This is a genomic window from Chryseobacterium gallinarum, from assembly GCF_001021975.1.
GTDB lineage: Bacteria > Bacteroidota > Bacteroidia > Flavobacteriales > Weeksellaceae > Chryseobacterium > Chryseobacterium gallinarum.
Genome location: NZ_CP009928.1, coordinates 2,360,001 through 2,590,686 on the forward strand (window position 1 = coordinate 2,360,001; position 230,686 = coordinate 2,590,686).

The window sequence follows — 230,686 nt, forward strand, 5'->3', positions numbered from 1 at the left end:
AAAAATTTTTGGCGCTGATTCCTCTTCAAAAGTATTCTCACAATCCAGGAATACTATTATTGCTGAAGATAAAAATTCCTATAATCATTCTCAGTCATTAACAATGGCAGCGTTGGCTTATGATTCTTCGAATAATAGCCTTGTATATATGCCTATGTTTTCTTCTAATATCTATATTCTGAATCCCAAAACCAAGGAAATCAGTTTAGTAGAAAACACTGTAGCCAGAGTATCATCATGTGATATTAATTCCCATATTACAAGAATGGCAGCTGGTTATGATGGTAATATTTATGCAATGAATAATGCCGGAACACAGATTTTACAGATTAGTAAAAAAGGAAGCCAATATGTTGTTAATGACCTTGGAATTGTAAAGGATGATGTTTCTAATGGTAAGAATTCATTTACAGCTATGGAAACCGGATTTGGGGGGGATATGGTAGCTGATGCTGATAATAATTTTTATGTTTTTGCTGCTTCCGGAAATGTATTTAAAGTATCAGTAAAAGAATTGAAAGCCAAATTTTTAGGAAAAATAGCTGGTATTCCTGATAATTATTCAGTAAACGGATCGGCTGTGAATGCGAAAGGCAACGTTGTAATTGCAAGTGCAAAAGGAGCTCCTTTGTATGAGGTGGACCTTGAAAATTTACAAGCAAAACAACTTCCGGGTGGTGAACAGTTGCATATTTATGATTTAGCTAGTAGATATTTTGTAAATAACAGGACTGCTTCAACAGCTACCTTGGCTGATCTTGAAATTTATCCGACAAGAGTTGATGAGCATTACATTAATGTACACATCAATAACAAAAATGTAAAAGGTAATCTTCAACTTACTATTTTTGATATGTCGGGTAAAAATGTGATAAATCATAATATGTCTGTGAAGTCAGGAATCCTGGATCAGAAAGTAGAATTAAAGAGCCTCACCAATGGAGCTTACATTGTAAGTATAGCGGATGAATCCGGAAAAGTGATTCTCAATAAAAAGATTCTTGTAACCGAGTAGAGATAATATAAAAATTATGTTCTGATTAAGAATAACTAAACAGTAAAGAAACGATTTTTATTTTCAATACAACAAAACCTTCCCTGCTTATCCGGGAAGGTTTTTTAATGATTATTTGATATTCAATAAGTTTTATTTTTCGATATTAAAATGTAATTTTATAAAAAAATATAGATGAAGTTATACTTTAATGTAGGATATATTGTAAAAGCAGGAGAACGTCTGGAACTGGTTATTGAAGACGGGGAAACTGCTGTTCACATCCATACTATGTTTTGTGCAGATAACGGACAATGGAAATGCGAAGCAGACTATTTCTCGAAATCTATTTCATATAAATACCGTGTTGTAGATGATAAGTCTATTGTTTTAAGAGAAGAATTTGTTCTGCATCATCTTCATTTTCCACACAATTATAAAGAGTTTGTTATTTTTGACGAATGGAATAATAAAAATTTTCCGGAGAATTATTTAAATAATAAAATACTTTATAATAAACTGAATGGCTTTATCCCTGAGAAAATAACGATCCTAAAAAAGCATACTCATTTATTCAGGTTAGAGGCTCCTGTATATCATCCGGACTGGAAAATCGTACTGATCGGAAGTACACCTTCTTTAGGGGGCTGGAGCTATGAAAAAGCAATTCACTTATCTCAGACGGATTTTGGAGTTTGGGAGGCCTCTGTACAGATTCCGGAAAACGAATTCATTCAATTCAAATATTGCATTTATGATACCGATAAGAACAGGGTTATTGATGTAGAAACAGGAGAAAATCGTTTTACAGTGGCCAATCCGTTAGCTGACGTTCTTCAAATTGTTTCCAACCATTATTTCAGGTTTAAGGCGTATCAAATGTATCATGATGCAGGAGTAGCTGTTCCTGTTTTTTCTTTAAGGAGTAAAGACGGGTTTGGAGTAGGTGAGTTTACTGATCTTAAAAAATTAGCTGATTGGGCAAAAAATACCCATTTAGGTATTATTCAGATATTGCCTGTTAATGATACTACAGCTAATTATACCTGGACAGATTCCTATCCTTATGCGGCTGTATCAGTATATGCCTTACATCCGCAATATATTTCACTGGAAAAGCTTGACTTTCCTCTACCTAAAGAATTAGTTGAAGAGTACCAGGCTGAAAAAGAAGCTTTAAATGCTCTTGACCTCATTGATTATGAAAAGATGATTGCTGGCAAATGGAAATATTTAAAAGCAATATTTAACACTGAAAAGGATAAAATCTATAAAGACAGGGGCTTTAAGCGATTCATAAAAGATAATGAGACATGGCTGATACCCTATGCCGCATTTTGTGTTTTAAGGGATAAATATAAAACTCCGAATTTTAACGATTGGAAAACCCATAAAAAATATATTGCAGGAAAAATTTTACAATTCTTTAGCAGTAAAAGTAAAGATTATGATATTGCGATGCTGCATGCATGGGTACAATATCAGCTTCATTTACAGTTAAAAGATGCAGTGGATTATACTCATCATCTTGGTATTTCTTTAAAAGGCGACCTTCCCATCGGAATTTACAGATATTCTGTTGAAGCTTGGACAGAGCCTGAGTTGTTCGGGATGGATTTCCAGGCAGGAGCACCGCCGGATCAGTTTACAGAGCTTGGCCAGAACTGGGAATTTCCAACATATAATTGGGAAGCGATGAAGGAAGATAATTATCAATGGTGGAAAAACCGCTTCAAGGCATTGGAACAGTATTTTGATGCCATGAGGATTGATCATATTTTAGGCTTCTTCAGAATCTGGAGAATGCCAATTTCTGCTGTACAAGGGATATTAGGATACTTTTATCCGGCTGTACCTATTGTTTTGGATGAATTTAAGGCCTGGCATCTTCCATTTGACTTTGACAGGTATTGTAAACCTTTTATCAACAACCAGATTTTATGGGAGTATTTTGGAGAAGAGAGCGGTAAGGTTCTTGAGTTTATGGATAATAACCAGGATGGAACTTATACCTTTAAAGAACAATTTGATACTCAAAGAAAACTGGCAGACTTCTTTAAAAAGAATCCGCTTGGAGCACTTGAAGAAAAACTGATTTCACTGTGTGCCAATGTTTTATTTTTGACAGAAGAAAGAAATGGAGTCACAGTATACCATCCAAGGTTTAATGTGTATAATACGGAATCCTATAAATACCTTTCGGAATGGGAGCAAAAGATTATCTATGATCTATACCATGATTATTTCTTTAGGAGGCAGGATCATCTGTGGTATGAAAAGGCAATGGAAAAACTTCCCGTTATTCTGAATGCTACAAAAATGCTGATATGTGGAGAAGACCTGGGAATGGTTCCGGCATGTGTACCCGTTGTCATGGATGAACTGGCTATTATTGCTCTTAAAGTTCAAAGGATGCCTGCTGAAAATATTCCGTTTTACAATCCTAAGGAAGCTGGTTATATGAATGTAGTCACTGCTTCTTCTCATGATAGTTCAACCTTAAGACAGTGGTGGAAAGAAGATCCTGTCTTAACACAGAAATATTTTAATCAGCAGCTTATTCAGTATGGTAAGGCCCCTGAAGAACTTACTCCCCATCTGGCAGAGATTATTATGAAGCAGCATCTCTATAATGATGCCATGTTGGCTATATTTCCGATTCAGGAATTTCTGGCAACAGACGCAGAACTCAGAAATGAGAACATAGAGAATGAAAGAATCAATGATCCGGCTGTTTTCCCGCATTACTGGCGATATAGAATGCACCTTGGGCTTGAAGAGTTAAAAGAAAAACAAACCTTTAATGAAAAAATAGGCAACTGGATAAAAGATAGCGGTAGAGTGTAAATTTACATTTTGATTATCAATCGTTTACGTATAATTTAAAAGAAGTTTAATCTTTGGATTTAACTTCTTTTTTGTATTTGAATCAAAAAGATAGAATTGAGATATTCTGCTATATATTAACCAATTAACAACTATAGGGATGAAAAAAATATTTTTAGGATTAGCTTTGGGTTTAGGCATTTTGGTGTCTGCTCAGCAATATCCGAATAATGGTTGGGATGATGACGGTTATTATCAGAATGGAGGCTATTATAGCGATGAAGATGACAGGAATTATTTCCCTGATGATTATTATTACAATTATCCTGATGATTATTATCCAAGTGATTACTATCAGAGTTACTATAATGACTACAGAAACAGCATCGTTAATATTGACTGGAATGGTTTCTTTATACAAAACAGATTAAATCGCTGGCAGGTTGATCAGATTATCAGACTGAATAATTTATATGCAAGTTTTACAGCATGGAATAATTTTTACCGATATAATCCTGACAGATGGTATTACGACCGTTTCTACGCTTTGGAGAGAATTTTAGGGCCAAGGGTTTTTGTAGTTTTTCAAAATAACTACTATCGCGGAGCCAGTCCGGTTATTTATTTCCAGAATTACAGAAGGACATATTATGTACCAAGATACGCGGTAATGCCAAGATATAGAAATGTAAATATCAATATTTACAGGGTAGACAGAGCAAGATTCCGCAGAATGGACAATCCTACTTTTAATGTTATCAGACGGGATAACGGCGGATTTAGAGGTTCGGCAACAAATGGAAGTAATTCAGGAGGATTCCGTGATAATGCAGGTACTAGAAATAACTCAGGAGGCTTCAGGGATAATTCCGAGCACAACAGAGGTTTCAGGAATAACTCTGAAGGAGGGTTCAGAGGAAACTCTGATCATAATGGAGGTTTCAGAAATGGTGGCTTCAGAGGAAACAATGAAGTAAGGAGAGAAGCTCCCAGAAGAAACGATAATAATGGCTTCAGAGGAAACAGCGGAGGATTCAGACAAAAATCAGAAGGTGCTCCCAAACATGAAGGCCGCGGAAATAGCGGTGGTTTTAGAGGAAATTTTGTGAAAAATTAATTTTCATATATTATATTTAAGTGGTGTGAAGGACAGGTTTTTATTAATCTGTCCTTTTTTTTGTTTTTATTGATTATTTTTTATTAAAATTTAACAATATTTGTGAATTTATTAATTTAACCTTGATTTTAATTACTAATCAAAAAGACATATAACAATTAAATTAAATTTTTAAAGATGAAAAAATTAGTTTTAGCAATAGCATTTATAGGAATGGGAGGTTTTGCAATGGCACAACAGACAACTCCTCAGGATAAGGAAGCGAGAAGAGCTGAAATGCAACAAAAGATGCAACAAAAAGAGCAGGAACGTTTGGCTCAAATGCAAAAAGACCTTAACCTGAACCAATCCCAGGTTGCCCAGATAAAAGCACTTCAGGATAAAAGAAAAGCAGAAAGGAAAGCTGAGTTTGAAAAAAATAAAGAATTCAGGCAGGCTAAAATGGAAGAAATGAAGGCTAAAAGAGCGCAAATGGATGCTGATATGAAGAAAATTCTTACTCCCCAGCAATATGATAAATGGCAGGCAGACAGGAATGCTAAAATGGAGCAGAGAAAAATGGCGGTAAAGGAAAGAAGGATGATGAAAAAAACTATGAATACCGGTACTCCTGAAGCAAAATAACTCATAGTAATTTTAATTTTTTAATGTGAGAAGGATGGATGTTTTTTCCATCCTTTTTGTATTAATTTTTTGTAATGCTTTTGATTTGGGCTTTTATTCCTTATTTTTGAATATAAATTTAATACTTATGGTTAGCGAAAAAATTGCAAAATTAATTAACGAACAAATAGCACACGAACAATACGCCGCTCAATATTATCTTTCAATGTCTGCATGGTTTTCGGGAAAAGATCTGGATGGGATTGCCAATTATTTCAGAGTGCAAAGCAAAGAAGAACTGATGCATGCTGATAAGATGTTTGATTACCTGAATGATGTTGGGGGAGAAATTATCATCGGGCAAATTCCAAAACCGCCACACGAATTCGAAAATGCTACGGATATTTTCGAGAAAGCTCTGGCACATGAAAAAATAGTAACCAAAAGTATTTTCAATATTGTGAAGAATGCTAATGAAGAAGGAGATTTTGCAACAACATCTTTCTTACAGTGGTTCATCAATGAGCAGGTGGAAGAAGAGGCGAGTGCATCTCAGTATGTAACAAAGATTAAAATGGTTTGTGATAATCCTTCTGCCTTATATCTTTTCGATCAGGAATTATCCCAAAGAGTTTTTACTCCTGATACTACCGCTTAAAACTTACAATGTTTTTAAAAATATAAAGCCGCTACTATCAAATAGCGGCTTTTTTACATCCTAATCCGTTATAAGGCCTTTCTACTGCTGTTTTTATTTTTTAAAGCAGAACGTAGTCCCAAGTAGCATCCTAATGCGGCAAGAAACAGAACGTAAAACAATATTCCTTTGGGATATTCTTTTGCCATCAGAACAATAATAATTGGAGTGATGCCTCCAAAGATCGCCTGTCCCAGATTGTATGAAAAGGAAATCCCTGAAATCCTTACGGCAGGAGGAAACCGGTGAACCATAATATAAGGAATGCATCCTAAAATTCCTCCTGCAAATAAGCCTGTTATTGCATATAAAATCGAAATACCTTCCGGTTGCATATTGATAAGCTTTTGTAAAAAGAACCAGCTACAGATTCCGAAACAAATGCTCCAGAAGATCAACATTTTTCCTGCTTCCTTTTTATCACACCATATACCTCCCAGTACAGCTCCTAAGCTAATGGTAATCAGAGTATAGCTTTGCATTGTAATGGCATCTTTCCTGGGAATATTGAAAAAATCACTCATCAGATTAGGAATCATTAAGGTAAGCAATATGGAGCACCCTGTAAAAATCCAGGTCAGCAGAAGAGAAATACTAATATCAGGGAGGTGGGATTGAAAGATTTTCTGAAGGGGAATTTTTTCACTTAAGGTTTTCTTTTCTTTCATTTCAATAAAAACAGGCGTTTCTTTAAGATATCTTCTGAGGAAAATGGTGATGATTCCAAATGCTCCACCTAGGATGAAGGGGTATCTCCAGGCTCCGTTAAATATATCTTCCGTAGAGAAAACTGTATTAATATAAAGAGTTATTGCCGAGCCTAATAAAACGCCTAACGAAAGGCTTGCCGTAATCATTGAATCTGCTAACCCTATTCTGTTCTTCGGGACATGCTCAGCTACAAAAACCCACGCAGCAGGAATTTCTCCTCCTATAGCAAAGCCTTGCAGAATTCTTACCAGGAGCAGAAGTACAGGCGCCAGATAGCCAATCTGGTTATAAGTTGGCAACAGGCCTATCGCCAGGGTAGGAAATACCATGAGAACAATGGATAAAAAAAACATTTTTTTTCTTCCAAAAAGATCTCCGAAATGGGCCATTATCATGCCTCCTATTGGCCTTACAAGAAAACCGACAGCAAATGTACCGTATGTATTGATAGACGCCCAGAAGGAATCCAGGGTAGGTGGGAAGAAATGTTCTCCAATGATTTTGGCAAAAAAAATAAAAACGACAAAGTCATAAAATTCCAGCATTCCTCCAAAAGCAGAAAGGATCAGAGTCCTGATATCTTGTGTATTCAAAGGTCTTGATTGGGTAAAACCAGGATTTTTCATATGAATTTATATATTGTAATCTAAAGGTATATAAAATTACAATACGCCATAATGTTTGATCAATGTCCCAAAAGCAGCTGTACTTTATTTTTTTTAATGGAATCTTTAAAAGGTGTAATGGTTTACAATTATAGAGAGGACTATGTCACAATTATCCTGTAAAAGTCTCTTTTTATGTATTTTATTTATTTTTCAATCGTGTTGTTTTTCTTTAGGAAAGTTCCGTTTATAATTTTTCCCTTCTCATCAATTTTAAACTTTTCAAAGGCAACAGCAGTTTGTGTATTCCCTTTGTATTTTCGATGGAAAAAGCCGGTAATATTTTAAATGTTACTGGATTTTCGTCACCAATGGAGCCTATTTCTTTGTAATCAATAATGTTATTATTTTGAGTAGTAATTAAAATAAAATAGTCTGCATCACCTCTGGACATATCAACACTAAATATTGAAAATGCTGATATTTACTTTAGTATTCTTCTGCGATAAAATTTCCTCCTTTTTACAGGATAATATCATAATGAGGGATAAGAGGCAAAATAATATTCTGAATTTATCGCAGCATTGAAATACCATAATTATTTTGTTTTTAAGAAGCTTCCATTTGGGGAAATATTATATTCTTCTGTCTTTTTTAAAACATTCTTATATTCAACCCTGTCAAATTTTTTGAGGATAATAGCGTAGTTTTTATCTATTGAAAATGTTGTTAACTCTCTTTTGTCAGATTCAGGATAGCCATCATCAGCATAGCCTACTTTTAAGGAATCAATTATTTTTCCGTTCTTACCAATGGTAAATAATGTATAGAATACATCATCAGAATTATCATTTTTGGCTAGGGTTATATTAATATCTCCATATTTTTCCAGGGATAATTTGCTGTTATAATTGCCCAAAGAGTTATCTGTCTCCCATTCGAATTTGTCGAGATCTTCCTGTTGAACGGGTAGAGATACTTGTTTGGAATGGTTGTTAAGCTTCAGAAGGATATCATCATTAAAGTTACTTAAGTTAAGAGTACCAAAATCTTCAGGAGTATAAATCTTATGCTGTTCTTCTATTCCTTCTGATGTTTGTTTGGTTGTCAGAATATCTATTTTTTCTAAAAAAATATCCTTGGATTTGAAGGTAAATGAATAGACTCTATCTTCCAGTACCAGATCAAATCCAGCATCAGTCGCTTTTAAATTAATATAGGGATCACCTGACTGAGCGCCACATGTAGAACAGGCAATGATTTTATTATTTGAACTTATTGTTTTGTATGTATTTTGGTTATTCAGCTGCACGGCAATTGTTCTGTTGGCCGATGGTGTTTTTTCAGAAATAATAACCTTGTCAGGCTGACCATCTTTATTGATATCAACAAGTAAGGAGTCTATAACTTTTTCTTGCTTGTCAGGTTCCTTTGTAATTGTTGTTTGGCTCTGCAGATCCTTTTTACAAGCTAATAATGATACACTCAATATCATCGAGATGAAAAAAAGTTTCATTTTCATTTTATTATTTATCATTTTCTTTTTTATATTCATTATAGTAGGTTTCAATATTGGAAGCATAGTCAGGATTCTTTTGTTTCCATTTGCTACCGTTATATTTAGAGGCAATATCTTCCCAATTTTTATTTTTCATAGCAGTTATCATTCCGTTGGTATTTTCAATGTATCCAACAAAAAAGTAAAACTGCTGAATTTCACAAAGGTTTACAGCTTTTTCCATTTCTTCAGGTGAACTAAAGGCTACCGCATAGTTGAAGCCCATTACTTGAAATTTACCCCAGCTACATGCTTTTAAAGCTGTTGTATTATCAATTTTTTTAGCTTTATCTAGTTTTTCGTACTGCTCGGAATATTTACCATAGCCTCCGGACAGGTCATTCACAATTGATGGATCATCTTTTTTTAATTTTTCAAGTTCAGCTTTTGTCTTGTTTAAATCTTTTTCCAGATATTCCCACATTTTGTGTCTTTCAAACAGAATAGTGGCTTGTCCTTCTTTCCAGAAACTTTCCCTCTTAGATTCCTGTTTTGCAATAGCCTGAATCATTGCTAATTCAATACCTAATCTATCTGCTTCTTTTTTATAAATATCATTAGTAATAGAGCTGCCTTTGCCTGTACATGCCGTTTTCACTTTACCTTGTTTAAAGCACATACATTCTCCTGCTTTTGGATTAGAATTGCTATTAGTGCTTAATCCTCCGCCCATACAACTACACATATCTTTTAACCCTAATTCATTGGCAAGTTGAATCAAGCTTTTTCCTGTAAGTGAATCTTGAGTTTTAGTAAAAAATTTATCATCTAGATAAGCATTATCAAATTCACGTACATCCATATGGATCCAGCTCCAAGTTTGTCCATTTCCTAATCCAAACGGCTCTAAAGAAAAATTATTATTTCCATTAACCCAATTATATTTACTGTCTAAATATTTTGTATAAAATTTGTCACGAATATCTCTTAGAACAGGTAGATTTTCTTCTTTTTTTCCTCCGACTAGTTTATTATTTTTTAAAAACTGTATATCTACAGCTTTTCCCATATGGTTAGTAGTTGTTCTACCAGCATATTTATTGTGTTCCCAACATCTGTATCCTGCAGTAATACTAGAATATTTATATTCATTTTGTGTACTTAAATAATATTTCAAGGCGCTTACTCCCCATAATAAACTTCTATGCATTCCAGGCCTTTCATATTTATGATATTTTTCAACATGGTTTTTATTTGAATATTGATCTTTATATTGACCTTTTCCAAATCCTGAGCATTTGTTTGCAATACTCTTTATTCCATTACATAAACATGTATAATCTGATATTTTTTCAGCCCATTTCGTTGTAAAGTCATCAATTGCTTTGAGTACATTTCCACAGACTTTTCCTGTTTCCGGAACTTTCATATAATCCCGTTGGAATTGTTTTACCATTTTTTCTGTTCTGTCCGTAAACTCATCTGTTGGAACATTTCCTCCGAATCCTGCTAAGCGGATATTGATTTCTCTGATCAATTCGCTCTTAGGGCTTCCTTTTTTAATACAGAATTTACCACCACAATTAGACCCACTTATTGGTTGATCCCCCACCTTCACTGCACCTTTATTCTCCACTATTTTAACCAGGGTACTGCCTTTTCTCAGCTTAGCGGTTGCCATAGAATAATCACCATCTGCATCGTATAAGACTTTTCCGTCCTGGTTCTTTTCTTTTACGATGGCATATACGGTCAATAAATTTACTTTATTTTTTATACCGTTCCATATAATTTTTTGTTTGATGATGCCATTCTGATCAGCTTTAACATTGGCCTGCTGTAATAGAAGAGGGTCTCTCCCCAGTACGGAATCCCTTATTTCCAGGAACAGGCTTTCATCAGGTTTTATTCCCCGGCTGTTGGCGTAGAAATAACTGATCTCATCATAATCTACTACCGTATGTTTTTCGCTGCCGTCTTCACTGCCTAACTTGGCATTAAAGATTTCTTTTTTGTCCTGGACATCCAGTTTATATGTTTTAGGGAACGGCAATCCTTCCCCAATGGCTACAACATCAGGCGCTGAAATTTTGGCATAGATCAATCCCTGGCTTCCCGCCTTATTTTTCATGTCAGCATCTAAGGTTACCGGAATTAACCCTCCGTCATAAGCTTTGATGGTAATGGTTTTTACAGGGTCATCCTGTACCGTGTCACTATCCCAGAGAACAATGGTTAGCTTCTCATTCTCAAGACCCTGGTGATCAATGCGGATATTTACTTTTTGTCCCCAGCCGGCTTTGTCTATTTTACTTCCGTTACTGTCTGTAAACTGGATATCATTAATTATGGGCTGTACTACATTTATGGTTTGGGTGGAACCTTTCCCTTTTATTCTGCTGGTAATGGTTAATGTCCCGGGCTTTTTAGGCGTAAAGTTGATGGACTTTCCGGTAACGGCATTGGAAAACCCTTGCCAGTGTACGGTTTCATTAGGAAGAAGGTCGGAAAATATCATTTTATCAACAGTAGCGGTCATAGGTTTACCCACTTTTGGAGTACCGCTGACGGTAAAGCTTACCACATCATTTTCCTTCACCTCAAAATGCCAGTCATCATCTTCTTTTTTAGCGTTTTTTCCGGTAGCATTGGCCACCATGCTGTATGCTTCCACAACATGTTTTCCTGGAGTAACCCGCGACCCCGGAATGGTAATGTTTTTCCCGTTTCCGATCAGTAGACCGTCCAGGTTCCATTTAATGTCTGAAGATTCCCCCGGGGTCAGGCCAAAAGGAGAGTTGTCATCTCCAAACTTATATTTCATTTTGGTAACACTGAACGACATGGAGGTTCCGGGCCTTACAACTTCCGCACCATGGCTGATGCCTAAAACTGCATTGCCTTCACTTTCCCCGGACATCTTTTTTTCTATGGCTTCACCATTTTCATTGATATAACGGGCCAGGATGGTGTATTTAGCCTTGGTGTTCTGAGGGGTAAAGGTAAGGGTGTCTCCATTGATATGTACACCTTCTGTAATGGCATTTCCACTTCCGTCAAATACCGCCAGCGTCAGCCTGGATTTCTCCTCTTCCGTAAGATCAGGGATCAAAAACTTAGCCCTGAAAACTGAAGGAACACCCCTTCTGAATTTCCTGTTTTTAGAAGGATCGATGCGGGTGGTAAAATCTCCGGAGGTGGATTCCAGCTCGAGCAGGGTGTTTTCTACTACCTCAACGTCAATGGAGCAGGAAGGATCACATTTGTCATATTTTCCTTTTTCAAATTCAGGGGTTTTAGGTTTTCCGTATCCTTCAATCCTGAATTTTCCCAATCCTTCGAAACTCTGGGAAAATTCTGTCCCGATTTGTTCTCTTAAAAAGATTCTATTCTCTTTCTTACCCTGGTGGTCACTGTAAACCACCCATGAGGTGAGCTGTTGGTTCCCGCTTTTCAGATTGGCTTTGAAAGAAGCTTCTTCGTCTTTGCGCAGATACACAACACCGCTTTTATTTTTGGAATCTATTGCTTTAAAGGTAATCCTGTTTTCTATCTGGGCTAAGGCAATAGAAGTTACAGAAGGATATTCCTCCTTTTTCTTAGGCATATCTACTGCCGGGTTAACCATAGCGAGTTCCGCCGGGTTGGTATTGTCTGCATGGGCATTGCTCACGGAGTCCGTCTGTCCATGTTTGAATATGGTGATTTTCCCGCCGGTCATACAGGGAAGTTCTGATATTTCAGTAAGTGTATTTTTTCCTAATACCCGGGTGCTGTCATAGGTTTTATTCCATTTTGGAGCCGGGGCAACCGCACAGGGAAGATAGCCTCCCGGGGATGGTTTCAGGGTACATTTTCCAAAAGTGGCTGCAGGAGGGTTGAATGTTTTATCCTCTTCGGTTGCCGCCAGTTTTCCCTGTTGATCGTTCAAAACAATAACGGAATGGGTGGTTACCTGTAGATCCGCTGTTTGTTTTGGATTTTCTGCTTTATCACAAACACATTTGGCGCCATGCACCACAAAGTATTTTCCGTCGTGGTCGCTTTTGGAAGCCTGTTCGTTTTTCTTTTGCTCTTCTTCTTTCTTTTTTTCCTCTTCCTGTTTCTGCTCTGCTGTTTTTTGTTCTTCTTCGGGATCAGGAGGTGGTGTTTCACCATTAAGGGCGTAAACCTCGTCAGGCGGAGGGGTCATCAGGGAAAACCCTGTATAGGGAGTATTGCCAACCTTCGTTCCGGAATTGGCATTATGATAATCTTTGAGTTTCGTCCAGTCTTTGATACCCAGTTTCCTGGCGATATCCTGCAGCGTTTCTCCGCTCTGAACCGTATATGGGATGGGTGCTGACATATTCTTATTTTGTTTCTATGGTGATTGTTTGCAGGTAATAAAATTTATCCTCTGCTTCTATACAGACACTGACTTCTGCTTCTTTTATTCTTCCGGTTTTACCCGTGTAATTGATGGTGTTCTGAAAATCTGCATAGAGTGGAAGGCTTTCTTCGTCAAAACTGACGTAATAATCATGTTTATGGATGTATCGGATAATATCATTCATGATATCCTGGGCATTGTCGATTTTAGGCTCAAAAGACAATATATTTTTATCTTTTTGATATTGAATATCTCCTTTCCATTCTGTAGTTCCGACAGGCAGGACTTTCCAGGATGTTTCATACTGTTTTTTAGGATTGAATTTTTGCAATCCATATTCCAGGACCTTCATAAAATGGAGTTGCCTGATGAAAGAAGTAAGCTTTTCATCAGTCTGGGTTGCAGTAAAGAAATGAGTACTGATGTGGTCTATTGCTTCCCCGTTATAGAGATCATGAATAGCAACATCGGCTTTCCGGATACGGTTTCTGATCTCATCAATGTTTTCTATAGAAAATTGATATTTGTTTATTTTACAGACTAAAGGAAAAAGGGCTTCCATATAATTATTGGATACTTCAAGAAATTTGGTGTCTATTTTTTGATTGTTCACTTTTAAATTGGACCTGTTGATCAAAATTTCACCGGTATCCTTTTTCCCCGGTTCTACATACAGGGTATAAGAGAGCTGTGCCTGATGCTGCTCCTGGCCGAACTTTACCGTACATTTATCCTGTACGGTGTAGGTAGATGTTGGGAATATGTCGGAAACTGAAGAGGTCATATTAATTAGTTTATGGCTTTAATGGCTTGAGAATTATGAATGGTAAATAATGCAAAAACTGAGATTATACTTAATATATATAAAAATAACAGCAGGATTAATTTTTTTATTTTACCAGTTTCCTTTTCACCGCGAATTCCAATTAATTGTAAAATGAAAAGAATGGGGTAGATGACTACGATAATAATAAAAAATATAAAAAGGTAGGTCATTATCAGAGAAAATAGACTCTGAACATTCAATACATACGGAGTTTTGTTGAAATACTGGTGTGCTGGTTTATCCCAATAATAAATAAAGGTTAGGAGGATAAAAGTTATAAAAATTATAAACTGAATATTAAAAATGCTTTTCCAGTTTCTAATTATAAAATTCTTTAGCATAGTTTTAAAGTTATTTGTTAATTATTTTCCGGCTACAAATCCAAAATATCCATCTTCGAAAGGATCATATAAGACAGTCCATACTTTATTAATATCCCCCCAAGTGAACAAAGTAAGTATTATTTTACCTCCTTGCTCATCAATTGTAATTGTTTTAAGCCCTACCCAGTGATTAGGAATTGAGAATGTTGCCTTATTATTATGCTGAAAATTTTCAGCAGTAATAAGTAAGCCTATACTATACCCGTCTGCCAAGAGTTGAGAAAGTTCATTAGCCGAATCTTTTGCATTCGCCCATTTACTGGTGATGAGGTTAGTCTCGTTTTTCACATCTTTATACCCCAGAATATTTTTCATCATTTTTTCCACTTCGTTAGGGAACGTAAGACCTGTACCTCCTTCTACAAACCCTCCGGCACCAGGACCATCAGGATCATAATCGAAGATTCCGTTCAAAAAATCTTTGATTGAGAATAAATAGATGTAGTCGGCATATGACATTTTACCTCCATAGCTATTCTTAGGATATTTGACATCCGAATCTTTCATTTCTATCAAATGATCATCACTATCCAGTTTAATTTTGTATTGGGTAGAAGTAATGATGGCTTCCCCTTTACGATGTAAATCAAGAATAACTTTCTCATATTCTGTAGGATTCTGAATAGCCATAAAGTGTCCGATCAAGGCTATAGCACACATTGAACTTTGTCCCTGATCTATATCTTTACCAGTATTTATCCTTTGTTGAATTTCAGTTTTTAGCGTCTTTCTATCAAAAAATCTGAATCTGTTATGCTTAAAAACAGTGAGTTTACCTTCATTGTCAACATCATTAATATAAGCCTTGATTTCCAGATTATTTCCGCAACCATTGGCATCATTAAATGTGATGTTGATTTCATCTCCAGTAGAGACATCTTTCAGGACGTTCTCATATAGTTTTCCAGTTTCTCTATCTGTGTAACTTACAGCCCATTTTACCAGGTTTACGTCCTTTGGATCTCCATTAGTATATGATTCTACTTTGAAAGTATAAGTTTTACCGAACACAATACCACTTTTTTCCTTAATGGTTCTGGTACTATCATTAGCTGCACCATCATCCAGATCGGAAATCAGTTTGATACTTTTAACCTGTGTGGGCTCTATTCCTTTTCTCGAAATAGGGGTCTTTGTGCCGAATTCTACTCCTGGAGCTGCCATGTTGTTATTGTTTTTTTATTGATCAAATTCAAAATTTTCTTCTTTTCCGGAAAGCATATCATAGATCACATTGCCGTTTTCGGTGATATAAAAAATATCAGGTTTTCCTCCGCTGTATCTTACATAAGCGAGAAGATCTGCGTTGTGTCCGTCTAAACCTTCCTTTCCGCCTTTATACTGTTTATTGATAACATCAGTTTGTTTATATACGTATATTGAATACAAATGATAACCTTTTATAGGTACAGATGCTGTTTTGTCATCAATTGCCTTTTTCAGTTTTTCATACGTCGCTGTGTTGTATGATAAATTTCCTTTTGCATAAAAATAGTCGATCCTATTTTTATTTTCTCTAGCCTTAAACTCATAGGTCACCGGAGATAAAGCTGTCAATTGAAAGTCTTCCGACTTGTTTTGAATACATGCCACGAATATTGTAAATAAAATTATTAAATTTTTCATAATCTTTAATCCTTATCGGAGGTTCTCCAATAATCAAACTTTCGGGACAACACTTGTATGAATTTATTCAATATTCTTTGGTGACTCTATGATGATTATATTCTGAGAAAGGAAAAGAGTATCTCCGCTTTTACGTAAAATGTCGTGTGTTTCATTAAATAATTTTATTTTATTATTGTTTATTTTTTCTAATTCAAGTTTTTTATACGGTTCTGTTTCGTTGCTATTTCCATTTTTTTTAATATTATCAATTAAAATACTCTCAGTTTGAGGAGTGATATATTTTTCTAGCACATTATTCTTATATAAAAAACCTTCTCTAATCAATATTTCCTGATTAAAATTTTTTATATAACAATCCGGAGCATATACTTTAGATGTCGAACTATCTATAGGTTCTCCTCTAACTATTAAAACCTTTTTCTGTGTACAACTTACCAGTGCTAAAAAGCTGCTAATAAGGAAGGATAACTTTTTTAATTCTTTCAACATCTTTTCTTTTTTCAATGATTATTTTAACTTTTGAGTATCCAAATATTTTATCATCATCTGACTTTTCTCTAATTTTATTAATAATATTTTTAGTCTCATTATCAGATGGACTTTTAGATGAATTGTCTTTGTTTGTAATTCCAAAACATCCCAATGACCCTCCTGCTCTTATACGTGGTTTATTATCATAAGTTGGATCTTTTTCATTATGATAGAAGCCGCCTACATGTATCATTATACTCTTTGCAGAAAAAACTTTTTCTTTTCTGTCATTAAATCGTTCTTCAGAGTGAAGAGTCTCAGAATTATTTTGTTCCAATTTATACGCTGCAGTATCATTATGATGAGGGTATACATCAATAAAGACTCCCTCATATTCATTATTGTCTTTAGGCTCAAATGCACAATTATATATTTCTGCATATTTCCCTTCAATTCTGTTTACAATCCAAGAGTCCCTTGATACCATGGTTTCTAATTTAAATGTTTTATCAGTTGAGTGTGTAACTAACATTTTGTATAAGGGTATTCCTATGGTTATATAATTTCCTTTTAATTTTCTATCGTCTGCTCCAATTAATTTAATGTAGCCCCATCCTACTTTTTGATTTGTTATTGTTATGATTGGTCCTTCATCTTTTGAACCCTCATCGGCATTATCATCATTGCTTATTGCTCCTTCTCTCCCAAATCCCTGCATAATGGCCCTCTTCTGGCTGGAGAGCTCAAGATTTTGCTTAGTCGCCTCAATGATCACTTCTTCAGATTCCTCATGAGAAATCTTGCTGAGTGAGGTATAATGGTTGGCAACCTGTATGTTGATATTTTTTGCGTTTTTTATAATAGCCATGATGTTTTTTTTCTAATCTGAGTTGTTTTAATCATAATAATATTGTCTATCTTTTCCCAGCTGCATCATGCTTTATAACAATGTCATTATTTATTCTACTGTAATATAAAAAATACTTTTTACTGTTTTTCATTCCAGTAAGTTTTTTTATATAAGCATCTAATTCTTTGGATTCATAAAATCCATACAATACCAAAAAATATAATTGGCTTTATCATATGTTTTTAAAGGGGTGTATTCCTCTTTAATGCTTATTGTTTCATGTTTTTCTTGAGAAAAACAATAATTAAAAAGAATAATCAAAAAGAGAATACCAGATTGTTTCATTGTCGTTTATACTCTTCCATTTCTAAGCTGCTTTTTTTATTTGCTTTTAAATTAATTTATCTTAACTTTAGGATAAGGGTAATTTAATGTTTTAGTGTTCGATTTACTGGTGTCAGCCATATTTTCATAGTTAAAAACTGCTTTCATAACTCGGCCATTTTTATTTCTAAAATGCTTGCCTGTCAATATATATTTTTCATTTGAAGGATAATATTTGAAGGTATATTGATTGTACTTAGCAGTTGGATTTGTTAATTTTTCACTATAAAATTCAAATAAGCTTCCTTCAGCATCTCTATAATAATTAATCTTATCCAGGGTATCTCCTTTGTATTGATATGCTCCTCTCATTGTTACTTTTTTTTCATTTAGTTCTTCAATAGAAAATATTTTAAACTTTGTAGAATACATATCCTGATCCCAGTCTTTTATAAAAATGTCATGGTTGAAGTATAAACAACAATCATCATAAAATCTGTTGACGGGATAAAATAGTAACCCTAATTTTTGAATTTCATTTTTATTTAAAATACTTTCTTTTAAATATTTATAAAGATCCGAATTCGTTTCAATCAAGAGATTAAAAGGTAATATCTTAATTATATTTTCCTTTTCGAAAGAAATAGAAAAGGAGAAGCTATCATTGTTAACTTTCAATGTTTCAGGATTTTGTTTTTCCACAGTGTAGATGACAGCTCCATCTTTATTATTGAATTTTATCTCTTTATTAGTAATGGATAACTGATTTAATTCCTTCCCATCATAGAGAGAGTATGTTCTATTCTGCGTATTAAATAAATGAGAGAATAACATAATTACGAAAAGAATTAAATTATTTTTCATTGTGATTTTTAACTATAAACAGTTCTATTTTAGTTTATCTTTTTCCTGTTATTTATCCCAATAACTTTCTTTATAAATGAGTCTAATTCTTTCGATTCATAAAAAATAAAACAATCGTACGTAATGGTATTTTTTTCACCCGACTCAAAATGAAGGTTATTCTTTTTTGAATAATAGCCTTTTGTTTTTGCAATTACATAATCATTGATTTTATTTTTCAAATCTTCATTCTCGATAAATTTACCATTAACTGAATATTGTACTCCTGAAGCATCTTTATAAACATCATAAAATGTTGAGTCCATTTTTGAATAGTTATATTGAAGGCACCTGTTAAATGCATACTTTTTTATTTCAGTTATTTTATACTGTGCTGATAAATTTATCGAAAACAATAATACTAATATCAATGACAATCTTAATATATCTATTTTAGTTCCCATACTTTTATTTCATCTGTTTGTATTACCTTGCCGTTTTGTTCATATTTCATATGAAAATAATAATATTCACTATTAGGATCGTCGTGCACACTTTCGCCTGGATATATTAAATTTTTACCATCCCATAAAGTGAAATGGCCCGAGGCGTTTCCCCATCCTGATACTTTAAACATAATAATACCTTTGATTTTATACAAACTGTCCCATTTATCTTTTGATAAGCCTATTTTAATTTGTCCTAATCCTACTTTTTTTAATTTTTCGTCAAATTCAGGAGTACCTAAATGCTCTTCAAGATATTTTCCTAGTTCTTTTACTCTATACCAATAATTGAGCTTATCTTTTCCAATATGTACACCTCCTTTTGCTCCTTTAGCTCTATACTTAGCATTATTATAAGGTAATTTAAAGCCACTATAATTTAGCCCCTTGCTCATTCTAAATGAACAAGTATTTTCCCAATCATCAGGTGCTTTATTAAATAAATCTGTAAGTCCGTTTCCAATCTCATTATATAAGGGGATAGTTTTCACAGAAGTATTGGGATAGTTTTTAATCATATCCGCCCAACTTGGTCTCTTCACCTGTACAGGTTTTGTTGTCTGGCTACCAGACTGTGCAACAAAACTTCTTCGCTGTTCTAATATAATAGGAATCAATTTTTCTATGTTCATAGTCTGTATTTTAAGAGTCTTCTTTATCATCCATTATCGTTAAAGTATAAGCCTTTAGCGGTTCTTTGAATATAACCTGTCCTTTTTCTACAGTTCCGGTAAGGGTAAGTTCATCAATACCTTCTGCTATTGGCTCCCCATCTTCAGCTTTAATGGCTACTTCTACGGTTTCTCCGTCTTTGTAACCTTCAGTTTCTACAATAAGGTTCATATCCACATAAAACTTAGAAGAATCTGTTAAAGGAGTTTTTTCATCGCCATATGTCCAATACATTTTTGTTATTTTTCCATCGGACTCATCATCTGTTAAAGCTTCTCCTTTCCCAAACCCCTGCATTATTGTCCTTTTCTGGCTGGAAAGCTCAAGGTTTTGCTTGGTCGCTTCAATAATCACCTGCTGAGCTTCCTCATGAGAGATCTTGCTGAGTGAGGTATAATGGTTGGCAACCTGTATGTTGATATTTTTTGCGTTTTTTATAATAGCCATGACTGTAATTTTATAAGTTGTTACCTTAAAGGTCTGTCAAATGGATATTTAATCTTTTTTCTTTGTTTCAATGCTTTTACCGATACAAGAAAAGCTACAACTGCAGATATAAAACCACAGATGATCGATTTCATTAGATTTCCCACTGGCATATACCGGTGTCTGTCTTCCGTGACCGGGGCGCTGATATAATCCGCAATATTGTAAGATGCCAAAGTAAAGAATACCATAACAACAAGGTTTCTCATGATTTTTTAATGAGAATTCCCTTGTTCTCCGCTTTGAGATTTTACGGTTTTTTCACTTTGTAAAACCATATTCTCTTTGGTGCTTACTACTGTCACTTTTTCGGCATATGAATCACTTTTCTTAGCCTGGATGTTTCTTTCATTTTCAGAAATTTCCGTCCGCATATCTGAGGATTCATGGATATTTCCGGTGGCACTTTGCATAAGGTCTTTCCCTGCGGTGTCTATCATATTAACCCCGGCATTGGAAACGATATTCACATTGGCGGTCGAGTACATACTGTTTCCGGCGATGGAGGTGATATCGCGGCCTGCTGTCATTTTAATATTATTACCTGCCGTAAACGTCATGTCTTTCGGAGCATTGACGGTAATATTTCCTTTTCCATCCATGAAGTAGGTATTTCCACTCGGATCTTCAATATAAATACTGCCTTCAGCATCATTGAAGATTACTTTGTTCCCGCTTCGGGTCTGGATAGACTTGATATGGTTATTAACACCACCACCTAAAGCTACCGCTCCATGGAACATTCCTCCCATGGCAAAAGGAAAATCAGGGTGATGATATTCAAAACCTACCATGACCTGGTCACCTACTTCCGGAATAGCAACAAACCCCCTGTTCTGGGTAATGGCATCAGTACCTCCTGCATCAGGGCTCATCATCCTTATAAAATGAGTGGTATCATGCAGCTGCCAGTCAAATTGTACCTGTATACGTCCCTGGTTTAAAGGATCGGTATTGGAAATTACTGTTGCGATCTGAGGCTCAGCCTGAGGAGTTACAAATTCAGGGGTAGGAATATATCCCGTTCCTTCTGCAATGGCTTCAAATGATCCGGTATAATATCCGCGGGTATTCACTTCATGGGAGACTTCCGTAATCATAAGCTTGGTGAAATAAGACGTCTGGTTACTGTTGGGCTTTCTCATTTCAATGTCTGCAATACAGCCGGGATGAAGAAAAGGAACTGTTGTATTTCCTGAAACCGTAAAAACTTCTACGGCAGCACTTCCTGCAGCACTTTTCTGGGCATCATCTACATTTAAAGACATGTTGGCATTCACAGGAGATGGGTTTAAAGCTCTGGTTTTATAAATACCGTCATTCAGCTCATATGCTTTTGAAGCAAGCTGGCCGAGATGTTTAATATTGGCGGTAGAGCTTAATAACTTTTCATTTTTACTGCTGTTGTACCCAAAAAACTCAGGTTTGGTATGAACAGCCTTGAGCTCAATACAAATATCACTTACATTACTCCCATAGGTAAGCCGGATAGGCTGTTCTCCCGGCGGAAGCTTTCCAAAATGAAGAACTTCACCATCATAATAAAATTGCTCTCCATAGGTTTCAGCCAATCTGGCAAGATAATTATAATGAGTTTCTTTGTATTGGGCGCTATAGTTGATATAACTTGCATTTTTAGTATCTACTTTATAATCGTATTTACCTGAACCCAGGGTTTCTTTAATGACCCTGTCTGCAATAATGGAAGTATTAACTGCCTGGCTGCCTCCGAAACTTTGGGTATGCGGTGCTGAATCCATCAGAATTGTTGGGCTTTTCCCTTTCAATACAATATTCCCCAGACTGGCCTTTTCCTGGCTGAAGGCTACCTGTGTGATAAAGCCCACAAACGTCCTTTCAGGGCTTTCATTTTCGGCATCCTTATATTTGAAAACAACAGTTAAGCGTTTTCCTAAAAACTGTTGTGCCTCTTCCAGATTATGATCCTGTGTGTCCCCAAGACTGTCATGGGCCAGGGTAAGTTCGAAATTATGGTGTGTCCGTATGCTTTGCTGTAAACGGAAATGTTTGAAGTGCTTGATGATTTTACCTTCAATAACAATATCCAGCTTTACCACACGCTGGATACCTGCAATATGATTTTCAGCAATTTTATCTGCATTGGTCGTCTTATTTTTCATCGCATTTTTTTTGTGGTTAAGTCACTAAAATTAGAAATGTTTTGGATTATTTGTCTATATAAACTGTTAAATTTTAAAAATTGTAGTAGAAGTACGACTTTCTGTATCTGGAAATATGGTACATGTCATAGAACGAACTTTTTATTTACAGGATAATAAAGAGACAAAAAGACCATCCTTAAAAATAAGGATGATCATGTTTATTTTTTTGATAGACAAGATTAAGGAGTAGGCCACAGACCGTTATACTCGGAGCCTCCGTAACGGATAATTTCTGCACTCACAATGAATGTGATCAGCATACTATTACTATCAACAGCATCGAAATCTACTTCATGCTGAATAACATATCCGTTTTCCCAGCTTAAAGTAATCAGTGTTCCTTCTTCATGGGATTTGTTAAAGGTAACCTCTCCTGTGGTAGGTTTGTATTTCCCGTTTAATAAGCTTTCCAAAATATCAGCTTTTTCAGTAGCTTCCACGGTTATTTTAATCAATGCATTAGATGGATCCGATGCTACACGTCCGGATACATCGGTAGATCTTGATACACTGTAATGAAGGTTTAACAGTTTTTGACCTTCACCTCCGTTGAATTTTAAAATTCCTCTTGAGTTTCCTGCCATGATTGTAAATTTTATGGTTAATTAATATAATATGCTTTAGTAATTGTATTACAAATGTATATTTCTTTACTTAACTGTAAAAATTTTTAAAGGTAACTTTCAATTTTTGTCGTAGTTTTACGATTTGATGTCGTAATTCTACGACAATCCTACAGGATTAAAGGTAAATAATCTGGGTTTTAAGGACCTTTCTTCCCAAACTTTCCAGGATGTTTTTATATCCTTCGATCTGGGCTTCGTCCCTGGTTTTCTGCTCCCCTGTTTTAAAATCAACAATGATATATCCGTCTTCACTTTTTAAAATACGGTCGGGTCTGGAAATATGACTCTCTCCATTCATTGAGATCATAATATCCCGCTCATTGATCACTTCCCATTTTTCATCGAAAAACTCAGCGTAGGTCCGTACAATTTCCTGTAAAGTTCCCTGAATCTCATCTTTTTCTTCCAGGGTGATCTGACCTTCCAGAACATAGCCTTCCAAAACCCTGGCAATATCTTTTTCTGTATTGATTTTGGATAAAAGCTCATGGACGAAAAGCCCGATTCTTACTTTTTCGTTCCGGACCTGGTAATTTTTAGATGGCGTGGCAATCTTTATTGAAGTACTCTTTTCGTTGATATTTTTGAGATTGTGGATATTTTGTGTTTGAAAAGGTGAATTTTTATCTTTTGAATGTTTTTTCAGTATTTCCGGACGTACTTCATACAAGTCAAACTCATCTGCATCATTTGTATTCCTGGTTTTTAAAAAATCAAGCAGTTCAAGATTATTAGAAGTTTTGTTAGGTTTTTGGAGGTAGAAAAATAACTGTTCCACAGGCCTTGTGGTGGCAACATACTGAAGACATAGCCTGTCGATCAGGTTTTTATAGGCGTTTTTCTTGTTGAATGCCTGTATTTCTTCATCATAAGCCTCAAGATTTTTACTGAACTGGTTAATATTCACAGATTTTAATGCCTCATTTTCATGAGTATCAAACCAGTTGGTAAACTCATTGTCCCGGTTTTTGTTCATCATGGGAATAAAAACGATTGGGAACTCCAGTCCTTTAGACTTATGAATAGTCATAATCTGGATAGCATCAATATTTTCCGATGCCTGGATCGTATAGGACGACGCTTCCTCATCCCAGTATTTCAGGAATTCTTTTGTGCTTGCGCCTGCATTTTGGGTAAAATTAAAAAGCATTTCCAGGAAGTTTAAAAGAAAATCGGTTTCCTTATTCTCTACAGAAAATTCATTGATATAATATTCTACAAAATTATAAAGATTGAATCTCGGGAAATTATCCTGCTTAAGCTGAAGCGAATATTTTTGTTCAATAAACTGAAGAGTTTCCTCATGCCCCTGAATATCTAAGATTTCCTTCATTTCCAGTGTAAAATCCGCCATATGAATTTTACCCAGTGCATTCAGATAATACATCATCATGATCAGACACGGCTTGTTCTTAGGGTTAATTTCCCATCTCAGAAATTCAATAACTGCTTTTAAGGTATTGGAAAGTTCCAGGGTAAGTCCTTTATCAGAAATGGTTCTGATATTGGTTTCCTCTCCGCGGTAGGTCACTTTTAAGTTTCCCAGCTTTTGGGAATAACTGAAAATATCAAAATTTCCGCGGCAAAGAATCGTAATGTCAGAGAACTTAAAGCCATTATCCAGGCATTCCTGAATATCTTTTCTCATTCTTTCCGATGTATCATCATAGAATTCTTCGTTGGTGAGATTTTCGATGAGGTTTATTTTTACTCTCCCTTCAATCCCTGATTTCGGATTTTGTTCAGCATCAGTTCCAAAAATATTCCGGTGCTCTTCTTCCAGTCCTTCAGAATGAAAACGGTAAAGTTCGTTATTGAATTGAACAATATTCCTGGCACTTCTCCAGTTGTCTTTCAACACAAGCAGATCAGCTTCTTTGGGAGAAAATTCTTTTTTATTGATAATATCCAGCATCAGCTTGCTTTCGCCTCCCCGGAATCTGTAAATACTTTGCTTAGGATCACCCACTAAAGTAAAGGAAGTATATTCTGTAGAGACACTGTGATCCCTTAAGGGAACAAAATTCTGCCACTGCAATTCCGAAGTATCCTGGAACTCATCGAAGAAGTAATGCAGGAATTGCGCTCCTACTTTTTCGTAGATAAATGCAGAAGGCTCATTTTTAAGGTTTTCATTAATCAGGATATTAAACTTTGAAAGAAGAACCAGGTCATTCTCTATCTCAATTTTTTTGAGTTCGTCCTGAATGTCTTTGTTTACCTTCAGTGGAAGTAGGGCAGATAAAACTTTTTCTTTTTTTTGCGTTTCAATATGCCAGAGAATCAGCTGCATCCTGTTCTCCAGAAGCTGGTCCAGAATTTCCAGAATTTCAGACTCTTTATGTTTTGATTTTGAAGACGCGCCTTTTTTGTAATTATTAACTACGGATTCTTCCTGGGTAGTAGGGAAGGGGAAAGCGGGCCTCTTTTGCTGGTAAAAATCAATAACTTTGATGAAGAAGCCTCCGATCCCGTTTTTTCCCTGGGCAAAATCTTCAATCTCAATATTTCTGGATTTGAATAGATCTACAGATTTTACAGCAAGTTCTGCAGACTGTTTCTTATGGAGAATAATCTCTTTACGGAGAGTATTTTTTATATTTTCATAATGGGTATCATTAAAACTATTGTTGTTTTTCAGATGTTCATAATGAATATCTTTTACAAATTCCTTTGCAGAATCATAAAGGTTTTTGTTGAGGTTAATCCTTTCATTGTTTTCAAGGCTATAATCTACATAGTCCATGAAAGAATTGGAAATGGTTTCGTTCTCACCAATCTGGTCCAGCATTTTATCCACAGCCTCTATCAGAAACGGTTCAGCTTCTATTTCAAGATTAAAATTTTTGGCTAGGCCCAATTCATAGGAAAAGCTTCTTACCAATCTTGAATTAAAACGGTCAATGGTTCCGATGTTCAAGGTGGAATAATTATGGAGAATATAATCCAGCAGCTTTTTAGAACGAATGTGAAGCTCGTCAATGGTGATTCTCAAACCCTGATCTTCAAACGCTTTCTGAATATTTTTAAGATCTGCATTTTCTGCAAAATTATTAGCAGAGAAATTCCCCAGCCAGGACAAAATTCTTTCCTTCATCTCATTGGCTGCTTTATTGGTAAAAGTCAGGGCGAGAATATTCCTGATCGACTGTTGCTGATTAGGATACCGGAGACAGATCATCAGAAGTCTCTGAACCAGGGCATAAGTTTTTCCTGATCCTGCGGATGCGTTGATGACTGTATAAGAATTTTGCATTGTTAAAACTGGAATTGAGACTGCAAGTTAGCTAAAATTTAAAAGAAAATTTAACAATTATATCCGGCTATTTAACAGTTTTCAATGCAAAAATCAAAAAGAAATACTAAAAGGCGTTAACTGTGGTTAAACTTCTGGTGAACATTAAAAATAATTTTAGCTTTGTTTTATAAAAAATAACCTGTGAAACTTAAACTATTCTTTTTTTTATTCCTTATTTTTTGTATATCAGCCCAAGCCCAAAGTTATATTTTTGGTAAGGTAACTTCCGAAGACGGAGCCGAAATGCAGGATGTTACCGTGATCAATATCAGAACCGACGAAATGACAATGTCCAACAGGGATGGCCATTTTATGATTTCCGGCAGGGCAGGAGATGAACTCCGTTTTGTAAAAGCAGGTTATGACCGTTTGATGAAAAAAGTTACCCCGGAAAACGTACAATCTCCAATGAATATAACCCTTGTAAGAGGAACTATTCAGATTCCTGAAGTTGCAGTAAAACAAGGAATTACTGGTAATTTAAAAATAGATTCCAGAAATTTCGGGCCCTCCAGAAAAGTGGAAAAGCTTACTAAAGAAATCGACCGGTATATTGCACAAAAAACAGATCCCCGGGTACTGGCAGCAAGACCAGGAGAATTTGTACAGCCGAAAGGACAAGGATTTTCTATTGGAAAAGTGAAAGATAAATGGGATGATGTAGACCTGATGAAATATTTGCGGGCAAGCCTGGGTGATGAATATTTTACCGATCTTAAAATAGAAAAGCCACAGATTGATCACTTTATTTATTACGTTTTTGCCGGCGGATTTGAAAGAAAAAAAATATTGAAATATGGATTTTGCAGCGATGCGGATCTGAATAGATTTCAGCGTTTTGTACTGACAAGGATCTCTTCTTACAGAGCTCCTCAGACTCAAAGATAAGCGGAATGAAAACGTATAGTAAACAAAGCTTATGTACTGCTGTATTCCTAATATCCACCGCAGTATTTTCACAGCAAAAAATAACGGGAATCATTACCGATAACAGCAATATCAATATCAATCCTGTCTTGGTCCTAAATGTTTCCAAACAGCAAAGCGTATTTAGTGATGCTTCGGGAAAGTTTATTATAGATGCGGAAGAGAAAGATGAAATACGATTTGTAAAAGAAGGTTATTATCGCTCAGACAAGAAGATTTCGAATGAAGACTTCAATACGCCCTTACTTATTATTCTTAAAAAAAACGAAATAGAAATCCCGGAAGTGAAAATTGCCTATAAACCCACGGGAAACCTGGAAAGGGATAGCAAACACCTTGATGGATCAAGGAGGATTTCCGGCCTTAAATCAGACCTGGAGATATATATGAAAAGCCCGTTGAATGCACCATTGCCCGATCGATCGATCTCGAAAACTTTTAGGGGGCTTGATTTCAATGCGGGGCAGGTAGATGTTATGGGTGTATTAAGCGCAGCGGCGGGATTATTTAAAAAAGCTACAAAACCTAAAATTACAAAACCTACTTATAATGAAACACGGATCTTTATGACAAGGATAAGAAAAGAAATTAATTTTGATTTTCTAAGGAAGTACGGAATGGGAGAGGATGAGATTGATGCATTTCTGATGTATGCTGACGATACAAAGCAGCTGGCCAGAAAATACAGAAAAGATTTTAATAAATCCGTTGTAGAAGCTGAAATTAAAGAAGCCTTCGCTGAATATCGTAAAACCAATAAGATTGGAATGTAATTGGGTATATTAAAACTTTAATTAAGAAAGCCGGACGTGATTAAAAATATCAGAAATGCATATGAAGGGAAAATGTTTTTTTTCCTGGTTTTTATTTGCAATTGTTTATTTTCCCAGCAAATAGTTACGGGGAGAACTATTGATGATAATGGAGAAAGTTTAAGTGCCGTAACAATTATCAATATGGCTACAGATAAAAAGGTATATTCCAACTCACAGGGTGAGTTTTCTATTGAAGCTTCCGCCAATGATGAATTGAGATTTGTAAAAGAAGATTTCAGAAGGGTCTCCCGCAGAGTCCTTACAGATGGAATTAATTCTCCATTATTGATTACTCTTTTCCAGATTCCCAAAGAAATCGGGGAAGTGAAAATTGTAAAAAAGCTAACCGGGGATTTGAATGAAGATTCCAGAATAGTTGCAAAAACAGATAAGGGAGAATTGGTAAGAAATGCAGTTGGGCTGCCACAACCTGTGGGAAAGATGAGAGAAAAGCCGGCAGAAGTAAAACAGGTCTTATTACCTATCCTTTTGGGAAACCTGAATGTACAGGGAGTATACGACCTTATCAGTGGAAAAGCCCGGCGGCAGAAGAGATTATACAGATATGATGATTTGCAGGAACATATCGCCTGGATCCGAAACAGGGTAGAAGACGAATATTTTACAAAAGCAGGAATTCCGGCCGACCGGATTTCGGAATTTATTGAATTTTCATTTGGAGCTAAGCCTCAGGTAAGAACTTATGTAAAGGGCAGGAATGTATCGGGCGTTTTGCTCAGGCTGGAAGAAACTATCCCGCTTTACCTTGATAGAATGGCCAAGGGAAGTAATGTTAAAAAATCTTAAAATTTTGGAATAGTAATTGATGCTTTACAATTGAAATCAATCAAATCCACAAATTCTATGAATAAAAATATTATTGCAGTAGCAATAGCGGCTTTAGGCTTTATCATAGGTCTCGGTTTTTTGGGCAATGCTATCAAAAACAGGAATAAATCAGAAAATACAATTTCCGTTACAGGTTTAGGAACAAAACAGTTTACCTCGGATCTGATTACCTGGTCCGGAAGCTTTTCTAAAAATAATATTGACCTGAAATCAGCCTATGATGAGCTCGCATTAGATCGGAAAGTTATTAATGACTATCTGCTCTCCAAAAAGATAAAGCAAAATGAAATTGTATTTTCATCCGTAGATATTCAAAAGCAGTTCAGAAGCTATAATGATGCTAACGGCAATTACGTGCAGGGTGAATTTTCAGGATACAACCTTACCCAGAAAGTTTCTATTGAAAGTAAAGATGTTGCTTTAATCGAAAACCTTTCCCGGAATATTACCGAAATTATCAATCGGGGAATAGAATTTACTTCATCATCCCCTTCTTACTTTTATACTAAGCTGGCTACTGTAAAGCAGGAGATGATTGCCAGTGCTACGAAAGATGCAAAAGAGCGCGCAGAGAAAATTGCGCAAAACTCGGGAAGCAGCCTTGGAAACCTCAAAAAGGCAACAATGGGCGTGATCCAGATTACAGCACCCAATTCAAATGAAGACTATTCTTACGGAGGAACCTTCAATACTTCATCGAAAGAAAAAGAAGCCAGTATTACGATAAAACTGGAATATGAAGTAAACTAAGAAGTTAAAAAAAAGTCATTGTATATCAATAGAAACGGCTTTAGCCCGTTTATTAAAAAAGAATCCTTCTGGCTTTAGCCAAAACTTAAAAAAATATAAAATGCCGGAGGAATTCCGGTGTTTATATTTTTTTAAGGATAAACAATATTATAAATCTCATTTTTAATCTCTTCTACATTTTCAGGAGAATAATTGGCAAGGAGCCATAAAGGTAAAGATTTCTTTCCCTCTCCATAGCTTGGCTGTACATAAGTGCTGTCAATCAGGCTAAAGCTGTTTCTCTGATAGAAAGAATAGCGTCTCTCAGCATTTTCGTTAAGATTTGCAGGCTCAATTTCCAGGATAATGTTTGGATAGCTTTCCAATAAATGTCCCATAATATGTGAACCTAATTTTTTGCTCCTGAAAGCCTCAAACACTTCAAAATGTTCTACAAAAACAAAAGAACTGAGCTCCCATAAAATGAGATAACCTACCGGTTGAGACTCATGAAGGACAGACATTACTTTTGCCCGGGCATTTGAAAATAAGGTCAAAAACAGTTCTTTGCTTCTTTGCTCGTCAATAGGGAATGTGTTGATATAAGACGCATAGATTTCCTGGACTCTATGGTCCGCTGCAGAAGTAATAGGTGAAAATTCCATAATTATAAATCAAAAACGCTTGGCCTTCTGGTAATAAAAATATCTTTAATCCAAAGTGTGAATGCCAGACCCAAGTAAATTAAAAAGAAAAAGCCTGCTGTGGCAAAAGTGGAATAGATGAAGAAGACTCTCAGTTTAGAAACGGGAATCCCTAGTTTAGCCCCCATTCTTGTCAGTACACCAAACCATTCTCTCTCCATTTTATGACGGATGTTATCAAACATTTCAATTTTCGTTTAAAAGTTTAAATCCAATACTGCAAGTTAAGCAATTTTTTTCTTCACAGGCATTTTTATGATGATAAATCAGGCTCTGACTTTCTAAAGCGTTATTTACATGTATTCCCAGATTTTTCCAGCCTGTGACGACTGAATTTTTTTCTGCAGAAATTTGCTCATAAAATTCCATGATCTCGTCAGTAATTTCTTCACGATGATATCTGTGGTAAGCATATTTTAAAGGAAGAACTGTGTTTAAAATCAGAAGATCAATAAAATCCCGGCTTAATATTTTAGGCTGAGCTTTTGACAGGGTCCCGAAATTAAAATGATAATCCCAATACTCCGAAGCTTTTACAGACTTAAAAATGCTATACCATTCATCGGTATGATGTGCATGGATTATTTTTGAAAATAAATTTTGGTGCCGGCTATAAAGGTCAGCCAGTTGAGATAGACGAATTGTTGGAAAATTAGGCGGTCTTAACCTTAAAAATTTAGGATAAAACTGAAGGTCTGCAATATTGAATTTTGCCTTAATAAATTCAAATTCCCTCTTCCATATTTTCATTTGCCCGTCCTGAGGAATATTCAGCCATCCGGCAATACCGAAAAATAACGCTTCCAGTTGTAAAGGGTTCAGCCGGATTTTATTGATGATACTGTAATCGACACTTTCTGCGATCTGTCTGAAAATAAAGGCATTTACTTTTAAGCCGAAAGAGTAGGCAAAACTGTGAAATAAAACGGCTTCAAAATTATTTTTATGCACAATGAGCTGCTCTTCAAGCTCCAACGATTTTTCATCCAGCTTTTTCAGAATATTCTCTTCATGGAAATTGACAGGGATTTTTGTATTATCAAAAATATTTTCGCAGGCAATGAACTGATTTTGCGGTAAAAGCTTTTCATACTTCCACAGTATGCTTTCATCAATATAATTTTTCAGTTCAAGAGCAGGAACATTCCTGCCGGTAAGTTCGTTGATTTCCAAATCATGTTCGAAAACAACATGCAGAATAATATTCTGGTAATTTGGATCCCGGGAATGGTTATGGAAAATCCAGTCGGAAGACCGCACGTGCAGCTCTATATTTCCGGCAAGGATAAGGCCATTGAATTTGATTTTGGCATCCAGAAAATCCGGTCCTGCATTTTTATTCCATTTTCCGAAATGGATGATCTCAACGGAATTGCCTTCAATATCCTTGAAGTCAAAATGTTTGAAAACCTTATAGTTCCAAAGATATTGAAGCAATTTTTCCGTCATAAGTGTGACGGTAAATATAAAGAAATATTATACTTTCGTCAGCTCTTTCTTAAAATTTTCTATCGTTGTCCTATACATTTTTTCATAGATAGGAAGAATGTTTTTCAAATCGAATTTTACCGCCTGATCTTTCGCGTTTTGCTTCATTTTGGTTAAAAGCTCTTCATTGCTCAACAATTTAATGGTGTAGTTACTCATAGCTTCCACATTTCCGATTTCTGCTAAAAATCCTGTTTCCCCCTGTATATTTACTTCCGGAATCCCGCCTGCATTGGAGCTGATGACCGGAGTATAAGCCGCCATAGCTTCAAGGGCTGCCAAACCGAAACTTTCCTGCTCTGAAGGAAGCAGAAATACATCCGAAAGCTGAAGAATCTTATAAAGATCATTTACTTTTCCTAAAAGACGGATTTTGGAAATAAGATCCGGATTTTCTTCCAGGAACTGATTCACCTTTTCCATATCAGGACCCTCTCCGATGATAATCAGTTTTGATTTTACTTTCTTCTCTACGTTTTTAAAAATCTGCAGAACTTCGTCCACTCGTTTTACAGGACGGAGATTAGACACATGGATCAATATTTTCTCATCAGGATTCGCAAACTGGGTTCTCTGGCATTCAGAGCAGTCATCAAATTCAGAATTGTCAATAAAATTGGTAATCACCTGGATTTCCTTTTTGATATTGAAAAACTGAAGAGTATCTTTTTTCAGACTTTCAGAAACTGAGGTGATAGCATCCGATTTGTTGATGGAAAACTCTACTGCATGCTTATAACTCGGATGTTGCCCCACAAGGGTAATATCTGTTCCATGAAGGGTGGTTACAAGCGGTATGTCATTATGATCCTCCTGAAGCATCTGCTTAGCTGTAAATGCTGCATATGCATAAGGGATAGCATAATGGGCATGAAGCAGATCCAGTTTATAAAGGTTGACAACCCGGTATATCATTGAGCTCAACGCAATATCATAAGGTTGATACTGGAAAAGCGGATAAGTCTGAACATTCACCCGGTGAAAGAAAATATTAGGATTCGTAATGTCTAATCTTGCAGGAAGTGCAGAGCTTATAAAGTGTACTTCATATCCTTTATTGGCAAGGGACATTCCCAGCTCTGTTGCTACAATTCCGCTTCCTCCGTAGGTAGGATAGCAAAGTATGCCTATTTTCATTAGATTATTGTTGTTTTGATGTTGTTATAAGGCAGGGGTAAAATCTATTCCCATACCTGCTTTTAACTGGTCGTTTACCAGTACAGGAAGCTTACCCCATATTTTTGTTTTTCCGTTTAATGCATCAGCTGTGGCGTTCATTGAATCATCATTGTTTTCATAGGCTACAAGCACTGTTGAAACATTTGAAATATCAATATCCTTTAAAGCATAAGCGCTTCCAAACACAGTAAGAATCACATTTTGATTTTTAGTAAGATCAGCAAGGACTTTTTTTGACTCCGTTGATATCTTATAAGGCTTGTAAGCCGTTGAATTATCCTTATGGAAACCAACAATCACGGTAGATCCTGCGGGAATTGTATTGATCTCAGCGGCTTTTTTAATGATGACGTTGGTACCCAATCTATTGGCAAAAGTCTGGTACGGAGCTTCCTCCAAAGGAATATAGTATACCTGTTTTCCGGTGATGGGAAGCAGTTTTTTATCATCCTTTAATAAAGTTAAGGCGTTGGAATATAAATTTTGAACTAATGCCTTATGAGAATCATTATTAAGGTCAGCATTGATATTTTCCGGATTTTTCGGGGTGTACTGGGTAAGCCCCAGAAAATATTTGGTTAAAAGTATTTTCTTGACACTTTCCTCCACTCTGGATTGAGGAATTTCTCCCTTGTCAATTGCTTTTTGAATTAATTTTTTTCCTTCGGAAACCCCTTGGGAGAACAGCATAATATCATTTCCTGCTTTAAATGCCATTGCATCCAGCTCACCCGGTTTATACTTATTGGCTACGGCTCCCATATTCAATGCATCCGTAATAATTAAACCCTTATATCCCAATTTATCTTTCAATACTCCTGTAATGATGTTTTTAGAAACAGAAGCCGGAATTCCTTTTCCTGATTCTAAACTTGGTACATATAAATGCGCCACCATTACACCTCCGATTCCCTTATCCATTAATTCCTTAAAAGGAGCAAGTTCTACTGCTTCAAGCCTGTCCAGAGAATGAGAAACTACCGGAAGATCAAGGTGAGAATCCGTACTGGTATCACCATGACCGGGAAAATGTTTAATAGCCGCCAGTATATTGTTGTCCTGAAGGCCATTAGAATAGGAGAGGGCAGAGCTGATGACGTTGGATACCTCAGATCCAAAACTTCTGTTCCCGATAATAGGATTATTCGGATTGGTATTCACATCAACTACCGGAGCGAAATCCCAATTGATTCCCATTCTGTGGCAGTCTTCTGCAATTTTTGCAGACATCTGATAAACCAGGTTTTTATCCTGGATAGCTCCCAATGTCATGGCCCATGGAAATTTATGGGCGGTTGCAATCCTCTGATATAATCCCCATTCCGCATCCATTCCGATCATTAAAGGGACTTTGGACTTTTGCTGGAATTCATTAACCAGATTGATCTCCCTTGCCGCATCATCCTGCATCAGGATTAAACCACCGATTTTATCCTGTGTCACAATATTTCTGACCTGATTGATATAGTCTTCACCCTTGTTGGTATACAACGCCACGATAAAGAGCTGGCCCAGTTTTTCATCCTGAGAAAGATTTTTGTACGTTTTATCCACCCATTGCTGAGCTTTTTTCAAATCTTCTTTAGTTGCATTTTTAGGTTGGTACTGAGCCTTAACCTTAGGACTTACCAATGCTGCAATAAAGAGTGAAGTATATATTAGTTTCCTCATGACTTTTTGAATAAGAACAAAAATACGATTAAAAAAATGACGAAAACAACGTTTTTGAAATTTTTGGTATATGATTTGAATACGCAATATAAATAATAACTAAACTTTATAAAAATGAAAAAAATTCTTCCATTTATATTACTAGCAGGTATTGGTTTTTTATCTTATAGCTGTGATAATAGTGATGATAATGTAGTGGTACAGGATAATCCTTCTCCAATGAGAGACATTACAGGAACTTTCACCGGAGCCAATAATGCTGACTGGACTATCCATCAGGGTATTGATGCGTCATCTAGCCAGGTAGTTCTTGTATATAGAAACGAAAATTCAAATTCAAACCTTTCTGCAAAATGGCAGCTTATTCCAAAAACTTACTTCCTGACTAATGGCAGAGAATTGGATTATAACTATACTTTCAATGCAGGAAATATAGATATTACAACCCGTGCGAATTTTGATCAGAATACAATGACGAATGTGGAAGCAAATACCTATTTGAATAATCAGACATTCAGAATTGTACTTATTAAGACCGCTGCAGCTAAAAGTGCAACAGCTCCTGTTGATTACAACGACTATAATGCCGTGGTGAAATATTATAATCTTAATGATTCTAATGTTCCTTCGACAAAAGTAAAGTAAGAAATATCTTTTCAGTTTTTTATAATTAAAAAAAGCTCCGGGAGAATTCTTCCGGGGCTTTTGATTGGTAGACAAAAAATGGAATAACAGACAACAGGATTTGAATGATTCCTTGCGTAACCAATATCTGATAAAAGAATGTATCCTTTGCCGGATAACTTTTTTAAATAAAAAAGCTTCAGTTTTTTCTGAAGCTTTTATTTATTTAATTGTCATTGTCATCCAGGAGATGTCCAAAGAAATCTTTTTTGGTTTGCAGGTAGCCTTTACTTATTTCATTCGCAGGAATCTGTAATGGTATTCTTGAATTAAGATGAACATTACTGTCCACCACATACTTTACCTTTTCAGGGTTATTGGTCAAAAGGTTAATATCTTTCACTTCCAGTACGTTGAGGATTTCAATCGCTACGCCAAAGTTTCTGTCATCGGCGGGAAGTCCTAATTCAAGGTTGGCCTGTACGGTGTCCAGTCCTTTTTCCTGTAGCGAGTATGCTTTTAGCTTATTGATGATTCCGATATTCCTACCTTCCTGGCGAAGGTAGATAATGATCCCTCCGTTTTCATGAATGTATTTCATTGCAGCATCTAATTGCTGGCCACATTCACATTTTTTTGAATGGAAAACTTCTCCTGTAATGCATTCCGAATGAAAACGGACATTGACTGGTTTTGAGAAATCTGTATTTTCTGCCACGATAGCCATGTGGGGCATCCAGTCGTTTTCATTTTCGGAGAAAGCGATCATTCGGAATGTGCCGTGTTCTGTAGGAACATTGGCTTCCGCCTGAATTTTAATCATTGATAGTTGAATTAGTTTTTAACTTCCTGGTAAAGCATCTTCAATAACAGAAACATTGGTTTTTAAACGAACCAGGTATCTGTTGAGAACTTCGTCATCATCTTTGTCCAGTTTCTGTCTTGATTTCTGAATTTTTTTATAAGATTTTTCGAAGCTTTTAAGGGCTCTGCTTTTGCCTGTAGAATTATTGGCATCGATAGCATATAAATAATTCTGAAGGCTGTATTTCAAACTGGTTATCTCTTCGTTTAGTCCGTCATTCTTGAATTTTGGAAAAGTTGAAATCAGATTTGAAATTTCAGAAGCGTTTACATTTTCTTTAATGTTAATGTTAAAACTCTTCTTTGAGCCTCTGTCAGAATCAGAGCCTTTTGTTTCACTATAAAAATTATTAGACAGCGGGGAAAGGTTAAACTTCTCCGTTGCGCAGGAAGATGTTAATAGTATCAGTACTCCAAAAAAAACTAGTCTTTTCATTTCTGTTGCCCTTTTTGATAAAGGATTGGGTTAAGACTTTCATCGTTATACATTTTCATTTGTTTGTATACTTTCATCTTAACGTCACCGTTTTCAATATCAGTAAGCAACTGATCTATAGAAGTTGATAGGTCCTCTTTCTGAGCAAGCAATACATCCAGTTTTGCCTGGCAATTGTTTCGGTGCTCTTCAGATGCGGATTCTCTATTGGCTTCTAATGACATATGATAAACCTTCAATGCAAGAATAGATAGTCTGTCTACAGCCCAGGCGGGAGTTTCGGTATTTATTTTTGCGTCAGATTTCGGAGTTATATTTTCAAACTTATTAAGGAACCAGCTGTCTATATATTCTACCAGATCAGTTCTTTTCTGATTGGAAGCATCTATAGTTCTCTTCAGTTGAAGAGCCTCAACCGGATCAATATTTTCATCTCTAATAATATCTTCCAGATGCCATTGAACGGTATCAATCCAGTTCTTTGCATACAAAATCCGTTCCAAAGTATCTTTTTCGAATGGGTTATTAATTAGAGCGTTAACGTCATCAGACACGTGATAGTCTTCAATACATTGATTGAAGACTTTCCATGCAGTCTCAGTGAAATTCATTAATTCTAAGGAATTTAGTTACCGGAAGGGTTGTTGTTATTCGTAGAAGACGTTTTATTCTCGGAACCTGGTTTGTCTTCTTCCTTTACCGCATCTTTAAATTCTTTAATTCCTGAACCTACCCCTCTCATAAGTTCCGGAATTTTCTTTCCTCCAAATAGTAATACCAAAAGTATGGCTACGATCAGGATATGCTGCCAAGATAAGGCAAGTATTGTTAGTGTATTCATCTCTTAAAATTTTTGCAAAGTTACGCTTTTTTTAATATGAAATCCAACCTAATGGATCAACTGGTGTACTTCCGTTCCATACTTGGAAATCAAGCGTATAAGCACCGTCGAAATCCTGTGCAACAGTTCCTACCGGAGTACCTGAAGAAACCTGTTGCCCTTTGGAAACGCTCACACTTCCTAAGTTGGAATAGATCGTAAAATAGCTTCCGTGTTTAATGATAACGGTTTTCGTTCCATCATTATTTGCCAATACGGAAGATACAGACCCGGGATATACCGATTTTGCACGTGTTCCTGAAGGTACGGAAATTTTAATACCGTTATTTTCCTCTGTGATATTTTTGAACACAGGGTGTGGCTGTCTTCCGAAGCGGTGGGTAATTTGCCCGGCCCTGTCTGCAGGATAACCAAGTCTTCCTCTGTTTTCTGCAAAGCTGTTTCCTGATGCTGTAGAAACACCATAGTTGGTCATCGCTTTAGATTCCGCCGCTTTTTTGTCTTCTTCTTTTCTCTTGGCCAGCGCCAGTTCAGCAGCTCTTGCCGCCTCTAACTTGTTAGCTGCTTCTTTAGCTTTTGCGGCAGCCTCATCGGATGCTTTTTTAGCAGCTAATTTTCTGGCTTCATCTCTTGCGTTGGCTTCTGTTCTTGCTGCTTCTTCATTACGCTTTCTTTCTTCTTCAGCTCTTTTAGCAGCCAGCTCAGCGGCTCTTTTAGCTTCTGCCTCAGCTATTCTTCTTTCTCTTTCCAATGCCTCTGCTCTTGCTTTAGCTTCTGCCTCAATTCTTGCCTTTTCCCTTTCGGCAGCAAGTTTTGCTAAACGTATTTTCTCCGCCTCAGCCTTTTTTCTAGCTTCTTCTTCAGCTTTTGCTATCCTGATTTCTTCAGCAATAATGGCCCTGATCTGCCCTTCGAGAGCTTTGGATTGTACCTGTTTCTGCTTTAATTCGGCAGTCAGCTTGGATTCGTTCTTTTTGAATTCGGCGACAAGCTGTTCTTTCTGCGCTCTTTCTGCATTGATTGTTGCCAGGTCTTTCTGCTGGGTCAACAAAAGATTTTCTTTCTCTTTTACAGAATTCTGTCTTTGAGCAATTGTTTTTTTGATCTGGTTGGCGGCATTTGTGATTTCAGCTGCTTTTTTATCCTGATAGTCAGCATATTGTTTTAAATACTGTACTCTCCGGATAGCTTCCCCCAGATTTTTAGAAGAAAGAATGAAAGTCACTTTATTCTGAACGCCTTTATTTTTATAAGCATTTACCAGTACTTCAGCATAATTTTTTCTGAGAACAGCCAGTTCCTTATTTTGCCGGTTGATCTCAAGCTGACGTAAGTAGATGTCATCTTCAATAAATCTCTTTTCTTTTTGAGTATTATTATAGACCTTTTCTCTCAAAATTAATTTTTGATTGACGCTGGTAAGGTAGGCTATAGAAAGTTTAGATTCGCTTCTGGTTTTAGCTAAATCCGTATTTATTTGTGCAATTTGTTTTTTAAGTTCGGCATTCTGCTTCTGCAACTGTTCTTTTTTCTGTTGCCCCTGATGGAGTCCGAATATAAGAACACCTATTAAAAAGCTAAATTTTTTAATCATTTAATCTCAATTTTCTTATAACTGGATGGTACAGAATAAGGTGTTTCCATCCTCGAAAAGTCAAATTTCGTATTTTCCAGTAAGATTTGACTCGATTTTGAGCCTTTTATAATTATTTTAACATTTTTCGGAAGCCGGATTCCGTTATATTCATTCCAGTCACTATAAGAGATTTCCAACTCATCTGCAGACAAAACATCCTTCAGATTGACAGTTAATAAGTCATAATTAGTGTCATACTGTAAGGCAATTTTATACTCCCTGGTTTTTTCATCAGTAACGATTTTCTGGCTGGTATTGGAAACCATTTTATATCCCTGGGCATTTTGAGTTAATGTAAATTGTGAATCGTTGATCTTTACAAAAGTTCTTCCGAGCAGAATGTTCTCCAGTGATTTGTAATCAATAAAGTTAACGTTCAACAGATTATTAAGGTAATCAAAGTCCGAGTCAATATATGTTTTATTTACCTTATCCTGACCTTTGATCCCTTCAGGAGTTGCAATTCCCCTGGCAGCATTGATGAATAAAGCCCTTAGGTTCATCCATACCTTTTTATCATTTTCAATATAGATGGTAGCGTCCAGAGTAGGTACATAGCTGCCTGTTTCGACCCGTACTTTACTATCGATCTTAATCTGGTCAAACTTAGGCTTGATCAATACATGCTCGTAAAAAGTAAGTTTATTTCTTACCGGTTCGTTTACATCTTTGGGATTTCTGTTATCTTCTGTAGTGATGCTGTCCCGTGTATTTGCCGATTCATTTTTAACGGCATTACGGGTCTTACATGACGAAAGGGCAAGAAGCAATAAAAGGAATGGAATCCAGTTTTTCATGTATTTATCTTTTTAAAAATACGTTGCAATATTAACGCCAAACCACACAAAAGATTTTGTGTGGTTTGATTATATCTTGTTTAAGTTAATTAATTTCTAAATTTATTTATTTGGATAGAAAATCTAAAACTGAATAGTCTCCCAAAGAAATTTCCCTTGCTACTCCAAAGTATTGTGCAGAATTACCAATCATTGAGTTGGAAAGATTTCCGTGATTGATCCTTGTATTTTCCTGAATCAAAGAGTTCTCTATATTGGAATTTACAATCACCGTGTTATTTCCCAATGAAACTCCGGGACCTACTTTTGAATTAGAGATTTTCACATTTTCTCCAATAAAACACGGTGGAATGATTAACGAGTTTTCAATCACAGCTGAAGCAGGATATTGTCCCATCTCTTCTTGTTCATAGGCAAGGATTTTACTGTTGGTTTCCACTGTGGCATTTTTATTACCACAATCCATCCAGTCGTTTACTTTTCCAAGAGTAAATTTAGCTCCTTTTGTCCGAAGATTTTCTAAAGCTGTTGTCAATTGGTATTCACCTCCGTTTTTAATATCATTTTCCATGATATAATTGATTTCCTCCATCAGCTTTTCGGCACTGTTGAAATAATAAATACCAATGATGGCAAGGTCTGAAACAAAAGTTTTAGGTTTTTCAACAAAATCTGTAATGAAGCCGTAGTTGTCTAATTTTACTACTCCAAAAGCAGAGGGATCCTCCACACTTTTTACCCAGATAACACCATCTGAATTTTTGTCCAGCTGGAAGTCAGCGCGGAAAAGTGTATCAGCAAAGGCTATTACAACATCCCCTTTCATAGATTCTTCAGCACATTTTATGGCGTGGGCAGTTCCCAAAGGATCATTCTGATAATAAATACTTCCTTTTGCTCCCAGTTTCTCAGCAATCTGAATAAGGGATTTTTCGATCTCAGGGCCAAAGTCTCCGATGATAAAAGCTACTTCTTCAATTTTTTCCCCTGCCACTTTCGCTATATCTTCCACCAGTCTTTGTACGATAGGTTTTCCGGCAATTGGGATAAGAGGTTTTGGAACGGTCAGAGTATGTGGACGTAATCTGGAGCCGCGTCCAGCCATCGGAACAATAATTTTCATAGATGATGTATAAGTAGTTTTTGTTTAAATGTTATTTATATTTTTGTTAAAGATACTCATTAAAATATTTTTAAGGTTTGTCTTTAACAAATCTGTTATATTGTAAGCTTAATTATCAAAATAGAGACCAAAGTTAACTTTTTCTCACTTTTGATAATAACATATCTTTTTCCGTATAAATGAGAGTCCCGGCATACAGGATAAACAGCAGGTTCCCGATCCAGAAATTATAGTCAAAGAAATAAACGATGGCAAAACTGAAAGCCATCAAAAGTCCCAGGAATATTGTCATTTTTCTGATACGGTAAGGAATGGGGTAATATTTCTGACCAAGCAGGTAAGAGGTGATCATCATAACAAAGTAGGCGATAAAAGTTACCCAGGCTGAAACCATAAACCCGTATTTTTTAAGAAATATGAGGTTTAAGGCAATTGTAAGTCCGGCTCCCAGCCAGGAAATTACCGTTCCTACTTTAGTCCTGTCAGTCACTTTATACCACGTTGAAAAATTATAATAAATACCAAAACAAAGATTGGCAATCACAATAATAGGGATGATATCAATAGCAGTCCAATAAGAACTGTTCGGGATCAGGATCTGTTTCAGCCAGGAAATATTGGCTATGATCCCCATTGCAACTGTAGAGGCAAAGAACGTGAAATATTCTGTTACTTTTGCATAGGTGTTTTTAGCATTGTCATTATTCATCTGTTTGAAGAAAAACGGCTCAATACCCATTCTGTATGCTGTAACAAATAAAGTCATTAAAACGGCCAATTTGTAACATCCGCCATAAGCTCCGGCATCTTCTCCCGGAATATAATAAATCTGGATAGCCTTGTCAAAATTTTCATTAAACATAAAAGCCAGACCGGCAATCATAACCGGCCATGAATATCTGATCATTTTCCTGAAAAGATCTGCCGAGAATTGAAACTGTACTTTGAAAACAACCGGCAGAAGCAAGACAAAACCCAAGAAGCTGGCTGCAAGGTTACTGTAAAAAGGAAATGAAACCTTCTCCTTCAAACCGAAGTCCTGTGATACACTGAAAGGAATATACAGGAATAAGGCAATTGTAATAATAGTTTGGAAAAAAGATTGTAAAACCCGTACCAGGGAATATTTTATAGGTTTATTGTTATATCTCAGCCATGCAAAAGGAATGACGCACAGGTTGTCAAAGAAAGCAATCCATGCAAACCAACGGATGTATTCCGGATTGGAAGAATACTCCAGAGTATCGGCAATTGACTGGCTGAAAAGTAAACAACCTAATAAGAAAAAGGTAGACAGTCCGAACAAAAACCAAAAAGATGTGTTGAATGTTTTCTTTTCGTTTTCTTTTTCCGCTGAGAAACGGAAGAACGCTGTTTCAAATCCGAATGACAACATAATGTTGACAAAAGAAATCAGTGCATAAAGATTGGAAAATTTAGCAAATTCTGTATTTTCAATCTGGTTAATATATAAGGGGTTGAGTATGAATAAGATGACTCTTGGCATGATTGCCCCAATTCCATATATAATAGTCTCGTTGAGAAGTTTTTTCAAAATGTGAAATTTTATGCAAATGTAAATATTTAGAAATTGATTTTTCAGGAGTGACCATAAAATTCATTCATAAACCTTAATTTTGTTTTTTATAAAAACCGGATATTGATGGTTAGAAATGAGTATGTCATTTTAACTGTAAATTGGTAGCCGGCTTCCGTAATCTAAATCTAATTTCTACGTAAAAAATGAAAATCCTTATCAAAAATGTACATATCGTAAACGAAGGGCAGGTCTTTGAAAGCGATGTCTTAATAGAAAATGACCTGATTTCTAAAATAGGTTCCGGTATTTCTGAAGATGCTGATCAGATTATTGACGGTTCAGGAAAATATCTTCTTCCCGGTGTAATTGATGATCAGGTACATTTCCGTGAGCCGGGATTAACCCACAAGGGCGATATTGAAAGTGAATCACGAGCTGCCATTGCAGGAGGAATTACAAGTTTTATTGATCAGCCCAATACGGTACCTAATGCCGTTACTCAGGAATTATTGGCAGATAAATACGAAATTGCATCTCGGAAAGCTTATGCGAATTATGGCTTTATGATGGGAGGAACCAATGATAACCTGGAAGAGGTTTTAAAAACAAATCCAAGAAATGTTCCCGGCATAAAATTGTTTCTGGGCTCATCCACAGGAAATATGCTGGTAGATAACCCGGCAACGCTTGAAAATATCTTCAGCAATACCAAAATGCTGATTGCTGTGCATTGTGAGGATGAAGCCACTATTAAGGCTAATACCCAAAAGTACATCAATGAATATGGGGAAGATATTCCGGTTAAGTTTCATCATCTGATCCGAAGTGAAGAAGCGTGCTATAAGTCTTCATCAAAAGCTATAGAACTAGCAAAAAAAACAGGTGCAAGACTTCATGTATTCCACCTTTCTACAGCTAAGGAAATGGAACTTTTCAGAAATGATATTCCTTTACAAGATAAAAAAATTACGGCTGAAGTATGTGTACATCATCTGACTTTTACCAACGAAGATTATGAAACCAAAGGAGGCCTTATCAAATGGAATCCGGCAGTAAAAACCCAGAAAGACAAGGACAGCCTTTGGGAAGCGTTGCTGGATGACAGAATTGATGTAATTGCTACGGATCACGCACCTCATACTGCGGAAGAGAAAAATAACGTTTATACAAAATGCCCGTCAGGAGCTCCTTTGGTACAGCACTCACTGGTCGTGATGCTGGAAAACTATAAAAACGGGAAAATTTCTCTTGAGAAAATTGTTGAAAAGATGTGCCATAATCCGGCTATACTGTTCAGGGTGGAAAAAAGAGGCTTCGTAAGAGAAGGTTACAAGGCAGATCTTGTATTGGTAGACCTTAACGCTGATTGGACGGTAGCTAAAGATAATTTACTGTATAAATGCGGATGGAGCCCGTTGGAAGGAATGAATTTCCATTCTAAAGTAACCCATACCTTTGTAAACGGACATCTTGTGTATGATAATGGTAAAATTGCAGATGAAAAATTCGGTGAGCGTTTGCTTTTTGAAACAAGGGATTAAGAAAATATAAAATCAACAGAAGCGGGCTTTAGCCCGCTTTTTTAATGTGAAAATATTCATCGGCTTTAGCCAAAACCTGGCAATGGAAAGAAATAGATACTTTCTTCTGGTTGAAACAAATTTTCAATCTAAAATCTTTTCGCTTTATTTCCCATGTAAAAAGTTAGCTTCCCTCCATTCATAATCTCAGAATGCTTCAGTGTAAAATTTTTGATTGCTCTTCCATTCAAAAGAACCTTCTGAACATATACATTCTTTGGACCTTGATTGATCGCTTCGATTTCAAAGGTTTTTCCATTTTCTAAATTCAGAATAGCATAGTCTACAGCAGGACTGCCGATGGCGTATTCATCAGAACCCGGAGCAACAGGATAAAAACCAAGAGAGCTCAGAATATACCATGCGCTCATCTGACCCGTGTCATCATTTCCTCCCAATCCGTCCGGTGTAGCCTTATACTGCATCTCTAAAATATGACGTATCTGTGCCTGTGTTTTCCAGGGCTGCCCGGCCCAATTATAGAGATATGCTACGTGATGGGCCGGTTCGTTTCCGTGAACATATCCTCCGATAATTCCTTCTCTTGTAATATCTTCCGTATCTGCAAAGAATTCATCAGGGAGATGCATTGTAAATAATTCATCCAGTTTGGAAGCCAATTTTTTCTTTCCTCCCATCATTTTGATCAGTTCATCAGGGTTGTGGGGAACGAAGAAGCTGTAATTCCATGAATTTCCTTCAATAAAGCCCTGTCCATGGGTGCTTAGTACATCAAAATCTTTCTTGAAGCTTCCGTCAGATAAACGGGGCCTCATAAATCCGATTGACGGATCAAAATTATTTTTCCAGTTTTCAGAACGCCTGATAAATTGATTATAAATTTCAGTTTCTCCCAGATGTTTTGCCAATTGGGCAATCGCCCAGTCATCATAGGCATATTCCAGGGTATTGGAGACTGAAGTTCCATTTTTTTCAGCAGGGATATAGCCTAAATCAATATATTGCCCGATCCCTTCATAACTTCTTTTGTTTGCTGTTTCCACACAAGCTTTCAGCGCTTCTTTAGGGTCGCCGTTATAATTTCCTTTGATAATAGCATCTGCTACTACGCTTACACTATGATAACCACTCATGCACCAGTTATCGTTGGCATAATGAGACCAGATGGGCAGCATTTTCATGGAAAACTGATTGTAGTGAGCCATCATAGACTTTACCATATCATTATTCCGTTGAGGCTGGATAATGTTAAAGAAGGGATGAAGAGCACGATAAGTATCCCACAATGAGAAAGTGGTATAATGGGTGAATCCCTCTGCTTTGTGAGTATTTTGATCTAAACCTTTGTATTCTCCATTCACATCCATGTAAGTGGTAGGATTAATGAAGGTATGGTACATGGCTGTATAGAAATTGATTTTTTCAGTTTCTGATCCTTGGATCACAATTTTATTTAATTCTTTATTCCAGCTTTCCTGAGCTTTGGCCTTGATCTGATCAAAGGATAAATTTCCGGCTTCCTTTTCAAGGTTTTCCAATGCATTGGCCTGGCTTACGGGAGAAATGGCCAGTTTGATTTCGATGGCTTCATTTTCCTGAGTGTCGAAATCAAAATACATTTTCAGGTTCCTGCCTGCGATTTCAGGAAAGTTTTTAGTCTGGTCGAATTTTCGCCAAAAACCCTTGTATACTTGTTTCTCATCATAGTTTTTTTGCCCGTATGATTTGAATGGTTTTGAGAATTTCATGGCAAAATAAACCGTTCTGGTTCTTGCCCAACCATTGGTCTGGCGGTATCCTGTAATGGTATTTTCATCTTCCACACGAGCGTAAGTCCATACATTTTTACCGTCATAATTATAAATTCCTGCCATCAGATCGAGGATAATATGAGATTGGTCAGACTTTGGGAAAGTATAACGATGGATTCCCACCCGTGGGGTTGCGGTGAGTTCTGCGAGGATATTATAATCATCCAGTTTTACTTTGTAATAGCCGGCTTCAGCCTTTTCGTTTTGATGGGAAAACCGGCTTCTGTATCCCTTTTCAGGATTTGAAGCAGTTCCGGGATTCAATTGAAGTGATCCGGTAGTGGGCATGATCAGAAAATCTCCCAGATCAGAGTGTCCCGTACCGCTGAAGTGTGTAGAGCTAAAACCTGTAATGGTTTTGTCTTCATAGCGGTAGCCTGCACAGTATTTATAAACTTCTCCATTATATTTGCCATTCAGTTCATAAGAAATGGTATCTGTTTCCGGGCTAAGCTGTACGGCCCCAAAAGGAGTAGTGGCTCCCGGATATGTATGCCCCATTTTCTCGGTTCCTATGAATGGATTTACATATTGGTAAAGTTTTTCGGATTTTTGTGCTTTCAAGGTCGGGGTAAAAAACACAAATGAAAGGAGAATAATAATTCCGGGATTTTTCATGAAAAGTAGATTATTAAATGATAAAATTAATTAAAAAATAAAATAATAATCCACTCTTGTTTCAATTTATGCAAACTATCGCTCGGAAAATCTGAAACCAATTCCATGCAGGTTTTCGATGACTATGTTTTCTTCATTCACAAAAACTTTTCTCAGCCTTGAAATGAAAACATCCAGGCTTCTTCCCATAAAATAATCGTCATCTCCCCAGATCGCTTTTAAAATATCCTGCCTTTTTACTACCGTATTTTTATGAAGGATAAAGTATAGAAGCAGTTCAGACTCTCTTTGGGTAAGGGTAATGGTGCCGGAAGAATCCTGTAAAGTATAATTTTGAGGGTCAAAGTCATATTTTCCGACTTTATATTGGGAAGGGTGGAGAATTGTTTTCTTTGAACGTTTTAAGAAAACTTCAATTTTCAGGATCAGCTCTTCGATGCTGAAAGGTTTTACCAGATAATCATCCGCACCAATCTTTAAGCCCTTGATCCTGTCTTCCTTCAAAGCCTTTGCAGAAATAAATATAATAGGGATTTCCGCATTTTTTTCCCGGATGTATTGTGCCAGTTCAAATCCGTTGATCTCTGGCATCATAATGTCCAGAAGACAAATGTCAAAGCTTTCGCTATTGAATGCTTCAAGGGCAGATTTGCCATCAGGATAGCAGAAAATTTCATAATAGCTTTCCAGGCTGTCCTGAATAAGGAAGGCTATTGTTTTGTCGTCTTCTGCATATAAGATTTTTGATTTCTCCATTACTAATTTAAACATTTAAAATGGTACAAACAGGCTAATGGTTATTCCCTTATCAGCGTTGTTTTCCACTGAAATTTTCCAGTTGTGCTGCTGAACTACCTTTTTTACATAAAACAGCCCTAATCCAAAGCCGTTTACCTCATCACTTTTTGTGGTAGGTACTCTGTAAAATTTATCAAAAATATGAGGAATATTTTTAGGAGGTATACCGATTCCGTTATCTTTAAACTTTAAATATAAGCCTTTTGAATCCTTAAAGGCGGAAATAATAATATGAGGTGCTGTATCACAGTATTTAATGGAATTATCCAGGATATTGTAAATGATATTGGTAAAATGAAATTCATCAGCAATGACAGAAACCGTGTCCCCGACTTCTATCCGGATCGTAAGATTTTCATTCTTATGCTTTATTGTGTCAGCAATTTCCGTAATGAATGGTAACAGAGTGATCTTTTGGAACTTTAATGAAAGTCCTGAAGCATCATTTTTAGCAATATTTAATATTTTTTCAATATGATGATTCAGTTTATAGCTTTGATCGGTAATAATGGATGTATAAGTCTGGAGTCTGGGATTCTCCTTTATTAGTTCCTGTTTTGTCAGGGCTTCCGAAGCCAAAAGAATGGAAGAAAGGGGAGTCTTGAATTCATGGGTCATATTATTGATAAAGTCCCGTTGAAGTTCTGAGAATTTTTTCTGCTGGATGATCGTATATATAGAGTACACATAGACAAGAAGAATAATGATCAGGGCGAATGTAAGCAAATACCAGAACCGTAATGAGCTTATCAGGTAGGTGGCTTTATCCGGGAAACGTATGGAAAAATAATAAACCAGATTTTTATGTTTGGGAAACTGAATGGTCTTATTACCTGAATTTTTCTGATGACTGGAAATATATTTCCCATAGATCATCCTGTCACTATGGCAATTATATAATGCATACACATAGTTGGTATTAATCTGAAAGCGGGTGAATTCTGTTTTCAGATAATGCTCAAGTACGGCAGGATGGAAATCATTATTAATATTGACGACATAATAGTCATTGGAAATATTCTGTACAGGACTTTCTGTAAAAGAAGTCTTACCTCCTGAAAGCTTTTCCGCTACTTCCAGCAAAGCAATATTAACGGTTTGGTTAAATTTCTTATCTTCCAGATTATAGGCCTGGCGGGTCCACAAAAGTTGTGCTATCAAAATTCCGATGATAGCGACAAATCCAAGCGTTATAATAATATTGAGTTTTTTAATCTCCATTTATAGAAGCAATATTATCCAAAATTATCTATTTATCTTTGGTCATTAACAACTTATTAACAAATGTTTGATAGCGGTTAACAAGCCGGATACGGAATCAATTTTATATTTGTTATATCAAAAAGATAATCATCATTTCCTTTTTTTAACTATTAACAAAAAATTTGTACTCATGAAAAAATTAAAAATTACAGCTCTTTTAGCAGTGTTAGCCTGTTCTTCTTTTTATGCCGGTGTATTTCCTGTTGAAAATACTTCTGTGGTAAAAATAATGGCGGATGCTATCAAATGGAAATCAGAATCTATTGATGTGGGAAATATTCCGCAAGGGAAACCTAAATTAATCAGATTTGAATTTACCAATACTTCTTCCAAACCAATTGTCATAGAAAATGTGTCACCGTCATGCGGATGTACAACAGCAGATTATACAAAAAACCCAATTCTTCCAGGGAAAAAAGGTTTCGTGGAAGCAAGTTATAATGCAGCAGCCAAAGGTCAGTTTATGAAAACAGTTAGTGTTACCACAAGTGACAGTAAAACACCTAAAACGCTTTCCTTCAAAGGAGTAGTCGTTTCCTGATTGTTATTTTTTTAAACAAATTAAAAACAGCCCGGTGACCAATCACCGGGCTGTTTTTGTGCAGCAGATATTATTTTCCCGCTGGCGTAAAGAATAATTATTTATAACATTATTTATCAGGGTATTTTAAAACTTTGCGTGGTAATATTTATTATTTTTAAGAAAAAATATTTTATGAGTCTATATACACAACCCATGCTGCGTGAAGGCGCGCTAAAAGATAAAGTGGCTATTGTAACGGGAGGCGGAAGCGGTCTTGGAAAAGCAATGACTAAATATTTTCTTGAATTGGGAGCTAATGTGGTGATCACTTCCAGGAATCTTGAAAAACTTCAGGCAACAGCAAAAGAGCTGGAAGATGAAACAGGAGGTAAAGTTCTTTGTGTTGCCTGCGATGTAAGAAACTGGGATGAGGTAGAAGCAATGAAAGATGCCACTCTAAAAGAGTTTGGTAAAATTGATATCCTTCTGAATAATGCTGCAGGGAACTTTATTTCCCCCACAGAAAAATTGACACATTCCGCGTTTGATTCTATCCTGGATATTGTATTAAAAGGAACTAAAAACTGTACACTGTCCATAGGTAAGCATTGGATAGAATCCAAAACCCCGGGAACTGTCCTCAATATTGTAACGACCTATTCCTGGACGGGTTCTGCTTATGTGGTCCCATCAGCATGTGCAAAAGCGGGAGTCCTGGCAATGACCAGGTCACTGGCTGTGGAATGGGCAAAATACGGAATCCGTTTTAATGCTATTGCTCCGGGGCCTTTCCCTACCAAAGGAGCCTGGGATAGGCTTCTTCCGGGGGATCTTCAGGAAAAATTCGATATGAAAAAGAAAGTTCCGCTAAGAAGGGTGGGAGAACATCAGGAACTGGCCAATTTAGCCGCTTATCTGGTTTCAGATTATTCCGCCTATATGAACGGTGAAGTAGTGACTATTGATGGAGGCGAATGGCTTCAGGGAGCAGGCGAATTTAACATGCTTGAGGCGATTCCGGGTGAAATGTGGGATGCTTTGGAAGCTATGATTAAGGCAAAGAAGTCAAATTAATTAAAATTTACAGAAAAAATCTCCCGGAATTGCCACAATTCCGGGAGATTTTTTTTACCTATGTATTGGATATTAATTTTTTTCAAATGAATTGTAAACTTCCCATCCTCATTTCTACTGTTGCATTGTTCTTTTTTTCAGAATCTGCTTATGCGCAGGAAATGTCGAAATATGATTATGTTGAGGCTTTTAAGCCATTTTTTTATCCTCAGACAGGTACAGAAACCCGATCTGCGAGCGGACAGCCGGGGCATGCCTATTGGCAGAATTCGGCAGATTATCATTTGAATGTAAGCCTGGATGAAAATAAAAAAGAAATTGCAGGAACCGCTGAAATTACTTATACCAATAACAGTCCAGATAAGCTAAGCTTTCTATGGCTGCAATTGGATCAGAATTTATTTGCAAATGATTCCCGTGGAAATGCGGTTGTTCCACTTTCAGGAAGCCGGAACGGGGCGCATGGAGAACAGCTTCAGGGAGGATATACGATAAAGTCTGTGAGACTTGACGGTAAAGAAGTGAAATACACTGTTACAGATACAAGAATGCAGATTGATCTTCCCAAAGAGCTTAAAGCTAAAGGAGGTGTGGCAAAGATTGCTATTGAATATTCTTTTATTTCTCCTGAATATGGCTCAGACAGAATGGGAGTGCAGGAAACTAAAAATGGCAAAATTTTTACCATGGCACAATGGTATCCGAGAATGTGTGTCTATGATGATGTAATGGGATGGAACACTTTGCCTTATCTCGGAGCCTCTGAATTCTATCTGGAATATGGAAATATTACAGCCAATATTACGGTGCCAGCTAATCACTATGTAGTGGCATCGGGCGAGCTCCTGAATGAGAAAGAAGTATACAGCAAAGAAGAGATCAACAGGTGGAACCAGGCCAGAAACAGTGATAAAACAGTTGTCATACGCCCTGAGTCTGCAATAAATCAGAATAAAGCTTCCGGAACAAAAACATGGAAATTTAAAATTGTGCAGGCAAGGGATTTTGCATGGGCATCTTCTGCTGCATTTATACTAGACGCTGCAAGAATTAACCTGCCTAGCGGTAAGAAATCCTTGGCAATTTCTGCCTATCCTGCTGAAAGTGCCGGTGAAAAAGCATGGGGCAGATCTACAGAATATACCAAAGCAGCTATAGAGCATTATTCCCAAAAGTGGTATGAATATACTTATCCGGCAGCCACCAATGTGGCAGGAAATGAAGGTGGAATGGAATATCCGGGCATTGTTTTCTGCCATATGGATTCAAAAGGAGGCGACCTTTGGGGTGTTACGGATCATGAGTTCGGGCACAATTGGTTCCCTATGATTGTAGGATCCAATGAAAGGTTATTTGCCTGGATGGATGAAGGCTTTAATACCTTTATCAATGAAATTTCAACGGAAGCTTTTAATAAAGGGGAATATCATATCAAGAAAAATATGGCCCGGTCAGGAAGCTTTTTAATGAGTGATGATCTGGAGCCTATTATGGTAGGACCGGATAATATGAGAGAAAGAAATATTGCTTCTTTAGCCTACTATAAACCCGGCGCAGGATTATCCATTTTGAGGGAATCAATCCTTGGACCTGAAAAGTTTGATAAGGCTTTCAGGGCGTATATTAACCGTTGGGCTTTTAAACATCCTACTCCATGGGATTTTTTCCATACGATGGAAAACGTTTCAGGAGAAGAGTTGAATTGGTTCTGGAGAGGATGGTTTTTTAATAAATGGAAAATTGATCAGGGTATCAAAAACGTAAAATACATCAGTGGAGATTTTAAAAACGGGGCCCAGATTACCGTTGAAAACCTGGGGCAGTTACCTATGCCAACAATAGTCAGGCTGAAATTTAAAGATGGAACATCCCAAACCGTAAAAATACCTGTTGAAGTATGGAAAAGAAATACGGAATGGACTTTTAAGGTAAATTCCAATAAAGAAATTGATGAGGTGAAACTGGATCCGGACTCTATGATTCCGGATATTAATGCGAAAAACAATACCTGGTCATCTTCCGGTGCTAAACCTATGGAAAAGATCAATGCAAAAGATTTTACAGGAACATATGGAGATAAAAAGATTTCACTCAGGATCAAATTTATTGAAAAAAGCGGTGAGCTCTTTGGAATGGTAGATGGGCAGCAGGAATTCCCTCTTGAATACCAGGGGAATAATAAATTTACTTTTGATCTGGCGGATATTGAGATTGTATTCAGTAAAGACAAAAAAACAATTACCCTCACGGAAAACGGAAAGAATTTTACGTTTACAAAAGAGTAAATAAATATCCTGACGGAATAATTAATAATATCATGATATTTCCAGGGCTTCTCTATAGTGGAGAAGCCTTATTTTTGTAGACAAGTTAAATAACCAGCATATGAATTTTAGATTTTCAATTGTATTCCTGATGCTATATGTATTAGGGTTTTCACAGGATTTTACTGTAATGAGTTTTAATATCAGGCTTAATGTTGCGTCAGACAAAGAAAACGCATGGCCGGAAAGAAAGCAGGAGGTTGCTGATTTATTGATGTATTACCATCCTGATTATTTTGGAGTACAGGAAGCACTTCCGGACCAGATGAAAGACATCAAAAGCGGATTGAAGAATTATGATTACATAGGAGTAGGCAGGGATGATGGTAAAGAAAAAGGTGAGTTTTCAGCCATTTTTTATGATATGAATAGACTTGAAGTGCTGAAATCAGGAACATTCTGGCTTTCTGAAACTCCAGAAAAACCTTCCAGAGGATGGGATGCTGCCCTGAACAGGATCTGTACGTATGCTGTTTTTAAAGATAAAAAGTCAAAAAAAGAATTCCTGGCCATGAACCTTCATTTTGATCATGTTGGGAATGTGGCAAGGGTTAAATCATCGGAACTTCTTCTGAAAAAGATAAAAGAGCTCAATCCGAAAAATCTTCCGGTAACGCTAAGCGGGGATTTTAATTTAACAGATGATACGGAGCCCATAAAAATTCTTTCCCGGGAAATGAAAGATACTTTCTATCATTCGGAAAAAAAACATTACGGGCCGGTTGGGACCTTTACGGCATTTAATGTAAATGAAGTACCTAAAGAAAGAATCGATTATATCTTTACCAAAGGCTTTACCATAAAATCCCACAGGCATATCAATGACAGGAGGGAAAACCTGCTTTATCCTTCCGATCATTTTCCTGTAATTGTAACTCTTTCCCTTTAAAAAAAAATAATTGTTTGAAAAACAATTTCAGCCCAAGTCCTTTAAGGAGTGGATTGTTTACTTATAGTTGTTTCGTGTAAAATATTTTACGTGAAAAATCAATTTTTATAAAATGTTGTTAGGGTATAAATAACTGCTTTATGTTACATTTTCGTTATTTTTGATACCAATCTTAAAAAGATCGTTATTATGAAGAGAATTTTTTCCGGAATAATGTTGGTAGCTTCGCTATTGCATTTTTCTGCCCAGGAATTATATATGCCGAGAAACATCAAAAAAGCCTTTGAAAAAGGAACCCGTGATGCTTCGGGTGCTCCCGGCAAAAACTATTGGCAAAATAAAGGAGTATATAATGTTGAGGTAAAAGTGGATGCTGCTACAAAGATAGTCTCCGGAAAAGAAACAATCATATATACCAACAACAGTCCGGACGACCTTGATGAGTTGGCTATTCGTTTTGTGAATAATCTTCACAAGCCACAATCTCCAAGATCAGGCTTCGTTTCCAAAGATTTCCTTTCCTCCGGGCTGACCATCAAATCATTCATTGTCAATGGAGAGAAATACGATATCAATAGTGATGATTGGAGTACTGTAGAAAAAGTGAAGTTAAAATCAGTTATACAATCAAAAACCAAAACTGAAGTAAAAATAGAGTGGGAGTACCCGCTTTCTGTACAGAGTGGAAGGGAAGGGCAGATTGATCCTGAAACGTTTTATGTGGCTTACTCCTTCCCGAGGATTTCCGTTTATGATGACTACAACGGATGGGATATGCTACCGCACTCAGACAGGCAGGAGTTTTACAATGATTTTAATGATTATAGTTTTGCCATTACGGCACCCAAAAACTATGTGGTCTGGGCAACGGGAGAATTTCTGAATCCTGAAGCTGTACTTCAGCCGGAATATTTAAAAAGATATAAAGCTTCATTGAAAAGTGATCAGGTAATGCATATTGCTTCGGAGCAGGAAATGAAATCCGGGAAAGTAACCCGGCAGAATAAATGGAATGTTTGGAAATTTAAGGCTAATCATATCACGGATTTCTGTTTTGCCCTGAGTAATCATTATGTGTGGGATGCGGCCAGTGTACAACTAAAAAGCAAAAGAGCCAGTGTACAGGCGGGATACAAGGCAGGAGCAAAAGACTTTGAACACTACGTGGATTGGATGCGCTACAATCTGGATTGGTTTTCCAAAAACTGGCCGGGGGTAGAGTATCCTTATAATGTAATGACGGCCATCCAGGGATTTGCAGATATGGAATATCCGATGATGATTAACGATAGCAGTATTCCGGACAACCTTCAGGATGCAAGACTGACGGCAGACCATGAGATTGCCCATACCTATTTCCCCTTCTACATGGGAATCAATGAAACGAGATATGCTTTCATGGACGAAGGCTGGGCAACTACTCTGGAGTATCTGATCGGAATTGATGAAAACGGAGAAGCGGAAGCAAAAGACTTTTATAAAAATTTCCGTGTTAAAAAATGGATCAGCAGCCCGGCTGCAGAACAGGACCAGCCATTGATTACCATGAGTACACAGGTAAGCGGAGCAGGCTACGGAAACAATTCCTATGTGAAAGCATCTCTTTCTTACCTTGCTTTAAAGGATTATCTTGGAGATGAACTGTTTAAAAAAGCCCTGCATCATTATATGGATAACTGGAACGGAAAGCATCCGGTTCCCTGGGATTATTTCAATTCTATGAATACTGGTTCCGGTAAAAACCTGAACTGGTTTTTCCAGAATTGGTTTTATACCAATAATTACATCGATTTAAAAGTGGGGGGAGCCTCTCAGATGAATGATCTGTTGACGGTAAATGTTGTGAATACAGGAGGTTTTGCCATTCCGTTTGATGCTATACTTTCCTATGAAGATGGAACTACCGAAAAGATCCATTTTTCACCTTCTGTTTGGGAAAAAGACCAGAAACTGACCGATCTGATGATTCCCATTAAGAAAAAGGTGAAGTCAGTGCAATTGGATGGAGATATTTTTATGGATTATACACCGGAAGATAACAGTAAAATGTTTTAACATAAACAAAGCCTTCAGATATATGAAGGCTTTCTTTTTTTAGAAATAAGCAGTTAATCTTAAACCCAAAGTGATATAATTGATTTTTTCTTTAGCAGTGATGTTGTTAAGTTCTTCATCCAGCTCTTCACTTTCTTTTATTTCATCACTGAAATGATACCGGATGGTAGATTTGATTTCATTGTAGTCGGTATATAAAGTAAGGCCTAATCCGGGATTGAATTTATACGTCAGGGAGGCTCCCGTATTCCAGCGGAAGGCTGGTTTAGGTTTATATGTGGCTATGGGAAGCTCGTGAGTAGGAGTGTCTATGCTGTCGCTTTTTATAAACACTTTTCCACTCGCTGTCGCTGAATATCCGGCTGTCGCTTTTAAAGTAAGCTGCCATTTATCTGAAAATTCATGAGAAAAATAAGGGCCTATCCCGGCTCCCAAAAAGCCCATAGACTGTGTAACAATACTATGTTCTCCAAAATCTTCTGCATCATCCAGGCTGATTCTTTGCGGTTTAATCGGGAAGCTGCTGAAACTGATGTCTCCACCGATACCCCATTTTTTTGAAAAGAAATAAGCGCCTTCCAGCCCGCCTTCGAAACCGTTCTGTTTTTTATCATCAAGCTCGGATTCTTTAAGGAAATTTGTAGTTCCCAATGCTGCTCCAAGCTTTATAGCAAGAAAAGAAGGGTAATCATTTCCCTGTATTCTGGATAAAACACTTAAATTATCTCCTTTGTTTTTATAAATTTTATCAATGAAGAAATAGCCCAGTTCTGTAGAAATGATCCCGATTCCTGCGCCAGCAAGAATGTCTGGTATCCAGTGCCTGTTGTTTAAGTTTCGCCCAAGGCCTGTAAGGGTGGCAGCGCTATATCCACCAATACTGTAGGCAGGGTTTACTATTCCATATTCTTTGTGCAAAAAGCTGGCATTGGCAAAGGCCATAGCGGTATGCCCTGATGGAAATGAATTGTTTTTTGAACCATCCGGGCGCTCAACTTTTGCGGTATATTTTATAGAATTGACAAGAATTCCCATGATAACCAGGCTGGTAGCATACGAGAGGGTTGCCCTGCCCAGATTGTTCCTACCTTTTACTCCGGCTAGTTTTAATCCATATACGGTAAGGGCAGGAGTATATTGAAGATAATCATCATATTTAGCCTTGAAGGTCGGAAGATACCGGTTACGAACTTCACGGATGTTTTCCTTTTCACCCCATGTAGCGGCTGCTGCGGTAAAAAGTATAGCCGGTGCCATTGATTTTTTTACCCAGTCCTTTTTGAAAAAAGGAGTTTTTACCTCAATAGAAGAACCGGAAGAGAGGAGCGCTATGTCTTTTTGAAGATTTCGTGATTGTAATGTGTCTTGTGCATTATAGCAACATAAGTTGAATATTATTCCGGATGCTACCGCTATTTTTTTCATCTTGTGACTCCTTGTTTTTAAAGTTGCGTAAAAATAAAAAAAAAATCTATCTCAGCTGGTGAGATAGACTTTTTTAATGATTTAAGTGGTGTTTTAAAAAATGATTAATAATATGGATGTAAAATTTAATAAAGCCTTAATCCTGATCTTGGACCGGAGGCAGCTACTACGGCCTGCATTCTTTGTTTTTGATTGGCTGTAAACATACACATTGCCTGGTCGTCTACATAATCCATATAGTTCATGAAAATCTGAGAACGGCTTACTCCACCACATACACGGTTAAGAGGGTAAGTAGGCACTCCGTAATTTGGGCCTGGAGAAACAGGAGTATCATTAGAATAATCTGTCTGACAGCCTGTGTCGGTGGAGCCCCAAAGGTGTGGCAGATTCAGATAATGCCCCACCTCATGAGTAGCAGTTCTTCCCAGGTTATACGGAGCTGATGTTCCGGAGCCGGTTCCTACATAAGGGGCTGCCAGTACAACACCGTCCAAAGCTGCTGAAATTGTCCCAGGATAATAGGCATATCCCAGAGTACCTCCAGTCATATTATTAACAATCCAGATGTTCAGATAATTGTCAGGAGATGTAGCTGCAATACCGGTGGTAGCAGATTTCATTTTGTTTTCATCAGGATTCCATGAAGTGACTGAGCTTTGTTTTCTTACCGTTTTGGCAAGTCTGAAGCGGATTTTAGTGTCCCCGGCTTTTACCGGAACAAACTCTGCGGGGGTATTTCCGATATTACTGTTAGTACCAGCGTAATCCTGATTCAGGATATCAATCTGGGACTGTAACCTTGCATCCGATACGTTTTGGGTGCTTGTGTTGTAAATAACGTTGAAAACAACCGGAATTTCTACAGTACCATCTGCCAGTACCTTGCCCACTTTTATATCATTGAGATGCCTTTCGGTGTACTGTTCAATGGCTTCTACTCTTGCTCTGGCAGCGGGGTCAGAATTCAGGATTTTTTCCCTCATTACATCTGACGGGCAGGTTCTTTTGCCGGCTATTTGTTGTGTGTTTTCTGACTCTGCTGTCTGGTCATTGACAGAGCTCATGTCATTGTTACATGATGCCAGAAATATAATACTGGCTCCAAAAAGAAGTTTTTTCATAAGTAGTATTTTGTGGTTTGGGCTGTGAAATTAATTCAAATTACTGTGATGTGCAAATTTTTTTTCAATTTATTTAATTATTCATAGGATTTAAGCTGTTTACTTGTGATAGTGATAATGAAATTTGAATTTATTGTTGTTTTAATCAATTTGGTTAGTTGTGTTTTTGTGTTTCGTTGAAATAATAGTTTTATATTTTTATTTTAACTATATGTATGTTATTTGTGTAAATTTTTAATTTGTTTTTTTAAGCAAAATATATTTTTCGATAATAACTTATGCGGTCATTTTTATAGACAACTGATATTAAGAATCCATCTCGAAAGAGATTTTATGGATCAGTAGCAAAAGTTGGGACATAATAAATTGGTCTGAATATAAAAAATTCTGTTCATGATTGATTAGCGTCAAAATTATTGAGATCGTTTTTCACGCAAAGTTTAAAAAAAATAATGTTCTATTTCAAGTAGGCAAAGAAGGCAGTATAGCTGCTGGCTAAGCGCATGCAAGTCTTCGCTTCATCAGAATCGATTAAAAATCGATTCATTTTTTAGCTTACTTAAAATAAAGAGTAATCAGAAAGGAATCTTACGTGAATTTTAAAAATTATTGAGATCGTTTTTCACGCAAAGTTTAAAAAAAATAATGTTCTATTTCAAGTAGGCAAAGAAGGCAGCATAGCTGCTGGCTAAGCGCATGCAAGTCTTCGCTTCATCAGAATCGATTAAAAATCGATTCATTTTTTAGCTTACTTAAAATAAAGAGTAATCAGAAAGGAATCTTACGTGAATTTTAAAAATTATTGAGATCGTTTTTCACGCAAAGTTTAAAAAAAAATAATGTTCCATTTCAAGTAGGCAAAGAAGGCAGCATAGCTGCTGGCTAAGCGCATGCAAAGTCTTCGCTTCATCAGAATCGATTAAAAATCGATTCATTTCTTAGCTTACTTAAAATAAAGAGTAATCAAAAAGAAAGCTTTGCGTGAATTTTAAAAATTAAATAGATCTAAATATTATAAGACCACAACTTTTACGCTTGATCCGATTTTATATTATGATTAGGTATTACTCAAATTTTTTTAACAAAAAAAATCTGCCTCAGTTGTGAGACAGATTCTTAATATATTAAAATTATATCTTTTATAAAGTTCTTAAGCCGGATCTCAGACCTGTAGAAGCTACCACAGACTGCATTCTTGTTTTTTGTCCTGCAGAGAACATAAACATAGCGCCATCGTCTACATAATCCATATAATTCATAAACATTACTGACCTCTGTACACCACTACATGTGTTATAAAGAGGATAAGTAGGTTTCCCGTAATTGGCTGTTGTCTGAGTAGGGGTGTCGCTCACCAGATCGTTTCCACAATTGGCGTCTCCCCAGATGTGTCTTAGATTGAGATAATGTCCTACCTCATGCGTTGCAGTCCTTCCTAAATTGAAAGGAGAAGATGCTCCGGTTTTACCAAAATACGGTGCGCCAATTACAACGCCGTCATTCCATAATCCTGCAGACTCAGGGAATGTTGCATAACCAAGGATTGTTCGTCCCTGACTTGTCATTTTGCCTACTACCCAGATATTTAAATAATTGCTTGGGTTAGTTGCATCAATACCTCCTTTGGAGGCTTTTTTCATATCATCATTGGTAGACCAGCTTGTTTTTGTGGTAGATTTTCTCACTGTATTTACCAGCCTGAATTTTACTTTTGTATCTCCGGAGCTTACAGGAAGGAATTCGGAAGGAATTTTACTGGCATCACTATTGGTACCTGAATAATCAGCATTCAGTACAGCAATTTGTTCAGCAATTCTTGCATCAGAAACGTTTTCTGCAGAGGTCTTATAAATTACATTCACAATGACAGGAATTTCTACACTGCCGTCTGCAAGGACTTTACCCAGCTTTAAGTCATTGGTAAATTTCTCAGTATTAGCTTCCAGCGTTGAATATCTTTGTCTGAGCTCTGCACTGTTACGTAAGGCTTCCTGTCTTATTTCTTCAGATGCACAGCCTCTTTTAACCAGATCAGCAGAAGCTGTTGAAGGATCAGAAGGCGTTTCATTTTGAGTACTAAGGCTGTCGCTGTTACAGGCAGACATTACGCCGAGCATAAGAGCTCCAAATAGTAGTTTTTTCATATCACAATTTTTTTTAGTTGAGAATATGAAATTATATCATTTAAAATTAATGTGCAAATAATTTCGCTACATATTTATTGTTTTGTTATTTTTTTATACAAATGATTGATTAGTTTTCATTAAAATCAATTATATATTGATTTTTAATCAATTTGAGTACTTGAGTGAAATTGGTTTATTGCTAATTGATTTTTTAATTTAAATAATTAACATATTATGTGCTTTATTAGAATGATTTAAATTTATTAGGTTAATTGGCAAAACCATTTTTAATGGCAAAAACAGCCAGGCCTACACGGGTTTTTAAATCCAGCTTATCACAGAGCTGGTCGCGGTAGCTCTCTACTGTTCTCGGGCTGCAGCACATCCGGTCTGCAATTTCCTTATAGCTGAGCTCGGTGACTGTATATTTCAGGAACTCTTTTTCCCGTTCAGAAATTTTTACGGTATTTTCAGATTCCTGTTCTTTGTTCAGATTGGATAAAATAATTTTTGAAGCCCAATCCGGATAAAAGAAGCCATCGGAGTTTAATCCTGTGAGGGCAGTTTCCAGTTCTTTCGGATGTGTGTTTTTAAGAAGATATCCTTTTGCGCCGTTTTTGATCATTTTGATGACACTGCTGTCATCACCCTGCATACTCAGCGCCATAACCTTAATTCTCGGATGATTTTTTGCAAGCCATGAAGCTGTTTCGAAACCATCCATAATGGGCATACTGATATCTAAAAGAATAATGTCCGGAATTTTCTCGCCCTCTTCAAATTTCTGAATCAGGTCTTTTCCGTTTTCACATACATAAATGACTTCGAAATCATGAAAGTTATCAATGATTCCTTCCAGTGCTTTAGCGATAAGTACGTGATCGTCTACAATGACTATTGTTTTTTTCATGCTTGTTTTTTTAAAATAATATGGAGTGCCGTTCCGATGTTTTCCTTGCTCTCAAGTTTAAAATCGGCACCGATAATTTCGGCTCTGTTTTTCATATTGGTAAGACCTATTCCGCCGGATGTTATTTTATCCTCATCGAAACCGATCCCATCATCTTTAATTTTAAGTTCCCAAAGAATATCTTCAGAGGTATTCAGGGTAATGGAAATATTCCTGCATTGGGAATGTTTTATACTGTTCTGAATAAATTCCTGGGTAATTCTCAGGAGTACATTTTTATGGACAAAGTCAAGGTCCAACTGTTTAAAGTTATGTTCAAAACTTACTTTGCATTTTTTAAAAGAGTTGGTATTGTCTGCTTCCTCCTGGATTAAAGTTACAATTTCCTTTTGGTTGATATTATCATCCGTTAATGTTTTTGAAAGGCTTCTTAAATCCTGCAATGATTGGTTGATAATTTGAGAAACCTGATCTATTCTTTCATTTACTTCCGGTACTTTGTTTTCATAAAGCATTTGTTGAACGTAAAGGCTTACCAGTGTAAGCTTTTGGCCGATATTATCATGAAGTTCACGCCCGATCTGCTGCATGGTGGCCTGCTGGATTTCTAACTGGGTAGCCAGAAGCTCTCTTTGATGAATCTCATTTTTCATCTCGATTTCATTCAGGTATTCTTTTTTACGCTGCCTGTAGTTTCTGATATAGATCACCACTGCAACGACAAACATTACAAAAAAAATATTGAATAAAATAATAACGATTAAGAGCTCTGTTTTCCCCATATAAATGAACTTGCAAATAAAATATACATCACAATACCTGAAATCAGAAAATAGTCAAAATAGATATTCCAGATTTCCAAATGCTTTCTTAATGGAGAATAAAGTGCAAAAAAAGGAAGCGTTCCAATATAAGACAGCGTTACTCCCAGATTGATATAAAACATTCTGTTTCTGCCAAAATTAAGAATCTCCTGTGAAGTAATTTGTTTGTAATATTCCATCACAATAAGAAGCATTAAAATAAGGCAACCGAAGGTGTAATTAAAAGCAAAAACTATTTTACTACCCGAAAAATACAATTCGTTAGGGATGAAGGAAAGCAGGTAAATAGCTGATAAGATGAAAAAAAGTTTTGGCTTTTTTAAAGACTTTGCAGCATATAACCAGTAGAAAAAAATAAATTGGATAGGCATTACAAAGTAATTGTAATATTTGGCTTTTGAAAAATAGGTGAAGTTTCCCCATCTGCCAAAAGCTTCACAAAGAAAAATAAGGATTAAATAAAACACAAAAAACTTCCAGTATTGTTTTTTGATACGATTATAATGAAAAAGGGCGATAAAGGCGGCTAGTCCTTCTACCCACAGCATGCTTCTGCTTATAAATTCCTGAAAATCAGTCATGTTTTATAGAGGTCATTGTTAAAATAGTTCAACTATGGAGTCTTGAGGAGGTATTAGTTGCCCACTATTTTCTCCGATACCAATATCGTCAGAATCGTCGAGGCCACGGGACTTTTGTGTCATAGCCATTACTTCTCCATTGCCGGATAACGGGTTGAAATCATAATGAAGGCTTTCACCTGTTTCGCTTGTTTTTTTTAATGTAGGTATCATCACTAACGTATGTTTTTCAGCATATTCCCTGTCAACAGGATGGGTAGCCATAATGTCCCAGTTCTCAGCTTTCGGATAGGCGGCATAGTAAAACCTGATCCCTAAGTCCTCTTCTGTAGTTTCGGGATTTATTTTGCCGGCTTCTTCTTCTATCATAGATATGAATCTCTTAAGTTTGGGCAGATCAAACCATATAGAATGGGCATCATCTATTCCCATGCTGTTTTTGATAGCACTCATGTGGTTTTGACGATAATTTCCGACAAGATTTCGGATAAGTGTATTGGACATGGTCCCCGGACGAAGAGGATCGCGGTCGTGAGTAGATTCTTTTTTCATAACTTAACTGTTTATAAGGAATATATTAGTTGATTTGCAAATTTCGCAAAAAAATGCATTAGAAAATACATTAAAAAATGGGGAATTATACTGTTTCTTTTCCGGGTTTTTACGGATTGTGTAACAACTGTAAAAAGAATACATTTTCAACCTTATAAAAATGTAGCAATCAATGAAAAAAACCGGAGAATTTCTCCGGTTTACTGTTTTACACGCATGGGTATTTGTTCTTATCCCTGCAGACATAGTCTATTGTACAACACAATCCTGCAGGGCAGTTCATATTTTCGTCACACATGATAATCGCTGAGGTAATACCACCACTGATTTTTTTCAATTCATTTCTTTTTAGCTTTTTCATAATAATTTGTTTTTTAGTTAATAATCTGTAAGTCAATAAATATAATATTATTTCACTATATTTTGATAATTAATTAAAAAAATAAGTGCTGCAGAGGAATCCACAGCACTTACTTACAAAAATAATGTATATGAAAAAAAACTATTTATTATTCAGTAGGTCGGAAAACCAAACCTGTTTCATCAAAATAATCTAAAGTGATTCTGTCGCCATCATTCACTTTTCCTGCGAGAATCTCACGGGATAATTTATTCAGGACATCTTGCTGGATTACCCTTTTTAAAGGTCTTGCCCCAAATACAGGGTCATAGCCTTTTTCCATCAGGTAGTCTACAGCGTCCTGGGTGAACGTCATGATGATATTTCGTTTAGCCAGCATATCGTTGAATCCCCTTAATTGGTATTGAACAATTTTTCCGATTTCTTTTTTTCTTAAAGGCTGGAACAGTACAATTTCATCAATTCTGTTCAGGAATTCGGGACGTAAAGTTTGTTTCAACAAATCAAAAACTTCTTCCTTCGTTTTATCAACAATTTCATCCTGGTTGGCATCAGTGATATTTTCAAAATTCTCCTGAATCAGATGAGATCCCAGATTGGAAGTCATGATGATAATTGAATTTTTAAAATTTACCACACGGCCTTTATTATCTGTCAGACGTCCGTCATCCAATACCTGAAGTAAAGTGTTGAATACATCCGGATGGGCTTTTTCGATCTCATCCAAAAGAACAACGGAATAAGGTCTTCTTCTTACCGCTTCAGTCAATTGTCCGCCTTCATCATATCCAACGTATCCCGGAGGCGCTCCTACCAGCCTTGAAACACTGTGACGTTCCTGATATTCACTCATATCGATTCTGGTCATATTGTTTTCATCATCAAATAGAAACTCTGCCAATGCCTTTGCCAACTCAGTTTTACCTACCCCTGTTGTTCCCAGGAATAAGAAAGATCCGATAGGCTTTTTATCGTCACTTAATCCGGCTCTGTTTCTTCTGATTGCATCGGCTACAGCCTGGATGGCTTCATCTTGTCCTACTACCCTGTGGTGAAGTTCAGACTCCAGATTTAATAATTTCTCTCTTTCAGATTGCAGTAACTTGGTAACAGGAATGCCTGTCCATTTGGCAATCACTTCAGAAATATTTTCGGCAGTAACCTCTTCTTTGATCAGCTCATTCTGGTGGTTCTGCATTTCAAGCTCCACTTTACTCAGTTCTTCTTCTTTTTCGCGAAGTTTTCCATACTGGATTTCCGCTACTTTAGCATAATCACCGGCTCTGGAAGCCCGTTCTGCTTCAAGTTTCAGAGACTCAATTTCTTTTTTGATCTGGGTAAGGTCTTCGCTTTTTTGTTTTTCTTTCAGCCATTTAGCATTGATTTCGTTCCTTTGCTCGGAAATCTTGGCAATATCTTCTTTTAAATGATCTATTTTGGTTTGATTGCCCTCTCTTGAAATGGCAGCCAATTCAATTTCCATTTGCATAAGCTTCCTGTCTAAAACATCCAGCTCTTCAGGTTTTGAATTGATTTCCATTCTCAATTTTGCAGAAGCCTCATCAATAAGGTCAATGGCTTTATCCGGTAAAAACCTGTCGGAGATATATCTTTGAGACATTTCTACAGCAGCAATGATAGCTTCATCCTTAATTCGTACCTTATGGTGGGCTTCGTATTTATCTTTGATTCCACGAAGAATGGAGATGGCAGATTCTGTATCCGGCTCTTCTACCATTACTTTCTGGAAACGTCTTTCCAACGCTTTATCTTTTTCAAAATATTTTTGGTATTCATTCAGAGTGGTAGCCCCGATTGCTCTCAGTTCACCTCTCGCTAAAGCAGGCTTCAGAATATTAGCCGCATCCATCGCTCCTTCACCTCCTCCGGCACCTACTAAAGTATGAATTTCATCAATGAAAAGGATAATTTGCCCGTCAGATTTGATAACTTCATTTACAACGGATTTTAAACGCTCCTCAAATTCACCTTTATATTTTGCTCCCGCAATCAAAGCTCCCATATCCAATGAATATAATGTTTTATCCATCAGGTTTTCTGGGACGTCTCCACTGATGATCCTGTGGGCAATTCCTTCCGCAATGGCAGTTTTACCTACACCCGGTTCCCCGATGAGGATAGGGTTGTTTTTTGTCCTTCTGGAAAGAATCTGTAACACTCTTCTGATTTCTTCATCCCGTCCGATTACCGGATCCAGCTTTCCTTCTGCTGCTAGCTCGTTAAAGTTTTTAGCGTATTTGTTCAAAGACTGATACGTTTCTTCAGAACTTGCAGAGGTTGCTTTACTTCCTTTTCTTAATTCCTTAATAGCTCCTTCCAGTAAATTTTTCGTAACGCCCATGTCCTTCAACATTTTGGATACCTCCGAACTGGTTTCTAAAAGAGATAGCCATAAGTGTTCAATGGTTACGAATTCATCACCCATTTTCTTGGCGATATTCGGGGCATCCAGCAAAACTTTATTGGCAGATTGTGAGAGATAGATATTTCCTCCCTGTACTTTGGGAAGTTTTTCTATACTTTCTCGGTTGCGTTCCCTTACCAGGCTGGCATCAGCTTCAGATTTTTTTAACAGGAAGGGAGATATATTTTCATCTACCTGGAAGATACCTTCAAGGAGATGTTGAGGCTCGATACTTTGATTACCAAATTCCATAGCAACCTGTTGAGCTGCCTGGATGGCTTCTTGTGATTTTACGGTATATTGGTTTAAATTCATATTCTATATATTTTTTGTAATGATTCGTTTTTAAAATGGAGTGGTAAAAACATCAAGAAACTAAATTCTGAGGCTTAGTTTCTTAATGCCATCAATTATTTAATCATTTATTCGATGACTGTATCGCAAAAATTGTTCAATTATTAAATTTACAAAAAAATAAGACAAAATTTCCGAATTTACTATTTTTAACGTAAAATTAACTTGACAAATTTTCCGGTTCTTGACCATTTTCTTGGAAATTCATGAACAATAGTCAGTCTGAGCATAAATACAGGGGAAGCAAAACCCACAACCAATGAATTCGCTTAAAGACGACGTAAAATTTCAGATTTTTATTTTAGAATAATTACTTTTGCATTTTACCAGATGGAACTTAAAGAAAAACAAAAGAAAATATTAGACGTAGCCGTTGAGCTTTTTAAAGAAAAAGGCTATATGGGAAGTTCGGTAAGGGATTTGGCTACAAAACTCAATATCAAGGCAGCCTCATTATATGCACACATCCGTTCAAAGGAAGAAATTCTGGAATGGATATGTTTTGGCATTGCACAGGATTTTTTTGAAAAGCTTCAGGAGGTAAAAAATACCCCTATTAATCCTAAAGAAAAACTCAACTTATTTCTGGATAAGCATCTATCCGTGGTTCTCCAAAACCGCGATGTGACGCATATCTATTCTAATGAATGGAAGCATCTGGAAGAAAGACTTCCTGAATTTGTGGAACTAAGAAAAAATTACCAGCAGGAAGTAGAATCTCTGATTTCAGAAATCTATAAAGCGGAGAACTGGGAACTGAAATCGCCATCTTTTACCACGAGATTCATTCTTCATACTTTAAATAATTCGTACTTCTGGTTCAAAAGAAGCAGTGACTCTACCGATGAAATAACGGATGAAATAAGAAATAAGATTCTTTTTGGTCTGCTGGGAAATCAGAAATAGTATTATAACTTAATAATTTTTTCAACCTTTCTCTTTTAATTCTGGCTTAATTATTTAGAATCAGTCAAAATATGACGAAAGTCATAAAAATTTTGCCAGCTTCCAAAATCTTTTTAAATTTACACCTAACAAATGTTAGTTAGTTTTATGGATTTTTCAGTTGAATATCTGAAGCTGGATCAGTTGAGACAGCTTCAAACCGACCGGCTGATCAGTTTGATCGGTTATCTGGGGGAGACGTCGGAGTTTTATAAAAGAAAATTTAATGAATCAGGAATATCTCCGCAAGATATAAGGTCGATTGAAGATATCACGAAACTTCCGATTACTTACAAACAGGATTTAAGGGAAAATTACCCGTTCGGTCTATTTACGGTTCCTAAAAGTGAGCTTCAGAGAATTCATTGCTCAAGTGGGACAACAGGAAAGCCAACGGTAGTAGGATATACAAAAGAAGATGTGGAGCTTTTCAGCGAAGTCGTGGCAAGGTCTTTACATGCTGCAGGAGCCAGGCCGGGGATGCAATTGCACAATGCCTACGGTTATGGCATTTTCACAGGAGGGTTGGGTTTACACTACGGAGCAGAGAAACTGGGGATGAGTGTTCTTCCTATTTCAGGAGGCATGACGGCAAGGCAGGTGGATTTGATCATAGATTTTAAACCTGAAGTTATCTGTTGTTCGCCTTCTTATGCACTTACTATTGCGGATGAATTTGCCAGGAGAGGAATTTCGGCAGGCGATATCAGTCTGAAATATGCTGTGCTGGGATCAGAGCCCTGGACGGAGATCATCAGAAGCCATATTGAAGAAAGGCTGGGAGTTCATGCAACAAATATTTACGGCTTAAGTGAAATTATAGGACCAGGAGTTTCAATGGAAGATTTTGAAGAAAAAGGAGGAGCCTATATCTGGGAAGATCATTTTTATCCTGAAATCTTAGATCCGGTAACCAAAAAACCGGTGCCTGTCGGAGAAGAAGGGGTATTGGTAATAACAACGCTGACGAAAAAAGCAATGCCGCTTTTGCGATATTGGACAAACGATATTACAAGCCTTTACTATGACGAAAAAGGCAAAAGAACTATGGTGAAAATGAAGCCTGTCATTGGACGGGCAGATGACATGCTGATTGTAAGAGGAGTAAATGTCTATCCGAGCCAGATAGAAGAAGCTTTTTCCCATGTAAAGGGAGTAGTTCCTAATTATTATCTGACTCCTGTTGAAAAAGAACATATGTGTGTGGCATTAGATATCGACGTGGAAGTTGATGATGATTTTGTAAAAGACCAAAAATTAAAAGTCAATACCGATGATTATTTTAATTTTGTAGGAAGCTTTGGAAAAACAATAGAAAACGAAATAAAAAAACGGGTAGGAATCACCACAAAAGTAAACATTCATACACAGGACAGTTTACCCAAGTGTGAAGGTGGGAAAATTAATAGAATACTAAAAAAATAATGAATTCATTTTATAAACTTAAAACAGTTAAAGTTCAGAAAGATACTCCGGATGCAGTAAATGTAGCGGTAGAAATTCCTGAAGAGCTGAAAGATAAGTTCAGGTTCAAACAGGGGCAGTACCTCAATTTCCGGATGATGATCAACGGTAATGAAGAAAGACGGTCATACTCAATCTGTAATGCTCCAAGTGAAAAAAGCAATACCCTGGAAGTGCTGGTAAAGTTACTGGAAGGAGGAAAGGTATCAGGATATTTTAATGAGCATCTTCATATGGATGAAATGCTGGAAGTAATGCCTCCGATGGGTGGTTTCAATACCTCTTATCATCCTACCAACGTAAAAACCTATGTGGGCCTGGCAGCAGGAAGCGGTATTACTCCGGTATTGTCAAACATTAAAGAAAGCCTTTATCAGGAGCCTAACAGTAATGCTTATCTGTTTTACAGCAACAGAAGTATGAACCATGTTTTAAGAAAAGCTGAAATTGATAAACTGGTAGAGCAGTTTAACGGAAGGCTTAAAGTTGTATACCTGGTAAGCCGTGAAAAACATGAAGACCCGGTTTTTGAAGGGAGAATCTCTCCTGAAAAACTGGATCAGCTGTTTGAAAGATATTCCGATATTGATGTCAGAGAAGCTACTTATTTTATCTGTGGGCCGGCAGAAATGATTAAAGGAATTGCAGATTATCTGAAAAAAGATAAAAAAGTTCCTGCTATTCAGGTTTTATTTGAATATTTCACGGCTCCTGATGAGGAAAATACGGAAGAAATGAGTGACGAATTCAAAGCGATTGCCAATATCGAAAGTATGGTAACAGTAATCATTGATGATGATGAATATTCATTCCACCTTAATTCTAAAAAAGAGAGTATCTTAGATAAAGCATTGAAAGACCAGCTTCCGGTTCCTTTCGCATGTAAAGGAGGCGTTTGCTGTACGTGTAAAGCACAGGTTTTGGAAGGGGAAGTATTTATGGAGAAAAACTATGCGCTTACCGAAGATGAAGTAGCCAGAGGCTATGTTCTTACCTGTCAATGTCACCCGACAACGAATGTGGTGATGCTTAATTATGATGTTTAAAAAATTAATGTAATAATGTAACAATGTAACAATTTACCAGTGTAATAATCACTGGTACATTGCTAGACTGATACATTGTAAAATTGAAAGATTATGGACTTAGAAAAATTTGTTCAATACGTTCACGAAGAAAATAAAGTAGAGCCGAAAGATGTAATGCCAGATGATTACAGAAAACTATTGGTTCGCCAGATTTCACAGCATGCCCATTCTGAAATTGTAGGAATGCTGCCGGAAGCCAACTGGATCTCCAGGGCACCCTCATTGAGAAGAAAAATGGCACTTTTGGCTAAAGTTCAGGATGAGGCAGGACATGGCTTATACCTTTATTCTGCTACTGAAACATTAGGAGACGGAAGCATCAGAGCAGACAGAGATGCTACTTACGATGATATGCTGGAAGGAAAAGCAAAATATTCAAGTATCTTCAATTATCCTACTTTAAGCTGGGCTGATATCGGCGCCATCGGTTGGTTGGTTGACGGAGCAGCAATTATGAATCAGGTAATGCTGATGGGGAATTCTTATGGCCCTTATTCAAGAGCAATGGTAAAAATCTGTAAAGAAGAATCATTCCACCAGAGACAAGGATATGAAATCCTGATGGCCCTTTGCCGTGGAACCAAGCAACAGAAAGAAATGGCCCAGGCAGCATTAAACCGTTTCTGGTGGCCGGCCTTAATGATGTTCGGACCTAATGACGACAGTTCTCCAAATTCTAAAATTTCTATGAACTACAGGGTAAAAAGAGAAAGTAACGATAGCCTTCGTCAGCGATTCATTGATGTTACTGTACCTCAGGCTGAATTCTTAGGGCTGACTATTCCGGATAAAGATCTGAAATGGAATGAAGAAAGACAGCATTATGATTTCGGGGAACTTCCATGGGATGAATTTATGGAAATCCTAAAAGGAAACGGACCTTGTAATAAAAAGCGTATCGAAACTAAACGAAAAGCGCAAAGAGAAAATTCCTGGGTAAAAGAAGCAGCGATTGCTTTTGCAAAAAAACAACAAAAAGAAGTAATATAACAATATACCGATGTAAAAATGTAACAATCAATTGTTATGCTGAGCATCTCATTGATAAACTGGTACATTGATGCATTGTTAAATTAATTAAATATGGCAAATTTAGATATGTGGGAAGTGTTTATTCAGACTAAACCGGGATTATCTCACAAACATGTTGGAATTGTACAGGCGCCAACAGCAGAAATGGCTTTACAGAACGCAAGAGACGTGTATACAAGAAGAAAAGAAGGAACTTCTGTTTGGGTAGTTCCAAGTAAGTATATCGTGACTTCAGAAGGAGTGGATAAAGAAGCTTTCTTTGATCCGGCTGATGACAAACTATACCGTCATCCAACTTTCTATGAGATTCCAAACGATGTAAAAAATATGTAAAACAACTCATGGCTATCAGCTGCTCGCAATTTGCCTTTTAATTGCCAGAAGCCAGATGCCAGAAGCTAGAAGCTAAAAACAATGAACCCATTATATAATTATTTATTAAAACTAGCAGACGACAGTTTCATTATGGGACAGCGTTTGTCTGCGTGGTGTGGTGAAGGTCCTTATTTGGAGGAAGATATTGCATTAACAAATATCGCTTTGGATGAGCTTGGACAAGCGAATAACTTTTATGTGTATGCTTCAAGAGTTATTGATAATGGTAAAAGTGAAGATGATATTGCCTTCTTAAGATATGAACACGAATATGTAAATGCACACTGGACAGAGCTTCCTAATGAAGATTATGCTCAGACGATTCTTAAGGTTTATGTTTTCTCTGTGTATCAGAAACTGATGTATGAAGCATTATCAAATTCTGCAAATGAAGAATTGTCTGCTATTGCTCAAAAATCATTAAAGGAAGTAAGGTATCACTACACCCATGCTGCGTCATGGATGAAAATCTTTGCCCAGGGGACAGAAGAAAGCAAGTCACGCTTGGTAAAAGCTGTTGAGAACATCTGGGAATATACGAAAGGACTTTTTGCTAAAACGGAAGGTGAGGATAATCTGGTAGCTTTGAATATTGCTCCAAATGCAGATGCTCTTTATGAAGAATTCCTTGCTATTACAAAGAAAGATTTTGCAGACTTCGGTTTAGAATATCCTGAAAATCCGTTCATGCAGCCAAAATCAAGAACAGGATATCATACAGAATATTTCGGATATATTCTTTGTGAGCTTCAGTATATGCAGAGAGCGTACCCTGGATGTACCTGGTAGTCCATAGCAATGTAAGTTATCAATATAACAGCCTTAAAGTTGAGATGTTGATCAGCAGTTTTGTAAGCTTCGTTAGGTGAAGCACTTTTGTAAACTTAGAAACATTTAGCTTTCAAAAAAATCATAACGCACCTTGCGTTTAAAAAAATAGAAATAAAGATTGAAAGATCCTTTAGAAATATTAAAATTAATTCCTGATCCGGAAATTCCGGTGATTAACATTGTAGAGTTGGGGATTGTAAGAGGAGCGCAAATCACAGGTGAAAACTCCTGCGAAGTGACAATTACTCCTACCTATTCCGCCTGTCCTGCCATGTTTACCATTGAGGAAGATATCATGAAGATCATGAAGGAAAATGGCTGGGAGGCTAAAGTAGTGACCAAAATGTTTCCGATATGGACAACAGACTGGTTAACAGACGAAGCAAGAGAAAAACTCAGGGCTTACGGAATTACGCCGCCTGAAAAAGGGGCCGATGAACACCATATCGGGAAACCGAAAAAATGTCCGCGTTGTGGTTCTGAGCACACCAAACAGATCAGCAGATTTGGGTCTACCCTGTGTAAGGCTTCTTATCAATGCTTGGACTGTCTGGAACCTTTTGATTATTTTAAATGTCACTAAAATAAAGGTAACAATAAATCAAGTGCCTGTTTATTCATAAAGTTTACGGACTATGCAAAACATAACGATGTTATGGTTAGATTGTTAAATTGTTAGGCGGTTACATTGATTTATATTGTTAAATTAGTGCATTGTTAAATATAAAATATAAAAACTATGTATACCCAACTGGATATTGAATCGCATTTTGACGGGAAGCTTAAAATCGCATATCTTAATCAACCGGAAACGATGAATGCCCTTACAAAACCGGCCCTGTCGGATTTGAAAGATTTTATCAAAGAATGCAGTGATGATGAAACGGTAAGGTGCGTTGCTATCTCCGGAAGAGGAAGGGCCTTCTGTTCAGGGCAGAACCTGGATGAAGCATTCGTGGTAGGAAAAGAACACCATGATCATGATATTATCAGGAAAATTGTAGTAGATTATTACAATCCATTGGTAACAGAAATTACCCGTTGTAAAAAACCGGTTGTTGCTTTAGTGAATGGTCCTGCAGTAGGAGCAGGTGCAATGTTAGCCTTGATTTGTGACTTTGTATTGGCAAATAATAAAGCATACTTTTCCCAGGCATTTTCAAATATCGGACTGATTCCTGATACAGGAGGTACTTATTTTTTACCGAAACTTTTGGGAAGGCAATTGGCCAACTATTTAGCATTTACAGGAAAAAAATTATCAGCAGAAGAATCTAAATCCTACGGTCTTGTGGCGGAAGTTTTCAATGAAGAAGAATTCGGCCCGAAATCAATGGAGATTCTTGAAAAAATGGCTAATATGCCGACAGCTGCTATTAAATTAACGAAAAAAGCTTTTGCAAATTCTTATACCAATACCCTTAAGGAACAGTTGGAATTAGAAGGCGATCTTCAACAGGAAGCTGCAGAAACAGAAGACTTCATAGAAGGCGTAAACGCCTTTTTACAGAAAAGAAAACCTAATTATAAAGGAAAATAAAATTAATATAACAATTTAGCAATGTAACAATTTACCATAAATATGCTCCGGCAACATTCAATTTTTGATAAAATTGTTACATTGGTAAACTGATACATTGTTACATTACTTTTTTAACTATGAATATTGGAATTATTGGGGCAGGAACTATGGGCGTAGGAATTGCCCAGGTGGCTGCAACAGCAGGATGTAAGGTCGTTTTATTCGACGCTAATGCTCCGCAAATAGATAAAGCTCTTTCAGGCTTGGAGAAAACCCTTCAAAAATTAGCTGAAAAAGGGAAAATATCCCAGGAAAAAGCAACAGAAATCAGAAGTAATATTGCTAAAGGTGAAGTATTGCAGGATTTAAAAGGCTCTGATTTAGTCATTGAAGCAATTATTGAAAATAAAGATATTAAAACCAAAGTTTTTACAGAACTTGAAACTTATGTTTCTGAAGACTGTATTATCGGTTCCAATACTTCATCCATTTCTATCACCTCCCTCGGAGCAGAATTAAAGAATCCGGAGCGTTTCATCGGAATTCATTTCTTTAACCCGGCTCCATTGATGCCTTTAGTGGAAATTATTCCATCCTTATTAACAGAAAAAACTTTAGCAGAAAAAATGTATAACCTCATGAAAGAATGGGGGAAAATGCCTGTCATTGCTAAAGATATTCCAGGATTCATCGTCAATAGAATTGCCCGTCCCTACTATGGTGAAGCATTAAGAATTGTGGAAGAAAATATTGCAACACCCCAACAGGTGGATGAGGCGATGAAAACATTAGGAAACTTTAAAATGGGGCCTTTTGAATTAATGGATTTAATAGGGGTAGATGTCAATTTTGCCGTAACAACTACGGTATATAAAGATTACTTCTATGACCCAAAATATAAACCTTCCTTATTGCAACAAAGAATGTCTGAAGCAAAACTTCATGGCAGAAAAACAGGGAAAGGTTTCTACGACTACAGTGAAGGAGCGGAAAAACCGGTTGCTCAGAAAGATGATGCATTATATGAGCAGATCTTTTTAAGAATTATATCAATGCTGATCAACGAAGCCGTTGAAGCCAAAAGACTAGGAGTTGCCAATGATGAAGACATCGAACTTGCGATGCAGAAAGGAGTCAACTATCCGAAAGGCTTATTAAGCTGGGGAAAAGAAATCGGGTATGCAAAAATCTCCGGGACCCTCCAAAACCTTTATGAAGAATATCAGGAAGAAAGATACAGACAAAGTCCTTTGCTTCGTAAATTATAATAAAATGTACCAATGTATCGGTTTACCAATATAACAATGCTGGGTTTACGAGAGCATTTATTGGTAAACTGGTAAACTGGTAAATTGTTACATTAAAATGAATATAGATGAATTCAGAGCTGAATTAGAAGTAAGACTTTTAATTGAGAAAGAGTATTTAATCCGGGAAGCTGTCACCATGAGAAGTCAGGAAAGGCTTGAGCTGTTAGGACAGTTTAATGAGAAATAGAAAGCTGATCAAAAGATTAGCAGATGAAAGTGGGATTGATTTATATGCTCCTTTTGATAACAGCACTGAAAATTCAGATAAAAAATTTTCATATGAACAGATAATCCTTGGTAAAACAATGAGCATTTATGACAAGTTATCTGATGAGCTGTATGAAGAAATAACAAACATATAACAGAAATGAATCCGAGACAAATAGCAGATTATATGTTCAATCAGGATTATTTTTCCCAATGGATGAATATTAAAATGATTGAGGTAAAAGAAAACTATTGTTTAATAGAAATGCCTATTAAAAAAGAAATGCTGAACGGGCTTAAAACCGTTCATGGCGGTGTTACATTTGCTTTTGCAGATTCTGCATTGGCATTTTCATCCAATAATACGGGAGATGCTGCAGTGGCGTTAAACTGTATCATCAATTTTACCAAAGCAGGAAAAGAAGGAGATATTTTCAGAGCCGAAAGTGTTTTGGAGAACGATACGAGAAAAACAGCAGTTTACGATATTAAAATAACCAATCAAAATAATGAACTGGTTGCAAAATTTGTCGGAACAGTTTACAAAATCGGGAAAAAAGTAACCGAATTATAAAACCAGAACCAAGCGCCAGACTAAAAGAATGAGAAAAATAGTTGCACTGCTTTTCGGGATTTCAACCCTTCTGATAAATGCCCAGCAGAAAGTAAACGAAGTATTGAAGAAAGATCTTGATGACATCATGAAGGTGGACCAGGGATACAGAATGCTTTTTGACTCCGAAATAACCCCGGAGAAAAAAGAACAGCTGTTGAAGGATCTCAATATTGATAAGGAGGAGTTTAAAAAGAAAAGTTGGCAATTGGTTGCAGAACATGATAGTCTAAACATGCAGAGAATTGAAAGTATTATTGCCCAATATGGCTATCCCGGAAAAACGCTTGTAGGGGAACCTACGAATAAGGCTGCCTGGTATGTAATCCAGCATTCAACGAAAATCGGAAAATATCTGCCTCTCATTAAGGAAGCTGGAAAAAAGAAAGAAATTCCTTTTACATGGGTTGCCATGATGGAAGACCGATATCTGATGCAGAAAGATAAAGAACAGATTTATGGAACACAGGGAAAAGGTGAAATAACAAAAGATCAGGACGGAAAGCAAGTTTTTGTCAATTTTGTATGGCCCGTAAAAGATCCCAAAAATGTTAATAAGAGAAGAAAAGAAGCAGGCTTCGATTCTACTATTGAAGAAAGTGCCAAAAGGATGTTCGGAAAGGACTTCAAGTACGTGCCTTATACTTTAAAACAAGCTTTAGAACTACGAAATATAAACAAATAATCTAGTATTGTTACACTGTTACATTGCTAAATTGTTACACTAAAATAATTATGAACAACGTATACATCATAGACTATGTCAGAACTCCCATTTCAAAACTACAGGGAGGATTATCAGAAGTAAGGGCAGATGATTTGGCGGCTATTGTTATCAAAGAAGTGGTAGCAAGAAACCCTGAAATCCCTGTTGAGGAAATTGAAGATGTGATCTTTGGCTGTGCTAATCAGGCTGGTGAAGATAACAGGAACGTAGCAAGAATGGGGCTTTTATTGGCAGGACTCCCTTATAAAATAGGGGGCGAGACGGTAAACAGGCTTTGTGCATCAGGAATGTCTGCAGTAGCAAACGCATTCCGCTCCATTGCTGCCGGAGAAGGTGAAATTTATATTGCCGGAGGAGTAGAACATATGACGCGGTCTCCATACGTAATGTCTAAACCAAGTGTTGCTTTTGGAAGAGACAGCCAGATGTATGATACCACTTTCGGATGGCGTTTTATTAACCCAAAAATGAAAGAAATGTATGGTGTTGACGGAATGGGTGAAACCGCAGAAAACTTAGCAGATATTCATCAGATCAACAGGGAAGATCAGGATAAGTTTGCCCTTTGGTCTCAGCAGAAAGCTACCAGGGCTCAGGAAAGCGGAAGGCTGGCGGAAGAAATTGTAAAAGTTAAAATTCCTCAAAGAAAAGGAGATCCTATTATTTTCGAAAAGGATGAATTTATCAAGCCAACTTCATCTATGGAAGGTTTATCAAAACTTCGTCCGGCTTTCAGAAAAGAAGGTACGGTCACTGCAGGGAACGCTTCAGGAATGAATGACGGGGCTGCTGCTTTGATTTTAGCAAGTGAAGAAGCAGTGAAGAAATATGGTTTAAAACCAAAAGCCAGAATTTTAGGTTCTTCCGTAGCAGGAGTAGAGCCGAGGATTATGGGAATTGGTCCGGTAGAAGCCACTCAAAAGCTTTTAAAAAGGTTAAACCTTTCTCTTGATGATATGGATATTATTGAATTAAACGAAGCATTTGCTGCGCAAGCTTTGGCTGTAACAAGAAGCTTAGGTTTAAAAGACGATGATGCAAGAATAAATCCAAATGGTGGTGCCATTGCTATTGGTCACCCACTGGGAGTTTCCGGAGCAAGAATCATTGGTTCTGCAGCGATGGAGCTTCAGAAACAGGATAAAAAATATGCATTGTGTACCCTGTGTATCGGTGTCGGACAAGGATATGCAATGGTCATTGAAAAAGTATAATCAATTTGAAAATGAGGTAATTTGAGAATCTGAAAATGTTTAACGGCATTATTCATTTTCAAATTATTCCATTCTCAGATTTTCAAATTAAAAAATATGAACATCTACTCATACCACGGAATTCGCCCCATTATCAAATCTTCTGCCTATATTCATCCGCAGGCGGTGATTATCGGGAATGTGGAAATTGGTGAAGAAGTATATATCGGCCCCAACGCGGTAATCCGTGGGGATTGGGGGAAAATCATCATTAAAGACGGAGCCAACGTTCAGGAAAATTGTACCCTCCATGTTTTTCCCAATATAGAAACGATTTTAGAAGAATCAGCTCATATCGGGCACGGAGCGATTATCCATTCCGGACATATTGGAAAAAACTGCTTAATCGGAATGAATGCAGTGGTAATGGATAAAGCCTATATTGGTGACGAAAGTATTGTCGGAGCTTTAGCTTTTGTGCCTGCCAACTTTAGATGTGATCCCAGAAAACTGATTGTTGGAAGCCCTGCAAAAATTATCCGTGATGTTTCTGATGAAATGATTCATTGGAAAACCGAAGGAACAAAATTGTATCAGGAACTGGCAAGGGAAGGAAAAGAAGCCATTTTACCTTGTGAGCCATTTACCGAATATATTCAGCAGATTCCTACAAAAATTGTTGATTACAGTATCTGGGATGATGTGAAATAAAGATCTCCATCTAAACCCCATAGGTTTTTAAAACCTATGAGGTTTGAATATTAAAACACACAAATGAAGAAAATAAATGTCAAATACAGAAAGCTTTGAATATGGCTATATATATCATATTTATACTCATGCAAATGGAAAAGATTTAATTTTTCGGGAAAATGAAAATTATAAATATTTTTTAAGTAAGCTTTTAAAATACATCATTCCAGTAGCTGAAATATATGCGTATTGTTTAATGCCGAATCATTTTCATCTGTTAATAAGGTTTAAAGAGTCAAACCAAACATTGGCGGAGGATGAGCATAAATATTTAATGAAACAATTTAGTAATTTATTAAATGGTTATGCAAAAGCATATAATAAGAAATACAATAGAAAAGGTTCTCTTTTTTTGGATTATTTAAAGCGTAAAAGAGTGGACGATGAAAAGTATTTGATTAAATTATTTCATTATATCCACAATAATCCTGTAAATCATGGATTTGTTAAAGATATTAATGACTGGAAATATTCATCTTATCATTCTTATATTAATTTGGCTAAAGAAAGTAAAATTGAAAGAAAACAAATGATGACCTATTTTGATACAATAAACGATTTTGTGGAATATCATAAATCAAATGTTGAATATGATTTTCTAACAATAGAATAGAGTTCAATTCAAACCTCATAGGTTTCCAAAACCTATGAGGTTTTGAAAAGACGATTAATTAAGAAAAGTATGATTAAAAAACTAATTATTTTCTGCAGTATTCTCTTTGCATTTCAATCTATGGTTTTTGCCCAGATCGGAAATGTAAAGTCTTTGAACATCGGAGAAATAAGAACTATCAGATCCAAAACTTTAAATGAAGAAAGAACATTAAATATTTATCTCCCTCAAGGATTTGATAAAACAAAATCATACCCGGTGATCTATTTATTGGATGGAAGTATGAATGAAGATTTTATTCACATCACAGGATTGGTACAGTTCTTTAATCTAATGTATTCCATGCCGGAAACCATTGTTGTGGGCATTGCCAATGTAGACAGAAAAAGGGATTTTACTTTTCATACGGATTTAAAAGATTTACAGAAAAATTATCCTACAACAGGACATTCTGATAAATTTATTACTTTCCTTGAAAAAGAGTTAAAACCTTATATTGCAAGCCAGTTTAAAACCGGAGATGAATACCTTTTCGGTCAGTCTTTGGGAGGACTTTTGGCAACAGAGATTCTTTTGAAGAAACCGGAAATGTTCAATAATTATTTTATTATCAGTCCAAGCTTATGGTGGGATAATGAGAGCTTGCTGAAACAGGCCGGGCAATTGCTGTCCAAATCTCAGGATACTAAAAAATTCGTTTATGTTTCTGTTGGAAAAGGAGAACCTCCGGTAATGATCAAAGATGCGGAAGCTTTATATGATGTTTTGATAAAAACAGGAAAGAAAAACTGGACGATAGAATATAAAATGATGGAAACAGATAATCATGCAACCATTCTTCACAGAAGTTTGTATGAGGGACTGATGAAAATGTTTCCCTATCAGGAACCGAAATAATTAATAAGTGTAACAATATACCAATGTAAAGTGTAACAATTATCCGTCAACTGGAGTAAAGCGAAGAATCTCAGTATTGGTAAACTGTTAGATTGATACATTGTTAAATTAAATATTTTATGGAAAAACTAAAAAACTATATCTACGGACAATGGGTAGAAGGTACCGGAAACGGAATCCCTTTGTACAATGCTGTTACAGGAGAGCAGGTAGCCGTTTCGGATACAGAAGGACTTAATTTTGAACAGGCTCTTGACTACGGAAGAACGGTAGGCTATAAAAACCTCTCGTCCATGACTTTCTATGACCGTGGGGAAATGCTGAAAAAAGTAGCACTTTACCTGTTGGAAAGGAAGAAAAAATATTATGAATTGTCATATAAAACAGGGGCTACCCATGTAGATTCCTGGGTAGACATTGAAGGAGGTTTCGGAACCTTCTTTACCTATTCTGGGCTGGCAAAAAGAATGTTGCCCAATACTCCGTTTTGGGTAGATGGTGATACGCAGAAAATTTCTGCCAACGGAACTTTTTTGGGAACCCATATTTTAACACCAAGTGAAGGTGTTTCCATACAGATTAATGCCTACAACTTTCCGGTTTGGGGAATGCTGGAGAAACTATCCACATCATTGTTGGCAGGGGTACCAGCCATTGTAAAACCTTCTCCATTCGGGTCTTATCTCACCAATGCCGTTTTCCAGGATATGATAGAAAGCGGAATTTTACCTGAAGGAGCCATTCAGCTGGTGTGTGGTGAGCCGGGAAATATTCTGGAATATGTTCAGGATGGAGATTCTGTGTTGTTTACAGGTTCGGCAGCCACCGGAAGAAAATTAAAATCCCTTCCATCCATTGCCGGAAATGCAGTTCGTTTCAATATGGAAGCAGACTCTTTAAACTGCTCAATCCTGGGACTGGATGCCAAACCGGGAACACCGGAATTTGATTTGTTTATCAAAGAAGTCCGTAATGAAATGACCACTAAAGCGGGACAAAAGTGTACAGCTATCAGAAGGATCATCGTCCCTGAGCATCTGGTTGGTGATGTTCAAAACGCTTTGTCCAAAGCGTTAGATCAGACTAAGATCGGAAATCCGTTAAACAGGGAAACCAGAATGGGGTCTTTGGTCGGAAGACAACAATATGAAGAAGTGGTAAGAAAAGTAAACATTTTAAAAGCTGAAACAGAGCTTGTATATGACGGAAAACACGAACTGGTAGATGCAGATTATGAAAAAGGCGCATTTATGAGTCCGAAGTTATTCCTGAATGACAAGCCTTTTGAAAAAAATATCTCTCATGATGTAGAAGCTTTCGGACCGGTTTCCACCCTGATGCCGTATAAAGATGCGGAAGAAGCTGCTGCCCTGGCAAAAAGAGGAAAAGGAAGCCTGGTAGGATCTATTATTTCTCATGACGAAAACTTTATCGCAGAAACATCATGGAAAATGGCATCCCAGCACGGAAGAATTTTTGTGCTGAACAGAGATAGTGCCAAAGAAAGTACGGGGCATGGTTCTCCGCTTCCTACCTTAATGCATGGTGGTCCCGGCAGAGCTGGAGGAGGTGAAGAAATGGGAGGACTGAACGGACTTCACTTCTTCTTACAAAAAACAGCTATCCAGGGATCTCCGGATGTACTGAAAGCAATCACTAAGATCTACCAGCCTGGTGCAGAGAAAAAATTCTCAGACAAACATCCTTTCCGGAAGTATTTTGAAGAAGTGGAAATAGGAGATTCTTTGGAAACAGCAGGAAGAACTGTTACCGAAGCTGATATTGTCAATTTTTCCAACGTTTCATGGGACCATTTCTATGCTCATACTGATGCTACAAGTTTAACAGGAACTATTTTTGATAAAACAGTAGCTCATGGATATTTCATTCTTTCTGCCGCCGCCGGATTATTTGTTTCCGGTAAAAAAGGACCTGTTATTGCCAATTATGGGTTGGAAGAATGTAGTTTCTTCAAACCTGTATATGCAGGAGATACAATCACGGTTTATTTAACAGCAAAAGAAAAAATCAACAGAGGGGTAAAAGGAAGGAACATTCCATCAGGAGTTGTAAAATGGTTGGTTGAAGTTGTTAATCAAAGAGATGAGATCGTTTGTGTGGCTACCATTTTAACATTAGTGGCCAAGCAATCTCCTTTTATTGATCTGAATGTGAAAAATGTTCAGAAAATATTGAATGGATTAACAGAAAACACTCCTGCATTATGGGGAAAAATGTCTCCACAACAAATGATTGAACATCTTGACCAGGCATTATTGGTAAGTTTGGGAGAACCTGAAGCAGAAAAATGTTTCACTCCTGAAGAACATCTTGAAAAATGGCAGGACTCTTTATATAACCACAGAAAAATGCCAAAAGATTTTACCGCTCCATTCTTGCCACAGGATGGATCTCTTCCTGAGCCCGCCCATAAAAACCTGGAAGCAGCAAAGCAATCATTCCTGGATAACCTGAAAAGATTTGTAATCTATTACAAAGAAAATCCAGAAGCTGAACACATGAACTTTGTGTTTGGAAAACTGAATAAAGAAATGTGGGAACTGATGCATAAGAAACACTTCACCCATCACTTTGAACAGTTTGGGTTGATTTAATCCAAAATAAAATATAAATTTATAGTCCCTTTTAGCTTTACTGAAAGGGACTTTCTGATTAACCATAACCATGTCAAGGTTTTAAACCTTGACATGGTTTGGAAACTTAAGGAAAGGATAAATTACTAAATAAAGCTGTAAATATGATGAACGAATTCTTTTTTTTCTTCCAAAAAAACTATCTTTAAAATTCTCAATACCCATGTCAAGGTCCAAAACCTTAACATGGGTATTGAGCCCCAAACCTCCCTTCTTTAATGAAACAAAGTATTATGGAATTACAATTTTTCAAAGACTTCGATTTTACAGATTTTTGGTATGAAAGTACTTATTCTCAAAGAGATTATATCGAAGAATTTCCAGATGATGAAATAATCACCTCGGTAGAGGAAGAGTTAGGCTATAAACTTCCTGCTTCTTATATTGAATTGATGAGGATTCAAAATGGAGGATTGGTAGAAAAAGATTGTTTCCCGACCGGAGAGGGAACTTCATGGGCTCATGACCATGTAGCTATTACCGGAATTATGGGCATTGGAAGGCAAAAAACGTATTCTATTTGTGGGGAACTCGGGAGCCGGTTTATGATTGAAAAGTGGGGATATCCGGATGATGGAATTTATATTTGTGATTGTCCGTCTGCAGGACACGATATGATCTTGCTGGATTATTCTAAATGCGGGAAATATGGAGAACCGGAAGTAGTTCATGTTGATCAGGAATATGATTATAAAAAAACTTTTCTTGCCAAAGACTTTGAAACATTTATTAAAGGCTTAACTACTGATGATGATTTTGAGGACTAAGATAAAATATAATTACCATGAATAAAAACTTTGCAGATAAAGTCATTGATTTCAATAGAAATCTTATCTATTCAGGGGAACTGCCTGAAGGGTTTGAAGTGCTCAATCCTTATTTGAATAATCCCGAAACGATGGAGGTAATGCAAAAGTTTTATCATAAATATTATAATGATACCAATAAAAGAAAATTTATAGTGGGAATTAATCCCAGCCGCCACGGAGCAGGAGTTACGGGAGTCCCTTTCACTGATACCAAACGTCTGGAAAGTGTTTGCGGCATACCAATGCATTCTGCGCATACTCATGAAGTTTCTTCCGTTTTTGTATATGATATGATCGCAGAATATGGCGGGCCTGATCTGTTTTATAAAGACATTTATATTAACTCTCCTTTTCCATTGGCCATTGTCAGAAAAACAAAAAACGGATGGCTTAACGCCAACTATTATGATGACAAAGCTCTGTTTGAAGCTGTAAAAGATTTTATGATTGATTCATTAAAGAAGCATATAAGCCTGAATCTTGATACTTCAGAAGTTTTTGTCCTGGGAAAAAAGAATGCGGAATTTATTTCAAGACTGAATAAAGAAGCTGAATTATTCGATAAAATGACAATTCTGGAACACCCTCGCTATATACAACAGTACAAATCAAAGGAGAAGCAACTGTACATCGATAAATACATTGTAGCACTAAAAAAATAAACCCCCTGAAGGAATCAGGGGATTATCATTCGTGCATTAGAATCTTATCGGGAACGTTATGAATATGAGCTGTAAACTTAGTTCTTAATAACTTTCGTAGTTTCTGCAGAGGTTTTGATGTAGTAAATTCCTGCGGGTAATTCTGAAATATTGACTTCATTATTACCTTTCTGAATTTGTACTGTTTTCAATACTTTGCCCTCTGCATTGTAGATTTTAGCCTCGCTGGCTTTTTCTGTCGTAATAGAAAGAGGACCGTTGGTTGGATTAGGGTAAACAATCAGACTTTTTTGAATGTTTTTAGTTTCTGAAGTACTTAATACGATATTACTATCTTTTACCCAGCTAAAGGCATCTAAACCTACATACCGGAATGCCCCGTTTGCAGTGATCTGCAATTCGTCAATCACAATATTTGAGTAATTTTGACCGTTTAAGTTCGTAAGATCAATGAGGGTATATCCGTTTGTTGTCCCTAAGCTTGTTGCAAATCCTGTGGTTTTTGTTTGGGTAAATTTAGTTATGCCACTTAGCTTTCCGGTGACAGTAAGAGTTCCTGCTACATTGAGGTCCAGATTCAAGGCAGAAAGATACATCCAGAATCTGTTTACCTTAAATAAATTTGAAGTTGTTTTAATACTGAATGAGGGTGGAAACTGTGCGTCGTTGGAATTATCAATGTATCTGTTGTCATTCGCTGTTCCATTCCAGCCTGTTCCCGGGTAATTCCCCTGAATGTCAAAAACACTGACATGTGAAATGATGTTGAAAATCACTCCATTATCGGTGAAGCTTGTACTTCCGTGTGATTCCGTTTCAAATTGTTCTGTACTGGTCTGCCCGAATGAGAGAATTGAAATGAGCAGACTACAAATTGTTAAAAAAGTAGTGCTTTTCATGATTTCTTGTTTTTAAATATTAGGTACTATGAATATTAATCTCTTGGAGGGTAAATACCTTCAACACAGATGATATAATTTAAACCCAAATAAGGAGGCATATTATTCACTGGTAAATTTTGTCCTGTAAAGGAGATACTTTGTGCATTAATGGTGGTGTCAGGATTAGAATCGTTTACAAAGCTGGATACCACATTGAAATCTCTCCCTACCTGTGTTCCTGAAATAGCAATAGATGACGTAGCTGTAGGTGTGGACGAGTTGGCATTCTTATTAGCTACTTTCAATTGAAAACCACTTCCGATGCTTGGAAGATTTGAAGCTAAAAGGGTATTTTGCGTAGTACCGGATACCACTCCCAAAGGATAAAACTGATTGGCATTTACATTTCCGGCCCCTAAGGCCATACGCCCTTTTAAGTTGGGTAATGCAAAAGTAGTAATGCCATCTCCACCATAAGTGGTTCCTAAAATAGAGAATAAAGCTGAATTTCTTGAAATACTTATTAAACTTCCGTCACAAAACATCCATCCCCTGGGTGCGAAATTCCCTGCAAATAATTTGATAATTCCAATGTATTCTTCCATGATAAATAGTTTTCAGTTTAATTTTCCTACTCTGTTCTTATGGCTTTTCGGATTCCGCCAAATAAAATTTAATTGGGTAAGTCAAAGGAACAACGAATAGAAAAACATAACTAGAGTAGAAAATACCAAATTAGGGAGTCCGTATTTCTACGTAATGTGTATTTTCAAGCTTTTATAAGAAACTATTTAAACAGAATTTATAGTCTTTAAGTTTCTCTGGAAGAGCTGTATTTAGTATTTTTGTAAGAATCCAATAAAAATAAAAATGAACGAATTCGTAGCATCAGAAATTAAAAACAATATTGCCGAAATTACATTCGGAACTCCTAAAAGTAATTCTCTTCCGGGAGCTATTCTGGAAAAACTGGCACAAACTATTTTAGAAGAAGGACGTAAAGATGAGGTGAAAGCAATCCTGATAAAAAGCGAAGGCGAAAAGGCCTTCTGTGCCGGAGCCAGCTTTGATGAGCTTTTGGCAATTGATGAATTAGAAGTTTCTACTCAATTTTTCGGTGGTTTTGCTAAAGTACTCAATGCTATGAAAAATTGTGGAAAAATTGTTGTTGTAAGAGTTCAGGGAAAAACTACAGGAGGAGGAGTTGGGATTGCTTGCGGAGCAGACTATTGTTTTGCAACAAAAGATTCTTCTTTGGCTCTTACTGAGATCAATTTAGGAATTGGTCCTTTTGTTATTGGTCCTTATGTAGAAAGAAAAATAGGAAAGTCTCAGTTTTCTGCTATGGCTATTGATGCTGACTTCAGGTCTGCAGACTGGGCGGCACAACATAATATTTATCATTCTGTTTCGGAAAATATTCAAGAAATGGACGAAAAACTAGAAAAATTTTTACAAACATTAGCTTCCAGAAGTAGCGATGCATTAGCCCTCATTAAAAAAGTATCCTGGGAAGGAACAGAACATTTTAATGAACTGATGCCGGCAAGAATTCATATGAGCGCCAGTCTTATCCTGGAAGATTCAGCAAAGAAGAATATAGAGGCTATTAAAGAACGATTGAGAGCAAAATGATTTAATATATTCGAGGTCCTGAATAGGATGGATTTGATAAAAAGGATCCGGAGAAACATAGTTTCTCCGGATTTTTTTATGTTATTATCAGTTTTAATAATCTGTATTTTGATTTTATAAATTAATTGATATAATATATGGATCTTTTTATTTAATATATGTTTTTTTTGATAGAAGATTAAGATTTTAACATGTTTTATGTGAGTATTTGTTTTTCAACACTGTGTGTATTTTTAATTTTTGTTTATTTTTTTAACTAAAATCAAAATATGTATTTAAATTTTAAATACAATGTATTTAATTAATTAAATTAATGTTTTTGTTGCATTTGTAGTAATTATTATTGCATATATTTGCGTTCGATATGTTAAAATATGTTAAATATGAGAATAAAATTATTTGCAAGTACAGCGGTGTTATTCTTTGTAGGAGGGCATCTGGTAGAAGCTCAAAAAACAAAACGTGACACAATACCTCAGGACACAAAGATTGAGGAAATTGTTGTGGTAGCCTATGGTAGCCAGAAAAAAGAAACCATGGTAGGATCGAATACTGAAATTAAAGCAAAACAATTTGCGGACCGTCCGATAACAAGCATCGGGCAGGCATTGGATGGTGCCAGTGCTGGGGTTAAGGTAAGTACCGGAACGGGTCAACCAGGAAGTTCACCAAGTATTCAGATCCGGGGAATTGGATCTTATGGTATTACAACGTCACCATTATATGTAGTAGATGGTACTGTGTACACAGGCTCCCTGGCAGCGATCAATCCGAATGATATTGCATCCTTCAATATCCTGAAAGATGCTGCGTCAACATCTTTATACGGTTCTGCAGCTGCCAATGGGGTGGTTTTAATTACTACAAAATCAGGAAGAAAAGGAAAGGATTCATTTAATTTCAGTATGAGTACAGGTGCTGTGGGTAGATCTATCCCTGAATATGATCGGGTAAATGTTCATCAGTATTATCCTTTAATCTGGGAATCGATAAGAAATGGAAGAATGACTTCGGTTCCCGGTACTACTGTGGCCGATGCCAATGCATATGCAACTGCACAGTTGATCCCCGGAGTTCTGAAAACTAATGTCTTTAATGTTCCGGATAATCAGTTGGTTGTAAACGGAGTTCTAAACCCGGATGCAAAGCTGAGATATACAGATCTGGACTGGCAAAAGCCTTTAATGAATACAGGTTTCAGACAGAATTACGAGTTAAATTATAGTGGTGGAAGCAATACGACTACTTACTTTTCTTCAGTGGGATATACCAACGAAACGGGATATCTTATAAAGTCTGACTTTGAAAGATTTACGGCCAGGTTAAAAGTAGATTCCCAGGTTAAAAGCTGGCTAAAGTTAGGAACAAGTATAAGTGGGGTTTCCTCTAATGGAAATAACTCTGTTGAGGGAGTGGATAATAATACGGCATATATCAATCCATACCGATGGACCAGAACAATGGGGCCAATCTATAGCCCGTATGCTCATGACCCGGTTACGTTTGCAACACTTTATGATAATGCAGGAAATGTGATTTATGATGCAGGAAGTGCCAGAGGGGCAGATGCTGCTGCCGGAAGAAACGTAATTCAGGAAACCCTTCTGAATAAAGATCTTTCTAAAAATTATTACATTATTTCCAGAGCATATGCTGAAATCAAATTGGACCCTTATCTTACCTTGTCTACCAATGTAGGATATGACATTAGAAATAACAGAAGAAGCACTTATGGAAATAAAATTATCGGTGATGCAGCTCCAGGCGGTTCGGCTGAAAAGTATAGCTTTACAGAGCAAACTTTTACCTGGAACCAGCTTTTGAATTATAAAAGAAAATTTGGAAATCATAATTTTGAATTCCTTTTAGGACATGAAAATTATAAGTTTACCTATGAATATCTATATGGATATAAAAAAGGACAAATCGTTGATGATAATGATGAGCTGATCAATTTCGTAACACCTGCATCCCTTACTTCCCGATCAGATAATTACAGAAAAGAAGGTGTATTCTCAAGATTGAATTATGATTATAAATCGAAATATTTGCTTTCAGGTTCTATTCGTTGGGACGGCTCTTCAAGATTCAATAAAGATGTAAGATGGGATTCATTCTGGTCTTTAGGTGCTGGATGGAGATTAAAAGGAGAAGATTTCTTAAATGATTCCAACCTTGTAAGCGAATTAAAACTTAGAGCTTCTTATGGGGAAGTCGGAAATGACAGGACAGATAGCTATTATATGTATAAAAGTACTTATACTTTAGGGTATAATAACGCTCAGGAACCTGGAATTCTTTTTGGATTCTTGGCGGATCCTACCATTACCTGGGAAGCGAACAAACAAACAGACTTTGGAATTGATTTCGGATTTTTGAATAACCGGATTTCAGGTTCTGTAGAATATTACAACAGGGTTACGGAAGATTTGATTTTTCCTGTTCCTCTTCCTGTTTCTTCCGGAGTTCCGGATAATACGATCAGCAGAAATGTGGGAACCATGTATAACCGTGGATTTGAATTCAGTATTAATGCAGATATTATCAGAAACCAGAACTTTATTTGGAATATCAATGCCAATGCATCCACTCTTAAAAACCAGGTTACAGAACTTTCCAACGGAATAACGGAAATCATCAATGGTACAAAAAAGATTTCTGTAGGACATTCTGTATATGACTATTGGTTAAGACAATGGTATGGCGTAGATCCTGCAGATGGCTCACCTTTATTCCTGGCTGCTGATGCATATGCAAATACCACTGCTGCAGATATCAGAACAATTAACGGTACTAAAGTAACAACCAATTTTAATAAAGCAAAGTATGATTATTCAGGAACAGCCATTCCTGACTTGTTTGGAAGTTTTGGAACATCAATTACTTATAAACAATGGTCATTGTCTGCAATGTTTACCTATCAGATAGGTGGAAAAACGTATGATTCCAACTATGCCGCATTAATGTCCAGTTACTCACAAGGTGGAGCTTTAAGCACAGATATTTTGGATCGATGGACTACTCCGGGACAGGTTACTGATGTTCCTGCATTGAACTCCTCAACGTATACAAGTTCAAATGCTGGTAATTCGTCAAGATGGTTGGTGAGTTCGGATTTTATTACATTCAGACAGGCCACTTTAAGCTATAGTTTTAGTCCTGAAACCTTATCTCAGCTTGGAGTGTCAGGCTTAAAAATCCTTGTTTCCGGTGAAAATCTATGGAGTAAAACGGCGAGAAAAGGGTTGGAGCCAGCTCAGGCATTCAACGGTACAGCATCAAACAGGTATACTCCGGCGAGAGTAGTAACTATAGGATTTAATGTGTCATTTTAAATAAATAAATTATGAAAAGTATTAAAAAGCAATATATAAAATGGGCTGTTGTTCTTTCAGTCTTTACAGTAATGGTTTCATGTCAGAGTGATTATCTTGAAACGGATCCTACTACAGCTGCCTCAGAGGAGGCTGCTTACTCAAGTGCCTCAAATCTTATGGCCATTATTAATGGAATGCATAGAGATATGTATTACAGGCAAAACGATAATCAAGGACAAAATGGACAGGGTGGAATTATGATTATGATGGATGCTTTAGCTGATGACCTGGTCTTTCCATCTACAGGAAATGGATGGTACGTCTCTACAGTCAGATGGCAGGATCAGGTAAATGAAAATGCATCCAATGATTTTTACCCTTATCAGTTTTACTACGCTCTTATCAGAAATGCCAATCTTGTTATTGCTAATGGACCTTCCGTTCCTGCGCCAAACGCTTCTGATGCTGCTACAATAAAAATGGCTATTGGGGAAGCTTATGCTTTCAGAGCTTTTTGTTACTATATGCTGGTTCAGATTTATGGTAAAAGATATGTACCTGGCGCTGCTAATACCCAGCTCGGTGTACCCATCAGACTGGTAGCTAATGAAGTTCCCCTGGCAAGAAATACAGTGGAAGAAGTATATGCTCAGATCAATAAAGATCTTGATGAAGCAGCGGCCAGACTTACGGGAACCAGAGCTACGAAATCTCATTTTAATGATAAGGTGGTTCTTGGATTGAGAGCCAGAATTGCATTGACACAAGGGAATTATACAGCAGCTGCAGCTGCAGCTAAATCTGCCAGAGTAGGATTTCCTTTAATGGACAATGCAACATATACAGCCGGTTTTAATAGCCTTGCAGGAAATAATGAGTGGATGTGGGGAGCTACGATTATTGCTGATCAGGGAGATACATTTTCAAACTTCGGAGCTTATATGTCACGAAACTTTAACTCAACCAATATTCGACAGGCTCCAAAGGCTATTAACAGTAAACTATTTCTGTCATTCCCTTCTACGGACATAAGAACCAAAAACTTTGATCCTTCAGGAGCACACACGGCATTGGGATTGCCTTCAACATATTCCAAGTTTCCTTATACAAGTCAGAAATTTCTTGCTGCAAGCCAGGCGGACAGTAGAGTGGATGTGCCTTACATGAGAGCTGCAGAAATGTATCTTATAGAGGCTGAAGCATTAGCCAGATTAGGTGATGAGGCTGGTTCAAAAATAGTTTTTAATGAATTTGCAAAAAACAGGAATACTGCTTATCCGGGAGCTACAAGTACAGGAGCAGCCTATATCACTGAAATTCTTAACAGCAGAAGACTGGAGTTTTGGGGAGAGGGCTTTAGATTCCTGGATCTGAAAAGGTTAAATCTGGGGCTGGACAGAAGTGGAGCAAACCATTCTTCAGTAGTTACCAATAACGTGATGACAGTTGCTAATACTGATCCCCGCTGGGAATTTCTGATTCCAAGAGCAGAAATCAATGCAAATCCATTAGTTGTTCAGAATCCTTTATAATAATCAACACTTTTTAATATATTGTAGGACCTTGCTTCGGCGGGGTCCTTTTTTTAGCACAACAGAATAATAAACAAGCAATGGAAATTTCAAAAAAATATTTTGCATTTTAAAAATAAATATTAACTTTGTAATTCAAAGTTCTTTTTATGGAGACAAAAAACTATCACGAAGACTTATCCCATATCCGTTCCATGATGGAACGGTCTTCCAGGTTTATTTCGCTAAGCGGGTTATCCGGCGTTGTTGCTGGTTTGGCAGCGCTGATCGGAGCGGTATACGTATACCTTGTTTTAGAGAGAGAAGGAATCAATTACTTTGAAGGAAATAGAAATTTCTTTGCTCCGGCTTTAGTAAAGGAACTTACACTTATCGGGATTGTGATTTTAGTTGTCGCCATTCTCAGCGGATATATTTTTACAGCTCATAAAAGTAAAAAGAAAGGCCTGAGAATATGGGATGCTACTACAAAACGGCTTTTAATAACCTTTGCAGTACCTTTAGTGACAGGAGGAATTTTTTGTCTGGCACTCCTGTCAAGTCATCTTTTTGTCTGGATTGCACCTGCAACTTTGGTTTTTTACGGGCTGGCTCTGGTGAGTGCGGAAAGATATACCCTGCCGGATGTTAAATATTTAGGATATTGTGAAATCATCCTGGGATTACTTGCTTTATTTTTTTTGGGATGGGGACTGGTATTCTGGGCTGTTGGTTTTGGCGTTCTGCATATTGTTTATGGACTTATTATGCACAAGAAATATAAATAAAAGCTAAATTTGCAGCTCTTTTGTTTACTTTTTAAAGTAGCTGCCGAATAAGCGACTGATTACCCCATTATGATAAAAATAAATCAACTCAACAAAGAATTTGAAAGCCGTGTGAGACTGGGCATTATGTCCGTTCTTATGGTGAATGACTGGGTTGATTTCTCAGAAATGAAAAATTTGCTCGAAATTACTGACGGAAATCTGGCCAGCCATAGTAATGCTTTGGAAAAAGCCGGATATATTGAAGTAAAGAAAGAATTTGTAGGAAAGAAGCCTAAAACCTCTTACCGTGTAACACAAATTGGAAGACAGGCTTTTACAGCACATCTTGATGCATTGGAAAAAATATTAGGACGTTAACCCTATATTTTTTTAAAAAATAACTTTGAAATACAAAGTACTTTATAATAAAAATAAAATAATATGATGACACAAAAACAAAAAACACTCGCAATTTACATTGTTCCATTGATTTTACTGTGCATACCATTGCTGGGGAATCTGTTTTCTAGTGAAGTGAGATGGTCGGCATCAGATTTCCTGATTGCAGGAGTCTTATTATTTACAACGGCCTTTCTGATCAACCTGGTCAGAAATAAAATCAAAAAACAAAGCCGGAAGACATTGGCCTGCATTTTAATTTTACTCGCCCTTGCATTGATCTGGCTCGAGCTGGCAGTAGGAGTTTTCGGAAGTCCGTTTGCGGGAAGTTAGACCAGATTTACTATTATTTAATATGACGAGAAAAGAATTCATTAAAAGACTTACGTATCTTTCAATAGCAGGGGCTTTTCCTGCATTATACTCGTGGCAGGTAGAACCTTTCTGGGTAGAATTCGTTCAAAGAAAACTTCCCGTTAAAAATCTGCCTCAGTGGCTGGAAGGAAAAATACTGATGCAGATTTCCGATCTGCATGTTGGGGACCGCTTCGACTGGAATTTTTTGATTAAATCTTTCCGGGAAGCTAAAGGATTTAACCCTGATTTTGTAGTCTACACAGGTGATTTTGTAAACCATGGAACAGCGCAGGAACAGGAAGACTTAAAAAAGGTAATGAAAGAAGCAGTTATGGGATCATTGGCAACTTTTGGAATTCTGGGGAATCATGATTACGGCAGAAACTGGAAAGATACCGGATGTGCAGAAAATATTTGCAGGATTCTCAGGGATTATGGAATTACAATATTGAGAAATGATCAGCAGCATAGTCATGGCCTGAATTTTATAGGTTTTGATGATCTGTGGTCTCCCAATTTTCGACCCTCAGAAGTTATGAATCAATATGATTTATCAAAAGCGAATATTGTGCTCTGCCATAATCCGGATGCCTGTGACCGGAATATCTGGAACGGCTATCAGGGCTGGATTTTGAGTGGACATACGCATGGTGGACAATGCAGGGTCCCCGGAATTATCACTCCTGTATTACCTGTAAAAAATAAAAGGTACGTTTCAGGGGAAATTGATCTGGAAGATGGAAGGAGGTTGTACATCAATCGGGCACTCGGACATTCTTTTCAGCTCAGGTTTATGGTCCGTCCGGAAATTACTGTTTTTACTTTAACCCAAACTTAAATACACAATGAAAGATCAAAACATTTTAAACATTGGGAAAATGATATTCGGATTGTTTTTTTTAGCAGGAAATATCTGTCTTTTCGGTTATATGATCACCAAAGAATTCTGGTTTGCCGATTCAGGATTTATGCTCATTATTTACGGATCTGTTTTTAATCTTGTCGCACTGGCAATACTATTAGCCTACGGGATCATTGAAAAAGCTAAACGCAGGGTCTGCTTCCGGTCTGCAGCAATGCTTTTGATCAATATACCATTTGCTGTTCTTTATACCATCATAGGATGGAATCTCATATTTTAACTGCATACATTATGAAAAAAATACGCGTTCGGTTCCTGCTTTTTGTGTATGAGAAAACCCAAAAGCTCTACAGGACATATTTTAAAAAGAAAAAAAGACAGTGGCAATTCACTGAAAAACAATTGCTGGAATTCAGGGAAGATTCTTTGGGAAGAAAACTTGGAGAGTTTTATAAAAAGCACGGCTTTTCAATGATTCCCAAAATGGAAAATCATGATGTGCATCATTTGATAACAGGTTGTGGGACCAATTTTGAGGACGAAATTGCCATGCAGTATCTGTTGCTGGGGAATGGCAAGATCAATGCTCATCTTTTAGCCGCCATACTATTGGGAACCTTACTATTACCAGAGTATATAAAAATTTATATGAAAGCTTATAGGAAGGGCCGGCATATGAGAGCCTTTCACGAATGGGATTTTGAAGGCTTGCTTTGGCAGGATTTCCAACATCTGAAAGACTTTATTCAGCAAAAGGAAACTGTTGTACTGCATTAGTACCCTCATATGGATAAAATAAAACCCGTCTGGCCGGAAAAAGACTCTCTGCTTGTACTTCTTTACTTGCCAGTATTCCCATTGTCTTACTATATCCCACAATCCTAAAATTTTTGTTGACCTCAATTTTACAACAATGAAAACACATCATTATATATTAATCACTACAGTCTTGTTTGTTATTCTTTTTTATGAACAGGACCTTGGGCTGAACCTCGGGATTCTTGGAGTTTTATATACAGTTTTAACTTTTTTTAAAACGAATGAAAAAAATAAGACCCTCACATTTAACATCCTCACGGCCACGAGTATTCTCTCAAGTTTTGCTTTTGCCTGGTATGGAGATTTTTCTTCCTTTATTGCATTGGTAAGTTCACTGCTTTTATTGGGATACAAATCAAGAAACAGGAAGATGAAGCCTCTTTTTCTTATCCCTGTTTTTGTAGTAAATGGCTTTACTTCAATTTGCAGAATTTTCAATTTCGATGCATGGCTGCCCAAAAAGAATGTTTCGGGATTATGGCAGAAAATACTGGCTTTTATACTGATTCCACTGGTGCTTTTATCCGTTTTTTGTGGGATATATGCTGCTGGTAGTGATCATTTTGCAGCATTTTTTACGGATTATGAACTTGATATCAATCTATGGCAGGTTTTCTGCCTTACCGTTTTAGGTTTTGTTATTGCTTTTAATTATTGGAATTATGCCGTTGAAAGATTAATCTATAAAATCCACCATGTATTGGATAATGATTTTCAGGAGAAAGATAGAATTCAAAAAGCAACTTATTCCTTCCTTGATCTGGATGCTGAAAGAATGAGCGGGATCATTTCTTTTTTATTGCTGAATATCCTGCTGGTTTTTTTTATCATAACCTATAACTACGAGCAGTTCTATGAAACCTTAAAAACGCCTGCACAGCTCTCAGAAGAAACTCATGAGAGAGTAGGGTCCGTTATCATGTCTATCATCATGGCGATTTTGGTGATCATGTTCTATTTTAAATCAGGTTTTAATTTTGATCCAAAAGCAGGAACAATGAAAATATTGGCTAAAATCTGGATTTTCCTGAATGCCATTCTTGTATTGTCAGCAGGAGCGAAGAACTATGAGTACATCATAAATTATGGGATTACTTATAAGAGGCTGGGAGTTTTCGCTTTTCTGCTTTTATCTTTAACCGGGCTGGTCCTGACCTGTATTAAAATTCAAAAGAAAAAGAGAAATGCTTTCCTGTTTAACACCATGGCCTGGTATCTTTATGGAACAATTTTGGCTTGTAGTTATATCAACTGGGGTGGTTTTATCACTTCCCGGAATAGGGAACGTAAGGACTTTGTCATTACCTATCACTTCGATTCGGTGAATTTTAGTGAAAGCGCTTTACTGAAATATGCAAATGAAAAGAAGGATAGTCAGCTTAAGAAGAATGTCCTGAAAAAAATTAATAAAGAAAAATCCAGAACGTTCCTCTCGGGCATTCTTTATTATGAAACATTAAAAGATTAATTATTATGAAAAAAAGCTTGTTGTTAATTCCATTGATTATTATTTCCTGTAAAAAAGAAGCCAATGTACCGGATGTTGCGGGTAAGGACTCTACAGTGGTAACAGAAATGCCGGATTCTGTTCAAAAAACAGATTCTGCAGCATTGAAGAAAAGAGATTCAATTATTAACAATGCTCCTGCTACTAAAGAAGTTCTGCGTAAAGGAGTAATGAGAAGCGAAAAAGAAGGCCAGATTGTAAGAACAGCTGATGCTTCCCAGCTTCCGTTTACCTTAGGAGAAGAATTTACCAAAGATGATCAGGAATTGATTTTAAAACTTACCCATTATGATCAGCCGAATATCAAAGCCAAAATTTCTACCAAAGATAAAGATTTCAATATCCGTTTTAATCAGATAAAACTTCCTAATGGTGATTATGACGGACCTTTCGGAAGAGAAATTACCTATGAAACTCCCGGAAAAGGAGAGGTATGGCTGATTATAGGAAAAAGTAATATGGCTTCAGGAAATACGAAAGGAAACTTTACGGTAAGTGTTGAATAGTTTATTCTCAATTTGGTATAATTTCTGCAAACCCTATTATAAATTAAAAATTTAATATTATGAAAAATATAGTTCTAACAGCAATGGCCGCTTCAGCTGTACTGGTAAGTTGCGGAACCGTACAGTCGCTGGTTCAGAATACATTTCCATACACTACCAATGTTTTAGTCTCTACCGGTGTGCCTGCTGACAAAGAAGTATCCTCTACAGCAACTGCTACCAATGTGCAAACCTGGTTTGGAGGAAATAACAATGCTATGATAAAAGATGTAAGGATTTCAGAAGCAAAAATTTCTGTGGCATCTCCTTCAGGAGGAAATCTTAGTGCATTCAAAGCTATTAAGATTTACATTTCATCTTCTGGAACCGGTGAAAGGCTTATTGCCTCCCGTTCCAATATCTCTACCAATTCTTCCAGCCTGAACCTGGATTTGAATGATACAGGATTTCTGGATGAAATTGTAAAAAGCTCCGGACTTACGGTAAGAACGGTCTATGAGTTGAGAAATCAAACGAGTTCGGATATGAACATTAAAGTAGCTCTTAACTTCAATAGTGTTCCGGCGAAATAAGATTTTTAAAGAATAAATAAAACTCCTTTCAGCACGTCTGAAAGGAGTTTTATTTATTATAATTTTGTGAATTTCTCCACGACTTATTTCCTGAAACTATATTTTTGTAATGGAGTCCATAACAATGGTGACAGGTCCGTCATTAGTCAGAGATACCTTCATGTCTGCTCCAAAGATTCCGCTTTCTGTTTTTAATCCAGACTTTGCCAGTTCCTCTTTAAAATAATCAAATAACGGAACAGCCTTATCAGGTTTTGCGGCCTTAATGAAAGAAGGACGGTTTCCCTTCTTGTAATCAGCAATCAGGGTGAACTGGCTGATGCAGAGAATTTCCCCTGAAATATCTCTGACGGAAAGATTGAGTTTATCCTCTTCATCGCCAAAGATTCTCAAATTTAAAACTTTTTGAACCAGCCAGTCTGCATCTGCTTTATCATCATTTTCATCAATACCTGTAAGCAGCATTAATCCTTTTCCAATCTCTCCAACGATTTTTCCGTCTACTTTTACATTGGCTTGGGAAACCCTTTGTATAACAATCTTCATTAGTAATAAATATTTAAAACTTTAGTTGTAATATCATAATGATAAGGATAGGTTTTAGGAGGAAGTGAAGTTTTTGCTCCGGATTCCGGCTGCCCGGTTCTTAAAATCCATTTTGTATTATCCTTAGGACATAGGATGGCGATATTATCCTTCACTTCAAGAGTTGTATTGTTATCCGGGCACAGATGAGGTGCATTCCGGTCATATACTTTAAAAGAATCCCCGGCACGTACCACAATAAGGCCTCTTGTGCCAGACTGCTGTTCATTGATGTAAAGCCAGCCGTTATCATAGTTTAAAGCATTGTAAGCCGGTAGGTTCAAATTCAGCGTAACATTGATGGGATTATTGGGGAAACAGCTCACCGTGTCTTCCCTGCTTCCACACGAGTTAACGGATAAATTACTGAAAATCAATAAAATGAAAATAGATAATATCGAAAAAGTTTTTTTCATTTCAATTTAAATTTTTATATATTTGTAAAAATTAAACGATTATAACACGAAAACATTGTCCGGCAAATGTCGGATTATTTTTTTATACTAAAACTAAATTTTGAAAATTATGGCAAGCTATGTAACCAAGGAGGGACTAGAGAAAATGAAAGCTGAGCTGGAACAGTTGGAAACTGTAGAGAGACCAAAAATTACTCAGCAGATCGCAGAAGCAAGAGACAAAGGAGATTTGTCTGAAAATGCAGAATATGATGCGGCTAAAGAGGCTCAGGGAATGCTTGAAATGAGAATTTCCAAGCTGAAAGACGTCATCTCAACTTCTAAAATTATAGACGAAAGCCAATTAGATACTTCAAAAGTTTCCATCTTAACGACAGTGAAACTTAAAAATAATGCGACTAAACAAGAGCAGGTATTTACATTGGTGCCGGATAACGAAAGCGACCTTAAATCAGGGAAGATTTCTGTAAATACTCCGATTGCAAAAGGTCTGTTAGGAAAGGCAGTGGGGGAAACCGCAGAAATTACTTTACCGAACGGAAACAAACTGTCTTTCGAAGTATTAGACATCAGCCTTTAATCTGATTCCGATTTTATTTCTAACTTCAATATCTAACTTTAACTTCTAATATAATGAGCACTATATTCACGAAAATCATCAATGGCGAAATTCCCTCATATAAAATTGCGGAAGATGAAAACTATATTGCATTCTTAGACGCAATGCCCCTGGTGAAAGGACATACCCTGGTAGTACCTAAAAAAGAAGTGGATTTGATTTTTGATCTTGAAAGTGAAGAATACAAAAACCTTTGGGGATTTGCCCAAAAGGTAGCCAAGAAGATCAAAACTGCAATTCCATGTGTAAGAGTAGGAGTGGCGGTAGTAGGGCTTGAAGTTCCTCATGCACACATCCATCTGATTCCTTTAAACAAGATGGAAGACATGAATTTTAGAAATGAAAGATTAAAATTAACGAACGAAGAATATACAGAGATTCAAAACTCAATTATTAATTCTTAAAAATATAAAATCGTAAAAAAGCAATTTTTTACGATTTTCTTTAACGTATACATTATATATATATTATGAATTCAAACCAATGTTCTTTCTGCGGTAGAAAAAGAAACGAAGTACAGATGCTGATTTCTGGGCAGAACGGTTTTATTTGTGAAAATTGTATAGAGCAGGCACACACCATTGTGAAAGACAGTGTTGCTAAAACAGGATATGCCCCTGCTGATAGTATGGAAGAGCTTAAAAAGCCTAAAGAGATCAAAGAATTTCTTGATCAATATGTCATTGGACAAGATCAGGCTAAAAAACAGCTTTCGATTGCAGTATACAATCATTATAAAAGATTACTGCATGCCCAGGACGAAAACAGGGAAGTGGAACTTGAGAAATCAAACATTATCATGATCGGAGAAACCGGGACAGGGAAAACGTTATTGGCTAAAACCATTGCCAGAGAACTGAACGTCCCGTTCTGTATTGTGGATGCTACTATTTTAACTGAAGCAGGGTATGTAGGAGAAGATGTTGAAAGCATCCTTTCAAGACTATTGATGGTGGCAGACTATGACGTAGAGAAAGCAGAGAAAGGAATCGTCTTTATTGATGAGATTGATAAAATTGCAAGAAAATCAGATAACCCGAGTATTACAAGAGATGTCTCAGGGGAAGGAGTACAGCAGGGGCTGTTAAAGCTGTTGGAAGGAAGTATAGTGAATGTTCCCCCACAAGGAGGAAGAAAACATCCTGACCAGAAATATATTCAGGTGAATACCCAGAATATACTGTTTATTGCAGGAGGAGCTTTTGACGGGATTAAGGAAATTATTGAAAGAAGAATGAATAAACAAGCCATTGGATTCAGTTCTGAAAAAATCAATAAAACAGATGAAGATGAATATATATTAACAAATATTAATGCCATTGACCTTCGTTCTTTCGGACTTATTCCCGAACTTTTAGGAAGATTTCCAATCATCACTTACCTGGATAAACTCACAAAAGAGACACTGGTAAGGATTATGAAGGAACCTAAAAATTCAATTGTCAACCAATTTGTGGAACTTTTCAAAATGGATGGCACAAATTTGGTTATCACTGACGGAGCCATTGAAAAGATTGTAGAGGAAACCATAGAAAAAGGATTGGGTGCCAGAGGTCTAAGAGGAACTACAGAAAAAGTACTGGAAGACTATATGTTTTCAATAGGAGAAGAAAAAGAGATTATATTATCAGAAGATAATATTTTGATTAATAAGTAAAATATTTTTTTTTATTAGAAAAAAATAATACCTTTGCGGGTGAAGATTGTATTAACACACAAATAATTTATACAATGAGAAAAAGTTTATTTGCTATAGGTCTTTTAGCAATTAGTTATTCTGTTCAGGCGCAGATACTATGTCATGTTGACACTGATGCTAGAATGTATGTGAGCGAAGGCACCCTAGTATATAGTGGTGGAGGTGTACAAACCAAAGGAACTGGTCTTGTGGATGTACACGGAAACGTAATGGTTGTAGGAGCAACCGGAGACGCTTTCAGAACAATTGCCGACAACGGTCAACCAAAACTTGACGGCGGTAATATTATTCTGAGATTAAACACTCCGGCAAGTTTTGCAACCTCTACTTATGGCCAGTTGTACATTGATGGACTTTCCCAATCCAATATTACTGGTATTGTAACTAAGGAGTTTAGAACAACAAGTCAGGGTAGCGGAAATTATTTCCAACAGATAGCCTTGCCATTCTTTGGTAAAGCTTTAAGTTCACTATCTACAGAGCTTGGTAAAAACTTCGATACAGGAAGATACAGTAATCCTATTCTAAAGTGGAATAATACCAATGCTGTTTCCGATCATTTTACCAGTTTAGCAACTACTACCAGTGATGGTTCCGGATACTATATGTTGAAGGTATCCAATGACGACTGGAATCCTAGTGCACCAGCATCAGGAACTGTTTTTGCGGTAAACGGAGCACCTTACGCCCAATTTGCCAGTGCAACAACACTGCAAAACGGAGGAAATGTGGATTTCGGTACAAATGGTAACAACAACAATGCTTACAACGAAAAGTATAATACTTACCTAGACGATTCATTCGAATTTACAGCAAGTCCATGGGCCGGAACATTTGGTAAAAATTTCTATCAATTCGGAAATCCATTTCTTACCAACATCGATTTATCCAAAATCGGATATGATGAAGGTGGAGTATCTGACGGAAATGCAGTAACTAATATCTGGGGAGTAGAATACGACCCGGGTACCATTCACACACTTCCAAATGGTTCCACTTATGCTACAGGATCTAAAATTGTAACATATCAGCCTACTGGTAATGGAGTCGCTCCTGCCGGAGATGTTGATTTGGTGGTGATTAAACCAATGCAGTCGTTTAAGATGAAGCTGAGAGATAATACCAGCCAGACTTTGAATTTTAATACACTGAGAAGATTCAAGCAAACAGCAAGAGCAGCAGGAACTGATTACAGTGTAACAGCAGCCAGATCGGCTCAAAATACATCAAGAGGTAGCCTTAAACAGCTTGGAATTATAGGTCTTGATGCCAATGGAAACGAAATTGGCAGAACTTACTATGTAGTTTCTCCAACATCGGCTACAGGACATCAGGTATCTATAGCTACTACCATTCAGGCTTCTGCAGGTAAAAACCTATTTGGTACTTTTGAAGAAGACATCAATGGTGGATATGATAATAACAATACAAACTATTGGTTATATATCAACGAAGCTAACGAAAGTAACTTCCAGGGTAAGAACGTTAAACTGGTAAATTATTATCTGGATAAAGTTAAATCTTACAAATTTGAAGTTAGAGAAAATGCAGAATTGATTCCTGCAGGTGCTCACCAATTATCTTCAGGTATCGGTTTCTATTATAAAGCGGAAAACGGAACTTTAGTACAGGCAAAACAAGGAGATATTGTTCCTGCCAATACTACAGAAGCAGATTTATACTATGGAGCACCTAGCGAAATTACTTTGGCAAACAAAGAGAAAAAGGTAGCGCCTTCAAGAACACTAGTCGTATACGATCCATCAATTACAAATTATATTGTTAGATTCGATCCGAACTGGAAGAAAGCAGACATTGAAGTTTATGATATGAGCGGTAAACTGGTTATTTCTAAGAAAGCAGTTGATGCATCTAGGGATTTTGTAATCGAGCTTAATAACTCTGTTAAAAATTCATACGTTGTAAAAATTGTTTCCGATAAAGGAGAAACTGTTAACACTAAAATCTTAAAATAAACTATATGAAAACTATTAATAAACTAGTATCCGTTCTTTTTCTTTTTGCAGTGCTGTTAGTACACGCTGCCCCGCCTATTCCTGGTGGAGGAGGTAATGGAGGTAATGGTACAGGAGCCCCGTCTTCACCAATAGATATGTATGTATATGTGCTTTCCGCTATTGCAATTACATTTATTGTAATGTTTACCAGAAAGTATAAAAACCAAAAAGTATAAAATTTTATTAAAATAACAGTAAACTCTCTGATTAATCAGAGAGTTTTTTTATTTTTACTATATGAAAAAGATTTATACGTTATCTGCGGTTTTAGCCGCATTTATAATGCAGGCACAATTCAAGGTTACAATCCAGACTCCTGCAGATTTTAAAGATCAGGATGCTATTCTATATACATTAAACGGCTCAAGAGATATTATTGTTACCCAGGAAAAAGGGAAAAATAATGTATGGACTTTTAAATATCCAAGCCACTATATGGGTATGATGAAAGTATATTTTCCTGGCACCAATAATACTATAAATTTCATCTCTGAAAATAAGGATATCAATATAAAGCTGGATATCCAAAATAATAAAATAAAAGATGTTGTATACCTTGATGAAGCGAATGAATTGATGAGTAAGCAACAGGAGGGTTCTCAAAAAAAAGAACTTATATTGCCTGCTCTGACACAAATCAAAGAATACTATAAAGACAATACCGATTTCGGTAAAGCATTAAAAACGGAGATCGACAGGCTTTCAGGAAAGTCTGCAGTTATTGATGCAGCAAGTCATCCATTCATATCCTATTACAATACCAATTACAGCAAGTTCCTGTCCAATACGGCAGATCCTTCTAAAAAGGTAAATCAGGATGAAATTATCAACTTTATAGACAAGTCTAATGATATGCTTGAAAGTTCTTCATTGCTAAGACCTTTGTTGGTAGCCTATCTTAATTCGGGAGGAAATACGAATGTAACAGGTTCAGTGGATAAACTGTTAGACCGTTTAAAAGTTGAGACACCAAGAGGACAGACTGTTTTATCGGAGCTTATTGATATCTTTGATGCTTATCAGATGGATGAGTTTAAAAATAAATACCTCTCACTTGCTAAAAATCTTAAGTGTACTATCACGGACAGGCTTGCTTCTACATTAAAATCCAATGCTAATGTTGAAATGGGTGCTGCATTTCCTAATTATAAATTTCAGTCACCTGTCAATACCACAGCAAAATCGCTCTATGATGTGAAAGCGGACAGGAAAGTTATTGTTTTCTGGTCATCTACCTGTTCTCATTGTGAGAGTGAGCTTCCAAAGCTTCTGGATAAATACAATGAATTAAAAGGAAAAAATATTCAGATTATTGCTTTGTCTTTGGATGTAGACAAAAATTCATATACTAAAAAAATTGCTGCATTCCCTTGGATCAATGACTCAGAATTGAGAGGATGGAACAGTAGTTATGTAGATACCTACAATGTTCATGCAACTCCGACATATTTTATTTTAGATGCTAACAACAAGATAATCAATAAACCAGAGCATGTTGGCGATGTTTTAGAATATTTTAAAGTAAAATAAATTTGGTGGTAGCAAATTTTTTCCTATATTTGCACCACGAAAAAGGCGAGGTAGCTCAGTTGGTTAGAGCGCAGGATTCATAACCCTGAGGTCACGGGTTCAATTCCCGTCTTCGCTACAGGTAAACCGCAATTCATTAATTTAAATGATTGCGGTTTTTTCTTTATTATTAAGTTGTTGTTGTTGTTGTTTGCATGTCAGGAACAAAAGGGGGCAAGCGAAAAATCTGGGAGCTAGGCAAAAGTTTAGCCACCCTAAATAGAAAAAACGACTTATCTTTTTACCCCTTTGAGCTGCATTCTGAAATTTTTGATCTAACATTAGAGATTAACAAAGACATTACATTGGCTTTTTTTGTTATAAGTTCTCTATAATAATTCATGATTGTTATTCTTGAGGAAGAAAAATGATTCAAATGCTGTTTCTGTTCATCACATTTTCTTTCTATTTTACGCACCATTGTTATAATGTTTATAAGACAATTTATATTTCTTTTTATAAAATTCTAGCCTACTGAACAATTGAGTGGACCTTAGCCGCTAACATATAGCTCGTTTAGCTTTCCTCCCCGAACCAACTCTCCACATTCCTCTGTGTCAATCCGTGTAATCTGTGGTGAAATAAAATAGCAATGTCTTTTTTCATTACGATATCAATATGTTTTGGCTAAAGCCGGTGGAATTTTATGGTTTTTATTGAGCCCGGGCTAAAGCCCGGGCCTATTGAATAGGTATATTTATAATATTCTCAAAGCTTAAAAACAATGATTAATTTACCATCCAGCCGTCATTGATAAAAAAATTACTCCAACTTTTAATTTTCCAATTGCCCCCTTTAAACATTTGTTTATAATTTTTATCGCTAATTGCCAGCCTTTTAGCTTAAAATAGGAATGGAAAATGAATTTTATGTTAACTAGACTTGTTTTGCGTTGTATAAAGTTGTTATCTTTGCCCCACTGAAAACGAGAGAGTATCAGTCAAGCGCAGAAGAGCTTTTAGGTAAGCAAGAACATTATAATACTTCATAAGATAAAGACAAAAAAACTTTAAATTTTTTTTAACAAAAAAGATTGTGAGTTAAAATAAAGTTTGTATCTTTGCAGTCCGAATAAATCGGAGCGCAGGAGTAGGGGTGATTGAGGTTTTGAGAAGGATTAAGGTTACTTAAAAAAACTTTAAAATTTTCTTCAGGAACATTTGGTCATTACAAAATAAAGTTTTACTTTTGCACTCGCAAATACGGAGCGGATATAGACAGAAAGATTGCTTCGTTAAAAAGCGGAAGATATAAAGATCATTGACATACAATATAACAACCAAGTAAGGAAAAACTAAAGCGTTAAAAACTTTGAGTGAGTCAGACAAACATACAATGGAGAGTTTGATCCTGGCTCAGGATGAACGCTAGCGGGAGGCCTAACACATGCAAGCCGAGCGGTAGATTGCTTTCGGGCAATTGAGAGCGGCGTACGGGTGCGGAACACGTGTGCAACCTGCCTTTATCTGGGGGATAGCCTTTCGAAAGGAAGATTAATACCTCATAATATAAGAGACGGCATCGTTTTTTATTGAAAACTCCGGTGGATAGAGATGGGCACGCGCAAGATTAGATAGTTGGTGAGGTAACGGCTCACCAAGTCGACGATCTTTAGGGGGCCTGAGAGGGTGATCCCCCACACTGGTACTGAGACACGGACCAGACTCCTACGGGAGGCAGCAGTGAGGAATATTGGACAATGGGTGAAAGCCTGATCCAGCCATCCCGCGTGAAGGACGACGGCCCTATGGGTTGTAAACTTCTTTTGTATAGGGATAAACCTTTCCACGTGTGGAAAGCTGAAGGTACTATACGAATAAGCACCGGCTAACTCCGTGCCAGCAGCCGCGGTAATACGGAGGGTGCAAGCGTTATCCGGATTTATTGGGTTTAAAGGGTCCGTAGGCTGATTTGTAAGTCAGTGGTGAAATCTCACAGCTTAACTGTGAAACTGCCATTGATACTGCAAGTCTTGAGTGTTGTTGAAGTAGCTGGAATAAGTAGTGTAGCGGTGAAATGCATAGATATTACTTAGAACACCAATTGCGAAGGCAGGTTACTAAGCAACAACTGACGCTGATGGACGAAAGCGTGGGGAGCGAACAGGATTAGATACCCTGGTAGTCCACGCCGTAAACGATGCTAACTCGTTTTTGGGATGTAAGTTTCAGAGACTAAGCGAAAGTGATAAGTTAGCCACCTGGGGAGTACGAACGCAAGTTTGAAACTCAAAGGAATTGACGGGGGCCCGCACAAGCGGTGGATTATGTGGTTTAATTCGATGATACGCGAGGAACCTTACCAAGGCTTAAATGGGAAATGACAGGCTTAGAAATAGGCTTTTCTTCGGACATTTTTCAAGGTGCTGCATGGTTGTCGTCAGCTCGTGCCGTGAGGTGTTAGGTTAAGTCCTGCAACGAGCGCAACCCCTGTCACTAGTTGCCATCATTAAGTTGGGGACTCTAGTGAGACTGCCTACGCAAGTAGAGAGGAAGGTGGGGATGACGTCAAATCATCACGGCCCTTACGCCTTGGGCCACACACGTAATACAATGGCCGGTACAGAGGGCAGCTACACAGCGATGTGATGCAAATCTCGAAAGCCGGTCTCAGTTCGGATTGGAGTCTGCAACTCGACTCTATGAAGCTGGAATCGCTAGTAATCGCGCATCAGCCATGGCGCGGTGAATACGTTCCCGGGCCTTGTACACACCGCCCGTCAAGCCATGGAAGTCTGGGGTACCTGAAGTCGGTGACCGTAAAAGGAGCTGCCTAGGGTAAAACAGGTAACTAGGGCTAAGTCGTAACAAGGTAGCCGTACCGGAAGGTGCGGCTGGAACATCTCATTTTAGAGCGTTGAAGAACGTTAAACAAAATTAGTGTCCTAGAGACACAGTACTTACTTAAAGTAAAGCTTTAGTTTTTTGTTTGGTTGGTTATATTATAAATACACAACCCACTAGAAATTAGTAAAGGGATTGAGACAAAGAGGCAAGATAAAAGAAGGAAGCGCAGTCTGATATCTAATATCTGAAATCTGTTAGTCTAACAGACAGTCTCGTAGCTCAGCTGGTTAGAGCGCTACACTGATAATGTAGAGGTCGGCAGTTCGAGCCTGCCCGAGACTACTAATTAAGGCGGCTGGCAAATAGCTTATAGCAGATGGCAAGAAAGCCAAAAGCAAGAAGCAAATCGCTAGAAGCACCTAGAGGGGGAATTAGCTCAGCTGGCTAGAGCGCCTGCCTTGCACGCAGGAGGTCAAGGGTTCGACTCCCTTATTCTCCACATAGTGGATGGTTTAATTTTAAACAAGCAGATAGAGCCAAAAACAATATTTGCGAATTAAACTTGAAATAGCAATTAAGATCATTGACATTAACGGTAAAGACATCACAAAGAGAAAACCGAGCGCATAAAGCGCTTGAGTAACCAAAAATAGGAAAGAAATCGTTAAGGGCGTATGGCGGATGCCTAGGCTTTCAGAGGCGACGAAGGACGTGGTAAGCTGCGAAAAGCTACGGGGATTGGCACACACGAATTGATCCGTAGATATCCGAATGGGGCAACCCAATACATTGAAGATGTATTACCTCGTAAGAGGGGCAAACCCGGAGAACTGAAACATCTAAGTACCCGGAGGAAAAGAAATCGAAGAGATTCCGTAAGTAGTGGCGAGCGAAAGCGGATTAGCCCAAAAGTCTTTATATATTTAGAAGAATGTTCTGGAAAGAACAGCCATAGACGGTGATAGCCCGGTATTCGAAAGGTATATTTGGATGATAAATGAGTAGGGCGGGACACGTGAAATCCTGTCTGAATATGGGGGGACCATCCTCCAAGGCTAAATACTCCTGAAAGACCGATAGTGAACAAGTACTGTGAAGGAAAGGTGAAAAGCACTTCGAATAGAAGGGTGAAATAGAACCTGAAACCGTACGCCTACAAGCGGTCGGAGCAGCGTAAAGCTGTGACGGCGTGCCTTTTGCATAATGAGCCTACGAGTTAATTTTACTAGCGAGGTTAAGTAATTAAGTTACGGAGCCGGAGCGAAAGCGAGTCTGAATAGGGCGGATAGTTAGTAGGATTAGACGCGAAACCTTGTGATCTACCCATGGGCAGGTTGAAGCTCTGGTAACACAGAGTGGAGGACCGAACCGGTTGACGTTGAAAAGTCTTCGGATGACCTGTGGGTAGGGGTGAAAGGCCAATCAAACTGGGAGATAGCTCGTACTCTCCGAAATGCATTTAGGTGCAGCGTCGCAACAAAGTTTATTAGAGGTAGAGCTACTGATTGGATGCGGGGGTTTCACCGCCTACCAATTCCTGACAAACTCCGAATGCTAATAAATGTTTTGCGGCAGTGAGGGCATGGGTGCTAAGGTCCATGTCCGAGAGGGAAAGAACCCAGACCAACAGCTAAGGTCCCCAAATATATGTTAAGTTGAAGCAACGCGGTTGGACTGCATTGACAGCTAGGATGTTGGCTTGGAAGCAGCCATTCATTTAAAGAGTGCGTAACAGCTCACTAGTCGAGCGGTCCGGCATGGATAATAATCGGGCATAAACATATTACCGAAGCTATGGATTTATATTTTATAATATATCTGGTAGGAGAGCATTCTATTTGCGCCGAAGCAGTACTGTGAGGTATTGTGGAGCGGATAGAAAAGAAAATGTAGGCATAAGTAACGATAAAGGGGGCGAGAAACCCCCTCACCGAAAGACCAAGGCTTCCTCAGCCATGCTAATCAGCTGAGGGTTAGTCGGGACCTAACGCGAACCCGAAAGGGGTAGTGGATGGACACAGGGTTAATATTCCCTGACTTGCTCACGATAAAAGGGGACGGTTGGATGTATCTGCTGGAGACTGACGGAATAGTCAAGGCCTAGCCTTCGGGCGAAGCTGCTGTAGAGTAATCTGATCCAAGAAAAGCCGAAGTGAAGCAACCCGTACCAAAACCGACACAGGTGGTCGAGGAGAGAATCCTAAGGTGCTCGAGTGAGTCGTGGCTAAGGAACTAGGCAAAATAGTCTCGTAACTTCGGAAGAAGAGACGCCTCCCTCCGGGGAGGCCGCAGTGAAGAGGCCCAGGCGACTGTTTATCAAAAACACAGGACTCTGCTAAATCGAAAGATGCTGTATAGGGTCTGACACCTGCCCGGTGCTGGAAGGTTAAGGAAGGTGCTTAGCGTAAGCGAAGGCATTAACTGAAGCCCCAGTAAACGGCGGCCGTAACTATAACGGTCCTAAGGTAGCGAAATTCCTTGTCGGGTAAGTTCCGACCTGCACGAATGGTGTAACGATCTGGGCACTGTCTCAGCCACGAGCTCGGTGAAATTGTAGTATCGGTGAAGATGCCGATTACCCGCAATGGGACGAAAAGACCCTGTGAACCTTTACTATAACTTCGTATTGACTTTGAGTAAGTAATGTGTAGGATAGGTGGGAGGCTTTGAAGCAGGCACGCTAGTGTTTGTGGAGCCGTCGTTGAAATACCACCCTTTACTTACTTGGAGCCTAACTTCCTATGGAAGGACATTGCGTGGTGGGTAGTTTGACTGGGGTGGTCGCCTCCAAAAGAGTAACGGAGGCTTTCAAAGGTACCCTCAGCACGCTTGGTAACCGTGCGTAGAGTGTAATGGCATAAGGGTGCTTGACTGTGAGACCAACAAGTCGATCAGGTGCGAAAGCAGGACATAGTGATCCGGTGGTTCCGTATGGAAGGGCCATCGCTCATAGGATAAAAGGTACTCCGGGGATAACAGGCTAGTCTCCCCCAAGAGCTCACATCGACGGGGAGGTTCGGCACCTCGATGTCGGCTCGTCACATCCTGGGGCTGGAGAAGGTCCCAAGGGTTGGGCTGTTCGCCCATTAAAGTGGCACGCGAGCTGGGTTCAGAACGTCGTGAGACAGTTCGGTCTCTATCTATTGCGGGCGTTAGATGTTTGAGAGGGCTTGATTCTAGTACGAGAGGACCGAATTGAACAAACCTCTGGTGTATCAGTTGTACCGCCAGGTGCACCGCTGAGTAGCTACGTTTGGAAGAGATAAGCACTGAAAGCATATAAGTGCGAAACTCGCCTCAAGATGAGACATCTTTTAAGGGTCGTTGTAGATGACAACGTTGATAGGCTATAGGTGTAAAGGCAGTAATGTCATAGCCGAGTAGTACTAATTACCCGTAGATTTATAGCCTATGGTTGCTATAAAATTATCATATTAAACATATAATAAATGACAAGTACTTTATGCGCAGTAAAGGTTTTGTCTTTGTGAGAGTTTTTATCGCTTAAAACCGCAAATGGCAGTAAGCAGTTAGCGATTGGCAAAAAAGCCAAAAGCCAGCAGCAAATAGCCAGATGCTATATACCTTCTTTAGGGTGGTTTTAGCGGTGGGGCTCACCTGTTCCCATTCCGAACACAGAAGTTAAGCCCACCAGCGCCGATGGTACTGCTAACGCGGGAGAGTAGGCCGCCGCCAGTTTTTATTTTATTTTAAAAGTCTCATACAGTAATGTGTGAGACTTTTTTTGTTATAGACCCATCCCATCTATATTATATCTATCCCACGCCTATGTACCTGGAACTATCCCTGCACTTATACAGGGTGAAGAGTGAAATGATAGATAACAGATAACAGATAACAGATAACAGATCCAGGATAGCGTATAGGTTTTGGCTAAAGCCTGTGGAATTTTATGGTTTTTATTGAGCACGGGCTAAAGCCCGCGGCTATTGAATAGCTGTGCTTATTATATCACCTTCTAAACATTAAAGCATATCCCCATATTCCTTGATCTTTCCCCGAACCAAATCTCCACATTCCTCTGTGTCAATCCGTGTAATCCGTGGTGAGATAAAATAGCAATGCTTTTTCCATCACCATAACAGAATAATGTATAATTATCAGTTATAATCTAGTTGAAATGAGATCGCAGCGTAAATAAGTATGAGCACTTATATAGGCTGACCCAACCAGTAATGGGTTATTTCTATTCTGACTCTCAAATCTCATATGAGAAAGTCTTCTATAGATAACCATATCCCTAGCCCCGATAGAAACGGTTACCCCGCAGCATAAGTTAGCATGTGTGAGGGTTTCCAGTAGAGGAGTGTTTGGGCGCGAGGAGTATGAGTGGATAGCGGGAAAAAGCTCCTGAAAATAGCATATAGCAAATCAGATAAAAGAGTTAAGTATATACTTTATTGCTATGATATGATGTTTATGTAAAAAAACGCCTCAATAAGAAGCATTGAGACGTTTTTATCATCAATATCAGATTGATTTATACCTGTATCACTCCCAGATTAAATTTCTCTGTTATTGGAGCGTGATTAGCCGCTTCAATCCCCATAGAAATCCATTTTCTGGTATCAACAGGGTTGATAATGGCATCTGTCCATAATCTTGCAGCAGCATAGGTAGCTTCTGTTTGTTTCTGGTATCTTTTTGAAATCGTATCTAAGATTTCATTGTGCTCTTCTTCGGAAATTTCTTTACCTTGCTTCTTTAAAGTAGATTCCTGGATCTGGGCAAGTACTTTTGCAGCCTGTGCACCTCCCATCACCGCCAGATCTGCCCATGGCCATGCCACGATAAGTCTTGGATCATAAGCTTTTCCGCACATGGCATAATTTCCGGCTCCATAAGAATTTCCGGTAATGATGGTAAATTTAGGAACAACGGAATTGGAAACTGCGTTAACCATTTTGGCGCCATCTTTAATAATTCCCCCGTGTTCTGATTTTGAGCCTACCATGAACCCTGTAACGTCCTGTAGGAAGACTAAAGGAATCTTTCTCTGGTTACAATTGGCAATGAATCTTGTAGCTTTATCGGCGGAATCTGAATAAATTACCCCGCCAAACTGCATTTCTCCTTTGCCGCTTTTTACGAGCTTTCTCTGATTGGCCACGATACCTACTGACCAGCCATCTACTCTTGCTGTAGCACAAATAATACTTTTACCGTAATCCGGTTTATATTCTTCATATTCTGAGTTATCCACAATGCATTTAATAATATCGTAAGTATCGTATTGTTCTGTTCTGGAGACCGGCATAATACCAAAAATGTCTTCAGGACTTTCTTTTGGTGGGAAACTTTCTACTCTGTCAAAGCCTGCTTTTTCAGTGCTTCCGATAGATTTCATAATATTTTTGATCCTATCAAGGGCGTCTTTATCATCTTTAGCTTTGTAATCCGTAACCCCGGAAATAGAGCAGTGAGTAGTTGCCCCTCCCAGTGTTTCATTATCTATGCTTTCTCCGATGGCGGCTTTTACAAGATAGCTTCCTGCAAGAAAAATAGAGCCTGTTTTATCAACGATCATGGCTTCGTCACTCATAATAGGAAGATAAGCTCCTCCGGCTACACAGCTTCCCATAACGGCAGAAATCTGGATGATTCCCATAGAGCTCATCTTGGCGTTATTTCTGAATATTCTTCCGAAATGTTCTTTGTCCGGAAATATTTCATCCTGCATTGGAAGATAAACACCTGCAGAATCCACTAAATAGATAATAGGTAATCTGTTTTCCATAGCGATTTCCTGGGCTCTCAGGTTCTTTTTTCCGGTAATAGGAAACCATGCTCCTGCTTTTACTGAGGCATCATTAGCCACAACAATACACTGTCTTCCTGAAACATATCCGATCACTACTACAACGCCTCCGCTAGGGCAACCTCCATGTTCGCTATACATTTCATATCCGGCAAAAGCTCCTATTTCTATGGAATCCGAATCTTTATCAAGGAGATAATCAATTCTTTCTCTTGCAGTCATTTTTCCTTCTTCACGAAGCTTTTGCAGCCTCTTTTCCCCACCTCCTTTTTTGATTTCGGCGAGCAAGCGATTTATTTCTGATAATTTTAATCTGTTTTGATCTTCCCGTTTGTTGAATTCGATGTCCATAGAATTTTCAATTTTTTACGCTTAAAGATACTATTTTTATCAGGAATATAAATTGAAATAAAACAAGTGTTTAATAGTTTGGTTATTAGTAAATTGTGAAATTTTTAACAAAAAAATATTTTTAAATGAATGAGATTTTTTCTAACTTTACATCAGAGTAACAGAGGGTATTCTCTCTGCAAAATACTCTAAGTTCCTAGTTTATTTTTTTAATAGTTTATTATTTGAAGGCCCTGAAAGTTTAATAAATTTTCAGGGTTTTTTGTATCAGCTTTTCAGGGGAATCATTACCAGATTACTTTTTTTGTACATTTTTATATATTACCCTTATCTTTTTGTCAATATATGTATTGCTATTTGTAAATTTGCGTGTTAAAAATTCAAAGGGGATAGGATATGCATAAATTAGCGCTTTTCAGGTTGCACTTAATAGTATTTTTATGGGGTTTTACTGCAATTTTAGGAAAACTGATTCATGCCAACGCACAGATCCTTGTATTTTACAGAATGTTGTTTGCTGCTGTTTTCCTTTTTGTATTTCTTAGGATTTATAAAAAAGAAAGTATAAAGGTTTCCAAAAGAATCTTTTTCCAGCTGGCTGCCATAGGCCTGGCAATGGCGCTTCACTGGTATTGCTTTTTTTACTCTATTAAAGTATCCAATGTTTCCATAGCGTTAAGCTGTCTGTCATTATCCACACTATTTGCTTCCATATTAGAGCCTGTTATTTTTAAAAGAAAGATTGATATTTCTGAAGTAGTTATGGGGGTGGTGATTGTAGCTTGTATTTTATTAATTTTTAAAACGGAATTTCATTATAAGGAAGGAATTTTTTACGGAATTCTTTGTGCCGTTTTCGGGACTATTTTTTCTGTTTTTAACGGGAAAATGTTTGGAAAGACCAGTTCGGGTAATATTATTTTTTATGAAATTTTCTGCGGATGGTTTATTTTAATGCTGTTTTATTTGCTTTCAGGTCAGATTTTTACGATGAATGAAATAAACTATAGAGACTTGGCGTTAATATGCTTGTTAGCGAGTGTTTTTACAGCTTTTCCCATGCTGGAATCGGTAAAACTAATGAAGTATATATCACCTTTTACTTTAATTTTAACAGTTAATTTGGAACCTGTTTACGGAATTATACTAGCTTTTTTTATCTTTGGGGAATCAGAACATATGAGCCCTGTATTTTATATTGCCTCAGCCGTTATGATACTGGCAATCATTGCTAATGGATTGATTAAAGCCAGAAAACAAAAAAACTTTAACTAAGCATCAAATTTATATGATGAAAAAATATTTTTTACTTGCATTTTCACTGTTATTTGGATTCTCTCAATCCCAGATTGTCAGGAAATATTCCAATGAATTTTTAAATATCGGAGCTGGTGCAAGAGGGCTGGCAATGGGAGGGGCAGTTATTTCCAATCAGGATGACGTGTATGCTCCGATGTGGAACCCTGCCGGCCTGATGTCGATTGACAGGGATTGGCAAGGGGCTGCAATGCATGCTGAATATTTTGAATCTATTGCAAAATACGATTATCTGGCCTATGCCAAAGTATTGGAAGAAGGCGTTTTTGGAGTTTCAGTAGTAAGGCTTGGAGTAGATAATATTCTGAATACCACTCAGATGATCGATTCCGAAGGAAATATAGATTATGATAAAATTACAAAATTTTCACAGTCTGATTATGCTGCGATATTGTCTTATGCTTTCAGACCAGGTGGAAATCCTAAGCTTGATGTAGGGGTAAATGCTAAAATTGTGTATAGAAATGTAGGTAAATTTGCCAATGGATATGGTTTTGGTTTTGATGTCGGGGCTATTTATAAAGCAGACAACGGCTGGAAATTCGGAGGAATGGTGCGTGACATTACCACCACTGTAAATTTTTGGAGCATTAATCAAAAGGAACTTTCTGCAGTAGTAAACGGAGAAGAGTTTAACCCGGCCCCAAAAGATAAACTTGAACTTACTATGCCGAAACTTAATGTTGGAGCCAGTAAACTATTTGAAATCAACAGTAGTGTGTATGTACTACCGGAAGCAGGATTAAATATAGATTTTGCTAAAACGGCATCCTTGGTTTCAACAGATTTTGCAAGTATCAGTCCGTATGCAGGTGCTGAATTGGGTTATCAAAAAATGATTTTTGTAAGATTAGGGATCAACAGGTTTCAATCCATTACAGATATAGAAGATCTTAAAAGGAAAGTTTCTTTCCAGCCAAGTGCAGGTATCGGAATCAGATACAGAGGCCTTACCCTGGATTATGCAATTACCAATTCCGGAATCGGAGGATCTAATTTTTATTCTAACTTCTTTTCATTAAAGCTGGATATGGGTGCCTTTAGAAATGATTAAAAAAGTAAATATGAAAAAGATATCGATGCTTATGTTGACAGCTTGTTCAACATTGTTTTTTGCACAGAAAGTTTCGGATTATAAATATGTATCAATTCCGGACAAATTTGAAACATTCAATCACGATTATGGCTTAAAAAATAATCTGATTAAGGCCCTGAATGGAAAAAAGTATGTAACATTACCTGTAATTAAAGACAATTGGCCTTCTGAAGCCAAGGATAATTACTGTAATGTAATTGCTGCCAATATTTTGAACGATAAGAGTTTGTTTAAAAACAAGTTAATATTGCAGTTTAAGGATTGTAATAATAATCTGATTCTTGAATCTAAAGGAAGCTCAAACATCAAAGAATTTGAAGAAGGTTTGGATGAAGCTTTAAAACAGGCTTTACTTAAAGTAGGAGTTTCTAATCCGGTTGAAATTTTATCAGCGCAGAAACCGGTTTCTGAAAGCACTGAAACATCTCCGCAAAGCTCAACGGCAAGCAATTATTCAAATGGCCAATTAAATGTACAGAAAGTTCAGATTGACGGAAATCAATTTATTTTAGCCAAAATCGGAGATTCGGTTCCTTTTGCGATTTTTACCGCAACCTCAAAGAAAGATGTCTTTATTGTTAAATTGGCAAATAAAAATATGACGATCGGTTATTTTGAAAATGGCAATATTGTGATTGATATTCCCAATGCGGATGGTAAATTTTCTAAAGAAGTTTTTATAGGAAAATAAAAATAAGCTCTTGAGAAAGAGCTTATTCGTTTTAATATGATGATGTGTTTTTTCAAAAAAGTTGAACAAGAATAAATGGATCGAAATAGTATCTGCCGTCCAGTACATTGTTCACCGATTTGTTATCACTAATTTACGAAAAAAAATAAAATAGCTGTTATTTTTGGCGAATATTTTAATTTTTATTGTTTACATGTGGGATTTTTCATGTGTTTTAAGAATATTTAGTATTTATGTCTCATTTTGATGTAATAATGAACATAAAATTTTCTTACAGAAAAGGAAACTAATTCGCATTGAAAAATTCCCAGATAATTTTCGCTTTGCTTTTTCCAATCATCTCTTCCAGCGTTTCAAGGCTGGATTCTTTAATTCTTTTTACTGATTTCAGTTTGGATAAAAGTAATTCGATTGTTTTTTCACCCACTCCAGGAATTTCCTCCAGTTCGGATTTTATGGTAGAATTTTTTCTCCGGGTTCTATGATGTTTTACGCCAAAACGGTGTGCTTCATCCCTTACTCTTTGGAGAATTTTTAAAGTTTCCGATTTTTTGTCAAGATATAAAGGAATAGAATCCTCGGGAAAGAAAATCTCTTCAAGTCTTTTAGCGATCCCTACAATGGTTATTTTTCCATACAGACCCAGCAGCCTTAAGCTTTTTACCGCTGAAGATAGCTGTCCTTTTCCCCCATCAATAAGAATCAGTTGCGGAAGGCTTTCACCTTCATCCAGCATCCTTTTGTAGCGACGGTAGATAACTTCTTCCATCGTGGCAAAATCATTGGGACCTTCCACAGTTTTAGGATGGAAAATTCTGTAATCCGCCTTACTTGGCCTGCCATCTTTAAAAACCACACAAGCCGAAACAGGGTTGGTTCCCTGAATATTGGAATTATCAAATCCTTCAATATGTCTCGGTTCCACCGGCATTCTGAGAAGTTTTTGCATTTCTGCCATAATCCTGTTGGTATGTCTCTCCGGATCTACAATCTGTACCTGTTTCAGTTTTTCCAGGCGATACTCTTTGGCATTTTTTTCAGAAAGTTCTACAATCCTTTTTTTATCACCTACTTTAGGGACAATTAGTTTTACATTGGGAATTTCCACGGAAAGATGAAACGGCAGCAATACTTCTTTGGAATCCGAACTGAATTTCTGCCGGATTTCAATCAGGGCTTCTTCCATAATATCCTCGTCTGTTTCTTCCAGAATTTTTTTAATCTCAGTTGTAAAACTCTGAATGATGTTCCCGTTTCTTATTTTAAAGAAGTTAACATAAGCTGCTGTTTCATCACTGGTCATTCCGAAGACATCCACATCATCAATATTGGGATTAACCACAGTATTTTTTGCCTGGTAATCTTCGAGGATGTCCAGTCTTTCTTTGATGATCTGAGCTTCTTCAAATTGGAGATTAGCCGCAAGCCTCATCATTTGGTTTACAAGATAATCTTTAGCCTTCCGGAAGTCTCCTTTGATGATTCCCCGGATGGCATCTATTTTTTCATCATATTCTTCCTTACTTTCAAGGTCTTCACAAGGTCCTTCACAGTTTTTAATATGATATTCGAGGCAGACTTTATATTTTCCTTCTGCTATTTTTGCCGGAGAAAGATTAAGATTACAGGTTCTGAGTTTATAAATATGCTTGATGGTATCCAATAAAATTTTAGCAGGACGTACCTTCGCATAAGGCCCATAATATTCTGAGCCATCCTTGATTACATTTCTGGTCAGAAAAATTCTCGGGAAATCTTCATTCTTAATACAAATCCAGGGATAAGTTTTGTCATCTTTCAGCATGACATTATAAAAAGGCTGATGTTCTTTAATCAGGTTGTTTTCTAATAGCAGAGCATCATATTCACTGTTTACAATGGTGGTTTCCAGGCGCTGGATTTTTCCCACCATGATTTTGATCCTGTATCCTGAGAGGTTTTTATTGAAATAGGAGAGAACCCTCTTTTTTAGATTTTTAGCTTTCCCGACATACAGTAGCTGATCGTTTTTATCATAATAACGATAAACGCCGGGTTCGGATGGTAAAGTTTTGAGCTGTAATTCTAAAGAAGGATTCATATAACAAAATTAAGGAAACTTTCTATATTTAAAAAAGAAAAACCTGCAGATGATTCTACAGGTTCTTTTTTATGTGTTTGAATTATTTATCCGTTTGTCATTGCAGTATATTCGTTCACAAGAAAGCTGAAATAATCCCATTCTACAGAATTTTTTGGATACCTTTTCATGAATTCCTGATTATCTCCAAAAAGGAAGTCATAGTTATCTTCAAAATCATCCTTATGAAGCCACATCACCTTATTTCCTTTTTTTACATAATAAGATTTGATAACCCCGCCACCAAGTTGTGGAGAGCCCATTACGGAGAATCCGGTAGTTTCTTTGGCTCTTGGGTCGTGATAAACTGAAATGATATCATCGAAACCAGGATTGATCACCTGCATCAGAAATTCCTTATCATCTTTTTTATTTTTTAAAGAAACGGTCTGGTTTACAAAATATATTCTATCATTATTGGTATTTTTAGTCAGCTTCTTCGTACCAAAATTTCTGATATTTCCCATATACTTTGCAACTTTTGCAATTTTTTCTGCATTGCTGGGATACACATACATCTCACTGATCTGATCCGCATTGAAAATAGTGCTCTTTTTGGTTACACTGTCCTTGATCGCTACTTCATAGATCTGCCCTTTTTTTGTTTCGATTTTATTACAGAACCCTTTGTAGGTAGTTCCGTCTTTTAAAATGATGGTTGATGTTTTTTTAGGAGATGGAGTATTAAAACCTTCATTGAACAAGTAGGTTTCCATCTTTTTGATATCTTCTTTGGAATATTTTATTTTCTGGGCGAAGGTAGCAGTACCTGCCAGACATAGCATAAGCAGTAAAGATTTAAGTTTCATATGTTATTGTTTTAATTTTAGCGGTAAAAATAGTAAATTAAATGAGTTGTTTTCAGAAAAATATTGAAGATTGAAATTTAGTTTTTCCAATTATTGTTAAATGCGTAATTTTAAGGAAATTTTTTAGAAATGATATACGGAGTAGATGTTTTTACTTTCCATGATGTTCTGGAAATCTGTAAAAATCCTAATAAAGCCAAGCTTAGCAAAGTTTCAAGAGAACAAATCTTACAATCTCAAAAAAATGTACAGCAAATAGTAGAGTCCGACAGATGTGTGTACGGAATCAATACAGGCTTCGGGCCACTGTGCGATACTAAAATATCTGCTGATGAAACAGCACAATTACAGTACAACTTAATTATTTCTCATGCCGTAGGTGTAGGAAAGCCTATTGATAAAGAATTGTCAAAAATCATGATGATTGCTAAAGTTCATGCTTTATCAAAAGGATTTTCCGGAGTTTCCCTGGAGGTTATCGAAAGAATGATCCTGATGCTTGAGAAAGATATTATTCCTGTAGTGCCGGAGCAGGGATCTGTGGGGGCCTCAGGTGACCTTGCCCCTTTGGCGCACTTGGTACTGCCTTTACTGGGATTAGGCCAGGTTTGGGTAGGCGATCAGGTTTTCGATACAAAAGAAATTCTGGAAAAACATAATCTTGAACCATTAGCTTTAGGACCAAAAGAAGGCTTAGGATTAATCAACGGAACACAGTTTATTCTTGCCCATGCAATCAAAGGTCTCGAAAAATTCGAATACCTGCTGGATCTTGCCGATATGACTGCCGCAATGAGTATCGAAGCTTACAGAGGCTCTGCAAGTCCTTTTAAAAAAGAGCTTCATGAGATCAGACCTTTTGAAGGAAGTAAAAAAGTGGCCGCAAGAATGCTTAAGTTCTTAAAAGGATCGGAAAATATGAAAGCCCATGAAGATTGCGAAAGAGTACAGGACCCTTATTCCATGAGATGTGTGCCGCAAGTACATGGAGCCAGCAGAAATGCTTTCGAACACCTTAGGAATATGGCAGAAACGGAATTAAACTCTGTAACAGATAACCCGATTGTATTAAGTGCCGAAGAGTCTATCTCAGGAGGAAACTTCCACGGACAATTGATGGCCTTACCTTTGGATTATGCAACATTGGCAGCGGCTGAATTAGGTAATATTTCAGACAGAAGAAGTTATTTGTTATTAGAAGGAAAATACGGGCTTCCAAGATTATTAACGGAAAGCTCAGGATTGAATTCAGGATTCATGATTCCTCAGTATACTTCAGCAGCATTAGTAACAGAAAATAAAACGTTATGTTTTCCTGCATCGGCAGACTCCATTCCTACGAGTCTGGGGCAGGAAGACCATGTGTCTATGGGAAGTATTTCCGGAAGAAAATTTAATCAGGTTCTTGGAAATCTGGTGAATATTCTATCTGTTGAATTGATGTTTGCCGCACAAGGGCTTGAATTCAGAAGGCCTTCAAGGTGTTCCAAGATTATTGAAGAAAACTTTGCCATCCTTCGTTCTAAAGTAGCCAAGCTTGAAGATGACAGGTTAATTGGTAAAGATATGCTGGCTATTGCAGAATTAATCAATGAAAGAAAATTTGTTGTCAACTAATCTGAAAATAAATGAAGCTTCCGAAAGGGAGCTTTTTATTTTAAACTAAACCAAATCCGAGAGAATAAATCTAAATAAGCATGAATATATATAGAACTGATTCTACCAATAAAGACTTTCAAAATTTAGTAAAGCATCTTGATGCTACCCTGGCCTCGCATAATGGGGATAATCATGATTTCTTTGATCAATTTAATAAAACAGATACCATCAAAAATTGTATTGTTGTTTATATAGATGAAGTTCCCGCAGCATGTGGAGCTTTTAAATCGCTTTCAGAAAATGCGGTTGAAATCAAAAGAATGTATACCCACCCTGAATTCAGAAAAAGAGGATTAGCTTCGGCTGTAGTGGCAGAACTGGAAAAGTGGGCTAAAGAACTCGGATTTGAAAAAGCTGTTTTGGAAACCTCCCGGGAACTGAAAAATGCTATTTCCGTTTATCAGAAGAATGGATTTCAGAGGATTCCTAATTATGGGCAATACATTGGAGTTGATCAAAGTGTATGTTACGAAAAAGTATTATAATATTGCTTTTGTTTTGAAAGATTAATGATGGAAGCATTATTAATATTCATATAATGCAAAATTCACTTTGAAAAAATAAATAATTCTCATTAAAGTGTTATATTGGTCCTTACCAAAATTATAACATATGAAAAAAATTGTATTCCTATTAGCAATATCTATTGCTTTACATTCGTGTAACAGGGAGGATCTTCAAGGTGAAAGTGCCAGAATTGAAATGAATCAGAAAGATCCGTTGACGGCACGGCAAATTAATGAGAAGATCAATCAATCGATCAAAACAAACGGTGCTTTTAACTGGAGCAATGAATCAGACCATTTTATATGGAGTGCTGTTTTCCGCGGAAACATGATGGTATCCATAGGATTTGGAGACTCTAAAGATGATTTTGACAGAAGCAAATCTCCCAACAATGAAGCTATTGAAAGTGAAATCCTTTCGGTCATCAAAAAATATGAAGAAAAAGATGAGCGGAATTTTCTTCTTCTTTCAGATCCTTATCTTAACCAAATGGACGTCGTCATTGAAAAAGAAGAAACCATTACAGCACTTCGGAAGATGAAAACCATCCGATATCTGGAGCCGGCAGATTATCATTATTTTGAGTTTGAAGCCCAATATAATACAGCTGCAAAATCTTCAGGAAGTGGTTCATCAGGATGTGGCTTTTCATCTTCAACCTTAAATACAGCAGACTATACTTCTACCACTCCGGGGGCAAAAATTCCATGGGCTTTCACCAAACACAACATTCCTGATGCCTGGAACTACAGTACAGGAACGGGGGTAACTATTGGTCTTATTGATACAGGAGTTTCCCCTGAACAGACCTTACTGGGAGGAAGCTTTAATAATGGTGCTTCTTCAGGAAGAACAATCAGTAAATTCGGGGTATATAATTCAGACGGGTCAGCAGATCAATGTGGTCACGGGACAAAAATGGCTTCAGTGATGGCAGCTCCCAGAAATAATGTGGGCTTGCCTGTAGGAGTAGCTTATAATGCTAATTTAATCGCTTACAGAGCCGCAGAAAATGTTGTTCTTGAAACCTCCGGTGAGCAGACTGCTGTAAAAACAGCTTTCACAGAATTAGGCAACAATGCTAATGTGAAGATTATTTCCATGTCAATGGGGCACATATTCTCTGTAGGGAAAATTGAAGACGGTGTAAAATATGCTTATTCCAAAGGAAAACTTATTTTTTGTGCAGGAGGAACTTCTACCAGCTTTACCAATTTTGTTGGAGTGATTTTTCCTGCATCAATGCCGGAAACCCAGGCTATAACAGGAGTAAAAGAAAATACTTCCAACCAGAAATGCAATGTATGCCATTCCGGCAGCCAGATAGACTTTACCTTTCAGATGGAGCGGGCTTCAGGAAATACCGTTCCGGTGTTAAGCTACTACAACGGACAGGCAGATTATGTGGGAGGCTCTTCAGTAGCAACAGCAGCAACAGCCGGAATTGCAGCTTTAGTCTGGTCTAAAAATCCATCATGGACAAGAGAACAGGTACTTAACAAAATGAGGCAGGCTGCTACCTACTATCCCAATGTAAATTCCAGCTACGGTTACGGAAACATTAATGTTTTAAAAGCTGTACAGTAATCTGAAAATAAGCAAAGCTGGGTCTGAAAGAATGAGCTGGAAGTGATGAACTGTGTAATTTTTCAGCCATTTGATGAAATCTCATTAATAAATGGGGAAATTCTTTTTTTTAACTTTAATAAGTTCCTTCTTTCAGCATCCGGCTTTCTATCTATCCAATCCTTACACTGGTCATACTCAATGATCCTCCAATAAGCTCATCATTGAATAAAGCTAAATCTTCAGATCGTTCTTTCAATCCTAAAGTATAGAGTAGTGGAAGGTAATGATCAGGAGTAGGAACAGCATATTGCAAAAATGTTCCCTGTTTCCGATAGTCGATGATATTCTGGAAATTCCCATCCAGAAGCCAGTTGTTGGTTTTTTCTCGGGCTTCCACTGCCCAATCCCAGCCGGCGCCTACCGTATTAATATTTTTCCAGTCGATCAAACGGAGATTGTGAACAATATTCCCGCTTCCGATAATCAGTATCCCTTTTTCCCGGAGTTTATTCAGTCTTTTAGCCAGATCATAATGATATTTCGGAGGCTTTGTATAATCAATGCTCAGTTGAATCACGGGGATATCCGCTTCAGGATACATATGCTTGATGACAGACCATGCACCGTGATCAAGTCCCCAGCTGTGATCTTCCTCCACTTCAGCAGGTATGAGGAGTTCAGCAGTTTCCCTGGCCAGTTCCGGGCTACCCGGTGCAGGATATTGTACATCGAATAATTCCTTTGGGAAGCCATAAAAATCATGGATGGTTTTAGGCATTTCCATGGCTGTTACAAAAGTTCCTTCCGTATACCAATGGGCAGAAATACATAGAATAGCGTTAGGCTTGGGGATTTCTGTAGCTGCCTTCCGGAAACCCTGTACAAACTGATTTTCTTCAATAGCATTCATAGGTGAGCCATGCCCGAGAAATAACACCGGCATTCTTTGCGTACTTTTGAAACTGTCGCTTATATTTTGAAGATCATTAAGATTCATAATAGTAAAGATTAAATCTTAAAAAACACCTTAGTTCACGTAAGTATGTTAAAATGATGTGGACAGATAAACCCACATAAGTGGAAAACAAGATTATCAAAAACTTAGGAGAACTGGTGTATTAAAAAGCCAAAAGGTTCAAGGTTTTAGAAAAATCCCTGAACCTTTCAATAAATAGGGTATAAATTATTGCTTTACAAACTGTAATTCACCAGCGATTTTTACTTCATCACTTACCATTACTCCACCAGCCTCAAGAGCCGCATTCCAGTTAAGTCCGAAATCTTTTCTGCTGATTTTCCCTTCAAAAGAGAAACCTGCTTTTGTATTACCCCATGGGTCAACGTTGATTCCTCCGAAGTCCACATCTAATTTTACCGGTTTTGTAATCCCGTTAATAGTAAGATTACCTACTACCTCATTGTTCAGATTCTGAGATTCAAAAGTAATCGTTGGATGTACCTCTGCATTGAAGAATTCAGCAGACTTTAAGTGGTTATCTCTATCAGTATTGTTTGTAAATACAGAATCCGTCTGGATCGTAGCAGTAGTTTTTGCATTGGCGAAAAACTCATCTTCAGATTCAATCTGAGCGGTGAAATTTCTGAAACTTCCTTTTACATTAGAAATCATCATGTGTTTTACTTTAAAAGTAATTTCACTATGCGTTGGGTCTAGGTTCCATTTTGTTGCCATTGTGTTATATTTTTGTTTGTTATTAATGATGCAAATTTAGGATAGAGCACATATACCAGTCATTGATATAGGATAAGAAATGCATGGAAGCCTCTTTTTTTACTTTGGATCTTGAACTTTAGGAGCTTTTCCTGCTATCCACTCATACTCCTCGCGCCCAACACTCCCACGTCAAACCTCGTATACGCTAAACATGCTGCGGGGTAACCGTTCCTATCAGGGCTAGGGTCTTTACCTTCATTACAATATCCGGCATTGCTAGGAACGGATGGGGAGTAACTTAACCGGTACTTCTGCCAAAAAAACTACAATTAAGTTAAGAAATTATTTCAATCAATTCGTTAATTACATTTTATGAATGTTTTATTTTAACATTTCTTAACGGATAGTTTTTATTTCTTATTTTTGATGGATTCAATTTTATGCAATGAAATTATATAAATTTTCTTTATTAATGCTGGTTCTGGGAAGTTCAGCTTTTGCCCAGACACAAAAATTTACAATGGCGGAAGCTGTAAACGGAATGAGAACGAATCTTGCCGTGAAAAATATTTCTCAATTTTCATGGTCTGCAGATGGAAAGTCTTATATCCAGGCAGTAAAAGGCGGATACTTGGTTACAGATATGAAAACCAATAAACAGGATACACTGATATCTTTGACACAGCTCAACAGACACTTTGCCCATGATAAACTAAAGGCGGTTCCGCAAATTAAATTTTCAGGAAACTCAGGATATTTCAACACAGGAGATACAATGTTCTGGATTGAAAAATCAGGAAACGAATGGAAAGTGAAAGATCAGGTGGCAATAGATAAAGACGCTTCCAATATCAAAATGTTTGGAGACGGTCAAACCTTTGCCTTTACCGTAAAGAATAACCTGTTTGTTAATAAAAACGGGAAAACAATCGCAGTTACGACTGAAACAAATGAGAATATTATCAGCGGTCAGGCTGTTCACAGGAATGAATTCGGAATTGATACTGGAATTTTTCCCGCTCCCAATTCAGAAAGTGTAGCATTTTATAAAATGGATCAGAGTATGGTGGCAGACTACCCTATCATCGACTGGTCTGTGACACCTGCGGTAAATCACAATATCAAATATCCGATGGCAGGCCAGACTTCTCATCAGGTGACCTTGGGAGTTTTCAATATTAAAAGCCAATCAACAACGTTCCTGAAAATTGAAGGTGAAAAAGACCAGTATTTAACGGCAGTTACCTGGAGCCCGGATTCAAAATATATCTTTGTAGGGGTACTCAACAGAGGGCAGAATCATATGAAGATGAATCAGTACGATGCCGTTACCGGAGAATTGGTAAAAACTTTATTTGAGGAAAAAGACAGTAAATATGTTGAACCGCAACATCCGCTTACGTTCTTCCCGAATTCCAATACCGATTTTATCTGGCAAAGCCAAAGAACAGGATACAATCACTTATTCCACTACAGCCTGGAAAAAGGACTTATTGCCCAAATTACCAAAGGAGACTGGCTGGTGACAGATATTTTAGGTTTCAACGAAAAGAAAAAAGAAATCTATTTCACTTCTACCAAAGAAACACCTCTGGAAAGACATTTGTATAAAATCAACTGGACCAATTTCAAAATGCAAAGGCTGGATAGCGGAGAAGGAATGCATACCGGAGTTTTAAGCAGTGACGGAAATTATATTTATGATGCCTACAGTAATGCAAATACTCCAAGAGTTGCCAATATCATTAATACTGCCAATTTAAAATCCACCAATATTCTTACTGCTGAAAATCCGTTAAAGAATTACCAGAGACCGGAGATTAAAAACGTAGAATTAAAAGCAGACGACGGAACTCCTTTATACGGAAAGATCATCCTTCCGACTCATTTTGATCCGAACAAAAAATATCCGGCAATTGTCTATTTATATAATGGGCCTCACTTACAGCTGATTACCAATACTTTCCCGGCATCAGGAAACCTCTGGTATGAATATATGGCCCAGAATGGCTATATCATCTTTACAATGGATGGAAGAGGTTCTGCCAACCGTGGAATGAAATTTGAGCAGGCTGTTTTCAGAAATCTGGGGACCACAGAAATGAATGACCAGATGAAAGGAGTAGATTATCTGAAGTCTCTTCCTTATGTGGATGCAGAAAGAATGGGAATTCACGGATGGAGTTTCGGAGGTTTTATGACCACAAGTTTTATGCTTCGTAAAACGGATGTTTTCAAAGTAGGAGTTGCTGGTGGACCGGTAATCGACTGGAGTATGTACGAAATCATGTACGGAGAAAGATATATGGATACCCCACAGGAAAATCCACAAGGATATGCAACGGCTAATCTTTTGGATAAAGTTCAGAATCTGAAAGGAAAACTATTGATGATCCACGGAGCACAGGATGATGTTGTGGTATGGCAGCATTCCATTAAATTCATCAAAGCAGCAGTGGATAATGGTGTTCAGTTAGATTATTTTGCTTATCCGGGCCATCCGCATAATGTAATTGGAAAAGACAGGGTTCACCTGATGCAGAAAATAACAGATTATTTTGATTTATACCTGAAAAAATAATAATAGAATCCAGTCATATCGGCTGGATTTTTTATTTGCATGAGATTGGAAAACGTAAAGTGTAAAATTAATTTTAAATGAGAGGTATGGGTCCCGCAGATCAGGGGGATTAAGCAGATTTTTTTCACAACGTCTGCAAATCTGTAAATCAGAGAGAAACAATAAGCATTCAATTTTATCTTTAAGAAAATCTTTGCGCCTTAAAAAACATGCAAATTCCAACATTAAAGTAAACCAAAGATTTATATTTAGGATCACACTTTCCGATCTTATCAAACATCAATGTTTTTGACTTTTTATTCCTGTAATTTTGTTCTACTAAAATCAACAATATGGAATTAGGAATAGGAATGTTCGGGGACCTGGCTTTTGATCAGTCAACCGGAAAATATAGAGATGCAGGAACGAAAATTTACGAAATACTGGATCAGGTAAAATTAATGGATGAGGTGGGTATTGATGTTTTTGCGATGGGAGAGCACCACCGTCCGGATTATGCCGTTTCTTCTCCGGAGATGGTATTGGCAGCAGCAGCAAGCATTACAAAAAATATAAAGCTGGCAAGTGGAGTAACGGTTTTAAGTTCTTCTGAGCCTGTAAAAGTATATGAAGACTTTTCAACGCTCGATTTGATTTCAGACGGAAGGGCAGAAATCTTCGTGGGCCGCGGAAGCTTTATCGAATCGTTTCCTTTGTATGGATATTCATTGAATGACTATGAGGAACTATTTGATGAAAAGCTGGAGCTGTTACTGAAAATCAATTCAGAAGAAAATGTAACATGGTCCGGAAAACTTCGTGCACCCATGCAAAATCAGACCGTGTATCCGAGAGCCAAAAATGATGGGAAACTTCCGATCTGGAGAGCGGTAGGAGGAACTCCGCAATCTATTCTGAGTGCTGCACAATTGGGAATGCCTTTAGTGGTAGCCATCATTGGAGGAATGCCAATCCAGTTTAAAAACCTGATTGAATTTTATAAACAGGAATATCAAAAAGCAGGACATGATAGGGCAACTATGCAGATTGCGATCCACTCACATACTTTTGTAAGTGATGACCAAAATGTAGTAGACGGTTACTTCCATAACTACAAATCCCAGATGGATAGAGTAGGTGCTTCCAGAGGTTGGGCGCCTTATACCAAAATGCAATATGATGGAGGAAGAAGTAAGGATGGAGCTTTATTTATTGGGAGCCCGGCTGAGGTAGCAGATAAAATTGCTTATATGAAAGAACTTTTCGGAATTACAAGATTTATCGGACATATGGATATCGGAGATCCTGCTCATGATATTACCCTGAAATCAATTGAATTATTCGGAAAAGATGTTAAGCCTGCAATACAGGGCTTGTGATCTAACCGGTATAACTTTTATTAATTAACCCAAAGGTCACAAAAGTTTTTAAACACTTTAGTTATTTTTAAGTCACATACTTTGCGTATAGGAAGTTTACTTAAGTTTTATGAAAATCATTGATTTTCAGTTAATATACACTTTTTATGCAGAGCAATTGTGAGCTTACTTAAGTGAACTCAAGTGTTTTAAAATAAACTTTTGTGACTTTTTGGTTTAAAAATCAAATAATCTGAATTAAGCTTCCTCTTTCTTCATCCTTAATAATGTTGAGTGCCGTAGGAATCTTCTCTTTAAGCTCTTCCACGTGAGAGATAATTCCCACGATCCTGTTTTCCTTCATCAGGTTGGTGAGCGTTTCAAATACAATATTTACAGACTCTGTATCCTGTGTTCCGAAACCTTCATCAATAAAGAAGAAGTTTTTATCAGCCTGAGCATTAGATTGGACGCTTTCTGCTAAGGCTAAGGCAAGGCTCAGTGAAACCTGGAAAGCCTGTCCCCCCGAAAGCGTTTTCACACTTCTGCTTCTGCCTTCGTTGAGGTAATCGATGATTTCAAAATCATTATTTTCATTCAGTTGAAGGCTCAGTTGATTCCTGGTCATTTTATGAAAACGTACATTGGCATGATCACATAGCTGTCTTAAGTAGATAGAGGATACATATTGTACAAAACCTGCTCCTTTAAAAAGGTTCATCATCAGTTTTAAATTGTCAGCACGTTTTTGGAGGATTGCAAGCTGTTGCAATAACTCTCCTTTTTTATGAAATTCCCTTTCCAGCCGCTCTATTTCAGCTTTTATTTTAACAACCGAGTCATTGGTTTGTTTCAACTCATATTGAGTTTCATTAAACTGCTTCTCAGTCAAAGAAAATTGCTCATCATCGAATGATAGACCTTTAAGCTTTAATTCCAGCCCTTCAATAATTTTTTTCAGGGTTTCAAAATCAACTTTGAACCTTTGAATCTGTACCTTTGTATTCTCAATATTAAGTTCCTGAAGTAAAATGTTTTCCACTTCCTTAAGATCTTTGAAATTTTGCTCTGTCAGGGCTTTATCAATCGTTTCTTTATTGTCAGAAATTTCTTTTCTAAGTTCAGAAATTTGCTTTTCAGCCTGATCTGCAATAGCTTTTTGTTCCGCCAGTTTGGGGGCCAGAATTTTTTCCTGTTCAGCAGCTTTCTGATAGTTTTGCTCTGTTTCAATATTAGATTGTATCAGCTTCTGATAGACTTCTTCAACATCCGGTACATTCCTCTGCTCATAATCCGTCCAATTCAGGATTTTAAGATTGGAGCGGTTGATATTAATCTGCTCTTGCTTGGTAACCTCATCAAGCCTGAATGTTTCAAGAGCCGTTTTGTATTTTTCTAAAAGCCTGGTTTCTTTATCCCATGTTTCGCGTTCCAGGATAATATTCCGTTCGATTTCCACAATCTTTTTATCTAAAGCAAAAGAATCAGCTCTTTTTTTCTCAAACTCATCCTCACGATCAGGATTGAACTGTTTCCAGGTGAATTGTTGAAGATGATTTTGCATATCTTTCTGAAGCTGTATTAATGTTTTTTGCTCAGCAATAAGCTGATCCTCAAATATTTTTTTCCGGTCCAGGATTTTTTCAATGTCAGATTCCTTTTTCTGGGTGGTCATAATCTCTTTTTCCACAGTGTTGAGTTGATCCTGAATTTCTTTCAGCTCAGTATTTACATCATGAAATTCTACAATATGGGGATGTTCTTTGGATCCGCAGAGTGGACAATTATCTCCATCGTGCAGTTCGCTGGCAAAACGGGACAGCTCTTTTTGGATTTTTAAATGATCCAGCTTTTGTGAAAACTCTTTTTTCCTGGTCTCCAGAATTTCCCGCTGAATTTTAAAATCCTCTTTAAAACTTTCACGGAAATCAAAAGGTTTTAATTCCTCAGCAATATGTGTAATCTGTTTTTGAAGCTTCTCAACTTTTTCATTTTGCTCCTGCTGAGATTTCTTTACATTTTTCTGTTGCATAAACCAGTTCCCAATCTCTGAAAGTAAAGCAGGATCGAGTTTCTGACCTTTTAAAGTCTCAATCTGTTTAGAGAGTTCAGCAATTTTCTTTTCAATGGTCTGCTTTGAGGTTTCTACTTCAGCTACTTTTTCAGCGCCTTTTTGCGTCCTGTCCTTAAGGATTTCAACCTCAGCCGAGAACTTCAGTATTTGTAGAATAAGGCTCAGGTCATTTTCCTGTATCCTAGATTGCTCCAATGCTTTGAATTGGGGTTCAAGAGCAGAAAGCTGCCGGGTGATGGTATTGAAGTTTTTTTCTGTTTCCTGAAGGATTTTAATCTGATTTTCCTTTTCAGTTTGTTTATGGATAATCTCTTTTGAAAGCTTGTTTTTTTCAGCAATTAAAGGATTAAAAACCCTGAAAACACGGTCATATAGCTCAATCCGGATTTCCAAAGCATCCATTTCCGGTTTCTGTTCAGAGAGCTTACGGAAATTTTCCCTGTTTTGTTTTAAACTTTCAAAATCGGTTTTCAGATTTTTCAGTTGCTGGTAAGTATGGGAAACTTGTTCAAACTTTTCATTGATTTGTGCCAGTTTTTTCTGTTCATCTGTTAAAAGCTCTCTTTGTTGCTGAATCTTTTCCTCATTGATTTCTTCAAAACCTTTCAACCTGCCTTCAAGCTGATCAAGTTCAGACCTGTTTCTGGCACTTAATGTGGAAACATTATCCTGAAGATCATAACGCTGCAGGCCAAAGATATCCTTCATCATATTAGTTCGGTCAGCAGCACCCAGTTCAAGGAATTCCTTAAACTGACCTTGTGGAATAATAATAGTTCTTTTGAAGTTGGAATAGCTTAACCCAATAATGGCCTCTGCATTCGAATGATCCAATGGAATCCATTTATTATCAGCATACTCATAGAAAGTGACGGAATAAGGTTTTACCTCCTCAAATTTTTTTGCATGGCGTCTGAAGTCCCTTGTAGCACGGAAAATTTTATTCTCATAATTGATGAAATCAAACTCTATATATGAACTGTTTGATTTTAAATTCATCATATTGTATGCCCTTTTATCCCGCATGTTCAGGCGCTCCGTTTCCCCATATAAAGCAAACGAAATAGCCTCAAGTACCGATGATTTTCCGGAACCTACAGCTCCGAAAATACCAAATAACCCTGCATCCGTAAGATTTCTGAAATCAATTTTCTGACGTTCCTGGTAAGAATACAAACCTTCAATAGTAAGTTGAATAGGAATCATAGCTTAGGCATTTAAAATTTCATTAAACAATTTCATAAGATCATCATTGGCTTCCTGCCCGCCATTTTTAGATTTAAAATAATCCTTAAACAGGCTTTCTATATTCTGGTTTAAATTGATTTCCAGGTTTTGCTGTTCTGTACATTCTTTGTTTTTCACCCTGGGAATTAAATGGACAATACCGGTATGTGACTGGTAGATAAGTCTTCTTTCATCAGCCGTTAAGAAAGTTTCACTTTCTAACGTGAGCTCAATAAATGTATCAGGATTTTCCCTCAGCCATTGAACGCAATTTTCAATGGTAGTAAAAGTTTTTCTGACTAAAGCTCTTCCGCTTTTCAAAGCTTTTTTTTCATAGGAAACAGGTTTTTCAGGTTGGGCATCAATAATAGACACATATTTTGTCTGCCCTGATTCACTAAAACTATAGCATAGCGGAGAAGATGAATACACCACAGGCTTTTCTGCTGTTCCGATATTCTGAAAACCATGCAGGTGACCTAAAGCCGTATATTGAATCTGATTAGGAATACTATCCGAATAAATCAAATCTGCATTCCCGATTTTGATAGGTTTTTCACCTTCCGGTTCTTCCAAAATTTCGGCGCCTCTTTTGTTCATATACAAATGAGCTGTCAGAAGATTCACTCCGGAAGTATCACAGAACCGGTCTGCAAGTTCTTTCCATGTCTGTGACAACACTTTGTTGATTTCCTCCTCTTTATTTTCACCAAAATATTCCTTTAAACGGATTTCATTGGCATAAGGTGTGTGCAATATCCTTACAGGAAAGCCTACATTTTTGATCTCCAACTCTATAAAGCCTGCTGCCGAATTCTTAATGCTAAAAAAAGCTGTTTGAAAAGGAGCAATCTCTGCCTTGGGATGTCCTATTAAAATAATTCCGCATTCCCGTGCCAGGGGATCAGGAGCATTAATTAAATTCGGGGAGTCGTGATTTCCGGAAATAGCAATAACGGGACGTTTACCGCTAAGGGATAATCGTTTCAGTGTTTTATAAAATAGCTCAACGGCTTCTACACCTGGATTAAAATTATCGAAAAGATCTCCGGCGACAATCACAAGATCCACCTGCTCTTCATCAGCAATGCTAATGATCTCTTCCATAACCGGAATTTGCTCTTCCAGACGGGAAAAGCGGTCTAATCTTTTTCCTAAATGCCAGTCGGCAGTATGCAGAATTTTCATACATCAAATGTAAGAACAATTAGGAAAGAGATATTACGGATTTCCATATAAACTTTTAATAAATTAATTTTACAAAAAAAATAATGGAACAGCAATCCAAAGATCCCTTACATGGAAAAAGACTCGACGCTATTCTTGAAGAACTGGTAGAATACTATGAAGGATTTGAGAAATTAGGTGAGCAGATCAACATCAAATGTTTTACAGATAACCCCAGCATCAGCTCTTCCTTAAAATTTCTGAGAAAAACACCCTGGGCAAGAACAAAAGTTGAAAGTTTATATCTCTTTGTGCTAAGGCAGAAAAAGAGAAATGAAGCCAGAAATAAAAAATAAGGGTGAAAAAGTTACTGTTGGCTTGATCGGAGCGGCTGTTTTATGAAAATTTATAAAATTGACTTTTATTAAGGTATAAAAAGAGATAGGGCTATCTTTATGAGCTTTAATAAAGTTCTTCCGGCCTTCAACCTAACTAAAAATCATTCAAAAACAGTATATTTGTGCTATTAATCGTGAGTAACTTCACGAAAAAAAAGAAAAATATGACAATTGAAAACAATCACGTTGTAGCTGTAAAATACATCCTTCACACAATCGAAGCAGATGGGAGTAAGGTTCTTGTAGAAGAAACCACAGCAGAAAATCCACTTACATTCTTGTACGGTGTGGGAATGATGATTCCAAAATTTGAACAAAATATCCTTGGCTTGAAAGCTGGAGATAAAGCAGCTTTTACCATTCAGCCTGAAGAAGCTTATGGTGAAAGACAGCCGGATGCCATTGCACAGCTGCCGGTTGAAATGTTTAAAGAGTCCGGGCTTCCGCCTGTCGGAGCTATTTTACCTCTTTCTGACAATCAGGGAAATAATTTCCAGGCATTCGTAGTAGAAATTACCCCTGAAGTTGTAGTAGCAGACCTTAACCACCCGATGGCTGGTAAAGTTTTAGATTTCCAGGTGGAAGTTCTGAATACACGCCCGGCAACAGAAGAAGAATTATCACATGGTCATGCCCATGGAATTGATGGAACAGATGCTCACTAAAAATAGAATGTCCGTTTTTTTCGGACATTTTTTATAATCATTTGTAATATCAATGAACGGGCTTTAGCCCGTGAAAAATAAACAAATAATTCCATTGGCTTTAGCCAAAATAAAAAAGACGCAAACTTAAAGAGTGCGTCTTTTTATTTAGGACTATTCAAGTCAGCATTTCATCTGCTCTGCTTTGGGATATGCTAAATTTATGATTGACGGAGTGGCTCTCACTCCTACTCAGTATTATTCTGCGTTATATTCCGTCACATCAATTAATGTCAGGTACCATTTTGCTCCTATCCTGGTCATAACAAATCTGAAGCCATTGATGGGGGCATTTTCCTTACTGTTCTCAGCAAGCGTTACAAAAACTACATTTTCAGGATCAGAATTAATTTTAAAAATATCCTGGTCCTTTATAGAAGATACGTCTGAGAATTTATCCACATAATCATTAACCGAATTGGAATTAAATTGAACAAATAAACCCTCTTTTTTCCACTTCTTATTTTTTGAATCATATTCACTAACATCACCAAATTGGATTGGAAACTGATTCCTGATATTCCATGCTTTTTCAATATATCCTAAAGGCATATCGAAGTCCACCTCTTCATTCAAAACAAAGCCCAGATCACCACCACTTTTAAAAAGGACCCCGACTCCATAAGCTTTGTTTACATATGCATTCATAAGATCTCCGTTTTTGTTCTGAAATCCTTTTAAAATGTCGGTAACTGCTGTTGAGATCTGCTTTTTATCTTCCGCTGTCTGTGCTCTAAAAAAACTAAAACTACAGAGCAGAAACAGCATTGTGTACATAATAATGTTCTTCTTCATATGATTAATCTAAAAATTCTCCTGAAACATAATACCAACGTTCATGCATTTTCTGGAAGACAGAAAATTCGTGATGAATCTGCGGCTGACCGTCCTGATCTGTATAATAAGCTTTAAATTCAACATGGTTTAAAGCCGGAGTCCGGATAATCTCCAGCTTCGTCCATTGGTTGATTTCTCCCCATTCCTGAAGATCTTGTTTATTGTGATATTTCCTTTTCCCAGGAAGGGTAGTCTCCATTAAATATGCTCCATTCGGAATAGCGAAAGCAGAAAATCTGGAACGCATCAATGCCTCAGCAGTGGGAGCATGCTTTTCTCCGGTGTGATAAGGTTTACAGCAGTCTTCGTAGGGTTTTCCTGAACAACAGGGACAATCCATATTTTGTATTTTAATTTCGAACCACAAAAATATAATAAATATCAATAGCAACGGGCTTTAGTCCGTTCAATCAATAAGGAATAATGAATGGCTTTAGCCGAAACTTATAATCTCCCGCCGATTAAGCAGATGTTTGCGGTAAAATTTGCATAATCTTCTCAATCTGCATGAAAATAAAAAGAAGCACTCTTAAAGAATGCTTCCCATTGATTTATTTAATAAAACCTCTGTTTCTTAATAAAGGCTTGATATCCGGATCATGTCCCGTAAAATCTCTGAAGGCCTGATTAAGATCCACAGAATTTCCTACAGAAAGAATATATTTTCTGAAACGGTCGCCATTTTCTCTTGTTAATCCACCATTCTTGCTGATCCATTCCCATGCATCGTTATCCAATGTCTCAGACCATAAATAGGCATAATATCCTGCTGAATATCCACCTCCCCAAATATGGGCAAAATAAGGAGTATGATATCTTGGAGGTACCGTTGCCAGATTAAAGCCATGGTTGGCTAAGGATTGCTTTTCAAAATCTAAAACAGGAATAAATTGTTTTTCGTCGTTTACCGTATGCCAATCCATATCCAGTGCAGCAGCAGAAACCAATTCAGTAGTCATATATCCTTGGTTGAAGGTAGCTGCTTTTTTGATCTTTTCTACTAAAGCTTGCGGAATAGGTTGTTTCGTTTCATAATGAACAGCATAATTCTTTAAAACAACAGGATCCAAAGCCCAGTGCTCATTAATCTGTGATGGAAATTCCACAAAGTCTCGCGGTACATTGGTTCCGGAAAGGGAAGGATATTTCTGGCTTGCAAACATTCCGTGGATAGAGTGACCGAACTCATGGAAGATCGTTGAAACATCGTCATAACTGATTAATGAAGGTTTTCCCGGAGCTGGTTTCTGATAATTGTAGCAGTTCACGATTACAGGTTTTGTTCCCAATAAATAAGATTGTTCAACAAAATTACTCATCCATGCCCCTCCGTTTTTAGAATCCCTTGTGTAGAAATCCAGATAATAAATTGCGATGGATTTTCCGTCATGATCGAAAACTTCATATGTAACTACATCAGGATGATAAACAGGAAGATCTGTTCTCTTTTTGAAAGTCAGCCCGTAGAACTTTTCAGCAGCGAAGAAAACACCTTTTTCCAAAACGGTTGTAATTTCAAAATAAGGTTTGATCTGGTTTTCATCAAGATCATATTTTGCTTTTCTCACTTGTTCAGCGTAGAAGTTCCAGTCCCAGGGCTCTACTTTAAAGCCTCCTTTTTGTTGGTCAATTAAATCCTGGATGTCTTTTGCTTCGCGTCTTGCCGTTTCTACAGCAGGAGTCGCGATTTGGTTCATAAGTTTTATAGCAGCATCAGGCGTTTTGGCCATTTGATCCTGAAGTTTCCATTCTGCGAAATTCTTTTTGCCTAAGATCTGAGCTTTTTTCAATCTGAGCTTCGCCAGTTTCTCAATGGTTTCTCTGGTATCATTAGCATCACCTTTTTCAGCCCTTCCCCAGGAAGCCTTAAATAATTTCTCTCTGGTAGCTCTGTTTTTTAAGTTTTGCAAAAGGGGCTGTTGAGTGGTATTCTGTAATGCAAGAAGATATTTACCAGGCTGTCCTGCCGTTTTAGCATCGGCTGCAGCTGCGGCAATTTCATCAGCTGAAAGCCCATCCAGTTCTTTGGCATCAGTAAAGAATACCCCTCCCTGTTTTCTGGCTTCCAATAATTTATTGGCATATTGGGTAGAAAGAGAAGCCAGTTCCTGATTGATTTGTTTTAACTTTTCCTTATCAGCGGCAGAAAGATTAGCACCGGCAATTTCAAAATTTTGTTTATAATATTGAACTAATCTTTTGCTCTCAGGATCCAGTCCATCTTCTTTAATGGATTGTATTCTTTTATAAAGGTTTTCATTCAGGTACATTTTATCGGAATGGGCTGCAAAAATAGGAGCATACTCTTCATCCAGAGCCTGTAAAGTAGGGTTGGTATTTGCGCTGGTCAAGTTGGAAAATACAATTTGTGCTCTTCTCAATACTTCACCACTTCTTTCCAATGCAACAATTGTATTCTCAAAAGTAGGAGCAGCAGGATTGTTGGCAATTTTGATGATCTCAGCTTCATGTTGCTTTAAACCGAAATCAAAAGCCGGTTTGAAGTGCTCGTTTTTAATTTTATCAAATTCCGGAGCTTCGTACTGAAGTTTACTTTTCTTCATAAACGGATTGGAAGATAAGGCCGGATCGGGTGCAGGAAGTTCCTGTTGAATATCGGTTTGTTTCATTGTAGTACAAGATTGGTTGAATGCCAAAGCAGAAATTAATAATACCGATGAAATATTCTTCATAAATATAGTTGTTAGTAAAGCATAAAGATATTAAAAACTTACTTTATAGCGCCCATTTTTGAGTAATGTATTTACCGAAAACCAATAGACTTTTTTAAACAAGTAAAATTGTAACCATAACTTATGTTTTAAGAAAGAAGGAAGCTGAAAATTTTAGTTTTCTCAAGCCTCCGTTCTTCTAAGTGCTTCTGATGGTAAACTTTGTATCAGGAGGCGTTTTGGTAGTAAGGAGAACAATTACAATTTCAAAGGCGCCCAGAATGAAATGGGGCCAGTATATTGTCTCATTAAAACCAAATAACCATGGTGAAATCAATAAAAGAGCCGCTGACATAAGGTCGAGGAGCAAATGTCCTTGAAAGGAAAACGCAGGAGCTATAGCATATTCATAATCTGTGAGCAGACTGTAAATAATAGTCGAAACCCCCAATATAACCGGCAAAACTGTTGCAGCACTGTGATCTGCAAACCCTAACAGCCAGGGAATGGCTATGAGTAGCGCGCCCATAAGGTAGTCAAGGACGGCATGGATTTTTGATGAAATCATAATAATATTTTTTGTGGTGTAGGGTGTATAGTGCAAGCATTATACCATCAGATTCCTATGCTTTAGTTTAAATTATTGAATGTCAGGTATTTTGTATTAACAAGAAGAGAGTGGCAGAAAATAACTCCTGACAGTTATCGCAGGCCGGAAACATCAATAGGGTTAAACTATTGTTTTCAAACATTTAATATCTTCCAGCTTTCTTCTTGATGTAAAGATTATCTATTTCCAGCACAGATGAAATAATAATAATTTTATCCAAAAGAGATGTAATATTTTTCATAATTTAGTTGTTATTAATAATAATAGATAAAAGAAAATAAACATGAAAACAAGGACTCTTTTTATTTTTTCAGCCTTAGCGGTTTTAGCCTCATGCAATGAAAGACATGAGAAGAAAAACAGGGAAAAAAGTGATTGGGTAGAGAAAGTGGTCAATAAAGAAAGTGGGCCTATAGAGCAAAAAGAGTTCACCGGAAATTTTGATGAAATCCAGGTTTCTCAAGCTATAGATGCAGAAGTAATCAAATCCGAAACAGAAAGGGTAGTGATTTCTGCTCCTCGAAGTATTATCAATGAAGTTCTTGTAGATAATGAAGGTGGAAAGCTGCATATTCATTATAAACGTGGGATCAGGGTAATGAATATTAATAATGTTACAGCCAAAATTTATACTAAAGATTTTACGAAACTCGGTGTGGACTCTGCCGCAAAAATTACAGTGAAAGATAAATTTACCCAGGATAAAACAGATATTGAAGTATCAAGTGCAGGAAGTATTTCCGGGGACATTGAAGCCAATGAACTGGGAATTAATGCAGACAGCAGCAGTAATTTTACCGGTAAAATATGGGCTGTAAATCTTGATATTGAAACTTCATCAGGATCAAGTATCAGTATTTCAGGGAAAGCTAAACATGCTGACATCAACTCTTCTTCCGGAAGCAGTGTTTCAGCTCAACAAGTAATTGCAGATAATGTAGAAGCCGATGCATCCAGTGGAGCGAGTATAGAAATCAGTGCAACCACTACAGCCAAAGCAAGTGCCTCTTCGGGGGGAAGTGTGGATATTGCCAGAAAAGGAGAGCTTAAAACCGTTAGTAAGGAAGAAAACAGCGGAGGAAGCGTCAATATTCAATAAATTTAACTGAGGTTTTCCTCTTCCTCATCTTCATCTTCTGTGGATGAGGAATCTTCCCAATTTTTATGATCAAAGGTCAGGTTATCATAGGCCAATAATTCCTCTTCCCGCTGGAGGATTTCTTTTGTGGAAAATAAGGCGATATCATCATTTTCTTTTATTCTGGCCAGTTTTCTGATGGAAGCTTTATCAATAGCCATAAACCTCTGCCCCAAACGTCTTGCTGCATATTTTCGCATCCCCGTTTCATGAAGAACATCTACCGCCATATCTACGGCAGTTCCCAATGTTTCCCGGTAAATATGGGTAATTCCATTGTTGAGGTATTCATAGGCATCGATCCTGTTTTTTGCCCTTACAAAAATTTTCACATCAGGGTAATGTTCCCGAACCAGTTCAGCAATGAACATATTATCATCCGGATCATCAAGGCATAAAACAAGAATTTCTGCCTCTTCAATTCCGGCTGCCCTTAAAATGGGAATTCTTGTTGCATCCCCATAATATACTTTAAACCCATAACTTCTCAGAAGTTTCACACGGTCTGAGTCTCTGTCCAGAACTGTTGCCGATATCTTATTAGCCTTTAAAAGCCGCCCTACCGTGCTTCCAAAATGTCCGAAACCTACAATAATGATCTTTTTCTGGCTTACCTCGCTGTCAAGAATATTAAAATCATGCTCTTCTTCAGGCACTTCCCTGATGAATTTTGGAGTAATGAGCCTATCATTGAAAATGAGAAGAACGGGCGTTATGCACATGGTAATCGCTGTGATAGCCATCAGCTGGGCATTCAGTTCAGGATTTAAAAGATAAAGATCCGAAGCATAATTGATCAATACAAAAGCAAATTCTCCTACCTGCGAAAGTGCAAATGCGTAGAACAGGCTTTGCGGATTGTCCATTTTGAAAAACTTCCCGATAACGTACAGAACCAAAAATTTTACAATCACTACAGCGAATACCGTACTGAAAATAAATACCGGATCCTGCCGGATGATATTGAAATTGATGGTTGAACCTACACTCACAAAAAAAACGGCGAGTAAAAGTCCTTTAAAAGGATCAATCTGGGCTTCCAGCTCATGCCGGAATTCACTGTTGGCAAGCATTACTCCGGCAAGAAAGGCTCCTAATGCAGGAGAAAGACCAATGACTACCATGAGCTCAGAAACTCCGATGACCAGAAACAGGGAAGAGGCTGTTAATAATTCCTGCATTCCCGATTTTGAAACATACCGTAGAAAAGGGACAAATACATATCTGCCTAAAAGAATCAATAATGCAACCCCGAAAATTACAGTTCCTGCCTGAAGCCATTCCGGAAGTTTCTGGATGAGGATCTGAATTTCATTATCATGATGCTTAGCTTTATAATTGGCAATAATCGGTAAAATTGCTAAAATAGGGATTACGGAAATATCCTGAAATAACAGGGTAGAGAAGGAGGCTTCTCCTGCTATTGTTTTAAGGTTGTTCTTTTCTTGTAAAGTTTGCAGAACAATTGCTGTAGAAGATAACGCAAAACACATAGCCACAGCAATGGCTTTATCTATCCTCCATCCTACACTGATGAAAACAAGAAATAATAAAGAGATGGTAAGAAGCATCTGCGTGAGCCCTAACCCCATTATTTTTTTACGCATGTCCCAGAACTTTTTGGGTTCCAGCTCAAGTCCTACCAGGAATAAAAGCATAATCACACCAAACTCGCTGGCATGCATAATGTCATTTACGTTATTTCCTGTGAGTTTTAATACATAAGGACCAATAATAATTCCTCCTAAAATATAACCAATCACAGAGCTCAATCCTAATTTTCTGGCCAGTGGAACCATAATAATGGCTACTCCTAAGAAAATTAATGTGTTCATTGCTAAGCTGGACTCCATAGGTTTATTGATTGAGTAGTTCTGAGAACTCTTTTTTATGTAAAATAATTTCTTTTTTAGAAAGTTTATTGGCTTCGTAAACGATTTTGATGTGTTTGATGTTGGCTTTGAAAACTTTTAAAGACACAATTAATCCACTGATCAGTTCATCAATCGTATATTGATACGTTCCTGTTTTAGTAAAAGACCTTTCTTTTCCTCCGGTAGTTATCAGAATATAGACTTCCTTATTTTCGAGCGGGTTATCTTTTCCGGGTTGTAGCCAATCGCGGTCAAAGACCTCATCAATCCATAGTCTGAGTAACGGAGGCATCCCGAACCAGATTAAAGGAAACTGAAAAATAAAACGGTCATAATGGGCAAGCCGTTTCCGTTCCCTGAAAGCGGCAATATGGAAATCAGGATATTCTTCATAAAGATCTCGCAGGGTATAATGCTGATGCCGAACATAAAAGTTGATGAGCTCTACATTCGAATTGGAGTGCTCCAGATAGGGATGGGCAAATACTACTAGCGTCTTCTTCATAATCCTGTTTTCAGTAAATATAGTAAAAAAATATTGTATAAAAGTAGGGTTTTGTGTTGATTTATTAATTTTTTAATATGTAAAAATCGATTTTGGGTAAAAATCAATCAAAGAAAGGGTTTTATTTTAGTTTTTAAATAAAAAATCAGGCCGTAAAGACCTGATCCGTTTATGTATTGTTATAATTTTATTGTGATTACCATCCACCGGACGCACCACCTCCGCCAAAGCTTCCGCCTCCGCCAAATCCGCCGAAACCGCCTCCGGAACTACCTCCGCCGAATCCTCCGCCTCCGAAGCTGCCGGGAAACGGGAAGAAACCTCCGGGATAATTTCTGCGTCCTCTTCGGGAGATAATTACATCATCATCGTCATCATAATTTCCACCACCGCGTCCTCCTCCTTTATTACCGAAGAGAATAGCAATGATAATAAAGATTATAAATGCAATCACCAGTACTTTTAAGGCACTTCCATCCCCTGAAGGGGTTGTAGTTGCCACCGGTTTGAATTTTCCCTGGACGGCTTCCATAATGGCTGAGGTTCCGCCATTGATCCCATCATACCATTGTCCTTTTTTGAAATGAGGGGTAACAATATAATCCAGGATTTGTCCTGCAACGGATGCTGTCAGATATTGTTCTACAGCTCTTCCCTGCTGGATAGACATAGTCCTGTCTTCTGTAGCGATCAGGAAAACAACTCCATTATCCACTCCTTTCTTACCGATTTTCCATTTTTGCCCAAACATAGTGGCTAGGAAATTGACATCTTCTCCTTTAGTAGAAGGGATGATCACTACCTCAATTTCCGTTGAGGTGGAATCTGCAAATTTGATCAGTTTATTATTCAGTGCATCTTTTTCCTGCTGGGAAAGAAGACCGGCCTGATCATAAACGGGATATAAAACCGCAGGTTTTTCAGGAATGGTATACTGTGCAGATACAAGACTGTAAAAGCACACTAATAAAAATGAAAATACTATTTTAAGAGAACGTAATTTCATTCGGGAGCTGGTTTGGATTTTCTCCTTCTACAGGAAAATGTTTTTTAAGTTCAAGTCCTGTTTCCAGGATAGCGCTTTTCAAAGCCTGGTAATAATTTCCTTTGGCAAATTCTGACGTAATGTAATCATGCAGATGATCCCAAAAGGTTTGATGTACTTTCTCATGAATACCGACATCGCCAATGATGGTGAGATACTTTTGTTCAAAGTTGACATGAAAAAGAACGGCATTCCTGTCTGTGGTTTTATCCATACGTAGTTCTTTGAAAATTTCGAATGCCGTCTTGGCATAATGATCCTGCGTATTGGAATCAATATGTACCCGGATCTCTCCGGTAGAATGGTTTTCTGCCGATTGTATAGCCTCCACAAGGGATGCAATCTGCTGATTTGTAAGGAAATTACCCATTGTTTATTTGAATACTTCAGGTGCTTTTTGAGCTCCTGCCTCGGCTTTGAAATAAGGTTTTTCTTTAAAGTTGGTAAAGTTCGCCAGAATGTTATTCGGGAACGTTTTGATAGAGGTATTATAATCCTGGGCAGCTTCGTTATAATAAACAGTTTCTGCTCTGATACTGTTTTCAATAGCTGTATACTCTCTCTGGAAGTTAATATACTGCTGATCTGCCTTTAAATTCGGATAAGATTCCACTACGGCCATTAAACGGCTTAATGCACCGGATAATTCTCCTTGTGCTGCCTGGAATTTAGCGATATCAGCATCCGTCATATTGGTAGGATCGATATTGATTGAAGTTGCTTTAGAACGTGCTTCAACAACTTGTGTTAACGTTTCCTGCTCAAATTTTGAATACGATTTTACGGTTCTTTCCAGGTTAGGGATAAGATTTGCTCTTTTCTGGTACACAGTCTCAACATTGGACCATTTTGTGTTGACCGTCTGTTCTTTGGTTACAAAGTTGTTATATCCGCTTTTTCCCCAGAAGAATAAAACAGCAACAATAATAAGGAGGGCTATACCAATAGTTCCGGCGCCCAGACATCCTTTATTTTTCATAGTTTATTTTTTTAAATTTTTTGTGCTAATCAAATATACAAATTATGTGCTAATTTTGTAGAAAATTATATTTGAATGACGACAATAGTGGTAGCAATGGGAGAAAAGAATGAGATTGGTTTTGAAAACCAGTTGCTCTGGCATCTTCCCAAGGATTTAAAACATTTTAAAGATATTACTTCAGGACATCCGGTAATCATGGGAAGAAAAACATATGAAAGTATTGGCAGACCTCTTCCTAATCGTACCAATATTGTTGTTTCAAGAAAGAAAGATTGGTTTGAAGAAGGAATTCTCATTGTAGGAAGCCTTAAAGAAGCTATAAAATTTGCCAAAAAGATTGATGAAGAAGTATTTATTATCGGAGGAGGAAATATCTATGAGCAAACCATGGATGTCGCAGATAAGCTCGAAGTTACGCGGGTAAAAGCCGATCTTGAAGCAGACACCTTTTTCCCCGGAATAGATGAGAAAATCTGGAAGAAAACAAATGAAACCTGCCATGAAAAGGATGAAAAAAACGGATATGATTTCTGCTTCCAGACGTTTGAAAGAATAAAGATGGAAGTTTAGGCAGCCATAACCAATTTTGCTTCGCCAGGTAAATTGTGAATTTTCTTACAGGATATAAAATTAACAAATGCAGAGAATTGACCATTCACCAGTGACGTTTTGAACTTTAACCCTTAAATTTATTATCTTTGCAGTTCTAAAATTTAATAATGAATAAGAACATTAAAATTGCAGTAGCAGCACTTCTTATCCTTCTGGGGCTTTATATGATGATTTTCACAAGAAATCTTGGATGGGGAATTGTTGTTTTTCTTCTTGCCGCATTTCCAATCTTACTTTACTTTAAAAATGAGTATATTCTTTTGGCATTCTGGCAACTGAGAAAACAGAATATGGAAAAAGCTGCAGAATGGTTAACAAAAATTACCGACTATAAAGGGCAGCTTCATAAAACTCAATACGGATATTTCCACTATTTATTAGGATTAACTCAAGCTCAGGACCACCCGACAAAAGTGGAACCTTTAATGAAAAAAGCTTTGGAGTACGGTTTGAACATGAAGCATGACAGGGCTATGGCTACTTTAAACCTTGCTGCAGCAGCTATTTCTAAAGGGAGAAAGCAGGAAGGGCAGAAGCTGTTGGAAGAAGCCAAGAGATTAGACAGTGCAGGAATGATGACCGATCAGATCAAAATGATGAAGGACCAGCTGAAGATGCCTACCATGCAGAAGCATATGCATAATCCGAATATGAGACAACGGGGAAAATATTATTAAAAATAAATTTCACAAAATAAAAGCACTTGGTTACAGGTGCTTTTTTTATGACGTCTTGCTAATTATTAATTACATTTCAGCATTCTGGTCATAGCCGTAAAATTTCGGCATCTGCCAATGATATTTTACTGCAAAAGTCCTGATAGCAACAATCAGTAAAATGGTAAAGATCTGTATAAAAGTAAAAGATAGTGGAGTGTACTTTGTCATTAACAGGAACGCCGCACCACCTACAATACATGCTGTGGCATAAATTTCTTTTCTGAAAATCAACGGGATCCTGTTGAGCAGGATATCACGGATAATTCCCCCGAAACATCCGGTAATGGTTCCCAGTGCTATACATATTAAAGGATGAATTCCAACATTTAATCCTTTTTGGATACCAATAATGGTAAAGAGCCCAAGCCCAAAGCTGTCGAAAATAAATAAGGTGACCTTAAAATTCTTTTCCAGGGATTTAAATACCATAGAAAATATACTTGTCGCAAGAATCAGCCCGCACATAAGCAGGTCATGCATCCAGAAGACAGGAAGGTCAAGCAGTAAATCTCTTACAGTTCCCCCTCCTACAGAAGTCACAAAGGCAATAATAAGTACCCCGAACGGATCAAGGCGCTTCTGCATAGCGGCAAAACTTCCGGACATAGAGAAGGCAATGGTTCCAAGGACTTCTATAGCAAAATTGAACTGTTCGTGCATATATTATAAATAATAATTGATAAATGATAATTGATGAGTGATTTTCTGCTTAAGCAAATTCTTGGCCATTTTTCAATTATCATTTATCGCTTATCAATTATATCTTATTTACCTTTCGACTCTTACCGAATCCGGAACCAAGAGTTCATACTCTCCTCCGTGATTGATAATCTCTCTCACAATGCTGCTGCTGATGAAAGATTTTCCGGAAGAGGTAAGCAGGAAAACGGTTTCCAATTTTTTATGGGCAAGGGTCCTGTTGGTGTGAGCGATGGCTTTTTCAAATTCAAAGTCAGCGGGATTTCTCAATCCTCTGATGATGTATTGGGCATTTTTTTCAAAGCAATAATCAACGGTAAGTCCCTCAAAATAATCTACTTCTACATTGGGAAATTCTGCTACAGAGTTTTGAATAAATTCCATTCTTTTTTCTAATGGAAACATATATTTCTTCTGGGAATTCTGTCCGATGGCAATAATCAGTTTATCAAATAGCGGTGCCGCTCTTTCTATGATATCGTAATGTCCTAATGTAATCGGATCAAATGACCCTGGGAAAACAGCAATTTTCATGTTGTATTATGATTTTGGTTATGAATCAAGAGTTCTGGTCGTGGGCTATATTCATCCCTGATTCATAACTTCTATTTTTTATTTATTAAGAGCTTTTTCAACTTCATTTCCACAAAGGTCTGTTATGGAAATTCCATAATGTTTTGCCTGTTGGGGCAGGATACTGGCAGGAGAGAATCCTGGATTGGTATTCATTTCAAGCATGTAAGGAATTCCGTCCATAAGGATATACTCGCTTCGTGAAAAACCGCTCATCCCTAAGGAATCATAGGCTCTTTTTGCAATTTCCTCAACTCTTATCCTGGTTTCATCATCAATTCTTGCAGGAGTAATTTCTTCTGAAGCGCCTTCATATTTTGCTTCATAATCGAAGAATTCATTTTTAGGAACAATCTCAGTAATTCCCAGCACAATGGTTTCTCCTTTAAAATCAATAACTCCTACGGAGACTTCCATTCCATTTAAGAAGCTTTCAATAAGGATTTCATCGTCTTCTTTAAATGCAACCTCTGTAGCAGCAATTAATCCGGACTTTTCTTTTACTTTTGAAATTCCCAGTGAAGATCCGGATTGGTTGGGTTTTACAAAAAGAGGAAGTCCCAGTTCTTCTGTAATTTTATCTGCATTGATTTCTTCGCCTTTTCTTAAATAGATACTTTTGGCAGAAGGAATTCCATACTTCGATAGTACGGCAAGTGTATCTTTTTTATTGAAAGTAAGGGCACTCTGGTAAAAATCGCATCCGGTATACTTTTGTCCTATAGCATCCCAATAGGCCTGAAGGATTCCATTTTCGCCAGGTGTTCCGTGAATAATGTTGAAGCAAACATCAAACTTTAATTTCTCCCCATTGTCTAAAGCGGCAGAAAAATCACCTCTGTTGATTTCATGCTTATTATCATTTTCATCTAAAAAATACCATTCATCTTTAAGGATAACTACTTTATATACGTCATAAAGGCTCCTGTCTAAAGAATCATAAATCAACTGCCCGCTTTTTAAAGAAACAACATATTCATCAGAATAGCCTCCCATTACTACGGCAACACTTTTTTTGTTCATAACCATATAGTATCAATTAAGGCAAATTTAATCATTTTATGTATTGTAATATGGGAAATCCGCAAATTTTAAAATCAAAAATGAAATGTGTTAAATAAAAAGCGCATTCTAAAATTATTAGCTATATTTGCCGTTGTAATTAAAGTATTTTTAAGTATGCTTAAATCACTTTTCAATTGGAAAGTTTTACTGAATTTAGTAATAGCCATCGGCATTTTCGTAGGTCTTGTATGGCTTACGTTTCGCTGGTTGGAATATCATACTAACCACGGTCAGGAAATTCCTGTTCCCAATGTTGTCAATAAATCCGTTCATGACGCTGTTAAAATATTAGATGACACAGGTCTTGAATATGAAGTAGATAGTGCAAATTATGATCCTAAATACAGACCGTTCCAGGTATTGCAGGTATATCCTGCACCGGGTTCTCATGTAAAAGACGGAAGAACAGTGCGTCTTAGGGTTAATCCTAGAACATGGGCACCGATTGTAGTTCCGGATGTTATCAATAAATATTCAGGATTGGCATTCCAGAGACTGGATCAGGTGGGGCTTAAAATCGGGGATACAATTTATGAACCAAGTATTCAGAAAGATGCCCTTTTAAGGATATTATATAAAGGAAATGCCGTTAATCCGGGAACCCGCTTACCTAGGTTCTCAATGATTGATGTCGTAGTAGGATCCGGACCTATGAGAAATATTTCGATTCCTAATGTAGTAGGACTTTCTGTAAAAGAAGCAAGAGCTGTAATTACAAAGAGTATGTTCGAAGTAGGATTGGTTGAATATGAAGATGGCGGTAAGGACGAATCTGATATTATTTATTATCAGGATCCGGCTGCAGGAGATGTTCGTGACCAGGGAATGCAGATTGACCTTTGGGCCAGCAAAAGAACCCCGGCAGAGCTTAGGGCTAAGGTAGAACAATTGAATTCTATTTATCGTATGAAGGTAGATACCTCCTTGCCACCGGTGCATTATGAAGAAGTGCGTACCGAGCCAAGTTATGAACCGCCGGTTATCCCTGCTCCTGTACCCAAAAAAGAAACTCCTCAACCGGCTGCTGTGAAAACAGAAACACCTAAAGCCCCGGCCGTCACTTCGAAGCCGGTAAGCTCAGGAGTAGAAAAACCAAAAGCTTCTACAGGCAGTAATCCTGCTTCAGGAAATGCCCATAAACCGGCCTCTGCTACTACGAAAGAAGCGGCTGAGAAGCCAAAGGCTAAAAAGGTAGTCGTGGAATAATACTAAAAAGTATATTAAAATACAGGCTTCAACTGAAATATGTTGAAGCCTTTTGTGTAAAAAAATAAAGTAATGTCAGAAGATAACGAAGATTTTTTAGATGAAGAATTATTAGATTCCAACAGTATTGAAAATATCGATATTGATGAGGAAAATAAAGGCTTGTATGAGCATCTTAATATAACGGTGGATGCCAAGCAGGAACCCTTAAGAATCGACAAGTTTCTGCTCATATACAGGCAAAATTCTTCAAGGAACAAAATTTCACAAACCTGCAGGGCCGGAAACGTTATTGTAAACGGAAGTCCTGTAAAGCAGAACTACAGGGTAAAACCGGGAGATCAGATTTCAGTATTGCTGACACATCCGCCAAGGGAAAATGTGATTATTCCACAGGATATCCCTCTGAACATTGTGTATGAGGATGATGATCTGGTGGTTGTGGATAAGGAAGCAGGAATGGTAGTGCATCCGGGATTTGGAAACTGGGACGGAACCCTGGTGAACGCATTGGCTTATCATTTTGAAAAGAATGGAGAAAAATCCGATCTTGACAGGGTAGGTCTTGTTCACAGGATTGATAAAGATACTTCAGGGTTATTGGTGATTGCTAAAAATGAGTATGCGCTAAGCTTTTTGGCAAAACAATTTTTCAACAGAACAACCAGGAGATTGTACTGGGCTTTTGTGTGGGGAAATCTACAGGAAGATGAAGGCACAATCAAAGGGCATATCGGAAGACATCCTAAAAACAGGATGCAGATGTCTGTATACGAAGATGGAAGTCAGGGAAAGCATGCCGTAACACATTATAAGGTTCTGGAAAGATTCAGGTATATGACCTGGGTGGAATGTAAACTGGAGACCGGAAGAACGCATCAGATCAGGGCTCATTTTAAACATATAGGGCATACCCTGTTCAATGACGAAAGATATGAGGGGCACACTCCTTTAAGAGGGGTAAATCTTCCTAAATATAAGCAGTTCATCAAAAATGTTTTTGAAATTTTACCCAGACATGCTCTTCATGCCCATACCCTGGGTTTTGTGCATCCAACAACAAAAAAGGAATTATATTTTGAAAGCCCAATGCCCAAAGATATGGCGGATGCTGTAAAAAAATGGAGAAATTATTTGGAAAACTAAAAATATATTGAGAATTTTTTTATATTTGTTGAATTGAAATCAAGATTTGTTATGAGAAAACTATATGCTATCGTATGTTTAGCTCTTTTGTCAAATGCATACAAAGCACAAGAATCACTACCATACTATCAGCAATATCTTTTGGATGGTGATTTCCTGTTCAACCCAGCTCAATACGGAAAAACAGACTACGTACAGCTCAACGCCAATTATCAGCAACAATTTTCAAAATTCAGCAATTCTCCGAATGTACAGTCAATCGGGATGCATGCTAATATCTTTGATAGAGTAGGTGCCGGTATTTCTGTGTTCAGAGACTCTAATGGTCCTATTTCTGCAGGAGGGATTACAGCGGGTGCTTCATATTTTATTCCATTAAGTAGTGAAGGAGACAGAAAAGACCAATTCTCTTTCGGTACTAGTGTTAATTTTTATAACATGAATTTTGATTATTCAAAAATCAATACTGAAGAAGGTGGAGATCCTTTATTAAGAGGTGAAGAAAGCAGTATCTTTATGGTGTATGCCAACTTTGGTTTGGCAGCTACCTATAAAAATCTCTTCGGAGGTGTTTCCGTGAACGATATTGCCTTGAGTAATGATGCCGCTATTGTGAACAACAGGGAACCTTCTCCTATTAAATTCTTCTTAAATTTAGGGTACAACTGGAATATTGCTGATAATATTACACTAACCCCATCCGCATTAATCAACTTAAATACCAATTCATCAAGAATGATGGACTGGAACCTGATGGCTACATTCTCCAATGATATCAACGCATTCTCTTTTGGGGTAAGCTACAGAACAGAACAAAACAGATTCGATAGCCAGCAATTACAAATTGCACCGATAGTAAAAGTAAGATTCAATAAATTTATGGTCGGCGCTACCTATAACCTTGGATTGTCTGATATTCAGAAGTATGGAGGAAACAGCTTTATGCTGAGCCTTGGCTATAACTTCGATAACTTCATTAATGCAAGAGGATTTAGATATTAATCAATTTAATTTAAATAAATTTGAGCTCTGAAATTTTCAGAGCTTTTTTTATGATATATATTCACATCCCTTTTTGTAAACAGAAATGCAGCTATTGCAACTTTCATTTTTCCACATCCCTGAATTTTAAGGATGAAATGCTCCGGGCAATGAAAGCCGAAATCCAGCTCAGGAAAGATGAGCTGCACAACAAGACATTGAAATCTTTATATTTTGGCGGCGGAACTCCTTCTATTCTTTCTGTGGATGAAATTAGTGCTCTGGTTGATGAAGTTTTGCGCTATTTCAGTTTTGAAAAAGATATTGAAATCACTCTGGAAGCCAATCCTGATGATCTGGATAAACATTTTTTAAAGCAGCTAGCGGCAACACCCGTTAATCGTTTATCCATTGGGACACAGAGCTTTTTTGAAGCTGATCTGAAACTGATGAACCGTGCTCATAATGCCTCAGAAGCAGAAAGCTCTATTAAAAGAGCTCAGGATTCCGGATTTGAAAACCTGAGTATTGATCTTATCTATGGTTCGCCTACTTCGAATCTTGAAATATGGAAAGAAAATTTACGTAAGACTATTGATCTTGAAGTTCCCCATATTTCCTCATATGCTTTGACGGTGGAACCTAAAACGGCTTTGGAGAACTGGATCTCAAAAGGAAAAGTGATGAGCCCGAAAGAGGAAGAGCAAAATAGAGAGTTTTATTACTTATCAGATTTTTTAAAAGAGCATGGTTTTGAGCATTATGAAGTTTCAAATTTTGCAAAGCCGGGGTTCTATTCAAAACACAATTCTGCTTACTGGAAATACCAGGAATATTTAGGTATAGGGCCTTCAGCCCATTCATATAATGGATTTGATGTAAGGAGCTGGAATGTGGCGAATAATCAGCAATATATCAAAAAACTGTCTGATAAAATTTTGGCGAAAGAAGAAGAATTTCTTTCACAGGAAGATCAGTTTAACGAAATGATCATGATCGGGCTGCGTACCATGTGGGGAGTAGACCTTTCCCATGTAAAAAATAAATTTTCAGATGCGTTACAGGAACATTTTCAGAAAGAAATAAAAGCCAAAATAGAAGAAGGAATTTTGGTGATTGAAAATGATCACCTGAAAATTCCTGAAGAACATTGGTTTATGGCGGATGGAATCGCTTCTGATTTATTTGTGGTATAAAATTTCGGTTTATATTGAAATACAGATTTTTGAATGATGAATCCTTTGTTGTTGTCAAAAAGATTGTTTGGAAAGTCAAATAAAATTTAAATAAATCTTTCTTATGTGAAAAGGAAATGATATTTTTACGTAAACTAAAAACATCATGAAACAAAAATTATCTTTATTCGCATACCGACTGGTTCTTTTTCGTCGGTAATCATTTCTTTTAATAGCTGATAACTTTTACATATTCAAGAATATATGATCATATTATTCTTCCTTATCTGTTGATAAAGTTACCCATTCTTGAAGGAATATCCATTTTTATAGCTATTAAGACCTGAAATTATGGCTTTAAAATGATTTGTTTATACATTATTTTAAATACGACAGGTTTTGTCGCAGTGTATAAAGAAATTTGATCTGATTTTTACCCTTGCAAGACACTGTTTGGTGACAAATTTAATATTAAATCATAAAAATTTGACTTGTATGTGTAAAAAAACATTAATTTTGACAACTATAACCATCTGAAAACTAACTTAACAATATAAATATGAGACGTACTTTAGTATTTGCCTTTACAATGGCAGCGTCCAGCATTTTCGCACAAAGCTGGAACACAACCGGAAATTCTGGGACCAATCCATCCACAAATTTTATCGGAACAACAGATGATAAGCCAATTGTTTTTAAGCAAAACAATCAGCAGACTTTCAAACTTGAAGGTCAGAGTATCAATATCGGAAGCGGATTGCTTGGAACGGGAAACTTACAATTAGCTCTTTCACCATGCAATCATTGCTATTCAGGATGGGCACAACCCAATGATGCTGTGATGAGGCTGTTAAGCGGAAATAATCTGAATATCCATATGGATAACGATAACGCTACAGATGGAGTTTCTGATGTTTCTACTCCTAATTCACCCGGAGTCACGAGAGTCCGTTTCTCTGATGCCGTTCACAAAAGTTTATTGGTTCTTTTCAATACAGAAAAGGTAACCATAGGAACAGATCAGTATGATAATGATTCTAATTTTATCCTGTATGTAAAAAAAGGAATAAAAGCACAACAGGTAAAAGTTGAAAACCCTGCGGCTAACGGCTGGGCAGACTATGTCTTTAAAAAAGATTATAAACTTCGCTCTTTGGAAGAAGTTGAAAAGCACATTTCAGAAAAAGGACATTTACCGAACATCCCTTCTGCCAAAGAAGTAGAGAAAAATGGTATTAATTTAGGGGAAATGGATGCCAAGCTTTTGGAGAAAATTGAGGAATTAACCCTTTATTCTATTCAGCAAAATAAACAGCTTCAGGAAGATCGTAAAATTCTTAAATCACAATCTGAAGAGATTAAAGAACTAAAAGCACAGGTACAACAATTGCTTTCTGCAAAAAAATAAAATGCCATGAAAAGAAAATTATTTTCAATAGTTTCTCTGGCGATCGGTTTTCTGGGCTATTCACAAACTGAAGTTTATTTCAAATATGATGAAGCCGGAAACCAACGGTACAGAGGTACTAACGTATCCGGTAAAAAAGCCGACGAGATTATTACGAAAGAAGTCAAAGTACAGGAGGAAGCAAAGGTGGCTGCTGTTACCCAACAAGCTCCTGCTATTGATGAAAAAGCTTTCTGGAAACAGATCAGGCTTTATCCTGTTCCGGTAAATGATTATCTAACCATTGACTGGACTGAAGAAGTAGACGGATTGATTGAATCCGTATCATTGTACCAGCATAGTACAGTCCACTGGAAGTTCCAGCAGCAGAATTCACCGGATTTAGGGCGTAAGATAAAAATCAATATGACGGGATACGATTGGGGTGTTTACATCCTTCGCTTTACGTTAAAAGACGGAAGAGTCTTTGGAAGAAATGTAACTAAAAGATAAAAAACCAGGAATAAATTAAAGTTAAAAACCATTGAAATTTGAAGTTTTTAATGTTGTCAAGGATTATTTTCCGGTTATTTTATTATTAATACTTATAAAAACTAATAACATATGAAATTTTTCTCATCATTGATGCTGTCTTTGTGTTCGGTATGGGGCTTTTCACAGACCATACTCTACCAGGCAGAATCCACCTCCCGGACGGTTCAGGATCCGCAGACGGTGGTCATGGCACAGGGATTTCATGCCAAATCGGATGTTTCGAATCCGTTTGTGGCTAAAATAGGTCCTGCCACGGAGAATCCGGGTGGCGGACCAACGGATTCAAATGCAGGGGCGAATAATCCAAGTGGAACGTCAGCCCCTTCAGGTAAGAGTTTCCACGATACTAAAGGGAAGATAGAAGTGAACGGAGCTGGACAATTACAGTTTACATTACCGATCGCTTTACCTCCCGGGATAAAAAGCGTTGCGCCACAGGTAAATCTGGTTTATATCAGTGGTTCCAGTAATGGAATTGCTGGTTACGGATGGAGCCTTTCCGGAGTTACTTCAATCTCGAGAGTTGGTAAGAATATTGAAAAAGATGGAGAGGTAAAAGGAATACAATTGGACTATTCCGATTATTATAGTTTTAATGGACAGCGATTGATTCTTAAGTCCGGTGAATATGGAAAAGATGGAGCTGAATATGTAACAGAAAAATATTCCAATATTAAGATAAAGTCTATTGGTTCCATATCAGGACAAGCATGGCAAGGTCCTGAATATTGGGAAGTTACTTTTGAGGATGGTTCTCAGTCATGGTACGGGGCAGTTGCTTCCGGAAATAGTACAGCCAGAACACCATTAGAATATAATATTGTAAAGTGGAAGGATGCACAGGGGAATTATATTACCTATAACTACACCCAGAACAGTTCTAATAATATAGCGATAATTTCGAGTATTAGCTGGGGAGGCAATGAAACCTTAGGTAAAACTAATTTTAATACTATTGAATTTGCTTATTTACCCAGAAAGAATATTGAAACCTCATATCTGAAAGGAATATTATTCAAACAGGATAAGATATTAGATCAAATAAAAGTTAAAGCTAACGGTTCTTCATTTAAAAGTTATTCAATTCAATATTCCGAAACACAAAATATAGTTAATAATGATTCTAATAATAAAGTTAATTATGATTTTGTTGAGAAGATTATTGAATATAACTCAGAAGGAAAAGAAGCCAATCCTATAGTTTTTTCTTCAGCCACGATGGGCACAAGCTCTAATGAATATGATTTTGGGGATTATAATAATGTTATTACAACTGGGGATTATAATGGAGACGGTTTAGTGGATTTCATTGTAATGCAACCTGCACAAAATGGAAGACCTGAAGGATATTATATTTATTTTGATGCTATCAACAACAGCAGCCCTTCATTTGTTTATCTGGGGCCTTCAAGCACTTATTGGCCCGGCAGCAGCTTTACAACATTTAATATAAAATCGGCAGACAATTACATTAAAACGAAGCAGGGGCTTATTATTTCAAAAAATAATGCAGGATATAATCCTCCTTCTTCAGGAGATATAGAACTCAAATATTATTCAATCAAAACTGACGGATCAGTCCTCAATACTTATAATAATCCTCTTGTTTTAGAATATGCTAAAACAATACAATCAGGAAGCTATGGCTACGCTGATTCTTTATATCCACCTGAAACTGATCCCGAATATATAGGAGGAATGAATGTCTCTCATCCTGCCAATATGAAGGAAGTAGATATAGATTCTGATGGAGTGTCCGAATTGCTTTTGTCATTAAACGATAAAAAATGTAAATATGTGGTCATTGTACCTGATCCTCCTAAAGGAAGGTGGCAGTGTAAGACATTGGGTTATAGGTATGTAGTTGTAGATAATAATAATATACAAAATAATACAATCAGCATTATTCCGGAGACAACTCCAAAAAATATCTTAAGTAAAGGAGGAATTGTGGATTTTGACAATGATGGAAAGCAGGATGTGATGTTTGTTGATCCAGCTAACTCCAATGTTAGTGTTAGTTATTATACCAAAGACTATACCCAACCTTCTCCTGTTGTCAAGACAGTTGACACTCCACTCAATAATTTACATCAGTATGAATTAAAGAAAGTAAATAATAGTTACACGCTCAATTTAAAAAAGACATATTCTATAAAAGGAATAATTGATGGGATTCAATTTGGGGATTTAAATGGTGATAAGAATATTGAAGTATTATTACCAGTACATAATTTTGTCGGAGTTACTGTTCTTGCGGGGTGGTCAATTTATTTGAATACAGGAAATACCTTGGAAGAAAGTATTCAGGGACTTATGTTTTACAGGCCTTTTGATGCAACTGCTGTTGGGGCCAATTCTTTTTCTACTCCAAAATTGCTTGATTTAGACAATGATGGAAAAAGTGAGATTGTTAACTCTGTTGTAACTTTTTATCCTAATAGCCAGCCTTATACAAACTGGTATGTTCAAAGTTATAATGAAGCCAAGTATGATCCTAATAATGCACAATTCAAATGGTCATTTACGGAGAAGACACTTTATAATTCTACAAGAAATGAGGCCATAATAAGCCCTATATTTGGAGATTTTAGGACTAATAGTACTTCTTCCAAAATATTATTCCTGGTAAAAGGGATTAATGGTAATCATGAAAGAAAAATCATAAGCTATAAGCATTACAGTCTCAATCCTGATAAAAATGTCTCATTAATATCACAGGGATCACAAAATTATCATATAGATTATAAAGAACTTGATCCTTCTGTTAATTCTGGTATTTATGCTCCTGTAAAAAAAGAACAATATCCATTTGTTGAAATGGATAGACTATCCCAATCGTTTGCTGTTTCTCAAATTCGTCAAACTGATGGGCAGATTGTTCGAAAACAAGATTTCAGATACAGGGGATATATAGCTAATTTACACGGAAAAGGAGTAATCGGATTTCGTCAGGCTGCCCGTTCTTCCTGGTATGCTGATGGTTTTGAGAATACCAAAATATGGACAGGTACTGAAATGAATCCTTTACAAGATGGAGTACCGGTAAAAGAATGGTCTGTTAGAACGAATAATGAAAATCAGATATTTCCAACCGATATTTCTGAAAATAATACGCAGCTATTAAGTTTTAAATCTACTAACTACCAAATAGATAAATTGTTGAATGGTCAGGTAGTGAGCACAGTAGCTGATTCAGATAAACCAAAAGTGGTAACCGTTGTTGCTCCAAAGACCAGTAGAGTTAAAGATTTTTTAACAGGTACAATTACCGAAAGTACCATAACGTATGGGAACTATTATCTTCCGTCACAAAGTGTATCAAATGTTAATAATGGATATGCTGTTACAACTTCAACATCTGAATATATTCATAATCCTTCTGGAGTTGGATCAGATTATTATATTGGACGACCAAAATCAAAAATTGATGTAGTACAGGCATACGGGGATACCAAATCTTCGAAGGAAGAGTATACTTATGAAAATAACCTGGTGAAAACTCTAAAAACGTGGAATCGTGATAATACCGGTTATTTGCTTGAAACATATAATTATGATGGATTTGGAAATGTTACCCAAAAAGTAATAAGCAATAGCATTGATTCTCAAACTCAGACTACCACGAGTGGATATGATTCTAAAGGCCGGTTTGTAGTAAAAAAAACAGATAATTTAGGATTAGAAACCAATATTACTTATAATGATTGGGGGCAGATTTTAACTCAAATTGATCCGTTAGGAAAGGTTCTTACCAATACGTATGATGGGTGGGGAAAACTCTTAACTTCAAAAAGTAATTTAGAGGGAACAACTACTTATCAATATGAAAGAGATAATGATTCGAATATAATTATTTCAGAATATGCTCCGGATGGAAATATTTCCAAAAAGTTCACTAATAAGTTGGGGCAAGAATATAAATCCTCTAACAAAGCTTTTGGGCAGGGACAATACCTTACCAAAGTTATTTTATATGATGCCCTGGGAAGAAAAGTTTCTGAATCTGAACCTACCTTAAGCCCTGACGGATTAGGAGGTCCTTGGAATCTCATTGCTTATGATGATACTGTGTTCCCGACAAAAGTAACAGCTACCTCATATAAAGGACTAAAATTAGAGACTACTGTTTCCGGATTAACGACAACAATAAGAGAACTCAACGGATACCAGAGAACAAATTCCAAAACAGCAGATGCTATAGGTAATGTGATTTCAAGTACAGATAAAGGAGGAACAATCCAATTCTCCTACAATGCAGCAGGTGAACAGGTAAAAGCCCAATATGCGGAAAATAGTGTTACGACCAAATATGATTCGTGGGGAAGAAAATCAGAATTCAATGATCCTTCCAATGGTACCTATAAGTATGAATATGACGGTTTCGGGCAACCTAAGAAAATTATCAGCCCTAAAGGTACTAAAGAATATACCTATAATAACCTGGGGCAGCTAATCTCTCAAAAAGAGCTTTCTACTGCTGATGGTGGACAGGCTACCAACAAAACGATTTCTTATACTTACGATAATAAAGGAAGAGTTGTTGCCAAATCAGGAACTTCCAAAGGACAGCCCTATAGTAATAATGTTTCCTATGATCCGCAAGGAAGATTATTATCATCATCGGAAAGCAGTAACGGAAAATACTTTATCCAGAAAGGAATTACCTATGATGATAAAGCAAGGGTAGTATCTTATGAGAAACAACTGTATTCTTCCGGTACTTTAACTAAATTACAAATAGAAAATGTATACAGTGCCTGGAGTGGTGAACTCTATCAGGTAAAGGACAAAGTCTCCGGGAAAGTTCTTTGGGAATTGAAAGAAACTGATTCCAAAGGCCAGGTGGTAAAAGCTAAACTAGGAGCAGTAGATATTAATAATTCTTATGATTACGTTGGATTCTTAACTCAGGTAAATCATTCGTCGGCAGTAAAGCCAGGTATCCTGCAACTTTCTTATTCATTTGATGCGATAAAAAATGAGCTCAAAAGCAGAACAACCGGAGGAGATTTTAATATTGTAGAGTCTTTTGATTATGATGATAATAACCGTCTGGTAAATTGGACGAATCCTGTAACAGGGATAAAACCGGCAAACAACAGAAACGTTTATGACGCTAAAGGAAGAATCACTCAAAATGATCAGGTAGGAACCATCAAGTTTGAAAATTCTGCAAAAATCTACCAGCCAACAGGAATGACCTTAAATGCTGCCGGAACCCAGAACTATAATAATGATTTGATCCAGAACATTTCGTATAACGAAAACAATGATCCGGTATTTATTGATGGAGAAAAGGGAGATGTAGCTTTCCAGTATGGTTTAACCAGTATGAGACAGAGAGTTACCTATGGAGGGAACTTCAGTACAGATGGAGAAGGTAAATTCACCAAATATTACAGTGAAGATGGAAGTTATGAGGTCATAAAAGACAACATGACGGGAAAAGAGAAGCATATTCTTTATATTGGAGGAACACCGTACGAATCTAATATTGTTTATCTAAAGAATTATGATGAATCAACAGGTTCATATAAATTTTTGCATAAAGATTATATTGGAAGTATCTTAGCCATTAGTGATGAAGCAGGAAATAAACTGGAACAAAGGCATTTTGATGCATGGGGTAATTTTACTCATTTGCAGATTGGAAACGGAGCCATTATTACGGATAAGAATATTATTGATAATGCTTCGTTATTAATAGACAGGGGTTACACCAGTCATGAGCATTTTGCTGAAGTAGGCATTATCCATATGAATGGTAGGTTATATGATCCTTTATTAAGAAGGTTCTTAAATGCGGATGAAAACATACAGGATCCTTATAATACACAGAATTATAACAAGTATGGGTATGTGTTGAATAACCCGCTCATGTTTAGCGATCCTAATGGAGAGTTCTTTGTTTTTGCATTTGTTGCAGCCTGGGGAGTTAGTCTTTTCTGGGGAGGAGTAATAACAGCAGCTATTATTGGTACAGCTGTTGGTTTGGCAGCATATTCCTTAGGAGTAGCTATAAGTGGAGGTAAGTGGCAGTTGGGAGGAGCCCTCAAATCTATGTTTTGGGGGGGAGTAAGCGGAGCGGTCACCTTTGGAATAGGAAGTGTGTTTACTCCGGCAGCAGGAACAGTACTTACTTTAACAGATAAAGTGGCAAGTGCTATGGCGCAAGGTCTGGTACATGGTTTTGCGCAAGGTACTTTATCTTTAATGCAGGGAGCTAATTTTACTCATGGTTTTGCAGGTGGGATTTCAGGAAGCTGGGGAGCTTCTTTATTTGGAGGGCTTGCAGGTAGTTTTGCTAATAGTACAACAGGGACCATATTATCCGGAGCTTTATTAGGAGGAGTAGCTTCTGAATTGGCAGGAGGAAATTTCTGGCAAGGAGCTTTAGTTGGAGGTGTTGTAGCTGGATTGAATCATGCAATGCATGGAGGATTTTCTAAAAAATATGATGTAAATGTTCTTCATGATGACGGTGGAGCAAATGGAATGGGTCATGAAGCAATTGCATTTAGAAATGAAAACGGGTCCTTAAGATATATCTCTAAAGATGGAACAAATGAAAATATGGGACTAAATGGAAAAAGTAAATACACAGATAAAAATTTTAATAGTATTGATGAAATTAATGATTACTATGGGAAGAATGTTTCACCAGGTAAAAGATATGATGTAGTATCTGTTTTTAAAGCAACTAGAGCACAAATAAATCGTGGGATTGCTACAGCATTAGCTTATGCAAAAGGACCATACGATTTATTAACCAGTAGTTGTACAACTTTAGTTGAGCAATCTTTGCAAAGCATGTATAAAGTAAAGGTTTATTCCGGATTATCTGTTCCAAATTTAAATTTTTACCTGAATAATTTCTTTTATAGAGATTACAGATCTCATGGTTATAGAATAAAATAATTTTATGAAAAAATCTCTTTTTATTATTTTAATTATCTTTTTTTCATGTGTTGATTCCAATACAGAATTCCTTCCGAAAAATATTTCTGAAGCTGTGAAAGAAAAATTATTGATAGCGGAGTATAAGCCTAATACAAGCAATATAAAAATCAACGAAAATGAATATATAATTGAAGAGGCGTTCACAACGTTTAAATATATTTCTAAGAACAACAAAAATATAAACAAAAATTTTTTTGCTTTTGTTTTGAAAATTAAAGATATCAAAAGTAATAATGTAGGACTGAGTCTTAATGATCAGATGGATTATGATAAATATATAAACTTTTATTGTGATAACTGCGGAGGAATTGATTCAGATAATATTGTTGTGATTTATAATAATCTTAAGACTCTAAAGACATTAGACACTATTAAAATTGGTTTTAAAGATAAATTGAATAAAGAAAAACTGATAATTTTTAAAAAAAACAAATAAAAATTCCCTAAGCTGGTGCGAGCATTTTGCCCGTGCCAGCTTTGAAAGTTTTTAATCTATATTAAGCTTTTTATTACTTAACAGAACAAAAAGAAAATGTGGATAAAAGATTAGCTGATTAGGGTCTTTTTCTTCAAGAAGTTCTTGAAAGTGTCTAAAAAAGAAAATATGCCATCTGAGAAATGGAAATTCAAAAATGCTTCTTATATAGAGGTAAAAATTAATAAAATTAGAGGCTATCCAAATTTTGGATAGCCTCATTTTAATTGTGAATTTGCTTAATGTACAAGTATAGAATAATAAAAAAGATATCAATCTGAAAACCCGGGTAAGCTACAAAGCAAGATACCCCAAAAAAACTTCAATCTCTAATCTTAGATCAGTATTCAATTATTCATTACTTTTGTATAAAATTTCAGTTCACTTGAAAACGAAAAAACAAGATTATTCACATCTTTCATCCAGCCAGCCTATCGGAATTTTCGACAGCGGAGTAGGAGGACTTACTGTTGCCAAAGAAATTAAAAGACTGCTTCCCAATGAAGACCTGATCTATTTTGGAGACACGAAACATCTGCCTTATGGAGAAAAGTCCAAAGAGGCGATTATAGAATATTCTACAAAAATCACCAATTTTCTTCTGGAACAAAACTGTAAAGCTATTGTGATAGCGTGTAATACTGCTACTGCAAACGCTTTAAATGAGGTAATGCAATCAGTTGCGGGTAAAGTACCGGTCATTGATGTTATCAATCCGGTGGCAGAAAAAGTTTCCTATGAAATCCATAATAATGTAGGGGTTATTGCGACCAAAGCAACTGTAAATTCAGGATTATATAAAAAAAGTATACGGAAACATAACAAATGGATTAAGGTGGATGAGCTGGCAACCCCTCTATTGGTTCCTGCGATTGAAGAAGGTTTCAAAAACCATCCTATCACACATGCTATTATTTACAATTATCTGAGCAATAATAAGCTGAAAAATATTGAAACGCTGATTTTAGGATGTACGCACTATCCACTATTAATTGATGAAATCAAACAATATTACGGAAACAGGGTTCGTGTTATTGATTCACCTAATATTGTAGCCAATCATCTGAAAATTATTCTGGATAAGTACAATCTTTTGAATGATAATAATCCTAAACCGGATTACCACTTTTACCTTTCGGATATCACTAAAAATTTTGAGAAAATATCGAAGAAATTCTTTGGCAAAAGTATTGATTTAGAATTAAAAGTATTGTAAACAAAAGAGGCTATCTTGTATTATCAAAAATGTAAAAGACAGCCTCTTTTTGTTAAAAACTTATTAAGGTCAATCTACAGAAGTGTCTACTTCCTGCGTCTCTTTGATAATCTTGTCTATATCATCACATACTCCGTTATGGTTGGCATCACCTCCATGATCTTGGCAAAAATCAGGATTTCCATATAGAGAGATACAATTTTGTATATATTGTTGATTAGAATTTTTTATGTATTCATCAGTTACATTTGGCGTATTTGGAGAAAATTCAATAATATTTGTAACTGAAACCACTGCATCAGCAACAGGATATGGCTTGGATACATTAGCATATACTCTATAAAACTGTATTGAATTTGTTTGCTGGCCGGCAGGTATAATTACATATTGATTGTCTATGGTAGTTGTATTTTTTTTAATTGTAATCCATACCATTCTGTCATAAGCACTGGTGTTAGTTGCATTTGCTACATAAATGTAGGATTTACCACATTCTAAAGTTCTTTCTTCGACCAAATAAGCAGATATAGCTTTCGTTTCCAAGGGAGGCAAGTCTTCAATCGGAACATCTTTTGATACTATATTTGAGATAAAAGGGTTTTTGGTTTTGCTTAAATCTAATATTGAAGTAAGATTAAATCTTGCTTGATTGTTGTAGCTATCATTTCTCTCAGACATAGGCTCCTCTTTATTAATACTTTGATCAACTTCACATGAATGAAGGAAAATTAATGAAATCATTAAATAAAAAAAAGTTTTCATAATTAATATTTTTTGTTTCCTAAAATACTAATTTATTTATAATTTTTTAGAATGTTATCAATATATTGATAAAAAAGTGAGTAATTCTATAAATAGCTTATCGCTGGCAAGTCTTTTTAAAAAACTAAGTTTCTGTAATTATCTTTTCAGTTTAAGCTTTACTTTAGTTAAATTTAAGCTGATTTGTTAGCCGTTTCTCTTTTTTGATTGATTGCTTGCCATAAAGAAAAGTTTCATATTGATGGTTTGGAAATGAGGCTGGTTCAATACCCTTTATTGAAGTATAGTTTATTTTATTTCCGTAAAGCAGTAGTAAATTCCCAGAGATAGATAGTCCTGATATCCCGGCCAAGACTTTACGACAGTTGAATAAGGAGTATAAGCTCAATTCAAAATAATCAGGAATTAAAGTTCCTGATGATCTTCTTTATTCGGTTCAAAAAAACTGAAACTTACATTTCCGTATTTTCTGGTATCAATCAGATTAGGGTGTTCCAGCTTCATACGGCTTTGATGCTCTACGATAAGAACCCCGTTTTCTTTGAGGAATTTATTGTTTAAAACAAGAGAAATCAGCTCATAATATTTTTTTTCCTCCATTTCAAAAGGGGCATCGGAAAAAACGATTTCAAAAGATTTCTTATTTCTGAATTTTTTAAGCCAGTCGAACACATCACCTCTCTGCACATTGATCTGAAGGGCCATATCAAGTTCTGATGCTGTAGCATTTATAAATCCTGTATGCTTTGGATTCATTTCCACAGAAGTCACATCCTGGCATCCTCTGGAAGCAAATTCTAACGAAATAGAACCTATTCCCGCAAATAAATCGAGAACGGAAACAAACTGCATGTCGTATTTGTTTTCAAGGATGCTGAATAAAGCTTCTTTAGCAAAATCCGTTGTGGGCCTTACCTCAAAATTTTTAGGAGCGGCAATTTTTTTGGCTTTCCACTTGCCTGATATTATTCTGAACATGTTGTATTAAGATGTATATAGATTATAGCTTACCTGAGAAATAATCCCTGGTACATCAGTCTGTAATCTAGTTAAGTATAAAATTTTTGTTGGGAATGTTATCAAAAACAATTTTCAGGTTTTTGACAAATTTCTGAAGCTCGGAAATAAAAGTTTCATTCTCTGTAGTTTCGCCATATGCGTAAAAACTCGTATCATTGATTCCAAAACCTATTTTACTCAATGTAAACATAATAAAATAAAGGAAATCAACCTCAGAGTTAACATCCAGGTTGTTATACAGGATCACCTTCTTATGATCAATAGCGAAAAACTCGCACTGATTATGATAAAGATTGATATGAATCTCCTTATTATTCTTGTTGTTGATAGAGTTTAAAAACTTTTCTCCGGAAAAATTAAAATGTACCGGTATCGCCAGCTCTTTTATTTTTTTATAATAGTTTTTCGGAAAAGTGTAATAAAACTGGATATTGAACTTCTTATTAATAGAAAGCATCAGTTCTTCTTTTTCCTTATCTGCAGGGGCATTAAAAGCAATCAGGTCAAATCCTGTTTCGTGTTCAGAAAAACCTTCAGGCATTAAAGTAAAATGATTGAGTGCAGAAACTACCTGGATTTCGTCAAAGCGTTGCCTGATAAGAATTTCATCAAGCTTTTCCTCAATAAGGTTGAGTGGGGTTTCTTCAGTAACGAAGTACGACTTTTCTTCCACAATGCTTTTGTTTTTCGCAATCTGGAAGATCAATCCGTCTTTGGTAAAAAGTAAATTAAGTACGTTCATATTTCAATTCCTGCAAATTTAGTGAAATTCTACCATTACCGCACCTGATTGATGGTGAAGTATTTCCTTGTTATAAAAATCAATATTGACCTGGCTTTCCAAAACATCTCTTACCATTCTTTGTAAGACCCCGTCACCAATGCCGTGTACAATTTCCAGCCTCTTTAAATTATTTTTTCTGCAAAACTCCAGAACTTCCAACAATTTTTCCTTTTGAATAAACAATCTTTCAAAACTGTCATAGTCATCGGGATTCTTCACCAAATTATGAAAATGCAGGTCCAGAACCAAATGATTTTTCTGATGTTTTTTAGAAATTATTTTTTTAGGCTCCGCTTTTCTCACAATTTTTATGTTTTCATATAAATCTGCATTTTTGGGAACCAGCTTTTCCTTGGGATATTGGTGGGTAAAACCGTATTCATCTTTAAAAACCACAATATTTCCTTTCACGGAAGTAATTACACCGCTTAAATCCTCATCTACTACAGAAACTGTATCCCCGATTTTCATTTTCTTACTGATTAACCTTAACAGGAATTCAACACCCTGCCAAGGTTAGTTAATTTGTTTACACTCTTGAACCCAATTCAATCACTTCCAAATCTTTAACCTCTTCACCATCTACTACAAACCGCATCATTGTTCTTGTCTTATGCCAGCCTTGCTTTCCACAAGCTCCGGGGTTAAGATGCAGGAGATTATTCTTTTCATCAAACATGGCTTTTAAAATATGAGAATGTCCTGAAATAAATAACCTGGGAGCCTTTTCACTTATTTCTTTTCTGGCAATAGGAGTATATCTGCCGGGATATCCACCGATGTGGACCATCAGTACTTCAAGCTTTTCACAAAAAAAACGGTTCACTTCCGGAAATACAGAACGGATTTTTGCATCGTCTATATTTCCAAAAACACCTTTCAGAGGCTTCACTTTTTCAAGTTCTTCAATTACGGCCATGCTTCCAAAATCTCCACAATGCCAGATTTCATCAGCCTGTGCTGCATACGCTAAGATCCGGTCATCAATATAGGAATGGGAATCGGAAAGGAGGAGGATTTTTGTCATTATCTGTGTGTTCTTGCAGTGATATTTTCGTCGTATTTTTCTTTGAATATTGCAAGGCGGTCAGGATTCAGCTCACCATCCGGAGTAAGCACTCTTTCTTTAAGAAGCCATCTTACGACTTTCTCCATTCCTTTCCTGGAATTCATAAAGTTGGAAACTTTGCCCAGGTCTGTAGATTCTACTTTAACTTTTGCCGTCAGAAAATTAAGGATAAAAAAATCATCATTTACATAGCTGGGCGTTCCATTATCCATATACTTGTAAAGTAAAACTTCATCATCATTTTTCATAGAAAAAAAGGAATACTGGGCGAGGTTGATTTTTTCCGCTTTTAGTATTTGTTTCCCGTCTACTGTAACTTTATCATCTTTAATCGTTACCTCTTGGGAAAAATATACATTACAGCTTATCATTACTAAAAAGAAAGCTAATAATCTGTTTATTGCCATTTCAATGTTTTAGACCACAAATATAAAGAAGCTTTAAGAATTTTAAGAGATAAGTATATTTTAAAAGTGTTAGAACTTTTAATATCGGTAATAGGCATCACCGAATATTTGCTAAATTTGGGAAAATTAAAAAATAATGAAGAAGAAACTTTCTCTTTTCATTTTTCTTGTAACCGTAGGATTGGCAAATGCCCAGGTTGAGGAAAAAAAACTGGATGAACTGATCCAGAATACTTTAAAAACATTTGACGTTCCGGGAATGTCTGTAGGGGTGGTAAAAGATGGTAAAGTGATTTATTCCAAAGGATTTGGAGTACGTTCTCTTACCACGAAGCAGCCTATGGATGAAAATACATTAGTGGGAATTGCTTCCAACTCCAAAGGATTTACCTGTGTGGCGCTTGCTATTCTGGCAGATGAAGGAAAATTAAATTGGGATGACAAAGTTTCAAAATATATTCCCGAGTTTCAGATGTATGATCCCTATGTTTCTCAGAATGTAACCATAAAAGACCTGATTACTCACAGGGCAGGCCTGGGATTGGGCCAGGGAGATCTTATGTTTTTTCCGGAGGGGGGAAGTCTGACAGTCAATGATATTGTTCATAATGTAAGGTATTTGAAGCCTGAAAATCCTTTCAGAACGAAATTAGACTACAATAATATCATGTTTATTGTTGCCGGTGAGGTGATTCACCGAATTTCCGGGTTAAGCTGGGCAGAATTTATAGAACAGCGGATCATGAAACCTGTAGGAATGACAGCCAGTTTCGGAAGCTATAGCCGTGCTAAAGCGATAACCAATAAAATTGATGCTCACGCTCCTGTGGCTGGAAAAGCAGTGGCTGTTCCTCACGATTGGAATGAAACCGCCAATGCAGCAGGGGGTATTATGAGTAATATTAAAGATATGACAACCTGGGCTGAATGCCTGATGAATAATTTTACCACTAAAGACGGTAAAAAACTGGTTTCTGATAAAAATGCCCAACAGTTGTGGAGCCTTCAGATTCCTGACAGGGTAGCTGCAAAAAACCCATATGATACCAGCTTTTACGGATATGGATTAGGCTGGTTTTTAAGTGATGTGAAGGGGCATAAACAAGTGCAACATACCGGAGGTTTGATTGGAACGGTAACGCAGTTTACACTGATACCGGATTTGAAATTGGGGATTGTAGTGCTGACAAACCAGCAGTCGGGGGCTGCGTTTAATACTATTACCAATACGGTAAAAGATTCTTATCTTGGTGTGGCAGACAGAAATTGGTTAAAAACCTATAGTGAGAGAATGGCTAAAATGAATGCTGATTATGATAAGCAAAAGAAAGATGCGTTTGCTAAATCGGACGCCTTTAAAAAGGAAAAAGCACTTCATCCAAAATCCGAACAGTTTGTAGGAATTTATAATGATGCCTGGTTTGGTGATGTGGAAATTGTACAGCAGGGAAGTACCTACAGAATTTCATGCAAAAACTCACCAAGATTAAAAGGCGAACTGCTTCCATATTCCAATAATTCCTTCATTATCAAATGGGATGACAGAAGCTATGATGCCGATGCTTATCTTATTTTTGAGTATGACGAAAATGGAAAAGCACAGTCTGCAAAGCTAAAAGCTATTTCTGAAGTTACTGATTTCAGTTTTGATTTTGATGATCTGGATCTGAAAAGGAAGTAAAAGTAAAATCACAAAAAAATAGTACGACGGGACGGGTTTTGGCTTGTCCCATTTTTATTCCCGCTAACTATTGTTAATTCGATTTGTACTTCTAAAAATAATTTTATTTATTCATCATAATAAAAAGTAATATTCCTTTTCTCACAAATGGCTTTTACTTCTTTATAGTTTTTGAGCTTTAAGCCTTTTGCATGAATTGTTTCTAACTTTGGTGCATTTAAAATTTCAATGGGAATGATTTTTATTCCTGTACCTGAAATATTAAGCCACTCCAAACTAGACATATCTTTTAAACAAGTAGGTAAATCAGAAATATGAGTGTTTTCTAAAGTGAAAAATTTTATTTTTTGTAATTTGCAAATGCTAATAGGTAAGTTATTTATAAAAGTACCATCTAAATTGATACTTTCTAAATTAGTAAGCTGACTTATTTTATTGTTAATCAATACAATAGGGTTGTTTCTTAAATCAAGATATGTTAAGCTTTTAAGATTATAAAAAGAACTAGGGAGTACAGTTACATTATTGTTTGGAATATCAAATTGCAATAGGCGTGTTAATTTTCCTATGCTTTTAGGAATAGATGTGATTTTTTTCTCTTCATTCACTATTTGAAATATTCTCATTTTTTCAAAATTTCCAATCCAATTGGGAATTGTTGAAGATTCATTCATCAGAATTAAATCGAGATTTTTAAGTCTAAGATAAGTAAGTGAGTCCCTTTTATTCCATAAAGAATCCATTACCATCCTGGTACTATTTTCTACAGGAAAATCTCTCAATACTTTTTCTTTTTCATCATAAGGAGGATTATTATACTGCTGGCAAGAATATAATAATGGAATAAAAAGTAAGATATTTAATATACTTCTCATATTTTTAAATCTTTTACAAAAAGAGCATGAATAAAAATGGTAACCCTCCTCCTTATTATAATTATAGTTTTGCCTTTGTATTATTCATCATAATAGAATGTAATATTCTTTTTCTCACAAATAGCTTTTACTTCTTGGTAGTTTTTGAGCTTTAAGCCTTTTGCGTTTATTTCTTTTAATTTAGCAATATCTAGTATTTTGATAGGGAAATAATTTATATTTGTATTAGATATGTTAATGTTTTCAATATTTTCCATGTTTTTCACACATTCAGGAAGTTTTGATATATCTGTATTATTAATAGGCAAGCTAACTAAATTTGAAAGACTACAGATTTCTTTGGGAAGATCCTTTAAATCATAATTGTTTGATAATAAAAAAATTTTCATTTTTTTTAAGTTGCCTATTTTAGGATCAATATATATCAATTTATTATTACTTAAATTTAGGCGTTCCAAGTTTTTTAAAGTATAAATAGCTTCAGGAATTTTAGATATATTATTGTTCGGTAGCTCTATATGGGTTAAGTTAATATTATTCCCTATTTTTTCAGGAATATTAGTTATTTTTTTGTTTTCTGAAAAGGATTCAATACTTTTTAATTGTTTAAAATTAAAAATCCAAAGTGGGATTGAATCAACCTCTGAAAGATATATATTTCGAACCTTATCAAATCTCAAGTAAGTAAGTGAATCTCTTTTTCTCCATACACTATCTATAATAATTTCAGTTGTTGAAGTGGGAAAAGTTCTTAAAGTTTCTTCATATTTGTCATATGGTTGCGTATTATATTGTTGGCAAGAAGCTAATAATGGCAATAAAAAAAATAAATATTGAAAGAGTTTCATTGTTATATTTTTAAATTATTTACAAATATGGCATGAATATAATGAAAAGTAGTTAACCTGTTATATCTATCTAAATTTTCCTTTGATTGAATTAACAGTCCTGAATCTCGATTTCCCTCTCCTAAACTAGATAGTGATTCTAACATTTTTGGAGAATTAGAGTCTTCAGAATCTTTAATTGCAATAATTTCTCGGGTTAAAATTTTTTTTATTCCATCTTCAGTCATATCAATAACTTTGAAGCCTAGATTTTTTTCTCTATTGATATTATTATTTTCCAAGAAGTTTGTAGTAACGGTTTTACCTTGCATAATTGCCTTTTGTAATTCTAAATTCCAATGCTGTATTATAAATTCGTTATTTTCTTCCATCATCTTTTCAACCTCCATCGTCACAAAAGGTGGAATAATGGGCGGTGTAGGAACATTATGATCTGCAGCACCCCTTAACAAAGCAGCCATATTGGATAAAACACCAAAGATACCCAGAACTTCTCCTACTATTTTTATTTTTCCTGCAAGACCTTTTCCCGATTCATATTCTATGGCATTAATTCCTTTAGGTATATTGGCTGATGTTTTAGAGTCTATATTTACCGCCTTTTTAATCTCCTTTTCAAATCTGTTGTCAATTTCTGAAATATCATAATAATAGTACTCGGAGGTAGCTCCTTTCCTTATAGAACTGAAAAAATTCTTTTTTTCTAAATTTCTGATGGCAATATCATAAGCTCTCTTTTCCAAGCCTGCAGACATTTTTTGATCAACAATCCCATAAGGCTTTGTTAATGTATTCACTTTATTGGCATACAACCCGTTTTTCATGGCTGCAATATACCATGGGCTTCCATCATCAGCAGAATAAATGGCAGGCAGGAGATGCTTGTCCGAGGCATGTACGAAGATGATAGGTTCTGCTAAAGGTTTCGGTTTTACTTTCAGGTAATCCTGGTTTTCCCATGGAAGTTCTACGATTTCAGGCATATACCCTTCATCTATATACCTGCATCGGAAATAAAGCTCAAGGTCCCTTCCTGCATCATTCGTTACCATTTTAGTCAGGGCATTCTCATCCAGCAGTAAAGGGATGATGATCTCAGAATTTTCATTTAATTCCCATTCTGTAAGGATCTCCTTATTTTCAGGGTCGGTGGCTACAATATTGATCGTTTCATATTCCCTTGCGTTTTTATATCCGATCAGTTCTTTGTTTACAAAACTGAGGATATAAAGAAGAAAGTCAAATTTATCCCATTCCCTCAATTCAAGGTGTACTTTTTTTCCTTCAGGAGAGTCGATATTTTTCATTTGCAGATGAAAGCGGACTCTATCTCCCAGATTTGCCTCTGTTATTTCTTTTCCTTCCATATCTTCCCACAACCCTTTTACAAAATACCGGGAAATGGGATTTCTTTTGATTGGAGTTTTTACATCATATTCTACTCCAGGATTTTTCTTTGAAGTCATTTTTTTTAATCATTTGTGTGTGTTTTTGCAATTCTTGCTATATCAATCGTTGGTATTGATTTTAATATTCTTTTTAATAGGTATAAATTCTTGAGGATAAAATGGAATATGAAGATTATATTTTTCCGGGCTCATAAAAGAAAAGAAGCTTCTTTCTGGCACCGTCAAATTCGGACCATGAGTTGCAATCCACCTCAAAACCGGCAACACCACAGGTGGGAAAATGAAAAATATCTTCGGAAATGGAATTGGCAAAATTAGAGATTCCATTGTTGTGAGAGAAAAGGGCTACTGAGTTCAGACTGTCATCCAGGTCATAAATTACCGATTCAAAATTTCTTTCCGAAGGGTTATATAGCTTTTCATTAGTGGTAAAATCAAGCTGGTAGGTCTGGTTGAAAATTTTACAGGTATTCAATGCACGTACAGCGGGGCTCGACACAAAATGGTCTATGGAAATATGGTTGTTTTTCATAAACCTGGACATCTTCATGGCGTCCTCCAGTCCCTTATCTGCCAAGGGTCTGTCAAAGTCCTCCGTTTCTTCCGGCCAGTCGCTTTTTGCATGTCTTACGAGGATGAGTCTCTTCATATATTTTGTTTTTTGGAAGATTAAAATTATAAAAAAAATAATGGAATAAAACATGATTGATATAAAAAAACTGCGTTATGAATAAAATCAGTAAATTTTACTAAATTTGCAGACTTATGGGACAAATCCTTGCAATAGACTACGGAAAAGCCCGTTGTGGCATTGCTGTAACGGATGATATGCAGATTATAGCCAGTGGTCTGGAAACTATTGAGAACCATTCTTTAATGGGATTTTTGAAAAAATATTTCAGTGAAAATAAGGTAGACGAAGTAGTGATTGGACTTCCCATAGATCTGAAAGGAAATATTTCGGAAGTAGAGACCGATATTCTGAAATTTATTGAAGTCTTTAAAAAAGAATTTTCAGATATTGCCGTTCATCGTTTTGATGAAAGGTTTACTTCTAAAATGGCCTCTTTTTTTATATCCCAAAGCGGGAAAAGCAAAAAAAAGAGACAGGAAAAAGGATTAATAGATAAAGTAAGTGCAACGATTATATTGCAGAATTTTTTAGAACAAAGATTAAAATGATTTTACCGATAAGAGCTTTTGGAGATCCTGTCTTGAGAAAAGTGGGAAAAGATATAGATAAAGATTATCCCGGGTTACAGGAACTGATAGATAATATGTTCGAAACGATGTACAGCGCAAATGGCATAGGTCTTGCTGCGCCTCAGATCGGATTGGATATCCGTTTGTTTGTCATCGATGTGACTCCTCTTGCTGAAGATGAAGATTATGAGGATATTAAAGACGAGCTTGCAGAATTTAAAAAAGTATTCATCAATGCCAGGATCCTGGAAGAATCCGGTGAAGAATGGAAGTTTAATGAAGGCTGTTTGTCTATTCCTGATGTAAGGGAAGACGTGAAAAGAAAAGGGACAATCGTTATTGAATATTATGACGAAAATTTTGTGAAACATACAGAAACTTTTTCCGATATTAGAGCCCGCGTAATTCAGCATGAATACGATCATATTGAAGGGATCTTATTTACCGATCATTTAAGTGCATTAAAAAAGAAGCTGGTAAAAGGAAAACTGACAAAGATTTCTCAGGGTGACGTAAACATCGGTTACAAAATGAGATTTCCAAAATAATGTAAATAAGGATAAAAGATAATAAAACGCAAAAAGCTGATTGCCGATTGCAGAATTTACAAAAAATAAAATTATGCTGTTAGAAAAAATAATTTCAATTTCTGGAAAACCAGGACTTTACAAATTAGTTTCTCAATTAAGAAACGGATTCATTATTGAAGATGTTACCACCAAGAAAAAAGTGAGCATTGGAAACTCAAGCCAGGTAAGCTTACTGGATAACATTGCTATGTTTACATTTGAAAAAGAAGTTCCTTTGTTCGAAGTTTTTGAAAATATTGCTAAAAACAACGATTATAAGGAAACAATTTCTCATAAATCTTCTGATGCAGATCTGAAAGACTTTATGCTGGCGTCACTTCCTAATTATGATACCGAAAGAGTATACTCTTCTGATATTAAGAAACTGGCACAATGGTATAATATTCTTCAGAAAGCAGGATATATTACACCTGAAAGCTTTGTAAAAGCAGAACCTGAAACTTTGGAAGGAGAACCGGCTGAAGTGAGCATTGAAAAAGAAGCTCCTAAAAAAGCCGCTCCAAAAGCAGAAAAACCTGCCGCTCCAAAAGTAAAGGCTACTTCAGCAGCTAAAGCAGCTCCGAAAAGTACGCATACTAAAAAAGGATAATTCATTCATTTGAATGTACAATATAAAACCTTGTCAGAATTGATGAGGTTTTTTATTGTCCCAAAAATAACAGACTTTAAAATCTGCCAGGTTTAAAAATGACAGAAACTATTCTTAAATTTGTAAGACTTGAATTCTCAAACTATGAATACAAAACAGGAAAAGCTGGATGCTTTCGGAAGATTACTGGATATCATGGATGATCTTCGTGAGAAATGCCCGTGGGATCAGAAACAAACCCTGCAATCGTTGCGCCACCTGACGCTGGAAGAAACTTACGAACTCTCTGATGCGATTCTTCAGGAAGACCTGACGGAAATTAAAAAAGAGCTGGGAGATGTTCTGCTTCATCTGGTTTTCTACGCTAAAATAGGATCTGAGAAAAAGAGCTTTGATATTGCAGATGTTATTAATTCCCTTAATGAAAAACTTATTTTCCGTCATCCACATATTTATGGGGATACTGAAGTAAAGGACGAAGAAGAAGTAAAACAGAATTGGGAAAAACTGAAGCTGAAAGAAGGAAACAAATCCATTTTAGGTGGTGTTCCGAAGAGCCTGCCAAGCCTGGTGAAAGCTTATAGGATCCAGGATAAAGTAAAAGGTATCGGGTTTGAGTTTCATGATGCTGAGGATGCCTGGAAAAAGGTGGATGAAGAAATTCAGGAGTTTCATGCAGAAACAGATCCTGATAAAAAAGAACAAGAGCTGGGAGATGTATTTTTCTCCTTGATTAATTATGCAAGGATTTCAGGCATTAACCCGGATTCTGCATTGGAAAGAACCAACCTGAAGTTTATCTCAAGATTTCAAAAAATGGAAAAACTGGCTCTTGAAAAAGATGTGAAGCTGGCAGATATGACCCTGGAAGAAATGGATGTTCTTTGGGAAAAAGCAAAACAGCTTTCTTAAGTTCGTCTGAAACAATGAATGCTTTTTAATTCATTTAATTTTTAAAATAACAATATGTTGCGATTCCTTATTTTACCTTTTATTTTTTTATTGAGTTGTAATCCTAAAGCACAAAATTCACCGGTTGCTAAAAATGACGGATTGCCTCTTCTGTTTTCCTTGCCTAAAAAACTGAAGGAAGTTTCGGGAATAACATTGTCTAAAGACAAAAAAACGGTCTGGGTAATTGAGGACAAAGGAAATAAAAATGCCATTTATGCTCTTAATGATAAAGGAGAAATGCTGGGTAAAATTCCGGTAGAAAATGCAGAAAATACAGATTGGGAAGATATTATTTCCGATTCACAAGGCAATATTTATATCGGAGATTTTGGAAATAATGATAACAACAGACAAGACCTTGCCATTTTAAAAACCGACCTGAAAGATCTGTCTCAGAAAACAACAAAAGTAATTCAGTCCACCAGATTTCATTATGAGGGACAAACCGAATTTCCTCCTAAGAAATCCAATTGGCTGTATGACTGTGAAGGCTTTGTGGAAATGGGAGGAAATTTCTATCTTTTTACCAAAAACAGGAGTAAGGGCTTTGACGGAACTTTCCTTGTATTCAAGGTGCCTAACCAGGAAGGTGATTTTGAAGCTAAGCTGGTAGGGAAGCTAAAACTTGAAGGAGGCTATAATGATGCCGCCATTACATCAGCCGCCATCAATAGTACTCATGATAAAATTGTATTACTGACACATAAAAATATTCATGTACTTACCGGATTTACCGCAGATGATTTCAGCTCCGCTAAAATTCAGAAAATCTCTTTAAATCATAATTCGCAGAAAGAAGCCATCGTCTTCCATGATGATAAGACCTTATGGATTGCGGATGAGAAAGGAAAAGATGAAGGTGGAAATGTTTATAACTTTTCATTTTAGGAATTATGTACTTTTCCGTTTTCTAAAATATATTAACTAAAATCCACAGAAAACACCTGTGGATTTTTGAGCAATATAGCTGAGATGATAAGCTTGCAGAAAGTCTTGTAAGAGACTATATTATAAAATCCGGATTTTACAACTGTAAATTTGTCCAATTAAATTGATTTAAAACTTCATGCCTATACCGGCAGAAACTCTTCCTCCATCAGATCCATAGAAATAATTGAGTCTTGCAGAAAGCATTTCTACAATACTTAGCCAGACACCGGCACCTACAGACTGATGCCATTTTCTGGAATTCTCGGTATCATTCCATACCCGGCCGATATCGTAGCCTACAAGAATCCCCAGGTTGGCAGGAACAATATTATTTCTGATTCTTCCAAAGTCCCATCGTACCTCTGAATTATTGGTAAAATAAGATCTTCCGGAGAACCTTTCGTTTCTGAAAGCCCTCATTCCATTATTTCCTCCGATAGCAGCGGCCTGATAGAATTCAAAATTGTTATTATTGATCCACATGACATTGCTGGAATTGGCAAATACAAAAGTTCCCTTTTTATCAATTCGGTGATCAATGGCCAGTTTTCCTTTTAAAGTCAGGAAGTTTTTGTTAAAATCGGAAAAAGTGGCTTTCCAGTCGGCGTTCACCATCAGCTCCATTCCCAGGGTTGGAAAAGCAAGGTTATCTGCATTTTTAAAGCTAAAGGTATAGTTGGCCCCCATAAACTGCTGACTATTGAATACTTCAGGTCTTACATCCGGCGATGTATTGATAAAACGGCCTTCTCTTTTCTGTACTTTATTATCTTCAAAAGTAAGTTGGATCTGATGGCTGAGATTCATCCAGCTTTTTTTCGAAATAGAAGGGGCAAAATTGAACTTGGAAATTCTGGCTCTGTTGTACTCTCTTTCAGTATCTTCTTTATCATACGGACTTTCATTAGATAATCCGAAGAAGTTTTGTGAAAATCTTGGAGTGGTATAAGAAGCATCCAGATTGAAATCCCATCCGGAAATTGCTTTTTTGAAAATCCCCTTATATTGTAAGCTAAATCCGGCAGTTGCAGTATAAAAGTTGGCTTTTAAACTGTGTTTTTGAGTAAAGGGATCCCGGATAAAATTATTAACCGTGTAATTGGCCAGGACTCCAATGATCACTCCGTCATCAGGGTTATAATCCACATTGGGATACCCGGCGAAGGAATTGTATTTCGGATGTTTATAATTGTAAGTATTGATATCATAATCGTCAGAAATATTCCTGGTTGCATTTCCGGAATTATAGGTGTTTTTCTGGGATTTGAAATCATAGATTTTTACCTTTCTTCCATCAGTTACATTATAAATATCATGATTATATCCACCGATAAGCCTGATATTCATTCTCGGATTTCCTGTACCTCCTACCTCATACATATCATCATCTTCCAGCCCGTAAATCCATAATTCTTTAGTTTTCGAATCAGAATATGTTTTCTCAAATACAAGTTCGTTTTTATCCTTGTTTTTGCCTAGTTCGTATTGTTGTACGTGTACAGAATTCTTATTTTTTGTAATGACGAATTTATCAGGATTTACAGTTCCTGCCAGAGGAACTTTCTTTTGCAGTACATCATAATATTGTGATGCATACTCCTGCAATTTTGTTTTTCGGATTTTCAATTTCCTCTGGATATCAGCAATTGTTCCATCCTGAACTTCTTTCGGTAGATTGTGGAAAGCTTCTTCAATATCGGTATCACTCAAGTGTTCCTGGATATATTTAGCTTGTGCTATCCATTCTTCCTGGGTAGACCCTTTCAGGAAAACAAGATCCATTGGATAGGGTTCCATACTGATCCATTTAACGCTGCTAATATCTTCCGTAAAGGTTTTCATATGGCGAATGGCAGGAACATTCATAATCAGCTTGAATGCAGCGCCGTCATATTTGCTGAATGCCTGATCCCTGTCTTTTGGTATTGGTTTGTAGATTACCTTATTGCCTTCTTCATATTCTGCCCATTTCCATTGATCCGAATGCCTGTCCCAGTCACCGATTAGCATATCAAAAATTCTCGCTCTGATGTAAGATTCTTTATCAACGGAATATTTATAGTTTTTAGTCAGGTTTTTTAATACATCATCTGTAGAGACTATATCTTTGGCATTCCCCAATGAAGCTAATGTCTTGGGGTCAGATGAAAAACGTTCTTCAATCATATACATTTCATCCCCATAATTTTGGTTATATCTTCCCAATGCCTGTTGTTTAGGAATGAAATATAATTTGGGGTTGCTATGGAAAATATTGAGCTTTTCGGCCATATTTCCAATGGTGAATGGTGTAAACGGATGATTGGTAGTGTAGAAATCCAGCAAAAACTTTTCCGGAAAAGTGTCTGTAAGTTCATCTCCAAGAGTACTTTTTTTGAAAGCCATATTGTTCAGGAAGCGGATAGCACTTTTTTTCACTCCCCGCATTACAAATTCCTGCCCGTCTGCTGCTTTCAGTCTTAAACTATTGGATTGGTTTCCACCTCCTTCCCTGAAAGGCACATAACCTCCGTTCAACTCGGAAAGGTTGGCTATAGGAGCTTCTATAGGGATTCCGTAATATCTTCTGTAATGATCTCCCCACAGCCACCGGTAAAATTTCCTTTTTTGGGTAAGCTGTACCGGGTAAATTGTTGAGGTAAAGGTGGGCGGAAAGGTATTCGGAAAGTTGTTCACAAATACATCCGGTTTTGAAACAACGGAAATATGGGTCAGTTTTTGAAGCCGGGCATCTTTTGTTGAGAAGTATTCAACGTCTGTGCTCTGATCTTTTCTGATATTTAATATGGCAAATCCGCTGCCTCCATAGGAAAAATCTGTCTGTTCGGCAATTGTGGACGGATCTACTTTGGAACCGGCTCCGCTGATAATCTGCCTTATATTACGGTCTTCATGATATTGAAGATTATGATCATGTCCTGAAACAAAAATAATATTTTCTTTATCCTGAACTATACTCTTCAACCGGTTGGCAAGATCTGCATAATGCTGATTGTTGATATCAGCAGGGCTGGCTCCGGAAGAACTGCGCAGAATATTTACTACACTGCCAATGACCGGCACCGGAATTTTACTTTTAAAAGGGTAGAGGTGAGATCTGGCAGAGCTAAAACCTGCATGGGTTCCGCTGCTGATAACAGGATGGTGGAGGGCTACAATGATTCTTTTGCCCTGATTTTTTATAATAAGATCTTTAAATTCGGTAAAAAAGTCTTCCCGGTTTTTAATGTTGCAGTTTTTGTTGATCCCCGGATGTTGATCCCAATTGGTAATCACCCATTCTGTATCAATAGCGATCAGTTTAATATCTTTGGAAATATTGATATCGTCAATCGGGCACCCGCTTTTGGGAAGAAAAGATTTTTTATCATCAAAATACTTCTTTACAAATCCTTCCTGGGCTTTCAGCCCTTCCAGTCCGTTATACCAATCGTGGTTTCCGGGTATCATTACTGTTTTTCCCTTGAAATTTTTAGTAATGTTCAACTGATCTTCCAGCTTTTGTTTGGCGAGAATATAGCCTTTATCCTTTTCTTCCGGCATTCCATTCGGATAAATATTGTCTCCAAGAAAAATCAGCATAGAGTTGCTGTCTGCTGAATCAAGTTTATTTTTCAGTAAATGCAGGGTTTTCTGTGCCTGTGCTTCATCTGCATTTCCAGCATCCCCAATCAGGAAAATTTTAAAATCATTCTCAGATTTTATGTCAGAATCTTTTATTTCAAATACGTTTTTGCCTTTTTGCACGTTATATGTTGCGCAGGAATACAGCACTCCTGCAGACAATACCGTCCTCAGAACAATAGAAGTATTTTTTAATTGAGTTTTAAAGGATAAATTCATAAATTTACATTAACAAAAATTCAGGAATGAGCATTCTACACAAAGCTAAAAATTATGTTGAAATCTTATTCAAAGATAAGTTATCTTCGGTTTACTTTTATCATAATTTTATTCATACTGCCTATACAGTCAATAAGGCTGAAGAAATTATGAAAAATACCCCTGTTTCTGATGAGGATCAGGAGAAGGTACTTGTTGCTTTATGGTTCCACGATACGGGCTATATAGAATGCGCCCAGAATCATGAAGAGAGGAGTGTGGAGATTATGAAAAGCTTTTTACATCAGGAAAATTATGCAGAAAATTATATTCAGGATGTTGAAAAGCTGATCCTGGCGACGAAAATCAGTTATGAACCTAAGAATTTATTGGAAAAAATTGTAAAAGATGCAGACTTCAGCCATTTTGCAGGCCATGATTACAATGATATTTCCGATGCTTTGAGGAAGGAGTGGGAACTGACCAATGTAAGATGCTTCTCTAATGAAGAATGGAATGCCGGAAACCTGGATATGCTTAAAAACAGGCATACTTATTATACTGACTATGCTAAAGAACACTGGGAGCCTTTAAAAAAGAAAAACATCAAAAAGATAGAGAAAAAGCTGGAAAAAGAAGAAGTGAAGAAAGAGGATAAAAAAGATAATGCCGAAGGGAAAAAGGAGAAGGAAAAGTCAGACCGGAGTGTAGATACCCTTTTCAGGGTAACCCTTAACAATCATACAAGATTGAGTGATATTGCAGACAGCAAGGCCAATATTCTTTTGTCTGTCAACGCCATTATTATTTCAGTTTGTCTTTCCGTTTTGGTTCCGAAGCTGGATGCTCCTAAGAATTCACATCTGATTCTTCCGAGTTTCATCCTGCTGTTGTCTAGTGTATTAACTATTATATTTGCAATTCTTTCTACCAAACCCAATGTAACGAAAACTACATTTACTGCTCAGGATATTGTTAACAGGAAAGTAAACCTGCTGTTTTTCGGGAATTTCCATCAGATGTTATTTGATGATTATCATAATGCGATGAAAGACCTTATCAAAGACAGGGATTATATTTACGATTCTATGGTAAAAGATCTTTATTACCTGGGAAAAGTCTTAGACAGAAAATATAAACTTCTATCCATTACCTATAAGATTTTTATGGCTGGAATTATTATTTCTGTACTATCTTTTGGGGCAGCTTTTCTGAGTCTTTAATTATAAATCACTTACAATGGGCTTGCCCTGATGTGTCTATTGGGGTTAGCTTATTCTATATCTTTCAGGAATTCATTTATAGAAATTTCAAGTGCATCGGCAATTCTCATAAGACTGAGAATAGAAGTATTGATGATTCCTCTTTCTATCCTTGTGATCTGTGAAATTTCCACATCAACTATAAAAGTTAGTTCTAAAAACAAACATAAATAATGAAACAATCATTGCTTTTATTATTTTTTTTTACAACATTTTTTCATTCTCAGGTTATTAAGGATTCAATTTTAGGAAACCCTAAATCTGTGAAGGAATCTGTAGTTTTTCTAAATGATTCTGGACCATATACTTTCATGAGAGGAGATGATGAATATGGTCACGCTACAATCATGAAACCTAAAAATTTGAGGGAAAGCATGAGGAATTCATGGTTTCAAATTATATAACCAGATTAATTTATTTAGATAAACCTGCACCGAATGATAAAATCGTAGAGCCAGTCATAATAGATTTCAGATATAAATTTGACAAGCAAAATAACTGGACAGAAATTATTAAAAACGTAAATGGAAAGGATCTGTACAGATGGATTAGAAAAATTGAATATTATTAGGGTGTTTCAATCATCTAAATTCCTAAACAAAGAAACTCTCAACGCCAGTAATCCTGTAATTCCCTGAAGGTCTTCTACTTTCAGGAATTCTACATCATGTTCAAGAACACCTTTCTTTTGAAGCTTAGAAATATAGTCTAGGTATTCCTTCTGGTTTTCCATACCAAAATAAACAATGGTAATTTTTCCCGGAGCGGTAATTCTTTCTGAAGAGTCTTTAATATGGGCTTTATCTAAACGTTTTTTAATGATTTCATAATAAGAATTGTAGGCGCCATCTACATCAAAACGTTTTTCATCCATTCTGAAACGGATGTCTATTTTTTCATTGTAAACAAAAATCAATGAAGCGATATCCAATGGGATGGGAAGATCTTTTTTAAAAGACTGAAATTCATGTTCCATCCGGCAGATGGTTTTCAGTTGCCAATACCTCAGTTTGTGAACGACTTTGAACGAATAATGAAGATCAGGGGCAATGGTGTGCCCGATATATAAGTTATGTTCTACACCATCGGATTTGAACCTTTCATAATAATGCGGAAATATCTGCTGAGCTTTCGTCTGGCTTTCATCCAGCATATCTGCCAGCTTTCTGTTGACAAGTGTTATAGAATCATCCAGGTTTTTCCTATGGCTATAGAACAGATCAGTTTGGGCAAAGATGTTCGAGAAATAATCTTTGATTTTTGATTTTATTTCACGGCTGGTTTTTATTTCAAGTTTTCCCTGTAAAAAAGGATGAATTTCTTCTCTTAAAAGCCTTTGAAAGCGTTGCTCAGTGTCAGCTTTAATCTCATGGTTAAGTTCATTTTTGAAAATATCTAAAGCTAACAGGAATTTTTCCGAATCGGAATTGGTCAAGGTAAAAATATCCATTAAGCAGTTAATCTGTTGGTTGAGGTCTTCAAGCATCAGCTTAAAGCGTTTTTCGGATGAAGAACGGATATCTGAAACTCCGAACAGAGGGGTTAAATTTTTAAATGAAATCTGCTTTAGGGTATACATTTTCTTTCCCAATGAGGCTGTAAAATATTTTTCGGCTTCATTCCTGAATTTCCAGACCACACTGTCATGAATAGTGGTATATTCTCTTTGGATAATTGCTTCTATCTGATAGTTTTTTTCAAAATAAAACCTGCTGAGTGAGAACAGGACCATATCAGTAAAAAACTCCATTTTTTTGAGTTTTAAACCATTAAAACTACCAGCCACAGGTGAAGTAAACTCCATTATAGCAAGGAGCTCATTATCTTTCATGATAGGGATTACCATGAAGCTGTTGATATGGTTGTCTTTTAGAATATTGAAGGATGGAAGCTGCTTTACATTAGCGTCCAGATTATCAACATTAGAAACAACAATCGGTTTAGAATTGTGACTTAAGTTATTAAATGTATTTTTACGGGTTTCTTCATCGAAGGTATTGATCCAGAAATCAAGGATATGATTGGTCAGAAAGCTTTCGTAAATAGGAAGTTTATCGAGTTTTTGTTCCTTCTTGTTGAAGGTCATCAGTCCGAAGTTTAGTTCGGGAACATCAAAATAGGATTTAAAAATTTCAGTCAGGTTTTCATCCGGCTTCAAATTTTCAGGATCTATTTCTATCATACTGGATTTCAGGTCAGACAATGCTACTTCAGAAGTGCAGTCAACCAGTGAAATAATGGTAAAGCCTTTTAATATCCAGGATTGTGAAGGAAAATATTTCTTCCATAGTTTAAAGTCATCCAGGTTTTCCAATAACATATCCATGATACCATCATCCGGAATTTTTGCTTTTTCGGTAGGAATAATTTCTGTAAAATCTGAATTTACCGTAATCTTATAATGTTTCATAATTCCCTGCTTATTGGGAATATCATAATAAAAAGGGATGGTACTTCTGATATCTTTTTTGAAGTAACTCTGAAGAATCAGACAACAGCAGAATACATAAAATTCATTATCTGTAATATTCCTGAGTTCTATTTCAAAATCCTTTCCGGCATCTTTTAAAATGTTTTTAAATCTTTCAGTATAGTTGAACGTGATATTGGAAAGTGGGATACTTGCTGCCTTTATTTCATTGTGGGTAAGCCCGGTGGGGAAAAGATCGGCAAGCAACAGCCTGATGAGTTCTTCATTTTTTTCAAGGAGACTTATATCCTGGAAGCCATCTCTGAATTCTTTAAAATTCTTGGTTCTTTCAATCAGTGATTCGGCATAGTTGGCCCGATATTCCAGCCGGTCATTATATCGGATATGTTCCAGAACATCCAAATATTTTTTGAATGATATGTAAACCTGAAAAGGAGAGTCTTTTTTGTAAAGATTAGCCAACAGCTGAAAATTTAAGTAAAGTTATGAAAAAAACGGTATTTCCAAATACTACATAGATTGCTGAAAACAATATTTTATAAGATTTTTATTTTATTTTTTGAATAATTAAAAAACAGATCGTGTATGATTTATATAAGAGTACAAAAAAAACCTTCCAGATGATCTGAAAGGTTTTTGATATAGTGTGTCACTTTTTATAGTTCTAATAGATTAATTATAGCCAGCGCCGTTGATTACGTCTGTTACGTAGGGAGTTATTTTTCTTCCCGTTCCATTTATATTTTCTATTGGAGGATTAAGAGAAAGACAGTCTGTTTGTAAATCATAACATCTGTTTTGTATTTTGCCTTTAGGGGTATTTCCATAATTCCCTCCTCCGTAACGTGTAAAATAGTCGAAGAAATCCTGATTCGTACTTAGTCGATGGGCATAAGTACATGATGCTTCCACTTCTACTTGTTTTAAACAAATCTGTTCTCTTTTTATCGCTGCCCATTCGTTTGAATTTATATTTACTTTTGCCAGAGCATCATCTATATATTGATAAAATTCTTTTAAATGTTTAATGCTGAATAATGTTGTACCTTCAACACTTAATACAGGATTTGCGTGACCAATCATAGATCCGGTACCTCCCATAGAGTTCCAAACACCTGAATTATCATTGTTGGCATATTTTAAAAGAGTCGTAATGTATTGAAACATTTCTTTATAACCAGTTCCATAATAATTTTTACAGAAATCACTGATAATTCCCTCTAAATCATCATCAGGATTCCATAAAAGTCTTGCATAAGCATAAGTATTTAAGCTCCTTAATGCACTATCTTCCGTACTTGAACATTCAGCAAAGAATGAGCTGACTCCCAAAGATTTGTAATATTTTAGATTTTCCTGTAAAATATGGAGTGTAGGAAATGGAAAGAGATAATAAGAGAAATTCACCAGATATTCCCAAATGAACAATTTTCCTCCACTTTGAGACCATTTATAAAGCATCTCTCTATAAGTACCGGCAATCAATTCATTTGAAGAAGCAATTGATTTGATTTTGTTATTAATTGTAGGACAATATATAATCATAACATTAGGCTCAACTTTACCGGCAGGTAGAATATTTCCATTGGAGTATACAGTTTCCACAGTATGAATATGGTCACTTACAACGTAAGAGAGTGTTTTGATAATTTTATCAGGAAATTCTTTTGCCATACGGTTGATGAAAGGAAATAATGTATTTGAGAATCCACCGGGCAGGGCATGTTTGGGGGCACATTCTGAGCATTGGCAGTAATCTGTCATTCCGTCCGGCTGAGAAAGATTCCAGATGGGTTTATCCGGCTTTTCGTCCATTTTTGCTTGCAGCGCTGCTTTTACAATGTCAAAGACTCCAGCCTGGGATAGGCATGGTGCCCTGTGGCATTGTGTCTCAGTCATGAGTTCAGAGGTCCTGCTACCATTGATGTACGGATAATATTCAGGATGCGAGGCAAAATGAGTCTGATATCCAAAAAGCCTTGTAAGATTGTGAACGCTCTCACCGGAATCTTCTAATGCAGCTGGTTGCATCACTTTAATATCCCAATAAGAAAGTTTATTGAAATTGGAGTAGTTTTTACTGTATGCTTCTTGAGATACCACCCATCTATAGGAGAAAGCGGGTTTTTGAATATTAAAATTAAATTTTGTAATGTAAACTTCGGGGAGACTTTTAACCTTGAAGCATTCAATGGGCTGTGCTCCGTTACGGCCTGTTACCATAAGTTTCTTAACTTTCAGATAATTTTCTAAAAAATAACTTACTCCTAACATCAATCCCCTTCTGTTACCATTGATATAAATTTTAGAATCTTTATTGAAAAGGTAAAATTCATCATGATCTAGTAAGATAGTTGATCCAAATACCGTATTTCTGTTAGGACAATTTCCAATGATTATTTCGTGATATTGCGGACTCTCATTATCAGTTATGACAGGTAATGTGATAGAGCATGCCTTGTATATTTCATCATTTAAGAGTTTTACAGCATCCTGGTGAATCTGATCGGGAGACGATGGCTGAACAATTACATAGTTACTTTTTCCATCTTTATAAAATGGTATATTTTTCATATCTGTGTTTTTGTGAGTTTGTATTGGTTTCCTTCTATTGTAAGGATTAAATCATTTCCATTAAAGGCAATATGGCAAACTTCCGGGTCTAAACCTTCTTTGGGAGTTCCCTTTGGAAAAACTAATGACCCCATGTGGGCTTCAGATTTAGGAAGTAACTGATCCAGCCAGCCTTTGGCATTTTTGCTTAAATACCCCAAAGTCAGGTCTTCTTTAGAAGGGTAAAAAGCAGAAGGATAGAGCCCTTCCGTAACACTTAGATTGGAAATATAAAAGTCATTAATATCATCCCCTGTATATAAGGTGAAAATAGGAAAGCTATTTATAAACTGACTGGGATCTATAAACTGAGAGTAGGAAACTCTCTGCCAGCGATTGGTAACTGTTGTAGGATGAACATGATCTATTCCTGAAAATCCTATATTAAAATGATCAATTTCTGATAATGGGAAAACATCAAAAGAAATGGTAAATGTTCTGCCAATTAATTCCTTATTAGCATTGAAATTATGGTTGACATTGGCATAAAATCCTACATTTTTTGATGTACTTTTCATTCGTAAGCATTCCTTGCCATCCTTTTTTTCCAATTTCATTTGCGAAATCTGAGATGGGGTACCTTCTGTGTAATAACCATATTTAAAACGGTCATCAAAATGACTGTATTGACATAGGTTGATGGTGCTAAGCTGTAGATCGTTCAATTTTGAGTCTACATAGGTCTTTATTAATTCAAAGTCGTCTGGTGAAATCATATTTTATTTTTAAATGTTTACAATACGAAGATACCCGAGGATAACGACAGAAGTTGACGTAAAAAAATTAAATTGATTATTGTGAATTAACGTTTCATTTTTCGACAAAAAAAGCACAACTAAAAAGTTGTGCTTCTATATTTTAAAATTCAGATTTTATAGTCCGAACATTCTTGCGAACAAATCCGGGAATATTCCCAGGATAATAATTGCTGCAATGACAACTACGGCAATAATGTTGTAAGTAAGCGTTACTTTCTCTGAAGATTTAAATGTTGATTCTTTAAAGAAAAACATCGCTATGATTAATCTTAAATAGTAAGCGATCGACAGGGCAGACCCTAACACTGCTACCAGTACCAAGAAAGCGGCACCGTTCATCGCTTGGGAGAATAAAGCAAATTTCCCCATGAAACCTGCAGTTAATGGAACTCCTGCCATTGAAAGCATAGAGATGGCAGATGCTGTTGCCAATAATGGTTCTGTTTTGGCCAGTCCTTTGAAGGCTCCGTAAGACGTTTCCCTTTTTAATTTTTCTACCCAGATCAGGCACATGAAAACTCCTACTGTAGATAATGAATAAGCGAATAAATAAAACGCTAAATTATAAGTAGAAAGGCTAGTCATTCCGAAGAATACCAATCCGATGTATCCGGCATGAGACACTGAAGAGTAAGCCAGCATTCTTTTTGCATTCGTTTGAGCAAGACCCATAACGTTTGCTAAAAGTAATGTAATGATTAAGAATACTCCTAAAACATTAATCCACTCATGAGTAACGCCAGCAAATCCGATGGTCATTAATCTGAATAATGCGAAGAATCCTGAGATCTTTACAACACTTGCCATGAAAGCAGTGATCAACGACGGAGAACCTGTATATACATCTGGGCTCCACATGTGGAAAGGCGCTAATGCTACTTTAAATGCCAATGCACAAAGGATTAATAAAACCCCAAGAATGAACATCACATTCGTAGTGTTTGCTACTCCGAAGTCATGGATTTTATATAAATCAAAGCTTCCTGCACTTCCGTAGATAAATGCGATTCCGAAAAGTAAGAAACCTGTTGCGAATGCACCCATTAAGAAATACTTGATGGAAGCTTCATTAGATCTCAGATCAGTTTTGTTGGCTCCGGCCATTACATATAATGGAATTGAAAGGATTTCCACACCCAGGAACATGGTTACTAAGTTCTGGTATCCGAAAAGAACAATCCCTCCACACAATGCAAATAGCATCAAAGAATATAATTCCGACTGGTGGCTTCTGTGGTTGCTGAACGCAAAACCTCCCAGGAAGAATAACAATAAAGTTGTTACGATTGATATTTTAGTGAATAATGCAGCATTGGCACTGTACTCATACATATGCTTGTAATGGTCGAAGAACGAACATTCAGGCATAAAACTTACGTACAATGCGATGATTAATCCCAAAATCCCAATGTATCTTGCGAATTTTCCTTGTTCAAAAACTCCTGAAAATAACGCAATAACTGCCGTTAGGAAAACAATAATTAAAACACTCATTTCTTAAAATATCAAATTAACTTACCATTGATTGGTAGATAAACTTCACTGAACTACTCACCATGTCGATTACCGGTTGTGGGAAAATACCTAATAAGATCACAAAAACCGCTAAACTTGCCAATACGGAAAATTCTACAGCTGATAAATCTTTTGCTGTACTTAAAACCGCTGCATCTCCTTCTCCAAACATTGCTTTTCCGTAGAATCTCAATAAGTACACCGCACAAAGAATTACCGTAAGACCAGCAATTACTGCTGCTGTTCCATTGAAATCATATACTGATTTTAACAGGATAAATTCTCCGATGAATCCATTCGTCAATGGAACTCCCATTGAACCTAATATAATGATCAGAAACAATACGGCAAATTTAGGTGCTACTTTAGCTAAACCACCCATTTGTCTGATGTCTCTTGATTTAAATCTCTTGTATAAAATATCACAACAGTAGAATAACCCCACTACGTTGATACCGTGAGCGAAAGTCTGTACCAAAGCTCCTTCAGCACCTTCCACATTGAAAGTTCCTCTTAAAGTAACTACTGCAGAAGCGAAGATACCTGCTACCATCAATCCTACGTGAGAGAATGATGAATACGCAATGATTCTCTTCATATCCGTCTGGATAATAGCGATCAAAGCTCCGTGAACGATTCCCACGATGGCAAGGATAATTACAATTTGTCCTGAAATTCCTGCAATAGGAAGTGGAGTAATTGGAAGTAAATAACGCATTACACCATATACTGCCATTTTAAGCATGATCCCTGATAACAACATCGATCCCTGAGTAGGAGAGTAGGTATACGTATCAGGCTGCCATGTATGGAAAGGAAATACCGGTAATTTCACTGCAAAAGCAAAGAAAATGAACCAGAATACCACAGTCTGTTGTGTTTCGTTCAGTTGTGCATTATATAGATCCGTTAAAGCGAATGATGCAGAGTGGTTGTACACATAGATCAGTCCGGCTAACATAAATAAAGATCCAACGAATGTATATACGAAGAATTTCGTAGTAAACTCAAACCTTTTATTTTCCTGTCCCCAAAGTCCGGCGATAAACCAAATTGGAATCAAAGTTACTTCCCAGAAAATGTAGAACAATAATCCGTCTAAAGAAGTAAACACCCCCACAAGACCGAATTGCATCAACAGAATCAGTCCGTAGAATGTATTTCTGTAGTTTACACTTTCATTAAATGAAGATAAAATGATGATTGGCGCCAGGATGTTGGTCAACAATAAAAGAAGCATGCTCATCCCATCGATACCGAAGTGAAGAGAGCTCTTCATAAACTGTGACCAAGGATAATTGATCTCATGCTGTAATACGCTGTCTACCGTCGGATTAAAATCAAAATCCGAAAGAATGTAGAAGGTAATAAGCATTTGTACCAATGCAATTCCCAGTGCCAAATATTTGCTGGAGCTATTCTTCCAGGCAAAAACTAATCCCGAACCTACTAGAGGTAATAGTAATAATGTTAATAATAAACAAGACATTATTATTGTAATAAAAAGTTAACAATTAATATAATTCCCACAGCTAAAGACATGATAAGAATATACGTCTCTACATTTCCGTTTTGTACGCGCTTCATAGCTTTTCCGCTGTCTTCAGCACCATCTCCTACAAAGTTTACAAAACGATCCAAGATACCCTTATCAAACATTTTTCCTCCGCGTCCTAATCCTTCAACAGTTTTTACAATCAATGCGTTGTAAAGTTCGTCAACATATAATTTTTTAGCAGAAAGCCTTTCCCATCCGGTATAGCTTTCCTCTGCAACGGCCATCTTTTTCTTTTTCACATAGGTGTTTCTGACAATAAACCATACGGAGAAGAACATAATCACTGTAGCTGCTAATAAGATCATTTCAGTATTGAAATCTACTCCTGAAAGGGTAGCTTCCATCTGGCTGTAGCTTTGTTCCGTAAGAACAGGCTTTAACCATTCCATCAGTTTAGCATAATGTCCGTGGCCGATGAAGTGTGGTAAGTTGATAAAACCTCCTACTACAGAAAGGATAGCCAATACGATCAATGGTAATGTCATATTTGACGGGCTTTCATGTAAGTGGTGTTTTTGTTCTTCAGTCCCTCTGAATTCCCCGTGGAATGTCAAATAGTACAATCTGAACATATACGTTGCAGTCATTGCCGCTAAAACAAATAGAATTACCCAGTAAACCGGGTTTTTAGCGAAAGCTGCTACTAAAATTTCGTCTTTTGAGATCATCCCTGATAATAAAGGGAAACCTGAAATGGCTAATGTTCCGATAAGGAATGTAGCGTGGGTAAGAGGAATATATTTTTTAAGACCTCCCATGAAACGCATATCCTGCTCGTTGCTCATTGCGTGGATTACAGAACCTGCACCCAGGAATAATAATGCTTTAAAGAATGCGTGCGTCATTACGTGGAACATCGCCGTTGTATAAGCGCCAAGACCTAAAGCGATGAACATAAATCCAAGCTGTGAAACGGTAGAGTATGCCAATACTTTTTTGATGTCGTTCTGGCGTAGTGCATAGAATCCTGCCAAAGCAGCTGTTAAGAATCCGATGAATAAAATTCCTCCCTGCACCGTTGGAGCTAATGTAAATAAGAAATTAGATCTTACTACTAAATAGATACCGGCCGTTACCATCGTTGCCGCGTGAATTAATGCAGAAACAGGAGTCGGCCCGGCCATTGCATCCGGTAACCATGTATATAAAGGAACCTGAGCAGATTTACCGGTAGCACCGATGAATAAACTCGCTGTGATAAAGATGATCACTGTTCCGTCTAATTCAAATTTTGAAGCGTTTTCTGCTACAGAAAGGTAGTCTAAAGCATTGGTCTGAGAGGCAATCATAAAGATACCGATTAATAACGCAAGGTCACCAATTCTGTTCATGATGAAAGCTTTTCTTGCCGCTTTACCGTATTCTTCGTTGGTGTACCAGAATCCGATCAACAGGTAAGAACAAAGACCTACACCTTCCCATCCGATGAATAAGATAAGGTAGTTGCTTCCCATCACTAAAAGTAACATGGAGAAGATGAAAAGATTCAGGTAAGTAAAGAACTTATAGAAACCTTTGTCATGACTCATATATCCGATAGAGTATAAATGGATCAGTGAACCGATACCCGTGATGATCATGACCATCATTAAAGAAAGCTGATCAATCTGGAATCCAAAATTGATCTGAACCCCGTTTACTCTAAACCATTCAAAAGCTTTTACGATTACAGGCTGGCTTTCAGAATTAAAATTCATGAAAAGGCTTACAGCAATACAGAATGATCCGAAAACCACTGCAGTTGCCAAAGATCCAACCAATATTTTGGGAAGGTTTTTCCCGAATAAACCGTTAATAAGAAACCCTAAAAGTGGTAAAAGTACTATTGCATATACTAGATTCTCCATTCTTATCCTCTTAATTTATTAAATATACTCACATCTACGGAACGGGTATTTCTGTACAGCATAGCAATAATTGCCAGCCCTACCGCTACTTCAGCAGCAGCTACCACCATAATGAAGAAAACTAAAAGTTGTCCGTCGCCGTTGCCTTTATATGCTGAAAAAGCTGCCAATAAAAGGTTTACAGAATTCAGCATAAGCTCTACACAGCCCAGAATCACAATAGCATTTTTCCTAAGCAATACACCCATCACTCCCAAACTGAACAATACTGAACAAAGGATGATGAAGTAGTCTAAAGGGATGCTTTGTATAAATGTATTTACTTCTCCCATAATTTTATAAATCTTTTTTACCGATTAATACCGCGCCTACAATACCTGCTAAAATAAGGATGGAAGCAAGCTCAAACGGTAAAACATATTCATTAAACAAAAGTCTACCCAGATTTTTTGTAAGACCCACACCTCTGTCTACATTTTCAACTACAATGTGGTTTTCTCTTATTCCTCTGAAAACCCCTAATACTCCTACTAAAAGAAGACCTGCCGTAAAAACTCCGACAAATTTTAAAGTATTGTTCTTCTTACTTTCGTCTGCTTTATTAAGGTTAAGCATCATTAAGATGTAAAGGAAGAGTACCATGATGGCACCTGCGTATACTATAATCTGGATGATTGCCAGGAACTGGGCATTCAAAAGAATGTACATTCCTGCAATTGAAAACATCGTAACAATTAATGACAAAATAGCATATAAAGGATTTCTAGCAAATACAAAATAAACTGCACTTGCCACTGCTAAAAACGCCACCAAGAAAAATAAAAACTGATCCATTATTTTACCGCATTTTTTTGTTTCTCGGATTGTCTTGTTGTGATATCAATCCTTTCATTTATTTTTTCAACTAATTTATCTTTTCCGTAAATGAAAGAACCTCTGTTGGTTTCCACGTCTACCAATCTGTCGGTAAGATAGATGGCAGATTTAGGACAAGCCTCTTCACACATACCGCAGAAGATACATCTCAGCATATTGATTTCATATACTGAAGCATATTTTTCTTCTCTGTAAAGATGTTTTTCCTCTTTGGTTCTTTCAGCAGCAGTCATCGTAATGGCTTCTGCAGGACAAGCTACCGCACAAAGTCCGCAGGCTGTACATCTTTCCCTGCCTTCCTCGTCTCTTTTCAAAACGTGCTGGCCTCTCCAGATAGTTGTTCTTGGCTTCTGTACTTCCGGATACGAATATACTGCGGGAGCACCCTTTATCACGGTTCTTACAGCATGCTTAAATGTAATCCCCATTCCTGTAAAGATTGCAGGAAGGTAGATTTTTTCAGCAAGGGTCATTTCTTTGTTGGAAACAACTTTTGATCTGTTTGTAAGTTTCATTTAATTATAGATATTAGATGTTAGACACCAGATTTTAGACTAATCTTGTCTGTTATCTTAATTTTTAATATTTTTAATCAAACCTTATAGGTTTTTAAAACCTATAAGGTTTAGAATTTAATTTCCAAACGCTAAAATTACAGCTCCTGTAATCAATAGGTTTACCAATGCCATCGGGATTAAAGTTTTCCATCCTAAGTGCATTAACTGGTCATATCTGAACCTTGGAAGTGTCCATCTGATCCACATGAAGATCAAAATTCCGATTACTGTTTTCGCCAAAAATGCTACAATACTCAAAATCCCTGCAGTATTTTCCCCCCAGTTCTGAGTTACCCATTCAATACCAGGATAATTATAACCTCCGAAGAAAAGAACTACCATGAAAGCATTAGAGATAAACATGTTCACATATTCCCCGAACATATACAACCCTAACTTCATGGAAGAGTATTCTGTAGAGTATCCTGTTACCAATTCAGATTCACATTCAGGTAAATCGAACGGGTGTCTGTTCGTTTCAGCTAACGCTGCTACAAAGAATACAAGGAAAGCAACCGGTTGGTAGAAAATATTCCAGTTCATTCCGGAAACCCAAGGAATGATTCCCCATAGTTTCCCATGCGTCTGGTTTTCAGTAATTACTTTTAAATCTAAACTTCCGGACATCATAATGATAGAAAGAAGGGCCAATCCCATTGCCAGTTCATAGGAAATCATCTGAGAAGAAGCACGGATAGCACCTAATAATGAATATTTGTTGTTCGAAGCCCAACCTCCGATCATAATTCCGTATACTCCGATAGAAGCCATTCCGATGATGAAAAGTACACCAACGTCAATGTTCGCCACTTGAAGATCAAAAGAAGTACCTGCAATATTTAAACTTTTACCCCAGGGAATAACTGCTCCTGTGATCAATGAAATAAACATTACTAAAGCCGGTCCCAATACGAAAAGGAATTTTTCAGCATTGGCAGGCGTAAAGTCTTCCTTGAAGAAGAATTTTCCACCATCAGCAAGAGGTTGCAGTAATCCGAAAGGTCCTGCTCTGTTCGGACCGATTCTATCCTGCATGATAGAGGCCACTTTTCTTTCTGCCCATGTAGAGTAGGCCGCAATCGTCAACGACAGCAGGAAAAGTGCTAGTACAAGTATAAGTTTAAATGTAAGTAAATCCATTTTTTGTTGTAAAGATTTTTAGATGTGAGATGTCAGATACTAGATATGAGGTTAAGTCTGATTCTTGTGTCTGAAATCTAATTGTCTTTATTAAAATTATTTTTCGTCTTTTTCACTGATTTCTTTAGCCATCGGATTGTCTAAAACTCTTAGCTCATCTTTTGGTTTTTCGTAGTGATTCAATGAAATTACAGAGTGTCTGTCGATATGTCTCGGACCTTCAATATTCCAGTCTGATAATGCTTTTCTTTCAAAACGGCATGTATCACAGATGAATTCTTCCACTTCACCCCATTGGTCTTTTCTTGCAGTAACCCTTACAATTTCGTCACCTTTCATCCAGACTACCGTTTTTCCTGAGCATTTATCACATTTGCAAGATGCGTTCATTGGTTTTGTAAACCATACTCTGCTGGCAAAACGGGCTGTTCTGTCTGTTAATGCTCCTACAGGACAAACGTCTATAACATTTCCGATGAAGTCATTATCCAAAGCCTTATTTAAATAGGTAGAAATTTCAGCATGATCTCCTCTGAAAAGGATGCCGTGTTCTCTTTCACCTGTCAGTTGATTGGCTGCTAATACACATCTCGCACAAAGAATACAACGGTTCATATTCAGTTTGATGTGTGGCCCGAGATCATCAGCATCGTAAGTATTTCTTTCGAATTCTGTTCTTGTGTTTTCCACACCATGCTCATATCCTAAATCCTGAAGATGACATTCTCCTGCCTGGTCACAGATAGGGCAATCCAGCGGGTGATTTACCAGTAAGAACTCTGTAACAGCTTTTCTTCCTTCCTGAGCTTTCTCAGAAGTAAGGTTTTTTACTTCCATACCGTCCATTACATTGGTTCGGCAGCTTGCCACCAATTTCGGCATAGGACGCGGATCTGCTTCTGATCCTTTGGAAACTTCCACAAGACAAGTTCTACATCTCCCGCCACTGGTTTCCAATTTACTGTAGTAGCACATTGCAGGAGGTACAGATTTTCCACCGATTTGTCTCGCCGCTTCCAATATAGAAGTACCAGGCATAACTTCAGTAGTCTGTCCGTCTATCGTTATTTTGAATTTTTTAACTTCTTCGCTCATATTGTATGCTTTAAGCTTTATGCATTAAGCAATAGGCTTTGTTATTTATATTTTTTCGTATTAAATGTATATCCAATTCCGGCAAGAACCTGTCCGAAAACAAAATCCTGCTGAGCCTTATCCGGTTTATTGTTCAATGTAGTTTTAATATCCCACATATTGATATAACCGGCTTTCCCTTCTAATCTTACCATCACATGATTCCAGAGAACCAGGTTAAGGCTGGCGCGTATGTCAGTTCCAAGACCTGCCACATGAAAACGGTCACTTCTTTCATTTCCAAAAAGCTTTACATTACTTTTTGGAAACATAAATCCGACTCCGGCTCCGTAAGACCATACTAAATCAACATTCTTTTTGTTGATAAGACTCTGATATCTTTCAAGACCCAGGTTCTCATAATTAAGTCCGTCCGTATGTTCAAAAGTAAGGAACTTCTCATCTGCCAGGTTCACCTGGCCATTTTGTGCCATTTTCTGATATTCAGGATCTGAAATATGCCCTTTGAAGTTGACCGTCTGGTTCTGGTCCATTACATATTTCATATGATCAATTCCCAGAACAAGTGCCAGATTATCTTTGATAAAATAACCCGCTCTGAAATTGTACTGAACCACTGTAAACCATCCCGGATTGATATAAACAATACCAAATTTGGTAGGTCTGTCGTGAGCCGTTACATTATTCAGCTGAAAATCATAGCCGTTTCCCTTAAAATGGATATCAGAATTGCTGTAAGCAGCCCTGTTCCATCCAAAGAATACGAACATCTGACCTTTTTTGCTCAAAGGTTCTGGTTTTGTATAAGCAGGTGCTTTAAAAATCTCTGCATTATTTTCTAATTTTAAAGAATCCTTCTCTTTTTGCCCAAAGACAAAATTCGACATCATTAAGCCGACAACCAATAATTTTTTCATTTTTTCACCTATGCGTTCTTTTCAACAGCCGGAATAGGATCTGCATAATGTGCTAATCCATAATTTTGTGTCAGACACAGTTCTGGGTTTTTCACGTGCCACTCAAATTCATCTCTGAAGTGACGGATTGCTGCTGCAACCGGCCAAGCTGCTGCATCACCCAATGGACAAATCGTGTTTCCTTCGATTTTTCTCTGGATATCCCAAAGTAAATCGATGTCTTCCATTTTTCCTTGTCCGTTTTCTATTTTCTTTAAAATTTTATACATCCATCCCGTACCTTCACGGCAAGGGGTACATTGCCCACAACTTTCGTGGTTATAGAATCTTGCTAAAGTCATGGTGTGTTCTACAATACACTGGTCTTCATCCAAAACGATGAAACCTCCTGAACCCATCATAGTTCCGGTAGCAAAACCACCGTCTGCCAATGATTCGTAGTTCATATATCTAGGCTCTCCATTTACGGTTCTCAACAATAAATTGGCTGGAACAATCGGAACAGAACTTCCTCCGGGAATACAAGCCTTTAATCTTTTTCCGTCTTTAATGCCACCACAATATTCATCAGAGTAGATGAATTCTTCTACCGTAATGGTCATGTCGATTTCGTAAACCCCAGGTTTGTTGATATTTCCACAAGCAGAAATCAATTTTGTTCCTGTAGATCTTCCTACACCGATTTTAGCATACTCAGCACCTGTAATATCAATGATCGGAACAATGGCTGCAATAGATTCAACATTGTTTACCACTGTTGGTCTTTCCCAAAGCCCTTTTACAGCCGGGAATGGCGGTTTTAACCTTGGATTTCCTCTTTTTCCTTCAAGAGACTCAAGCAAAGCGGTTTCTTCACCGCAGATGTATGCTCCGGCACCTCTCTGTACATAGATTTCAAGATCGAAACCGGTTCCTAAAATATTTTTACCTAAAAAACCTGCCGCTTTTGCCTCTTCAATAGCCTCTTCCAGGATATCCGGAATCCATGAGTATTCTCCACGGATGTAGATATAGGAAGTATTGGAACCTAAGCAGTAGGATGAAATGAGCATTCCTTCAATCAGCAGGTGAGGAAGGAATTCCATCAGATACCTGTCTTTAAACGTTCCTGGCTCAGATTCATCCGCATTTACCACAAGGTGTCTTGGAACCCCTTCAGGTTTTGCCAGAAAGCTCCATTTCATTCCTGTCGGGAATCCGGCTCCACCACGACCTCTTAATCCTGAAGCTTTTACTTCTTCAAGAATTTCGTCAGGAGTCATTTTCAAGGCTTTTTCAGCAGCTGTGTAACCTCCTTGTCTACGGTAGGTTTCAAAGTAACGGATGCCTTCTATATGTGCGTCTTTAAGTAAAAGTTTTTTACTCATTGTTTATTATGCTTTTAGCTATTGGCTTTTGGCTTCTAGCTTTTTATAATTATTAAAAAAATTAACCGAGTTTAAATCCAAAATTCAAAATTAAGGATCCAAAATCTTTATTAGTCCAAAGCAACTTGTCCCTGTCTGCAAAGCTCAAGGATTTCGTCTACTTTTTCTATCGTTAAATTTTCATGAAAGAACTTTCCAAGCTGCATCATGGGTGCATATCCGCAAGCTCCAAGACATTCTGCAGGCTTTAGTGTAAACATTCCGTCTTCAGTAGTTTCTCCGTCCTTAATGTTCAGTTTCGTTCTGATATGGTTAAGAATTTTTTCGCTGCCGGATACCATACAAGGCCCTGTTCTGCAAACTTCCAAAACATATTTACCTACCGGCTTCATATTGAACATCGTATAGAAAGTAGCTACTTCGTATACCTCAATCGGTTTGATACTTAATAGTCCGGCAACATAATCCATCACAGGAACATCTAACCATCCCCCGAATTCTTTCTGTGCCAGGTGAAGTACAGGAATAAGGGCAGACTTCTGTCTTCCTTCAGGATATCTTGCGATAATTTTGTGTACCTGTGCTAAACTTTCCGGTTTAAAAGCTATTGTTTCGCTCATTTTTTATCTAAGATTTCAGATGTCAGATTTCAGACATCAGATTTTAAATTTATATGTAAAGCTAAGTGTCTAACATCTGAAATCAGATGTCTGACATCTTATTTTTATGCGTCTAATTCTCCCGCAATAATGTTCATACTACACATCGTTACAATGGCATCCGAAATTACAGAACCTGTAATCATTTCAGGATATGCCTGGTAGTAGATAAAACATGGTCTTCTGAAGTGAAGCCTGTATGGGCTTCTTCCTCCGTCGCTTACAAGATAAAAACCTAGTTCCCCGTTACCTCCTTCTACAGCATGGTATACTTCTCCTTTCGGTACATCCGTTTCTCCCATTACAATTTTGAAATGGTAGATCAATGCTTCCATTTTTTGGTATACATCTGCCTTTTCAGGAAGATAGAAATCAGGAACATCCGCGTGGAATGGTCCTTCAGGAAGGTTTTCGTATGCTTGTTTAATGATTTTAATTGATTCCCAGACTTCTTGTTGACGTACCATGAAACGGTCGTAAGTATCTCCGGACGTTCCTACCGGAATAATGAAGTCGAAGTCCTGGTATGAAGAATAAGGCTGTGCAACTCTCACATCATAATCTACTCCTGCTGCACGTAAATTGGGACCTGTAAAACCGTAGCTTAATGCTCTTTCGGCAGAAATTGCTCCTGTACCAATGGTTCTGTCCATGAAAATTCTATTTCTTTCCAATAGGGTACAGAATTCTTTAAATCTTGGTGGGAAAGTCTTTAAGAAGTCTTTGATCAGCTCATGGAATTTAGGAGTGAAATCTCTTTCAAATCCTCCGATTCTTCCCATATTGGTAGTCATCCTCGCACCGCAGATCTGCTCATACATATCATAAATACGTTCTCTTTCGATGAACATATAGGTAAGACCTGTAATTGCTCCCGAGTCCATTCCGGTTACCCCGTTACAAATCAGGTGATCCCCGATTCTTGCCAGCTCCATCAGGATAACACGCATATAGTCCACACGTTTTGGAACTTCAACACCAATCAGTTTCTCTACTGTCATGTGCCAACCTAAATTGTTGATTGGTGCAGAACAATAGTTCATACGGTCAGTAAGGGTAGTGATCTGGGCATAATTTCTTCTTTCAGAAATTTTCTCAAATGCTCTGTGGATGTATCCTACAGTCTGCTCAGCATGCAGGATTCTTTCCCCGTCCATCGTTAAGATATTCTGGAAAATCCCGTGAGTGGCAGGGTGGGTAGGTCCTAAATTGAGGGTATATAATTGTCCGTCAATCTGTTCCTTACTTTCGTACTGGTTTAATATATTAGATAATGAGTTATCTTTCATAATGATTGCTTTTAGCTATTTGCTTCTGGCTATTGGCTAGCTGCCATTGGCCATTCGCTTTTTTATCTTCCGAACATGCTATCATCCTTGTCGGTTCTTGTACCATCTTCAAGGCGATATTCCTTCAACATAGGGTGGTATCCGAGATCTTCCATATTCAAAATAGGTCTTAGATCCGGATGTCCTTTAAATTTAATCCCATAAAAATCATACGTTTCCCTTTCCATCCAGTTGGCTCCGGCATACAGATCCGTAAGAGAATCCACTTCAATATTTTCCCTGGACATAAAGATTTTCAGACGCAATCTGAAATTGGTCATCATATTATGCAGATGATAAATAACGCCTATTTCTTTATCCGGGAATTCAGGATAATGTATTCCGCATATATCCGTAAGAAAGTTGATTCCCAACGTTGAATCTTTAAGATAATGGATGATTTTCTTGATGTCTTCTTTCTTCACTTCGATCGTCAGCATTCCATAAGGTTCTGAGCTTGAAATAACAGATTCCGGAAATTCTCTTGTGATTGCTTCTAATACAAATTCGTTTGTCATTTCCGTTTAGTTGCTTATGTTATAAGAATCTAATAATTTCTGATATTCAGGCATATCTCTTCTTCTGATGCTTTCGCTTTCTGCAAGAGCCTGTACCTGCATTACTCCTTCAATGATCTGTTCAGGTCTTGGCGGGCATCCCGGAACATAAACATCTACCGGAATAATTTTATCAATTCCCTGAAGTACGGAATAGGTATCAAAAATACCGCCGCTGGAAGCACATGCTCCTACTGCTACCACCCATTTTGGCTCAGCCATCTGAGTGTACACTTCTTTTAGGACCGGTCCTAATTTCTTTGATATAGTTCCGCAAACCATCAGCATATCCGCTTGTCTTGGTGAAAAAGAGTTTCTTTCCATACCAAATCTTGAAGCATCATATGTTGGGTTCAGGGTAGCCATAAACTCGATACCACAACAAGAGGTTGCAAATGGCAATGGCCAAAGCGAAAACTTTCTTGCCATACCGATTACACTGCTCAGTTTTGTTGCGAAAAAACCTTCTCCTTCATATCCTTCGGGAGCAGGTGCATCTGTTCTTATTACTGGTTTTTTATCTGACATTTTCTTTGATTTTAGATTTTGAATTATCAATGCTGGATTATTGATTCAAAATCCATCATTCAAAATTCACAATTACTTTTATTTATCCCAATCTAACGCACCGCGTTTCCAGACATAGAAAAACGCCATGAAGAAAATTGCAACAAAGGTAAGTACCGCCAGGAATCCTTCCATTCCGAATTCTCTGAAGTTTACCGCATAAGGATAAAAGAATACGATTTCAATATCGAATAGTACGAACAATACCGCAGTCAGGAAGTACTTGATAGAAAACGGTGTTCTCGCATTTCCTTCTACAGGAACCCCACATTCCCAGCTTTGGTTTTTTACAGAGTTCCCCTTTTTCTGCTGTGGACCTAAGAAATGCGCTCCAAGCAAGGAAACTGCTACAAATCCTACTGCTACACCAGCCTGGATAAGGATTGGAATATAACTTTCAGGTAAATTCATTTTTGCATTATTATCTCAATTTGCAAATTTAACGAATAAACAATAAAGCATGAAATTTATCAGCTTAAAAGTAGGATGAAAATAGGGAAAACCGATAATTTAGAATCAATAAAAATAAGACTTATTTCTTCATTTTCTTGAGGAGAGAATAGGCCATGAAAGAGATGTATCCAAAAAGAACACTGGCATAAACAATGTTCACCGCTGTATTCGTCTTATCATCCTGGGACTGGAAAAATAAATTGTAAGCAATAAATCCTGCAATTAAAATGGCGAAGATAATGAGTTGTGGTTTCATATTTTCAAAGGTATGAAATTTATAATTGTAAGTTTTTCCAGTCTTAGAATTCTGTCTGGGATATGCGTGATGAATTCACTGCTTTTTTCCATTCTTTCTATAGCGTAGCATAAAAATTAAAAAGCTGATCTCAAAGGTATACATGGAAACAATTCCGGTTGTCTGCAACGCTTTTGAAAGGGGAATAATAAAGCCTGTTTTTAAAGAAATGAGTGTGGCAGCAACGGCCATAAACTCTACCAGATCCGTTGATAATTTGGCAAAAGATGAGATAAGCATTAAAATAACCGAATAATGACCATCTTTTCTGATTAAAATGGCCAAAGCTATAAAGATAAGTATTGATGGAATCAGATAAATGGCTGCTTATCAGATTTACCATGATAGTCAGATTTTTAGAGTTACCATTCTTTGGATGAAATGGAGTAAGTTCTTCTTCTTTTGTGGTTGACGGGATTATAATCCTGCCATAGTAATTGGATGCTCTTATTTTCTTCTAATTCAGGATTGGTTTCCAGGAATTTTACTCCTTTTTTCTTAAAAACATCAAAAATTTCTTTGAAAATAATGGAAGTTACTCCCCGTCTCTGGTAATCAGGATGTATTCCTATCAAATAAAAATTAGCCCTGTCATTTTTCCTTCCGGCTTTTAAAAAATGCCACCATCCGAAAGGGAGAAGTTTTCCTCCGGACTTTTGTAAAGCTCTGGAATAAGACGGCATCGTAATAGCGAACGAAATAAGGTTGTTATGTTCATCAACGATACAAACGATAAAATCTTTGTCAATCAGTTTGAAATACTTTTCTTTATACGTTTTACGCTGTTCATCGGAAATAGGAGTATAGGTGGAAAGATGCTTGTAGGTTTCATCCAAAAGATCAAACATGGCATCCACATATTGTAGAATTTCTTCTTTTGTTTTAAATCTTAAAACCTTCAGTTTATATTTTTCTAAAATTAACGCGTTGAATTTATGGATCTTATCAGGCAGTGAATCCGGAAATTTAATTTCAAATTCCACCCATTCTTTTTCTTTTGTCAGTCCAAGTTTTTCAAGATGTTTAGGATAATATTCATGGTTGTAAATCCCGATCATGGTAGCCAGCTGGTCGAAACCTTTGATGAGCATTCCTGCTTTATCCAGATTGGTGAAGCCCATAGGGCCTTCAATTTTATCAATGTTTTTCTCCCTGGCATAATCAACAGCTTTTTGCAGTAAGGCTTTGGAAACTTCTTCATCATCAATGAAATCAAGCCATCCGAAACGCACTTTTTTAATGCCTAATTCCTTCTCTTCTTTATGGTTAATAAGAACAGCAATTCTTCCTACAATCCTGTCATTTTTATAGGCCAGATATTGCCTGGCTTCAGAATATTGAAGGGCAGGATTCTCATTCGCATTCCAGATGTTGATTTCGTCATTGATAAAGGAAGGTACATAATAGGGATTATCTTTGTACATATCCATTGGAAACCTTACGAATTGCTTGAGTTGACTGGCTGTTTTTACTTCAGTAATTGAAATCTGAGACATGATTTAAGGGGGTAAATTTAAGGACAAATATAAATAATAAAATCTTATACTTTGGCACAGTTTTTATATCATTATGGATAAAAATTAAACACAAAATCTATATAAAATGACGGTCTATTATATCATTATTGGGGTTTCAATGTTGGTGAGCTGGTGGGTTTCATCGAGATTGAAATCTAAATTTGAATATTATTCCAATGTACATCTCCGAAACGGCCTTTCGGGAAAAGAAGTAGCGGAAAAAATGTTGAGAGATAACGGGATCAATGATGTTCAGGTAATATCAGTTCCGGGGCAGTTGACGGACCACTATAATCCGGCAGATAAAACAGTAAACCTTTCAGAAGGTGTCTACATGCAGAGAAATGCAGCCGCAGCGGCAGTGGCAGCCCATGAATGTGGCCATGCTGTGCAGCATGCAGTAGGGTATTCGATGCTCAATTTACGTTCAAAACTGGTTCCTATCGTTAATATAAGTTCTAATCTGATGCAGTTTGTCCTTATAGCTGGTATTGCGATAATGGCAGCATCAAGAAGTATTGAAAATCCTAATGGAAATACAACGGTACTGGCGATAGGGGTAGCAATGTTTGCCGTGACAACGCTTTTCGCTTTTGTAACGCTTCCGGTGGAATATGATGCGAGCAACAGGGCGATGAAATGGCTTAAGGATACCGGAACTGTAACTCAGGAGGAATTTGTAGGCGTGCAGGATAGTTTAAAATGGGCAGCACGAACTTATGTGGTAGCTGCTTTAGGATCCTTGGCTCAGCTTCTTTACTGGGGGTCTTTACTTCTCGGTGGAAGAAGGGATTAATCTTTAAATTCAAATGAAACATATTGCATCTCGGATAGCTTTTCCGAGATGTTTTCTTTTTGTGCCAGTTTTAATGAAGCGGTAAGGATACAGTTTTCATTCGCATCAAAATTCAGAACCCTGGCATCAAATTTTGAAAGTAGGGTAAATATGATATTCTGCTGATTAAAATTGAATTGTATTTCAATTTCAGTTTCCAGTTCTTTAACAATGATATTGGCTTCTTCCAGGGTGATTTTTGCAGATTCCTTATACGCTTTTACCAAACCGGACACCCCCAGTTTGGTGCCACCGTAATAACGTACTGAAATGACAAGAACATTTGTGATCTCGTTAGCCAGTAATTGGTTGTAGATGGGTAAACCTGCACTGCCGGAAGGTTCTCCGTCGTCATTGGCTCTGTAATTTTCTCCCTGTAAACCCATTCTGAAAGCATAGCAATGGTGGGTAGCTTTAGGATGCTCTTCCCTTACCTTATCCAAAGCATGTTTCAGTTCTTTTTCATTATTTACGGGAAAGGCAAATCCGATAAACTTGCTTCCTTTTTCTTTTAAGAGTGTATTTTCTATGGGTTTTTCTATGGTTTTGAATTCAAACGTCATCTGGAGTCCGGCTTTGTATCTGCAAAAATATTAAATGCTTTATTAAAAAGAAATAAACCGCCAAAAATTTGACGGCTTATATAGTTCTATGATTTAAAATCACTTGTTTCCTTCACAAAAATCTAATGGAAGACGACACCTGTAGCTGGTAGGTCCGCAAAAATCAGTTGGGCAAAAATCCATACATATTGTGGGCTCTCCGTTAGGTAAGGTGCATGCCACAAATCCTCCTCCTTTAATGTTTTTTAGTCCATTTCTGGATACCTTTTTTAAGTTTCTCATGATTATATTTTTTTTGGTTGGTCTAATATATGAAAAATTTATTTAATTCAAAATCAGTAATTTATCATTTTGAAGTATAAAAGGAAACAGAATTGTCTCTGTAGTTTTCTATTTTATTGGCCGTGTGATTGAACTGAGGAGCTTTGGTTCCGTTTTTCAGCCTCAGGTTTTCATTTTTAATGACTATAGCTTCATCCCATAGACCCGCATCAATAAATTGTTGCAGAGTGAAACGCCCGCCTTCGATGATGACAGACTGTATCTGCTCTTTGTACAGGGCATTCATCAAATCAGGCAGAAAATTTTCTTTTCTGATTTTTATGAACCGGATGTTGTCTTTACTTTCTTCTTTTGTAGAATTTAAAACCAGTGTTTTCGCTTCCTTATTGTAAATATTGAAATTTTCGGGAACTTTTAAATCAAAGTCGATCAAAATCCTGACTGGGTTTTCTCCTTCCACATTTCGAACGGTTAAGCTGGGATTATCATTTAATGCAGTCTGTGTTCCTACTAAAATAGCATGTTCATCTGCTCTTAATTGATGAACCCATTGATTGACCAATGTATTTGAAATGGAAGTGGGCTTAAAATCTTTATCCAGATAGCCATCGCCGGATTCTGCCCATTTTAAAATAATATAAGGTCTTTTCTGCTCATGATAAGTGAAAAACCTTTTATTCAGTTCAATGCATTCTTGTTCAAGAATTCCTGAAATAACTTCAATACCGGCATCCTGAATAATTTTTTTGCCTTTTCCGTTTACTTTATCATGAGAATCCATTGCACCTATAACCACCTTTTTGAAGCCCAGTTCTTTAATTTTTAATGCACAAGGCGGAGTTTTGCCATAATGTGCACAAGGTTCCAGTGAAACGTAAATAGTTGATTCTGGGATAAGATCTTTATTTTCAACGGAATTAATGGCATTGATTTCGGCGTGATTTTCTCCGGCTTTGTGATGATAACCTTCTCCAATGATTTTTCCGTTGTGAACAATCACGCTTCCTACCAGCGGATTGGGATAAGTCCTGCCTAAAGCTTTCCGGGCGAGCCCGATACATCTTTTGATATATAATTCGTCGTTATTCATATCTGTAAAAAGAAAAAGCGAAGACAAATTGCTTTGCTCCGCCTTTATTTATTTTTTTGAGATTTATTCTCCGGCAATAATATTGTGGAGATTCTGCTTTAATGTTTCCAAATGGGCTTTCTTTTCGTCAATCGTATTATAGGTATCTTTCAACAGAGGATTTTCTCTTGAAGATTTGTTGAAGAACGAAAGGTTGTTTTCCAATTTCACAATTTCGGCTTCAAGATCAGCAATCTGGTTTTTGATTTTCCTTGCTTTATCGGTAAGCTGGTTTTCAGATAAGCCTTCTTCTTTTAATTCAAGTTCATTGATCTTATTGATTTTCAGCTTTTCTCTTAGTGTCTTATTGAACTCGGAATTGATTGAGATTTTATCTCTTGGAACTTTACCGATATTATTCCATGCCGTTTTGATGGCTTCAATTTTCTCAATACTTCCTTCTTCGTTGGAAACTTCTTTAAGTTCATCAAGAAGAGCTTTCTTATTTTTATAGTTTTCCTTCCAGTTGTCGGTGGAGGTATTGCTTTTTTCCCTGTAATTGTTGAAAAAGGCATTGCATGCATCACGGAACTCATCCCAGATTTTATTGGTCATGCTCTTAGGAACATGTCCTATTTTTTTCCAGTCTTCCTGAAGCTTTTTGAATAACGGAACAGCAATGTCCCATTCTTCATTGTTCATGTTGTCTTTTGCTGTCTGAATGAGCTTTAATTTCTCTTCCAGATTGGTCTGCTGAGAGCCTTTTAATGATTTATAATAATTGTTTTTTATTGTATTAAAGCCTCTGAGCGTTGTTTTGAACTCATTCCAGTTTTGATTGGACAGTTTTCTGGGAACGCTTCCTGTTTTTAAGAATTCGGAACGCAGATCCTCAACTCTTCTGATGGCGTTCTGCCAGTAACTATGATTGGGTGTTTCTGAAGGTTCGGAAAGCTTTTTGATCTCAGCAATGATCTGATTTTTCTTCTCCAGGTTTACTGCTTGTTCCTGCTCAATGGCAGCAGAAAGCTCAGATTTTCTCTCGTGGATTTTATTGGAAATTTCTTTGAACTCTTCCCATGTTTTTTCACGGAATTCTTCAGCAACGGGTTCCGCTTCTTCTTTCCATAGTTTATGAAGATACTGAAGCTCGTTGAGTGCTTTTTGAATCACCGGTTCGTTTTCCAGTTCCCTAGCACGGGCAATAATGTGCTGCCTTTTCTCCAGGTTGTGGCTGTATTCCTGCTCCAGGAATTCTTTATTCAGATCCAGCATTTGGTAAAACTGATTCAAATGATGGAAGTAATTATTGTTGAGAATTTTGAATTCAGATTTTGCAACCTGTCCGGCTTTGGACCATTCTTCCTTGATCTCGCGGATAGATTTGAAAAGGTTAACACCCGGTTCAGAGCTGGTATATAGATTTTTAAGTCTTTCGATAATATTTTGACGGTGCTCAAGGTTTTTTTTCTGTTCTTCTTCCTGTCCTTTCTGGAAATTGTCATGTTTTTCCCTGAAAATATTAATCAAAGCAGAAAGTTTGGCCTGGGAAGGATGTTCATAGCTGAAATTTTCAGGAGCGTTTCCGGCTTCTACGTATTCATGCTTTTTATCTTCCACTTCATCATGGATGTAATGACTTGCTTTCTCCTTCAGCTGGTTGAACCTTTTAAAATTCTCACCGGCATTGGGAGTGTTAATGATTTTTTCCATTTCTTTTAAAGCATCTGCTAAAGAAATTTCTACATCATCATGCTCTTCATGTTCTGTATCATCTTCATGCTGATTTACATCAGGAGATGATGTGTTTTCTGATGTTTCTTGAGATACTTCGTTAGGATTCTTTTCTTCGTTTTCAGAAAGATTGTTTTCTGTAATCATAGCAAATCTTTTATGTGATGTGGCGTTAATATCCTCCAAATATAGCTGTAAAGCCAATTAAAGTACTAATTTATGTTATTTTTTTTGAAAATTCCAAATTTCCCATGCTTTTTCTGCTTGCTGCTCAAGCATGTAGTAGCCGTTTACTGTTTTGGCTCCTTTTTCTGAAGCATTGATGATAAATTGTGTATAATTGGGGTTATATATCAAATCAATGACCAGATGCTCAGAGGAAAGTCCGTCAAAAGGAAAATTCAGGCAATCTTCGACATTAGGGAAGGTGCCTACCGGGGTGCACTGTATAATAATTTTGTATTGCTGAACCGTTTTCTTATCCAGGGTTTCAAAATTAATTTCCGTATTCCTGGAAATGGTTTTTGAAGGGATGTTATATTTATCCAAAACATATTTTACGGCTTTTGCAGCTCCGCCATTTCCTAAAATCAGGGCTTTGTCCTGGGAAGGTTTTTTGTGAAGAAGCAATGTTTTTTCAAAACCGAAGGCATCCGTATTGTATCCTGTTTTCTTTCCGTTACGAACCAGCACACAATTGACAGCGCCTATTTTTTCAGCCTCATCACTAAGTTCATCAAGGTAATCTATAATTTTTTCTTTATAAGGAATCGTAACATTGAATCCTAACAGTTCAGGGGATGAAAAAAGATTCTCCACTTCATTGATGTCGTTTAAATCAAAAATATCGTAAGAAAAGCCTTTTAACATAAGTTTCTGGAACTTATTTTCGAAAAATTTTTTAGAAAAAGAATAGGAGATATTTCTTCCTATCAACCCTAATTTTTTATTGGAATCCATGTGATCAAAAATAAAAAAAAGACCGGAAAAATCCGGCCTTTCATTTAAAATATTTTTTAACAATTATTCTACAATAAATTTTGTAGATCCATTCTCTGTTTTTAGAAGATAAGTTCCTTTCGCCAACCCTTTAAGATTAATTTTGTTTGAATTTTTGAAAGGATTTGCAAGGGTCTCCATTAATCTTCCTGAAAGGTCATATATTTCAGCTTTTGAAATTTTAGTAAGATTTTCGCCTTTTATAAATAATTCATTGTTTTTTACCGGGTTCGGATAGATAGTAAGTACTGATTGTTCTTTTTTAATGTCGGATGTTGCTAAAGAAGAACTGAAACACGTCCAGCTTAAATCATCCATAGTCGGTCTGTTGGAACTTGGATTTACAATTTTAATAACGACATTTCCACTGATATTCACATTGATGGTGGTAGTGGTTTCCGTTTCGGAATAAGGGATGGTTCCTACTATATTTCCGTTCACCAAAACATTCAGATTTCCATTGGATCCTGAAAACCTTCGTTGAGTGGTTAGTGTTAAAGTCTGAATTCCACCTGAAATGACAGAGCTGGTAAGTTCTCCGTTTCTGATGGTGATAGCCCTTGAGTTATTAATTTTCTCATCTATTTTGGTATTGGTGGAAATCCAATCAATATTGTTGTTGGTCCATGTTCTTGTAGCATAGCTGTTATCGTTTCCTGTAATGCTGTTGAAATCTTCTGTTCCACAGTTTCCGGCAGGTCCGTCAAGAGTAGTTCCTGTAGCGATATTACTTTGCGGAGAAGCGTTTCCGGATGCGTCTCTGGCAATTACATAAAATGAGTATGAAGTAAGAGGGGAAAGCCCTGTAACTGAAGTAGATGTTGTTGCTCCTGATACCGTAGATTTCAGAACACCATTGGCATATACCTGATAAGAGGTGACGCCAACATTATCTGTAGCAGCAGTCCAGCTTACCGTCATAGAGTTTGATGCAGGGTTGCTTGCTGTAACGTTGGTGGGAGCAGTAGGTGGTGTAGTATCAACTGGCAGATTGGACCATATTAAATTCGCATAAGAGGCATCATCAATGAAAGGGTTTCTGTTTCCCTGATAGATATAAGATGCATCATTTCTTGCGATTTCTGCAGGTGATACAGGGTCCATTGCGTTCCACTCCAACAGCTGATTTAATTCCCATATCTGTAATCCGGGAAAGGCAGATCCACCCAACATATTTCCGGTAGAGAATGTAGGAAGCTCTGCTTCATATCTGGTAACAAAATAAAAGATCATCCTTGCCACGTCCCCTTTAAACTCATCAATCGGTTCAAATACAATCCCCGAATATCCCGGAGATGCAGAGTTTCCTAGTTTGGATTGATTCTGGGAGGTAAAGCTAGCCGTTGCTACTTTTCCAAAAGGATAATTGGATCTCATTCCGTTTACCTTTCCGTCTGTGGCGCGGATAAAGTGAACATCGGCCACCATAGGACTTGCCTCATTGAAAAGGCTCTGTGGTACAATATGCTCTCTGTTGTAACAGTCACCTTCCGAACTATAAGTCCCGCACTGACTGGTTCCTAAGTTAAATGAATAAGGATCCGGACCTGCCGGGTTTTCGGAATAAATATCCAGGATTTTACCATCATTGTCATAAAAGAAATCACGGTCTGTGGTAGCATAGGCTGTCCATAGACCATTGTAGCCTTTATCCTGATGGCCTTGCTGGATGATGTTTTTCAGGGCAGTTTTCAGGGCAGGGCCTGTTAAGCCGTTTGCTGCGGAATAATAGCCTGCAGGTACCTGTGCCCATGCACAAATGCAAGTGAAAATTAATAAAAAAGGAAGTAGTTTTTGTTTCATTTTTTTTTAAATTGGGGGGTAAATTTACAAAAAAACGAAAACGGAATGTATTAATTTTTAGTAATATAATCTTTGCTGATCTTTGAAAAGAACCATGATATGGTGATGCCAAACAAGGCTGCGGTAAAAGCCACGATAAGGTAATTTTTTCCTACGATTTTTACAGGAAACGGCAGGATTTCATTGGCCCTGAAAAATTCCGTATACAATTGGAAATAGCAAAGTGCAGTTCCCAGAATCAAGCCGGTAATTACTCCTGAGATTACAATAAGGATTCCGGTATAAAAATAAGTCATCCTTAAATGGCTTAAAGGAAATCCAAATGAAATAAGGGATTTAGCCTGTTCTTTTTTGTCGAGCTGAAGAATGATGATAGCTCCAGCGAGGTTAAATGTTGTAATAAAGATGACAAGTGCAAAAATCAGGTAAATAAACAGCTTCTCGGTATTGATCATTTTCCAGAATGCTGCATTTTCCTCTTCTTTTGTCTTGATTTGTATATTTTTCCCAAGGGTAGTAAGAAGGCTTTGTTTTACGGCATCAGCGTTATCGGGATTTTTTAATTTAATAACAATCTGATACGCGGATTTCTTAGGGAGATTAAGCACTTCTTCAGTAAGCTCAATAGGGGAGATAATATAATTGTCCAGCTGATCTTTTCCTGGGAAAACTCCGGTTACAAGGATGTCTCTTTTATTGAAGATATCTTCCTCCTTGCTGATGATACCTGTACCTGGTTTCGGCATGAAAACAGTGGCATAATGGCTGGAAGAATCTACAGGGATTGATAACCTGTTGTCCAGGCTATTTTCCATGATTACTTCATTGGAATACCTGAAGCTAGGATAAGTTCCGTAAATAACATCTTTGTTGATAGGATTAACCTGAATATAGGCAGAATCTACTCCTCTTAAGTAGGCAATATCGCCTTTCCCGTTGAAGTTGATATATACTTTTTCTTCAATAACACGGGAGAAGCTGCTGATTTCTTTATTGTTTTTTAATGCAGCATTGACTTTATCCAGGTTTTTAATGGTTTTTCCTGAAGCACTTTTAATAGTCAGATCTGCGTGTAGGTTAGAAATAAGATCTTTATTCAGGTCTTCCAACCCTGAAAAAACGGAGATAATAACGAACATTGCAGCTACAGCTACCGTCATAGCCCCCACGGCCAGCCACGTGATAAACGTAACGGCGGTGCTGCCTTTTTTAGCCAAAAGGTATCTGGATGCTATATAAAATGCAATATTCTTCAAGATCTTATAAAACAGGATTGTCGCCTTCGCCTCTTAATTCTCTCTCCAGTCTTTCAACATCATCAAGAGCTGTATCCAGGTAAAAGTTAAGCTGTGGTATGATACGTACCTGTTTTGCCATTTTCTGGCCAATGAAATTTCTGTATTGAGGTTTGTTCTCTTCAATTTCCTTCATTACAGCGGTACGAAACTCCTGAGGGAAAATGCTTAAATAAATTTTAGCAATACCCAGATCTGCCGTTACCTTTACATCTGAAACGGATACCAATATACTTTGTTTGCTTTCAGCAGCCTGTTTGCGGAAAAGTTCTGCGAAATCTTCCTGAATGATCTGTGCTACTTTTCTTTGTCTGTTACTTTCCATAATTTATGCAAATTTACTACTTTTGTTTGAATTGATACTTTGAAATTCTGCTACAGTATCAAATTTACGATTAATTATAGGTATTTGTATTTATGAAATTAGAACATATTGGTATTGCGGTAAAATCTTTAGGAGTCTCTGATGAGTTGTTTGCTAAATTATTAGGAAAAGACTCTTACAAAAAAGAAACGGTGGAAAGGGAAGGTGTGGTAACCTCTTTTTATGAAACAGGGGAGAGTAAAATAGAATTATTGGAAGCCAGTAATCCTGAAAGTCCTATCTCAAAATTTATAGAAAAAAAGGGCGAAGGCATCCATCATCTGGCATTTGGTGTAGAGAATATCCTCGAAGAAGTAAAAAGATTAAAAAAAGAAGGTTTTCAATTTATCTCTGAAGAACCGAAAGAAGGTGCTGATAACAAATTAGTTGTATTCCTTCACCCTAAATCCACCAATGGAGTACTGGTAGAACTTTGCCAAGAAAAGCCATAAAAAATTTTGTGGTGAAAGAAATTTTACTATTTTTGCAAACACAAAATTTAACCAAGTTTTGAGGTCCTATAGCTCAGTTGGTTAGAGCACCTGACTCATAATCAGGTGGTCCCTGGTTCGAGCCCAGGTGGGACCACTTTTTAAATCAAGCACTTACAGAAATGTGGGTGCTTTTTTTGCTTTATTAAGGCTGTTTTTCAATAGTTTTACTATACTTTTGAATTTTTACATACTCTAAATTTTATCAATTTTAAAATTAATTTGAATGTCTAAAAGGCATTCAATTAGGTGTACTATTTTTCTATTTTGGTGTACCATATTCTAAACTATAAATCAATGAATAATAATAATAAATTATCAATACTTTTTCTATTGCAAAAAGTAAAAGTTAATCAACAGGGAAAGTGTCCTATAAGATGTAGGATTACATTTCAACAAGATAGAAAAGAGTTTTCTTTAGGGTTATTCATAAATCCTAATAATTGGAATAGTAAACAGCAGAAGGCTAAACCACCCAATGAAGAAAACAGTTTTATTAATACACAATTAGGTCTGATTAAGAATGAAATTAATCAGGCTTTTTTATTTCTACAGGTTAATGAAGAGACTTTTGATGTAGAAGATATTTTTCTACAATACAAGGGTGAAACTCCCAAAAAGAATAGAACTGTACTTCAAGTTTTTAATGAGCATAATGAAAAGTTAGAAAAGCTGGTTGGTAAAGACTTTACTATTGGTACTTTTTGGAAATTTAAACAAGCTAAACAATTATTGAAAGACTATTTAAAATACCAGTACCAGAAGAATGATTATCAATTCAAGGATATGAATTTGAAGTTTATTCAGGATTATGAATTTTATTTGAAATCTGAAAAGAATTTAGCTCTTGCAACTGTTAACAAAACCATACAGAGATTCAGAAGAATGGTTAAAATAGCTATTTCAGAAGGAATAATTGATAAAGACCCCTTTATTCTTTATAGAGTTAAATTGATAAAGAAAGAAGTTGTTTACCTTACTACTGATGAACTTGAATCACTTGAAAAATATCAATTTTCTCAATCCAGATTACAGCAAGTGGCTGATATGTTTGTTTTCTGTTGTTACACAGGTTTAGCATTTCAGGAAATGGCTAATCTTGAAACAAAACATATTATTAAGGGGTTTGATGGGAACTATTGGATTAAGATGATGAGAGAGAAAACTAAAAAAGAAATCTCTATACCTCTTCTATCTAAAAGTGCTAACATAATAGAGAAATATCAGAAAATAGGAAGTATAGATAAAATATTACCTGTATTAAGTAATCAGAAATTCAACTCTTATTTAAAAGAAATTGCTGAAATTGTTGGAATTCAGAAGAATCTTACTCATCATATAGCAAGAAAAACCTTTGCAACAACAGTTTTACTATATAATGATGTACCTATGGAGATTGTGAGTGAACTTTTAGGACATTCTAAAATTACCATTACTCAAGAACATTATGCTAAAGTAGTGAATAAGAAAGTGAGTGAACAAATGATAAAATTAGGAAAGAGGTTGAAAAGGTAGTGCTAGGCTACCTTTTCCCATCTTTCAAATTTTAAACTTGGAGGAATACCTATGGCATTTAATAGTACATCATAGAGTATTTTATAAACATATTGTTCATTGCCAGAAGTTGTTATGATAGAATCATGTAATGTAAATATTGGTACTTCTGGTTGTTCTTCTGCTATAATTTTACAAGCAGTATGAAGTACTAATTTTGCTTCAATATTTTGTAATAAGCAAGCTAAAGTTCTATGTTCACCTTGTTTAATCTGTCTATAAATTTCGTAAACATCTGGAAATAAATCTTTGAAAATAACCATAGATTGATTATAAGCAATAGATTGATTAGGACTAAAAATTGAACTGAAAATAATTGTTTTTGCTTGTTTTCTTATACAAGTTTCATCAGTAATTATTCCTTTATTTAAAAGTATTTTTCCAAACTCTTCATAGAGTTGACCAGATTTTACAATGTCCATGTAATGATTGACGTTTTCTGACTTACAAGCTTTTTTTACATTTTTATTAACGTAATAGGGTAGAAAGTTTTGAATATCATCTTTTGGGAGATAGGATTTGTTGTATAGTTTTACTGTTGATAGAATATTATTTTCGTTGAATTTTTCTTCATTAAATAATACAGTAGACAAATAAGGCTGTGAATTTGTTATATCAATAGCAACTAATGGTTGACCATCATAGGTCACAAATTGTCTTAAATCTCCTTTTAATTGAGTTAAAATGGTATGTAATCTACCTGCTGTTGAATCAACAGTATGTAAAAACTCTTGTCTTTTAAGCTTTAAAAGTACTATGTATCTACTATTAAATCTTGCCATAGCATTACATGGTTTATCAGAAGCGAAAACATTATGGCTTTTTTTTTCAATTTCATATAGATTAAAAAGGTGCTTTTTTGCACCTACGAAATCAACAGTTAATTTACCATTGAACCATTTTAATAAATAATCCAGTTCTTTAGTATCTTTAGGAATGATTTCATCACTATTAATATCGCTATTATCAAGATGAATAAAATTTAAAATACTTTTTATTAAAGGTTTGTTTGTAATGTGAGTAGGTTTAATCTCTGTCTGATAATCAACATGAAATCTAAAACCTCTTGATTTCTTGCCAACAATATATTGTCTATCTTCTACAAAAACTTTATTATTAACTAAATAGTTAAGATACTTTCTATATTCTCTCACTCTTCTCTGTATAAGTGAACTATAAAAAGGGATATAAAACATATCAATATTCTTATTTCTATTAGGAATTTCAGTAATAAGATGAACCAAATAGATAAAATGGTCTTTTTGGTATTTGAAATTAGGAGGATTATTTGTAATTAATTTATCAATATCAAAGTTTTGAGGAATATAAAGAGTTAAGCTCTTTGGCGTTAATTCTTGTGTCATAATTTTAATATTTTATGACACAAAAGAATTGCAGAAATATCTTTACATATTTTAATTATACCTTAACTTCGAGGTTAAGGTATAATGTAATTTATTGAGAAATAATAAGTTGTTCTAAAATATTGTCAATCCTTTCAGAAGCAGTTGGTTTTTTTGAATAATTACTTTTTGATTCTTTTATATTTTTGAGGTTTTTTCCAAAATTATCTCTAAATACATATTCAATTTTTTTATTGTAATCTGCTCCTACATCACTGATGAAGTCCTCATTAATTAGTTTATCTATAAAGTAAATAAGAGATGACTTGGATATTGAACCATTTTTTCCTTTCACATTCCAGTTAATGCCTTGATTTACTATTCTTTGGGTAAAAGCGTTAATGAAATCTTGTTTATCACATTTAATAATGGGAGGTTCTATAAGTAATAAACCATATAGCTTTTCAATCAAAATTAATTTTGTGTCATAATTGTCTGATTTCCAATTGTAAGATAGAGTGGAGCTTTCTTCTAATATCATAAGCTTTCTTTCTTCATTTTTGCTAGAGACATTAATATATTTGTTGATATATTCTATTAGTTCAAGTAAAATTTTTTTTACAACAGGTTGAGTTGGATATAAAGCTTCTGCTTTAAATAATAAGATATTTAATATTTTAATCTGTGCTTCTAAAAATAGCTTAGGGCTTAAATTTTTTTCAATAGATTCACTAATAACTATTCCTATATTTTTTTTAGCTATCTGTCCTTGTTGTTCAATTTGGTGATTAAAATTAGTTGAGAAATAATATTTTTCATTCCATTCTTCAATCACTCCTTTCTTCATATTTACTTCTTTAGGAGATCCATTATTATCAATATAATTGATAATGAATTCTTTCTTCAATATATCATATTTATCATATTCCAAAAGGCTCTCAAAAAAAAATAAGGGAGAATTTTCAAATTTCATAAAAACATAATTAAGATTAAAACTTAACAAAATTTCATTTCAAAATTAACCATTAAATATTTAAAATTATGCAATTAAAACAATCACAAAGAAAGCAAGTAAGGCTCAGATTAGGGCTTTCAGGAGCATCAGGCTTTGGAAAGACTAAATCAGCTTTATTATTAGCCTATGGAATGACACAGGATTGGAATAAAATAGCTGTTATAGATACAGAGAACTCCTCTGCTTCTCTTTATTCAGACTTAGGAAACTACAATGTACTTGACCTGCAAGCACCTTATTCTCCTGAAAGGTATATTCAGGCTATTGAACTGTGTGAGAAGTCAGGAATTGAAGTAATAATCATTGATTCTGTAAGCCATGAATGGAATGGTACTGGTGGATGCCTTGATATTCATGAGAAACTAGGTGGGAGATTTCAGGATTGGGCTAATGTCACACCAAGGCATCAAGCTTTTATCAATAAGATATTGCAGTCAAGTTGTCATATTATTACCACTACCAGGAGAAAAATAGACTATTCTTTAGATGTTGGGAGCAATGGTAAAACCCAAGTAGTAAAGCATGGAACAAAAGAGATTACCAGAGATGGTTTTGAGTATGAATTAACTATAAATTTTGAGCTAGTCAATGAAAACCATTTAGCTAAGGCAAGTAAGGACAGAACAGGCTTATTTATGAATAAACCTGAATTTATTATTACCTCTGACACAGGTAAATTAATATTGAACTGGTGTAATTCTGGAATTGCAGAAACTGCAACTGTTTCAAATAGTATTGATTCTCCTGCCAGCTCTCAAAGCTCTATCACATCTATTACTTTTGATCCTGGTGGAGAATGCTTATCTAAAGATGGTATTCTAACTAAGATTAAAACTAGTAATACCATTGCAGAGCTTTTAGCTATCTATAAACAATATCCTGAGTACCAGGAAGAATTAAGACCTCAATATGAGGCTAGAAAATCATTCTTAATCAAATTATCCAATCCTCAAAACTTTTCAACCAATGGATACCATTAATAAAATCAGACCAGCTACATTAGAAGAGGCATTTGACCTTAAACCTGCAAAAAGTGCTAACATAATAGAGTTAAAGAGTGTAAATATATTTGATAGTAGTGACATTGATAATAATGATGGTGTAATTTTTTCTCAGAATTCTATTTATAAAAACAAACCTTTTATTGAAGCCAATACACAAGAAATTGATCTTTATCAATTAAAGAATGATTGTATCATTCCTGTATTCTCTAAGGACAATGAAAAAACCATTGCTCATCAGGAATTTATTGATATTACACAAGACTGCATTAGTAAGGTGTTTTCTCATCAATCTTTTATGCAACCTGAAATAAGAGTTTCTCATCAAATTAAAGGCAGAACTCCTGATGCTATTTACAAGAATGCAAAAGATCTATTAGATCATGAAAGAACACAGTATTTTGAGAGAATGGCTTTCATCATTAGAATTCCTGGTATAACTGACTCGATTAATGGTAATGAATTATCATTAACAATTGGTGGAGTTAGAGCCTATAATCAGGAGAATTTATACAATAAGAAGACTTTTGAAAAATTTAAGTTTTTCATTGGTTTCCAGAACAAAGTTTGCTGCAATTTATGTGTTTGGAATGATGGCTTTGTAGATGATATGAGGGTAAGCTCATACCAAGAGTTGCATGGTAAAATAATGAACACTTTAACAGAATACAATGCACAACAATATTTATTGGAAATGAAAGAGTTTTCAGATTATTACTTAACTGAACATCAGTTTGCTCAGTTATTGGGAAGAACAAGACTATATCAACATATATCTAAAACTGAAAAACAGAGATTAAATATCCCTCAATTAACCTTCAATGATAGTCAGTTGAATACAATAGCTAAAGACTACTACGAAGATGAAAGCTTTTGTAAAGATGATAATGGAGAGATTAACCTATGGAATGTATATAATCTCTTTACACAAGCTAATAAGAGTAGTTATATAGATACTTTTCTTGACAGGAATTTGAACGCTTTTGAATTTAACAAAGGTATTCAGAAAACACTCAATGGTAATTCTGATTATCATTGGTTTTTGAGTTAGAAATGCTATCCTATAGAAATATAGGATAGTTTTATTATTTCTTGATTTAAAATATTATTTTTGCTTAGGAAGGTTTAGCTTATAAGCTTGTAAACTTTTTTTAAATTGAATTAATGGAAAAATTAGTTATTAAAAATGTTGGCCCCATTGAATATGTTGATATTCATTTATCAAGAGTTAATATATTTATGGGACCACAAAGTAGTGGGAAAAGTACAATTGCTAAAATTATTAGCTATTGTCAATGGGTTGAGAAGAGATTTTTAATTGATGAAAAATATGACTATGATGTAAAAGAACAACTTTTGGAATTCCATAGATTGGGGAAAAATTATTTTACTAAAGAATCATATTTTGAATATAGTAGTGATTTTTTGATTATATCATATTCAGGAGAGAATTTGACACAGAGAATCACAAAAAAGAACACAAGAAAAGCATATAAGAAAACTAAAAATATTTATATACCTTCCGAAAGAAATTTTGTTTCTGCAATTCCTAATTTAAGCAAATATAAAGAAACAAATGATAATATAATGAGCTTTGTATATGATTGGTATTCAGCGAAAAGGTCATTCACAAATAGAAATAGCCTTTCTATTTTAAATCTTGGGATTAAATACTATAACAATATTGATGCAGACCAAGACTTATTAAAACTATCAAATAACAAAGAAATATTATTACAAGAAGGTTCAAGTGGAATACAATCAATACTACCATTAATTCTCATTGTAGAACATTTATCAAAAGAAATTTACAAAACTAACAATTCTGTTTCTGTTAGAGAACTAGATTCTATTCAATCTAATATTGTGAAACTTTTAGAGAAATATAAAGTGGATAATATTGATATAAAAGATTATAATTTGGATCCTGATTTTCTTAAATTTCTTACTAAGTATAGTATGAAAAATATCGTAAATTATCATAAAACGCAATTTATAATCGAAGAACCTGAACAAAATCTTTTTCCAACAACTCAAAGAGATTTAATCAATTATTTATTTAAAACAATTGTTAATAATAGTAAAAAACACTCTTTGATTATCACAACTCATAGCCCATATATATTATATTCTATTAATAATTGTTTAATGGGATATAATATAAAAGGCGAACTTGAAAAGGATGAGATAAATTCATTTAAAAGTACAAAGTCTTGGATTAATCCTGATGATGTTTCAATATATGAAGTAAAAGAAGGAAAGTTGATGTCGGTTAAAGATAAGAGAACAAAAACTGTCACTAAGCACTATTTCAATGAAATAACAAAAGACATTATGGATGAATATTATAATATGTTAAGTTTCTTTACTTATGAAGGATAAGATCGCAACTGTAATATCAAAATATTCATTAGACGTATTAGATTGTGAAAATTTTTTTATTGTTGATTACAAGAATATTAATGGTGGAGATATAGAATGTAGTTGTACTGAACCAGAAGTAGCATCTGTACATCTACATAACCCTAGTAAAATAGAAAGCTATTTTATTTTATTTGGTGAAAACTGTCTTGAAGTTTCAACGGTTGTATGCTGTAAACAATGTGAATGTGTTGTATTTCCAACTGCAGGTAATGATAATGACTGGATTCTTTGTGTAGAAACAAAGTATTGTCATAGTCTTGAAAATGCATTTAGGGAGGAAAATGACTATCCATATATTATGGTTGAAAAAATAAAAGAAACTGTTGCTTATTTTAGAAGTAAAGGATTGATTGAGAAAGGTAGAAGAGTTACAGGAGTAGTTTCCTTTCCAACATTGATAGAAGATTTTAGTGAATCTTTTAAACCTAGAGATGAATCAATTGAAGATATATTACTAAATCATAACATTATTATAAGACCTACAAATACAATCACTATAAAAAGTACAAAAAGGCTTATTGTATAAATACAATAACTCATTGACTGAACTTGATTACAATTTAATCTGACTAATAAACATTGAAGGCTTCCAATTGTGTAGAATAAATAAACCAATTTTTGCTCTACTCATACCAACGTATAATAGAGTTCTTCCATTTTGAATAGATTCATCTGTTAATTCCTCATAAATATATTTTACATGATCTATACATCTTTGGTATGGTATTCTATTTTCATTTATGCCATTTAATATTACAAAATCATATTCAAGCCCTTTAGCCTGGTGTATAGTGTTTATAGTTATACCATTAATGCCAGATAATGTTTCTATATACTTTTTAAAGTTCCAATTTAAAGCTTCGTCATCATTTACTATTGTCAAGATCTCATCTACTTCAGGAACATCAATCTTAAAAATCAGAGATATTATATTTTGATATTGTAATAATGATTCTTTTAATCCTGTATTTATATTAATTTTTTGAAATTGACTTATTAATTTATTTGTTGCAAACACAATTTCTTTTTCATTGAAATCAATGTTCTTTTCTAAGATTAAAAGTTCAATATTTCTTTTTATAATTTTTAAGTTCCTAATCGAGGAATCTACTGAATATCTACTTAAAGTTTTTAAGATAGCAAATACAGTGTTAGATATATTAGAATGTGGTAATGCACCTAATCCAATAATGTTGAAATACTCTCTTAAGTAGCTTCCAATATTATAGGCGTCAAACCAAGATGTTGTTAAGATTGCAATATTACCAACTTGTGCTTTGGCTTTTATCAGACTATCAATAATTTGTTTAATATAAAGATTATTGTCATCCTTTTTAGTTTGATGAAATCTGATATCGAAGGGAATATCTTTATATTTTGATGAGTTTATTAAAGTTGGATGATCTGAAAACAATTTTGAATACCCTGTTACAATCTTTTTAGTTGATCTATAAGTATAGTTTAAATCAAGGATTTCATAACCAAAATCCTTTTTAGCAATAGTGAATGTTTCATTTAAAGCCCCTGCAAAACTATAAATTTTTTGTTTTTCATCTCCTACAATAAAAAACGATGTATCCCCATTATTTTTTATTTTTTTTAAAATTTCATATTGGAAAATATTTGTATCCTGAAATTCATCTACAGAAATTTCCATGAAAATATTAGATACTGATTTAGCAGTAAATAAGTTCTTTGAAATAATAATATAGGAACGAAATAGTATTTCATTGAAATCAATAAGCTTTCTTTGTTTAAGAAAATCATAATATATTCTTGATAATTCTTCAAATGTAATTTTGTGGAGCCATTCAGTTGGGATTATTAAAGAGCCATCAAGATTTTTTTTTATTTTGTTTAGGTCTTCAAGTTGAATTGTAGATAATTTATTGATTTCTAAAAATTCTTTAAAATCACTATAGGATGCAATCCTGGGTTTGTCCCATTTATATATCCATGAAAAAGGTCTTAAAATATATTCTAAACAAAATCTATGAATAGTTCCAATAAATACATCATTTTCTGTATAGTCTAACCTTGATGCAATTTCATCAGCTGCTGCATTTGTATATGTTATTAATGCTAATTTTTTATGTTTAGGCAGATTTGTAAGTTTTTTATTTGCTCTGGCTACTAATGTTTTTGTTTTGCCTGTTCCTGGTGAAGCACTTACAATTAAGCCATTATTATACTCATAGACTGCTTGCTTTTGAATCTCATTAAGATAATCCATATTGTAGTTTTTTACATGATATTATGTGTTTTATAGCTCTTTCAATATATGGAGGAACTATAAAATCTTTATCAATTAACAGACTCAATTCTTGGGCAAATCTTCCTTTTTTTATTGTACCATCAATCCTCTTAAGTAATTCTGTTTGCCACAAATCTTTGTTGGATTTTGTAATTTCTAATAAATTCTGATAGGATATAGGATGTCCCAAGTTGATAAAACACTGCTCTAAATATTTTGAATTAGTATCAGAATTTGGGAAAATATCTATTTCTAGAGTATTTGTTCCTTCACAAACAATTACTCTGTTTTCAACTTCTAATTTTTTTGCAGTAGCTATGAAACTTGATTCTTCATCAGTTAAGTGCAAATCTCCATCTATTATGGCGGCAGCTGGTATCTCTAAATTATTATCATTTACTAGTTTTAAATATGGGTCAAAAAATCTGCTATGAATTGGAACAATAGAAATATTATGCTCAGTAAGATCAATATTGTATTTTTCCTTTGCAATAATAGGAATGATGAATTGTTCTGAAACTCCTTCCACATATATAATAGCTGATGAGAAGAAAATTTCACTTCTTGTAGCATCCAAATATCTTTTTAATAATAATCTTTCTCTATCTAATAATAGGTTTTCCTTGAAAGGAGAAAAAGATTTAACCTCTTTTAATAAATTTAAATACAAAATATTCAAATTTTTATATTCACAATCACTAGCTATGTGAGTTGAATGTGATGAGAGAAAGACTTGTGTAGTTTTTAATTGATTAAGATTAGAAAATAGAACTTTTTGTAATTGTGGATGCAAATGTGCTTCCGGTTCTTCTATTAATAAAATATTGATTTCAAAATCACTACTTGAGTTTTCTAGTTCCGCAATAAATAAGCTCAAGTAAAGTATATTCTTCTGCCCTAATCCAAGAGTTTGGATGGGAATATTTACTCCATCTGTAGGGTTGTAATAAACATTAAGTTGGCTCCATGCATCTATGTCATAATTTGAGATAAAACTTAAAGATATAGGAAATGAAAAATAGTCCCCTGCGATATTTTTCCCTTTTTCTTCAATATTGGAAGCGATTTTAGGAATAAAAGATAATTTATTTAGACTATCAGATGATTTTCTCAATATGTCTTTTACTTCTTGAAGTTCTCCATCTGAATTTTCTCTAGAGATACAAAATTTACTTAAAAGGGATTTAGTTGAGCCATGCAAATCAGTACTAGTATTTCTGAAAGCATTTAAATAGTATAAATTAATTCCTTCTAAATCTGACATTCTTATTGATGTTAATTGCAAAATATCATCTATTTTTAAGCTATTACCACCTCCGAAAAGTTGCCATCTAAAATCAGACATTTCAATAGTTTCCCCAATCTCAAATTCTGAATTGAATTTTAATTTGTGAGCAAACAAAAATGTGACTCTTGCTGTATCATCTGATGTTTTTAATGCATGGAAAGTTGGAAATTCAGAAAGCTTTTTACTAAACATTTCTATACTAACAAGAATATAATCATCGATATTTAATTTATTTCTAAATCCATGAAAGTCTTTCAGTTCCAAATTTCTTGAGTTATAGGATAAGTTTTTGTCTAGAACTAATCTTATTGCCCAATATAGATTGCTTTTACCTATATTATTTTCACCTATTATAGTCTGAAATCCTTCAGAAAAGTCAATTTCAAAATTTTTGAAGTTTCTAAAGTTTTGTATAGTTATGTGTTTAATGTGCATTTTTTAGCGTGGTTATAGTTTGTTATTCAAGTTTAAACTTTTTTTTTCAAATTTCAAATTGAAATCTACCTATTCTTAGAATACATAGTATTATCAAACTTATTGTTTTGAAATTATAATCAGCTGTTTTATAGAAACTATGGGCAATATTATTTCTAACATTAATGCCTTGTCGTGTAAAAACAAGTTTAAATAATTCTATTTCCGCTTCTTCATAATTCTCTTTTATAACTTTATGCTCAAGCATTTCTTCTAATAATATTTCTTCACTAACTCCATTTTTGATTTTTATTGTTGAGCCTCCTAAAAGCCTTATGAAATCTCTAAGAATTCCTTCAAACTTTAAAGTTAAAGAATCAATACTTAAAATGTAAAGATCTGTTTTGAGCTTGTTATGGATAGCTTGATGTTCAAACAGACTAAAAAAATTATATATGCCAGGTTGAAGCAATGTTAGCCAACTTTCTTCAATTTCTATATTTCCTTTATAAAATTTAGTAGGTTGTCCAAGCCATGTATTTTTGAGGAAGTCATTAAAGTTTTGATAATTTAAATGTCCATTAATAATTGATTTATAAAGTGTCTGTTCAAATATTGGCATAAAGAATAAGCTGTAGTAAGCTGATATATTTTCACTTAAATTATTCTTACTTCTCTTTTCAGTAGTATTATTATTAATGTCCATTAATATAGTATTGAAAACACCATCTAATAATGGTTTATTTCCTTTTTCAGTTGTTACAGTGTGTAAATTCTTAAAATCAGTTGCAAAGTATCCAATTATATATTCTGCACTTAATGTTGAAAGAAACGAGCTTTTGGAGTCAATGATTTTCCATAATAACTCTAATTCTTTACTGTCTTCACTTGACATGGAGAAGTTAGTTTTATTAAGATTTATATCAAATTTAATTTTAGTTAATTCTTCTAAAGTTCTTTCACTATCTTCAACCTTTCCAGCCAACTTTTCATATTCAGCTTTTTTTCTTAATAAATTTAGCTTGATAAAATCATTTTCTTCTCTATGATTAATTAAAATTTTCTCATTCTCAGCCATTAAAGAATATACTTCTTTTACCGAAAGCTTAGCCTTTTGAATTAAAGGGAGTAAAGTTTCAAGTCCATTTTTGTTGTGAAAATAGTATTGTATTTCTAATTTTACATAGTCTATATAATCCGAAATTATTATATTTAGTAATGCTGACGAAATCAATTTATTATCAACTAATTGCTCTAAATAGAAATAAAAATCATAAGGAGTTTTAATGTACAGTTTAAAAGCTTGAAGAAAATTTAAAAAATCTTCTTTTCTATATTTAGATTTTTCAACAATGTTTCTACATATAAGCAATAATTCATTGGCATCAATAAATGTGATGTTTTTAGAGTCAATACTTTTTTTTAGAATATCAAAAGTTTTGTCAAATGCCAATTTTGAATATTCTTGATTTTTAGTTTTATTCCAAAGGATAATAAGGTATCTTATTGTAATGTAAGGGTTTTGAGTATTTTCAATCCTTTCTTTTATATAATCTGTTTCATAATTAGAGAATAATTCATCAAAGACAATTTCTGGACTAAAAAATCTACTTATAAGTTTGCCTTTATTGAACATTAGTGAAAGAATTTTTCTTTCAATTTTAATAAGTTCTATCTCTTCATCATTTAATCTCTCATCAAACTTAATTTCAAGAACATAATCAGTGTCTTTTGTATTAATATCCTTAGTAAGTTCAAGTTTTTGGTACAGTTCTTTTAGGTTAGCTTTTTCCATCATTTTTTAAATTGATCATCTAAAGTAAATAATTGCATGCTTCCAAGTTCATTAGAGTTATATTCCTTTTTACCTTCTTCGATATTAATGAATAGAGAAGTATATATTATTGCAGCTCTAATTGTTTTCATTAGTTTAAATGTTTTATCTATGAAATCATTTCTGTCTATAACATATGTAAAATTATCTTTTGGGGTTCTTGAGTTTTCAAATTCGACAATTTTAAATGATTTATGTTCTATAAAATTTCTAATTGTAGATAGCTCTTTAGCTTCTGGTTCTAAAAATGAATGTAAATCTTCTTTTTCAAAAAAATCTTTGTAAAGCCAAAACAATCCTCTTAATGCCCAATTTTGACTTTCCATGATTATTGGATTTGGTTTTCCTTTCACATACCATATTTTTCTATAATTTACTTCTCTAGATTCAAAACCTAATTTTAAATAAGTATTTATTAAATAGGCAATTTTGTCCAAAATGGAATAAAATGTTCTAAATGCTATTTTACTTTTTTCAAGATTATAGGAATATGTTGAATAATCAAGAATGTCTATGATAGCATTTTCTCTATCAGAGAAATGAGGTTCTTGATTAGTAATAGAATCATAAAATAAATATCTTGCAGAGCAAAACTCTTGCTTAATTTGATTAAAAAACGAATGATAATTATAAATCTCTAAATCTGCTTTTTTTACAATAATTGTTGGGAGACACAATATATCTTGTGCAACAATGTCATCATTTATGATATCATTTAGTGGATTTAAGAATAATCTATTATTAATACACCATTTCCTATATTTTTTTTCTTCTAAACTTTCTCCTAAAGAATAATTGTCAAAAATATTTTCAGAATTCAAAAATGTATTATCTACTTTTTCTTCTATCCAAGAAACAATTTGTGAAAACGACATTTTAGCTTCAGGATAAATATCATTTGACATTATTGCTTTCTTTAAGTAATTATATGATTCTTTTAAGAAGTAAGCTTTGTGAGAATCATCATAGAGAACTTGTGCATAATGAAATAATCCAAACCCAAGATTTCCTATTGCCATTGGAAAATCTTTTTTAATACTTAATACTTTTTGCCAAGCATCTATTGCTTCTGAAAATCTTCCTAAATGGCTTAAATCATTACCTAAATTTGTCAATACTTCACATTTTCTAGAGACGTTTTTTGTATCTTTAGAATGAAGTAGAGCTTTTCTGCAATTTAGAATTTCTTGAACTAATTCTTCAGTTTCAAATTCCCAAAACTCTGGACTATTTAGATTTTGAATCATCATTTTTTTATAAGACCAAGCATTAGACAAATTGTAATAAAATGTCATTTTATCATCATCTGTAAAGTTATCTAAATTAACCATTGATGAAATTTTAATCCCTTTTTCTAAATCTTTAAGTGTATTTAATTCTCTTGAGTATTCATATATAGAACCCAAGATTAGATTAATTTCATTTGGCGTATTTTCATTTATATTATCTAACTCTAAAAAAGCTTTTAACTGATTTTGCATAATGATTAAATTTAGTCAAAATTACATTAGATCTACGCAAAGTATTTGCATACTTTTTATTATAAAAAATTTTTTTAAAAAAAATTAAGCTTTAGTTCTCTTTTGTTCCCCCCTATAAAAACCCCCACCCATCCTTGGGAATAGAAAACATCCCCCCACCAGTAATGATATAAACAAAAAATTCGCAGGTAGTAATACAATCAAGGTGATAGCTGATGTATTATTGCTCACAATTCTTTTGTTCCTGGTGTTTTTATCTAACTCAAAAATCAAAACAATGGTAACAATTATCAACTACAAACAAAGACAAAAAGAAGATGGTTCTACATTCTATGTACTAGAAGTTCAAGGAGGTATTGAAATGGTTATGAGCCAGACTACAAATCAATTCTATGCTACATCCAAAAAGGCTTCAATCACATCAACATTTGATGAACTTACTTGTCAAGCTCTGATAGGTACTCAGATGCAAGGAAGTATCATTAAGCAGGAATGTGAACCCTATGAATATACTGTTAAGGACACAGGAGAAATGATTATTCTCCATCACAGGTTTTTGTGTACTCTGCACAGGAACCAGGAAAGGAAAATACTGTTAATAAACAGGTAGTTAATAGCTTTGCTACTGATATGGAGTCTTTCTCTAAGAATGGAAAGCATGTAGAGTTTGTTTAATCTCAAATCATAGAATATCCAAATTTTACTGTAAAATCATATATAGATTTCAGTAAAGTTTGGATTTTTTTATAAAATATTACAATACAATGGAAATATTAGTCAGTTATAACACTAATAATCAAAGTAGAATAAGAATAACAAATCATAAAGAAGCCTATGAGTTAATTATTAAGAATTGGAATCTTAATATTATTGAATTTCAGGAAGAATGTAAGGTAATTTTAATGAATAAAGGAAACTATGTTTTAGGAATTTATGATGTTTCAAAAGGAGGTATAGATAGTTCAGTAGTTGATATAAGAATTATTTTAGCTGTAGCTCTTAAATGCAATGCTACTCAACTGATATTGGTACATAATCATCCAGGTGGAAATCTTAATCCAAGTAGTTCAGACATAAATATTACAGAAAAATTAAAGAAAGCATGTGAGCTATTGAACTTGTCTTTATTAGATCATTTGATTATTACAAAACATCACTACTATAGTCTCAATGATGAAAACAAGTTTTTATAATAATTATGTATATACTGCCTTACCAAGTTACCTATAAATTTCTATTTAGTTTTGATTTGAAAATAACAACAGATAGGTATTAATAGCTAATTTATACTTCAAAATTAAGAAGCTCAAAGACTTCAACTTCTAACTTTTGAGCAATAATATATAATGTATAAGCTGTAGGGTTAGTATTTCCAGCTTCAAGTCTGCTCATATTAGACTTTTCAAAGTTACAGAATGCAGCAAGCTCAACTTGTGATATTTTCTTTTCTTCACGAAGTTGTCTTATTCTTTTACCAATAGCAATCTGAAACTCTTTTTTATCCACTCTTTTATATTAATAGCCAAAAGTGGTCATAAATGATAATTTTAGGTTATCATTATTGATAACTTTAATATATTTGTTAAATTTTAAAAACTTACATTTTATGAGAAAATTAATTTTATTACTTATTGCACTATTAACACTAACAATATCTTGTAGTAATAATGATGACAATAACAATGATAATTCTACCTTGGTAAAGCTTGATAATACTGCATGGTCAGGAGTATTCTCTTCTACTGAAATTAAAATCATGACCAATAACACCATAAATTGGGATAATGAGAAGGTACAAGTTCAATTTAAAGAAAACAACAGTTTTAAGCTGTATGGATATGGAAAGAACTCACAGAATCAATGGATTATTAATAGTGGACCATATAATGGGACTTACACTTATTCATCTACTGGTACAATAAAGCTTAACTATGAATCTGGAGCTACTTTTAATCCCCTAAATAGTGGCACAATTTCAGGTTCTGTAATGACATTGAAAGTAGGAGATAACCAGTTTAAATTTAACCAGGAATAAAATATATGTCTACTTTATTATTTATCATCTCAACTGTTTTATTTCAGCTACCATTTGCAACTTATCAAGACACAATTAGAAGATTTAAAAGAATGCAGAAGTATAATCCAGATAAGGCTTTTAATTATGAACTTGAAAATGGCAAATTAAGTGAAAATACATTACTTCTTTTCCTGGTATTTTTCAGTGGATTTATAATTGCATTATTCCCTTTATATAAGGGTATTAACTTGCATTGGTTGATACTTATTATAAGCAATATTATCTGCCTGTATTTAGTAACACCTTTTATTGCATTTAGATTATATCCTTCTGAATTAATTTATGATAGAAAGATATTGCTCACTAAAACAGTTATGTACGTTGTTTTTGGAGTTATTTTTTATGTTGTAGGAAATAGCCTTAAATAGATTAATACTTATGGGATCCTATCATGAGTTAAGAGTAATTATAACTAATATTTAGCCACCATAAATAAGGTGGTTTTTTTATACCTGTAAACCAAATGAAAAATGAGATACATAAGCATCTGAAATTTAGGATTGGTGAAGAACAATGTAAACATGAGTTTAAGCTTTTTTATAAAGAAGAATACTGTTGTAAAAAGTATTGCTATGATGTATATGAGTTTGACAAGGTAGATAGTGAGCAATTATTTGACTTGAAAGTTGAAAAGATAATGCTGTATTATAATGCTGATGTATTGACTAAAATAGACTACTATTTCAAACCTTATTTACATACTAAATTAAAAGTATGGATAGAGCAGTTTATAGGTGTTGCCTATGAGCAGAAGCTCATTAACAATACATACTATTGTTCCTGGTATATTGGAAAGTATTATCTAATATTGAGAAAACTAGAAAAGGAAAAGAGAATTGTATTAAGTTATCAAAAAAGGAAAAAGCTATAATAATGTTACAGGTTCATCACTATTAACATTCTGGCTATAATCAATATTCTCAAATTCTTTCTCTATTATGTTAGTACTTTTCTGTTCTTTGATATAATTTGAAATTGAGGACTTACCTATATTATACCCTTGACTTTTTAGCTCTGTCTCTATCTGTCTTAAAGATTTGCCTTCTTTATGTAGCTTTTGAATAATAGGTAACATCAAATCTTTTTTAGGATTAGTATATGCAAAAGAAGCAATAGAATCACTTAGTACTTCCTTACCAGTGTCAAAAAACAATAGAGTGTCTTCATCAAAAGAAAGGATTTTAGAGTACTTTTTAAGTTTAGAAGAGATATAGTTACCTTTAGTAATAGTTAAAGTTCTTAGGTTTTCATCATTTGGAAATGGTTTTAGTTCAAGAACTACTCTCATTTTGGCTTCAAATGCTTGTGAGCCTAATACGTTGTCTTTGGAAGCAGAAAATTTACTGGCTTTCTTACCTGTATGATGGAGAAAGAGAATTAGACAATTGTAAGTTTTGGCTATTTTACTAAACTGATTTAAAAACTCCCTAACCTTTGTACTGGAATTAATATCACCACTAAAAATATCAGTAAAAGCATCAACTATGATTAAGTCTGTTGGATTACTTTTCAAGTCCTTTTCTAATACATTGAAAATATTATTAGGATTTGTTAGATTAGTGTCTACTTCAAAAATAAACCTTAGATGATTTAATAGATTAATATCTTTATTGGTATCTTTAATAATCTTTGAAATAGGTTTCTTAATTGAAATACTAGTAGAAGTTGGGTCATCTTCTGTACTGATGAAAATTACATTTTGATGCTGAGGAAAAAGCTTATATCCAATGAACTTGTCTAAACCTAATGAGACAGATATTGCTAATTGTCTTAATAGAGTACTTTTGCCAGTGTCAGAAGAACCAACTAAAGAAGCAAGTCCTATTTTAGGAAACAAAGGGTCTATTAGTTTGGGAAGTTCTTCATGCTCAAAATTGAATAGATTTAAAGCAGAGTAACTATTATTTTCAGTCATAATTTACATATAGAATTAATACACTATAATTACATTAGGATATATATGTCCAATGTC

At 36.1% G+C, this 230,686-nt stretch carries 208 protein-coding genes, 4 tRNA genes and 3 rRNA genes (1 of these 215 running past the window's edge); 103 read left to right on the forward strand and 112 right to left on the reverse strand.

The window, feature by feature from the left end:
• From OK18_RS10570 to OK18_RS10590, 5 genes are all read left to right on the forward strand, one after another.
• A protein-coding gene (locus OK18_RS10570; RefSeq protein WP_053327969.1) for a T9SS type A sorting domain-containing protein crosses the window boundary here: on the forward strand, positions 1 to 1,015 show its 3' portion. Its footprint begins 152 nt before the window's first position; 1,015 of the gene's 1,167 nt are visible here — the last part of the coding sequence; its start codon lies off the left edge, out of view; the stop codon is at positions 1,013 to 1,015.
• A gap of 174 nt (positions 1,016 to 1,189) precedes the next feature.
• On the forward strand, positions 1,190 to 3,841 hold the full coding sequence (locus OK18_RS10575; RefSeq protein WP_053327970.1) for a 4-alpha-glucanotransferase: 2,652 nt from the start codon (positions 1,190 to 1,192) through the stop codon (positions 3,839 to 3,841).
• Positions 3,842 to 3,980: 139 nt separating this feature from the next.
• Positions 3,981 to 4,937, forward strand: coding sequence for a hypothetical protein (locus OK18_RS10580; protein WP_053327971.1), 957 nt, complete (start codon positions 3,981 to 3,983; stop codon positions 4,935 to 4,937).
• 177 nt (positions 4,938 to 5,114) lie between these two features.
• Complete coding sequence (locus tag OK18_RS10585) at positions 5,115 to 5,561, forward strand: lipase chaperone (protein ID WP_053327972.1); 447 nt, start codon at positions 5,115 to 5,117, stop codon at positions 5,559 to 5,561.
• A 127-nt stretch (positions 5,562 to 5,688) separates the two neighbouring features.
• The gene (locus OK18_RS10590; RefSeq protein WP_050022554.1) at positions 5,689 to 6,198 is read left to right on the forward strand and encodes a ferritin; all 510 of its coding nucleotides are present in this window, start codon (positions 5,689 to 5,691) and stop codon (positions 6,196 to 6,198) included.
• 68 nt (positions 6,199 to 6,266) lie between these two features.
• Here OK18_RS10590 and OK18_RS10595 read toward each other — a convergent pair whose 3' ends face one another.
• From OK18_RS10595 to OK18_RS10680, 16 genes are all read right to left on the reverse strand, one after another.
• Positions 6,267 to 7,574: an MFS transporter gene (locus OK18_RS10595; RefSeq protein ID WP_053327973.1), complete on the reverse strand. Its 1,308-nt coding sequence runs from the start codon at positions 7,572 to 7,574 to the stop codon at positions 6,267 to 6,269.
• Positions 7,575 to 8,151: 577 nt separating this feature from the next.
• Positions 8,152 to 9,069 carry a hypothetical protein gene (locus OK18_RS10605; protein WP_228377590.1) on the reverse strand — a complete coding sequence of 306 codons (918 nt, stop codon included), beginning with the start codon at positions 9,067 to 9,069 and terminating at the stop codon, positions 8,152 to 8,154.
• Positions 9,070 to 9,079: 10 nt separating this feature from the next.
• Positions 9,080 to 13,399 (reverse strand): N-acetylmuramidase domain-containing protein, encoded by a 4,320-nt coding sequence (locus OK18_RS10610; protein ID WP_053327976.1) that lies wholly within the window; start codon positions 13,397 to 13,399, stop codon positions 9,080 to 9,082.
• Positions 13,400 to 13,403: 4 nt separating this feature from the next.
• Positions 13,404 to 14,207, reverse strand: coding sequence for a hypothetical protein (locus tag OK18_RS10615; protein WP_053327977.1), 804 nt, complete (start codon positions 14,205 to 14,207; stop codon positions 13,404 to 13,406).
• Positions 14,208 to 14,611: 404 nt separating this feature from the next.
• On the reverse strand, positions 14,612 to 15,796 hold the full coding sequence (locus OK18_RS10625; RefSeq protein WP_050020667.1) for a hypothetical protein: 1,185 nt from the start codon (positions 15,794 to 15,796) through the stop codon (positions 14,612 to 14,614).
• A gap of 15 nt (positions 15,797 to 15,811) precedes the next feature.
• Positions 15,812 to 16,258 (reverse strand): hypothetical protein, encoded by a 447-nt coding sequence (locus OK18_RS10630; RefSeq protein WP_053327979.1) that lies wholly within the window; start codon positions 16,256 to 16,258, stop codon positions 15,812 to 15,814.
• Between the two features lie 63 nt (positions 16,259 to 16,321).
• Complete coding sequence (locus OK18_RS10635) at positions 16,322 to 16,750, reverse strand: hypothetical protein (RefSeq protein ID WP_156173264.1); 429 nt, start codon at positions 16,748 to 16,750, stop codon at positions 16,322 to 16,324.
• Positions 16,713 to 17,600 (reverse strand): hypothetical protein, encoded by an 888-nt coding sequence (locus OK18_RS10640; RefSeq protein WP_053327981.1) that lies wholly within the window; start codon positions 17,598 to 17,600, stop codon positions 16,713 to 16,715. The genes OK18_RS10635 and OK18_RS10640 overlap by 38 nt, the downstream gene beginning before the upstream one ends.
• Positions 17,601 to 17,978: 378 nt before the next feature.
• Complete coding sequence (locus OK18_RS10645) at positions 17,979 to 18,770, reverse strand: hypothetical protein (RefSeq protein WP_053327982.1); 792 nt, start codon at positions 18,768 to 18,770, stop codon at positions 17,979 to 17,981.
• A gap of 29 nt (positions 18,771 to 18,799) precedes the next feature.
• Positions 18,800 to 19,213, reverse strand: coding sequence for a hypothetical protein (locus tag OK18_RS10650; RefSeq protein ID WP_156173265.1), 414 nt, complete (start codon positions 19,211 to 19,213; stop codon positions 18,800 to 18,802).
• Positions 19,198 to 19,887, reverse strand: coding sequence for a T6SS effector amidase Tae4 family protein (locus OK18_RS10655; RefSeq protein WP_082129267.1), 690 nt, complete (start codon positions 19,885 to 19,887; stop codon positions 19,198 to 19,200). Before OK18_RS10655 ends, OK18_RS10650 begins: the two co-directional genes overlap by 16 nt.
• A 10-nt stretch (positions 19,888 to 19,897) precedes the next feature.
• Positions 19,898 to 20,374, reverse strand: a complete 477-nt coding sequence (locus OK18_RS10660) for a hypothetical protein (RefSeq protein ID WP_053327983.1) — start codon at positions 20,372 to 20,374, stop codon at positions 19,898 to 19,900.
• Positions 20,375 to 20,394: 20 nt separating this feature from the next.
• Positions 20,395 to 20,622, reverse strand: coding sequence for a hypothetical protein (locus OK18_RS10665; protein WP_053327984.1), 228 nt, complete (start codon positions 20,620 to 20,622; stop codon positions 20,395 to 20,397).
• A gap of 6 nt (positions 20,623 to 20,628) precedes the next feature.
• Positions 20,629 to 22,554, reverse strand: coding sequence for a type VI secretion system Vgr family protein (locus OK18_RS10670; protein WP_053327985.1), 1,926 nt, complete (start codon positions 22,552 to 22,554; stop codon positions 20,629 to 20,631).
• A gap of 221 nt (positions 22,555 to 22,775) precedes the next feature.
• On the reverse strand, positions 22,776 to 23,180 hold the full coding sequence (gene tssD / locus OK18_RS10675; protein ID WP_174441953.1) for a type VI secretion system tube protein TssD: 405 nt from the start codon (positions 23,178 to 23,180) through the stop codon (positions 22,776 to 22,778).
• A 157-nt stretch (positions 23,181 to 23,337) separates the two neighbouring features.
• Entirely contained in the window at positions 23,338 to 26,478 is a 3,141-nt protein-coding gene (locus OK18_RS10680; RefSeq protein ID WP_053327986.1) for a UvrD-helicase domain-containing protein, read from the reverse strand.
• Positions 26,479 to 26,661: 183 nt separating this feature from the next.
• Between OK18_RS10680 and OK18_RS10685 the strand changes: the two genes are divergently transcribed.
• From OK18_RS10685 to OK18_RS10700, 4 genes are read left to right on the forward strand one after another with little or no spacing between them, the layout of a single operon-like run.
• Positions 26,662 to 27,408: a carboxypeptidase-like regulatory domain-containing protein gene (locus OK18_RS10685; protein WP_053327987.1), complete on the forward strand. Its 747-nt coding sequence runs from the start codon at positions 26,662 to 26,664 to the stop codon at positions 27,406 to 27,408.
• A 5-nt stretch (positions 27,409 to 27,413) separates the two neighbouring features.
• Positions 27,414 to 28,220, forward strand: coding sequence for a hypothetical protein (locus tag OK18_RS10690; RefSeq protein WP_053327988.1), 807 nt, complete (start codon positions 27,414 to 27,416; stop codon positions 28,218 to 28,220).
• A gap of 36 nt (positions 28,221 to 28,256) precedes the next feature.
• Positions 28,257 to 29,069 carry a carboxypeptidase regulatory-like domain-containing protein gene (locus tag OK18_RS10695; protein ID WP_228377591.1) on the forward strand — a complete coding sequence of 271 codons (813 nt, stop codon included), beginning with the start codon at positions 28,257 to 28,259 and terminating at the stop codon, positions 29,067 to 29,069.
• Between the two features lie 57 nt (positions 29,070 to 29,126).
• On the forward strand, positions 29,127 to 29,861 hold the full coding sequence (locus OK18_RS10700) for an SIMPL domain-containing protein (RefSeq protein WP_053327989.1): 735 nt from the start codon (positions 29,127 to 29,129) through the stop codon (positions 29,859 to 29,861).
• Positions 29,862 to 29,992: 131 nt separating this feature from the next.
• Here the strand turns inward: OK18_RS10700 and OK18_RS10705 are convergent, their stop codons facing one another.
• Genes OK18_RS10705 through OK18_RS10725 form a run of 5 tightly spaced genes read right to left on the reverse strand, consistent with a single transcriptional unit; the run spans position 29,993 to position 34,882 of the window.
• Positions 29,993 to 30,505 carry a GNAT family N-acetyltransferase gene (locus OK18_RS10705; RefSeq protein ID WP_053327990.1) on the reverse strand — a complete coding sequence of 171 codons (513 nt, stop codon included), beginning with the start codon at positions 30,503 to 30,505 and terminating at the stop codon, positions 29,993 to 29,995.
• 2 nt (positions 30,506 to 30,507) lie between these two features.
• Positions 30,508 to 30,729 carry a PspC family transcriptional regulator gene (locus OK18_RS10710; protein ID WP_034712816.1) on the reverse strand — a complete coding sequence of 74 codons (222 nt, stop codon included), beginning with the start codon at positions 30,727 to 30,729 and terminating at the stop codon, positions 30,508 to 30,510.
• A 1-nt stretch (position 30,730) separates the two neighbouring features.
• A complete protein-coding gene (locus tag OK18_RS10715; RefSeq protein ID WP_053327991.1) occupies positions 30,731 to 31,993 on the reverse strand; it encodes a DUF2851 family protein in 1,263 nt (420 codons plus the stop codon).
• A 27-nt stretch (positions 31,994 to 32,020) separates the two neighbouring features.
• The gene (gene bshA, locus OK18_RS10720) at positions 32,021 to 33,169 is read right to left on the reverse strand and encodes an N-acetyl-alpha-D-glucosaminyl L-malate synthase BshA (RefSeq protein ID WP_050020684.1); all 1,149 of its coding nucleotides are present in this window, start codon (positions 33,167 to 33,169) and stop codon (positions 32,021 to 32,023) included.
• Positions 33,170 to 33,193: 24 nt separating this feature from the next.
• Positions 33,194 to 34,882, reverse strand: coding sequence for a glycoside hydrolase family 3 protein (locus OK18_RS10725; RefSeq protein ID WP_053327992.1), 1,689 nt, complete (start codon positions 34,880 to 34,882; stop codon positions 33,194 to 33,196).
• A gap of 114 nt (positions 34,883 to 34,996) precedes the next feature.
• Here OK18_RS10725 and OK18_RS10730 point away from each other — a divergent pair, with 114 nt between their 5' ends.
• Positions 34,997 to 35,527, forward strand: a complete 531-nt coding sequence (locus OK18_RS10730) for a hypothetical protein (protein WP_053327993.1) — start codon at positions 34,997 to 34,999, stop codon at positions 35,525 to 35,527.
• 205 nt (positions 35,528 to 35,732) lie between these two features.
• Here the strand turns inward: OK18_RS10730 and ribA are convergent, their stop codons facing one another.
• The 8 genes from ribA to OK18_RS10770 all read right to left on the reverse strand — a co-directional run bounded on the left by ribA (position 35,733) and on the right by OK18_RS10770 (position 42,758).
• Positions 35,733 to 36,329, reverse strand: a complete 597-nt coding sequence (gene ribA, locus OK18_RS10735) for a GTP cyclohydrolase II (protein WP_050020687.1) — start codon at positions 36,327 to 36,329, stop codon at positions 35,733 to 35,735.
• A gap of 18 nt (positions 36,330 to 36,347) precedes the next feature.
• Positions 36,348 to 36,806: a hypothetical protein gene (locus tag OK18_RS10740; RefSeq protein ID WP_050020688.1), complete on the reverse strand. Its 459-nt coding sequence runs from the start codon at positions 36,804 to 36,806 to the stop codon at positions 36,348 to 36,350.
• Positions 36,803 to 37,417 carry a DUF4254 domain-containing protein gene (locus OK18_RS10745; protein ID WP_050020689.1) on the reverse strand — a complete coding sequence of 205 codons (615 nt, stop codon included), beginning with the start codon at positions 37,415 to 37,417 and terminating at the stop codon, positions 36,803 to 36,805. The genes OK18_RS10740 and OK18_RS10745 overlap by 4 nt, the downstream gene beginning before the upstream one ends.
• A gap of 14 nt (positions 37,418 to 37,431) precedes the next feature.
• Positions 37,432 to 37,647, reverse strand: coding sequence for a twin-arginine translocase TatA/TatE family subunit (locus OK18_RS10750; protein WP_053327994.1), 216 nt, complete (start codon positions 37,645 to 37,647; stop codon positions 37,432 to 37,434).
• 31 nt (positions 37,648 to 37,678) lie between these two features.
• Complete coding sequence (locus OK18_RS10755) at positions 37,679 to 39,241, reverse strand: peptidoglycan DD-metalloendopeptidase family protein (protein ID WP_053327995.1); 1,563 nt, start codon at positions 39,239 to 39,241, stop codon at positions 37,679 to 37,681.
• Positions 39,238 to 40,080, reverse strand: a complete 843-nt coding sequence (locus OK18_RS10760) for a DUF4292 domain-containing protein (RefSeq protein ID WP_050020692.1) — start codon at positions 40,078 to 40,080, stop codon at positions 39,238 to 39,240. The genes OK18_RS10755 and OK18_RS10760 overlap by 4 nt, the downstream gene beginning before the upstream one ends.
• A 106-nt stretch (positions 40,081 to 40,186) precedes the next feature.
• Complete coding sequence (locus OK18_RS10765) at positions 40,187 to 41,203, reverse strand: sugar phosphate nucleotidyltransferase (protein ID WP_050020693.1); 1,017 nt, start codon at positions 41,201 to 41,203, stop codon at positions 40,187 to 40,189.
• A 133-nt stretch (positions 41,204 to 41,336) separates the two neighbouring features.
• Positions 41,337 to 42,758 carry a lipopolysaccharide biosynthesis protein gene (locus tag OK18_RS10770; RefSeq protein ID WP_050020694.1) on the reverse strand — a complete coding sequence of 474 codons (1,422 nt, stop codon included), beginning with the start codon at positions 42,756 to 42,758 and terminating at the stop codon, positions 41,337 to 41,339.
• 188 nt (positions 42,759 to 42,946) lie between these two features.
• Between OK18_RS10770 and OK18_RS10775 the strand changes: the two genes are divergently transcribed.
• Complete coding sequence (locus OK18_RS10775) at positions 42,947 to 44,284, forward strand: dihydroorotase (protein WP_050020695.1); 1,338 nt, start codon at positions 42,947 to 42,949, stop codon at positions 44,282 to 44,284.
• Positions 44,285 to 44,412: 128 nt separating this feature from the next.
• On the opposite strand, the gene OK18_RS10780 is transcribed toward OK18_RS10775, so the two are convergent.
• The 3 genes from OK18_RS10780 to OK18_RS10790 form a co-directional block, all read right to left on the reverse strand.
• A complete protein-coding gene (locus OK18_RS10780; RefSeq protein WP_082129178.1) occupies positions 44,413 to 46,713 on the reverse strand; it encodes a GH92 family glycosyl hydrolase in 2,301 nt (766 codons plus the stop codon).
• Positions 46,714 to 46,788: 75 nt separating this feature from the next.
• The gene (locus OK18_RS10785; protein ID WP_050020732.1) at positions 46,789 to 47,469 is read right to left on the reverse strand and encodes a response regulator transcription factor; all 681 of its coding nucleotides are present in this window, start codon (positions 47,467 to 47,469) and stop codon (positions 46,789 to 46,791) included.
• A gap of 15 nt (positions 47,470 to 47,484) precedes the next feature.
• Entirely contained in the window at positions 47,485 to 48,732 is a 1,248-nt protein-coding gene (locus OK18_RS10790; RefSeq protein ID WP_050020696.1) for a sensor histidine kinase, read from the reverse strand.
• A gap of 172 nt (positions 48,733 to 48,904) precedes the next feature.
• Between OK18_RS10790 and OK18_RS10795 the strand changes: the two genes are divergently transcribed.
• The 5 genes from OK18_RS10795 to OK18_RS10815 all read left to right on the forward strand — a co-directional run bounded on the left by OK18_RS10795 (position 48,905) and on the right by OK18_RS10815 (position 55,639).
• Positions 48,905 to 49,315 (forward strand): DUF1573 domain-containing protein, encoded by a 411-nt coding sequence (locus OK18_RS10795; RefSeq protein ID WP_053329351.1) that lies wholly within the window; start codon positions 48,905 to 48,907, stop codon positions 49,313 to 49,315.
• 174 nt (positions 49,316 to 49,489) lie between these two features.
• Entirely contained in the window at positions 49,490 to 50,371 is an 882-nt protein-coding gene (locus OK18_RS10800) for an SDR family oxidoreductase (RefSeq protein WP_050020698.1), read from the forward strand.
• 86 nt (positions 50,372 to 50,457) lie between these two features.
• Positions 50,458 to 52,656: a M1 family metallopeptidase gene (locus tag OK18_RS10805; RefSeq protein ID WP_053329352.1), complete on the forward strand. Its 2,199-nt coding sequence runs from the start codon at positions 50,458 to 50,460 to the stop codon at positions 52,654 to 52,656.
• A 100-nt stretch (positions 52,657 to 52,756) separates the two neighbouring features.
• Positions 52,757 to 53,584: an endonuclease/exonuclease/phosphatase family protein gene (locus OK18_RS10810; protein ID WP_050020699.1), complete on the forward strand. Its 828-nt coding sequence runs from the start codon at positions 52,757 to 52,759 to the stop codon at positions 53,582 to 53,584.
• Positions 53,585 to 53,773: 189 nt separating this feature from the next.
• Positions 53,774 to 55,639: a M1 family metallopeptidase gene (locus tag OK18_RS10815; protein WP_053327996.1), complete on the forward strand. Its 1,866-nt coding sequence runs from the start codon at positions 53,774 to 53,776 to the stop codon at positions 55,637 to 55,639.
• Positions 55,640 to 55,678: 39 nt separating this feature from the next.
• Here the strand turns inward: OK18_RS10815 and OK18_RS10820 are convergent, their stop codons facing one another.
• From OK18_RS10820 to clpB, 9 genes are all read right to left on the reverse strand, one after another.
• The gene (locus tag OK18_RS10820; protein WP_053327997.1) at positions 55,679 to 57,064 is read right to left on the reverse strand and encodes a phosphatase PAP2 family protein; all 1,386 of its coding nucleotides are present in this window, start codon (positions 57,062 to 57,064) and stop codon (positions 55,679 to 55,681) included.
• Between the two features lie 125 nt (positions 57,065 to 57,189).
• Complete coding sequence (locus tag OK18_RS10825; protein ID WP_053327998.1) at positions 57,190 to 58,188, reverse strand: zinc metalloprotease; 999 nt, start codon at positions 58,186 to 58,188, stop codon at positions 57,190 to 57,192.
• Positions 58,189 to 59,327: 1,139 nt separating this feature from the next.
• Positions 59,328 to 60,332, reverse strand: a complete 1,005-nt coding sequence (locus OK18_RS10830) for a zinc metalloprotease (RefSeq protein WP_053327999.1) — start codon at positions 60,330 to 60,332, stop codon at positions 59,328 to 59,330.
• A gap of 250 nt (positions 60,333 to 60,582) precedes the next feature.
• Positions 60,583 to 61,224 (reverse strand): response regulator transcription factor, encoded by a 642-nt coding sequence (locus tag OK18_RS10835; protein WP_050020703.1) that lies wholly within the window; start codon positions 61,222 to 61,224, stop codon positions 60,583 to 60,585.
• Positions 61,221 to 62,006: a sensor histidine kinase gene (locus OK18_RS10840; protein WP_053328000.1), complete on the reverse strand. Its 786-nt coding sequence runs from the start codon at positions 62,004 to 62,006 to the stop codon at positions 61,221 to 61,223. The genes OK18_RS10835 and OK18_RS10840 overlap by 4 nt, the downstream gene beginning before the upstream one ends.
• The gene (locus OK18_RS10845; protein ID WP_053328001.1) at positions 61,985 to 62,629 is read right to left on the reverse strand and encodes a hypothetical protein; all 645 of its coding nucleotides are present in this window, start codon (positions 62,627 to 62,629) and stop codon (positions 61,985 to 61,987) included. Before OK18_RS10845 ends, OK18_RS10840 begins: the two co-directional genes overlap by 22 nt.
• 18 nt (positions 62,630 to 62,647) lie before the next feature.
• Positions 62,648 to 63,133: a hypothetical protein gene (locus tag OK18_RS10850; RefSeq protein ID WP_228377592.1), complete on the reverse strand. Its 486-nt coding sequence runs from the start codon at positions 63,131 to 63,133 to the stop codon at positions 62,648 to 62,650.
• A 256-nt stretch (positions 63,134 to 63,389) separates the two neighbouring features.
• A complete protein-coding gene (locus tag OK18_RS21190) occupies positions 63,390 to 63,542 on the reverse strand; it encodes a hypothetical protein (protein ID WP_156173266.1) in 153 nt (50 codons plus the stop codon).
• A 148-nt stretch (positions 63,543 to 63,690) separates the two neighbouring features.
• On the reverse strand, positions 63,691 to 66,282 hold the full coding sequence (gene clpB / locus OK18_RS10855; protein ID WP_050020706.1) for an ATP-dependent chaperone ClpB: 2,592 nt from the start codon (positions 66,280 to 66,282) through the stop codon (positions 63,691 to 63,693).
• A gap of 369 nt (positions 66,283 to 66,651) precedes the next feature.
• Between clpB and OK18_RS10860 the strand changes: the two genes are divergently transcribed.
• The 20 genes from OK18_RS10860 (at position 66,652) to OK18_RS10950 (ending at position 84,016) form a co-directional block, all read left to right on the forward strand.
• Entirely contained in the window at positions 66,652 to 67,227 is a 576-nt protein-coding gene (locus OK18_RS10860) for a TetR/AcrR family transcriptional regulator (RefSeq protein ID WP_050020707.1), read from the forward strand.
• A 147-nt stretch (positions 67,228 to 67,374) separates the two neighbouring features.
• Positions 67,375 to 68,691 (forward strand): phenylacetate--CoA ligase family protein, encoded by a 1,317-nt coding sequence (locus OK18_RS10865; protein WP_053328003.1) that lies wholly within the window; start codon positions 67,375 to 67,377, stop codon positions 68,689 to 68,691.
• Positions 68,691 to 69,776, forward strand: a complete 1,086-nt coding sequence (locus OK18_RS10870) for a 2Fe-2S iron-sulfur cluster-binding protein (protein WP_050020709.1) — start codon at positions 68,691 to 68,693, stop codon at positions 69,774 to 69,776. The genes OK18_RS10865 and OK18_RS10870 overlap by 1 nt, the downstream gene beginning before the upstream one ends.
• Before the next feature lie 93 nt (positions 69,777 to 69,869).
• On the forward strand, positions 69,870 to 70,808 hold the full coding sequence (gene paaA / locus OK18_RS10875) for a 1,2-phenylacetyl-CoA epoxidase subunit PaaA (protein WP_050020710.1): 939 nt from the start codon (positions 69,870 to 69,872) through the stop codon (positions 70,806 to 70,808).
• A gap of 93 nt (positions 70,809 to 70,901) precedes the next feature.
• On the forward strand, positions 70,902 to 71,183 hold the full coding sequence (gene paaB / locus OK18_RS10880) for a 1,2-phenylacetyl-CoA epoxidase subunit PaaB (protein ID WP_002981782.1): 282 nt from the start codon (positions 70,902 to 70,904) through the stop codon (positions 71,181 to 71,183).
• A gap of 81 nt (positions 71,184 to 71,264) precedes the next feature.
• Positions 71,265 to 72,014 carry a 1,2-phenylacetyl-CoA epoxidase subunit PaaC gene (gene paaC, locus OK18_RS10885; RefSeq protein ID WP_050020711.1) on the forward strand — a complete coding sequence of 250 codons (750 nt, stop codon included), beginning with the start codon at positions 71,265 to 71,267 and terminating at the stop codon, positions 72,012 to 72,014.
• A 160-nt stretch (positions 72,015 to 72,174) separates the two neighbouring features.
• Positions 72,175 to 72,639: a 1,2-phenylacetyl-CoA epoxidase subunit PaaD gene (gene paaD / locus OK18_RS10890; protein ID WP_053328004.1), complete on the forward strand. Its 465-nt coding sequence runs from the start codon at positions 72,175 to 72,177 to the stop codon at positions 72,637 to 72,639.
• Between the two features lie 156 nt (positions 72,640 to 72,795).
• Positions 72,796 to 73,596, forward strand: a complete 801-nt coding sequence (locus OK18_RS10895) for an enoyl-CoA hydratase/isomerase family protein (RefSeq protein WP_050020712.1) — start codon at positions 72,796 to 72,798, stop codon at positions 73,594 to 73,596.
• 119 nt (positions 73,597 to 73,715) lie between these two features.
• Positions 73,716 to 74,846, forward strand: a complete 1,131-nt coding sequence (locus tag OK18_RS10900) for a 3-hydroxyacyl-CoA dehydrogenase NAD-binding domain-containing protein (RefSeq protein WP_053328005.1) — start codon at positions 73,716 to 73,718, stop codon at positions 74,844 to 74,846.
• Between the two features lie 97 nt (positions 74,847 to 74,943).
• Complete coding sequence (locus OK18_RS21855; protein ID WP_262486596.1) at positions 74,944 to 75,075, forward strand: hypothetical protein; 132 nt, start codon at positions 74,944 to 74,946, stop codon at positions 75,073 to 75,075.
• Positions 75,065 to 75,250: a hypothetical protein gene (locus OK18_RS10905; protein ID WP_053328006.1), complete on the forward strand. Its 186-nt coding sequence runs from the start codon at positions 75,065 to 75,067 to the stop codon at positions 75,248 to 75,250. The genes OK18_RS21855 and OK18_RS10905 overlap by 11 nt, the downstream gene beginning before the upstream one ends.
• A gap of 5 nt (positions 75,251 to 75,255) precedes the next feature.
• Positions 75,256 to 75,669, forward strand: a complete 414-nt coding sequence (locus OK18_RS10910; protein ID WP_050020714.1) for a PaaI family thioesterase — start codon at positions 75,256 to 75,258, stop codon at positions 75,667 to 75,669.
• 28 nt (positions 75,670 to 75,697) lie between these two features.
• Positions 75,698 to 76,393: a DUF6624 domain-containing protein gene (locus OK18_RS10915; protein ID WP_050020715.1), complete on the forward strand. Its 696-nt coding sequence runs from the start codon at positions 75,698 to 75,700 to the stop codon at positions 76,391 to 76,393.
• 50 nt (positions 76,394 to 76,443) lie between these two features.
• A complete protein-coding gene (pcaF, locus tag OK18_RS10920; RefSeq protein WP_053328007.1) occupies positions 76,444 to 77,649 on the forward strand; it encodes a 3-oxoadipyl-CoA thiolase in 1,206 nt (401 codons plus the stop codon).
• 96 nt (positions 77,650 to 77,745) lie between these two features.
• A complete protein-coding gene (locus OK18_RS10925; protein ID WP_050020717.1) occupies positions 77,746 to 78,339 on the forward strand; it encodes an acyltransferase in 594 nt (197 codons plus the stop codon).
• 76 nt (positions 78,340 to 78,415) lie between these two features.
• Positions 78,416 to 78,994 carry a transposase gene (locus OK18_RS10930; protein WP_053328008.1) on the forward strand — a complete coding sequence of 193 codons (579 nt, stop codon included), beginning with the start codon at positions 78,416 to 78,418 and terminating at the stop codon, positions 78,992 to 78,994.
• 69 nt (positions 78,995 to 79,063) lie between these two features.
• On the forward strand, positions 79,064 to 79,891 hold the full coding sequence (locus OK18_RS10935; protein WP_053328009.1) for an alpha/beta hydrolase: 828 nt from the start codon (positions 79,064 to 79,066) through the stop codon (positions 79,889 to 79,891).
• 119 nt (positions 79,892 to 80,010) lie between these two features.
• A complete protein-coding gene (gene paaZ / locus OK18_RS10940) occupies positions 80,011 to 82,506 on the forward strand; it encodes a phenylacetic acid degradation bifunctional protein PaaZ (protein WP_053328010.1) in 2,496 nt (831 codons plus the stop codon).
• 272 nt (positions 82,507 to 82,778) lie between these two features.
• On the forward strand, positions 82,779 to 83,312 hold the full coding sequence (locus OK18_RS10945; RefSeq protein ID WP_156173267.1) for an SMI1/KNR4 family protein: 534 nt from the start codon (positions 82,779 to 82,781) through the stop codon (positions 83,310 to 83,312).
• Positions 83,313 to 83,329: 17 nt separating this feature from the next.
• The gene (locus OK18_RS10950) at positions 83,330 to 84,016 is read left to right on the forward strand and encodes an SMUG2 DNA glycosylase family protein (RefSeq protein ID WP_050020722.1); all 687 of its coding nucleotides are present in this window, start codon (positions 83,330 to 83,332) and stop codon (positions 84,014 to 84,016) included.
• Between the two features lie 77 nt (positions 84,017 to 84,093).
• Here OK18_RS10950 and OK18_RS10955 read toward each other — a convergent pair whose 3' ends face one another.
• Complete coding sequence (locus OK18_RS10955; RefSeq protein ID WP_053328012.1) at positions 84,094 to 84,915, reverse strand: T9SS type A sorting domain-containing protein; 822 nt, start codon at positions 84,913 to 84,915, stop codon at positions 84,094 to 84,096.
• A gap of 35 nt (positions 84,916 to 84,950) precedes the next feature.
• Positions 84,951 to 85,502 carry a phage tail protein gene (locus OK18_RS10960; protein ID WP_050020723.1) on the reverse strand — a complete coding sequence of 184 codons (552 nt, stop codon included), beginning with the start codon at positions 85,500 to 85,502 and terminating at the stop codon, positions 84,951 to 84,953.
• A gap of 265 nt (positions 85,503 to 85,767) precedes the next feature.
• Between OK18_RS10960 and OK18_RS10965 the strand changes: the two genes are divergently transcribed.
• From OK18_RS10965 to OK18_RS11020, 12 genes are all read left to right on the forward strand, one after another.
• Positions 85,768 to 86,532, forward strand: a complete 765-nt coding sequence (locus OK18_RS10965) for an enoyl-CoA hydratase/isomerase family protein (protein ID WP_053328013.1) — start codon at positions 85,768 to 85,770, stop codon at positions 86,530 to 86,532.
• Between the two features lie 383 nt (positions 86,533 to 86,915).
• The gene (locus OK18_RS10970) at positions 86,916 to 89,867 is read left to right on the forward strand and encodes a SusC/RagA family TonB-linked outer membrane protein (protein WP_128572280.1); all 2,952 of its coding nucleotides are present in this window, start codon (positions 86,916 to 86,918) and stop codon (positions 89,865 to 89,867) included.
• A gap of 11 nt (positions 89,868 to 89,878) precedes the next feature.
• Positions 89,879 to 91,381 carry a RagB/SusD family nutrient uptake outer membrane protein gene (locus tag OK18_RS10975; RefSeq protein WP_053328014.1) on the forward strand — a complete coding sequence of 501 codons (1,503 nt, stop codon included), beginning with the start codon at positions 89,879 to 89,881 and terminating at the stop codon, positions 91,379 to 91,381.
• Between the two features lie 149 nt (positions 91,382 to 91,530).
• Positions 91,531 to 92,148: a hypothetical protein gene (locus OK18_RS10980; protein ID WP_053328015.1), complete on the forward strand. Its 618-nt coding sequence runs from the start codon at positions 91,531 to 91,533 to the stop codon at positions 92,146 to 92,148.
• A 69-nt stretch (positions 92,149 to 92,217) separates the two neighbouring features.
• On the forward strand, positions 92,218 to 92,508 hold the full coding sequence (locus tag OK18_RS10985) for a winged helix-turn-helix domain-containing protein (protein ID WP_053328016.1): 291 nt from the start codon (positions 92,218 to 92,220) through the stop codon (positions 92,506 to 92,508).
• A gap of 63 nt (positions 92,509 to 92,571) precedes the next feature.
• Positions 92,572 to 92,862, forward strand: a complete 291-nt coding sequence (locus OK18_RS10990) for a hypothetical protein (RefSeq protein WP_050020728.1) — start codon at positions 92,572 to 92,574, stop codon at positions 92,860 to 92,862.
• A gap of 22 nt (positions 92,863 to 92,884) precedes the next feature.
• Entirely contained in the window at positions 92,885 to 93,724 is an 840-nt protein-coding gene (locus OK18_RS10995) for a metallophosphoesterase (RefSeq protein ID WP_053328017.1), read from the forward strand.
• 7 nt (positions 93,725 to 93,731) lie between these two features.
• On the forward strand, positions 93,732 to 94,028 hold the full coding sequence (locus tag OK18_RS11000) for a hypothetical protein (protein ID WP_053328018.1): 297 nt from the start codon (positions 93,732 to 93,734) through the stop codon (positions 94,026 to 94,028).
• A gap of 11 nt (positions 94,029 to 94,039) precedes the next feature.
• Positions 94,040 to 94,525: a Coq4 family protein gene (locus OK18_RS11005; protein ID WP_050022710.1), complete on the forward strand. Its 486-nt coding sequence runs from the start codon at positions 94,040 to 94,042 to the stop codon at positions 94,523 to 94,525.
• Positions 94,526 to 94,661: 136 nt separating this feature from the next.
• Entirely contained in the window at positions 94,662 to 96,035 is a 1,374-nt protein-coding gene (locus tag OK18_RS11010) for a DUF4153 domain-containing protein (protein WP_053328019.1), read from the forward strand.
• Between the two features lie 5 nt (positions 96,036 to 96,040).
• Positions 96,041 to 96,580: a hypothetical protein gene (locus OK18_RS11015; protein ID WP_053328020.1), complete on the forward strand. Its 540-nt coding sequence runs from the start codon at positions 96,041 to 96,043 to the stop codon at positions 96,578 to 96,580.
• A 59-nt stretch (positions 96,581 to 96,639) separates the two neighbouring features.
• Complete coding sequence (locus OK18_RS11020; RefSeq protein ID WP_053328021.1) at positions 96,640 to 97,152, forward strand: hypothetical protein; 513 nt, start codon at positions 96,640 to 96,642, stop codon at positions 97,150 to 97,152.
• Between the two features lie 96 nt (positions 97,153 to 97,248).
• Here OK18_RS11020 and dtd read toward each other — a convergent pair whose 3' ends face one another.
• Positions 97,249 to 97,698 (reverse strand): D-aminoacyl-tRNA deacylase, encoded by a 450-nt coding sequence (dtd, locus tag OK18_RS11025; protein WP_053328022.1) that lies wholly within the window; start codon positions 97,696 to 97,698, stop codon positions 97,249 to 97,251.
• Positions 97,698 to 98,153 (reverse strand): hypothetical protein, encoded by a 456-nt coding sequence (locus tag OK18_RS11030; RefSeq protein WP_053328023.1) that lies wholly within the window; start codon positions 98,151 to 98,153, stop codon positions 97,698 to 97,700. The genes dtd and OK18_RS11030 overlap by 1 nt, the downstream gene beginning before the upstream one ends.
• A gap of 109 nt (positions 98,154 to 98,262) precedes the next feature.
• Here OK18_RS11030 and greA point away from each other — a divergent pair, with 109 nt between their 5' ends.
• The 12 genes from greA (at position 98,263) to rrf (ending at position 110,543) form a co-directional block, all read left to right on the forward strand.
• Positions 98,263 to 98,733, forward strand: a complete 471-nt coding sequence (gene greA, locus OK18_RS11035) for a transcription elongation factor GreA (RefSeq protein ID WP_050022704.1) — start codon at positions 98,263 to 98,265, stop codon at positions 98,731 to 98,733.
• A 53-nt stretch (positions 98,734 to 98,786) separates the two neighbouring features.
• Positions 98,787 to 99,176 (forward strand): HIT family protein, encoded by a 390-nt coding sequence (locus OK18_RS11040; protein WP_050022705.1) that lies wholly within the window; start codon positions 98,787 to 98,789, stop codon positions 99,174 to 99,176.
• Between the two features lie 65 nt (positions 99,177 to 99,241).
• Entirely contained in the window at positions 99,242 to 100,429 is a 1,188-nt protein-coding gene (gene clpX / locus OK18_RS11045; protein WP_050022706.1) for an ATP-dependent Clp protease ATP-binding subunit ClpX, read from the forward strand.
• A gap of 74 nt (positions 100,430 to 100,503) precedes the next feature.
• Entirely contained in the window at positions 100,504 to 102,447 is a 1,944-nt protein-coding gene (locus OK18_RS11050) for a T9SS type A sorting domain-containing protein (RefSeq protein ID WP_053328024.1), read from the forward strand.
• 5 nt (positions 102,448 to 102,452) lie between these two features.
• Positions 102,453 to 102,665 (forward strand): hypothetical protein, encoded by a 213-nt coding sequence (locus OK18_RS11055; protein ID WP_053328025.1) that lies wholly within the window; start codon positions 102,453 to 102,455, stop codon positions 102,663 to 102,665.
• A 61-nt stretch (positions 102,666 to 102,726) separates the two neighbouring features.
• Positions 102,727 to 104,019, forward strand: a complete 1,293-nt coding sequence (locus tag OK18_RS11060; protein WP_053328026.1) for a TlpA family protein disulfide reductase — start codon at positions 102,727 to 102,729, stop codon at positions 104,017 to 104,019.
• A 44-nt stretch (positions 104,020 to 104,063) separates the two neighbouring features.
• Positions 104,064 to 104,137: transfer RNA gene (locus OK18_RS11065), tRNA-Met, on the forward strand.
• A 1,253-nt stretch (positions 104,138 to 105,390) separates the two neighbouring features.
• Positions 105,391 to 106,907: ribosomal RNA gene (locus OK18_RS11075) — 16S ribosomal RNA — on the forward strand.
• Between the two features lie 205 nt (positions 106,908 to 107,112).
• Positions 107,113 to 107,186 (forward strand) — tRNA-Ile (locus OK18_RS11080).
• A gap of 83 nt (positions 107,187 to 107,269) precedes the next feature.
• Positions 107,270 to 107,343 (forward strand) — tRNA-Ala (locus OK18_RS11085).
• A 155-nt stretch (positions 107,344 to 107,498) separates the two neighbouring features.
• Positions 107,499 to 110,254: ribosomal RNA gene (locus tag OK18_RS11090) — 23S ribosomal RNA — on the forward strand.
• Between the two features lie 181 nt (positions 110,255 to 110,435).
• Positions 110,436 to 110,543 (forward strand): 5S ribosomal RNA (gene rrf, locus OK18_RS11095).
• Together the 16S, 23S and 5S rRNA genes with 2 tRNA genes alongside form the textbook arrangement of a ribosomal RNA operon.
• A gap of 802 nt (positions 110,544 to 111,345) precedes the next feature.
• Here the strand turns inward: rrf and OK18_RS11100 are convergent.
• Positions 111,346 to 112,974: an acyl-CoA carboxylase subunit beta gene (locus OK18_RS11100; protein ID WP_053328027.1), complete on the reverse strand. Its 1,629-nt coding sequence runs from the start codon at positions 112,972 to 112,974 to the stop codon at positions 111,346 to 111,348.
• A 396-nt stretch (positions 112,975 to 113,370) separates the two neighbouring features.
• Between OK18_RS11100 and OK18_RS11105 the strand changes: the two genes are divergently transcribed.
• The 3 genes from OK18_RS11105 to OK18_RS11115 are packed head-to-tail and all read left to right on the forward strand — an operon-like array spanning position 113,371 to position 116,078.
• Positions 113,371 to 114,249 carry a DMT family transporter gene (locus OK18_RS11105; protein WP_050019437.1) on the forward strand — a complete coding sequence of 293 codons (879 nt, stop codon included), beginning with the start codon at positions 113,371 to 113,373 and terminating at the stop codon, positions 114,247 to 114,249.
• A gap of 13 nt (positions 114,250 to 114,262) precedes the next feature.
• Complete coding sequence (locus OK18_RS11110) at positions 114,263 to 115,345, forward strand: putative type IX sorting system protein PorV2 (RefSeq protein WP_050019438.1); 1,083 nt, start codon at positions 114,263 to 114,265, stop codon at positions 115,343 to 115,345.
• Between the two features lie 10 nt (positions 115,346 to 115,355).
• Complete coding sequence (locus OK18_RS11115) at positions 115,356 to 116,078, forward strand: hypothetical protein (protein WP_228377593.1); 723 nt, start codon at positions 115,356 to 115,358, stop codon at positions 116,076 to 116,078.
• Positions 116,079 to 116,364: 286 nt separating this feature from the next.
• On the opposite strand, the gene uvrC is transcribed toward OK18_RS11115, so the two are convergent.
• On the reverse strand, positions 116,365 to 118,158 hold the full coding sequence (gene uvrC, locus OK18_RS11120; protein WP_053328028.1) for an excinuclease ABC subunit UvrC: 1,794 nt from the start codon (positions 118,156 to 118,158) through the stop codon (positions 116,365 to 116,367).
• 86 nt (positions 118,159 to 118,244) lie between these two features.
• Positions 118,245 to 119,006 (reverse strand): hypothetical protein, encoded by a 762-nt coding sequence (locus tag OK18_RS11125; RefSeq protein WP_050019441.1) that lies wholly within the window; start codon positions 119,004 to 119,006, stop codon positions 118,245 to 118,247.
• Between the two features lie 129 nt (positions 119,007 to 119,135).
• On the opposite strand from OK18_RS11125, the gene hutH reads away from it, so the two are divergent.
• The 3 genes from hutH to OK18_RS11140 all read left to right on the forward strand — a co-directional run bounded on the left by hutH (position 119,136) and on the right by OK18_RS11140 (position 122,759).
• Entirely contained in the window at positions 119,136 to 120,623 is a 1,488-nt protein-coding gene (hutH, locus tag OK18_RS11130; RefSeq protein WP_053328029.1) for a histidine ammonia-lyase, read from the forward strand.
• An 80-nt stretch (positions 120,624 to 120,703) separates the two neighbouring features.
• On the forward strand, positions 120,704 to 121,150 hold the full coding sequence (locus OK18_RS11135; protein ID WP_053328030.1) for a GNAT family N-acetyltransferase: 447 nt from the start codon (positions 120,704 to 120,706) through the stop codon (positions 121,148 to 121,150).
• Positions 121,151 to 121,277: 127 nt separating this feature from the next.
• Positions 121,278 to 122,759, forward strand: a complete 1,482-nt coding sequence (locus OK18_RS11140) for a S8 family peptidase (protein WP_053328031.1) — start codon at positions 121,278 to 121,280, stop codon at positions 122,757 to 122,759.
• 151 nt (positions 122,760 to 122,910) lie between these two features.
• Here the strand turns inward: OK18_RS11140 and ygiD are convergent, their stop codons facing one another.
• Both ygiD and OK18_RS11150 read right to left on the reverse strand, forming a co-directional pair.
• Positions 122,911 to 123,738, reverse strand: a complete 828-nt coding sequence (ygiD, locus tag OK18_RS11145; protein ID WP_053328032.1) for a 4,5-DOPA-extradiol-dioxygenase — start codon at positions 123,736 to 123,738, stop codon at positions 122,911 to 122,913.
• A gap of 186 nt (positions 123,739 to 123,924) precedes the next feature.
• Positions 123,925 to 124,434, reverse strand: a complete 510-nt coding sequence (locus tag OK18_RS11150; protein ID WP_050019445.1) for a YceI family protein — start codon at positions 124,432 to 124,434, stop codon at positions 123,925 to 123,927.
• A 427-nt stretch (positions 124,435 to 124,861) separates the two neighbouring features.
• Between OK18_RS11150 and OK18_RS11155 the strand changes: the two genes are divergently transcribed.
• Both OK18_RS11155 and OK18_RS11165 read left to right on the forward strand, forming a co-directional pair.
• Positions 124,862 to 126,997 (forward strand): S9 family peptidase, encoded by a 2,136-nt coding sequence (locus OK18_RS11155; RefSeq protein ID WP_053328033.1) that lies wholly within the window; start codon positions 124,862 to 124,864, stop codon positions 126,995 to 126,997.
• A gap of 332 nt (positions 126,998 to 127,329) precedes the next feature.
• Positions 127,330 to 128,355, forward strand: coding sequence for an LLM class flavin-dependent oxidoreductase (locus OK18_RS11165; protein ID WP_053328035.1), 1,026 nt, complete (start codon positions 127,330 to 127,332; stop codon positions 128,353 to 128,355).
• Positions 128,356 to 128,578: 223 nt separating this feature from the next.
• On the opposite strand, the gene OK18_RS11170 is transcribed toward OK18_RS11165, so the two are convergent.
• On the reverse strand, positions 128,579 to 131,614 hold the full coding sequence (locus OK18_RS11170; RefSeq protein WP_053328036.1) for an AAA family ATPase: 3,036 nt from the start codon (positions 131,612 to 131,614) through the stop codon (positions 128,579 to 128,581).
• A gap of 3 nt (positions 131,615 to 131,617) precedes the next feature.
• Entirely contained in the window at positions 131,618 to 132,823 is a 1,206-nt protein-coding gene (locus OK18_RS11175) for a metallophosphoesterase family protein (protein ID WP_053328037.1), read from the reverse strand.
• Between the two features lie 83 nt (positions 132,824 to 132,906).
• Here OK18_RS11175 and OK18_RS11180 point away from each other — a divergent pair, with 83 nt between their 5' ends.
• Positions 132,907 to 133,158, forward strand: a complete 252-nt coding sequence (locus OK18_RS11180; protein WP_050019451.1) for a VF530 family protein — start codon at positions 132,907 to 132,909, stop codon at positions 133,156 to 133,158.
• Between the two features lie 206 nt (positions 133,159 to 133,364).
• Positions 133,365 to 133,865, forward strand: coding sequence for an FKBP-type peptidyl-prolyl cis-trans isomerase (locus tag OK18_RS11185; RefSeq protein ID WP_053329353.1), 501 nt, complete (start codon positions 133,365 to 133,367; stop codon positions 133,863 to 133,865).
• 237 nt (positions 133,866 to 134,102) lie between these two features.
• On the opposite strand, the gene OK18_RS11190 is transcribed toward OK18_RS11185, so the two are convergent.
• The 4 genes from OK18_RS11190 to OK18_RS11205 form a co-directional block, all read right to left on the reverse strand.
• Entirely contained in the window at positions 134,103 to 134,699 is a 597-nt protein-coding gene (locus OK18_RS11190; RefSeq protein ID WP_156173268.1) for a hypothetical protein, read from the reverse strand.
• A gap of 4 nt (positions 134,700 to 134,703) precedes the next feature.
• Complete coding sequence (locus tag OK18_RS11195) at positions 134,704 to 135,081, reverse strand: YchJ family protein (RefSeq protein ID WP_053328039.1); 378 nt, start codon at positions 135,079 to 135,081, stop codon at positions 134,704 to 134,706.
• Positions 135,082 to 135,292: 211 nt separating this feature from the next.
• Positions 135,293 to 137,434, reverse strand: a complete 2,142-nt coding sequence (locus tag OK18_RS11200; RefSeq protein WP_053328040.1) for a M3 family metallopeptidase — start codon at positions 137,432 to 137,434, stop codon at positions 135,293 to 135,295.
• Positions 137,435 to 137,612: 178 nt separating this feature from the next.
• Complete coding sequence (locus OK18_RS11205; RefSeq protein WP_053328041.1) at positions 137,613 to 137,981, reverse strand: SPW repeat domain-containing protein; 369 nt, start codon at positions 137,979 to 137,981, stop codon at positions 137,613 to 137,615.
• A gap of 325 nt (positions 137,982 to 138,306) precedes the next feature.
• Here OK18_RS11205 and OK18_RS11210 point away from each other — a divergent pair, with 325 nt between their 5' ends.
• Positions 138,307 to 139,122 (forward strand): head GIN domain-containing protein, encoded by an 816-nt coding sequence (locus tag OK18_RS11210; RefSeq protein ID WP_053328042.1) that lies wholly within the window; start codon positions 138,307 to 138,309, stop codon positions 139,120 to 139,122.
• 2 nt (positions 139,123 to 139,124) lie between these two features.
• On the opposite strand, the gene OK18_RS11215 is transcribed toward OK18_RS11210, so the two are convergent.
• From OK18_RS11215 to OK18_RS11235, 5 genes are all read right to left on the reverse strand, one after another.
• Positions 139,125 to 141,014: a monovalent cation:proton antiporter-2 (CPA2) family protein gene (locus OK18_RS11215; RefSeq protein ID WP_053328043.1), complete on the reverse strand. Its 1,890-nt coding sequence runs from the start codon at positions 141,012 to 141,014 to the stop codon at positions 139,125 to 139,127.
• Positions 141,015 to 141,018: 4 nt separating this feature from the next.
• A complete protein-coding gene (locus OK18_RS11220; protein ID WP_050019456.1) occupies positions 141,019 to 141,540 on the reverse strand; it encodes an NAD(P)H-dependent oxidoreductase in 522 nt (173 codons plus the stop codon).
• Positions 141,541 to 141,736: 196 nt separating this feature from the next.
• Complete coding sequence (locus OK18_RS11225) at positions 141,737 to 142,546, reverse strand: TPM domain-containing protein (protein WP_050019457.1); 810 nt, start codon at positions 142,544 to 142,546, stop codon at positions 141,737 to 141,739.
• Complete coding sequence (locus OK18_RS11230; RefSeq protein WP_050019458.1) at positions 142,527 to 142,955, reverse strand: TPM domain-containing protein; 429 nt, start codon at positions 142,953 to 142,955, stop codon at positions 142,527 to 142,529. Before OK18_RS11230 ends, OK18_RS11225 begins: the two co-directional genes overlap by 20 nt.
• A gap of 3 nt (positions 142,956 to 142,958) precedes the next feature.
• Positions 142,959 to 143,564, reverse strand: a complete 606-nt coding sequence (locus tag OK18_RS11235) for a LemA family protein (RefSeq protein ID WP_053328044.1) — start codon at positions 143,562 to 143,564, stop codon at positions 142,959 to 142,961.
• A gap of 75 nt (positions 143,565 to 143,639) precedes the next feature.
• On the opposite strand from OK18_RS11235, the gene OK18_RS11240 reads away from it, so the two are divergent.
• Together OK18_RS11240 and OK18_RS11245 are read left to right on the forward strand one after the other, a co-directional pair.
• Positions 143,640 to 144,137: a dihydrofolate reductase gene (locus OK18_RS11240; protein ID WP_050019460.1), complete on the forward strand. Its 498-nt coding sequence runs from the start codon at positions 143,640 to 143,642 to the stop codon at positions 144,135 to 144,137.
• 149 nt (positions 144,138 to 144,286) lie between these two features.
• A complete protein-coding gene (locus tag OK18_RS11245) occupies positions 144,287 to 144,856 on the forward strand; it encodes a hypothetical protein (protein WP_050019461.1) in 570 nt (189 codons plus the stop codon).
• A 69-nt stretch (positions 144,857 to 144,925) separates the two neighbouring features.
• Here OK18_RS11245 and OK18_RS11250 read toward each other — a convergent pair whose 3' ends face one another.
• The 3 genes from OK18_RS11250 to OK18_RS11260 all read right to left on the reverse strand — a co-directional run bounded on the left by OK18_RS11250 (position 144,926) and on the right by OK18_RS11260 (position 147,193).
• Positions 144,926 to 145,558 carry a trimeric intracellular cation channel family protein gene (locus tag OK18_RS11250; protein ID WP_050019462.1) on the reverse strand — a complete coding sequence of 211 codons (633 nt, stop codon included), beginning with the start codon at positions 145,556 to 145,558 and terminating at the stop codon, positions 144,926 to 144,928.
• A 108-nt stretch (positions 145,559 to 145,666) separates the two neighbouring features.
• Positions 145,667 to 146,131, reverse strand: a complete 465-nt coding sequence (coaD, locus tag OK18_RS11255) for a pantetheine-phosphate adenylyltransferase (RefSeq protein WP_027373487.1) — start codon at positions 146,129 to 146,131, stop codon at positions 145,667 to 145,669.
• A 78-nt stretch (positions 146,132 to 146,209) separates the two neighbouring features.
• Positions 146,210 to 147,193, reverse strand: coding sequence for a D-alanine--D-alanine ligase (locus OK18_RS11260; RefSeq protein WP_053328045.1), 984 nt, complete (start codon positions 147,191 to 147,193; stop codon positions 146,210 to 146,212).
• 156 nt (positions 147,194 to 147,349) lie between these two features.
• Between OK18_RS11260 and OK18_RS11265 the strand changes: the two genes are divergently transcribed.
• The 9 genes from OK18_RS11265 to murI all read left to right on the forward strand — a co-directional run bounded on the left by OK18_RS11265 (position 147,350) and on the right by murI (position 162,339).
• Positions 147,350 to 148,441 (forward strand): PASTA domain-containing protein, encoded by a 1,092-nt coding sequence (locus tag OK18_RS11265; RefSeq protein WP_053328046.1) that lies wholly within the window; start codon positions 147,350 to 147,352, stop codon positions 148,439 to 148,441.
• A gap of 72 nt (positions 148,442 to 148,513) precedes the next feature.
• Positions 148,514 to 149,587: an RluA family pseudouridine synthase gene (locus tag OK18_RS11270; RefSeq protein ID WP_167336361.1), complete on the forward strand. Its 1,074-nt coding sequence runs from the start codon at positions 148,514 to 148,516 to the stop codon at positions 149,585 to 149,587.
• 51 nt (positions 149,588 to 149,638) lie between these two features.
• Positions 149,639 to 150,589, forward strand: coding sequence for a PorP/SprF family type IX secretion system membrane protein (locus tag OK18_RS11275; RefSeq protein ID WP_050019465.1), 951 nt, complete (start codon positions 149,639 to 149,641; stop codon positions 150,587 to 150,589).
• Between the two features lie 50 nt (positions 150,590 to 150,639).
• A complete protein-coding gene (hemW, locus tag OK18_RS11280) occupies positions 150,640 to 151,764 on the forward strand; it encodes a radical SAM family heme chaperone HemW (protein ID WP_082129179.1) in 1,125 nt (374 codons plus the stop codon).
• Positions 151,765 to 152,302: 538 nt separating this feature from the next.
• Positions 152,303 to 153,151 carry a hypothetical protein gene (locus OK18_RS11285; protein ID WP_082129180.1) on the forward strand — a complete coding sequence of 283 codons (849 nt, stop codon included), beginning with the start codon at positions 152,303 to 152,305 and terminating at the stop codon, positions 153,149 to 153,151.
• A 6-nt stretch (positions 153,152 to 153,157) separates the two neighbouring features.
• Complete coding sequence (locus OK18_RS11290; protein WP_053328049.1) at positions 153,158 to 153,643, forward strand: hypothetical protein; 486 nt, start codon at positions 153,158 to 153,160, stop codon at positions 153,641 to 153,643.
• A gap of 111 nt (positions 153,644 to 153,754) precedes the next feature.
• Positions 153,755 to 160,606: an RHS repeat-associated core domain-containing protein gene (locus OK18_RS11295; protein WP_082129181.1), complete on the forward strand. Its 6,852-nt coding sequence runs from the start codon at positions 153,755 to 153,757 to the stop codon at positions 160,604 to 160,606.
• Between the two features lie 4 nt (positions 160,607 to 160,610).
• Positions 160,611 to 161,084 (forward strand): hypothetical protein, encoded by a 474-nt coding sequence (locus OK18_RS11300; RefSeq protein ID WP_053328051.1) that lies wholly within the window; start codon positions 160,611 to 160,613, stop codon positions 161,082 to 161,084.
• Positions 161,085 to 161,508: 424 nt separating this feature from the next.
• On the forward strand, positions 161,509 to 162,339 hold the full coding sequence (murI, locus tag OK18_RS11305) for a glutamate racemase (RefSeq protein ID WP_053328052.1): 831 nt from the start codon (positions 161,509 to 161,511) through the stop codon (positions 162,337 to 162,339).
• 69 nt (positions 162,340 to 162,408) lie between these two features.
• On the opposite strand, the gene OK18_RS11310 is transcribed toward murI, so the two are convergent.
• The 6 genes from OK18_RS11310 to OK18_RS11335 form a co-directional block, all read right to left on the reverse strand.
• Positions 162,409 to 163,101: a hypothetical protein gene (locus OK18_RS11310; RefSeq protein WP_053328053.1), complete on the reverse strand. Its 693-nt coding sequence runs from the start codon at positions 163,099 to 163,101 to the stop codon at positions 162,409 to 162,411.
• Positions 163,102 to 163,506: 405 nt separating this feature from the next.
• Positions 163,507 to 164,079, reverse strand: coding sequence for an RsmD family RNA methyltransferase (locus tag OK18_RS11315; RefSeq protein WP_050019475.1), 573 nt, complete (start codon positions 164,077 to 164,079; stop codon positions 163,507 to 163,509).
• A 67-nt stretch (positions 164,080 to 164,146) separates the two neighbouring features.
• Complete coding sequence (locus tag OK18_RS11320; protein WP_050019476.1) at positions 164,147 to 164,863, reverse strand: DUF3822 family protein; 717 nt, start codon at positions 164,861 to 164,863, stop codon at positions 164,147 to 164,149.
• A gap of 18 nt (positions 164,864 to 164,881) precedes the next feature.
• Positions 164,882 to 165,376: a Smr/MutS family protein gene (locus OK18_RS11325; protein ID WP_053328054.1), complete on the reverse strand. Its 495-nt coding sequence runs from the start codon at positions 165,374 to 165,376 to the stop codon at positions 164,882 to 164,884.
• A gap of 58 nt (positions 165,377 to 165,434) precedes the next feature.
• Positions 165,435 to 165,932, reverse strand: coding sequence for a metallophosphoesterase family protein (locus OK18_RS11330; RefSeq protein WP_050019478.1), 498 nt, complete (start codon positions 165,930 to 165,932; stop codon positions 165,435 to 165,437).
• Positions 165,932 to 166,381, reverse strand: a complete 450-nt coding sequence (locus OK18_RS11335) for a hypothetical protein (protein WP_050019479.1) — start codon at positions 166,379 to 166,381, stop codon at positions 165,932 to 165,934. The genes OK18_RS11330 and OK18_RS11335 overlap by 1 nt, the downstream gene beginning before the upstream one ends.
• A 136-nt stretch (positions 166,382 to 166,517) precedes the next feature.
• On the opposite strand from OK18_RS11335, the gene OK18_RS11340 reads away from it, so the two are divergent.
• Entirely contained in the window at positions 166,518 to 168,062 is a 1,545-nt protein-coding gene (locus OK18_RS11340; protein WP_053328055.1) for a serine hydrolase, read from the forward strand.
• Between the two features lie 107 nt (positions 168,063 to 168,169).
• Here OK18_RS11340 and OK18_RS11345 read toward each other — a convergent pair whose 3' ends face one another.
• The 4 genes from OK18_RS11345 to OK18_RS11360 form a co-directional block, all read right to left on the reverse strand.
• Entirely contained in the window at positions 168,170 to 168,937 is a 768-nt protein-coding gene (locus OK18_RS11345) for a leucine-rich repeat domain-containing protein (RefSeq protein WP_053328056.1), read from the reverse strand.
• A gap of 80 nt (positions 168,938 to 169,017) precedes the next feature.
• Positions 169,018 to 169,785: a leucine-rich repeat domain-containing protein gene (locus tag OK18_RS11350; protein WP_053328057.1), complete on the reverse strand. Its 768-nt coding sequence runs from the start codon at positions 169,783 to 169,785 to the stop codon at positions 169,018 to 169,020.
• Between the two features lie 2 nt (positions 169,786 to 169,787).
• On the reverse strand, positions 169,788 to 171,251 hold the full coding sequence (locus OK18_RS11355; protein WP_053328058.1) for a hypothetical protein: 1,464 nt from the start codon (positions 171,249 to 171,251) through the stop codon (positions 169,788 to 169,790).
• A 115-nt stretch (positions 171,252 to 171,366) separates the two neighbouring features.
• Positions 171,367 to 171,843: a SixA phosphatase family protein gene (locus tag OK18_RS11360; protein WP_050019484.1), complete on the reverse strand. Its 477-nt coding sequence runs from the start codon at positions 171,841 to 171,843 to the stop codon at positions 171,367 to 171,369.
• 116 nt (positions 171,844 to 171,959) lie between these two features.
• Here OK18_RS11360 and ruvX point away from each other — a divergent pair, with 116 nt between their 5' ends.
• From ruvX to OK18_RS11385, 5 genes are all read left to right on the forward strand, one after another.
• The gene (gene ruvX, locus OK18_RS11365; protein WP_053328059.1) at positions 171,960 to 172,376 is read left to right on the forward strand and encodes a Holliday junction resolvase RuvX; all 417 of its coding nucleotides are present in this window, start codon (positions 171,960 to 171,962) and stop codon (positions 172,374 to 172,376) included.
• Complete coding sequence (def, locus tag OK18_RS11370) at positions 172,373 to 172,945, forward strand: peptide deformylase (protein WP_053328060.1); 573 nt, start codon at positions 172,373 to 172,375, stop codon at positions 172,943 to 172,945. Before ruvX ends, def begins: the two co-directional genes overlap by 4 nt.
• Positions 172,946 to 173,018: 73 nt before the next feature.
• Positions 173,019 to 173,576, forward strand: coding sequence for a DUF5606 family protein (locus OK18_RS11375; protein WP_053328061.1), 558 nt, complete (start codon positions 173,019 to 173,021; stop codon positions 173,574 to 173,576).
• A gap of 144 nt (positions 173,577 to 173,720) precedes the next feature.
• Positions 173,721 to 174,488: a nucleoside triphosphate pyrophosphohydrolase gene (gene mazG, locus OK18_RS11380; protein WP_053328062.1), complete on the forward strand. Its 768-nt coding sequence runs from the start codon at positions 173,721 to 173,723 to the stop codon at positions 174,486 to 174,488.
• Positions 174,489 to 174,542: 54 nt separating this feature from the next.
• Positions 174,543 to 175,418: an SdiA-regulated domain-containing protein gene (locus tag OK18_RS11385; RefSeq protein ID WP_053328063.1), complete on the forward strand. Its 876-nt coding sequence runs from the start codon at positions 174,543 to 174,545 to the stop codon at positions 175,416 to 175,418.
• A gap of 168 nt (positions 175,419 to 175,586) precedes the next feature.
• Here OK18_RS11385 and OK18_RS11390 read toward each other — a convergent pair whose 3' ends face one another.
• On the reverse strand, positions 175,587 to 179,303 hold the full coding sequence (locus OK18_RS11390) for a metallophosphoesterase (protein ID WP_053328064.1): 3,717 nt from the start codon (positions 179,301 to 179,303) through the stop codon (positions 175,587 to 175,589).
• Between the two features lie 26 nt (positions 179,304 to 179,329).
• Between OK18_RS11390 and OK18_RS11395 the strand changes: the two genes are divergently transcribed.
• A complete protein-coding gene (locus tag OK18_RS11395; protein ID WP_050019489.1) occupies positions 179,330 to 180,505 on the forward strand; it encodes a Pycsar system effector family protein in 1,176 nt (391 codons plus the stop codon).
• A 50-nt stretch (positions 180,506 to 180,555) separates the two neighbouring features.
• Here OK18_RS11395 and OK18_RS21195 read toward each other — a convergent pair whose 3' ends face one another.
• From OK18_RS21195 to OK18_RS21465, 20 genes are all read right to left on the reverse strand, one after another.
• Positions 180,556 to 180,708, reverse strand: coding sequence for a helix-turn-helix domain-containing protein (locus OK18_RS21195; RefSeq protein WP_157837392.1), 153 nt, complete (start codon positions 180,706 to 180,708; stop codon positions 180,556 to 180,558).
• Between the two features lie 413 nt (positions 180,709 to 181,121).
• The gene (locus tag OK18_RS11410) at positions 181,122 to 183,437 is read right to left on the reverse strand and encodes a GAF domain-containing protein (protein ID WP_053328067.1); all 2,316 of its coding nucleotides are present in this window, start codon (positions 183,435 to 183,437) and stop codon (positions 181,122 to 181,124) included.
• Positions 183,438 to 183,647: 210 nt separating this feature from the next.
• Complete coding sequence (locus tag OK18_RS11415) at positions 183,648 to 185,549, reverse strand: DUF4838 domain-containing protein (RefSeq protein ID WP_053328068.1); 1,902 nt, start codon at positions 185,547 to 185,549, stop codon at positions 183,648 to 183,650.
• Positions 185,546 to 186,304, reverse strand: a complete 759-nt coding sequence (locus OK18_RS11420) for a hypothetical protein (RefSeq protein WP_050019493.1) — start codon at positions 186,302 to 186,304, stop codon at positions 185,546 to 185,548. Before OK18_RS11420 ends, OK18_RS11415 begins: the two co-directional genes overlap by 4 nt.
• A 156-nt stretch (positions 186,305 to 186,460) precedes the next feature.
• A complete protein-coding gene (locus OK18_RS11425; protein ID WP_050019494.1) occupies positions 186,461 to 187,840 on the reverse strand; it encodes an NADH-quinone oxidoreductase subunit N in 1,380 nt (459 codons plus the stop codon).
• Between the two features lie 16 nt (positions 187,841 to 187,856).
• Complete coding sequence (locus tag OK18_RS11430; protein WP_053328069.1) at positions 187,857 to 189,350, reverse strand: complex I subunit 4 family protein; 1,494 nt, start codon at positions 189,348 to 189,350, stop codon at positions 187,857 to 187,859.
• 2 nt (positions 189,351 to 189,352) lie between these two features.
• Positions 189,353 to 191,266 (reverse strand): NADH-quinone oxidoreductase subunit L, encoded by a 1,914-nt coding sequence (gene nuoL / locus OK18_RS11435; protein WP_053328070.1) that lies wholly within the window; start codon positions 191,264 to 191,266, stop codon positions 189,353 to 189,355.
• A 2-nt stretch (positions 191,267 to 191,268) separates the two neighbouring features.
• Positions 191,269 to 191,598, reverse strand: coding sequence for an NADH-quinone oxidoreductase subunit NuoK (nuoK, locus tag OK18_RS11440; protein WP_050019497.1), 330 nt, complete (start codon positions 191,596 to 191,598; stop codon positions 191,269 to 191,271).
• A 4-nt stretch (positions 191,599 to 191,602) separates the two neighbouring features.
• The gene (locus OK18_RS11445; RefSeq protein ID WP_050019498.1) at positions 191,603 to 192,100 is read right to left on the reverse strand and encodes an NADH-quinone oxidoreductase subunit J family protein; all 498 of its coding nucleotides are present in this window, start codon (positions 192,098 to 192,100) and stop codon (positions 191,603 to 191,605) included.
• Positions 192,100 to 192,657, reverse strand: coding sequence for a NuoI/complex I 23 kDa subunit family protein (locus OK18_RS11450; protein ID WP_002983553.1), 558 nt, complete (start codon positions 192,655 to 192,657; stop codon positions 192,100 to 192,102). The genes OK18_RS11445 and OK18_RS11450 overlap by 1 nt, the downstream gene beginning before the upstream one ends.
• Before the next feature lie 117 nt (positions 192,658 to 192,774).
• A complete protein-coding gene (gene nuoH, locus OK18_RS11455) occupies positions 192,775 to 193,839 on the reverse strand; it encodes an NADH-quinone oxidoreductase subunit NuoH (RefSeq protein ID WP_053328071.1) in 1,065 nt (354 codons plus the stop codon).
• Positions 193,840 to 193,935: 96 nt separating this feature from the next.
• Entirely contained in the window at positions 193,936 to 194,934 is a 999-nt protein-coding gene (locus tag OK18_RS11460) for a 2Fe-2S iron-sulfur cluster-binding protein (RefSeq protein ID WP_050019500.1), read from the reverse strand.
• 41 nt (positions 194,935 to 194,975) lie between these two features.
• Complete coding sequence (locus tag OK18_RS11465; protein WP_156173269.1) at positions 194,976 to 195,851, reverse strand: hypothetical protein; 876 nt, start codon at positions 195,849 to 195,851, stop codon at positions 194,976 to 194,978.
• A gap of 8 nt (positions 195,852 to 195,859) precedes the next feature.
• Complete coding sequence (gene nuoF, locus OK18_RS11470) at positions 195,860 to 197,218, reverse strand: NADH-quinone oxidoreductase subunit NuoF (protein ID WP_053328072.1); 1,359 nt, start codon at positions 197,216 to 197,218, stop codon at positions 195,860 to 195,862.
• Between the two features lie 110 nt (positions 197,219 to 197,328).
• Positions 197,329 to 197,838, reverse strand: coding sequence for an NADH-quinone oxidoreductase subunit NuoE family protein (locus tag OK18_RS11475; protein WP_050019502.1), 510 nt, complete (start codon positions 197,836 to 197,838; stop codon positions 197,329 to 197,331).
• Positions 197,839 to 197,942: 104 nt separating this feature from the next.
• The gene (gene nuoD / locus OK18_RS11480; protein WP_053328073.1) at positions 197,943 to 199,166 is read right to left on the reverse strand and encodes an NADH dehydrogenase (quinone) subunit D; all 1,224 of its coding nucleotides are present in this window, start codon (positions 199,164 to 199,166) and stop codon (positions 197,943 to 197,945) included.
• Positions 199,167 to 199,228: 62 nt separating this feature from the next.
• On the reverse strand, positions 199,229 to 199,723 hold the full coding sequence (locus OK18_RS11485) for an NADH-quinone oxidoreductase subunit C (protein ID WP_050019503.1): 495 nt from the start codon (positions 199,721 to 199,723) through the stop codon (positions 199,229 to 199,231).
• A gap of 6 nt (positions 199,724 to 199,729) precedes the next feature.
• On the reverse strand, positions 199,730 to 200,290 hold the full coding sequence (locus tag OK18_RS11490; RefSeq protein ID WP_002983540.1) for an NADH-quinone oxidoreductase subunit B: 561 nt from the start codon (positions 200,288 to 200,290) through the stop codon (positions 199,730 to 199,732).
• Positions 200,291 to 200,368: 78 nt separating this feature from the next.
• Positions 200,369 to 200,740 (reverse strand): NADH-quinone oxidoreductase subunit A, encoded by a 372-nt coding sequence (locus OK18_RS11495; protein ID WP_002983537.1) that lies wholly within the window; start codon positions 200,738 to 200,740, stop codon positions 200,369 to 200,371.
• 121 nt (positions 200,741 to 200,861) lie between these two features.
• Entirely contained in the window at positions 200,862 to 201,038 is a 177-nt protein-coding gene (locus tag OK18_RS21465; RefSeq protein ID WP_167336362.1) for a hypothetical protein, read from the reverse strand.
• A gap of 142 nt (positions 201,039 to 201,180) precedes the next feature.
• Between OK18_RS21465 and OK18_RS21200 the strand changes: the two genes are divergently transcribed.
• Positions 201,181 to 201,333, forward strand: a complete 153-nt coding sequence (locus tag OK18_RS21200) for a hypothetical protein (protein ID WP_156173270.1) — start codon at positions 201,181 to 201,183, stop codon at positions 201,331 to 201,333.
• A gap of 106 nt (positions 201,334 to 201,439) precedes the next feature.
• On the opposite strand, the gene OK18_RS11505 is transcribed toward OK18_RS21200, so the two are convergent.
• Positions 201,440 to 202,573, reverse strand: a complete 1,134-nt coding sequence (locus tag OK18_RS11505) for a GNAT family N-acetyltransferase (RefSeq protein ID WP_053328075.1) — start codon at positions 202,571 to 202,573, stop codon at positions 201,440 to 201,442.
• Between the two features lie 106 nt (positions 202,574 to 202,679).
• Here OK18_RS11505 and OK18_RS11510 point away from each other — a divergent pair, with 106 nt between their 5' ends.
• Positions 202,680 to 203,390, forward strand: coding sequence for a zinc metallopeptidase (locus OK18_RS11510; protein ID WP_050019507.1), 711 nt, complete (start codon positions 202,680 to 202,682; stop codon positions 203,388 to 203,390).
• Here OK18_RS11510 and OK18_RS11515 read toward each other — a convergent pair.
• The 8 genes from OK18_RS11515 to rbfA all read right to left on the reverse strand — a co-directional run bounded on the left by OK18_RS11515 (position 203,387) and on the right by rbfA (position 211,499).
• A complete protein-coding gene (locus tag OK18_RS11515; RefSeq protein WP_053328076.1) occupies positions 203,387 to 203,992 on the reverse strand; it encodes an IMPACT family protein in 606 nt (201 codons plus the stop codon). The genes OK18_RS11510 and OK18_RS11515 overlap by 4 nt on opposite strands.
• 99 nt (positions 203,993 to 204,091) lie before the next feature.
• Entirely contained in the window at positions 204,092 to 204,274 is a 183-nt protein-coding gene (locus OK18_RS21205; protein ID WP_156173271.1) for a bacteriocin-like protein, read from the reverse strand.
• A gap of 64 nt (positions 204,275 to 204,338) precedes the next feature.
• Positions 204,339 to 205,364, reverse strand: coding sequence for a bifunctional diaminohydroxyphosphoribosylaminopyrimidine deaminase/5-amino-6-(5-phosphoribosylamino)uracil reductase RibD (gene ribD, locus OK18_RS11520; protein ID WP_050019510.1), 1,026 nt, complete (start codon positions 205,362 to 205,364; stop codon positions 204,339 to 204,341).
• A gap of 63 nt (positions 205,365 to 205,427) precedes the next feature.
• Complete coding sequence (locus tag OK18_RS11525) at positions 205,428 to 207,224, reverse strand: DUF349 domain-containing protein (RefSeq protein WP_053328077.1); 1,797 nt, start codon at positions 207,222 to 207,224, stop codon at positions 205,428 to 205,430.
• Positions 207,225 to 207,299: 75 nt separating this feature from the next.
• Complete coding sequence (locus tag OK18_RS11530; protein ID WP_053329355.1) at positions 207,300 to 208,037, reverse strand: shikimate dehydrogenase family protein; 738 nt, start codon at positions 208,035 to 208,037, stop codon at positions 207,300 to 207,302.
• Between the two features lie 63 nt (positions 208,038 to 208,100).
• Positions 208,101 to 209,879, reverse strand: a complete 1,779-nt coding sequence (locus OK18_RS11535; RefSeq protein WP_053328078.1) for an endonuclease — start codon at positions 209,877 to 209,879, stop codon at positions 208,101 to 208,103.
• A gap of 50 nt (positions 209,880 to 209,929) precedes the next feature.
• Positions 209,930 to 211,135: an ABC transporter permease gene (locus OK18_RS11540; RefSeq protein WP_050019511.1), complete on the reverse strand. Its 1,206-nt coding sequence runs from the start codon at positions 211,133 to 211,135 to the stop codon at positions 209,930 to 209,932.
• Between the two features lie 4 nt (positions 211,136 to 211,139).
• On the reverse strand, positions 211,140 to 211,499 hold the full coding sequence (gene rbfA, locus OK18_RS11545; protein ID WP_002983518.1) for a 30S ribosome-binding factor RbfA: 360 nt from the start codon (positions 211,497 to 211,499) through the stop codon (positions 211,140 to 211,142).
• A gap of 92 nt (positions 211,500 to 211,591) precedes the next feature.
• Here rbfA and mce point away from each other — a divergent pair, with 92 nt between their 5' ends.
• From mce to OK18_RS11560, 3 genes are all read left to right on the forward strand, one after another.
• Positions 211,592 to 211,990, forward strand: a complete 399-nt coding sequence (mce, locus tag OK18_RS11550; protein ID WP_050019512.1) for a methylmalonyl-CoA epimerase — start codon at positions 211,592 to 211,594, stop codon at positions 211,988 to 211,990.
• A gap of 62 nt (positions 211,991 to 212,052) precedes the next feature.
• Positions 212,053 to 212,126, forward strand: a tRNA-Ile gene (locus OK18_RS11555).
• Positions 212,127 to 212,326: 200 nt separating this feature from the next.
• Positions 212,327 to 213,544 (forward strand): site-specific integrase, encoded by a 1,218-nt coding sequence (locus tag OK18_RS11560; protein ID WP_053328079.1) that lies wholly within the window; start codon positions 212,327 to 212,329, stop codon positions 213,542 to 213,544.
• A gap of 2 nt (positions 213,545 to 213,546) precedes the next feature.
• On the opposite strand, the gene OK18_RS11565 is transcribed toward OK18_RS11560, so the two are convergent.
• Together OK18_RS11565 and OK18_RS11570 are read right to left on the reverse strand one after the other, a co-directional pair.
• On the reverse strand, positions 213,547 to 214,947 hold the full coding sequence (locus OK18_RS11565; protein ID WP_053328080.1) for a hypothetical protein: 1,401 nt from the start codon (positions 214,945 to 214,947) through the stop codon (positions 213,547 to 213,549).
• 91 nt (positions 214,948 to 215,038) lie between these two features.
• On the reverse strand, positions 215,039 to 215,899 hold the full coding sequence (locus OK18_RS11570) for a hypothetical protein (protein ID WP_053328081.1): 861 nt from the start codon (positions 215,897 to 215,899) through the stop codon (positions 215,039 to 215,041).
• A 68-nt stretch (positions 215,900 to 215,967) separates the two neighbouring features.
• Between OK18_RS11570 and OK18_RS11575 the strand changes: the two genes are divergently transcribed.
• The 4 genes from OK18_RS11575 (at position 215,968) to OK18_RS11590 (ending at position 219,892) form a co-directional block, all read left to right on the forward strand.
• On the forward strand, positions 215,968 to 216,921 hold the full coding sequence (locus OK18_RS11575; protein WP_053328082.1) for an AAA family ATPase: 954 nt from the start codon (positions 215,968 to 215,970) through the stop codon (positions 216,919 to 216,921).
• On the forward strand, positions 216,908 to 217,993 hold the full coding sequence (locus tag OK18_RS11580) for a DUF3871 family protein (RefSeq protein ID WP_053328083.1): 1,086 nt from the start codon (positions 216,908 to 216,910) through the stop codon (positions 217,991 to 217,993). Before OK18_RS11575 ends, OK18_RS11580 begins: the two co-directional genes overlap by 14 nt.
• 113 nt (positions 217,994 to 218,106) lie before the next feature.
• Complete coding sequence (locus OK18_RS11585; RefSeq protein ID WP_053328084.1) at positions 218,107 to 219,324, forward strand: AAA family ATPase; 1,218 nt, start codon at positions 218,107 to 218,109, stop codon at positions 219,322 to 219,324.
• The gene (locus OK18_RS11590) at positions 219,314 to 219,892 is read left to right on the forward strand and encodes a hypothetical protein (protein WP_053328085.1); all 579 of its coding nucleotides are present in this window, start codon (positions 219,314 to 219,316) and stop codon (positions 219,890 to 219,892) included. Before OK18_RS11585 ends, OK18_RS11590 begins: the two co-directional genes overlap by 11 nt.
• 27 nt (positions 219,893 to 219,919) lie before the next feature.
• Here OK18_RS11590 and OK18_RS11595 read toward each other — a convergent pair whose 3' ends face one another.
• The 4 genes from OK18_RS11595 to OK18_RS11610 are packed head-to-tail and all read right to left on the reverse strand — an operon-like array spanning position 219,920 to position 226,637.
• Positions 219,920 to 221,599 (reverse strand): UvrD-helicase domain-containing protein, encoded by a 1,680-nt coding sequence (locus OK18_RS11595; protein ID WP_053328086.1) that lies wholly within the window; start codon positions 221,597 to 221,599, stop codon positions 219,920 to 219,922.
• Positions 221,586 to 223,343 (reverse strand): ATP-dependent nuclease, encoded by a 1,758-nt coding sequence (locus tag OK18_RS11600; protein ID WP_053328087.1) that lies wholly within the window; start codon positions 223,341 to 223,343, stop codon positions 221,586 to 221,588. The genes OK18_RS11595 and OK18_RS11600 overlap by 14 nt, the downstream gene beginning before the upstream one ends.
• Before the next feature lie 46 nt (positions 223,344 to 223,389).
• Positions 223,390 to 225,120, reverse strand: coding sequence for a DUF4209 domain-containing protein (locus tag OK18_RS11605; protein ID WP_053328088.1), 1,731 nt, complete (start codon positions 225,118 to 225,120; stop codon positions 223,390 to 223,392).
• Positions 225,117 to 226,637 (reverse strand): LA2681 family HEPN domain-containing protein, encoded by a 1,521-nt coding sequence (locus OK18_RS11610; RefSeq protein WP_053328089.1) that lies wholly within the window; start codon positions 226,635 to 226,637, stop codon positions 225,117 to 225,119. Before OK18_RS11610 ends, OK18_RS11605 begins: the two co-directional genes overlap by 4 nt.
• Before the next feature lie 277 nt (positions 226,638 to 226,914).
• Here OK18_RS11610 and OK18_RS11615 point away from each other — a divergent pair, with 277 nt between their 5' ends.
• Entirely contained in the window at positions 226,915 to 227,247 is a 333-nt protein-coding gene (locus tag OK18_RS11615) for a hypothetical protein (RefSeq protein WP_228377594.1), read from the forward strand.
• A 154-nt stretch (positions 227,248 to 227,401) separates the two neighbouring features.
• Positions 227,402 to 227,830, forward strand: coding sequence for a JAB domain-containing protein (locus OK18_RS11620; protein WP_053328090.1), 429 nt, complete (start codon positions 227,402 to 227,404; stop codon positions 227,828 to 227,830).
• A gap of 91 nt (positions 227,831 to 227,921) precedes the next feature.
• On the opposite strand, the gene OK18_RS11625 is transcribed toward OK18_RS11620, so the two are convergent.
• Complete coding sequence (locus OK18_RS11625) at positions 227,922 to 228,143, reverse strand: helix-turn-helix domain-containing protein (RefSeq protein ID WP_053328091.1); 222 nt, start codon at positions 228,141 to 228,143, stop codon at positions 227,922 to 227,924.
• A 100-nt stretch (positions 228,144 to 228,243) separates the two neighbouring features.
• On the opposite strand from OK18_RS11625, the gene OK18_RS11630 reads away from it, so the two are divergent.
• The 3 genes from OK18_RS11630 to OK18_RS11640 all read left to right on the forward strand — a co-directional run bounded on the left by OK18_RS11630 (position 228,244) and on the right by OK18_RS11640 (position 229,585).
• The gene (locus OK18_RS11630) at positions 228,244 to 228,672 is read left to right on the forward strand and encodes a hypothetical protein (protein ID WP_053328092.1); all 429 of its coding nucleotides are present in this window, start codon (positions 228,244 to 228,246) and stop codon (positions 228,670 to 228,672) included.
• 5 nt (positions 228,673 to 228,677) lie between these two features.
• Positions 228,678 to 229,082, forward strand: coding sequence for a hypothetical protein (locus OK18_RS11635; protein WP_156173272.1), 405 nt, complete (start codon positions 228,678 to 228,680; stop codon positions 229,080 to 229,082).
• A gap of 95 nt (positions 229,083 to 229,177) precedes the next feature.
• Positions 229,178 to 229,585: a hypothetical protein gene (locus OK18_RS11640; protein WP_053328094.1), complete on the forward strand. Its 408-nt coding sequence runs from the start codon at positions 229,178 to 229,180 to the stop codon at positions 229,583 to 229,585.
• Here OK18_RS11640 and OK18_RS11645 read toward each other — a convergent pair.
• On the reverse strand, positions 229,580 to 230,629 hold the full coding sequence (locus OK18_RS11645; protein WP_053328095.1) for an AAA family ATPase: 1,050 nt from the start codon (positions 230,627 to 230,629) through the stop codon (positions 229,580 to 229,582). The genes OK18_RS11640 and OK18_RS11645 overlap by 6 nt on opposite strands.
• Positions 230,630 to 230,686 lie beyond the last annotated feature (57 nt).

Excerpts from the sequence above, each read along its gene's own strand:
- OK18_RS11235 (WP_053328044.1), bottom strand. The coding sequence starts at position 143,564 with ATGAAAAATAAAGGATGTCTGGGCGCCGGAACTATTGGTATAGCCCTC.
- OK18_RS11260 (WP_053328045.1), bottom strand. The coding sequence starts at position 147,193 with ATGAACAAAAAAAGTGTTGCCGTAGTAATGGGAGGCTATTCTGATGAA.
- OK18_RS11600 (WP_053328087.1), bottom strand. The coding sequence starts at position 223,343 with ATGCACATTAAACACATAACTATACAAAACTTTAGAAACTTCAAAAAT.
- OK18_RS11395 (WP_050019489.1), top strand. The coding sequence starts at position 179,330 with ATGAGCATTCTACACAAAGCTAAAAATTATGTTGAAATCTTATTCAAA.
- OK18_RS11585 (WP_053328084.1), top strand. The coding sequence starts at position 218,107 with ATGGAAAAATTAGTTATTAAAAATGTTGGCCCCATTGAATATGTTGAT.
- OK18_RS10640 (WP_053327981.1), bottom strand. The coding sequence starts at position 17,600 with ATGGCTATTATAAAAAACGCAAAAAATATCAACATACAGGTTGCCAAC.
- mce (WP_050019512.1), top strand. The coding sequence starts at position 211,592 with ATGAAATTAGAACATATTGGTATTGCGGTAAAATCTTTAGGAGTCTCT.
- OK18_RS11575 (WP_053328082.1), top strand. The coding sequence starts at position 215,968 with ATGCAATTAAAACAATCACAAAGAAAGCAAGTAAGGCTCAGATTAGGG.
- uvrC (WP_053328028.1), bottom strand. The coding sequence starts at position 118,158 with ATGAATCCTTCTTTAGAATTACAGCTCAAAACTTTACCATCCGAACCC.
- OK18_RS11010 (WP_053328019.1), top strand. The coding sequence starts at position 94,662 with ATGAAAACACATCATTATATATTAATCACTACAGTCTTGTTTGTTATT.
- OK18_RS10995 (WP_053328017.1), top strand. The coding sequence starts at position 92,885 with ATGACGAGAAAAGAATTCATTAAAAGACTTACGTATCTTTCAATAGCA.
- OK18_RS11265 (WP_053328046.1), top strand. The coding sequence starts at position 147,350 with ATGCTTAAATCACTTTTCAATTGGAAAGTTTTACTGAATTTAGTAATA.
- OK18_RS11350 (WP_053328057.1), bottom strand. The coding sequence starts at position 169,785 with ATGAAACTCTTTCAATATTTATTTTTTTTATTGCCATTATTAGCTTCT.
- OK18_RS10710 (WP_034712816.1), bottom strand. The coding sequence starts at position 30,729 with ATGTTTGATAACATCCGTCATAAAATGGAGAGAGAATGGTTTGGTGTA.
- OK18_RS11610 (WP_053328089.1), bottom strand. The coding sequence starts at position 226,637 with ATGCAAAATCAGTTAAAAGCTTTTTTAGAGTTAGATAATATAAATGAA.
- OK18_RS21200 (WP_156173270.1), top strand. The coding sequence starts at position 201,181 with ATGGAAACAATTCCGGTTGTCTGCAACGCTTTTGAAAGGGGAATAATA.
- OK18_RS10745 (WP_050020689.1), bottom strand. The coding sequence starts at position 37,417 with ATGAATTTCACTGAGACTGCATGGAAAGTCTTCAATCAATGTATTGAA.
- OK18_RS11420 (WP_050019493.1), bottom strand. The coding sequence starts at position 186,304 with ATGATTTCACCAGACGACTTTGAATTAATAAAGACCTATGTAGACTCA.
- OK18_RS21190 (WP_156173266.1), bottom strand. The coding sequence starts at position 63,542 with ATGAAAAAGCTAAAAAGAAATGAATTGAAAAAAATCAGTGGTGGTATT.
- rbfA (WP_002983518.1), bottom strand. The coding sequence starts at position 211,499 with ATGGAAAGTAACAGACAAAGAAAAGTAGCACAGATCATTCAGGAAGAT.
- OK18_RS11505 (WP_053328075.1), bottom strand. The coding sequence starts at position 202,573 with ATGTCTCAGATTTCAATTACTGAAGTAAAAACAGCCAGTCAACTCAAG.
- OK18_RS11495 (WP_002983537.1), bottom strand. The coding sequence starts at position 200,740 with ATGAATTTACCTGAAAGTTATATTCCAATCCTTATCCAGGCTGGTGTA.
- OK18_RS11215 (WP_053328043.1), bottom strand. The coding sequence starts at position 141,014 with ATGGAGTCCAGCTTAGCAATGAACACATTAATTTTCTTAGGAGTAGCC.
- OK18_RS11605 (WP_053328088.1), bottom strand. The coding sequence starts at position 225,120 with ATGATGGAAAAAGCTAACCTAAAAGAACTGTACCAAAAACTTGAACTT.
- OK18_RS11535 (WP_053328078.1), bottom strand. The coding sequence starts at position 209,879 with ATGAAACAAAAACTACTTCCTTTTTTATTAATTTTCACTTGCATTTGT.
- OK18_RS11460 (WP_050019500.1), bottom strand. The coding sequence starts at position 194,934 with ATGAGCGAAGAAGTTAAAAAATTCAAAATAACGATAGACGGACAGACT.
- OK18_RS11430 (WP_053328069.1), bottom strand. The coding sequence starts at position 189,350 with ATGTCTTGTTTATTATTAACATTATTACTATTACCTCTAGTAGGTTCG.
- OK18_RS10815 (WP_053327996.1), top strand. The coding sequence starts at position 53,774 with ATGAAGAGAATTTTTTCCGGAATAATGTTGGTAGCTTCGCTATTGCAT.
- OK18_RS10935 (WP_053328009.1), top strand. The coding sequence starts at position 79,064 with ATGATTAAAAAACTAATTATTTTCTGCAGTATTCTCTTTGCATTTCAA.
- OK18_RS11170 (WP_053328036.1), bottom strand. The coding sequence starts at position 131,614 with ATGATTCCTATTCAACTTACTATTGAAGGTTTGTATTCTTACCAGGAA.
- OK18_RS10990 (WP_050020728.1), top strand. The coding sequence starts at position 92,572 with ATGATGACACAAAAACAAAAAACACTCGCAATTTACATTGTTCCATTG.
- OK18_RS10850 (WP_228377592.1), bottom strand. The coding sequence starts at position 63,133 with ATGTCCAATACACTTATCCGAAATCTTGTCGGAAATTATCGTCAAAAC.
- nuoK (WP_050019497.1), bottom strand. The coding sequence starts at position 191,598 with ATGGGAGAAGTAAATACATTTATACAAAGCATCCCTTTAGACTACTTC.
- OK18_RS10615 (WP_053327977.1), bottom strand. The coding sequence starts at position 14,207 with ATGACCTCTTCAGTTTCCGACATATTCCCAACATCTACCTACACCGTA.
- OK18_RS11030 (WP_053328023.1), bottom strand. The coding sequence starts at position 98,153 with ATGAAAAAAACTTTTTCGATATTATCTATTTTCATTTTATTGATTTTC.
- OK18_RS11250 (WP_050019462.1), bottom strand. The coding sequence starts at position 145,558 with ATGCACGAACAGTTCAATTTTGCTATAGAAGTCCTTGGAACCATTGCC.
- clpB (WP_050020706.1), bottom strand. The coding sequence starts at position 66,282 with ATGAATTTAAACCAATATACCGTAAAATCACAAGAAGCCATCCAGGCA.
- OK18_RS11320 (WP_050019476.1), bottom strand. The coding sequence starts at position 164,863 with ATGAACGTACTTAATTTACTTTTTACCAAAGACGGATTGATCTTCCAG.
- OK18_RS10730 (WP_053327993.1), top strand. The coding sequence starts at position 34,997 with ATGAAAAAAATTCTTCCATTTATATTACTAGCAGGTATTGGTTTTTTA.
- OK18_RS11140 (WP_053328031.1), top strand. The coding sequence starts at position 121,278 with ATGAAAAAAATTGTATTCCTATTAGCAATATCTATTGCTTTACATTCG.
- paaZ (WP_053328010.1), top strand. The coding sequence starts at position 80,011 with ATGGAAAAACTAAAAAACTATATCTACGGACAATGGGTAGAAGGTACC.
- OK18_RS10915 (WP_050020715.1), top strand. The coding sequence starts at position 75,698 with ATGAGAAAAATAGTTGCACTGCTTTTCGGGATTTCAACCCTTCTGATA.
- OK18_RS11180 (WP_050019451.1), top strand. The coding sequence starts at position 132,907 with ATGGAACAGCAATCCAAAGATCCCTTACATGGAAAAAGACTCGACGCT.
- OK18_RS11595 (WP_053328086.1), bottom strand. The coding sequence starts at position 221,599 with ATGGATTATCTTAATGAGATTCAAAAGCAAGCAGTCTATGAGTATAAT.
- OK18_RS10655 (WP_082129267.1), bottom strand. The coding sequence starts at position 19,887 with ATGAACATAGAAAAATTGATTCCTATTATATTAGAACAGCGAAGAAGT.
- OK18_RS11300 (WP_053328051.1), top strand. The coding sequence starts at position 160,611 with ATGAAAAAATCTCTTTTTATTATTTTAATTATCTTTTTTTCATGTGTT.
- OK18_RS10865 (WP_053328003.1), top strand. The coding sequence starts at position 67,375 with ATGGATTTTTCAGTTGAATATCTGAAGCTGGATCAGTTGAGACAGCTT.
- nuoD (WP_053328073.1), bottom strand. The coding sequence starts at position 199,166 with ATGAAAGATAACTCATTATCTAATATATTAAACCAGTACGAAAGTAAG.
- OK18_RS10760 (WP_050020692.1), bottom strand. The coding sequence starts at position 40,080 with ATGAAAAACTGGATTCCATTCCTTTTATTGCTTCTTGCCCTTTCGTCA.
- OK18_RS10900 (WP_053328005.1), top strand. The coding sequence starts at position 73,716 with ATGAATATTGGAATTATTGGGGCAGGAACTATGGGCGTAGGAATTGCC.
- OK18_RS11110 (WP_050019438.1), top strand. The coding sequence starts at position 114,263 with ATGATGAAAAAATATTTTTTACTTGCATTTTCACTGTTATTTGGATTC.
- OK18_RS10785 (WP_050020732.1), bottom strand. The coding sequence starts at position 47,469 with ATGGAGAAATCAAAAATCTTATATGCAGAAGACGACAAAACAATAGCC.
- OK18_RS10910 (WP_050020714.1), top strand. The coding sequence starts at position 75,256 with ATGAATCCGAGACAAATAGCAGATTATATGTTCAATCAGGATTATTTT.
- OK18_RS10750 (WP_053327994.1), bottom strand. The coding sequence starts at position 37,647 with ATGAATACACTAACAATACTTGCCTTATCTTGGCAGCATATCCTGATC.
- OK18_RS11530 (WP_053329355.1), bottom strand. The coding sequence starts at position 208,037 with ATGGATTCCAATAAAAAATTAGGGTTGATAGGAAGAAATATCTCCTAT.
- OK18_RS11275 (WP_050019465.1), top strand. The coding sequence starts at position 149,639 with ATGAGAAAACTATATGCTATCGTATGTTTAGCTCTTTTGTCAAATGCA.
- OK18_RS10610 (WP_053327976.1), bottom strand. The coding sequence starts at position 13,399 with ATGTCAGCACCCATCCCATATACGGTTCAGAGCGGAGAAACGCTGCAG.
- def (WP_053328060.1), top strand. The coding sequence starts at position 172,373 with ATGATTTTACCGATAAGAGCTTTTGGAGATCCTGTCTTGAGAAAAGTG.
- ygiD (WP_053328032.1), bottom strand. The coding sequence starts at position 123,738 with ATGAATCTTAATGATCTTCAAAATATAAGCGACAGTTTCAAAAGTACG.
- OK18_RS11315 (WP_050019475.1), bottom strand. The coding sequence starts at position 164,079 with ATGTTCAGAATAATATCAGGCAAGTGGAAAGCCAAAAAAATTGCCGCT.
- OK18_RS10955 (WP_053328012.1), bottom strand. The coding sequence starts at position 84,915 with ATGAAAAGCACTACTTTTTTAACAATTTGTAGTCTGCTCATTTCAATT.
- nuoH (WP_053328071.1), bottom strand. The coding sequence starts at position 193,839 with ATGGATTTACTTACATTTAAACTTATACTTGTACTAGCACTTTTCCTG.
- ruvX (WP_053328059.1), top strand. The coding sequence starts at position 171,960 with ATGGGACAAATCCTTGCAATAGACTACGGAAAAGCCCGTTGTGGCATT.
- OK18_RS11355 (WP_053328058.1), bottom strand. The coding sequence starts at position 171,251 with ATGACTTCAAAGAAAAATCCTGGAGTAGAATATGATGTAAAAACTCCA.
- OK18_RS11385 (WP_053328063.1), top strand. The coding sequence starts at position 174,543 with ATGTTGCGATTCCTTATTTTACCTTTTATTTTTTTATTGAGTTGTAAT.
- OK18_RS11615 (WP_228377594.1), top strand. The coding sequence starts at position 226,915 with ATGGTAACAATTATCAACTACAAACAAAGACAAAAAGAAGATGGTTCT.
- tssD (WP_174441953.1), bottom strand. The coding sequence starts at position 23,180 with ATGGCAGGAAACTCAAGAGGAATTTTAAAATTCAACGGAGGTGAAGGT.
- OK18_RS11335 (WP_050019479.1), bottom strand. The coding sequence starts at position 166,381 with ATGGCAATAAACAGATTATTAGCTTTCTTTTTAGTAATGATAAGCTGT.
- dtd (WP_053328022.1), bottom strand. The coding sequence starts at position 97,698 with ATGAAGATTGTTATACAAAGGGTTTCCCAAGCCAATGTAAAAGTAGAC.
- ribD (WP_050019510.1), bottom strand. The coding sequence starts at position 205,364 with ATGAATAACGACGAATTATATATCAAAAGATGTATCGGGCTCGCCCGG.
- OK18_RS11285 (WP_082129180.1), top strand. The coding sequence starts at position 152,303 with ATGAGACGTACTTTAGTATTTGCCTTTACAATGGCAGCGTCCAGCATT.
- OK18_RS11115 (WP_228377593.1), top strand. The coding sequence starts at position 115,356 with ATGAAAAAGATATCGATGCTTATGTTGACAGCTTGTTCAACATTGTTT.
- OK18_RS11425 (WP_050019494.1), bottom strand. The coding sequence starts at position 187,840 with ATGAGTGTTTTAATTATTGTTTTCCTAACGGCAGTTATTGCGTTATTT.
- OK18_RS11225 (WP_050019457.1), bottom strand. The coding sequence starts at position 142,546 with ATGAAATTACGTTCTCTTAAAATAGTATTTTCATTTTTATTAGTGTGC.
- nuoL (WP_053328070.1), bottom strand. The coding sequence starts at position 191,266 with ATGGAGAATCTAGTATATGCAATAGTACTTTTACCACTTTTAGGGTTT.
- OK18_RS10715 (WP_053327991.1), bottom strand. The coding sequence starts at position 31,993 with ATGACGGAAAAATTGCTTCAATATCTTTGGAACTATAAGGTTTTCAAA.
- OK18_RS10580 (WP_053327971.1), top strand. The coding sequence starts at position 3,981 with ATGAAAAAAATATTTTTAGGATTAGCTTTGGGTTTAGGCATTTTGGTG.
- OK18_RS10820 (WP_053327997.1), bottom strand. The coding sequence starts at position 57,064 with ATGAAAAAAATAGCGGTAGCATCCGGAATAATATTCAACTTATGTTGC.
- hemW (WP_082129179.1), top strand. The coding sequence starts at position 150,640 with ATGATATATATTCACATCCCTTTTTGTAAACAGAAATGCAGCTATTGC.
- OK18_RS10630 (WP_053327979.1), bottom strand. The coding sequence starts at position 16,258 with ATGAAAAATTTAATAATTTTATTTACAATATTCGTGGCATGTATTCAA.
- ribA (WP_050020687.1), bottom strand. The coding sequence starts at position 36,329 with ATGATTAAAATTCAGGCGGAAGCCAATGTTCCTACAGAACACGGCACA.
- OK18_RS10665 (WP_053327984.1), bottom strand. The coding sequence starts at position 20,622 with ATGAGAAACCTTGTTGTTATGGTATTCTTTACTTTGGCATCTTACAAT.
- OK18_RS10840 (WP_053328000.1), bottom strand. The coding sequence starts at position 62,006 with ATGGGGAAAACAGAGCTCTTAATCGTTATTATTTTATTCAATATTTTT.
- OK18_RS11175 (WP_053328037.1), bottom strand. The coding sequence starts at position 132,823 with ATGAAAATTCTGCATACTGCCGACTGGCATTTAGGAAAAAGATTAGAC.
- OK18_RS11345 (WP_053328056.1), bottom strand. The coding sequence starts at position 168,937 with ATGAGAAGTATATTAAATATCTTACTTTTTATTCCATTATTATATTCT.
- OK18_RS11415 (WP_053328068.1), bottom strand. The coding sequence starts at position 185,549 with ATGAAAAATATACCATTTTATAAAGATGGAAAAAGTAACTATGTAATT.
- OK18_RS10775 (WP_050020695.1), top strand. The coding sequence starts at position 42,947 with ATGAAAATCCTTATCAAAAATGTACATATCGTAAACGAAGGGCAGGTC.
- OK18_RS11230 (WP_050019458.1), bottom strand. The coding sequence starts at position 142,955 with ATGGGTAATTTCCTTACAAATCAGCAGATTGCATCCCTTGTGGAGGCT.
- paaC (WP_050020711.1), top strand. The coding sequence starts at position 71,265 with ATGAACCCATTATATAATTATTTATTAAAACTAGCAGACGACAGTTTC.
- OK18_RS11200 (WP_053328040.1), bottom strand. The coding sequence starts at position 137,434 with ATGAAGAATATTTCATCGGTATTATTAATTTCTGCTTTGGCATTCAAC.
- OK18_RS10645 (WP_053327982.1), bottom strand. The coding sequence starts at position 18,770 with ATGAAAAATAATTTAATTCTTTTCGTAATTATGTTATTCTCTCATTTA.
- OK18_RS11360 (WP_050019484.1), bottom strand. The coding sequence starts at position 171,843 with ATGAAGAGACTCATCCTCGTAAGACATGCAAAAAGCGACTGGCCGGAA.
- bshA (WP_050020684.1), bottom strand. The coding sequence starts at position 33,169 with ATGAAAATAGGCATACTTTGCTATCCTACCTACGGAGGAAGCGGAATT.
- OK18_RS11020 (WP_053328021.1), top strand. The coding sequence starts at position 96,640 with ATGAAAAATATAGTTCTAACAGCAATGGCCGCTTCAGCTGTACTGGTA.
- OK18_RS10960 (WP_050020723.1), bottom strand. The coding sequence starts at position 85,502 with ATGGAAGAATACATTGGAATTATCAAATTATTTGCAGGGAATTTCGCA.
- OK18_RS11000 (WP_053328018.1), top strand. The coding sequence starts at position 93,732 with ATGAAAGATCAAAACATTTTAAACATTGGGAAAATGATATTCGGATTG.
- OK18_RS11445 (WP_050019498.1), bottom strand. The coding sequence starts at position 192,100 with ATGGATCAGTTTTTATTTTTCTTGGTGGCGTTTTTAGCAGTGGCAAGT.
- OK18_RS11150 (WP_050019445.1), bottom strand. The coding sequence starts at position 124,434 with ATGGCAACAAAATGGAACCTAGACCCAACGCATAGTGAAATTACTTTT.
- OK18_RS11155 (WP_053328033.1), top strand. The coding sequence starts at position 124,862 with ATGAAATTATATAAATTTTCTTTATTAATGCTGGTTCTGGGAAGTTCA.
- OK18_RS10780 (WP_082129178.1), bottom strand. The coding sequence starts at position 46,713 with ATGAAAAATCCCGGAATTATTATTCTCCTTTCATTTGTGTTTTTTACC.
- OK18_RS11100 (WP_053328027.1), bottom strand. The coding sequence starts at position 112,974 with ATGGACATCGAATTCAACAAACGGGAAGATCAAAACAGATTAAAATTA.
- OK18_RS11325 (WP_053328054.1), bottom strand. The coding sequence starts at position 165,376 with ATGAAAATCGGGGATACAGTTTCTGTAGTAGATGAGGATTTAAGCGGT.
- OK18_RS11340 (WP_053328055.1), top strand. The coding sequence starts at position 166,518 with ATGAAGAAGAAACTTTCTCTTTTCATTTTTCTTGTAACCGTAGGATTG.
- OK18_RS10930 (WP_053328008.1), top strand. The coding sequence starts at position 78,416 with ATGTCAAATACAGAAAGCTTTGAATATGGCTATATATATCATATTTAT.
- OK18_RS10860 (WP_050020707.1), top strand. The coding sequence starts at position 66,652 with ATGGAACTTAAAGAAAAACAAAAGAAAATATTAGACGTAGCCGTTGAG.
- OK18_RS10970 (WP_128572280.1), top strand. The coding sequence starts at position 86,916 with ATGAGAATAAAATTATTTGCAAGTACAGCGGTGTTATTCTTTGTAGGA.
- OK18_RS11105 (WP_050019437.1), top strand. The coding sequence starts at position 113,371 with ATGCATAAATTAGCGCTTTTCAGGTTGCACTTAATAGTATTTTTATGG.
- OK18_RS11245 (WP_050019461.1), top strand. The coding sequence starts at position 144,287 with ATGAATAAGAACATTAAAATTGCAGTAGCAGCACTTCTTATCCTTCTG.
- OK18_RS11490 (WP_002983540.1), bottom strand. The coding sequence starts at position 200,290 with ATGTCAGATAAAAAACCAGTAATAAGAACAGATGCACCTGCTCCCGAA.
- OK18_RS11165 (WP_053328035.1), top strand. The coding sequence starts at position 127,330 with ATGGAATTAGGAATAGGAATGTTCGGGGACCTGGCTTTTGATCAGTCA.
- OK18_RS10575 (WP_053327970.1), top strand. The coding sequence starts at position 1,190 with ATGAAGTTATACTTTAATGTAGGATATATTGTAAAAGCAGGAGAACGT.
- OK18_RS11635 (WP_156173272.1), top strand. The coding sequence starts at position 228,678 with ATGTCTACTTTATTATTTATCATCTCAACTGTTTTATTTCAGCTACCA.
- greA (WP_050022704.1), top strand. The coding sequence starts at position 98,263 with ATGGCAAGCTATGTAACCAAGGAGGGACTAGAGAAAATGAAAGCTGAG.
- OK18_RS11485 (WP_050019503.1), bottom strand. The coding sequence starts at position 199,723 with ATGACAAACGAATTTGTATTAGAAGCAATCACAAGAGAATTTCCGGAA.
- OK18_RS21855 (WP_262486596.1), top strand. The coding sequence starts at position 74,944 with ATGAATATAGATGAATTCAGAGCTGAATTAGAAGTAAGACTTTTAATT.
- OK18_RS11240 (WP_050019460.1), top strand. The coding sequence starts at position 143,640 with ATGACGACAATAGTGGTAGCAATGGGAGAAAAGAATGAGATTGGTTTT.
- OK18_RS10835 (WP_050020703.1), bottom strand. The coding sequence starts at position 61,224 with ATGAAAAAAACAATAGTCATTGTAGACGATCACGTACTTATCGCTAAA.
- OK18_RS10755 (WP_053327995.1), bottom strand. The coding sequence starts at position 39,241 with ATGATTAAAAAATTTAGCTTTTTAATAGGTGTTCTTATATTCGGACTC.
- OK18_RS10805 (WP_053329352.1), top strand. The coding sequence starts at position 50,458 with ATGAATTGTAAACTTCCCATCCTCATTTCTACTGTTGCATTGTTCTTT.
- OK18_RS11295 (WP_082129181.1), top strand. The coding sequence starts at position 153,755 with ATGAAATTTTTCTCATCATTGATGCTGTCTTTGTGTTCGGTATGGGGC.
- nuoF (WP_053328072.1), bottom strand. The coding sequence starts at position 197,218 with ATGAGTAAAAAACTTTTACTTAAAGACGCACATATAGAAGGCATCCGT.
- OK18_RS11565 (WP_053328080.1), bottom strand. The coding sequence starts at position 214,947 with ATGACACAAGAATTAACGCCAAAGAGCTTAACTCTTTATATTCCTCAA.
- OK18_RS11185 (WP_053329353.1), top strand. The coding sequence starts at position 133,365 with ATGACAATTGAAAACAATCACGTTGTAGCTGTAAAATACATCCTTCAC.
- OK18_RS11645 (WP_053328095.1), bottom strand. The coding sequence starts at position 230,629 with ATGACTGAAAATAATAGTTACTCTGCTTTAAATCTATTCAATTTTGAG.
- OK18_RS11330 (WP_050019478.1), bottom strand. The coding sequence starts at position 165,932 with ATGACAAAAATCCTCCTCCTTTCCGATTCCCATTCCTATATTGATGAC.
- OK18_RS11375 (WP_053328061.1), top strand. The coding sequence starts at position 173,019 with ATGCTGTTAGAAAAAATAATTTCAATTTCTGGAAAACCAGGACTTTAC.
- OK18_RS21205 (WP_156173271.1), bottom strand. The coding sequence starts at position 204,274 with ATGAGAAACTTAAAAAAGGTATCCAGAAATGGACTAAAAAACATTAAA.
- OK18_RS11570 (WP_053328081.1), bottom strand. The coding sequence starts at position 215,899 with ATGAAATTTGAAAATTCTCCCTTATTTTTTTTTGAGAGCCTTTTGGAA.
- OK18_RS10705 (WP_053327990.1), bottom strand. The coding sequence starts at position 30,505 with ATGGAATTTTCACCTATTACTTCTGCAGCGGACCATAGAGTCCAGGAA.
- OK18_RS10635 (WP_156173264.1), bottom strand. The coding sequence starts at position 16,750 with ATGTTGAAAGAATTAAAAAAGTTATCCTTCCTTATTAGCAGCTTTTTA.
- OK18_RS10945 (WP_156173267.1), top strand. The coding sequence starts at position 82,779 with ATGGAATTACAATTTTTCAAAGACTTCGATTTTACAGATTTTTGGTAT.
- OK18_RS10800 (WP_050020698.1), top strand. The coding sequence starts at position 49,490 with ATGAGTCTATATACACAACCCATGCTGCGTGAAGGCGCGCTAAAAGAT.
- OK18_RS10795 (WP_053329351.1), top strand. The coding sequence starts at position 48,905 with ATGAAAAAATTAAAAATTACAGCTCTTTTAGCAGTGTTAGCCTGTTCT.
- OK18_RS11135 (WP_053328030.1), top strand. The coding sequence starts at position 120,704 with ATGAATATATATAGAACTGATTCTACCAATAAAGACTTTCAAAATTTA.
- OK18_RS11590 (WP_053328085.1), top strand. The coding sequence starts at position 219,314 with ATGAAGGATAAGATCGCAACTGTAATATCAAAATATTCATTAGACGTA.
- OK18_RS10690 (WP_053327988.1), top strand. The coding sequence starts at position 27,414 with ATGAAAACGTATAGTAAACAAAGCTTATGTACTGCTGTATTCCTAATA.
- OK18_RS11055 (WP_053328025.1), top strand. The coding sequence starts at position 102,453 with ATGAAAACTATTAATAAACTAGTATCCGTTCTTTTTCTTTTTGCAGTG.
- OK18_RS11310 (WP_053328053.1), bottom strand. The coding sequence starts at position 163,101 with ATGAAAACTTTTTTTTATTTAATGATTTCATTAATTTTCCTTCATTCA.
- OK18_RS11465 (WP_156173269.1), bottom strand. The coding sequence starts at position 195,851 with ATGAAAAAATTATTGGTTGTCGGCTTAATGATGTCGAATTTTGTCTTT.
- OK18_RS11290 (WP_053328049.1), top strand. The coding sequence starts at position 153,158 with ATGAAAAGAAAATTATTTTCAATAGTTTCTCTGGCGATCGGTTTTCTG.
- OK18_RS10790 (WP_050020696.1), bottom strand. The coding sequence starts at position 48,732 with ATGGAGATTAAAAAACTCAATATTATTATAACGCTTGGATTTGTCGCT.
- OK18_RS11560 (WP_053328079.1), top strand. The coding sequence starts at position 212,327 with ATGAATAATAATAATAAATTATCAATACTTTTTCTATTGCAAAAAGTA.
- pcaF (WP_053328007.1), top strand. The coding sequence starts at position 76,444 with ATGAACAACGTATACATCATAGACTATGTCAGAACTCCCATTTCAAAA.
- OK18_RS10950 (WP_050020722.1), top strand. The coding sequence starts at position 83,330 with ATGAATAAAAACTTTGCAGATAAAGTCATTGATTTCAATAGAAATCTT.
- OK18_RS21465 (WP_167336362.1), bottom strand. The coding sequence starts at position 201,038 with ATGAAACCACAACTCATTATCTTCGCCATTTTAATTGCAGGATTTATT.
- OK18_RS11050 (WP_053328024.1), top strand. The coding sequence starts at position 100,504 with ATGAGAAAAAGTTTATTTGCTATAGGTCTTTTAGCAATTAGTTATTCT.
- OK18_RS10740 (WP_050020688.1), bottom strand. The coding sequence starts at position 36,806 with ATGAAAAGACTAGTTTTTTTTGGAGTACTGATACTATTAACATCTTCC.
- OK18_RS10650 (WP_156173265.1), bottom strand. The coding sequence starts at position 19,213 with ATGGGAACTAAAATAGATATATTAAGATTGTCATTGATATTAGTATTA.
- clpX (WP_050022706.1), top strand. The coding sequence starts at position 99,242 with ATGAATTCAAACCAATGTTCTTTCTGCGGTAGAAAAAGAAACGAAGTA.
- OK18_RS10700 (WP_053327989.1), top strand. The coding sequence starts at position 29,127 with ATGAATAAAAATATTATTGCAGTAGCAATAGCGGCTTTAGGCTTTATC.
- OK18_RS10810 (WP_050020699.1), top strand. The coding sequence starts at position 52,757 with ATGAATTTTAGATTTTCAATTGTATTCCTGATGCTATATGTATTAGGG.
- OK18_RS10905 (WP_053328006.1), top strand. The coding sequence starts at position 75,065 with ATGAGAAATAGAAAGCTGATCAAAAGATTAGCAGATGAAAGTGGGATT.
- hutH (WP_053328029.1), top strand. The coding sequence starts at position 119,136 with ATGATATACGGAGTAGATGTTTTTACTTTCCATGATGTTCTGGAAATC.
- OK18_RS11390 (WP_053328064.1), bottom strand. The coding sequence starts at position 179,303 with ATGAATTTATCCTTTAAAACTCAATTAAAAAATACTTCTATTGTTCTG.
- OK18_RS10985 (WP_053328016.1), top strand. The coding sequence starts at position 92,218 with ATGATAAAAATAAATCAACTCAACAAAGAATTTGAAAGCCGTGTGAGA.
- OK18_RS11475 (WP_050019502.1), bottom strand. The coding sequence starts at position 197,838 with ATGAGCGAAACAATAGCTTTTAAACCGGAAAGTTTAGCACAGGTACAC.
- OK18_RS10975 (WP_053328014.1), top strand. The coding sequence starts at position 89,879 with ATGAAAAGTATTAAAAAGCAATATATAAAATGGGCTGTTGTTCTTTCA.
- OK18_RS11270 (WP_167336361.1), top strand. The coding sequence starts at position 148,514 with ATGTCAGAAGATAACGAAGATTTTTTAGATGAAGAATTATTAGATTCC.
- OK18_RS10590 (WP_050022554.1), top strand. The coding sequence starts at position 5,689 with ATGGTTAGCGAAAAAATTGCAAAATTAATTAACGAACAAATAGCACAC.
- OK18_RS10680 (WP_053327986.1), bottom strand. The coding sequence starts at position 26,478 with ATGCAAAATTCTTATACAGTCATCAACGCATCCGCAGGATCAGGAAAA.
- OK18_RS11515 (WP_053328076.1), bottom strand. The coding sequence starts at position 203,992 with ATGACGTTTGAATTCAAAACCATAGAAAAACCCATAGAAAATACACTC.
- OK18_RS11190 (WP_156173268.1), bottom strand. The coding sequence starts at position 134,699 with ATGAAGAAGAACATTATTATGTACACAATGCTGTTTCTGCTCTGTAGT.
- OK18_RS10965 (WP_053328013.1), top strand. The coding sequence starts at position 85,768 with ATGAACGAATTCGTAGCATCAGAAATTAAAAACAATATTGCCGAAATT.
- OK18_RS10825 (WP_053327998.1), bottom strand. The coding sequence starts at position 58,188 with ATGAAAAAACTTCTTTTTGGAGCCAGTATTATATTTCTGGCATCATGT.
- OK18_RS10845 (WP_053328001.1), bottom strand. The coding sequence starts at position 62,629 with ATGACTGATTTTCAGGAATTTATAAGCAGAAGCATGCTGTGGGTAGAA.
- OK18_RS10980 (WP_053328015.1), top strand. The coding sequence starts at position 91,531 with ATGGAGACAAAAAACTATCACGAAGACTTATCCCATATCCGTTCCATG.
- OK18_RS11510 (WP_050019507.1), top strand. The coding sequence starts at position 202,680 with ATGACGGTCTATTATATCATTATTGGGGTTTCAATGTTGGTGAGCTGG.
- OK18_RS10660 (WP_053327983.1), bottom strand. The coding sequence starts at position 20,374 with ATGGCTATTATAAAAAACGCAAAAAATATCAACATACAGGTTGCCAAC.
- OK18_RS10870 (WP_050020709.1), top strand. The coding sequence starts at position 68,691 with ATGAATTCATTTTATAAACTTAAAACAGTTAAAGTTCAGAAAGATACT.
- OK18_RS11015 (WP_053328020.1), top strand. The coding sequence starts at position 96,041 with ATGAAAAAAAGCTTGTTGTTAATTCCATTGATTATTATTTCCTGTAAA.
- OK18_RS11125 (WP_050019441.1), bottom strand. The coding sequence starts at position 119,006 with ATGAAACTTAAATCTTTACTGCTTATGCTATGTCTGGCAGGTACTGCT.
- paaB (WP_002981782.1), top strand. The coding sequence starts at position 70,902 with ATGGCAAATTTAGATATGTGGGAAGTGTTTATTCAGACTAAACCGGGA.
- coaD (WP_027373487.1), bottom strand. The coding sequence starts at position 146,131 with ATGAAAATTGCTGTTTTCCCAGGGTCATTTGATCCGATTACATTAGGA.
- mazG (WP_053328062.1), top strand. The coding sequence starts at position 173,721 with ATGAATACAAAACAGGAAAAGCTGGATGCTTTCGGAAGATTACTGGAT.
- OK18_RS10725 (WP_053327992.1), bottom strand. The coding sequence starts at position 34,882 with ATGAGGAAACTAATATATACTTCACTCTTTATTGCAGCATTGGTAAGT.
- OK18_RS11630 (WP_053328092.1), top strand. The coding sequence starts at position 228,244 with ATGAGAAAATTAATTTTATTACTTATTGCACTATTAACACTAACAATA.
- OK18_RS10830 (WP_053327999.1), bottom strand. The coding sequence starts at position 60,332 with ATGAAAAAACTACTATTTGGAGCTCTTATGCTCGGCGTAATGTCTGCC.
- OK18_RS11040 (WP_050022705.1), top strand. The coding sequence starts at position 98,787 with ATGAGCACTATATTCACGAAAATCATCAATGGCGAAATTCCCTCATAT.
- OK18_RS10595 (WP_053327973.1), bottom strand. The coding sequence starts at position 7,574 with ATGAAAAATCCTGGTTTTACCCAATCAAGACCTTTGAATACACAAGAT.
- OK18_RS11580 (WP_053328083.1), top strand. The coding sequence starts at position 216,908 with ATGGATACCATTAATAAAATCAGACCAGCTACATTAGAAGAGGCATTT.
- OK18_RS10895 (WP_050020712.1), top strand. The coding sequence starts at position 72,796 with ATGTATACCCAACTGGATATTGAATCGCATTTTGACGGGAAGCTTAAA.
- OK18_RS11620 (WP_053328090.1), top strand. The coding sequence starts at position 227,402 with ATGGAAATATTAGTCAGTTATAACACTAATAATCAAAGTAGAATAAGA.
- OK18_RS11220 (WP_050019456.1), bottom strand. The coding sequence starts at position 141,540 with ATGAAGAAGACGCTAGTAGTATTTGCCCATCCCTATCTGGAGCACTCC.
- OK18_RS11205 (WP_053328041.1), bottom strand. The coding sequence starts at position 137,981 with ATGATTTCATCAAAAATCCATGCCGTCCTTGACTACCTTATGGGCGCG.
- OK18_RS11640 (WP_053328094.1), top strand. The coding sequence starts at position 229,178 with ATGAAAAATGAGATACATAAGCATCTGAAATTTAGGATTGGTGAAGAA.
- OK18_RS10605 (WP_228377590.1), bottom strand. The coding sequence starts at position 9,069 with ATGAAACTTTTTTTCATCTCGATGATATTGAGTGTATCATTATTAGCT.
- OK18_RS10625 (WP_050020667.1), bottom strand. The coding sequence starts at position 15,796 with ATGGCAGCTCCAGGAGTAGAATTCGGCACAAAGACCCCTATTTCGAGA.
- OK18_RS11005 (WP_050022710.1), top strand. The coding sequence starts at position 94,040 with ATGAAAAAAATACGCGTTCGGTTCCTGCTTTTTGTGTATGAGAAAACC.
- OK18_RS10670 (WP_053327985.1), bottom strand. The coding sequence starts at position 22,554 with ATGAAAAATAAGACGACCAATGCAGATAAAATTGCTGAAAATCATATT.
- OK18_RS11195 (WP_053328039.1), bottom strand. The coding sequence starts at position 135,081 with ATGGATTGTCCCTGTTGTTCAGGAAAACCCTACGAAGACTGCTGTAAA.
- OK18_RS10585 (WP_053327972.1), top strand. The coding sequence starts at position 5,115 with ATGAAAAAATTAGTTTTAGCAATAGCATTTATAGGAATGGGAGGTTTT.
- OK18_RS10925 (WP_050020717.1), top strand. The coding sequence starts at position 77,746 with ATGAACATCTACTCATACCACGGAATTCGCCCCATTATCAAATCTTCT.
- OK18_RS11525 (WP_053328077.1), bottom strand. The coding sequence starts at position 207,224 with ATGATTACAGAAAACAATCTTTCTGAAAACGAAGAAAAGAATCCTAAC.
- OK18_RS11450 (WP_002983553.1), bottom strand. The coding sequence starts at position 192,657 with ATGAAACTTACAAACAGATCAAAAGTTGTTTCCAACAAAGAAATGACC.
- OK18_RS11060 (WP_053328026.1), top strand. The coding sequence starts at position 102,727 with ATGAAAAAGATTTATACGTTATCTGCGGTTTTAGCCGCATTTATAATG.
- paaA (WP_050020710.1), top strand. The coding sequence starts at position 69,870 with ATGGACTTAGAAAAATTTGTTCAATACGTTCACGAAGAAAATAAAGTA.
- OK18_RS11210 (WP_053328042.1), top strand. The coding sequence starts at position 138,307 with ATGAAAACAAGGACTCTTTTTATTTTTTCAGCCTTAGCGGTTTTAGCC.
- OK18_RS10765 (WP_050020693.1), bottom strand. The coding sequence starts at position 41,203 with ATGAAAATTATTGTTCCGATGGCTGGACGCGGCTCCAGATTACGTCCA.